Source organism: Streptomyces sp. R302 (assembly GCF_012927245.1).
Taxonomy (GTDB): Bacteria; Actinomycetota; Actinomycetes; order Streptomycetales; family Streptomycetaceae; genus Streptomyces.
The window spans coordinates 553,584-739,025 of record NZ_JABBGE010000003.1 but is presented as its reverse complement, the minus strand read 5'-3'; the positions used below and the strand labels follow the sequence as shown (position 1 = coordinate 739,025).

180 protein-coding genes, 1 tRNA gene, 1 pseudogene and 1 riboswitch (1 of these 183 cut by a window edge) are annotated in these 185,442 nt (G+C 73.0%); of the genes and pseudogenes, 97 read left to right on the top strand and 85 right to left on the bottom strand.

From position 1 onward, the window contains the following. Positions 1-1,199: biotin/lipoyl-containing protein (locus tag HHL19_RS13215; protein ID WP_169088912.1), on the top strand; the 1,199-nt coding region annotated here is incomplete at its 5' end. Positions 1,200-1,596: 397 nt separating this feature from the next. Here the strand turns inward: HHL19_RS13215 and HHL19_RS13210 are convergent. Beyond that, positions 1,597-2,574, bottom strand: coding sequence for a DeoR/GlpR family DNA-binding transcription regulator (locus HHL19_RS13210; RefSeq protein ID WP_169088910.1), 978 nt, complete (start codon positions 2,572-2,574; stop codon positions 1,597-1,599). A gap of 189 nt (positions 2,575-2,763) precedes the next feature. Next, complete coding sequence (locus tag HHL19_RS13205; protein ID WP_169088908.1) at positions 2,764-4,203, bottom strand: NAD(P)H-quinone dehydrogenase; 1,440 nt, start codon at positions 4,201-4,203, stop codon at positions 2,764-2,766. Between the two features lie 230 nt (positions 4,204-4,433). On the opposite strand from HHL19_RS13205, the gene HHL19_RS13200 reads away from it, so the two are divergent. The 3 genes from HHL19_RS13200 to HHL19_RS13190 all read left to right on the top strand — a co-directional run bounded on the left by HHL19_RS13200 (position 4,434) and on the right by HHL19_RS13190 (position 9,051). Beyond that, positions 4,434-4,871, top strand: coding sequence for a gamma-glutamylcyclotransferase (locus HHL19_RS13200; protein ID WP_169088906.1), 438 nt, complete (start codon positions 4,434-4,436; stop codon positions 4,869-4,871). Between the two features lie 338 nt (positions 4,872-5,209). Further along, complete coding sequence (locus HHL19_RS13195; protein WP_169088904.1) at positions 5,210-6,013, top strand: purine-nucleoside phosphorylase; 804 nt, start codon at positions 5,210-5,212, stop codon at positions 6,011-6,013. A 1,385-nt stretch (positions 6,014-7,398) separates the two neighbouring features. Beyond that, on the top strand, positions 7,399-9,051 hold the full coding sequence (locus tag HHL19_RS13190; protein ID WP_169088902.1) for a phospho-sugar mutase: 1,653 nt from the start codon (positions 7,399-7,401) through the stop codon (positions 9,049-9,051). A gap of 380 nt (positions 9,052-9,431) precedes the next feature. On the opposite strand, the gene HHL19_RS13185 is transcribed toward HHL19_RS13190, so the two are convergent. The 3 genes from HHL19_RS13185 to HHL19_RS36770 all read right to left on the bottom strand — a co-directional run bounded on the left by HHL19_RS13185 (position 9,432) and on the right by HHL19_RS36770 (position 12,585). Continuing rightward, positions 9,432-10,088, bottom strand: coding sequence for a PH domain-containing protein (locus HHL19_RS13185; protein ID WP_169088900.1), 657 nt, complete (start codon positions 10,086-10,088; stop codon positions 9,432-9,434). Between the two features lie 111 nt (positions 10,089-10,199). Beyond that, the gene (locus HHL19_RS13180; protein ID WP_169088898.1) at positions 10,200-10,835 is read right to left on the bottom strand and encodes a class F sortase; all 636 of its coding nucleotides are present in this window, start codon (positions 10,833-10,835) and stop codon (positions 10,200-10,202) included. A gap of 169 nt (positions 10,836-11,004) precedes the next feature. Next, positions 11,005-12,585: a hypothetical protein gene (locus tag HHL19_RS36770; protein WP_206324761.1), complete on the bottom strand. Its 1,581-nt coding sequence runs from the start codon at positions 12,583-12,585 to the stop codon at positions 11,005-11,007. A gap of 268 nt (positions 12,586-12,853) precedes the next feature. On the opposite strand from HHL19_RS36770, the gene deoC reads away from it, so the two are divergent. From deoC to HHL19_RS13160, 3 genes are read left to right on the top strand one after another with little or no spacing between them, the layout of a single operon-like run. Further along, positions 12,854-13,813: a deoxyribose-phosphate aldolase gene (gene deoC, locus HHL19_RS13170; RefSeq protein ID WP_169088896.1), complete on the top strand. Its 960-nt coding sequence runs from the start codon at positions 12,854-12,856 to the stop codon at positions 13,811-13,813. 5 nt (positions 13,814-13,818) lie between these two features. Then, entirely contained in the window at positions 13,819-15,255 is a 1,437-nt protein-coding gene (locus HHL19_RS13165) for an aldehyde dehydrogenase family protein (RefSeq protein ID WP_169088894.1), read from the top strand. Continuing rightward, positions 15,248-16,147: an aldehyde dehydrogenase family protein gene (locus HHL19_RS13160; RefSeq protein WP_169088892.1), complete on the top strand. Its 900-nt coding sequence runs from the start codon at positions 15,248-15,250 to the stop codon at positions 16,145-16,147. The genes HHL19_RS13165 and HHL19_RS13160 overlap by 8 nt, the downstream gene beginning before the upstream one ends. 85 nt (positions 16,148-16,232) lie before the next feature. Here the strand turns inward: HHL19_RS13160 and HHL19_RS13155 are convergent, their stop codons facing one another. Beyond that, entirely contained in the window at positions 16,233-16,637 is a 405-nt protein-coding gene (locus HHL19_RS13155; protein WP_169088890.1) for a hypothetical protein, read from the bottom strand. 52 nt (positions 16,638-16,689) lie between these two features. Between HHL19_RS13155 and HHL19_RS13150 the strand changes: the two genes are divergently transcribed. Beyond that, a complete protein-coding gene (locus tag HHL19_RS13150) occupies positions 16,690-17,391 on the top strand; it encodes an ATP-binding protein (RefSeq protein ID WP_169088888.1) in 702 nt (233 codons plus the stop codon). Positions 17,392-17,509: 118 nt separating this feature from the next. Here HHL19_RS13150 and HHL19_RS13145 read toward each other — a convergent pair whose 3' ends face one another. Then, on the bottom strand, positions 17,510-18,229 hold the full coding sequence (locus HHL19_RS13145; protein ID WP_169088886.1) for a SigE family RNA polymerase sigma factor: 720 nt from the start codon (positions 18,227-18,229) through the stop codon (positions 17,510-17,512). Positions 18,230-18,401: 172 nt separating this feature from the next. Between HHL19_RS13145 and afsQ1 the strand changes: the two genes are divergently transcribed. From afsQ1 to HHL19_RS13120, 5 genes are all read left to right on the top strand, one after another. Then, positions 18,402-19,079, top strand: a complete 678-nt coding sequence (afsQ1, locus tag HHL19_RS13140; RefSeq protein ID WP_346768298.1) for a two-component system response regulator AfsQ1 — start codon at positions 18,402-18,404, stop codon at positions 19,077-19,079. Beyond that, a complete protein-coding gene (locus HHL19_RS13135; protein ID WP_169088882.1) occupies positions 19,076-20,614 on the top strand; it encodes a HAMP domain-containing sensor histidine kinase in 1,539 nt (512 codons plus the stop codon). Before afsQ1 ends, HHL19_RS13135 begins: the two co-directional genes overlap by 4 nt. After that, positions 20,611-21,213, top strand: a complete 603-nt coding sequence (locus HHL19_RS13130; RefSeq protein WP_169088880.1) for a hypothetical protein — start codon at positions 20,611-20,613, stop codon at positions 21,211-21,213. The genes HHL19_RS13135 and HHL19_RS13130 overlap by 4 nt, the downstream gene beginning before the upstream one ends. Positions 21,214-21,252: 39 nt before the next feature. Next, positions 21,253-21,813, top strand: coding sequence for a VanZ family protein (locus HHL19_RS13125; RefSeq protein ID WP_169088878.1), 561 nt, complete (start codon positions 21,253-21,255; stop codon positions 21,811-21,813). Between the two features lie 90 nt (positions 21,814-21,903). After that, complete coding sequence (locus HHL19_RS13120) at positions 21,904-22,107, top strand: PspC domain-containing protein (RefSeq protein ID WP_169088876.1); 204 nt, start codon at positions 21,904-21,906, stop codon at positions 22,105-22,107. An 87-nt stretch (positions 22,108-22,194) separates the two neighbouring features. On the opposite strand, the gene HHL19_RS13115 is transcribed toward HHL19_RS13120, so the two are convergent. Both HHL19_RS13115 and HHL19_RS13110 read right to left on the bottom strand, forming a co-directional pair. Further along, entirely contained in the window at positions 22,195-22,560 is a 366-nt protein-coding gene (locus HHL19_RS13115) for a hypothetical protein (RefSeq protein ID WP_169088874.1), read from the bottom strand. A 187-nt stretch (positions 22,561-22,747) separates the two neighbouring features. Beyond that, complete coding sequence (locus HHL19_RS13110) at positions 22,748-23,902, bottom strand: adenosine deaminase (protein ID WP_169088872.1); 1,155 nt, start codon at positions 23,900-23,902, stop codon at positions 22,748-22,750. Between the two features lie 105 nt (positions 23,903-24,007). On the opposite strand from HHL19_RS13110, the gene HHL19_RS13105 reads away from it, so the two are divergent. Both HHL19_RS13105 and HHL19_RS13100 read left to right on the top strand, forming a co-directional pair. Beyond that, positions 24,008-24,814, top strand: coding sequence for a GNAT family N-acetyltransferase (locus HHL19_RS13105; protein WP_206324759.1), 807 nt, complete (start codon positions 24,008-24,010; stop codon positions 24,812-24,814). Between the two features lie 88 nt (positions 24,815-24,902). Further along, positions 24,903-25,682 carry an alpha/beta hydrolase gene (locus HHL19_RS13100; RefSeq protein ID WP_169088870.1) on the top strand — a complete coding sequence of 260 codons (780 nt, stop codon included), beginning with the start codon at positions 24,903-24,905 and terminating at the stop codon, positions 25,680-25,682. On the opposite strand, the gene HHL19_RS13095 is transcribed toward HHL19_RS13100, so the two are convergent. Continuing rightward, on the bottom strand, positions 25,668-26,657 hold the full coding sequence (locus HHL19_RS13095; protein WP_169088869.1) for a LysR family transcriptional regulator: 990 nt from the start codon (positions 26,655-26,657) through the stop codon (positions 25,668-25,670). The genes HHL19_RS13100 and HHL19_RS13095 overlap by 15 nt on opposite strands. Positions 26,658-26,719: 62 nt before the next feature. On the opposite strand from HHL19_RS13095, the gene HHL19_RS13090 reads away from it, so the two are divergent. The 3 genes from HHL19_RS13090 to HHL19_RS13080 all read left to right on the top strand — a co-directional run bounded on the left by HHL19_RS13090 (position 26,720) and on the right by HHL19_RS13080 (position 29,867). After that, positions 26,720-28,006, top strand: coding sequence for an MFS transporter (locus HHL19_RS13090; RefSeq protein WP_169088867.1), 1,287 nt, complete (start codon positions 26,720-26,722; stop codon positions 28,004-28,006). A gap of 101 nt (positions 28,007-28,107) precedes the next feature. After that, on the top strand, positions 28,108-28,815 hold the full coding sequence (locus HHL19_RS13085) for a L,D-transpeptidase (RefSeq protein ID WP_169088865.1): 708 nt from the start codon (positions 28,108-28,110) through the stop codon (positions 28,813-28,815). Positions 28,816-28,895: 80 nt separating this feature from the next. Next, complete coding sequence (locus HHL19_RS13080) at positions 28,896-29,867, top strand: sigma-70 family RNA polymerase sigma factor (RefSeq protein ID WP_169088863.1); 972 nt, start codon at positions 28,896-28,898, stop codon at positions 29,865-29,867. Positions 29,868-29,871: 4 nt separating this feature from the next. Here HHL19_RS13080 and HHL19_RS13075 read toward each other — a convergent pair whose 3' ends face one another. Then, entirely contained in the window at positions 29,872-30,171 is a 300-nt protein-coding gene (locus HHL19_RS13075) for an STAS domain-containing protein (protein WP_240981539.1), read from the bottom strand. 18 nt (positions 30,172-30,189) lie between these two features. On the opposite strand from HHL19_RS13075, the gene HHL19_RS13070 reads away from it, so the two are divergent. Further along, the gene (locus HHL19_RS13070) at positions 30,190-30,843 is read left to right on the top strand and encodes an HAD family hydrolase (protein WP_169088861.1); all 654 of its coding nucleotides are present in this window, start codon (positions 30,190-30,192) and stop codon (positions 30,841-30,843) included. On the opposite strand, the gene HHL19_RS13065 is transcribed toward HHL19_RS13070, so the two are convergent. The 12 genes from HHL19_RS13065 to HHL19_RS13010 all read right to left on the bottom strand — a co-directional run bounded on the left by HHL19_RS13065 (position 30,840) and on the right by HHL19_RS13010 (position 44,906). Next, entirely contained in the window at positions 30,840-31,427 is a 588-nt protein-coding gene (locus HHL19_RS13065; protein WP_169088859.1) for a Uma2 family endonuclease, read from the bottom strand. The genes HHL19_RS13070 and HHL19_RS13065 overlap by 4 nt on opposite strands. Before the next feature lie 111 nt (positions 31,428-31,538). Further along, on the bottom strand, positions 31,539-32,816 hold the full coding sequence (locus HHL19_RS13060; protein WP_169088857.1) for a thymidine phosphorylase: 1,278 nt from the start codon (positions 32,814-32,816) through the stop codon (positions 31,539-31,541). Between the two features lie 84 nt (positions 32,817-32,900). Next, positions 32,901-33,305 (bottom strand): cytidine deaminase, encoded by a 405-nt coding sequence (locus HHL19_RS13055; RefSeq protein ID WP_169088855.1) that lies wholly within the window; start codon positions 33,303-33,305, stop codon positions 32,901-32,903. Next, the gene (locus HHL19_RS13050; RefSeq protein ID WP_169088852.1) at positions 33,302-34,564 is read right to left on the bottom strand and encodes an ABC transporter permease; all 1,263 of its coding nucleotides are present in this window, start codon (positions 34,562-34,564) and stop codon (positions 33,302-33,304) included. The genes HHL19_RS13055 and HHL19_RS13050 overlap by 4 nt, the downstream gene beginning before the upstream one ends. Further along, positions 34,561-35,679, bottom strand: coding sequence for an ABC transporter permease (locus HHL19_RS13045; RefSeq protein ID WP_169088850.1), 1,119 nt, complete (start codon positions 35,677-35,679; stop codon positions 34,561-34,563). The genes HHL19_RS13050 and HHL19_RS13045 overlap by 4 nt, the downstream gene beginning before the upstream one ends. After that, on the bottom strand, positions 35,676-37,331 hold the full coding sequence (locus HHL19_RS13040) for an ABC transporter ATP-binding protein (RefSeq protein ID WP_346768303.1): 1,656 nt from the start codon (positions 37,329-37,331) through the stop codon (positions 35,676-35,678). Before HHL19_RS13040 ends, HHL19_RS13045 begins: the two co-directional genes overlap by 4 nt. 190 nt (positions 37,332-37,521) lie before the next feature. Next, the gene (locus HHL19_RS13035) at positions 37,522-38,580 is read right to left on the bottom strand and encodes a BMP family ABC transporter substrate-binding protein (protein WP_169088846.1); all 1,059 of its coding nucleotides are present in this window, start codon (positions 38,578-38,580) and stop codon (positions 37,522-37,524) included. A 241-nt stretch (positions 38,581-38,821) separates the two neighbouring features. After that, positions 38,822-40,042 carry an amidohydrolase gene (locus HHL19_RS13030; RefSeq protein ID WP_169088844.1) on the bottom strand — a complete coding sequence of 407 codons (1,221 nt, stop codon included), beginning with the start codon at positions 40,040-40,042 and terminating at the stop codon, positions 38,822-38,824. A 116-nt stretch (positions 40,043-40,158) separates the two neighbouring features. Next, positions 40,159-41,484: a hypothetical protein gene (locus HHL19_RS13025; protein WP_169088842.1), complete on the bottom strand. Its 1,326-nt coding sequence runs from the start codon at positions 41,482-41,484 to the stop codon at positions 40,159-40,161. After that, a complete protein-coding gene (locus HHL19_RS13020; RefSeq protein WP_169088840.1) occupies positions 41,481-42,374 on the bottom strand; it encodes an N-acetylneuraminate synthase family protein in 894 nt (297 codons plus the stop codon). The genes HHL19_RS13025 and HHL19_RS13020 overlap by 4 nt, the downstream gene beginning before the upstream one ends. 13 nt (positions 42,375-42,387) lie before the next feature. Continuing rightward, positions 42,388-43,593, bottom strand: coding sequence for an acylneuraminate cytidylyltransferase (locus tag HHL19_RS13015; protein WP_169088838.1), 1,206 nt, complete (start codon positions 43,591-43,593; stop codon positions 42,388-42,390). Continuing rightward, entirely contained in the window at positions 43,593-44,906 is a 1,314-nt protein-coding gene (locus HHL19_RS13010) for a DUF6716 putative glycosyltransferase (protein ID WP_169088836.1), read from the bottom strand. The genes HHL19_RS13015 and HHL19_RS13010 overlap by 1 nt, the downstream gene beginning before the upstream one ends. Before the next feature lie 219 nt (positions 44,907-45,125). On the opposite strand from HHL19_RS13010, the gene HHL19_RS13005 reads away from it, so the two are divergent. Beyond that, entirely contained in the window at positions 45,126-46,157 is a 1,032-nt protein-coding gene (locus HHL19_RS13005; protein ID WP_169088834.1) for a glycosyltransferase family 2 protein, read from the top strand. Next, entirely contained in the window at positions 46,154-47,479 is a 1,326-nt protein-coding gene (locus tag HHL19_RS13000) for a polysialyltransferase family glycosyltransferase (RefSeq protein ID WP_169088832.1), read from the top strand. Before HHL19_RS13005 ends, HHL19_RS13000 begins: the two co-directional genes overlap by 4 nt. 50 nt (positions 47,480-47,529) lie before the next feature. Here the strand turns inward: HHL19_RS13000 and HHL19_RS12995 are convergent, their stop codons facing one another. From HHL19_RS12995 to HHL19_RS12970, 6 genes are all read right to left on the bottom strand, one after another. Further along, complete coding sequence (locus HHL19_RS12995; RefSeq protein WP_169088831.1) at positions 47,530-48,351, bottom strand: MerR family transcriptional regulator; 822 nt, start codon at positions 48,349-48,351, stop codon at positions 47,530-47,532. Positions 48,352-48,388: 37 nt separating this feature from the next. Further along, the gene (locus tag HHL19_RS12990) at positions 48,389-49,684 is read right to left on the bottom strand and encodes a transposase (protein ID WP_240981589.1); all 1,296 of its coding nucleotides are present in this window, start codon (positions 49,682-49,684) and stop codon (positions 48,389-48,391) included. A gap of 82 nt (positions 49,685-49,766) precedes the next feature. Beyond that, complete coding sequence (leuE, locus tag HHL19_RS12985; RefSeq protein WP_169088829.1) at positions 49,767-50,423, bottom strand: leucine efflux protein LeuE; 657 nt, start codon at positions 50,421-50,423, stop codon at positions 49,767-49,769. Between the two features lie 48 nt (positions 50,424-50,471). Then, positions 50,472-52,094 carry a recombinase family protein gene (locus HHL19_RS12980; protein ID WP_169088827.1) on the bottom strand — a complete coding sequence of 541 codons (1,623 nt, stop codon included), beginning with the start codon at positions 52,092-52,094 and terminating at the stop codon, positions 50,472-50,474. Beyond that, complete coding sequence (locus tag HHL19_RS12975; RefSeq protein WP_169088825.1) at positions 52,091-52,462, bottom strand: hypothetical protein; 372 nt, start codon at positions 52,460-52,462, stop codon at positions 52,091-52,093. Before HHL19_RS12975 ends, HHL19_RS12980 begins: the two co-directional genes overlap by 4 nt. Positions 52,463-52,482: 20 nt before the next feature. After that, on the bottom strand, positions 52,483-52,923 hold the full coding sequence (locus HHL19_RS12970; protein WP_169088823.1) for an XRE family transcriptional regulator: 441 nt from the start codon (positions 52,921-52,923) through the stop codon (positions 52,483-52,485). Between the two features lie 312 nt (positions 52,924-53,235). On the opposite strand from HHL19_RS12970, the gene HHL19_RS12965 reads away from it, so the two are divergent. From HHL19_RS12965 to HHL19_RS12855, 23 genes and pseudogenes are all read left to right on the top strand, one after another. Further along, the gene (locus tag HHL19_RS12965; protein WP_169088821.1) at positions 53,236-53,448 is read left to right on the top strand and encodes an XRE family transcriptional regulator; all 213 of its coding nucleotides are present in this window, start codon (positions 53,236-53,238) and stop codon (positions 53,446-53,448) included. Further along, positions 53,445-53,630, top strand: a complete 186-nt coding sequence (locus tag HHL19_RS12960) for a hypothetical protein (protein ID WP_169088819.1) — start codon at positions 53,445-53,447, stop codon at positions 53,628-53,630. Before HHL19_RS12965 ends, HHL19_RS12960 begins: the two co-directional genes overlap by 4 nt. A gap of 64 nt (positions 53,631-53,694) precedes the next feature. Continuing rightward, positions 53,695-54,081, top strand: coding sequence for a hypothetical protein (locus tag HHL19_RS12955; protein ID WP_240981538.1), 387 nt, complete (start codon positions 53,695-53,697; stop codon positions 54,079-54,081). Then, positions 54,078-54,455, top strand: a complete 378-nt coding sequence (locus HHL19_RS12950) for a hypothetical protein (RefSeq protein WP_169088817.1) — start codon at positions 54,078-54,080, stop codon at positions 54,453-54,455. The genes HHL19_RS12955 and HHL19_RS12950 overlap by 4 nt, the downstream gene beginning before the upstream one ends. After that, complete coding sequence (locus HHL19_RS12945; RefSeq protein ID WP_346768297.1) at positions 54,452-55,483, top strand: ERF family protein; 1,032 nt, start codon at positions 54,452-54,454, stop codon at positions 55,481-55,483. Before HHL19_RS12950 ends, HHL19_RS12945 begins: the two co-directional genes overlap by 4 nt. Then, positions 55,480-56,109: a hypothetical protein gene (locus HHL19_RS12940; RefSeq protein WP_169088815.1), complete on the top strand. Its 630-nt coding sequence runs from the start codon at positions 55,480-55,482 to the stop codon at positions 56,107-56,109. Before HHL19_RS12945 ends, HHL19_RS12940 begins: the two co-directional genes overlap by 4 nt. A 66-nt stretch (positions 56,110-56,175) precedes the next feature. After that, a complete protein-coding gene (locus HHL19_RS12935) occupies positions 56,176-56,475 on the top strand; it encodes a WhiB family transcriptional regulator (protein ID WP_169088813.1) in 300 nt (99 codons plus the stop codon). Beyond that, positions 56,472-57,749, top strand: coding sequence for a DNA cytosine methyltransferase (locus HHL19_RS12930; protein ID WP_346768296.1), 1,278 nt, complete (start codon positions 56,472-56,474; stop codon positions 57,747-57,749). Before HHL19_RS12935 ends, HHL19_RS12930 begins: the two co-directional genes overlap by 4 nt. A gap of 80 nt (positions 57,750-57,829) precedes the next feature. After that, the gene (locus HHL19_RS12925) at positions 57,830-58,708 is read left to right on the top strand and encodes a hypothetical protein (protein ID WP_169088811.1); all 879 of its coding nucleotides are present in this window, start codon (positions 57,830-57,832) and stop codon (positions 58,706-58,708) included. Next, positions 58,705-59,385, top strand: coding sequence for a hypothetical protein (locus HHL19_RS12920; RefSeq protein ID WP_169088809.1), 681 nt, complete (start codon positions 58,705-58,707; stop codon positions 59,383-59,385). The genes HHL19_RS12925 and HHL19_RS12920 overlap by 4 nt, the downstream gene beginning before the upstream one ends. Next, the gene (locus HHL19_RS12915) at positions 59,382-59,570 is read left to right on the top strand and encodes a hypothetical protein (RefSeq protein ID WP_169088807.1); all 189 of its coding nucleotides are present in this window, start codon (positions 59,382-59,384) and stop codon (positions 59,568-59,570) included. Before HHL19_RS12920 ends, HHL19_RS12915 begins: the two co-directional genes overlap by 4 nt. 126 nt (positions 59,571-59,696) lie before the next feature. After that, entirely contained in the window at positions 59,697-60,158 is a 462-nt protein-coding gene (locus HHL19_RS12910; protein WP_169088805.1) for an HNH endonuclease signature motif containing protein, read from the top strand. Then, positions 60,158-60,568: pseudogene (ssb, locus tag HHL19_RS12905) on the top strand (single-stranded DNA-binding protein); the annotation flags it as partial. The gene HHL19_RS12910 and the pseudogene ssb, both read left to right, overlap by 1 nt. A 143-nt stretch (positions 60,569-60,711) precedes the next feature. Beyond that, positions 60,712-61,320 carry a hypothetical protein gene (locus HHL19_RS12900; protein WP_169088801.1) on the top strand — a complete coding sequence of 203 codons (609 nt, stop codon included), beginning with the start codon at positions 60,712-60,714 and terminating at the stop codon, positions 61,318-61,320. Between the two features lie 97 nt (positions 61,321-61,417). Beyond that, the gene (locus HHL19_RS12895) at positions 61,418-62,518 is read left to right on the top strand and encodes a hypothetical protein (RefSeq protein ID WP_169088799.1); all 1,101 of its coding nucleotides are present in this window, start codon (positions 61,418-61,420) and stop codon (positions 62,516-62,518) included. Beyond that, positions 62,515-63,315: a hypothetical protein gene (locus HHL19_RS12890; protein WP_169088797.1), complete on the top strand. Its 801-nt coding sequence runs from the start codon at positions 62,515-62,517 to the stop codon at positions 63,313-63,315. The genes HHL19_RS12895 and HHL19_RS12890 overlap by 4 nt, the downstream gene beginning before the upstream one ends. 158 nt (positions 63,316-63,473) lie before the next feature. Continuing rightward, positions 63,474-64,541 carry a hypothetical protein gene (locus HHL19_RS12885; RefSeq protein WP_169088795.1) on the top strand — a complete coding sequence of 356 codons (1,068 nt, stop codon included), beginning with the start codon at positions 63,474-63,476 and terminating at the stop codon, positions 64,539-64,541. A 60-nt stretch (positions 64,542-64,601) separates the two neighbouring features. Then, positions 64,602-65,624 carry a hypothetical protein gene (locus HHL19_RS12880; protein WP_169088793.1) on the top strand — a complete coding sequence of 341 codons (1,023 nt, stop codon included), beginning with the start codon at positions 64,602-64,604 and terminating at the stop codon, positions 65,622-65,624. A gap of 76 nt (positions 65,625-65,700) precedes the next feature. Then, positions 65,701-66,051, top strand: a complete 351-nt coding sequence (locus HHL19_RS12875; protein WP_169088791.1) for a hypothetical protein — start codon at positions 65,701-65,703, stop codon at positions 66,049-66,051. Between the two features lie 164 nt (positions 66,052-66,215). Then, positions 66,216-66,632 carry a hypothetical protein gene (locus HHL19_RS12870; protein WP_169088789.1) on the top strand — a complete coding sequence of 139 codons (417 nt, stop codon included), beginning with the start codon at positions 66,216-66,218 and terminating at the stop codon, positions 66,630-66,632. Positions 66,633-66,707: 75 nt separating this feature from the next. Next, a complete protein-coding gene (locus tag HHL19_RS12865) occupies positions 66,708-66,917 on the top strand; it encodes a hypothetical protein (RefSeq protein ID WP_169088787.1) in 210 nt (69 codons plus the stop codon). Positions 66,918-66,953: 36 nt separating this feature from the next. Continuing rightward, positions 66,954-67,466: a helix-turn-helix domain-containing protein gene (locus tag HHL19_RS12860; RefSeq protein ID WP_169088785.1), complete on the top strand. Its 513-nt coding sequence runs from the start codon at positions 66,954-66,956 to the stop codon at positions 67,464-67,466. 19 nt (positions 67,467-67,485) lie between these two features. Next, positions 67,486-68,757: a PBSX family phage terminase large subunit gene (locus HHL19_RS12855; RefSeq protein ID WP_169088783.1), complete on the top strand. Its 1,272-nt coding sequence runs from the start codon at positions 67,486-67,488 to the stop codon at positions 68,755-68,757. Between the two features lie 42 nt (positions 68,758-68,799). Here the strand turns inward: HHL19_RS12855 and HHL19_RS12850 are convergent, their stop codons facing one another. Next, entirely contained in the window at positions 68,800-69,003 is a 204-nt protein-coding gene (locus tag HHL19_RS12850) for a hypothetical protein (RefSeq protein ID WP_169088781.1), read from the bottom strand. A gap of 141 nt (positions 69,004-69,144) precedes the next feature. Here HHL19_RS12850 and HHL19_RS12845 point away from each other — a divergent pair, with 141 nt between their 5' ends. After that, a complete protein-coding gene (locus HHL19_RS12845; RefSeq protein WP_169088779.1) occupies positions 69,145-70,644 on the top strand; it encodes a phage capsid protein in 1,500 nt (499 codons plus the stop codon). On the opposite strand, the gene HHL19_RS12840 is transcribed toward HHL19_RS12845, so the two are convergent. After that, entirely contained in the window at positions 70,641-71,351 is a 711-nt protein-coding gene (locus HHL19_RS12840) for a hypothetical protein (RefSeq protein WP_169088777.1), read from the bottom strand. The two genes, HHL19_RS12845 and HHL19_RS12840, sit on opposite strands and share 4 nt — an antisense overlap. Positions 71,352-71,523: 172 nt before the next feature. Between HHL19_RS12840 and HHL19_RS12835 the strand changes: the two genes are divergently transcribed. The 8 genes from HHL19_RS12835 to HHL19_RS12800 all read left to right on the top strand — a co-directional run bounded on the left by HHL19_RS12835 (position 71,524) and on the right by HHL19_RS12800 (position 76,722). Next, a complete protein-coding gene (locus tag HHL19_RS12835) occupies positions 71,524-73,485 on the top strand; it encodes a phage minor capsid protein (RefSeq protein ID WP_206324874.1) in 1,962 nt (653 codons plus the stop codon). Positions 73,486-73,492: 7 nt separating this feature from the next. After that, positions 73,493-73,657, top strand: a complete 165-nt coding sequence (locus HHL19_RS12830; RefSeq protein ID WP_169088772.1) for an Rmf/CrpP fold protein — start codon at positions 73,493-73,495, stop codon at positions 73,655-73,657. 110 nt (positions 73,658-73,767) lie between these two features. Beyond that, positions 73,768-74,511 (top strand): hypothetical protein, encoded by a 744-nt coding sequence (locus tag HHL19_RS12825; RefSeq protein WP_169088769.1) that lies wholly within the window; start codon positions 73,768-73,770, stop codon positions 74,509-74,511. 39 nt (positions 74,512-74,550) lie between these two features. Beyond that, positions 74,551-75,408 (top strand): phage head protein, encoded by an 858-nt coding sequence (locus HHL19_RS12820; protein WP_169088768.1) that lies wholly within the window; start codon positions 74,551-74,553, stop codon positions 75,406-75,408. A 19-nt stretch (positions 75,409-75,427) separates the two neighbouring features. Then, positions 75,428-75,658 (top strand): hypothetical protein, encoded by a 231-nt coding sequence (locus HHL19_RS12815; protein WP_169088766.1) that lies wholly within the window; start codon positions 75,428-75,430, stop codon positions 75,656-75,658. A gap of 4 nt (positions 75,659-75,662) precedes the next feature. Next, complete coding sequence (locus tag HHL19_RS12810) at positions 75,663-76,061, top strand: hypothetical protein (RefSeq protein ID WP_169088764.1); 399 nt, start codon at positions 75,663-75,665, stop codon at positions 76,059-76,061. After that, positions 76,058-76,378: a hypothetical protein gene (locus HHL19_RS12805; protein WP_169088762.1), complete on the top strand. Its 321-nt coding sequence runs from the start codon at positions 76,058-76,060 to the stop codon at positions 76,376-76,378. Before HHL19_RS12810 ends, HHL19_RS12805 begins: the two co-directional genes overlap by 4 nt. Continuing rightward, positions 76,375-76,722, top strand: coding sequence for a hypothetical protein (locus tag HHL19_RS12800; RefSeq protein WP_169088760.1), 348 nt, complete (start codon positions 76,375-76,377; stop codon positions 76,720-76,722). The genes HHL19_RS12805 and HHL19_RS12800 overlap by 4 nt, the downstream gene beginning before the upstream one ends. Here HHL19_RS12800 and HHL19_RS12795 read toward each other — a convergent pair. Continuing rightward, the gene (locus HHL19_RS12795) at positions 76,719-77,039 is read right to left on the bottom strand and encodes a hypothetical protein (protein ID WP_169088758.1); all 321 of its coding nucleotides are present in this window, start codon (positions 77,037-77,039) and stop codon (positions 76,719-76,721) included. The genes HHL19_RS12800 and HHL19_RS12795 overlap by 4 nt on opposite strands. Positions 77,040-77,042: 3 nt before the next feature. On the opposite strand from HHL19_RS12795, the gene HHL19_RS12790 reads away from it, so the two are divergent. From HHL19_RS12790 to HHL19_RS12735, 12 genes are all read left to right on the top strand, one after another. Further along, positions 77,043-77,501 (top strand): minor capsid protein, encoded by a 459-nt coding sequence (locus HHL19_RS12790; protein ID WP_206324872.1) that lies wholly within the window; start codon positions 77,043-77,045, stop codon positions 77,499-77,501. A gap of 12 nt (positions 77,502-77,513) precedes the next feature. Next, positions 77,514-77,984, top strand: coding sequence for a hypothetical protein (locus tag HHL19_RS12785; RefSeq protein ID WP_169088756.1), 471 nt, complete (start codon positions 77,514-77,516; stop codon positions 77,982-77,984). Then, positions 77,981-78,436: a hypothetical protein gene (locus HHL19_RS12780; RefSeq protein ID WP_169088755.1), complete on the top strand. Its 456-nt coding sequence runs from the start codon at positions 77,981-77,983 to the stop codon at positions 78,434-78,436. Before HHL19_RS12785 ends, HHL19_RS12780 begins: the two co-directional genes overlap by 4 nt. A gap of 59 nt (positions 78,437-78,495) precedes the next feature. After that, the gene (locus HHL19_RS12775; RefSeq protein WP_158822098.1) at positions 78,496-78,642 is read left to right on the top strand and encodes a hypothetical protein; all 147 of its coding nucleotides are present in this window, start codon (positions 78,496-78,498) and stop codon (positions 78,640-78,642) included. Between the two features lie 51 nt (positions 78,643-78,693). Continuing rightward, entirely contained in the window at positions 78,694-81,111 is a 2,418-nt protein-coding gene (locus tag HHL19_RS12770; protein WP_169088753.1) for a phage tail tape measure protein, read from the top strand. A gap of 2 nt (positions 81,112-81,113) precedes the next feature. Continuing rightward, positions 81,114-82,010, top strand: coding sequence for a phage tail domain-containing protein (locus HHL19_RS12765; RefSeq protein ID WP_169088751.1), 897 nt, complete (start codon positions 81,114-81,116; stop codon positions 82,008-82,010). A 15-nt stretch (positions 82,011-82,025) separates the two neighbouring features. Further along, positions 82,026-83,111, top strand: coding sequence for a hypothetical protein (locus HHL19_RS12760; protein WP_169088749.1), 1,086 nt, complete (start codon positions 82,026-82,028; stop codon positions 83,109-83,111). Continuing rightward, the gene (locus HHL19_RS12755; RefSeq protein WP_169088747.1) at positions 83,108-84,238 is read left to right on the top strand and encodes a hypothetical protein; all 1,131 of its coding nucleotides are present in this window, start codon (positions 83,108-83,110) and stop codon (positions 84,236-84,238) included. Before HHL19_RS12760 ends, HHL19_RS12755 begins: the two co-directional genes overlap by 4 nt. 13 nt (positions 84,239-84,251) lie before the next feature. Beyond that, positions 84,252-84,974 carry a hypothetical protein gene (locus HHL19_RS12750; RefSeq protein WP_169088745.1) on the top strand — a complete coding sequence of 241 codons (723 nt, stop codon included), beginning with the start codon at positions 84,252-84,254 and terminating at the stop codon, positions 84,972-84,974. A 68-nt stretch (positions 84,975-85,042) separates the two neighbouring features. Further along, the gene (locus HHL19_RS12745) at positions 85,043-85,984 is read left to right on the top strand and encodes an N-acetylmuramoyl-L-alanine amidase (RefSeq protein WP_169088743.1); all 942 of its coding nucleotides are present in this window, start codon (positions 85,043-85,045) and stop codon (positions 85,982-85,984) included. Positions 85,985-86,021: 37 nt separating this feature from the next. Continuing rightward, entirely contained in the window at positions 86,022-86,255 is a 234-nt protein-coding gene (locus HHL19_RS12740; RefSeq protein WP_169088741.1) for a hypothetical protein, read from the top strand. Then, complete coding sequence (locus tag HHL19_RS12735) at positions 86,252-86,515, top strand: hypothetical protein (protein ID WP_169088739.1); 264 nt, start codon at positions 86,252-86,254, stop codon at positions 86,513-86,515. Before HHL19_RS12740 ends, HHL19_RS12735 begins: the two co-directional genes overlap by 4 nt. 87 nt (positions 86,516-86,602) lie before the next feature. Here HHL19_RS12735 and HHL19_RS12730 read toward each other — a convergent pair whose 3' ends face one another. From HHL19_RS12730 to HHL19_RS12715, 4 genes are all read right to left on the bottom strand, one after another. Further along, the gene (locus HHL19_RS12730) at positions 86,603-87,577 is read right to left on the bottom strand and encodes a methyltransferase domain-containing protein (RefSeq protein ID WP_346768295.1); all 975 of its coding nucleotides are present in this window, start codon (positions 87,575-87,577) and stop codon (positions 86,603-86,605) included. A gap of 218 nt (positions 87,578-87,795) precedes the next feature. Then, positions 87,796-87,939 carry a hypothetical protein gene (locus HHL19_RS12725; RefSeq protein ID WP_169088735.1) on the bottom strand — a complete coding sequence of 48 codons (144 nt, stop codon included), beginning with the start codon at positions 87,937-87,939 and terminating at the stop codon, positions 87,796-87,798. Positions 87,940-87,997: 58 nt separating this feature from the next. Next, positions 87,998-88,097 (bottom strand) — tRNA-OTHER (locus tag HHL19_RS12720). 419 nt (positions 88,098-88,516) lie between these two features. Next, on the bottom strand, positions 88,517-88,777 hold the full coding sequence (locus HHL19_RS12715; protein WP_169088733.1) for a hypothetical protein: 261 nt from the start codon (positions 88,775-88,777) through the stop codon (positions 88,517-88,519). Between the two features lie 110 nt (positions 88,778-88,887). Between HHL19_RS12715 and HHL19_RS12710 the strand changes: the two genes are divergently transcribed. Continuing rightward, positions 88,888-89,697 (top strand): Scr1 family TA system antitoxin-like transcriptional regulator, encoded by an 810-nt coding sequence (locus HHL19_RS12710; RefSeq protein WP_169088731.1) that lies wholly within the window; start codon positions 88,888-88,890, stop codon positions 89,695-89,697. Continuing rightward, positions 89,690-89,872, top strand: a complete 183-nt coding sequence (locus tag HHL19_RS12705) for a DUF397 domain-containing protein (protein ID WP_169088729.1) — start codon at positions 89,690-89,692, stop codon at positions 89,870-89,872. The genes HHL19_RS12710 and HHL19_RS12705 overlap by 8 nt, the downstream gene beginning before the upstream one ends. 168 nt (positions 89,873-90,040) lie before the next feature. On the opposite strand, the gene HHL19_RS12700 is transcribed toward HHL19_RS12705, so the two are convergent. Beyond that, complete coding sequence (locus tag HHL19_RS12700; RefSeq protein WP_169088727.1) at positions 90,041-91,621, bottom strand: methylmalonyl-CoA mutase family protein; 1,581 nt, start codon at positions 91,619-91,621, stop codon at positions 90,041-90,043. Positions 91,622-91,823: 202 nt separating this feature from the next. On the opposite strand from HHL19_RS12700, the gene HHL19_RS12695 reads away from it, so the two are divergent. Further along, positions 91,824-92,744: a L,D-transpeptidase family protein gene (locus HHL19_RS12695; RefSeq protein ID WP_169088725.1), complete on the top strand. Its 921-nt coding sequence runs from the start codon at positions 91,824-91,826 to the stop codon at positions 92,742-92,744. Positions 92,745-92,916: 172 nt separating this feature from the next. Here HHL19_RS12695 and HHL19_RS12690 read toward each other — a convergent pair whose 3' ends face one another. Together HHL19_RS12690 and HHL19_RS12685 are read right to left on the bottom strand one after the other, a co-directional pair. Then, entirely contained in the window at positions 92,917-93,993 is a 1,077-nt protein-coding gene (locus HHL19_RS12690) for a hypothetical protein (RefSeq protein WP_169088723.1), read from the bottom strand. Next, positions 93,993-94,691, bottom strand: coding sequence for an RNA polymerase sigma factor (locus HHL19_RS12685; protein WP_169088721.1), 699 nt, complete (start codon positions 94,689-94,691; stop codon positions 93,993-93,995). Before HHL19_RS12685 ends, HHL19_RS12690 begins: the two co-directional genes overlap by 1 nt. Positions 94,692-95,059: 368 nt before the next feature. On the opposite strand from HHL19_RS12685, the gene HHL19_RS12680 reads away from it, so the two are divergent. Then, the gene (locus tag HHL19_RS12680) at positions 95,060-95,800 is read left to right on the top strand and encodes an ATP-dependent Clp protease ATP-binding subunit (protein WP_169088719.1); all 741 of its coding nucleotides are present in this window, start codon (positions 95,060-95,062) and stop codon (positions 95,798-95,800) included. Between the two features lie 16 nt (positions 95,801-95,816). Here the strand turns inward: HHL19_RS12680 and HHL19_RS12675 are convergent, their stop codons facing one another. From HHL19_RS12675 to HHL19_RS12665, 3 genes are all read right to left on the bottom strand, one after another. Next, the gene (locus HHL19_RS12675; RefSeq protein WP_169088717.1) at positions 95,817-96,347 is read right to left on the bottom strand and encodes a hypothetical protein; all 531 of its coding nucleotides are present in this window, start codon (positions 96,345-96,347) and stop codon (positions 95,817-95,819) included. Between the two features lie 66 nt (positions 96,348-96,413). Continuing rightward, positions 96,414-97,046 (bottom strand): DUF4328 domain-containing protein, encoded by a 633-nt coding sequence (locus HHL19_RS12670; protein WP_169088715.1) that lies wholly within the window; start codon positions 97,044-97,046, stop codon positions 96,414-96,416. A gap of 105 nt (positions 97,047-97,151) precedes the next feature. Beyond that, positions 97,152-98,792 carry a glycoside hydrolase family 20 protein gene (locus HHL19_RS12665; protein WP_169088713.1) on the bottom strand — a complete coding sequence of 547 codons (1,641 nt, stop codon included), beginning with the start codon at positions 98,790-98,792 and terminating at the stop codon, positions 97,152-97,154. Positions 98,793-99,091: 299 nt separating this feature from the next. On the opposite strand from HHL19_RS12665, the gene HHL19_RS12660 reads away from it, so the two are divergent. From HHL19_RS12660 to HHL19_RS12640, 5 genes are all read left to right on the top strand, one after another. Further along, positions 99,092-99,568: a 2-oxo-4-hydroxy-4-carboxy-5-ureidoimidazoline decarboxylase gene (locus tag HHL19_RS12660; protein WP_240981585.1), complete on the top strand. Its 477-nt coding sequence runs from the start codon at positions 99,092-99,094 to the stop codon at positions 99,566-99,568. Positions 99,569-99,761: 193 nt separating this feature from the next. Next, positions 99,762-100,142 carry a succinate dehydrogenase, cytochrome b556 subunit gene (sdhC, locus tag HHL19_RS12655; RefSeq protein WP_148005862.1) on the top strand — a complete coding sequence of 127 codons (381 nt, stop codon included), beginning with the start codon at positions 99,762-99,764 and terminating at the stop codon, positions 100,140-100,142. Positions 100,143-100,150: 8 nt separating this feature from the next. After that, positions 100,151-100,624: a succinate dehydrogenase hydrophobic membrane anchor subunit gene (locus HHL19_RS12650; RefSeq protein ID WP_169088711.1), complete on the top strand. Its 474-nt coding sequence runs from the start codon at positions 100,151-100,153 to the stop codon at positions 100,622-100,624. Between the two features lie 24 nt (positions 100,625-100,648). Then, positions 100,649-102,403, top strand: a complete 1,755-nt coding sequence (gene sdhA, locus HHL19_RS12645) for a succinate dehydrogenase flavoprotein subunit (protein WP_169088709.1) — start codon at positions 100,649-100,651, stop codon at positions 102,401-102,403. Beyond that, positions 102,403-103,161, top strand: coding sequence for a succinate dehydrogenase iron-sulfur subunit (locus tag HHL19_RS12640; RefSeq protein ID WP_169088707.1), 759 nt, complete (start codon positions 102,403-102,405; stop codon positions 103,159-103,161). Before sdhA ends, HHL19_RS12640 begins: the two co-directional genes overlap by 1 nt. 73 nt (positions 103,162-103,234) lie before the next feature. Here the strand turns inward: HHL19_RS12640 and HHL19_RS12635 are convergent, their stop codons facing one another. Together HHL19_RS12635 and HHL19_RS12630 are read right to left on the bottom strand one after the other, a co-directional pair. Beyond that, positions 103,235-103,558 (bottom strand): hypothetical protein, encoded by a 324-nt coding sequence (locus HHL19_RS12635; RefSeq protein ID WP_169088705.1) that lies wholly within the window; start codon positions 103,556-103,558, stop codon positions 103,235-103,237. Positions 103,559-103,592: 34 nt separating this feature from the next. Then, positions 103,593-104,129: a MarR family transcriptional regulator gene (locus HHL19_RS12630; RefSeq protein WP_169088703.1), complete on the bottom strand. Its 537-nt coding sequence runs from the start codon at positions 104,127-104,129 to the stop codon at positions 103,593-103,595. 139 nt (positions 104,130-104,268) lie between these two features. On the opposite strand from HHL19_RS12630, the gene HHL19_RS12625 reads away from it, so the two are divergent. Both HHL19_RS12625 and HHL19_RS12620 read left to right on the top strand, forming a co-directional pair. Further along, a complete protein-coding gene (locus HHL19_RS12625) occupies positions 104,269-105,483 on the top strand; it encodes an MFS transporter (RefSeq protein WP_169088701.1) in 1,215 nt (404 codons plus the stop codon). Positions 105,484-105,518: 35 nt separating this feature from the next. After that, positions 105,519-108,044, top strand: coding sequence for a DUF4132 domain-containing protein (locus tag HHL19_RS12620; protein ID WP_169088699.1), 2,526 nt, complete (start codon positions 105,519-105,521; stop codon positions 108,042-108,044). Here HHL19_RS12620 and HHL19_RS12615 read toward each other — a convergent pair. Next, on the bottom strand, positions 108,016-108,804 hold the full coding sequence (locus tag HHL19_RS12615; RefSeq protein WP_169088697.1) for an alpha/beta hydrolase: 789 nt from the start codon (positions 108,802-108,804) through the stop codon (positions 108,016-108,018). The genes HHL19_RS12620 and HHL19_RS12615 overlap by 29 nt on opposite strands. 181 nt (positions 108,805-108,985) lie before the next feature. Here HHL19_RS12615 and HHL19_RS12610 point away from each other — a divergent pair, with 181 nt between their 5' ends. Genes HHL19_RS12610 through HHL19_RS12600 form a run of 3 tightly spaced genes read left to right on the top strand, consistent with a single transcriptional unit; the run spans position 108,986 to position 110,671 of the window. Further along, entirely contained in the window at positions 108,986-109,420 is a 435-nt protein-coding gene (locus HHL19_RS12610) for a hypothetical protein (protein WP_169088695.1), read from the top strand. A 14-nt stretch (positions 109,421-109,434) separates the two neighbouring features. Continuing rightward, on the top strand, positions 109,435-109,884 hold the full coding sequence (locus HHL19_RS12605) for a DCC1-like thiol-disulfide oxidoreductase family protein (RefSeq protein WP_169088693.1): 450 nt from the start codon (positions 109,435-109,437) through the stop codon (positions 109,882-109,884). A gap of 10 nt (positions 109,885-109,894) precedes the next feature. Next, entirely contained in the window at positions 109,895-110,671 is a 777-nt protein-coding gene (locus HHL19_RS12600) for a TetR family transcriptional regulator (protein ID WP_169088691.1), read from the top strand. Positions 110,672-110,729: 58 nt separating this feature from the next. On the opposite strand, the gene HHL19_RS12595 is transcribed toward HHL19_RS12600, so the two are convergent. Then, positions 110,730-112,283 (bottom strand): ABC transporter substrate-binding protein, encoded by a 1,554-nt coding sequence (locus tag HHL19_RS12595; protein ID WP_169088689.1) that lies wholly within the window; start codon positions 112,281-112,283, stop codon positions 110,730-110,732. A 195-nt stretch (positions 112,284-112,478) separates the two neighbouring features. Further along, on the bottom strand, positions 112,479-113,753 hold the full coding sequence (locus HHL19_RS12590) for a metallophosphoesterase (RefSeq protein ID WP_346768294.1): 1,275 nt from the start codon (positions 113,751-113,753) through the stop codon (positions 112,479-112,481). A 128-nt stretch (positions 113,754-113,881) separates the two neighbouring features. Between HHL19_RS12590 and HHL19_RS12585 the strand changes: the two genes are divergently transcribed. Together HHL19_RS12585 and HHL19_RS12580 are read left to right on the top strand one after the other, a co-directional pair. Further along, complete coding sequence (locus tag HHL19_RS12585; protein WP_169088685.1) at positions 113,882-114,121, top strand: hypothetical protein; 240 nt, start codon at positions 113,882-113,884, stop codon at positions 114,119-114,121. 675 nt (positions 114,122-114,796) lie between these two features. Continuing rightward, positions 114,797-116,131, top strand: coding sequence for a D-alanyl-D-alanine carboxypeptidase (locus HHL19_RS12580; RefSeq protein WP_169088683.1), 1,335 nt, complete (start codon positions 114,797-114,799; stop codon positions 116,129-116,131). On the opposite strand, the gene HHL19_RS12575 is transcribed toward HHL19_RS12580, so the two are convergent. Then, positions 116,040-116,975, bottom strand: a complete 936-nt coding sequence (locus tag HHL19_RS12575) for a YihY/virulence factor BrkB family protein (protein WP_169088681.1) — start codon at positions 116,973-116,975, stop codon at positions 116,040-116,042. The two genes, HHL19_RS12580 and HHL19_RS12575, sit on opposite strands and share 92 nt — an antisense overlap. A gap of 125 nt (positions 116,976-117,100) precedes the next feature. On the opposite strand from HHL19_RS12575, the gene HHL19_RS12570 reads away from it, so the two are divergent. Continuing rightward, positions 117,101-118,351 carry an FAD-binding protein gene (locus tag HHL19_RS12570; RefSeq protein WP_169089017.1) on the top strand — a complete coding sequence of 417 codons (1,251 nt, stop codon included), beginning with the start codon at positions 117,101-117,103 and terminating at the stop codon, positions 118,349-118,351. A 62-nt stretch (positions 118,352-118,413) separates the two neighbouring features. Then, positions 118,414-119,193, top strand: a complete 780-nt coding sequence (locus HHL19_RS12565) for an SDR family NAD(P)-dependent oxidoreductase (RefSeq protein ID WP_169088679.1) — start codon at positions 118,414-118,416, stop codon at positions 119,191-119,193. An 18-nt stretch (positions 119,194-119,211) separates the two neighbouring features. On the opposite strand, the gene HHL19_RS12560 is transcribed toward HHL19_RS12565, so the two are convergent. The 3 genes from HHL19_RS12560 to glyA all read right to left on the bottom strand — a co-directional run bounded on the left by HHL19_RS12560 (position 119,212) and on the right by glyA (position 122,455). After that, the gene (locus tag HHL19_RS12560; protein ID WP_169088677.1) at positions 119,212-119,790 is read right to left on the bottom strand and encodes a 2'-5' RNA ligase family protein; all 579 of its coding nucleotides are present in this window, start codon (positions 119,788-119,790) and stop codon (positions 119,212-119,214) included. Between the two features lie 110 nt (positions 119,791-119,900). Then, positions 119,901-120,917, bottom strand: coding sequence for a tryptophan--tRNA ligase (trpS, locus tag HHL19_RS12555; RefSeq protein ID WP_169088675.1), 1,017 nt, complete (start codon positions 120,915-120,917; stop codon positions 119,901-119,903). Positions 120,918-121,186: 269 nt separating this feature from the next. Next, positions 121,187-122,455: a serine hydroxymethyltransferase gene (gene glyA / locus HHL19_RS12550; protein WP_169088673.1), complete on the bottom strand. Its 1,269-nt coding sequence runs from the start codon at positions 122,453-122,455 to the stop codon at positions 121,187-121,189. 63 nt (positions 122,456-122,518) lie between these two features. After that, a riboswitch (ZMP/ZTP riboswitch) is annotated at positions 122,519-122,609 on the bottom strand. 171 nt (positions 122,610-122,780) lie between these two features. Between glyA and rocD the strand changes: the two genes are divergently transcribed. Continuing rightward, positions 122,781-123,986 (top strand): ornithine--oxo-acid transaminase, encoded by a 1,206-nt coding sequence (gene rocD, locus HHL19_RS12545; RefSeq protein WP_169088671.1) that lies wholly within the window; start codon positions 122,781-122,783, stop codon positions 123,984-123,986. Positions 123,987-124,744: 758 nt separating this feature from the next. Next, complete coding sequence (locus tag HHL19_RS12540; RefSeq protein WP_169088670.1) at positions 124,745-125,422, top strand: polysaccharide deacetylase family protein; 678 nt, start codon at positions 124,745-124,747, stop codon at positions 125,420-125,422. A gap of 3 nt (positions 125,423-125,425) precedes the next feature. On the opposite strand, the gene HHL19_RS12535 is transcribed toward HHL19_RS12540, so the two are convergent. Next, the gene (locus HHL19_RS12535) at positions 125,426-126,607 is read right to left on the bottom strand and encodes a glutathionylspermidine synthase family protein (protein ID WP_169088668.1); all 1,182 of its coding nucleotides are present in this window, start codon (positions 126,605-126,607) and stop codon (positions 125,426-125,428) included. Between the two features lie 33 nt (positions 126,608-126,640). Next, positions 126,641-126,946: a hypothetical protein gene (locus HHL19_RS12530; protein WP_169088666.1), complete on the bottom strand. Its 306-nt coding sequence runs from the start codon at positions 126,944-126,946 to the stop codon at positions 126,641-126,643. A gap of 151 nt (positions 126,947-127,097) precedes the next feature. Here HHL19_RS12530 and HHL19_RS12525 point away from each other — a divergent pair, with 151 nt between their 5' ends. Then, positions 127,098-127,973, top strand: coding sequence for a hypothetical protein (locus HHL19_RS12525; RefSeq protein ID WP_206324859.1), 876 nt, complete (start codon positions 127,098-127,100; stop codon positions 127,971-127,973). Between the two features lie 47 nt (positions 127,974-128,020). Here the strand turns inward: HHL19_RS12525 and HHL19_RS12520 are convergent, their stop codons facing one another. The 3 genes from HHL19_RS12520 to HHL19_RS12510 form a co-directional block, all read right to left on the bottom strand. After that, a complete protein-coding gene (locus HHL19_RS12520) occupies positions 128,021-128,782 on the bottom strand; it encodes an NAD(P)H-binding protein (protein ID WP_169088662.1) in 762 nt (253 codons plus the stop codon). Positions 128,783-128,870: 88 nt separating this feature from the next. Then, positions 128,871-129,848, bottom strand: a complete 978-nt coding sequence (locus HHL19_RS12515; RefSeq protein ID WP_169088660.1) for an RNA polymerase sigma-70 factor — start codon at positions 129,846-129,848, stop codon at positions 128,871-128,873. 482 nt (positions 129,849-130,330) lie between these two features. Then, positions 130,331-132,049 carry a PLP-dependent aminotransferase family protein gene (locus HHL19_RS12510; protein ID WP_169088658.1) on the bottom strand — a complete coding sequence of 573 codons (1,719 nt, stop codon included), beginning with the start codon at positions 132,047-132,049 and terminating at the stop codon, positions 130,331-130,333. Positions 132,050-132,095: 46 nt separating this feature from the next. Between HHL19_RS12510 and HHL19_RS12505 the strand changes: the two genes are divergently transcribed. After that, positions 132,096-132,617 (top strand): carboxymuconolactone decarboxylase family protein, encoded by a 522-nt coding sequence (locus HHL19_RS12505; protein ID WP_169088656.1) that lies wholly within the window; start codon positions 132,096-132,098, stop codon positions 132,615-132,617. Positions 132,618-132,671: 54 nt separating this feature from the next. Here HHL19_RS12505 and HHL19_RS12500 read toward each other — a convergent pair whose 3' ends face one another. The 4 genes from HHL19_RS12500 to HHL19_RS12485 all read right to left on the bottom strand — a co-directional run bounded on the left by HHL19_RS12500 (position 132,672) and on the right by HHL19_RS12485 (position 136,546). Then, complete coding sequence (locus HHL19_RS12500; protein ID WP_169088654.1) at positions 132,672-133,661, bottom strand: malate dehydrogenase; 990 nt, start codon at positions 133,659-133,661, stop codon at positions 132,672-132,674. Between the two features lie 171 nt (positions 133,662-133,832). Continuing rightward, positions 133,833-134,990, bottom strand: coding sequence for a DUF2690 domain-containing protein (locus HHL19_RS12495; RefSeq protein WP_169088652.1), 1,158 nt, complete (start codon positions 134,988-134,990; stop codon positions 133,833-133,835). A 208-nt stretch (positions 134,991-135,198) separates the two neighbouring features. Continuing rightward, on the bottom strand, positions 135,199-135,684 hold the full coding sequence (locus tag HHL19_RS12490) for a DUF3017 domain-containing protein (RefSeq protein ID WP_169088650.1): 486 nt from the start codon (positions 135,682-135,684) through the stop codon (positions 135,199-135,201). A gap of 1 nt (position 135,685) precedes the next feature. Beyond that, a complete protein-coding gene (locus tag HHL19_RS12485) occupies positions 135,686-136,546 on the bottom strand; it encodes a bifunctional methylenetetrahydrofolate dehydrogenase/methenyltetrahydrofolate cyclohydrolase (protein ID WP_169088648.1) in 861 nt (286 codons plus the stop codon). A 283-nt stretch (positions 136,547-136,829) separates the two neighbouring features. Between HHL19_RS12485 and HHL19_RS12480 the strand changes: the two genes are divergently transcribed. Then, positions 136,830-137,468, top strand: a complete 639-nt coding sequence (locus HHL19_RS12480; protein WP_169088646.1) for a hypothetical protein — start codon at positions 136,830-136,832, stop codon at positions 137,466-137,468. 61 nt (positions 137,469-137,529) lie between these two features. On the opposite strand, the gene HHL19_RS12475 is transcribed toward HHL19_RS12480, so the two are convergent. The 3 genes from HHL19_RS12475 to purN form a co-directional block, all read right to left on the bottom strand. Beyond that, positions 137,530-138,966, bottom strand: coding sequence for a DUF2079 domain-containing protein (locus HHL19_RS12475; RefSeq protein ID WP_169088644.1), 1,437 nt, complete (start codon positions 138,964-138,966; stop codon positions 137,530-137,532). A 101-nt stretch (positions 138,967-139,067) separates the two neighbouring features. Next, positions 139,068-140,627, bottom strand: a complete 1,560-nt coding sequence (purH, locus tag HHL19_RS12470; protein WP_169088642.1) for a bifunctional phosphoribosylaminoimidazolecarboxamide formyltransferase/IMP cyclohydrolase — start codon at positions 140,625-140,627, stop codon at positions 139,068-139,070. Continuing rightward, positions 140,608-141,237: a phosphoribosylglycinamide formyltransferase gene (gene purN / locus HHL19_RS12465; RefSeq protein ID WP_169088640.1), complete on the bottom strand. Its 630-nt coding sequence runs from the start codon at positions 141,235-141,237 to the stop codon at positions 140,608-140,610. Before purN ends, purH begins: the two co-directional genes overlap by 20 nt. 219 nt (positions 141,238-141,456) lie before the next feature. Here purN and HHL19_RS12460 point away from each other — a divergent pair, with 219 nt between their 5' ends. After that, positions 141,457-142,236 (top strand): hypothetical protein, encoded by a 780-nt coding sequence (locus tag HHL19_RS12460; protein ID WP_169088638.1) that lies wholly within the window; start codon positions 141,457-141,459, stop codon positions 142,234-142,236. Here the strand turns inward: HHL19_RS12460 and HHL19_RS12455 are convergent. Beyond that, the gene (locus tag HHL19_RS12455) at positions 142,233-143,714 is read right to left on the bottom strand and encodes a DUF6350 family protein (protein WP_206324752.1); all 1,482 of its coding nucleotides are present in this window, start codon (positions 143,712-143,714) and stop codon (positions 142,233-142,235) included. The two genes, HHL19_RS12460 and HHL19_RS12455, sit on opposite strands and share 4 nt — an antisense overlap. Before the next feature lie 120 nt (positions 143,715-143,834). On the opposite strand from HHL19_RS12455, the gene HHL19_RS12450 reads away from it, so the two are divergent. Next, positions 143,835-145,088 (top strand): helix-turn-helix domain-containing protein, encoded by a 1,254-nt coding sequence (locus HHL19_RS12450; protein WP_169088636.1) that lies wholly within the window; start codon positions 143,835-143,837, stop codon positions 145,086-145,088. 84 nt (positions 145,089-145,172) lie between these two features. On the opposite strand, the gene sucD is transcribed toward HHL19_RS12450, so the two are convergent. From sucD to HHL19_RS12420, 6 genes are all read right to left on the bottom strand, one after another. After that, positions 145,173-146,057 carry a succinate--CoA ligase subunit alpha gene (gene sucD / locus HHL19_RS12445; protein ID WP_169088634.1) on the bottom strand — a complete coding sequence of 295 codons (885 nt, stop codon included), beginning with the start codon at positions 146,055-146,057 and terminating at the stop codon, positions 145,173-145,175. A gap of 21 nt (positions 146,058-146,078) precedes the next feature. After that, entirely contained in the window at positions 146,079-147,257 is a 1,179-nt protein-coding gene (sucC, locus tag HHL19_RS12440) for an ADP-forming succinate--CoA ligase subunit beta (RefSeq protein WP_169088632.1), read from the bottom strand. Positions 147,258-147,656: 399 nt separating this feature from the next. Further along, positions 147,657-148,811 (bottom strand): VWA domain-containing protein, encoded by a 1,155-nt coding sequence (locus HHL19_RS12435; RefSeq protein WP_169088630.1) that lies wholly within the window; start codon positions 148,809-148,811, stop codon positions 147,657-147,659. Further along, complete coding sequence (locus HHL19_RS12430; RefSeq protein WP_169088628.1) at positions 148,808-151,117, bottom strand: DUF5682 family protein; 2,310 nt, start codon at positions 151,115-151,117, stop codon at positions 148,808-148,810. Before HHL19_RS12430 ends, HHL19_RS12435 begins: the two co-directional genes overlap by 4 nt. Continuing rightward, positions 151,114-152,271 (bottom strand): AAA family ATPase, encoded by a 1,158-nt coding sequence (locus HHL19_RS12425; RefSeq protein WP_169088626.1) that lies wholly within the window; start codon positions 152,269-152,271, stop codon positions 151,114-151,116. Before HHL19_RS12425 ends, HHL19_RS12430 begins: the two co-directional genes overlap by 4 nt. Before the next feature lie 107 nt (positions 152,272-152,378). Beyond that, positions 152,379-152,792, bottom strand: coding sequence for an MmpS family transport accessory protein (locus tag HHL19_RS12420; RefSeq protein ID WP_169088624.1), 414 nt, complete (start codon positions 152,790-152,792; stop codon positions 152,379-152,381). Between the two features lie 169 nt (positions 152,793-152,961). Here HHL19_RS12420 and HHL19_RS12415 point away from each other — a divergent pair, with 169 nt between their 5' ends. Both HHL19_RS12415 and HHL19_RS12410 read left to right on the top strand, forming a co-directional pair. After that, entirely contained in the window at positions 152,962-154,266 is a 1,305-nt protein-coding gene (locus HHL19_RS12415) for an SWIM zinc finger family protein (RefSeq protein ID WP_169088622.1), read from the top strand. A 108-nt stretch (positions 154,267-154,374) separates the two neighbouring features. Beyond that, positions 154,375-156,000, top strand: a complete 1,626-nt coding sequence (locus tag HHL19_RS12410; protein WP_169088620.1) for a DUF5691 domain-containing protein — start codon at positions 154,375-154,377, stop codon at positions 155,998-156,000. An 87-nt stretch (positions 156,001-156,087) separates the two neighbouring features. Here HHL19_RS12410 and HHL19_RS12405 read toward each other — a convergent pair whose 3' ends face one another. Further along, positions 156,088-156,495 (bottom strand): cobalamin B12-binding domain-containing protein, encoded by a 408-nt coding sequence (locus HHL19_RS12405; protein WP_169088618.1) that lies wholly within the window; start codon positions 156,493-156,495, stop codon positions 156,088-156,090. Positions 156,496-156,794: 299 nt separating this feature from the next. Between HHL19_RS12405 and HHL19_RS12400 the strand changes: the two genes are divergently transcribed. Next, positions 156,795-157,604, top strand: a complete 810-nt coding sequence (locus HHL19_RS12400) for an alpha/beta fold hydrolase (protein ID WP_169088616.1) — start codon at positions 156,795-156,797, stop codon at positions 157,602-157,604. Positions 157,605-157,845: 241 nt separating this feature from the next. Next, on the top strand, positions 157,846-159,381 hold the full coding sequence (locus HHL19_RS12395; RefSeq protein WP_169088614.1) for a peptidoglycan DD-metalloendopeptidase family protein: 1,536 nt from the start codon (positions 157,846-157,848) through the stop codon (positions 159,379-159,381). A 79-nt stretch (positions 159,382-159,460) separates the two neighbouring features. On the opposite strand, the gene pcrA is transcribed toward HHL19_RS12395, so the two are convergent. Both pcrA and HHL19_RS12385 read right to left on the bottom strand, forming a co-directional pair. Beyond that, a complete protein-coding gene (pcrA, locus tag HHL19_RS12390) occupies positions 159,461-161,926 on the bottom strand; it encodes a DNA helicase PcrA (RefSeq protein ID WP_169088613.1) in 2,466 nt (821 codons plus the stop codon). Positions 161,927-162,016: 90 nt separating this feature from the next. Continuing rightward, positions 162,017-162,370, bottom strand: a complete 354-nt coding sequence (locus tag HHL19_RS12385) for a hypothetical protein (protein WP_169088611.1) — start codon at positions 162,368-162,370, stop codon at positions 162,017-162,019. 345 nt (positions 162,371-162,715) lie between these two features. Between HHL19_RS12385 and HHL19_RS12380 the strand changes: the two genes are divergently transcribed. Beyond that, the gene (locus HHL19_RS12380) at positions 162,716-163,840 is read left to right on the top strand and encodes a C40 family peptidase (RefSeq protein ID WP_169088609.1); all 1,125 of its coding nucleotides are present in this window, start codon (positions 162,716-162,718) and stop codon (positions 163,838-163,840) included. Positions 163,841-163,865: 25 nt separating this feature from the next. Here the strand turns inward: HHL19_RS12380 and HHL19_RS12375 are convergent, their stop codons facing one another. Continuing rightward, complete coding sequence (locus HHL19_RS12375; RefSeq protein ID WP_169088607.1) at positions 163,866-164,606, bottom strand: response regulator transcription factor; 741 nt, start codon at positions 164,604-164,606, stop codon at positions 163,866-163,868. Beyond that, positions 164,603-165,883 carry an ATP-binding protein gene (locus tag HHL19_RS12370; protein ID WP_206324750.1) on the bottom strand — a complete coding sequence of 427 codons (1,281 nt, stop codon included), beginning with the start codon at positions 165,881-165,883 and terminating at the stop codon, positions 164,603-164,605. The genes HHL19_RS12375 and HHL19_RS12370 overlap by 4 nt, the downstream gene beginning before the upstream one ends. Before the next feature lie 157 nt (positions 165,884-166,040). Between HHL19_RS12370 and HHL19_RS12365 the strand changes: the two genes are divergently transcribed. Beyond that, on the top strand, positions 166,041-167,405 hold the full coding sequence (locus tag HHL19_RS12365; RefSeq protein ID WP_169088602.1) for a PspC domain-containing protein: 1,365 nt from the start codon (positions 166,041-166,043) through the stop codon (positions 167,403-167,405). 156 nt (positions 167,406-167,561) lie between these two features. Here HHL19_RS12365 and HHL19_RS12360 read toward each other — a convergent pair whose 3' ends face one another. The 4 genes from HHL19_RS12360 to guaA all read right to left on the bottom strand — a co-directional run bounded on the left by HHL19_RS12360 (position 167,562) and on the right by guaA (position 172,105). Further along, complete coding sequence (locus tag HHL19_RS12360; RefSeq protein WP_169088600.1) at positions 167,562-168,083, bottom strand: DoxX family protein; 522 nt, start codon at positions 168,081-168,083, stop codon at positions 167,562-167,564. Between the two features lie 91 nt (positions 168,084-168,174). Continuing rightward, positions 168,175-169,431 carry a hypothetical protein gene (locus tag HHL19_RS12355; RefSeq protein WP_169088598.1) on the bottom strand — a complete coding sequence of 419 codons (1,257 nt, stop codon included), beginning with the start codon at positions 169,429-169,431 and terminating at the stop codon, positions 168,175-168,177. A gap of 158 nt (positions 169,432-169,589) precedes the next feature. Continuing rightward, entirely contained in the window at positions 169,590-170,378 is a 789-nt protein-coding gene (locus tag HHL19_RS12350) for a class II aldolase/adducin family protein (RefSeq protein ID WP_169088596.1), read from the bottom strand. 134 nt (positions 170,379-170,512) lie between these two features. Continuing rightward, on the bottom strand, positions 170,513-172,105 hold the full coding sequence (gene guaA, locus HHL19_RS12345; protein WP_169088594.1) for a glutamine-hydrolyzing GMP synthase: 1,593 nt from the start codon (positions 172,103-172,105) through the stop codon (positions 170,513-170,515). A gap of 371 nt (positions 172,106-172,476) precedes the next feature. On the opposite strand from guaA, the gene HHL19_RS12340 reads away from it, so the two are divergent. Further along, complete coding sequence (locus tag HHL19_RS12340) at positions 172,477-172,782, top strand: chorismate mutase (protein ID WP_169088592.1); 306 nt, start codon at positions 172,477-172,479, stop codon at positions 172,780-172,782. Positions 172,783-173,550: 768 nt separating this feature from the next. On the opposite strand, the gene HHL19_RS12335 is transcribed toward HHL19_RS12340, so the two are convergent. The 6 genes from HHL19_RS12335 to HHL19_RS12310 all read right to left on the bottom strand — a co-directional run. Continuing rightward, positions 173,551-175,371, bottom strand: a complete 1,821-nt coding sequence (locus HHL19_RS12335; protein ID WP_169088590.1) for a GMC family oxidoreductase — start codon at positions 175,369-175,371, stop codon at positions 173,551-173,553. An 82-nt stretch (positions 175,372-175,453) separates the two neighbouring features. Further along, the gene (locus tag HHL19_RS12330; protein WP_169088588.1) at positions 175,454-177,118 is read right to left on the bottom strand and encodes a succinic semialdehyde dehydrogenase; all 1,665 of its coding nucleotides are present in this window, start codon (positions 177,116-177,118) and stop codon (positions 175,454-175,456) included. A gap of 151 nt (positions 177,119-177,269) precedes the next feature. Beyond that, the gene (locus HHL19_RS12325) at positions 177,270-179,078 is read right to left on the bottom strand and encodes a serine/threonine-protein kinase (RefSeq protein ID WP_169088586.1); all 1,809 of its coding nucleotides are present in this window, start codon (positions 179,076-179,078) and stop codon (positions 177,270-177,272) included. Positions 179,079-179,214: 136 nt separating this feature from the next. Next, complete coding sequence (locus HHL19_RS12320) at positions 179,215-182,208, bottom strand: protein kinase (protein WP_169088584.1); 2,994 nt, start codon at positions 182,206-182,208, stop codon at positions 179,215-179,217. Positions 182,209-182,263: 55 nt separating this feature from the next. Then, positions 182,264-184,639: a serine/threonine-protein kinase gene (locus tag HHL19_RS12315; RefSeq protein WP_169088581.1), complete on the bottom strand. Its 2,376-nt coding sequence runs from the start codon at positions 184,637-184,639 to the stop codon at positions 182,264-182,266. 197 nt (positions 184,640-184,836) lie between these two features. Next, positions 184,837-185,442: the end of a glycerol-3-phosphate dehydrogenase/oxidase gene (locus HHL19_RS12310; RefSeq protein WP_169088579.1), read on the bottom strand. The gene runs 1,101 nt beyond the window's last position; 606 of the gene's 1,707 nt are visible here — the last part of the coding sequence; its start codon lies off the right edge, out of view; it ends in the stop codon at positions 184,837-184,839.

Here is a 185,442-nt window from a genome sequence, read left to right as displayed (position 1 = left end):
AGGCCGTGGCCGCGTTCGGGCGTGGCGAGTGCTTCGTGGAGCGGTACCTGGACAAGCCGCGGCATGTGGAGACGCAGTGCCTGGCGGACTCGCACGGCAACGTGGTGGTCGTCTCGACGCGTGACTGCTCGCTGCAGCGTCGTCACCAGAAGCTGGTGGAGGAGGCGCCGGCGCCGTTCCTGTCGGAGGCTCAGAACGCGGAGCTGTACGCGGCGTCGAAGGCGATCCTGAAGGAGGCCGGCTACGTCGGTGCCGGCACGGTCGAGTTCCTCGTGGGCCTGGACGGGACGATCTCGTTCCTGGAGGTCAACACGCGTCTGCAGGTGGAGCACCCGGTGACCGAGGAGGTCACGGGGATCGATCTGGTGCGGGAGATGTTCCGGATCGCGGACGGTGAGGAGCTCGGTTACGGCGACCCGGAGATCCGCGGTCACTCCTTCGAGTTCCGTATCAACGGCGAGGACCCGGGCCGGGGCTTCCTGCCCGCTCCGGGCACGGTCACCGTCTTCACCCCGCCGACCGGCCCCGGCGTCCGTCTGGACGCGGGTGTGGAGTCCGGCAGTGTGATCGGCCCGGCGTGGGACTCGCTGCTGGCGAAGCTGATCGTGACGGGTGCGACCCGTGAGCAGGCCCTGCAGCGCGCGGCGCGTGCGCTGGGCGAGTTCAGGGTCGAGGGGATGGCGACGGCGATCCCGTTCCACCAGGCCGTCGTGGTCGACCCGGCGTTCACCGCCGACCCGTTCCGGGTCCACACGCGGTGGATCGAGACGGAGTTCGTCAACGAGATCAAGCCCTTCGCTCCGGCCGGTGCGGACGCGGACGAGGACGAGGCGGGCCGCGAGACGATCGTGGTCGAGGTCGGCGGCAAGCGCCTGGAGGTCTCCCTCCCGTCCAGCCTGGGCATGACGCTGGCCCGGACCGGTCTGGCGGCGGGTGCGAAGCCGAAGCGGCGTGCGGCGAAGAAGTCCGGTCCGACGGCGTCGGGTGACACCCTCGCCTCGCCGATGCAGGGCACGATCGTGAAGGTCGCGGTCGAGGAGGGGCAGGAGGTCAAGGAAGGCGATCTGATCGTCGTCCTGGAGGCCATGAAGATGGAACAGCCCCTCAACGCCCACAAGTCCGGCACCGTGACCGGACTCAACGCCGAGGTCGGCGCGTCCGTCACCTCCGGCGCCGGCATCTGCGACATCAAGGCCTGACGGCCGGTCAGTCGAGTCGACAGGGAAGGGCCCGCAGGCAGCCGCCTGGGGGCCCTTCGCCGTTTCCGGCGGCAGCCGCTGTCGGCGGAACGGGCTGGGCGGCTCACTGCGTACGGGCTCGCGCCCGGGGACGTACGGGATCCGCACCCGGGGGCGTACGGGACGGTGCTCGGGGTCGTACGGGATGGTGCTCGGGGTCGTACGGCACCCGCGCCCGGGGACGTACGAGATCCGCACCCAGGGGCGTACGGAACCGTGCCCGGCGTCGTACGGAACCGCGCCCGGGGACGTACGGGATCCGCACCGGGGGTCGTACGGAACCGTGCCCGGCGTCGTACGGAACCGTGCCCGGCGTCGTACGGAACCGTGCTCGGCGTCGTACTGCCGAGCGCGGGTGTCAGCGGCGGCGGAGGTCCGCGACGCGGGCCGTGCGCTCCAGGGGTTCGGCGCCGAGGGCGCCGGGACCGGGGCCGGTGCCGGGGCCGCGGAACTGCCCCGCGGGCATCCGGCCGCCGCGCTGCACCGGCAGCGGCATCTCGCGGCGGCCCCGGACGCCCGGCGGCAGCTGCTCGGGGGCGGGGGCGGCGCTCTGGCCGGTGCCGGCCACGGCGATCTGCACGCCCTGGTCGGCGAGGGCCTGGAGTTCGGAGGCGGCGCGCTCGTCGTGCGGCGGCGGCTCGTCGGTGACCAGGCGGGTGATCACGTCCGTCGGCACCGTCTGGAACATGGTGTCGGTGCCGAGCTTGGTGTGGTCGGCGAGGACGACGACCTCGGCCGCCGCCTGCACCAGGGCCCGGTCCACGCTCGCGGAGAGCATGTTGGAGGTGGAGAGGCCGCGCTCCGCGGTGAGGCCGCTGCCGGAAAGGAAGGCGCGGGAGACCCGCAGCCCCTGGAGGGACTGCTCGGCGCCGCTGCCCACCAGGGCGTAGTTGGAGCCGCGCAGGGTGCCGCCGGTCATGACGACCTCGACGCGGTTGGCGTGCGCGAGGGCCTGGGCGACGAGCAGCGAGTTGGTGACCACGGTCAGGCCGGGGACCCGGGCGAGCCGGCGGGCCAGCTCCTGGGTGGTGGTCCCGGCGCCGACGACGATGGCCTCGCCCTCTTCGACCAGGCTCGCCGCGACGTCGGCGATGGCCGTCTTCTCCGCGGTCGCGAGATGGGATTTCTGCGGGAAGCCGGATTCTCGCGTGAATCCGCCCGGCAACACCGCACCGCCGTGCCGGCGGTCGAGGAGTCCTTCTGCCTCCAGGGCCCGTACGTCGCGGCGCACGGTCACTTCTGAGGTCTGGACGACGCGGGCGAGCTCGCGGAGCGACACGGCCCCATTGGCTCGCACCATTTCGAGGATCAACTGGCGACGTTCTGCAGCGAACACGAAACTGACAGTAACGTGCACGGCCGTTGGTTTTCAGCAGTATGCGCCGGATTGCGGAATATACACACAGGCGGGGCCCCCAAGTGGTATGGAGAGCCCCGCCTTTGATCGTTCTATGCCCCGTCTTGCCGGGGGTTGTCCGAGTCGGCGAACCGTTCCCGCAGGCGGGGAGCGTGATCGCCGGCGGCCCTACGCCTCGGCCGAGGTCTTTCGGGTGTGCAACTGCCGTGCCACTTCCGCGATCGAGCCCGACAGGGAGGGGTACACGGTGAAAGCATTTGCGATCTGTTCGACCGTCAGATTGTTGTCGACCGCGATCGAGATCGGGTGGATCAGCTCGCTCGCCCGGGGGGCGACGACACAGCCGCCGACGACGATGCCGGTGCCGGGGCGGCAGAAGATCTTGACGAAGCCGTCCCGGATGCCCTGCATCTTGGCGCGCGGGTTGCGCAGCAGCGGCAGCTTGACGACCTTGGCGTCGATCTTGCCCGCGTCGACGTCGGCCTGGGTGTAGCCGACGGTGGCGATCTCGGGGTCGGTGAAGACGTTCGAGGAGACCGTCTTCAGGTTGAGCGGGGCCACCGCGTCGCCGAGGAAGTGGTACATCGCGATCCGGCCCTGCATGGCGGCGACCGAGGCGAGCGCGAAGACACCGGTGACGTCGCCCGCCGCGTACACGCCGGGGGCGGAGGTGCGGGAGACCTTGTCGGTCCAGATGTGCCCGGAGTCCTTGAGCTTGACCCCGGCCTCCTCCAGGCCCATCCCGGCGGAGTTCGGGATCGCGCCGACGGCCATCAGGCAGTGGGTGCCGGAGATGACCCGGCCGTCCGAGAGGGTGACCTCGACCCGGTCGCCGACCCGCTTGGCGGACTCGGCGCGGGAGCGGGCCATGACGTTCATGCCGCGGCGCCGGAAGACGTCCTCCAGGACGGCGGCGGCGTCCGGGTCCTCGCCGGGCAGGACGCGGTCGCGGGAGGATACGAGCGTGACGCGGGAGCCGAGGGCCTGGTAGGCGCCGGCGAACTCGGCGCCGGTCACACCGGAACCGACCACGATGAGCTCCTCCGGGAGCTCCTTGAGGTCGTAGACCTGCGTCCAGTTCAGGATCCGCTCGCCGTCCGGCTTGGCGTCGGGCACCTCGCGCGGGTGGCCGCCGGTGGCGATCAGCACGGCGTCGGCGGTGAGCGTCTCCTCGGTGCCGTCGGCCGCGGTGACGATCACCTGGCGGGAGCCGTCCATGGCCTGCCGGCCGGAGAGCCGGCCGCGGCCGCGCAGCACGCGGGCGCCCGCCCGGGTGACGGAGGCGGTGATGTCGTGCGACTGGGCGAGCGCGAGGCGCTTCACCCGCCGGTTGACCTTGCCGAGGTCCACGCCGACGACGCGGGCGGACTGCTCGATGTGCGGGGTGTCGTCCGCGACGATGATGCCCAGCTCCTCGTAGGAGGAGTCGAAGGTGGTCATCACCTCGGCGGTGGCGATCAGGGTCTTGGAGGGGACGCAGTCGGTAAGGACGGACGCGCCGCCGAGGCCGTCGCAGTCGACGACGGTCACCTCCGCGCCGAGTTGGGCGCCCACCAGGGCCGCCTCGTATCCGCCGGGTCCGCCGCCGATGATCACGATCCGGGTCACTGGGATCTACGCCTCGCGCTCTCGTTCTGCCGGGGGTGTGCGGCCCCCATGGGGTGCAGTGCGTACGCCATTGTCCCGCACGCTTCAAGTGCGTACTCCATTGTCCCGTACGCCGCCCGGTCCCTCGCGTCGGGGCCGGAAAAAGCCCGTTCGGGGCGCCGCGGAGCACTCGTACGGCCCCCACCTCGGGGTTCGTCGACCACCCCCGTCCCTCCCGTACCCTCGGACCCATGTCGCTCTACGCCGCGTACGCCGGCAACCTCGATCCGCGGCTGATGAGCCGCCGCGCCCCGCACTCACCGCTGCGCGGCACCGGCTGGCTGAACGGCTGGCGGCTCACCTTCGGCGGGGAGCAGATGGGCTGGGAGGGGGCGCTCGCCACCCTCGTGGAGGCCCCCCGCCAGCAGGTCTTCGTGGCGCTCTACGACATCGCCCCCATGGACGAGGACTCGATGGACCGCTGGGAGGGCGTCGGCCTCGACATCTACCGGAGGATGCGGGTCCGGGTACACACCCTCGACGGCGAGGAGCCGGCCTGGGTGTACGTGCTCAACGCCTACGAGGGCGGGCTGCCCTCCGCGCGCTACCTCGGCGAGGTCGCGGACGCGGCGGAGTCGGCGGGGGCGCCGCACGACTATGTGATGGAGCTGCGCAAGCGGCCCTGCTGAGGGGCGGGCGGGTGTAGGTGGGACGCGTCGCCGGGCGCGTCGCTGGACGCCTTGCCGGGCGCGTCACCGGAAGCGTCGTCCGACGCCTCGCCGGGCGCGTCGCCGGATGCCTCGTCGGACGCGTCGCCGGATGCGTCATCGGGCGCCTCGCCGGGCGCCTCGTCGGATGCGTCATCGGGGACTTCATCCACGTTTTCGTCGGAAACGACAAGACAACGATCGCATGTCCGTCCGCGCCGTCATCTACGCGCGTAGGAATTCTCGGGCTAGGCTTCCTGGCGAATGAATTCCGTCCGGGGTGACCGCCCTCGGACCCCCTCCCCGAGGCGAGAGAGCCAGTGAACGCTACTGCCACCCCGTACGAGGCCGCCGAGGCCGCAGCCGCGCGCCTGCGCGAGCTGACCGGAGTCGAGAACCACGACGTCGCCCTGGTCATGGGCTCCGGCTGGGCGCCGGCCGTGGACGCCCTCGGCGCCCCCGAGGCCGAGTTCCCCGTGACCGAGCTCCCGGGCTTCCCGCCGCCGGCCGTCGAGGGCCACGGCGGCAAGATCCGCTCGTACAAGATCGGCGAGAAGCGCGCCCTGGTCTTCCTCGGCCGCACCCACTACTACGAGGGCCGCGGCGTCGCCTCCGTCGCCCACGGCGTCCGCACGGCCGTCGCCGCCGGTGTGAAGACCGTCGTGCTGACGAACGGCTGCGGCGGTCTGCGCGAGGGCATGCGCCCCGGCCAGCCGGTCCTCATCTCCGACCACATCAACCTGACGGCCGCGTCGCCGATCGTCGGCGCGAACTTCGTCGACCTGACGGACCTGTACTCGCCGCGGCTGCGGGCGCTGTGCAAGGAGGTCGACGAGACGCTGGAGGAGGGCGTGTACGTCCAGTTCCCCGGCCCGCACTACGAGACCCCCGCCGAGATCAACATGGTGCGGGTGCTCGGCGGCGACCTCGTCGGCATGTCCACCGTCCTGGAGGCCATCGCGGCGCGCGAGGCCGGGGCGGAGGTCCTCGGCATCTCGCTCGTGACCAACCTCGCGGCGGGGCTCTCCGGCGAGCCCCTGAACCACGAGGAGGTCCTCCAGGCGGGGCGGGACTCGGCGGCGCGGATGGGTGAACTGCTGACGCGGGTCCTGGACCGGATCTGACGCCTTCGCGGCGTGCGGCGCGGTGCGCGGGTGCGCGGTGCGCGGTGCTGTGGGGCGTAGGGCACGGGGTGCGTCGGGTGCGAGGTCAGGTGCCGGGTGCGGGGCTCGTCAGGGGCGGGCCGCTGCGCGGGGCCTCACCCCACCCCGCCCCTTCCCGAAACCAGGGGCTCCGCCCCCGGACCCCCGCGCCTCAAACGCCGGCGGGGCTGGGATGCGGGGCGCCACCACGGAACCTGCGGCTCGGACCCCGGCGGGGCTGAGATTCGGGGCTCCGCCCGGAACCCGTGACTCGGGCTCCGGGGTGGGCTGAGGTGCAGGGTTCTGCCCAGAGCCTGCGGTTCGGGCTCCGGCGGAGCTGGGTTTCGGGGCTCCGCCCGGAACCCAGGGCTCAAGCTCCAGCGGGGCCGAGGTTCGGGACTCCGCCCGGAACCCGCGACTCGGACTCCGGGCGGGGCTGAGGTTCGGGGCTTCGCCCGGAACCCGCAACTCGGACTCCGGGCGGGGCTGGGGTACAGGGCTCCACCCGGAACCTTCGGTTCGGACTCCGGCGGAGCTGGGTTTCGGGGCGCCACCCCGGAACCCGGGACTCAAGCCTTGGCGGGGCCGAGATTCGGGACTCCACCCGGAACCTGCGGTTCGGACTCCGGCGGGGCTAGGTTTCGGGACGCCACCCCGGAACCCGGGACTCAAGCTCCAGCGGGGCCGAGGTTCGGGGCTTCGCCCGGAACCTGCGACTCGGACTCCGGCGGGGCTGGGGTACGGGGCTCCCCCGGAACCTGCGACTCGGACCCCGGCGGTGCTGGGCTACAGGGCTCCACCCGGAGCCTGCGGCTCGGACCCCGGCGAGGCTGAGGTTCGGGGTTCCGCCCCGGAGCCCTCGCTTCGAACGTTGGCGGGGGCCGAGATTCGGGGCTTCGCCCCGGACCCCGGTGCCTCGAACGCCGGCGGGGCTGAAGTTCGGGGCTCCGCGCCTCGAACGTCGGCGGGGTCGGGATCGGGGCTCTGGCCCGGGCGCGGCGCCTCGGCCCGGTTCTCGTGCGGCGGAGTCGGGTGATTTCAGCCCGCCCGGCGTTTGAGGGCGCGGCCGGAGGCCGTCGGGGGGCCGGGGGCTTGCCCCCGGTTACGGGAAGGGGCGGGGTGGGGAAGGCTCCGCGCAGCGGCCCGCACCCCGCACCCCCGCAGGACGTCCACCCGCACCTCGCCGACACCCGCACCCTCACCCTCACCCGCACGTTGCTCCGCACCCGGCCCCGGACCGATACCCGCACCCGTACACCGCTCCCGCCGAACCGCACCCCGACCCCGCCCCCGTACCCGCAGCCTCAGCCCTCAGCCCTCAGCCCTCAAGCCGACCCATACCACCCGCTCTCCGAAAGGCGCATACCGTGACGCAGGACGAACTCCTTGGTCGGGCCCAGGCGTGGCTCGCCGAGGATCCCGATTCCGAGACTCGTGAGGAGCTCGGCGCGCTCCTCGACCGTGGGGACATCGACGAGCTGGCGGTCCGGTTCTCCGGGACGCTGCAGTTCGGGACCGCGGGGCTCCGCGGTGAGCTGGGCGCCGGGCCCATGCGGATGAACCGGGCCGTGGTGATCCGCGCCGCCGCCGGGCTCGCCGCGTACCTGCGGAAGAAGGGGCAGGCCGGCGGGCTGGTCGTCATCGGGTACGACGCCCGGTACAAGTCCGAGGACTTCGCCCGGGACACCGCCGCCGTGATGACCGGCGCCGGTCTGCGCGCCGCCCTGCTGCCGCGCCCGCTGCCGACGCCCGTCCTCGCGTACGCCATAAGGCACCTGGGGGCCGTCGCCGGCGTCGAGGTGACCGCCAGTCACAATCCGCCGCGCGACAACGGCTACAAGGTGTACCTCGGCGACGGCTCGCAGATCGTGCCCCCGGCCGACGCCGAGATCGCGGCCGAGATCGACGCCGTACGGGCGCTGGCCGACGTGCCGCGTCCCGAGAACGGGTGGGAGGTGCTGGGCGAGGAAGTCCTGGAGGCCTACCTGGCGCGGACCGACGCCGTGCTGACGCCGGGGTCGCCCCGTACCGCGCGGACCGTGTACACGGCGATGCACGGCGTCGGCAAGGACGTGCTGACCGCCGCCTTCGCCCGGCACGGCTTCCCGCCGCCCGCGCTCGTCGCCGCGCAGGCCGAGCCGGACCCGGCGTTCCCGACCGTGTCCTTCCCGAACCCGGAGGAGCCGGGGGCCATGGACCTGGCCTTCGAGGCGGCCCGGGCCGTGGACCCCGACATCGTCATCGCCAACGACCCGGACGCCGACCGCTGCGCCGTCGCCGTGCCGGACGCCTCCGTCGAGGGCGGCTGGCGGATGCTCCGCGGCGACGAGGTCGGCGCGCTGCTCGCCGCGCACCTCGTGCACAAGGGCGCCCGGGGCGTCTTCGCGGAGTCGATCGTGTCGTCCTCGCTGCTGGGGCGGATCGCCGAGGCCGCCGGGGTCGGGTACGAGGAGACCCTGACGGGCTTCAAGTGGATCGCCCGCGTCGACGGGCTGCGGTACGGGTACGAGGAGGCCCTCGGCTACTGCGTCGACCCGGACGGCGTCCGCGACAAGGACGGCATCACCGCCGCGCTGCTCGTCACCGAGCTGGCCTCGGAGCTGAAGGAGCGGGACCGGACGCTGACGGACCTCCTGGACGACCTGGCGGTCGCGCACGGGCTGCACGCCACGGACCAGCTGTCGGTGCGCGTGGAGGACCTGGGCATCATCGCGAACGCCATGGCGGCCCTGCGCGAGACACCGCCGGTGCGGCTCGCGGGGCTGACCGTCGTGTCGGCCGAGGACCTCACCAAGGGCACCGAGTCGCTGCCGCCCACGGACGGTCTGCGCTACCACCTGGAGGGCGACTACAAGGCCCGGGTGATCGTCCGCCCCTCCGGCACGGAGCCCAAGCTGAAGTGCTACCTGGAGGTCGTCGTCCCGGTCGCCGACGCGAGCGGGCTCGCGACCGCCCGCGCCACCGGCGCCGAGGTGCTCGGCGCGCTGAAGAAGGACCTGGCCGCGGCCGCGGGGCTCTAGGCGGTACGGCGGAGGGCCGGTACGGGGTTCCCGTACCGGCCCTCCGCCGTGTCGCCGACCTGCGCGCCACGAGACGTGCACGAGAAGCTCCCGCGAGGCGGCCTCCAGCAGTGCGCGGAAGCGGACGTAGACCGCGCGGCAGGTGGAGTGGCGCTCGTACGCCCTTCCGGAGTACCCCTCCCCCCATGGCCGCGTGCCCCGCGCGGAGCGCCGACCACGCCACCACCCTCCCGTTCTGCGCGACCGGCCGCCAGCCGCCAGCCGCACCGTCCGTCGGCTCTGAGGCCGGGATCGTCGGGCGCCGGGCCAACGGCCGGGGGCGTGCTTCACCCCGCCGTTGCCCTAGGACACCGGCGGGGTGAGAGGGACGCGGGAGGGGCTCAGCCGGTCGCGCCGAGCACCACGAGGAGGACCAGGCCGACGACGGCCGGCGCGATGACCTCGTACGCCCACCGGACCGCCGGCGCGCCCTGCGCCCCGGCCCGGCCCTGGTACCGCTCGGCCATCTCCCGCAGGTCGGCGACGTTCTGGTCGCCGGCCGCGACGCGCGCGGCGGAGTCCCGGACGTCGGCGGTCACGGAGGTACGCCCGTGGGGGTCGTCCTGGGAGGCGCGGGCGGCCTGGCGTGCCACCTTCTTCCGCTGACGCAGCGAGACGGGCATGGCCCACAGCTGGTACTTGGCGCCCCCGTGCGTGAACACCTCGCTGGAGTACCCGGCCCGGACGTCGGCGACGGAGGCCCAGGGCAGCACGATCGACCGGAACGGGTTGCGGACCCGGAGCCGGTCCTCGTTGGCGTAGACGGCGGGGCGGAGCGTGAAGGCGGTGATCAGCGGGGCGGCGAGCAGCAGCCCGGCCAGCGCCAGCCAGGGCGCCCGCCCCTCGCCGCGCAGCAGCGCGTCGCCCACGAAGACGAGCACCAGGGCGAGCAGGAAGACACCACCGGCGATCCCGAAGGAGGAACGGTAGACGCGGTCGGCGGAGGTCGGCTCGGGGTTCGACCCGGAGTTCGGCTCGGAGGGCGTGGGGCTCGTCATGCCGCCGATTCTGCCTCAGACGGCAGGGCGCGGCTCCTCCCGGGGGCTCGGCCCCGCCTCGGCCCCGCCTCAGCCCCGCCTCAGCCCCGCCTCAGCCCCGCTCAGTCACGCTCAGCCCCGCCGGACGTCGGCCAGGTCCGCGTACAGGATGATGTTGTCCGGCCGGTGCCCGTCGACGAGCTCGCCGCCGCAGGTGATCAGGCGCAGCTCGGGCCGGCGGGTGTCGCCGTACACCTTCTCCGTCGGGAAGGCGTCCTTGTCGACCTGCTCCAGTTCGCGGACCCGGAAGACCGCGACGGTGCCGTCGGCCCGGGTCACGGTGATCGTGTCGCCGACCCGGACCTTGGCGACGTCCTTCAGCACGGCGGGCCCGCGCGCGGTGTCGAAGTGCCCGATGAGCACGGCGGGCCCGGTCTCCCCGGGCGTGACGCCCTTCCCGTACCACCCGATCCGCTCGGCCTGCGCCACCGACGGCACCTCGACGGTCCCGTCCCCGTTCAGCCCGAGCTCCAGGATCCCCCGCGCGTCCACCCCGGCCGAGGGCAGCTCGACCCGCACGGGCAGCGAACGGGCGAGCGGCTTCACCGTCGCGGCGGGGGCGGGCGCCGGCGCGGACGACTCCACGATTCGGGCGGGCGGGGTGACGGCCTCCGGCGCACCCCCGGCCGAACAGCCGGCGAGACCGGCCACGAGCAGGACGGCGGCGGTGACGGTCACGCTGACGCTGACGCTACGACGGCGACGCATACGAGGCTCCGGGAGGACGGGGTCCGGCCGACCGCCGCGTGAAACGCGACGACCGGCCGGGGGGTGGGGTGGGGTGAGGTGGGGTGAAACGCTCCGAGCTCGGGTCAAGGGGCGGGGAGCGGGGTGGGGCGGGGCGATACGGGCCCGGGGGTGGCGGGCCCGTACCGGGTCAGACGCGGGCGGTGGCCGTGCGGCGGCGCATCGCCAGGAAGCCGAGTCCGGCGGCGGTCAGCGCGGCGGCACCCGCGCCGGCGGCGACCAGCGTGCCGGACCCCTCCTCGGCGGCGAGCTCGGCGCCGGCCGCGACGCCGCCCTGCGGGACGACGGACGTCTGCCCGCCCTGCGCCTGCGCGTGGGTGCCGGTTCCCGTGCCCGAGCCCGTGCCCGAGCCCGCACCCGTGCCCGTGCCCTTCGTCTGGCCGCCGGCCGGGACCTCCTCCAGGGCGCAGCCCTCGGGAAGCGCCGGGAAGGGGTGGCTGCCGCCCTTGGCGGAGCCGCCCTCGACCTTGACGTACAGCGACGGCGTGGCGCTGAAGGCGTCGTCGATCCGGGCGACGATGCCGGCGCTCGCGGGCAGCGAGAGGTGCCGGCGGTCGAGGACGCCGACGACCTTCTCGTCCCCGGCGGTGACGAGCTTCGCCTCCGGACCCTTCGTGGTCATGGTCAGCTGGGCCTTGGTCCCCGCGCCGACGGGGACGTCGATGCTCTGGGGCGGGCAGTGGTCGACCTTGCCCGCCGCCAGGTCGTACGGCTGCGGGGCGGCCTGCTTCGCGGCGCCCGGGATGTACGCGGCGAAGCTGCCGGGCGACTCCAGGACGACGACGGCCTTGCCGAAGAAGTAGACCTTGCGGTCCCCGCCCTGGAGGTAGATGAAGCCGTTCCCCTTGCCGGTGGCCGGGTCGATCGACTGGAGGCCGTAGAAGCCGTCCTTCTCGCCGACCTCGACGATCGTGCCGTCCGCGAGGCGGTAGTGGCCGACCTTGGCGTCGGCGGAGTTGCCGATCCAGTTGTGGATCGAGCCGTCGGGGTTGAGGACGAGGTACTCGCCGTTGTCCTGGCCCGCGACGGAGCGGGTCACCGCGTGGAGCTCGCCGACCTCGTGGCCGTCGCGGAAGAGGACCGCGAAGTAGTTCTGCTCCTTGAGCTTGTAGATCTTGGCGACGGTGCCGGTGAGCAGCGTCTCGGTGCGGACCAGCGTGGCGTGCTCGGGGCCCGCCTCGACGGCGGTGACCTTGCCCTCGGCGTCCAGGGTCACGGCGTATCCGGCGAAGACCCCGGTGTCCGTGGCGTCGTAGCCGCCGCCGGCCTTCAGCTCGCCCAGGACGGTGGTGCCGCGCAGGACGGTCGCGGTGTAGTACCGGTGCTGGGTTCCCTTGTCGTAGACCTTGGCGGTCAGGCCCCCGTCGAGCTCCACGGTGCGGACCAGCACGTCGGCGTCGGGCGCGGCCTCGGCGGCCGGGTCGGCGGCCGCCGGGGCGGTGGCGGCGGCAGCCGGCGTGGCGGCCTTCGCAGGAGCGGGCACGGTCGCGGTCCCGGGCGCGGCGGACTTCGCGGGAGCGGGAGCGGTCGCCGCCGCCTTCGCGGGAGCGGGCGCGGGCGCGGCCACCTTCGCGGGAGCGGGCGCGGGCGCGGCGGCCGCCGGCCCCGGAGCCGTACCGGCGGCGAACGCGCTGCCCGCCGTGAGGAGCGGCGTGGCGGCGACGCCGGCGACGAGCGCGGTGGCGAGGGCGGTGCGGAGGGCGGTGCGCATGACGACTCCCGAGAGGTTTCGGTGGTGGATGAAGAAGAGCCGCACGCCTGGCTGATGTCTCGATCGGGAAGGGCCGGTGAGTTCTCGCTGGCTGCTGAGGAAAAATCTAATGATCTTGTATGAGGGATCGATCCGCTCCATGTCACAGGCGCGTGACAGCCCTCACACCCCCGACGGCCATGACGCCGCACGAGACGCACGACACCCCTCCCCCGACGCCCTCCCCTGTACAGGTCGCTACGCGCGTAGATATGCTCGACTGGTGACCATGCCCACCACTGCATCCGCAGCAGCAGCTTTCGCCGACGTGACCGCGTCCGAGAGCACGCTGCGCCGCTTCCTCCACGGGCTGCCCGGCGTCGACGCCGTGGGCCTGGAGGCGCGCGCCGCGTCCCTCGGCACCCGTTCGATCAAGACCACGTCCAAGGCGTACGCCATCGACCTGGCCATCTCCATGATCGACCTGACGACGCTCGAAGGCGCGGACACCCCGGGCAAGGTCCGGGCCCTCGCCGCCAAGGCCGTCCACCCCGATCCGACCGACCGCACGACCCCGACGACCGCCGCCGTCTGCGTCTACCCCGACATGGTGGCCACCGCCAAGGCCGCCCTCGCGGGCTCGGACGTCAAGGTCGCCTCGGTCGCCACCGCCTTCCCGGCCGGCCGCGCCGCCCTCCCCGTGAAGCTGGCCGACACCGCCGACGCGATCGCCGCCGGCGCGGACGAGATCGACATGGTCATCGACCGCGGCGCCTTCCTCGCCGGCCGGTACCTGGAGGTCTTCGAGCAGATCGCCGCGATCAAGGCCCAGTGCGGCGACCGCGCCCGGCTCAAGGTGATCTTCGAGACCGGCGAGCTGTCCACGTACGACAACATCCGCCGCGCCTCCTGGCTCGGGATGATGGCCGGCGCCGACTTCATCAAGACCTCGACCGGCAAGGTCGCGGTCAACGCCACCCCGGCGAACACCCTGCTCATGCTGGAGGCGGTGCGCGACTTCCGCGCGCAGACCGGCGTGCAGATCGGCGTGAAGCCGGCCGGCGGCATCCGCAACACCAAGGAAGCCATCAAGTTCCTGGTGCTGGTCAACGAGACGGCCGGCCCGGACTGGCTGGACAACCACTGGTTCCGGTTCGGCGCCTCCAGCCTGCTCAACGACCTGCTGATGCAGCGCCAGAAGATGGCCACCGGCCACTACTCCGGCCCCGATTACGTGACGGTGGACTGATCGACATGACCTCCCCCTTCGAGTACGCCCCCGCGCCCGAGTCGCGCGCGGTCGTCGACATCGCCCCGAGCTACGGCCTGTTCATCGACGGCGAGTTCACCGACGCGGCCGACGGCAAGGTCTTCAAGACCGTCTCCCCCTCCACCGAGGAGGTCCTCTCCGAGATCGCCCAGGCGGGCGAGGCGGACGTGGACCGCGCGGTGAGGGCAGCCCGCAAGGCCTTCGAGAAGTGGTCGGCGCTGCCCGGCTCCGAGCGCGCCAAGTACCTCTTCCGGATCGCCCGGATCATCCAGGAGCGCAGCCGCGAGCTGGCCGTCCTGGAGACCCTGGACAACGGCAAGCCGATCAAGGAGACCCGCGACGCGGACCTCCCGCTGGTCGCCGCGCACTTCTTCTACTACGCGGGCTGGGCCGACAAGCTCGACCACGCGGGCCACGGCCCGAACCCGCGCCCGCTGGGCGTGGCCGGCCAGGTCATCCCCTGGAACTTCCCCCTCCTCATGCTGGCGTGGAAGATCGCCCCGGCGCTGGCGACCGGCAACACGGTCGTCCTGAAGCCCGCCGAGACGACCCCGCTCTCCGCCCTGTTCTTCGCGGACATCTGCCGCCAGGCGGGCCTGCCGAAGGGCGTCGTCAACATCCTCCCGGGGTACGGCGACACCGGCGCCGCCCTGGTCGCGCACCCGGACGTGAACAAGGTCGCCTTCACCGGCTCGACGGCCGTCGGCAAGGCCATCGCGCGCTCGGTCGCCGGCACCGACAAGAAGGTCACCCTGGAGCTGGGCGGCAAGGGCGCCAACATCGTCTTCGACGACGCCCCCATCGACCAGGCCGTCGAGGGCATCGTCAACGGCATCTTCTTCAACCAGGGCCAGGTCTGCTGCGCGGGCTCCCGCCTCCTGGTCCAGGAGTCGATCCAGGACGAGCTCCTGGACAGCCTCAAGCGCCGTCTGTCGACGCTCCGCCTCGGCGACCCGCTCGACAAGAACACCGACATCGGCGCCATCAACTCCGAGGAGCAGCTCTCCCGCATCACCTCGCTGGTGGAGCAGGGCGAGGCGGAGGGCGCCGAGCGCTGGACCGCCGCCTGCGACCTCCCGGAGGCGGGCTACTGGTTCGCCCCGACGCTCTTCACGAACGTCACCCAGGCGCACACCATCGCCCGCGACGAGGTCTTCGGCCCGGTCCTCTCGGTCCTCACCTTCCGCACCCCGGACGAGGCCGTCGCCAAGGCCAACAACAGCCAGTACGGCCTCTCCGCCGGCATCTGGACGGAGAAGGGCTCCCGCATCCTCGCGGTCGCGAACAAGCTCCGCGCCGGTGTCGTCTGGGCCAACACGTTCAACAAGTTCGACCCGACCTCGCCGTTCGGCGGCTACAAGGAGTCGGGCTTCGGCCGCGAGGGCGGCCGCCACGGTCTGGAGGCCTACCTCGATGTCTGAGAAGTCCGAGCAGAACCGTCTGGGCGTCTTCAAGACCTACAAGCTGTACGTCGGGGGCAAGTTCCCCCGCTCCGAGAGCGGCCGGGTGTACGAGGTGACCGACTCCAAGGGCAACTGGCTGGCGAACGCCCCGCTGTCCTCCCGCAAGGACGCCCGTGACGCGGTCGTCGCCGCCCGCAAGGCGCAGGGCGGCTGGGCGGGCGCGACCGCCTACCTCCGCGGCCAGATCCTCTACCGCGTCGCCGAGATGCTGGAGGGCCGCCGGGACCAGTTCGTCCGCGAGGTCGCCGAGGCCGAGGGCCTGTCGAAGTCGAAGGCGGCGGCCCAGGTGGACGCGGCGATCGACCGCTGGGTCTGGTACGCGGGCTGGACCGACAAGATCGCCCAGGTGGTCGGCGGCGCCAACCCGGTCGCGGGCCCCTTCTTCAACCTCTCCACCCCGGAGCCGACCGGCGTCGTCACCGTGCTCGCCCCCCAGGAGTCGTCCTTCCTGGGCCTGGTCTCGGTGATCGCCCCGGTCATCGCGACGGGCAACACCGCGGTCGTCATCGCCTCGGAGAAGGCCCCGCTCCCCGCCCTCTCCCTCGGCGAGGTCCTGGCCACCTCCGACCTCCCCGGCGGCGTGGTCAACATCCTCTCCGGCAAGGCCTCCGAGATGGGCCCGCACCTCGCGGCCCACCTGGACGTCAACGCGATCGACCTGACGGGCGCGGACGCCGACCTGGCCCGCGACCTGGAGATCGCGGCGGCGGCGAACCTGAAGCGCGTCCTGCGCCCCCGTACCGAGGACTTCGCCGAGTCCCCGGGCACGGACCGCATGACCGCCTTCCTGGAGACGAAGACCGTCTGGCACCCCACGGGCTCGCTGGGCGCGAGCGGCTCCTCGTACTAGGCGGGGTCGGGGTACGGAACGGCCCCCGGGCAGCAGCACTGCCCGGGGGCCGTCCGGCATGCCCGGGGCCGTCCGGCATGCCGCGTTACGGCAGCAGTTTCTGCGTCAGCGGACCGGCGACCGGCAGGTCGGCCACCGCCCCGCCGTCCGTGACGTGGCCGGTCACCAGGTCGGTGCCGACCGGCTTGAAGTCGGCGACCTGGGTGCCGATGCCGTTGGCGAGCGGGTCGACGCCGGTCTTGGCCAGCGGGTCCAGCTGGAGCCGGGTCAGCGGGCCGACCCCGTGGGTGACGCCGGTCAGCGCGCCCGCGCCGGCCGCGCCGGCGTCCGTGCGGGTCAGCGAGTCCACCGGCAGCGGCACGGCGGCGCCCGGCACGGCCTGGGCGGCCGCGGCCGCCCCGAGGACGGCGGCGCCGGCCGCGGTGACGCCGAGGCCTGCCTTGAACAGGAGACCGCGACGGGGGTCCTTCGGCTCTGCGTGACGCGCCATGGGGTTCCTTCCAAGGGGTGAGCGGGCGGCCACCGACAGTAGTGGAGGTGTGATGCTCGATACCAACGGCCCTCCTCGGTGGTCCCCTGGACGGGGTAATGCCTCACACTGGTGTTCCGTGAGTTCCCAACCGATCCCGACCCGGGTCGTCCTGCTGACGGGCCCCTCCGGCTCCGGCAAGTCGTCCCTCGCCGCCGTCACCGGCCTCCCGGTCCTGCGCCTCGACGATTTCTACAAGGAGGCCGACGACCCGTCGCTCCCGCTCGTCGAAGGCAGCGGTGACATCGACTGGGACTCCCCACGCTCGTGGGACGCGGACACCGCCGTCGCCGCGATCGTCGAACTGTGCCGCTCGGGCCGCACCGACGTCCCGGTGTACGACATCGCCAGCAGCTCCCGCACCGGCAGCGACCGCCTCGACATCGGGCGGACCCCGCTCTTCGTCGCCGAGGGCATCTTCGCCGCCGAGATCGTCACCCGCTGCCGCGAGCTCGACGTGCTCGCCGACGCGCTCTGCCTGCGCGGCCGCCCGTCCACCACCTTCCGCCGCCGTCTCCTGCGCGACCTGCGGGAGGGCCGGAAGTCGGTCCCGATGCTGCTGCGCCGCGGCTGGCGCCTGATGCGCGCCGAGCGGGCCATCGTCGCCCGGCAGACCGCGCTCGGCGCCCACCCGTGCGCCAAACCCGAGGCCCTCGGCCGACTCGCCGCCGCGGCGGCCGGCCGGCACCGGACCCCGGCGACCAGCACCCCGTGACACGACGGAGCGGGCCGTACGAGACCCCCCGGACTCGTACGACCCGCTTCGCTTCTTCCTCAGGCCCCGTCTTCCCCCGTGGGGCCTCCCCCGTGCTTCCCCCGTGTCCCCCCGATCCTCAGGCGACCAGCTCGCCGAAGGACTCCTCCTGGTCACGGCCGAAGCTCAGCACCTCGTCCTCGCGCAGCCGCCGCAGCGACCGCCAGATGCTCGACTTCACCGTGCCGACACTGATGTCCAGGATCTCCGCGATCTCCGGATCGGTCCGGCCCTCGTAGTAGCGCAGCACCAGCATGGTCCGCTGGAGCTCGGGCAGCCGGGCCAGCGCCTGCCACAGCACCGCGCGCAGCTCGGTGCCGCGCATCGCGTCCGTCTCGCCGACCGTCTCCGGCAGCTCCTCGGTCGGGTACTCGTTGACCTTGCGCCGGCGCCAGGCGCTGATGTGCAGGTTGGTCATGGTGCGACGCAGGTATCCGCCGACGGCGGCCTTGTCGCTGATCCGGTCCCAGGCGCGGTACGTGGAGAACAGCGCGCTCTGGAGCAGGTCCTCGGCCTCGAAACGGTCACCGGTCAGGTGGTAGGCGGTGGCGTACAGGGAGGCCCGGCGCTCCTGGACGTAGGCCGTGAACTCGGCCTCCGACCCGGAACGCTCCCCCGTGGCCTCCCCGTACACCGCTCCCCCGTCAGCGACGGCGACCATGTACGGCGCCTTGCGCTGACGCCCGACGGTACGAACGCACCCCCGTCCGTTCACACCCCCGGACTTCTCGGTGCTCCGCACGACGTCGTGGAGCCGCGTGACGACTGCGCTGGAGGTGGTGCTGTGCAGTGCGTTCATCTCGCGCCCCCCTGTCGGTTGGAGTCTGTGTTTCGGTCCGTGTGCCAAGAAGCTTGCCCGGCGGACTTCATGGCGTTGTCCGCCGACTGTCACAGACGTGTCACAGGGGCGGTCGAGGAAGCGCGCCTCCGGGCGGTCGAACTCGGACGGCTCATGAGCCAGAATGACGTCCGTGCCTTTTCTGTTGCTGATCGAGGACGACGACGCCATCCGCACGGCCCTCGAACTCTCCCTGTCCCGGCAGGGCCACCGGGTGGCCACCGCCGCGTCGGGCGAGGACGGCCTGCAGTTGCTCAAGGAGCAGCGGCCCGACCTGGTCGTGCTCGACGTCATGCTGCCCGGCATCGACGGCTTCGAGGTGTGCCGGCGGATCCGCCGCACCGACCAGCTGCCGATCATCCTGCTCACCGCGCGCAGCGATGACATCGACGTCGTCGTGGGCCTGGAGTCGGGCGCCGACGACTACGTGGTGAAGCCGGTGCAGGGGCGGGTCCTCGACGCCCGGATCCGGGCGGTGCTGCGGCGCGGCGAGCGGGAGTCGACGGATTCGGCGAGCTTCGGTTCGCTGGTGATCGACCGGGCCGCGATGACGGTGACGAAGAACGGCCAGGACCTGCAGCTGACCCCGACCGAGCTGCGGCTGCTGCTCGAACTGAGCCGGCGGCCCGGACAGGCGCTGTCCCGGCAGCAGTTGCTGCGGCTCGTGTGGGAGCACGACTACCTGGGCGACTCGCGTCTGGTGGACGCGTGCGTGCAGCGGCTGCGGGCGAAGGTGGAGGACGTGCCGTCCTCGCCGACCCTGATCCGTACCGTGCGCGGTGTCGGCTACCGGCTGGACGTCCCTGCGTGACCCGGGGGAACAGGGGGGTCTTCGCGCGGCTGCGGCTGTCCAGTCTGCGCCTGCGCCTCGTCGTGGTGTTCGCGCTCGTGGCGCTGACGGCGGCCGTGTCGGCCTCGGGGATCGCGTACTGGCTGAACCGGGAGGCGGTCCTCGGGCGTACCCAGGACAGCGCGCTGAACGGCTTCCGGCAGGAGATGCAGAACCGGGTGGCGACGCTGCCGCTGCGGCCGAACCAGGAGGATCTGCGGCGCACCGCCGAGGAGATGACGGCGGGCAGCGCCGGCTACCAGGTGCTGCTGCTCGGCGAGCGGGCCGCGGGCAAGCCGATCGTGGTCGCCTCGGACCCGGACGTGTTCACGCTGGCCGACGTGCCGGTGTCGCTGCGGGAGGCGGTGGACACGCGGCGCCCGGTGACGGACGCGAACCCGTATCCGTACCACCTGTTCTGGCAGCGGATCGAGCGGGGCGGGACGCCGTACCTGGTGGGCGGGACGCGGATCGACGGCGGCGGGCCCGCCGGATACCTGTTCAAGTCGCTGGCGGCGGAGAAGGCGGACCTCGACTCGCTGGCGTGGTCGCTGGGGATCGCGACCGGGCTCGCGGTGATCGGTTCGGTGCTGCTCGCGCAGGTGGCGGCGACGACCGTGCTGCGGCCGGTGCGCAGGCTCGGCGAGGCGGCCCGGCAGCTCGGCGAGGGCAAGCTGGACACCCGGCTCCGGGTCTCCGGCGCGGACGAACTGTCCGATCTGTCGCGGACGTTCAACAGCGCGGCGGAGAACCTGCAGAAGAAGGTGGCGGACATGAGCGCCCGGGAGGAGTCCTCCCGGCGGTTCGTCGCGGACATGTCGCACGAGCTGCGGACGCCGCTGACCGCGCTGACGGCGGTGACGGAGGTCCTGGAGGACGAGCAGGACGACCTGGACCCGATGATCGCCCCGGCGGTGGCGCTGGTGGTGTCCGAGACCCGGCGGCTCAACAACCTGGTGGAGAACCTGATGGAGGTGACCCGCTTCGACGCGGGCACCGCCCGGCTGGTCCTGGACGACGTGGACATCGCCGACCAGATCACCGCGTGCATCGACGCGCGGGCCTGGCTGGACGCGGTGGACCTGGACGCGGAGCGCGGCATCGTGGTGCCGCTCGACCCCCGGCGCCTGGACGTGATCCTGGCGAACCTGATCGGGAACGCGCTGAAGCACGGCGGCTCGCCGGTGCGGGTGTCGGTGCGCACGGACGACCACGAGCTGGTCATCACGGTGCGCGACCACGGGCCCGGCATCCCCGAGGAGGTGCTGCCGCACGTCTTCGACCGCTTCTACAAGGCGAGCGCCCAGCGACCCCGGTCGGACGGCTCCGGCCTCGGCCTGTCGATCGCCATGGAGAACGCGCTCATCCACGGTGGGACGATCTCCGCCGCCAACTCGGTGGGCGCGGACGGCGCCGTGGACGGCGCGGTGTTCACGCTGCGGCTGCCCCGGGACGCGTCGGCGGCCGACCGCACGGGAGACACCGGGCCCCGGCCGGGCGAAGGAGTGGACGAGTGAGGGCGCGTACGACGCTGCCGGCGGTGGCGCTCGCGCTGCTGACGCTGCCGGTCACGGGGTGCGGGATCCGGACGACGTCGGTGCCGGTGGACGCGGGCGCCGCCCCGTCCCGGGTGCCGTGCAACGTGGCGGAGGCGGCGGCGCCCGCGACGGGGGTGCCGGTGCGGGCCTTCCTGGTGTGCGGTTCGCAGCTGGAGCCGGTGGACCGCAGGTCGCCGCAGCCGGAGGACAAGGCGAGCGGCGATCCGGTGCGGATGGCGTCGGCGCTGCTCGCGCAGCTCCTCGCGGAGCCCACGGACGCGGAGCGGCAGGCCGGTTTCAGCACGGCGGTACGGGCTCCGCTGTCGGTGGCGGGCGGCCGTGCGGGCGATCCGGAGGGGACGCTGCGGCTGAGCCGGCAGCCGGAGGACCTGGCGCCGGCGGCGCTGTCGCAGCTGGTGTGCACCTTCGCGGAGAGTTCGGCGGGCGTGGGCGGGCACACGGTGCTCCTCGCGGGCCCGGGGGCGTACCCGCCGAAGCGCTACCGCTGTACGGCGGAGCTGCGGGAGCGGCCGGAGTCGGCCCCGCCGACGGCGCCCGCGCCGACGCCGGCGGGCTGAAGCGGAACCGTTCGCGGCGCGGGCGGCGTCTTGGGGGGCGTGCAGCGTCAAGGTTCGGGCGGGAACGCCGCCGTGGTCGTCCGCGTGATCGGGTCCGTGCTCCTGGTCGCGCATCTGCTGCTCGTCGCCTGGGTCGGCCTGCTCCCACGGGACGTGGCCTGGGTGAACGCCCCGAACACGGTGCCGCTGGCCGGGCTCCGGGCCGATCTGGCGCTGGGGCCCGCCGAGGCGGCCCGGCTGATCGCGGAGGGACTGCTGCTGCTCGCCCCGCTGGGGGTACTGCTCCCGATGTGCGAGGGGCGGCTCGACGTCTCGGGGTGGGGTTCGCTGATCCGGACGACGGCGGCGGGGGCGCTGGTGTCGTTGGCCCTGGAGCTGCTGCAGACGGCGGTGCCGGGGCAGGTCGTGGACGTGGACTCGGTGCTCCTGAACACCCTCGGGGTGGCGCTCGCGCATCTCCTGGTGGTGCCGACGGCACGGAGCCGGATGCGGCGCCGGCGGGCCTCCCGGGAGGGGCGCCCTCAGGGGCGTGCCGTGACCGGGAACGAGCGGGCTCAGGGTCGTACCCCGAGGATTCCCAGGGTTCCGATCGCCCGCTAGTCCGACGTCGAAGGGCGGGCCCGGGCGGCACCATGGAGTCATCGGGAGGCCCGACGGAGCGGCCGCCCGGATCCGACGAAGGAGCCCACCATGGCCGCACTTGTCCGCCCCCGTGAAGGCCGGATGATCGGCGGGGTGTGCGCGGCGCTCGCCCGGCGCTTCGGCACCTCCGCCCCGACGATGCGGGTGATCTTCCTGGCCTCGTGCCTGCTGCCCGGCCCGCAGTTCCTCCTCTACCTGGCGCTCTGGCTACTGCTGCCGAGCGAGTCGCGGACGAAGGCGGCGGCCTGGTAGCCGTACGACGCGCGATTCCGCCGCACGCCGAAGGGGCGCGGACCCGGATGGACCGGGTGCGCGCCCCTTCGGCGTGAGGTGGTGCGGTCAGCCGATCGGCAGGCCGCCGGCGCCGAGCGGGAGGCCGCCGAGGAGGCCGCCGAGCGGGGTGGCGCCGAGGGCGCCGGTGGCGGCGTCGGTCGGCAGGTTCTGGGTGGCCTGGCCGGCCGCCTCGGGGAGGGTCTTGACGCCCTGGTCGAGGCCCTGGCCGAGGGCGCCCTGGCCGGCGGCGAGGGACTCGCCGGCGCCGTCGGGGAGCTGGGTGAGGCCGTCGCCCAGCGGGGCGACCTGGCCCACGGTGGACAGGGCGTCCAGGCCGTCCAGCGGGGCCGCGGAGGCCGTGCCGGCGGCGGCAGCGGCGAAAGCGGCACCGAGGGCGGCGACACCGAGCGTCTTGGCGGCAGACTGCTTCATCTGAAAATCATCCTTGGCTTGGGAGGGCTGAGCTTCGGGCCATCAGGAGAACAAATCCGGAACAGAGGAATCCGGACATGCAGAGCAGCTCCGCAAACTAACCGCCCCGCCTCCGCTCCGCAAACACCGGAAAGCCGCCGGGTGTCGTGCGCCCCGGCGGCTTTCCGGCCCCTCCATCCCGCCCTTCTCAGCCCTCCTGGGCGGAAGAAGCGCTGGTCGTGGCGGTCTGCCGGAAAAGCCACTCGGATTTCAGTTCGGCATATCCGGGCTTGATCACGTCGTTGATCATGGCCAGTCGTTCATCGAAAGGAATGAACGCTGATTTCATCGCATTGACGGTGAACCACTGGAGATCGTCGAGCGTGTACTCGAAAGCGTCGACCAGGAGCTCGAATTCACGGCTCATGCTGGTGCCGCTCATCAGCCGGTTGTCGGTGTTCACCGTCGCCCGGAAGTGGAGCTTGCGGAGCAGCCCGATGGGGTGCTCCGCGTACGAGGCGGCGGCGCCGGTCTGGAGGTTGGAGGTGGGGCACATCTCCAGCGGGATCCGCTTGTCGCGGACGTACGCGGCGAGGCGGCCGAGCCGCACCGAGCCGTCCTCGCCCACCTCGATGTCGTCGATGATCCGGACGCCGTGGCCGAGCCGGTCGGCGCCGCACCACTGGAGCGCCTGCCAGATCGAGGGCAGGCCGAAGGCCTCGCCGGCGTGGATGGTGAAGTGGTTGTTCTCCCGCTTGAGGTACTCGAAGGCGTCGAGGTGGCGGGTGGGCGGGAAGCCGGCCTCGGCGCCCGCGATGTCGAAGCCGACGACGCCGTCGTCCCGGTAGCGGTTGGCGAGCTCGGCGATCTCCAGCGCGCGGGCCGCGTGCCGCATCGCGGTGAGCAGGGCGCCGACCCGGATCCGGTGGCCGGCCTCGCGGGCCCGCCGCTCGCCCTCCCGGAAGCCCTCGTTGACCGCCTCGACGACCTCCTCCAGGGTCAGCCCGGCCTCCAGGTGCTGCTCGGGGGCGTACCGCACCTCGGCGTAGACGACGCCGTCCTCGGCCAGGTCCACGGCGCACTCGGCGGCGACGCGGAAGAGCGCCTCGCGGGTCTGCATGACGGCGCAGGTGTGCGCGAAGGTCTCCAGATACCGCTCCAGGGAGCCGGAGTCGGCGGCCTCGCGGAACCAGATGCCGAGCTTGTCGGGTTCGGTCTCGGGCAGCTTCGCGTAGCCCTGCTCCCGGGCGAGTTCGATGATCGTGCCGGGGCGCAGTCCGCCGTCGAGGTGGTCGTGGAGCAGCACCTTCGGGGCACGGCGGATCTGGTCCGCGGTGGGGACGTGGGATGTCTGGCTCGTCATTGCCGCACTCTAGCCCCTACGCGCGTAGAACGCGCCCTGTCGGCGCCGGAGATGACCCGGCTTTCTCGCGTGCGCGGCCGGCCCCCGGCTGCCTACGCTGACCGCATGAGCAGCAGCACCACGTCCGGCCCGGCCGCCGCGACCGCCGCCGTCGATCCGGCCGAACTCCGGCGCGTCCACGGCTTCGTGTCCGCCTTCACCCGGCGGCAGGCCGCCCGGACCGTCGACTTCCCCGGCGGATTCGCCGCGCTCGACGACGCCTACGCCCTGTCGCACGGCAACAACCACCTCCTCGTGGACGGGCCGACCGACCCCGAGGCCCTGCCAGGGCGCGCCGAGGAGCTCCTCGCGCACCTGTCGCACCGGACCGTGTACGTGCTCGACGGACCGGACGCGGAGGCGTGCGCGGAAGCGCTGGTCAGGGCCGGGTACGACCGCGCGACCGTCCTGCTCATGCGGTACGGCGGGCCGGTGCCGGAACTCGGCGGGGCGCGGGAGGTGGACCTGCCCGCCCTGAAGGGGCCGGCCGCCGAGAGCTGGCGACGGTTCCTGCCGGAAGCCGGGGACGAGGTGGTCCGGGACCTGGTCGAGCGGCGGGCGGCCCGCCTCCGGGGCGCGCCCGACGTCCGCTTCCTCGCCTCGCACGACGAGTGGGGCGAGGTGGCGTCCTGGGCGGACCTGTACCTGGACCCGGCCTCGGGCGTCGCCCAGATCGAGGACCTGGTCACGGCCGCCGCCCACCTGGGGCAGGGCCACGCCGGGGTGGTCCTCGACTCGGCGCTGCGCCTCGCCGCCGACGCGGGCTGCGCCACCGTCTTCCTCACCGCGCTCGCGGACGACTGGCCGAGCCGCTGGTACGAACGGCGCGGCTTCGTCCCCGTCTCCGCCGTGCACTGCTTCGAACGCGCATAGACCGGAGGGAAGTTCGCCCCGACGGCGATACGTAACAGAGACCGCGCGTACGACTGCCGTACACCTCCGCTTCTGAGACTGTTCTGTCATGGCGCAGTACGCACTCGTGGGGACTGCCGACGGCCGGGGACCCCGGCTCGGTCGGCCTGTCGGGGTTTCGCGGTCCGCGGCGGCGGTGGGGGGCGTGGCGCTGCTCCTCCCGGACGGCGAGCCGGTCTCCGGCCGCCGCGCGTCGGCCCGTTCGCACGCGGCCGTGCTGCCGCTCGGGCGTGAACTCGCCCGCGCGGGACGGCCGGAGGGCCTGGTCCCGCAGGTGGTGCGGTACCGGGGGCGGGGCTGGAACGGCACCGACGCGGAGCTCGCGGCGGACGCCTCCTGGGCGGTCGCCGAGGCGGTACGCCGCTACGGCGACGTCCCGGTCTGCCTGATCGGCCACGGCATGGGCGCCCGCGCGGCGCTGCGGGCGGCCGGGCACCCGGCGGTCGGCGCGGTCCTGGCGCTCGCGCCCTGGCTGCCGGAGGACGACGTGGCCGCCGAACCCGAGCCCGTACGGCAGCTGGTGGGGCGGCGGGTGCTCATCGTGCACGGCACGAACGACACCCGCACCGATCCCGAGCTGTCCTTCCGCTTCGCGGTCCGCGCCAAGAAGGCGAACCGCGAGACCTGCCGCTTCGAGGTGCACACGGACGGGCACGGGCTGCGCCAGTACGCCGACGAGGTCCGGGCGCTCGCCGCCGACTTCGTCCTCGGCGCGCTCTTCGCCCGCCCGGTCACCCGGCCCCTGACGGACGCGATGGCGGCCCCGCCGCCGATCGGCCTCCGGATGCCCCTGGCGGCCGGCTTCGGGTCCGGTTCACGCCGGTCCTGAGTCCTCCGGCGGCGGCTGGGATCCCTTCGGGAGGAGGTGGCCGCGGCGGCCGAGGAGGAACTTCTTGAAGGCGGCCACCGGGGGTGTGTCCGGGTGGCCGTCCAGCCAGGCCACGCCGATCTCGCGGACCGCGCGCGGTGCGGTCACGGTGAGTTCGACGACGCCGGGGCGGGCCACGGCCGGGGGCGGCAGGAGCGCCACGCCGAGGCCGGCCGCCACCAGGCCGCGCAGGGTCTCGGCCTCCTCGCCCTCGAAGGCGACCCGGGGCGTGAACCCGGCCTCCGCGCACAGGTCGTCGGTGATGCGGCGGAGCCCGTAACCGGGTTCGAGGGTCACGAAGGTCTCCTCGGCGGCCTCGGCGAGCCGGATGCGGCGGCGGCCGGCGAGGCGGTGGTCGTCGGGGACGACGAGCCGCAGCCGCTGCTCGTCGAGCCGGCGGCCGACCAGGTCGGGGGCGTCCGGCACCGGGGAGGTGAGGCAGAGGTCCAGTTCGCCGGCTCGGAGGCGTTCGATCATCGCCTCGCCGTAGTTCTGGACGAGGGTGAAGCGGACCCGGGGATGATCCACCCGGAAGGCCCGGATCAGCGCCGGGACGGTCTCCGAGCCCATGGTGTGCAGGAAGCCGAAGGCGACCCGGCCCGCGGTGGGGTCGGCGTCGGCCCGTACGGTGTCGGCGGCCCGCTCGACCTCGGCGAGGGCCCGCTCGGCGGCGGTGAGGAAGCGGCGGCCGGCCGGGGTGAGCGCCACGGTCCGGCCGCGCCGGGCGAACAGCGCGACGCCCAGGTCCGCTTCGAGCCTGACCATCGCCCGCGACAGCGTCGACTGGGGCACGCTCAGCTCGGCCGCCGCCCGGGTCACGTGCTCGTGCCGGGCGACCGCGGCGAAGTACGCGAGCCGCGGAGCCAGTACCGGCCCCATGTCTTCTTCGTAACTGTTCGGTGACAGCCACGGCTGTGACCTGTGCTCATGCGCCACGGGAACGATTACAGCAGATCCATGCATTGGACGCATGAAACGGAGCGTCCTAAGTTCGAGGCATGCCTTCCGCCAGTACCAAGGCGGACGCCGCCACCCCCGCGTCCGCCGACACCGCAGCCGACACCGCAGCCGACACCCGCCTCGCCCCCGGCACCTCCGACCACCGCCGGATGAGCCTCGCGCTCTTCGCCGCCGGACTCGCCGCCTTCGCGCTCCTCTACTCCACCCAGGCCCTCCTCCCGGCGATCTCCGCCGAGTTCGGCGCGAGCGCCTCGGCCGCCTCCTGGACCGTCTCCGCCGCGACCGGCGCGCTCGCCCTGTGCGTGCTGCCGCTCAGCGCGCTGTCGGAGCGCTTCGGCCGGCGCACGATGATGACCGCCTCCCTGACGGTCGCGGTCGGCGTGGCGCTCCTGGTGCCGTTCGCGCCGAGCCTGGAGGTGCTGATCGCGCTGCGGGCGCTGCAGGGCGCGGCGCTGGCCGGACTGCCGGCCTCGGCGATGGCGTACCTGGCCGAGGAGGTACGGCCCCGGGCACTGATCGGCGCCATCGGCCTCTTCGTCGCGGGCAACTCGATCGGCGGCATGAGCGGCCGGATCGTCACCGGCTGGGTGGCGCAGCTGTGGGGCTGGCGGGCCGGTCTGGCGGCCGTCGGTCTGACCTCGCTGCTGTGCGCGCTCGCCTTCCGTGCGCTGCTGCCGAAGGCCCGCCACTTCACCCCGGGCACGCTGAACCCGAAGGCGCTCGCCGCCACGGTGAAGGGGCACCTGGCGGACCCGCTGCTGATGCGTCTGTACGGGATCGGCGCGCTGTTCATGACGGTCTTCGGGGCCGTGTACACGGTGATCGGCTACCGGCTCACGGAGGCGCCGTTCTCGCTGCCGCAGGGCGTGGTCGGCTCGATCTTCCTGGTCTACCTGGTGGGTACGGTCTCCTCGGCGGCGGCCGGGAAGCTGGTCGGCCGGCTCGGCCGGCGCGGGGCGCTATACCTGGCGGTCTCCACGACCACGGCGGGGCTGCTGCTCTCGCTCTCCGGCTCCCTCGCGGCGGTCCTCGCGGGCCTGGTCCTCATCACGGCCGGCTTCTTCGCGGGCCACGCGGTGGCGTCCTCCGCGGTGAGCCGGACCGCGAAGACGGGCCGCGCCCAGGCCTCGGCGCTGTACCAGTCCGCGTACTACCTGGGCTCCAGCGCGGGCGGCACGCTCGGCGCGGTCGCCTTCCACGCGGGCGGCTGGGCCGGGACCGTCGGCATCGGCCTGGTGGCGGTGCTCGGCGTCGTCTCGATCACCCTGTACGGCTCGCACAGCGCGCGCGTCGAGGCCCGCCGGATCCGTCCGGTGACGGCCTGAGCGCGCCCGTGTGACCGTACGGTCACAGGCCCGGTCCGGGTGCAACCGGCCCGCTCCCCCGACCGTCCCATATTTCAGGACTCTAGGGGGAGTTGACGATCATGAACCGATTCGCGTACCGGGCGGGGAAGAGAGCCGGCATAGCCGCCGGCCTCACCTCGCTGCTCGTGCCGGCCGCCCTCGTGCTGGGCGCCTCGCCGGCCCAGGCCGCGTCGTGCAACGTGACGACGGGGCCGTACCAGAAGCAGGTCGAGAAGTTCCTCGGCCGCACCGTCGACGGACGCCAGTCGTCCGCCGACTGCAAGGCGATCCAGGCCTTCCAGCGCAAGCACGGCATCACCCCGACCGTGGGCTACGCGGGCCCGATCACCTGGCGCACGATGAACACGATGATCCAGCAGAAGGCGGCCGGGAAGAACCCGAACAAGGCCGGCAAGTGCCCGACCAACAAGGGCCGGATCGCCTGCGTGGACCTCACCCGCCAGCTCAGCTGGATCCAGGACGGCTCCCGCCTCAAGTACGGCCCGGTGCCGGTGCGCACCGGCAAGGACGGCACCGAGACCCGTACCGGGTCGAAGAAGATCTACTGGCGGAACATCAACCACTGGTCGACGATCTACCACGTCTCCATGCCGTACTCGCAGTTCTTCGACGGCGGCCAGGCCTTCCACTCGACGACCAAGTCCATGTGGAACCCGCCCGGTTCCGGCGGCTGCGTCAACATGCGGCCGGCCGACGCCAAGGCGTACTGGAACCTCCTGCGCAACGGCGACGACGTCTACGTGTACGGCCGCAAGCCGGGAACGTGACCCGGCTGTCGGCGCGCTGCGGTAGCTTCGCTCTCACCGGTGCCGAACGCCGGCGCCGGTGAGGGGTGAGTGGGGACGCGATGGGTGAGACCGCCGTGGTGACGACCGAGGAACTCGACAAGTACCGGCGCGAGCTGACCGGTTACTGCTACCGGATGCTGGGGTCCTCCTTCGAGGCGGAGGACGCGGTGCAGGACACGATGGTGCGGGCCTGGAAGGCGCTCGACTCCTTCGAGGGGCGGTCGTCGCTGCGGTCCTGGCTCTACCGGATCGCCACCAACGTCTGCCTCGACGCGCTCAACGCGGGGAACAAGCGGGCGCGGCCCATGGACCTGTCCGGGCCGACGCCGGTGGCGCAGGCGCAGCTCGTGAAGCAGCCGGAGATCACCTGGCTGGAGCCGGTCCCGGACGGGCGGGTGCTGCCCACCGCCGGCGACCCGGCGGAGGCGGCGCTGCACCGGGAGACCGTGCGGCTCGCGTTCGTCGCCGCGCTCCAGCACCTGGCGCCGAAGCAGCGGGCCGTGCTGATCCTGCGCGAGGTTCTCGCGTGGAAGGCGGCCGAGGTCGCCGAACTGCTCGACACCTCGGTCGCCTCGGTGAACAGCGCGCTCCAGCGGGCCCGGGCGACCATCGCCGAGCAGGCCCCCGCCGAGTCCGACGCGGCGAACCCGCTCGACGAGGAGCAGCAGGCGCTCCTGGAGCGGTACGTGGCGGCGTTCGAGGGCTACGACATGAAGGCCCTGACCGCGCTCCTCCACGAGGACGCGACCATGACCATGCCGCCGTTCGACCTCTGGCTCCGGGGTCACGACGACATCGTGGGCTGGATGCTGGGCGTCGGCGACGTGTGCCGCGGCTCGAAGCTGGTGCCGACGGTCGCCAACGGCTCGCCGGCCTTCGCGCACTACCACCCGGACCCGGAGGGCGGTTACAGCCCGTGGGCGCTGATCGTCCTGGAGCTGCGGGACGGCAAGGTGGCCGGGATGGACTTCTTCCTGGACACCCCGCGCTGGTTCCCGCTCTTCGACCTGCCGGAGCGGCTGGAGGCGTAGTCCTTCACAGGACCTCGTCGAGGCCGGTGAGGCGGAGCAGGGCCGTGAGCTCGGGCCCTGCTCCCTGGAAGGTCAGCCGGTGGCCGTGGCGGCGGGCGGTGAGCGCGAGCCGGGCCAGGGCGTCGACGGCCGCGAGGCCGTGCGCCCCGGCGTCGACCAGGCACCGCGCCTCCCCCGGCGGCGCGGCGGCCAGCTCGGCGCAGAGCCGGGCGACCTCCTCGCGGGTGGGGCGGGCGGGGAGGCTCATGACGAGGGGCTGACTGGTGTCCACGTGGGGGTGACCGTCGGGACGGGCGGAACTCATCGCGCTAGGCTCGCGATCATGACTTCTCACCCCGTCGAACTGGTGATCTTCGACTGTGACGGCGTTCTGGTCGACAGCGAGCGGCTCTACTGCCGGGTGGACCGGGAGGTCTTCGCGGAGCTGGGCGCCGAGTTCACCGAGGCGGAGGTGGTGGAGCACTTCGTGGGATCCCCGCACGAGATCTGGACGGCCCTCGTGGAGGAGCGCCGGGGCCGCCCGCTGGAGCCGGGCTGGCAGGAGCCGTACCGGGTCCGCTACGAGACGGTGCTGGACGCCGAGCTGACGGCGGTGGAGGGGGTCACGGAGGTCCTGGACGCGCTGGCGGTGCCGTACTGCCTCGCCTCCAACGGCAGCCACGCCGAGATCCGCCGCAACCTGACGCGCACCGGGCTGCTCGACCGCTTCGAAGGCCGCGTCTTCAGCGCCCGCGACGTCGCCCGGGGCAAGCCGGCCCCGGACCTCTTCCTGCACGCCGCGGCCTCGATGGGCGTCCCGCCGGAGCGGTGCGCGGTGGTGGAGGACAGCCCGTACGGCGTCCGCGCGGCGCGGGCGGCGGGGATGCGGGCGTACGGCTACACGGGGGGTCTGACTCCGGCCCACCGTCTGGAGGGGGCGGGAACGGTGGTCTTCGAGGACATGCGGGAGCTGGCGGGGTTGCTGGGGGTCAACTAGCCGATGGGGAAGACGCTGGTGTCGAGCATGAGGTCGAAGGGGGCGGGGAGGTGGATCTCCTCGCCGAACCTCACCTTCTGGAGCTCCTTGTAGACGTCACTCGGCTCCCCGTAGAGCGTGACCGTGGGGCCCGCAGGCCCAAAACGGTCGATGAGGAGGTAGAGCGGCACCTTCGCTTCCGCGTAGGCAGCCGCCTTGTTGAGCCGGTCATAGCTGGCGTTGGACAGCGACGTGACCTCGACGACCAGCTCAGCAGCAGTGAGCGGTGCGGATTCACCGCCTTCCAGCTCGTCCATGATCCGTTCCGGGATGACGAGGAGGTCCGGGACGTACAGGCGCCCCCGCGAGGGGTGGGCGACCCCTTGCGTCTCGTAGACCCCCCAGTCGTCGGGAACCACGGTGTACAGCCTGCGATGAACCTTCTCGACGATGCGGTTATGGGCTGCGGCAGGCGGTGGTGTCACAACAATGATCCCATCGATGATCTCCACCTTGCTGCCCTCAGGCCAGTCCGACTCCTCCCAGAAGCGGACAAGTTCGTCCCAGTGTGGGCCCGGAGCGGGATCGGCGGGGAGTGCACTCATGGCGGTCTCCTTCATCGGTCGTGCCACCGGTCCCAGCATGCCGAACGGGACCGGCGCAGGTCCACCGGTCCCGTTCGCCCGAAAGGGCCACTGGCACATGCCGCGCAGGCTTTAGGCGATGCGGTCCAGGACGATCGGGGTCGGCTGGAAGTCCGTGCCCTCGGGGGCGATGTCCCAGGCGGCGTCCAGGGACTTCAGGGCGTAGTCGAACTTCTCCGGCGTGTCCGTGTGGAGGGTGAGGAGCGGCTGGCCGGCGGTGACCGTGTCGCCGGGCTTGGCGTGGAGTTCGACGCCCGCGCCCGCCTGCACCGGGTCCTCCTTGCGGGCGCGGCCGGCGCCGAGGCGCCAGGCGGCGATGCCGATGTCGTACGCGTCGAGGCGGGTCAGGACGCCGGAGGCGGGGGCCGTGACGACGTGCTGCTCGCGGGCGACCGGGAGGGCCGCGTCCGGGTCGCCGCCCTGCGCCGCGATCATCCGGCGCCAGTGGTCCATCGCGGAGCCGTCCTTGAGGGCCTTCGCCGGGTCGGCGTCCTTGATGCCGGCCGCGGCGAGCATCTCGGCGGCGAGGGCGACCGTCAGGTCGACGACGTCCTTCGGGCCGCCGCCGGCGAGGACCTCGACGGACTCGCGGACCTCCAGGGCGTTGCCGGCCGTCAGGCCGAGCGGGGTCGACATGTCGGTGAGGAGCGCGACCGTCTTCACGCCGCTGTCGGTGCCGAGCGCGACCATGGTGGAGGCCAGCTCGCGGGCGTCCTCGATGGTCTTCATGAAGGCGCCGGTGCCGACCTTGACGTCGAGGACGAGGGAGCCGGTGCCCTCGGCGATCTTCTTCGACATGATGGAGCTGGCGATGAGCGGGATCGCCTCGACCGTGCCGGTCACGTCGCGGAGCGCGTACAGCTTCTTGTCCGCGGGGGCCAGGCCGTCGCCCGCCGCGCAGATGACCGCGCCGGTGGTGTCGAGGACGTGCAGCATCTCCTCGTTGGAGAGCAGGGCGCGCCAGCCGGGGATGGACTCCAGCTTGTCGAGGGTGCCGCCGGTGTGGCCGAGGCCGCGGCCGGAGAGCTGCGGGACGGCCGCGCCGCAGGCGGCGACGAGCGGGGCGAGCGGGAGGGTGATCTTGTCGCCGACGCCGCCGGTGGAGTGCTTGTCGGCGGTCGGGCGGGAGAGCGCGTCGAAGTTCATGCGCTCGCCGGAGGCGATCATGGCCGCCGTCCAGCGGGCGATCTCGTCGCGGTTCATGCCGTTGAGCAGGATGGCCATCGCCAGGGCGGACATCTGCTCGTCGGCGACCGCGCCCCGGGTGTAGGCGTCGATGACCCAGTCGATCTGCTCGGGGCTCAGCTCGCCCTTGTCCCGCTTGGTGCGGATGACGGAGATGACGTCCATGTCGTGGTGCCTCTTTCTACGCGCATAGAGGGGGGTACGGAAGGAGCGGCCCTTCCATCGTGCCGGAAGGGCCGCTCCGGTGTGCTACTTGGCGAGGTGGCCGGGGCCGAACGCCTGCGGCAGCATCTCCGCCAGGGTGAGGAACCCGGCGGGCGTCTCCAGGACGAGCTCGGGACCGCCGAACTCGTACAGGAGCTGCCGGCACCGGCCGCAGGGGACGAGCGACTCGCCCCGGCCGTCCACGCAGACGAAGTGGGTGAGCCGGCCGCCGCCGGTGGCCTGGAGCTGCGAGACCAGGCCGCACTCGGCGCAGAGGCCGAGCCCGAAGGAGGCGTTCTCGACGTTGCAGCCGGAGACCGTCCGGCCGTCGTCGACGCGGGCGGCCGCGCCGACCGGGAAGCCCGAGTACGGGGCGTAGGCGCGGGCCATCGCGGCCCGGGCCTCCACCCGCAGGGCCTCCCAGTCGGGCTCGCCGGCGGGCGTCGTCACTTGCCCTGGCCCTTCCGGTACGGCAGGCCGTCCGCCTTCGGCATCCTCAGCCGCTGTGCCGACAGGGCGAGCACGAGCAGGGTGGTGACGTACGGGGCGGCGTCGACGAACTGGCTCGGGACCTCGTCGGTGAACGCGTACCAGAGGAAGAAGCCGACCGCGAAGACGGCGGAGACCACGGCGGGCACGTACCGCTTCTTGTACAGCTGCCAGGCGGCGGCGAGCACGAGGAGGATCGCGACGAGCAGCAGCAGCGCGTGGACGTTCTCGGCGCCACCGCGGATCTTGAGGCTGTCGGTGAAGCCGAAGAGGCCCGCGCCGAGCGCCATGCCGCCGGGCATCCAGTTGCCGAAGATCATCGCGGCGAGACCGATGTAACCGCGGCCGCCGGTCTGGCCCTCCTGGTAGATGCCGGTGGAGACGATCGCCAGGAACGCGCCGCCGAGACCGGCGAGGGCGCCGGAGATGACGACCGCGATGTACTTGTACTTGTAGACGTTGACGCCGAGGGACTCGGCGGCGACCGGGTTCTCGCCGCAGGAGCGGAGCCGCAGGCCGAAGGCCGTGCGCCACAGCACCCACCAGGTGGCCGGGATCAGCAGGATCGCGACGATGGTCAGCAGCGACAGCTCGGTGACCAGGCCGCCGAGGATGCCGGCCAGGTCGGAGATCAGGAACCAGTGCTTCTGCTGGAGGTCGGCCAGCCAGTCGGACAGCCCCGGGATGGTGATGTCCGTGATCGGGTCGATGCGCGGGGACTGCTTGGAGGAGCCGCCCTCGGCCTCGCCGAACGTGAAGTTCGACAGGTACATCGTGAAGCCGGCCGCGAGGATGTTGATCGCCACACCGGAGACGATGTGGTTCACGTTGAACGTGACCGTGATGATCGCGTGCAGCAGACCGCCGAGCGCGCCGCCGAGCAGACCGAGCAGGACGCCCGCCCAGGGGCCCCACTGGTAGCCGGCCCAGGCACCGAACCAGGTGCCGAGGATCATCATGCCTTCGAGGCCGATGTTGACCACGCCCGCGCGCTCGGCCCACAGGCCGCCGAGGCCTGCCATGCCGATCGGGACGGCGAGCCGGAGCGCACCGGAGACCTGGCCGACGGAGGTCAGGTCGTTCGCGCCGGAGACGACGCGGACGAGGGAGAAGAGGACAAGGCCGGCCGCGACGATCAGCAGGATCCACGGCCAGGTGAGCTTGCGGCGCCCGGTCTTCTTCGGTGCGGCGCTCGGCTTGGCGGCGGTGGCGGTGCTCATGCCGAGACCTCCTTGTCGGTCTTGAGGGCACCACCGGCGGCGAGCTCCTCGCCGACCTTCTGCTGCTGGCGGCGGGTGCCGTAACGGCGGACGAGTTCGTAGGAGACGACCACGGCGATCACGATGATGCCCTGCATGATCTGCGTGATCTCCTTCGGGTAGCCGTAGACGTCGAGGTTCGAGGACGCCTTGTCGAGGAACGCGAAGAGCAGGGCCGCGAAGAGGATGCCGACCGGGTTGTTGCGGCCGAGGAGCGCGATCGTGATCGCGGTGAAGCCGACGCCGACCGGGAAGGAGAGGCTGTACGTGTGGGTGTCGCCGAGCAGCGTCGGCATGCCGGAGAGGCCGGCGAGACCACCGGAGATGAGCATCGAGGTGAGGATCATCCGCTTGGCGTCGACGCCGCTGGCCTGGGCCGCCGACTCGCTCTCGCCGGTGGCGCGCAGGTCGAAGCCGAAGCGGGTGCGGTTGAGGACGAACCAGTACACGACGCCGAGGGCGAGGGCGACGAAGGTGAAGCCGTAGATCTCGCCGTTGCCCTGGCCCATGTCGATGCCGGGGAACCAGCCGGACTCGGCGATCTCACCGGTGGTGAGGTCGTTGGAGCCCTCCGGCTGGACGCCGAAGTTGGCCGGCAGGATCAGCCAGGCGATCAGGGAGGTCGCGATGGCGTTCAGCATGATCGTCGAGACGACCTCGGAGACGCCGCGGGTGGTCTTCAGGATGCCGGCGATGCCGGCCCAGAAGGCACCGGTGAGGATCGCGACGACCACGATCAGCAGGATGTGCAGCGGGCCGGGCAGCTCGACCGCGGCGCCGACCACGGCCGAGACCATCGCGGCGAGGCGGTACTGGCCGTCGACGCCGATGTTGAAGAGGTTCATCCGGAAGCCGATGGCGACGGCCAGGGCTGCCAGGTAGTAGATCCCCGTCTGGTTGACGATCAGGACCTGGATGTCCGAGTAGCCGGTGTTGTCGATCATCAGCCGGATCGGCTCGATCGGGTCGAGACCCGTCGCGAGCAGCACCAGCATGGTGAGCACGAACGAGGTGACGAGCGCGAGCACCGGGCCGGCGGCCCCGATGATCAGCTTGTCCTTGTCGATCTTCATCATCGGGCGTCACCGTCTTCGGACTGCTCGGACTGCTCGGGCTGCTCTTCGCCGCCTTCGAGGTGGCCGCTGGCCGCGCCGGTCATGGCGGAGCCCAGCTGCTCGGGGGTGATGGTGGCGGGGTCCGCGTCCGCGACGAGCTTGCCGCGGTACATGACCCGGAGGGTGTCGGAGAGGCCGATCAGCTCGTCGAGGTCGGCGGAGATCAGCAGGACGGCCAGGCCCTCGCGGCGGGCTTCCCGGATCGCGTCCCAGATCTGCGCCTGCGCGCCGACGTCCACACCGCGGGTGGGGTGGGCGGCGATCAGGAACTTGGGGTTGTGGCTCATCTCGCGGCCGACGATCAGCTTCTGCTGGTTGCCGCCGGAGAGGGAGGCCGCGGTCACGTCGATGCCCGGGGTGCGGACGTCGTACTCGCGGACGATCCGCTCGGTGTCCTGGCGGGCGGCCTTCGGGTCGAGGATGCCGCGCTTGGAGTTGGGCGCCTCGGTGACGTGGCCGAGGATCCGGTTCTCCCAGAGCGGGGCCTCCAGGAGCAGGCCGTGGCGGTGGCGGTCCTCGGGGATGTAGCCGATGCCGCCCTCGCGGCGCTTGCGCACCGGGAGCGCCGAGATGTCCGCGCCGTCCAGGCTGATGGCGCCGGCGTCGGGCGAGCGCAGGCCCATCAGGGCCTCGATCAGCTCCGTCTGGCCGTTGCCCTCCACGCCCGCGATGCCGAGGATCTCGCCCTTGTGGATGGTGAGCGAGATGTCGTCGAGGAGCTTGCGGCCGACCGCGACCTCCTCGTGCACCGTCACGGCGGCGGCCGGGTCGGCGGGGGCGGCGGTGGTCAGCGGGGCGCCGGTGCCGCCGGACTCCAGCAGGGTCAGGTTCTTCACCTGGAGCATGGCGACGTCGGTGACGGTCGACTCGCGGGTCTCCGGGGAGGGCAGCTCGCTGCCGACCATCAGCTCGGCGAGCTGCTTGGTGGTGGCGGTCCTGGGGTCGGCGGTGCCGACGGTGGTGCCGCGCCGGATGACGGTGATGTCGTCGGCGACCTTCAGGACCTCGCCCAGCTTGTGCGAGATGAAGATGACGGTGAGGCCCTCGGCCTTGAGCTCGCGCAGGTTGTCGAAGAGCGCGTCGACCTCCTGCGGGACGAGCACGGCGGTCGGCTCGTCGAGGATGAGGATCTTGGCACCGCGGTAGAGCACCTTGAGGATCTCGACGCGCTGCCGGTCGGCGACACCGAGGTCCTCGACGAGGGCGTCGGGGCGGACACCGAGGCCGTACGCGTCGGAGATCTCCTGGATCTTCCTGCGGGCCTTGGCGCCGATCCCGTACAGCTTCTCGCCGCCGAGGACGACGTTCTCCAGGACGGTGAGGTTGTCGGCGAGCATGAAGTGCTGGTGCACCATGCCGATGCCGCGCGCGATGGCGTCACCGGGGCTGGAGAAGCTGACCTGCTCCCCGTCGATGGCGATGGTGCCCTCGTCCGGCTTCTGCATGCCGTAGAGGATCTTCATGAGGGTCGACTTGCCGGCGCCGTTCTCGCCGATCAGAGCATGGACCGTGCCCTTGCGGACGGTGATCGCGATGTCCTTGTTGGCGACGACGCCGGGGAAGCGCTTGGTGATGCCGTGGAGTTCCACGGCAGGGGGGCTGGACGCGTTGATGACGCACTCTCCTTGGCCGAAAGGAGTGGGAGCGGAGGGCAGGGCGGGGCGAAGTTATCGTGCCGGTGCGACATCTACACGCGTAGCGCTGCCGGAAAGTGAAAACCCGTACGGGAATGGGCCCGGGGCCCGGTCCTGGTGGGAGTCCCACCGGGGCCGGGCCCGCGGGCAACTGGTCGTGCCGCGCGCCTTACGGGGCGGTCTTGACCGTGATCTTGCCGTCGATGATGTCCTGCTTCGCCTTGTTGACCGCGGCGATGAGGTCCGTCATCTCCTTGTACTTCGGGTTCGAGTCGGCCAGGCCGACACCGTCGGTGGCGAGGCCGTAGCGGACCTCACCGGTCTGCGGCTTGCCGTCCTCGACCGACTTGATCAGGTTGTAGACGGAGTCGGAGACGTCCTTGGTGACCGAGGTCAGGATCGAGTCCTTGTACGCGGCGAGACCGGCCTGGTTGTACTGGTCGGAGTCGACGCCGATGGACCACTTGCCGGCCTTGGAGGCGGCCTCGATCGCACCGGAGCCGGCGAGACCGGCGGCGGCGTAGATGACGTCGGCGCCCTTGTCGAGCTGGCCCTGGGCGGCGGCCTTGCCGAGGTCGGGCTTGGCGAAGCCGTCGAAGTTCGGCGGCTGGGTCAGGTACTGGGTGAGCACCTTCGCCTTGGGGTTGGTGTCCTTGACGCCCTGGACGTAGCCCGCCTCGAACTTCTTGATCAGCGGGACCTCGACACCGCCGATGAAGCCGACCGTGCCGGACTTGGACGCCTTGGCGGCGGCGACGCCGGCCAGGTAGGAGCCCTGCTCCTCGTTGAAGACGAGGTTGGCGATGTTCTCGCCGGTCACCGAGGTGTCGTCGATGATGCCGAAGGTCGTCTTCGGGAACTGCGCCGCGACCTTCTTGATGGCCGGGGCGTAGGCGAAGCCGACGCCGATGACCGGGTTGTTGCCGGCGCGGGCCAGCGAGGTGAGGCGCTGCACCTTGTCGGCGTCGCTCTCACCGGAGGACGGCTCGGCCTCGGCGCCCTTGACGCCGAGGTCGTCCTCGGCCTTCTTCAGACCCGCGTAGGCGGCGTCGTTGAAGGACTGGTCGCCGCGGCCGCCGATGTCGTACGCGATGGCGGCCTTGGCCGTCGAGTCGGAGGTCGAGTTACCGGAGCCGCCCTCGGAAGAGGACTTGCCACAGGCGGTGACGGAAAGCGCGAGCGCCGCGGAGGCGATGCCCACGGTGGTGATCCTGGTGATCCGGCGCAAGAGGAGGGTCCCTTCAAGACTGACCGAAAGCGCCTCTTCCGGCGCTGGCTTTGCGGCGATCGTAACGCGCGTAGATGTCAGTTAAAGACCCGTTCATGAGTCGTTACCGTATCGACGCGAACCCACGGGCCACAGTACCCGTACACGCTTCGCGATCAAGGCGCAACCCCGTGTCATCAGCCGAGATGAAGACGCCGCCCCCTCGCCTGGCGGGAGGGGGCGGCGCGGGGGCGTACCGGTGTCAGCGGGTGCCGTCGCCGTCGATGAGGGCGGCGGCGGTGAAGAGCTCCACGGCGGTCTGGACGCACCGCTCGTCGACGTCGAAGTCGCCCGCGTGCAGGTCGCGGACGTGGGGGTCGCCGGGGGTGCGGACGCCGAGCCGGGCCATCGCGCCGGGCACGTGCTCCAGGTACCAGGAGAAGTCCTCGCCGCCGAGGCTCTGCTCGGTGTCCTCGACCGAGTCGAGGCCGCGACGGGCGGTCATGGCGTCCCGGAGCAGCTCCACGACGACCGGGTCGTTGACGACCGGGGGGACGCCGCGGACGTAGTTCACGGTGGACTTGGCCCGGTGCAGGGCGGCGATCTCGTCGACGGCGGCGTGCACCAGGTCGGGCGCGTCGTGCCAGGCGGGCAGGTCGAGGCAGCGGACGGTGCCGGAGAGCTCGGCGTGCTGCGGGATGACGTTGGGCGCGTGACCGGCCTCGATCCGGCCCCAGGTGACGGAGAGTCCGGAGCGGGCGTCGACCCGGCGGGCGAGGACGGCGGGCACGTCGGTGGCGATCCGGGCGGCGGCGGTCACCAGGTCGGTGGTGAGGTGCGGGCGGGCGGTGTGGCCGCCGGGGCCGTCGAGGGTGATCTCCAGGCGGTCGCAGGCGGAGGTGATGGGGCCGGTGCGGATGCCGATCTTCCCGACGTCGACCTTCGGGTCGCAGTGGACGGCGATGATCCGGCCGACGCCGTCGAGGACGCCGGCCGCGACCGCGTCGGCCGCGCCGCCGGGCAGCACCTCCTCGGCGGGCTGGAAGATCAGCCGCACCGGGCGCGGCAGCCGGCCCTCGCGCGCCAGCTCGGCGAGGACGAGCCCGGCGCCGAGGACGGTGGTGGTGTGCACGTCGTGGCCGCAGGCGTGGGCGCGGTTGGGGACGGTGGAGCGGTACGCGACGGTCTTGGCGTCCGGGATCGGCAGGGCGTCGAGGTCGGCGCGGACGGCGAGCATGGGGCGCCCGCCGTCCCAGCTGCCGATGTCACAGGTGAGCCCCGTGCCGCCCGGGAGGACGCGCGGCGCCAGGCCGGCCGCCTCCAGGCGGGCCTTGAGCGCGGCGGTGGTACGGAACTCCTGGTTGCCGAGCTCGGGGTGCATGTGCAAGTCCCTGCGGAAGGCGACGAGTTCGCCGCGCAGGGAGGAAGACAGCGTTCCGGGCAGGGTGACGGATCCGGGCTCACGGGACTTCAACTGGTTCACCCTTTGAAGCGTAGGCCCATCCGGTGATCAACTGCCTGTCGATCTCGAAAAGTTCAGCCCGTTAGGGTAAAGAATCTCGGTTTACCGTGCATGGGACACACTCCGTATGGGTATGGTCACCCGAATTCGAGCCGGTCGACCGCGGAGGCGTTCCGCGGAGTGAGCCGGTCCGCCCCCGACGCCGTGCCGGCGACGCCCGCGAGGAAGCCCCGTGCCCGCGGCGAGGCGGTGGCTTTCAGCCACTCGGGGGCGATCTCGCAGACCGCGACCTTCACCCCGGTGCCCGCCAGGGCGAGCGGCAGGGTGTGCACGACGGTGGACGGGAAGCTGACGATGGTGGCGCCGATCGGGCCGCGCCGGGCGATCAGCTCCAGCGGCAGGTCCGGGCGGACCACCTGGAGCCCGGTCTCGACCGCGATCCGGTGCAGCTTCTCCGGGGTCTCGCGGCGGTGCGCGAAGTAGCGGGTGGCGCCGTGGGCGCGGGCGAGCTGCCCGACGACCCGCAGATAGTGGTCCGCGTCGATCACGCCGGTCTCGACGAGCGAGGTGCCCACGAGGTCGGCGCCGCCGGTGAGCGGCGGCGGGCCGAAGCGCTCCCGCGTCCACGCGTAGGCGTTCTCGGTGACCTCGGTGCCGGGCGGCGCCTGCACGGGCAGCGAGGTGAAGATCTCGACGGTCCTGCCGGGGCCGGGGGCGAGCCGGCGCCGGGCCAGCGAGGTGACCGGGGCGAGCAGCAGCTCGCGCGGCCCCATGTCGCCCTTGCGGTGCCAGCGGACGAGCCGCTCCCCGCCCGCGAGCTGGGCGGCGAACTCCATGGTCGCGGTGCCGTCGTCGACGACCGTGACGTGCCGGGGCCCGAAGAGCGTCAGCAGCAGCTGGACGTAACGGGAGAAGGGGTCGCCGACGATCACGCGCTCGGCGGCGCGCAGCGGCCCGCCCAGCTCCCGCAGGGTGCGGACCAGCGCGCCGCGGCCGGCCCGCGCCTCCTGCCAGTGCACCTCGAAGCCCTCGTCCCGGGCGAGCTGGGCCATCCGGCGCAGCTGGCCGCGCGACATGGGGTCGGTCGGCGAGAGGACGACGATCCTGAGGCCGTCGGGGGTGCTGAGGCCGTCAGAGGTGCTGGGGGTGTCCGGAGTACCCGGAGTGCTGGGGGTGCCGGGGGTGCCGGGGGCGCCCGGGGTGCCGGGGGCGCCCGGGGTGCCGGGGGCGCCCGGGGTGCCCGGAGTGCCGGGAGTACCCGGGGTGTCCGGAGTGCCGGGAGTACCCGGAGTACCCGGAGTGCCCGGAGTGCCGGGGTCCGGCGCCGGTGCCTGAGCGGCATCCGGCGCCGGGACGGGAGGGGGCGCGGCGGCGGGGACGGTTCCCCGGCCGCGCGCGTGCGCCCACTCCAGGACGTTCAGGAGCTGGACGGGGCTCTCGACGAACGCCAGGCGGCCGGTCATGCGGAGACGGGCTCCAGGACGCGGCGGAGCTTCTTCATCGGGCCGAGCTCCGACTCGTACACCTTCTTCACGCCGTCGCCGAGGGCGGTCTCGATGGTGCGGATGTCGCGGACGAGGCGCTCCAGGCCCTGCGGCTCGACGGAGGCGGCCTGGTCCGAGCCCCACATGGCGCGGTCGAGGGTGATGTGGCGCTCGACGAAGGCGGCGCCGAGGGCGACGGCGGCGAGGGTGGTCTGCAGGCCGGTCTCGTGGCCGGAGTAGCCGATCGGGACGTTCGGGTACTCCTCCTGGAGCGTCTGGATGACGCGCAGGTTCAACTCCTCGGCCTTGGCCGGGTAGGTGGAAGTGGCGTGGCAGAGCAGGATGTTGTCGCTGCCCAGGACCTCGACCGCGTGGCGGATCTGCTTCGGCGTCGACATGCCGGTGGAGAGGATGACGGTGCGGCCGGTGGCGCGCAGCTCGCGCAGCAGCTCGTCGTCGGTGAGGGAGGCGGAGGCGACCTTGTGGGCGGGGACGTCGAACTTCTCCAGGAAGGCGACGGCCTCGGTGTCCCACGGGGAGGCGAACCAGTCGATGCCGCGCTTCCTGCAGTGCTCGTCGATCTGGCGGTACTCGTCCTCGCCGAACTCGACGCGGTGGCGGTAGTCGATATACGTCATCCGGCCCCAGGGGGTGTCGCGCTCGATGTCCCACTGGTCGCGCGGGGTGCAGATCTCCGGGGTGCGCTTCTGGAACTTGACGGCGTCGCAGCCGGCCTCGGCGGCCACGTCGATCAGCTTGAAGGCGTTCTCCAGATCGCCGTTGTGGTTGATGCCGATCTCGCCGCAGATGTAGACGGGCCGACCGGGGCCGGCGGTCTTCGGGCCGAGGGTGCGCAGGCGGGAGTTCATGGTGGTGCTTCCTTCAGTTCGGGAAAGGGGTGGGGGTGTTCAGCTCGGGTCCGAGGAGCCAGGCGGCGATCTCGCGGATCGCTCCGAAGCCGCCCGGGGTGGCGGTGACCGCGCGGGCCGCGGCCCGGACGGAGTCGTGGGCGCTGCCCACCGCGACGGGCCAGCCGACGAGGTGGAAGCAGGGCAGGTCGTTGACGTCGTTGCCGGCGTAGAGGACGCGCGCCGGGTCGATCCCCTCGGCCTCGCACCACTCCTTGAGGGCGAGGTCCTTGCGGTCGATCCCGTGCAGGACGGGGATCTTCAGCTTCCGGGCGCGGGCGGCGACGACGGGGTTCTGTTCGGTGGAGAGGATGAGGACGGGCAGTCCGGCGCGGCGCAGGGCCGCGATGCCGAGGCCGTCGCCGCGGTGGGCGGAGACGAACTCCCGGCCCTCCGCGTCGAGGTGGACCCGGTCGTCGGTCTGGGTGCCGTCGAAGTCGAGGACGACCGCGTCGACGTCGGCGAAGGCCGGGGTGGCCGGCTCGTCGAGGAGCGGCGCGAGGGCCTTGGCACGGGCCAGGTCGTGCGGGTCGTCGATCTCCAGGACGCGGGCCGGGTCGGTGACGACGAGCGCGGTGCGGCCGAAGAAGCGGTGGCCGTGGGTACGGAACCCGGACGCGTCCATCGCGTAGACGGCGCCGGTCTCCAGGTACTCGGCCTCGCGGTCCTGGCGGCGCGGGCGGTGCGCCTTGTCGTGGTTGACGCCGGTGGCGCCGTCCTCCGTCTCCTTCCACAGGAAGCCGTGCGAGGGGGCCGCCGTGAAGGCGGTGTCGGCCTCCCCGTCGACGATCCGGGCGACGGCCGCGGCGACCTCGTCGGAGGTCAGGAAGGGGCTGGTGCACTGGACGAGGAGGACCACGTCGGCGGTGCGGCCCGCGCCGGCCTCGAAGGCGTCCAGGGCGTGCAGGACGGCGGACTCGCTGGTGGCGGTGTCGCCCGCGATCGCGGCCGGGCGCTGGACGGCCTCGGCGCCGAAGGAGCGGGCGGCGGAGGCGATGGCGTGGTCGTCGGTGGAGACGACGACGTCGGTGACGCCGACCGCGCCGAGGCAGGCCCGGACGGCCCGGCCGACCAGCGGGATCCCGGCGACCGGGGCGAGGTTCTTGGCGGGGACGCCCTTGGAGCCGCCCCGCGCGGGGATGACGGCGAGCACGGTGGGGCTCGGCTTCTTCGTGGGCATCACAGTTCTCCCAGGCGTCGGACGACGGGGGCCACGCGCTGCACGCCGTGGCGGTAGGCGCCGCGCGCCGCCTCGCGGACGATCCGGCGCAGCCCGCTGTCGCGGGCCGGGGGCGCGGTGACGTCCAGGCGGTGGCGGGCGAGGATCCCCGGCAGGTAGCCGGGGGCCGTCTCGGCGGTGTAGTAGGGGCTGATCGGGGGGAGTCCGGGCAGCGCGAGCAGCTCCGCGACCCGCGCGCGGGCGGCGTCGAAGGCGGAGTCGTACGAACCGTCCGACGCCACTCCCTGGCGGGCCAGCCACTCCTCGTCCGGCTCGGGGGCGTGCCCCGCGTCGAGCCGGTCGAAGGAGGTGAGGAGCCCGGAGCCGATGAAGTGGTGGTTGCCGTTCACCTCGCGGACCCCGCAGTCGGTCAGGATCGCGGTGGGGATGCGGCGGTGCAGGGCCTCCAGGGCGGCCGTGGAGGAGACGGTGACCAGCAGGTCGGTGCGGTCCAGGACCTCGCCCATGTGCCCGTACACCAGACGGAAGTTGGCGGGCGGGTCGAGGTCGCGGACCAGCCGCTGGTACGGGTGCTCCTCCAGGTGCGTGGTGTGCTCGCCGGGCTTGGAGCGGAGCTTGAGGAGGACCTCGCGCTCCGGGTGCAGCCGGGCGTGCCGGACCAGGCGCTCCAGGACGTACGCCCGTTCGTTCCGGGTGACCGGGACGGACGGCTGGGCGGCGAACACCAGGGTGTCGCGACCCTCCTCGCGGCGGTGCGGGGCGCCGCCGAGGAACGGCAGGGCGGCCTCGACGACCGACTCGGCACCCGCGCCGACCCCTTCGTACACGGCGCGGAAACGTTCCGCGTCGTGACGGGAGTTGGCGAGGACCACGTCGGCGCCGTGGCGCAGGAGCAGGCCGTCGGCCAGCTTCTCGTAGACGACCCCGACATAGCCGGTGACGATCACCGGCCGGCGGTCGAGACCGAGGTCGGCGAGGCCCTGGAGGACGGCCCGGACGGTGCCGCCGACCAGTGCGAGGACCACGACGTCGTACCGCTCGCCGCGCGCCTCCGCGTCCCGCACCTCGCGCAGGAACTCGGCGCCGGTCACCTCGCGCGGGGCGGCCGTGGAGGCGCCCGTCTCGGCGAGCTGGCGGGCGGTGGGGGTGGCCCGGCCGCGGAGGACGAAACCGGTCGGCTCCGGTGCGGAGCCTGCGGAACCTGAGGCGTCCGCCGGGGTGATGCGGCGCGCGGTGAGCGCACCCCATTTCCACCGGGTGTCGGAATCCGCGAGTACGGCGACCCGTACCGCTTCACTGGAACTTTCTGGCACGTCGAGGACGCTAGAAGTCCATTCCGGTCGGCGGCCCAACTGGGCCACAACAAACGGTGAACAGCACCTCTCCGTGAACTGAAGCGGCCCGGGATTCAGCCGTTGGACGGCCCGAAATCCCCTCGGGTAAAGGCGGTTAATCAGCCCGCCGCTTCGTGTTCACCGAAAATCCCCCGGACGGTCGGCGAAGCGGCCGGGGCGGCGCCTAGCGTCGGCCGCGTGGTCAAGCTCTCCGTCGTCGTGCCGTTCTTCAACGTGCAGACATACGCCCCCGACACCCTCGCCGGTCTGCGCGCCAACGCCCGCGAGGACGTCGAGTTCCTCCTCGTCGACGACTGCTCGTCCGACGACACCCCCGACATCCTCGAACGGGCCGCCCGGACCCTGCCCGGCGCCGTCCTGATCCGGCACGAGCGGAACGAGGGCCTGGCGACCGCCCGCAACACCGGTCTGGACGCGGCCCGCGGCGAGTACATCGCCTTCCTCGACGGGGACGACTGGCTCTCCCCCGGCTACTACGGGCGGCTCCTCGCCGCCGCCGAAGGCCTCGGCTGCGACTTCCTGCGCACCGACCACACCTCCGTCAGCGGCCGCGCCCGCTCGGTCCGCCGGGTGCCCGTGCCCCGCCGGGGCGAGGTCCTCGACCCGCGCGAGGCGATCCTCCCCGCCCACCGCACCACCTCCGTCGACTACCCCTTCGCCTGGGCCGGGATCTACCACCGCCGGCTGCTCGACCAGGGCCTGCTGCACTTCCCGCACGGGCTGCGCACCGCCGAGGACCGGCCCTGGATCTGGCGGCTGCACCGCGAGGCGAAATCGTTCGCCGCCATAGGTGAACTCGGCGTCTTCTACCGGCGCGGAGTGGCGACTTCCCTCACCCAGATCGGCGACGTCCGGCAATTGGATTTCATCCGCGCCTTCGACCAGGTCGTCGAGGAGACCGCGAAGGACAAGGACGCCGAACGCTTTCTCCCGAAAGCCGTCCGCACCTATTGCGCGGTGATCGCCCACCACGTCGGCTCCATCGAGAAGTTCGAGCCCGACGTGGCCCGGCAGCTGAAGGCGATGAGCGCGGGCGCGCTGCGCCGCATGCCGCAGGACGTCCTCGACGCGGCGCTGACCGCGATGGGCGGCGACCGGGCCGCCGTCCTGCGCAAGCTGCGCCGCCGGCGGCCCGCACCGCCGCCGCCGGCCCCGCCGGGCGGCCGGCCTCCCGCGACCGGCCCGAACCCCTCGGAGGTGGCCGCGTGAGCACGGCCCGTACGACCCAGATCCTCGCCGCGTCCACCCTGTACGGCGCGGTCACCCTGGCCGCCGCCATAGACAGCGGCTGCTTCGGCGCCGCCGCGCGGCGGATCCTCCTCGTCACGAACAACGCGCCCATCCCGGAGACCACCCCCGCCTTCACCGAGGCCGAGGGCTTCGACCGGATCCGCGGCCGCTTCGACGAGGTGATCTCCTGGAACGAGACCATCTCCCCGCTCCACCCCGGCGGTTGGACCCCGCGCGGCCAGGACGTGCCGATGCTCCAGCGCCACCTCCACAAGGCGTGGAGGCTCGGCGACGACCGGATCGAACTCGTCCTGGAGTCCATCCAGGTCACCCCGGCGCTCGCCGTCGCCACCCTCCTCCCGGAGGCGGCGATCACCGTCTACGCGGACGGCCTGATGAGCTACGGCCCCACCCGCAACAAGATCGACCCGCTGATCGGCGGCCGCGCCGCCCGCCTCCTCCACCTCGACCTGGTGCCGGGGCTGCGGCCGCTGCTGCTCGGCGAGTTCGGCGCGGTGCCGGAGACCGTACCGGTGGAGGCCTTCACCCAGGCCGTCGAGGAACTCGCCGGCACCGACGCGCCCGCCGGCGACGGCGAGGGCCCCGCCCTCCTCCTCGGCCAGTACCTCGCCGCGATCAACCTGATGACGGCCGCCGAGGAGGAGGAGCTGCACCTGAGCATGGTGCGCGGCGCGGTCGCCCGCGGCCACCGGCGGCTCGTCTTCAAGCCGCACCCCAACGCCCCCGACTCCTGGACGGCCTCGCTCACGGAGGAGGCGGCCCGGCTCGGCGCCGCGCTGACCGTCGAGACCCGCCCGGTCCTCGCCGAGGTGCTCTACCGCGAGCTGCGGCCCGCGCTGGTCGCCGGCTGCTTCTCCACGGCGCTGATGACCGCACGCACCTTCTACGGCCTGCCGGTCGCCCGGGTCGGCACCCGGGAGCTCCTCCAGCGGCTCACCCCGTTCCAGAACAGCAACCGGATCCCGCTGACCGTCGTCGACGCGGTCCTGCCGCCGCTGGTGCCGGGCCCGGACGACGAGGAGCCGGTGACGGACGCCGCCCGCCTCGACGACCTGGTCGCCGCCGTCGGCTTCGCGATGCAGCCGAACATAAGGGCCGACCTGCGGGAGGCGGCGGTACGCCACCTGTCCGGGCCGTACGCCGAGCGCACCCGGCACCACTTCACCCGCCGCCGGCTCACCGTCCTCGACCTCCCGGGCGGCCTCCCGGTCCCCCGCCACCCGAGGGTCCGCCGCCTGGCCCGCCGGGCCCTGCGCCTGCGCAAGGCCCTGAAGAAGTAGCCCGTCGAGACCGGGCCCGGGACCGGTGCGGCGGTCCCGGGCCTCCGCCGTCACGGGCGGCTGATCGGCTCCTGGATCTCGGTCACCCACCCGGCCGGGTCCTCCGGGCACTCCAGGTACAGCTCACGGGAGAAGCCGGCCGACGCGTACCCGTTGGTGTCGATCCAGGCGGCGAGGGTCTGCGAGGTGGCGAGGACGTCGTCCATCGACCCCCGGTGGACCACGGTCGCGGCCTCCTCGATCCCCGGCAGCACGTGCACACGCACCCCCTCGGCCTCGGCGCCCTCGGGCACGGTCATGCCGGCGTGCACGACGACCGAGCCGTCGCCCTTCCCGGCGTCCTCGTAGTACGCGACCCCCGGCCCGAACCCGGTGACCCCGGCGGCCTCCAGGCGGCCGCACAGCTCCTCGTACAGCGGCCCGATGACGGGCGTGATGGCCTCCGGCTCGAACCCGGCGGCGACCGCGCTCAGCTCGGCGATCCGGACGGCCGGGATCTTCTTGACGACGACGTCCTGCGTGGACATGCGTCCCTCGCTCTCGATGGCTCGGAGCCGCGCACCGACCTGGGCGAGCCGCGCCCGCGCCGCCTCCAGGGCGGCCTCCAGTTCGGCCTGCCGCAGCCGCAGCATCCCCCGCAGCTCCTCCGCGCCGATCTCGTCGCCGAGGATGGCCCCCACCTGTTCCAGCGTGAAGCCGAGGTCCTTGAGCGCGATGACGCGATTGAGCCGCGCGAGCTGCTCCGCGGTGTAGAAGCGGTAGCCGCTGTGCGGGTCGACGTGGGCCGGGCGCAGCAGTCCGATGGCGTCGTAATGGCGCAGCATCCGGACCGACACCCGCCCGTGCCGGGCGAAGTCTCCGATGGTGAACATGACGCCCCCTACTCAAGACTCTGACACGGAGGGAGAGTCAAACGCAGAGCTCGATGTCGCGAGCATCCGGTCTCGACCTCACACCATTTGAATGCTCCCATCCCTGCTCAGGGAGAGGATTCCTGGCTCGGGTCGCCTCCTGGAGCCACGCTCCAGGAGGTCTCACACCCTCGGCACCAGCCGGGTCCAGACCTGCCCGGACGAGCATCACACGGGCGGAGTTCTTGTCCCTCGGGGACGTCGCTCCGCACGCATCGCACGTGTAGGTACGTTCCGACAGCGGCAGGGCGTGCTTGGCTCTCGCTCCGCACCGCGCGCAGTCCATGGTGGTGTGGGCCGGGTGTACAAGACGGATGTCCCGCCCGTGTTTGCGGCCCATCTCGATCAGAGCGCTCTTGGTCGCGCCGATCGCCGCGTCAGCGGCCTTCCGTGCCATCATCGTCCTGGCGAGGAACCGGGGACGGAAGTCCTCCACCGCGACGACGTCATGGTCGCGCATCACCTTCTTGGCCCACTTGCGGCCCGTGTCCACACGCTGCCTGGCGACCTTCTGGTACGCCTTCGCCCGCAGCCGCTTCGCCGCCCGGTACCCCTTCGAAGCCGCCTTCCCCCGTTCGGGCCTACGGCGAGCCATCATCCGGTCGTACCGGGACAGCCGCTCCTTGGCCTTCCGGCCGAACTCCGGGTGCGGAAGGTTGTGGGCATCACTTGTGGTGGTGGCGATCTCCTTCACGCCCCAGTCGATCCCGAGCACCGCCCCGGTCTCGGGCAGGGGCTGGGGCGTGGCAGGAACCACGAAGGAGGCGTACCAGTGCCCGACGGCGTCGCGGTGAACACGTACGGACGTCGGGTCGGCAGGCAACGCCCGTGACCACACCACCGACAGCACGATCCCGCCCGCGAGGTGCAGTCGTCCGTCCTTCAGACGGAATCCGTTCCGCGTGTAGTTGAGCGTCGGATCGGCCACACGCCTCTTCTTGTACGCAGGGAGTCCTGCCCGCCGCCGAACGGGCAGGCGATCCTTGATGTCCTTCAACGCCTTCGTGCGGGCCCTGCCGAAGTCACGGATGAGTTGTTGCTGTGGCACCGACGATCCCTGGGCAAGCCAGGGAGTGATGGCCCGCGCCTCGGTGAGCATCCGGTCCAGCCTGGCCGGTCCGCACTTCTCACCGGCGGCATGCGCCTTCTTCGACCGCACGACGCACTCGTTCCAGATCCACCGGCATCGATCCCACTCCCCGAGCAGCGCGGCCAGCGCCGTGGACGACACACGAAGCCGGTACGAGTACCGGGCATGCGCCGTACCACCGGCTGCTGTGGAAAAGGTTGCCATGATGCGACCGTAATACCGCCTTCGGCTGTTTCTTCGAGAATTCAGCGGCTTCACACGAACGGACGAACGGGTGACGTCAAAGTCAGGCGGCGCTGCTCAGGGAGAGCTTCACGGCGAAGCCGAGGAAGAGGGTGCCGGCGGCGGTGGTGGCGCCGGCGGAGAGGCGCTTGCGGCGGCGGAAGGCGGCGGCGAGCCGGGTGCCGCTGAAGATCAGCGTCGTCAGGTAGAGGAAGCTGCCGAACTGGAGCAGGGCTCCGAGGACCAGGAAGGAGAGCGCCGGATAGGCGTAGGAGGGGTCCACGAACTGCACGAAGAAGGAGATCAGGAAGAGGATCGCCTTCGGGTTGAAGAGGCTGATGACGAGCGCCCGGCGGTACGGGTGCTCGGAGGGCCCGCTCTCCGCCGCCTCGGCCGCGACCTCGGCGGTCTCGTGCCGGGAGCGCCACATGGCGAGGGCGGCGCGGAGCATCCCGTACGCCATCCAGGCCAGGTATCCGGCGCCCGCGTACTTGACGATCGTGAAGAGCACCGGCGTGGTCTGGAGCAGGGAGGCCGCACCGAGGGCGGCCAGCGTCATCAGGATCGTGTCGCCGGTGAAGACCCCGGCGGCGGCCTTGTACCCGGTCCGCGTCCCCTTGCGGGCGGCGACGGACAGCACGTAGAGCGAGTTCGGCCCCGGCAGGAGGATGATGAGGACGAGCCCGGCGAGATAGGTCGGCAGATCGATGACACCCAGCATGAAGCGGAGTGTCGCACACCAGTTCTGGTAAAACACTTATGGGGGTGGTCACCCCGTAATGACCCCGCGACTCACGGGCTCAAGGTCGGCCCACGGGTCAGGCTCCCACACCGGGTGCACGGTCACCTCGGCCAGACCGGGCCCGGTCCTGGTCAGCACAACTCGGCGTACGAGCTGGCGAAGCAGGGCGTTGCGCTGTCGCGCGTCCAAGGCATCCCACGCTTCGGCCGCGCCGGCAATCAAAGCCTCAGCCTCTGCGCGGTCCGGGAGAGGCTCGTCGTCGGGGAAGCTATCGAGCTGCGCTTGTGCGTCGGCTCGCTTCTTTCGGGCGAGGGCGAGGGCGTCCTCGTACTCGTCCTGCTCCCAGTCGTCCGGGTTGGCTGCGTGGTCCGCTCGCAGTCGGGCGATGGCGGCGCGGTGCCGGTCGACTTCGGCTTGCGCCTGCACTCGCGCGCGGGCGCGGGTGGCCTGCTCGGCAGCGAGGTCACGGCGGGGGCTGACGTCTGTGGACGGTGCATTGTCGATGCCGTCGGCGGCCCGTTCCTTGAGCCACTTGGTCACCTCCTTTTCAACGATGCTGCGCGGGACGAGTACGCCCTCGCACGAGAGACGCCCATACTTCGCTCGTCGGGTGCACCTGTACGAGTAGCCGGGTTCAGTGGTGGTGCTGCCGTGTCGGCGTCGGGTGTTCAGACTGGTGCCTGATCGGCACCCGCCGCAGGTCGGCAATCCGGCAAGTTCGTACGTCCCGGATCGGGCGCGGGGCTTGGTGGTGCGGACGGTCTGACGGCGTGCAAGGTACGCCGTCCACAGGGCGAACTCGATCAGCTCCTCGTGCGTACCTTGGATGTAGATCTTCGAACGACAGTTGCCGTCCTTCTTGCGGCATCGGTGCTCGGGGTCGTGCACGCGGAGCAGGCCAGCGGGGAAGCCGCTGTCCATGTACCAACGCAGGGTGTCGGTGCTCCACAGGCCGCCCGAGTTGTTCCGGTGTCCCTGACCGTTCAGGGACTGCACCAACTGCGGGAATCCCTTGCCTGCAACGTAGGCGCGGTAGAGGTCCGCGACGACGGGGGCGATCGCCTGGTCGGGTTCGTACCGCTCCTTCTGGAGCGTTTCCGTTTCAGGGTTCCAGCGTCGGTGCCAGACGTAGCCGAAGCGCTTTCCGCCGCTGGCTGGCAAGCCCAGCTTGTATTGCCGGTGCTCGTGTGTTTCCTTCCACTGTTCGCCGGCGCGGTCACTTTCGAAGGCGGCGAACTCCAGGATCATGCCGCGCTGAAAGCGGCCGATGGCGGTGCTTGCGTCGACCGGCTCCGTGGCGGATTCGAGCTGACCGCCAGCAGCTTCGAGCTTGGCGAGCCAGAGCGCGTTTCCGGTGCGGTCGCGGCCAAACCGGCTGTACTTCCACACGGCAACGCCGTACGCGTCGCCTCCCTCGACGCTCTCGACGCACTTGGTGATCTTGCGTTTGAAGTGACGTCCGCTGACGTCGAGGTCGGTCACCCACTTCACGATGCGACGGCCTGTTCGGGCGGCCCACTGGGTAATTGCCTCGCGCTGGATCTCTGGTGAGATCTTCTCCTCTTTGTAGGTCGAGACCCGGATGTACCCGAGCCACGGTTCGCCCCCCTCGTCGTGCAGGGGGCTGCGGAACGTGTCCGACGGTTTCACTGTGCCGTCCGTTTCTCCTCGGTGGTGTAGGTCGGGCGGTGGCGGAGGTGCACCACGTTGCCCGGGGTCTGCTCGTCGTCCTGGTGATGGCCGGGGGTCGGCGGGGCCGGGTCCGGGACGAGCAGACCGCGCGCAACGTGGTGGAGAGCCAGGACGTAGCCGGCTTGGTGCGCTTCGGCGAGCTGATCGTCGGTGATCTGGTGGGTTCGGGTGATCATCACCCAATAGAGGAGGGGGACCGTCGCGACGGCGCCAAGGATGCCCGCATCGGTGAGGGCCTGGGTGCTGGTGGCCCATCCGGTCGCCCCGACGGAGAGGGCGGCGGTGAAGAGACCTGCGGTGATGAGGGGCGCGGGACGACGGAACAACGGGTGACCTCCGGGCAGTGCTATTCGGCTCGGGCCTCGCCCTCGCCGTAGTTGGTCTGGTCTTGCAACGTGCGCGTCATGTTGAGGAACAGCTCACGCTTGTGGGGGTCGGTGATGCCGAGGTCGTCTGCGGCTTCCTCGGGGCTGATCTTGCGGGCGGTGTCCGTCGTGGGGTGCTGGACCTGGTAGAGCTGCTCGTCGCTGATGACGCCGGTTCGCACGAGGATCTCGGCGAGGGGCTTGTTGATCGCGGCGGCGAGGGTGCCGAGGACGCGGGTGTCCGTGACCGCTTCGCCCCGGAGGAGCCGTCCGACGGTCGAGGCGCTGAGGCCGCTATCTGCGGCGAAGCGGGAGCGTCCGCCGCTGCGTAGGCCGGTGACGTCGTATCCGCGTCTCACGAGTTCCTGGGAGAGCCACGCGGCGAACGCCCTGCGCGTCGCCTCGTTCTTGTTTTCTGCCATGGCAGAAATCTAGCGCGCTCGTTTCACTGATGAAACAGCGAGTTCTAGACATGGCTCCCCCTCCCCTCGGCTCGGCACTACTCGTTCGACCTGTCACGTTTAAGTCGAACGTGAGTTCGATAGTGCCCACCTTTCAACCACTCTGTCAACGCGAAGCACATGACTCCGTCACATGCCGTTACATCTCCCGACCAGCAAGTCTCGGGCACGGGTCTGACATCGCCCCACCGTTTTTATCTTTCACGAGTGAAAGATAGGTGCTATCTTTCTGTCTCGGCAGACACGTATCTGCCAGGAAAGAAGGACACGCCCATGTACGACCGCGCTCTCTTGCAGCAGGCCGCCACCGCGCACGGGGTCGGCGACTACAAGGCTCTTGCCGCAGACCTCGGCATCCCGCCCGTTACGGCATGGCGCCTGTGGGGTGGCGTGACCGCCCCCTCGGCCCGCCTCGCGGCGAAGGTCCACGCCCGGTACGGGCTCACAACCGCGCAGCTCATCACCCCGGCAAAGGCCGCCGCATGACCGGCCTCGTCATCCCCCGAGAGCAGGCATTCGCCAACGCTCGCCGCGTTCTCGACATCGCCCTCGCCGACATCGCCGCCGACTACGCGACCGGTCGCCTCTCCCCCGAACGAGAGCTGATCGTCCGCCGCCTGCTCCGCCAGCAGCGCGAGCAGGCCACCCCCCAGCCACTCGCCGCCTGACACGCGAAAGGGCCGCCCGGTGGCACCCGGACGGCCCGACCGATCCCCCGAAGGAGACCGACTCATGAACCCCCAGCGTACCCAGCTCCACGCCGCCGCCGCGCTCCGTGGCGGACAGGCCGGCCGCAAGCACGTCGAGTTCCGCAACCACCTCGCCGCCGAGCTGCACCGGATCGCCCCCGGCACCGTTCGCGTCTGCTTGACCCCCGTCCACACCGACCCGTCCGGCGTCCCCACCCGCCGCACGCTCGTGTCCCTCGCGACCCTCACCGGCCAGCCGATCAAGGCCGACGCCGAGGCGCACCGCGCTGCCCGCCGCCTGCTCGTCGACGCGTTCCCGGGGGCCGACTGGACGCGCCCGCACATCTACCGCGCCGACACCGGCCGTCTGATCGACCAGACGCCGACCGCGCCGGCCGCCCTCGGCCTCGACCCGGAGGTGAACCGGTGATCCGTCCGACCCTCACCGCCGACGGAACCGCCGTCCGCCTCCCGGTCACCCTCGCCGCCTCCCCCCTGCTCGACGAACTCGCCCTCGCCTACGCCGAGGACCCCGACCTGTTCGGCCGCCTGCTCACCGCGCACGCCGCCAACGTCGTCTCCCTCGACCACGTGGTCGTGAGCGACGACGCCGCCGACTGGGAGCGCGCCGTCCGGGCCGCCGAGGCGGACGGGTCCCGCGACTCCCTGCTCGACCGGTTGGAGGCCGCCGAGCGCCTCGACGACCTGCTCGACGCCGACGACGCCATCGCCCTCGCCACCTCGCTCACGAAGCAGGCCGCCGCCATCCGCCACCGCACCCCCGCACAGGAGAACCGCCCGTGACCGTCACCACCCTGCCCACCGCTCAGACCGCACCGACCGCCCCGACCCCGGCCCCGGCCCCGTTCCCCATGGCCACCTCGGCGTACGAGCCCGCGCCCGCCGGGACCCCGGCAGACGCCCCCCGCGTGTTCGCCGTCATCGCCGCCGTCATGGCCGACGCCATGCCGGTGGGCAAGAACCAGCGGAACGCGTCGCAGAACTACCAGTTCCGGGGCATCGACGACGTCATGTCCGCGATGGCCGGACCGATGCGGAAGCACGGTCTGTTCATCCTGCCCCAGCTCGCTCAGCAGCAGATGCGCAGCGACGGCAAGTTCACCCGGACCCTGATCACGATGCGGTACCGCGTCTACGGCCCGGCCGGCGACTGCCTGATCGCCGAGACCCCGGGCGAGGCGTTCGACACCGCCGACAAGTCCATGAACAAGGCGCAGTCGGCCGCGTTGAAGTACCTCCTGTTCACCCTGTTCATGCTGCCGGTGGACGGACGCAGCATCGACGACGGCGACCGCGACCACCCAGTCGCCGGCAACTCCCCGCAGCAGCAGCGGGGGCAGCAGCGGCCCCAGCGCGGGCAGCGTCAGCAGCAGCGGCGGGCGCCGCAGGGCGAGGAGCAGCCGCAGCAGCAGCGCCGCCGGGACTACGCCGGGGAGGCCCGGAAGGCCGCGAGCGAGGAGCAGTTCGCCGCAATCCGGAAGGCCGCCGAGGACGCCGGCGCGCCGCCGGAGTACATCGCCGAGCTCGATGCCATCGCCGCCCAGAAGCGCGCCGCGAGCACCGCGCCGCAGCAGCCTGCCGCCGGGCCGCAGCAGCAGGCCCCGCCCGCCGCACCGGCCCCGGCCGCCACCCCCACGCCGCCCAGTGCGCCCCCGGCCGCCGCCGAGGAGGCGCTCAGGATCGCCGCGTCTCGCGCGCACCTGACCACCCTCGACGCCGATTTCGAGCGCGTCTACGGCGTCCCGATCGCCCAGGCCAGCGCCGTGCAGCTCCACGCGTTCCGGAAGAAGATCGAGGGGACCGCCGCATGAGCGCCGTCGAGAAGAAGGTCGAGGCGCCCGACGCCGAGTTCCTCGCGGCCGTCCTGCGGCATCGGCAGGCGATGCGGGCCCAACTCGACCGCGCCGAGGCGATGTTCGAGGACGTCAACAGGCAGGCCGCCACGCTGCTCACGCAGCAGTACCAGGCAAGCCGCAGCACGAAGGCCGACGTCACCCTCGACGACGGCACGAAGTTCGGCACCGTGACCCGTGTTGGCGGCGAGGCCGAGGCCCGCGTCGTCGACCGGCCCGCGTTCGAGGCATGGGTGCGCGACACCTACCCGGAGCACTTCGACTTTCGGATCATCCCGGCCCGCACCGAGGTCGTCATCGACGAGCAGTTCACCGCGCGGGTCCTCGGAGCCGTGAACGCGGCGAACACCCCCCGGTACGTCGACCCGGAGACCGGAGAACTGCACGACGTGCCCGGGGTGGCGATCCAGCCGACCAAGGCGCCGCACTTCCGATGGCTTTTCACCAAGACCAGCAAGCGGCAACCCCTCGACGGCCGCGCTCTGGTCGCCGAGGCCGTCGCGGCCAAGCGGCTCGACCTCGACACGCCCCCGGCACCCCCCGCGCTCCCCCCGGCCGACGAGCCGGCGCCCGAGCAGTCCTGAACACCCGCGTCACGGCCCGCCCCGCCCCCCGAACGGGGCGGGCCCCCTCGACCAGGAGCACCACCCATGAACTCCCTTACTCTCGCTCCCCGTTGGCACCAGGGCGCCGCGTGCGCCGGTATCAACGTCGATGCGTTCTTCCCGGCCGCGACCGACGCCGCCGGCCGCCGCGAGGCCCTCGCGATCTGCCGCCCGTGCCCGGTCCGCGAGGAGTGCCTCGCCGAGGCCATGGCCGAGGAGGGCGGACGCGGGAAGACCGGCCGTTTCGGCATCCGGGGCGGCAAGACCCCCAGTGCCCGTTTCCACTTCCACAAGGCCGCCGTAAAGGCGCAGCGCGCCGCCCTCGACGCCGAGGCCGCCGCGTGACCGGCCGTGAGCGGCTCGACCGCGCCCGCCGCCTGCTCGACACCGCGCCGCCGGCGCCGGTCCCCGGGCAACTCCCCCTCGCCCCGGCCAACGGCCTCACGACCGTGCACCTGTTCTCCGGCGGGTGCGGCGACGTCCGAGGGTTCGACTCTGCCGGGTACACCCCCGTCTACGCCGCGAACCACATGGCCGCCGCCGTCGACACGGTCCGCGCCAACTGGCCGCAGGTGTGGGCCCAGCAGTGCGACATCAACAACCTCGACATGAGGGGTGTCCCCTCGGCCGACGGCATCGTCGGATCGCCGATCTGTTGGGAGGCGACCCCCGCCGGCGGACGGGCGACGCCCCGCGCTCAGACCGAACTCACCCTCGGCGAGCAGCAGCCGGCCGCCACCGACTGGTCCCGCACCCGCATGACCGCGTGGGACCCCATCCGGTACGCCGAGGTCCACCGGCCCCGGTTCTACGTCGGGGAGAACGTCCCCGGATTCGCCACCCGGTTCGCGCTCTTCACCGCGTGGCTCAACGTGTGGGATGCCCTCGGCTACAACATCACCATCGCGTCCGTGAACGCGGCGCACGTCCAGGGCGAGGGGTACGAGCGACTCCCCCAGCTCCGGGACCGGTTGGTGTGGTGCATGGTGCGCAAGGACGTCGGACGGGTGCCGGACCTGCGGCCCCGGCCGGAGGCGACGTGCGCGACGTGCGGACCCGTGCGCGGCATTCAGCAGTGGAGCACCCGGTACCGGGCCCGGACCGTCGGCGAGTTCGGCGCCCAGTACCGCTACATCTGCCCCCAGCGCCGTTGTGGGCACCGGCGGGTCGAGCCCGTGACCCGGGGCATCGGATCCGTCATCGACTGGTCGGTACGCGGGCACCGGTTCGGCGACGGCCGACGCGGCCGGAAGACACACACCCCGTACGTCGAGGCGACCCGCCGCCGCGTCGAGGCCGGCCTCGACCGGTTCGAGGGACGCCCGTTCGTCATCACCCTCAGGAACCACGGCACCGCCACGTCCCTCGACGAGCCGATCGGCACCCTGTCCGCGCAGGGAGGGAACCATCACTCGCTCGTCGTGCCGGCCGCGTCCGGGAAGGTCGACGACTGCGAGTACCGGGCCCTCGCCACCGCAGAGAAGGCCCGCGCGCAGGGGTTCCCCGCGCATCACGTCCTCGCCGGCCGGGACACCGCGCAGCGCGTCCAGATCGGCAACGCCGTGCCGGTCAACCTCGCGCAGTGGGCGGCCGAACGCGTCGCCGCCGCCCTCACGTAACCCGCCCCCGTACCGCCCCGGGGCGAGGCCGGCACCCGTTCCCCTCGCCCCGGGCGCACCACCTCGACAGGACCCTCGCCATGGCCCGTATCCGCACGATCAAGCCCGACTTTTTCACCTCCCTTACGATCGCCGACCTCACTATCGAGCAGCGGCTCACGTTCATTGGTCTGTGGACGCACTGCGACGACCAGGGCCGCGCCGTCGACGACGCCCGGCTCATCAAGGCCGCACTCTGGCCGCTCGACGACCGGACCGCCGGCGACGTCGAGACCGACCTCGCCGCACTCAGTGAGTCCTCACTGATCGTTCGCTACGTCGTCACCGGCAAGCGCTACTTGGCCGTGTCCGGGTGGAAGGAGCACCAGCGGATCAACCGCCCGTCCGCCTCGCGCCTCCCCGCGCCCGACCAGGGGGAATCCACCCCGGAACCGCCCCTGACCAGCGGTGATGAGGGATCCGAGCAGGCTCACGCACACCTCAGTGAGGACTCACCCCAGGAAAGGAACAGGGAACAGGGAAGGGAACAGGGAACAGGGAACAGGAAGTCGTCGGCCCTCGCTCCGCGAGACCCCGACCCGGCGCCGGTCCGCGAGGACGTCGAGCGGCTGTGTGAGCACCTTGCCGATCGCGTCGTGCAGAACGGCAGCAAGCGGCCCACCATCACGAAGGGGTGGCGGGACGCGGCCCGGCTCATGCTCGACAAGGACGGCCGCACCGAAGAGCAGGTGCACAACGCCATTGACTGGTGCCAGGACTCCGACTTCTGGCGCTCGAACGTCATGTCGATGCCGAAGCTCCGCGAGAAGTACGACACCCTGCGCCTCCAGGCCAGCCGCCCGGCCGCCGGCGGGAACGTCGTCCCCATCGGCTCCGCCCGCCCCTCGACGACCGATCAGCGGGTCGCCGAGGGTCTCGACCTCGCCGCCCGACTCCGCGCCCAGGAGGCCGCCCAGTGACCCCCGCCGACGCCGCCGAGCTGCTCACCCTCGCCGCCGCGTTCGACCGCCGCACCGTCGGCGAGGCCGACGCCCGCGCATGGGCCGCCGCCCTGCACTCGATGCCCCTGGACGACGACGCCCGCGCCGCCGTCGCCCGCCACTACGGCGAGACCGACCGATGGCTGACCCCCGCCCACGTCCGCCAGCAGCGCGCCCGGATCCGCGCCGAGCGGGTCAACGCCGCGACGATCGTCTACGACGGGGTCCCGGGCGAGACCGGCGCCGAATCCATTGCCCGCCGCCGGGCCCTGCTCGCCGCCGTCGCCGACGGCCGGGTTGCGGGCCCGTCCATGCGGGGCGCCCTCGGTTTCTCCGAGGACCGGCCGATGCTCGCCCTCCCGGCCGCCGCCACCCGCGAGGAGCGCGACCAGTTCGCCGCCGAACGCCTCGCCGCCCTCGGCGCCTACGTGCCCCCGGACATCGAGGAGGCCCTCGCCGACCACCGGCCGCGACGCCGCGCCCTCGTCGAGGAGGACCGGCCCGACCCCCTCGGCGTCCCGTGCCCGTACGAGCACTGCCGCGCCAACGTGCGCACGCCGTGCAAGCGAGGCGACCGCCGGCGCACCGAGCGCGCCCCGCACCCCTCCCGCGTCGAGGCCGCCCTCGCCGCCCGCCACCAGGAGGCCGCCGCATGACCCAGCCCACGCCGATTCCGGCCGCCGCCGTCGCCATCATCCGCACCGTCATCGAGGACGCGACCGTGAGGGAGTTGCTGTACCGGCCCGGCTCGACCGCTGTACGGACCGCCAAGGCCCTCGAACAGGCCGGGTGGGACCTGCGGGTGATCCCGCCCGCGTTCACCCCGGAGGACGCCACCTAGCCCCCCCTCGACAGGGGGAGCCGGATCAGCCCCACATCCGCTATCTTTCTGTCTCGACAGATACATGCCTGTCGAGACAGAACCGCGAGCGCGCGCGCTCAGCACGTAGAGCAGGAGGACCGCCCCGTGAACACCACCGAACGCTTCGCCGCCAAGGTCGACCCGGCCGGCCCCCTCAGCCTCTACCGCGACGCCCCCGGCCCCTGCCACCTGTGGACCGGCGGAGCCCGCAGCAAGCGCCCCCACGACGCCGGCGAACACGGCGAGTTCTACGGAGCGTTCAAGGCCGACGGCCGCACCGTCCGCGCCCACCAGTACGCCTACGAGCAGGCCCGAGGCCCCATCCCCGTCGGCGCCGAAGTCGACCACCGATGCCGTCGCCGCAACTGCGTCAACCCCGCACACCTCGAAGTGACCGACCACCGCACCAACACCCTCCGCAGCAGCGGCCCGACCGCGATCAACGCGCGGAAGGTGCGATGCCTCCGAGGTCACCCCTTCGACGCCGCCAACACCTACGTACGCCCCAACGGCGCCCGCGCCTGCCGCGCCTGCCGCCGCCCCGCCACCGAAAGGACCGCCGCCTGATGGCCGGAGAGACCACCATCACCATCACGGGGAACCTCGTCGACGACCCCGAACTCAGGCACACCCCCAGCGGACACGCCGTCGCCAAGTTCCGCATCGCCTCGACCCCCCGCACCTACGACAAGCAGTCCGGCCAGTGGCAGGACGGCGAGTCCCTGTTCATGACCGTGTCCGCGTGGCGATCCCTCGGCGAGAACGTCGCCGGCAGCATTCAGCGTGGCACCCGCGTCGTCGTCGTCGGCACCCTCCGCCAGCGCACCTACGAGGACAACCAGGGCGTCAAGCGCACCGTCGTCGAGGTCGAGGCCGAGGAAGTCGCCCCCTCGCTCCGCAACGCCACCGCGCAGGTCACCAAGACCACCGGGCGACAGAACGGCCAGCAGTCGCAGGGCGGATACAGCCAGCAGCAGCCCCAGTACGACCAGTGGAACACCAACGGCCCCGCCTACTGACCCCGCCGCCGACCGGTCGCCGCGCCGCCCACGCGCGCGTGCACTTCCGCGCCCCGGTCAACACCGACAACCGACTGATGAGCCGAGACGGAGCCCCGCCCATGGACACGCAGACCCCCGACCCGATCGAGCCCGGACAGACCTACCGGCCGATGCCGTACAACAAGGCCCGCGAGCCCGAGGACCGCATCACCGTGCGGGACGTCTACACCGGCGAGGGCCGGGACGAGCCGACCGTCGCCTACGACATCGCGTCCACCGATCACCGGGGCCGGCCGGTCACCACGAGCAGCGCCATGCGCGAGTCGGTGTTCCGGAAGTGCTACGCCCTCGACACCCCCGAGGGCCCGATCACGTACGACGCCCCCCTCGACCGCCTCGCTGCGTCCGTGACCGTCCCGGGCACCCTGGTCGTCATCCAGCCCGAGGGCAGCGACCCGGATGCGCTCCGCGTCGACATCCAGACGAAGGGGCTCGACCCCGCCCGCGTTGCGTGCGCGCTCCGGCACCTTGCCGACCGCCTCGACGCCGAGGCCGTCCAGCAGCACCCCGCCGGTCCGTTCGGCAGCCTGCTCGACTACCTCGCCGAGGCCATGGCCGACGACATCCTCGCGGCCGGCCGCCGCAGCTGCGCCGAGCATGCCCGCTACCGCGACCGCCTCGCCCGCGACCTCGGCCTCGACGACGAGCACCAGGCCGTCGAGGGGTGACCGGATTCCTGTGCACGGCCGCGTACGTGCTCCTCGCGAGCCTGTGCGCGGCCGTGTTCCTCGGACACACCGCCCGCCACCGTCGAAGGACCAGCCGATGATCCGCCGCGCCACCAACCGCCAGACCGCCGCCGACCACGCCCGAGACGCACGCCGCGAGTCCCTCGCCGTCCTCCTCTCCCGCCTCGAACGCGGGGTCATCACCCCCACCGAGGCCGCCCTCCTCCGCGCCCACGTCCACGTGGAGATAGCCGAGCGAGACGACATGGACCGTGCCCGCCGGGGCCTCGACCGCCAGCGCGACGAGATGCGCCGTCGCCTCGACGCCGCCGACGCCGCGATCGTCGAGGCCGAGGAGGACCGCGCGCGCGTCGAGGAGCAGCTCGCCGAAGCCCGGCACCGCATCGACCTGTTGCAGGCCGTCGACGCCGGCCGGGCCGACGGGGCGCAGCGCATCACGGACGAGCGCGACCGCGCCGAGGCATTCCTCGACCGACTGCACCGAGCCGAGACGCACCGCGACGTCCTCGCGATCCTCGGCGAGCACCGAGGACTTACCCCCGTCGCCGCCCGCGCCGCCGCCACGTTCGCCGCCGCCGCCGAGACCCAAGACGCCGTCCTCGCCGAGCAGGCGCGCGAGCATGCCATCGTCCTCGCCGCTGAGAAGCAGCGCGCCGACCGCGCCGAGGCCCTCCTCGACCGCGTCCGCGCCGCCCGCACGTGGGGCGACCTGTGGGCCCACCTCGGAATGCGCTACGGATACGCCGCCGAGCAGGCCGGCCGGGAGGCCCGCGCCCGCCGCACCCTCGCCGAGCGCCTCGCCAACGAGCGCGCCGACAAGGCCACGCACGAGGCCGAGACGATGAAGCACCGCGTCACCCGACTCCGCACCCGCGTCGAGCGGGCCGAGAAGCGCGCCACCCGCGCCGAGGCCGAGCGTAACCGTGAGCGGAAGTACGCGATCAAGGCCAGCCAGCGCGTGTGGGACTACCGCCGGCGCCTCGCCGCCGAGTGCGTCACCTGCGGATGCCCCCGCGAGCAGCACGCCTCACGCCTCTACGCCAACGCCCGCGCCCGCCTCGACGAGCTGCTCGACGCCGCCGGCCGCGCCGCCAACCAGCTCGGAACCGCGCACCCCGCCGACATCGCCGACCGCCTGTACGCCGCGATCGAGCAGGCCCGGAAGGACCAGTCATGACCACCACCCCGACCGCGCTCCCCGAGCATGCCCTTACCACCGCCGCCGACCTGCGTGCCGTCCGCGAGCAGTGGGGCGACCTGCTCGTCGCCGTTGAGCAGCGCCCCGCCGACACGTGGCCGCCCCGCGAGACCCGGGGATTCCTTGACCAGCTCGGCGACGCCGACCAGGACGACGAGCAGCACCTCGGCCGCACCCCGCTCACGCTCCGCCAGCACCCCGCGCCGGCCAACCTTGACGCGCTCGACGCCGCCCTCGCCGTCGAGGCCGCGTTTTTCACCGCGTGCGACGCCATCGCCGTCCGCTACCAGCGGCCCGTACGCGCCCACCTGCGCGTCGTCGTCGACGAGGACGACCGCGCCGACCCCCGCCGCTGGACCCCCGCCACCATCGGCCCGTCCGGTCGGACGCTCGCCGCCGGATCCCGGGCGCACGGGCTGCACTGGGCCGCCGTGTGGCTGGAGGGGCGCGCCCTCGGCGAGGACCAGGGCGACGGCATGTTCTACCCCCTCGGCGACGACGTTCTCGCCGACCTCGCCACGGTCGCCCGCCGCGCGCGCCGCCGCGTCGAATCCGCCCTCGGCCGGGACGGCCGGACGACCGTTCTCCCCGACCCGTGCCCGTGGTGCCGGGGCGAGCTGCTCGCCCGCACGGTGCCCGGCGGGGAGCCGTCCGCGACGTGCCAGACCGGAGAGCAGTGCCCGGCCCCCGCCACCCTCGACCGGGGTCGACGCATGTGGCGGGGAGCGGACCTCGCCGCACTGTGGGCCGCCCTCGACGGCCGCCGGGCCGCGTAGCCCAACTCTGCGCCGTTGGAACACAGTTCCTTGTGTAGCCGTTACTGTAGCCACTTGTGTAGTCGCTACAGTAACGGCTACATTCGCTTTCGTCGGATGCAACCCGACACCCCGGCCGGATGCAACCCGGCCCCCACCAACGACCAGGGAGCAACCCCATGGACGTCACCATCCCCGGCGCCCTCGCCGACCACCTCAGCCGCGCCGATCTCACCACCGGGCCCGTCGCCAAGCACCCCGCCGCCGCCGACCTGCGCATCGCCCTCGACAACGCCCGTCGCGGCCGGGGCCGCACCCTCGCGATCCCCGCACACGGCACCGCCGTACTCCACCTGATCAGCGCGTTCGCCGAGGCCATCCTCGAAAACCGCAAGCTGCACACCCTCTCCGAGGTCCGTGCCGCCCGCCTGTGGATCCAGCGCGCCGGCCACACCCCCACGCCCGCACCTCAGGCCGCCGAGCGTCCCCACCGTGGGAACCTCGCCGACACCGTGAGCTGCCCGGCGTGCCGCGTCGGCGTAGGCGCCCCCTGCATCACCCGCGCCGGGAAGCCCGCGCGGGAGATCCACAGCCGCCGCATCGAAGCCCTGGAGACCGCCGCCGGCATCACGCAGTACCGCGCCGAACAGCAGCGCGCGAACGGGGGCCTCTCCTACGGCATCAACCACGCGGTCGAGTCGGAGTTGTTCGCGGCCTACGCGGCCCGCATCAACGCCCGCGTTCAGGCGCCCGCCGTCATCCGCGACGAGCCGTCGAACTGGTGGACCATCACCGACCCCGCCAGCGGCGAGGAAGTCGCCCGCGTCTACGGCGAGACCTACCAGGACATGACCCCGCGCGCCGAGGCCCTGCCCGAGGTCCGCGCCGTCATCCGCAAGCACCGAGGGTTCTCCCGCCGCCGCCTGCTCATGTCCGAGCTGACCCCCGCGCAGCTTGACGAGCAGCACGCCCAGGAGCAGCCCCCGACACCCGCACCCACCCCCGCCGGCGAGACTGAGAACGCCTCCCGCGCCCGCGCCGCTCAGCGACTCCGCGACGCCCTCTCCGGCACCCCCGCCGCTTTCGAGCCCGAGACCGTCGAGGACGTCGAGGCCCGCCACGCCGCCGAGTTGGTCACCGAGGCCGAGGCGACCGCCGGCACGTGGCGAGGCCAGTGGATCGGTGAGCACCCCGACGCCCTGTTCCCCGCCCGACCCGACCGCGAACAGGGCTCCCTGTTCGCCTGACCCGACGACCGACCGGCCCGCCCCACCCCGGGGCGGGCCCCTCGACCAGGAGCAGCAGTTATGAGGTTCAACGTCACCATCGAGACCGGGCCGACGCCGGAGTACGACACCATGGACGAGCCGACCGTCGTACGGCTCATCCGGCAGGCGTACGCCCAGGGGTTCACCATCAGCGCCGAGGCGAACAGCTACACGATCACCCTTGCCAACGGGCAGCGCACCATCCGGATCCTGCCCGGCCGCCGGCCGCAGCTCCCCACGGACCGGCAGCGCGACGAGCTGCACCGGATGATCGTCCTCGGCCGCGAACTCACGTGGGAGCGCAGCCGCCGCAACGTGGGCGTGCTGACCGACGGGGCGCTCAAGATGAGCCACCAACTCTCCGACGGCCTGCTCGAACGCGGCTACGTCACCGGCACCGGCCACCCCGGCACCGAGGCCCGTCGAACCCTGGTCGCCTGCCTGGCGTACGCCCGCAGCGCCAAGACCAAGCCCCGGGAGGCCCGCGACGAGATTCTCCGCCGAGCCCTCCTTGACCTCGCCCAGACCGACACCGTGGCGTGGCGCGAGACCGCCGACCCGGCCGACGGCGCGCCCGAGCCTGAGCCCAAGCAGCAGGCCGCCGAGAAGACCACCGTGCAGAAGAGCGCACCCACCAGTACCACGCCGCACATCGTCGAAGAGCTGAACCGCCAAGGCGTGGCCACCAACACGGCGGCCGGCGCGCTGTTCACGGACATGATGACCCTGTTCAACAAGTACGAGCGTGAGACGGCCGCCACCCGTGCCGCCCAGGGCGACACCAACCCGTACGACCTCGACGAGTGGGAGCCGCTCGAGGCCCTCGCCGACGAGTGGACGAGCACCGAGGGCAACAAGCAGGCCCGCGAGCAGTTCCTCGACCGCCTCGCCGATCAGCTCACCCTCGACAACCTGCGAGTGCTGCGCGTGCTCGCCGAGGCCGGCGCCGCCGTTACCCCCCGCGTCGTCCGCGCCGAGCGCGCCCGGTACAAGGTGCCGGAGATCGCCCGCCGATCGGGCCTCACTGAGAGCCGGGTGTACCAGATCCTCCGGAACAACTAGCCCGGAACCACAGCGGGCCCGAACCTGCGATGCAACCGCAGGCCGGGCCCTGACCACGACAGGAGCAACCCCCGTCATGGCTAAGCGCAAGCGTAGTCCCAACCTCACTGTGCGACTCGACCCCACCCTCGACGCAGACCTCGACACCATCACGAGCACCGGCCTCGACCGGTCGGCCGCCGTCCGCCTCGCCGTTGCGTTCCTCGCGTTTGGGTACCGCGACCTATGGGCGAACGGCATCTACCCCAAGCACACCGCGCCGCCCCGGATGCGATGGACGACACCCCGGCACTACACCCGGCAGGCCCCTGACCTGCGGGTAGTGCGCGACAAGACCCCCAGCATTACGCAGCGCACTACGCCGTCACGACCGGACGAGGAGGCGCACCGCGCGCGCGTTGCGCACCGTTACCGTTCCGTGATCTAATCGGGGGCGTCCCCGGCGTGCCCGGAATCGGACGCCCCTCACACCACCATCCCGAACGCCCCGCCACTCACCCCCCAGTGGCGGGGCGTTCCGCGTGCAACCACCGGCGCCCCTCACGAGTCACACCCTGTGACCTATCCGTACGTCCAGGGGGAACACGTCCCGTGAACCGCACTGCCGCCGTCCTCACCCTCGCGTCCGCCGGCCTGCTCGCGCTCACCGCATGCAGCAGCGACACCGACGCCGCAGGCGACACCAAGCCGTCCGTGACCGCGCCAGCCACGACCACCGTGCCGCCCGCCAAGGACAGGAAGTCGTCCGGCATCCCGCCCGAGCCGACCGGCCAGGCCCGCGCCGACCTCCTCGCCGCCATCAAGGCCGTCGCTCCCGATGCCGTCCGGTACGAGGACAAGGCGATCGACGCCGCGCGCAACCAGTGCCACGCCATCAACGGCGGCGGCAACAAACTGGACTGGACCGCGTCCCAGCGTTTCACCTACAAGGACGTCGTGACCACGGAGGAGCAGGGCAAGGCCCTGAACAAGGCTCTGATCGACTCCGGATTCTGCAAGACCGCCTGACCCCGCCCTCGACGGCCCGGCCCCCGAAGTGGGAGCCGGGCCGTTCGCGTACCCCCGACCAAGAAGGCCCCCGCCGTGAACTCTGCCGAACTCGCGCACCGCTTCAACTACCACCCCCCGCGCACGCCCGCCGCCGTCCGCGCCCATGAGTCCGTCCGTGAGCAGTGCACCCAGCTCGCCGGATTCCTCGACTCCACCCTCCAGGACGGCCGCGAGAAGGCCCTCGCGATCACCAACCTGGAGCAGGTCATGTTCTGGGCCAACGCCGCCATCGCCCGCGCGTAGCCCCGACCAAGCCCCCCCTCGGCGAGGAGGTGAGCCATGGCCGCCCGACCCATCACCGACACAGACCGGGAGCAGGTCAAGGCCCTCCACGCCGAGGGCATGTCCCGCAACGACATCGCCCGCAAGATCAAGCGCAGCCCGTCGACCGTGTCCAAGCTCGCCGCCGAGCAGGGGCTCACGTTCGAGCGCGGCCCCGAGGTCGTCGCCGCCACCGAGGCCCGCCGCATCGACCTCGCCGCCCGCCGCCAGGCCCTCGCCGAGCAACTCCACCAGGACGCCGAACGGCTCCGGGCGCAGCTCTGGGAACCGTGCGAGATCGGCGAGTTCGCCGGCCGCGAGGGCGAGTGGCAGACCGCCTACTTGCAGCGCCCCCGGTTCGCCGATCAACGGCAGATCATGAGCGCCACCGCGACCGCGATTCAGCAGTCGATGCGCCTACAGCCCGCCGACGGCGGCGCCGACGCCGGACAGGTCCGCTCGATGCTCGGCAACCTCGGCGAGGCCCTCACGGGGGCGTTCGCGGACGACCCGGGCGAGGACGGCGGATAGCCCGTCGAGGGGGTGAGCAGTGCTCCCCGACGTCCCCCTCCCCCTGTCCCGCAAGCAGCTCCGCAGCGTCGGCCGTGCCACCGCGCGCATCAACCTGTGGCACGGCTCCGTCCGGTCCGGGAAGACGATCGCGAGCCTGTTGGCGTTCGTCATCGCCGTGGCCGGCGCCGGGCCGTCCGGTCTCATCCTGATCGCCGGAAAGACCATCCAGACCATCGAACGCAACGTGCTGGAGCCCCTCCAGGACCCCACCTTGTTCGGTCCCCTCGCCCGGCACGTCGTGCACACCCGGGGCTCGACCACGGCCACGATCCTCGGTCGCACCGTCCACCTGATCGGCGCCAACGACGCCAAGTCCGAGGGCAGGCTCCGAGGACTCACCGCACAGCTTGCCTACGTCGACGAGGCGACCCTCGTACCCGAGGGCTTTTGGACGCAGCTACTCGCCCGCCTCAGCGCCCCCGGTGCGCGCCTGTTCGCCACCACGAACCCGGACTCGCCGAGGCACTGGCTCAAGGTCGGATACCTCGACCGCGCCGAGGAACTCAACCTGCGGGCATGGCACTTCAAGCTCGCCGACAACCCGTCGCTCCCGGCCGCGTACGTTGCTTCCCTCGCCGCCGAGTACGTAGGTCTGTGGAAGCGCCGCATGATCGACGGCGAATGGGTCGTCGCCGAGGGTGCCGTCTACGGCATGTGGGACGAGGCCCGGCACGTCGTCGACACCCTGCCGGACATGCGCCGGTACTGGGTCGGCATCGACTACGGCACGACCAACGCGTTCAGCGCCATTCTGCTTGGACTCGGCGTCGACGGCCGCCTGTACGCCTGCTCCGAGTACCGGCACGACTCCCGTGCGACCCGCCGGCAGCTCACCGACGCCCAGTACAGCGACGCCGTCCGCACGTGGCTCGCCACCTACCGGCCCCCGGGCGCGCCCGACACCGCGCCGAGGGGCGTCACCCCGGAGTGGGCGTTCATCGACCCGTCCGCCGCGAGCTTCCACACCCAGATGTGGGCCGACAGGCACAACAACCCCGCCAAGGCCGCCAACTCCGTTGCCGACGGCATCCGGTCCGTGTCCAGCCTGCTCGCCGCCGACCGCCTGCTCGTCCACTCGTCGTGCGCCGGCCTGCTCTCCGAACTCCCCGGCTACTCCTGGGACCCGAAGGCCACCGAGCGCGGCGAGGACGCCCCCATGAAGGTCGACGACCACAGCGTCGACGCGCTCAGGTACGCCGTGCACTCCACCGCGCACGAGTGGCGCCACCTGCTCACCCTCGCCGCTTAAGGAGGCGGAGGGGCGGCCCCGTAAGGCCGCCCCTCCGCTTCGCTAGCTCCCCTGCCCGCGCAGGAAGGTGGCGACGGCCAGGCCGATGCCGAAGCAGCCGCCGAACGCCGCACCTCCCGCCGCCAGAGAAGCCAGCGGTTCACCACCGAGCAGGACCCATCCCAGTACGGCGAGCACGCCAACAACGAGGCTGGCGAGCGCCACAACCAGAACAGCCCATACCTGATGGTTCGTGGAGTTAGACATATTTTTCCTTAGAAAATAATGCCTTTCTCCTTTCCGAGCATCGACGGTAGCGCACTGACCACTCTTCCGATGCGGAGTTCGCGTAAATGCCCAGGTTGACCGTGATCAACAAAGCATGGACGGCCGAGGAGGTGAGCCCCGATGGCACTTCCTGAGAACGGCGCCCCCTGGCCGCCCCCGGAGTGGGCCCCTGTCTATGCGCAGATGCGGGTGGACGACGCTTGGTACTCCGGCGACAAACGCCGGCTCGCCGCCGTCTACGAGCACGCCCCGCAGCCGAACGCCCGCCGGAACGTGTGGGGGCGCCGGTCCGTCGACCACGCCGCCCCTGAGCGGGACCGCCGCCTACACGTGCCGCTGCCCGGCGACATCGCCGCCACCTCGGCCGACCTCCTGTTCGCCGACATGCCGGCCATCACCGTCGACAGCACCGAGACTCAGACCCGCCTCGACGAGCTGCTCGACCTCGGCCGCGTGCAACAGGTCCTCCTGTCCGCCGGCGAGCAGGCCGCCGCCATGTCCGGGGTCTATCTCCGCTCGACATGGGACCGGGCTGTAGCCCCGGACCGACCCCTGCTCACCGTCGTGCAGCCCGACCGCGCAGTGCCCGAGTTCTTCCTCGGCATCCTGCGGGCCGTGACGTTCTGGCAGGAGTTGAGCGGCTCGACCCTGTCCACCGTGTGGCGCCACATGGAGCGCCACGCCCCGGGCGAGGTCGAGCACGCGCTCTACGAAGGCACCCCGGACAACGTCGGCCGCCGCGTCCCGCTCACCGAGCACCCGGTCACCCGCGCCCTTGTCGACTCCCTCGACCTCGACGGCTCCGGAGCGACCGGCGCCACCGTGAGCACCGGTATCCAGCAGCTCACCGCGAGCTACGTCCCCAACATGCTCCCGAACCGCCTCTACCGAGGCAGCCCCCTCGGCCGATCGGACTACGGAGCGCCGCTCTACGACCAGTTCGCCAGCCTCGATGAGGTCTGGACGTCATGGATGCGCGACATCCTGCTCGCCCGCGCCCGCCTGATCGTCCCGCGCGGCTACCTGCGCGACGACGGCCCCGGCCGGGGCGCGACGTTCGACCTCGACCGCGAGGTCTACGACGAGCTGAACATGCCCCCGAACGAGGGGAGCGGCATCACCCTGTCGCAGTTCGCCATCCGGGTCGAGGAGCACCAGCGGTCCGCCGAGGCAATCATGCGGCAGGCCGCCCAGTCCGCCGGCTACTCCGCCCAGTCGTTCGGACTGGAGGGCGGCGGGCAGCCGATCACCGCGACCGAGTCCGAGTCCCGCGACCAACGCAGCATGGTCACCCGCCGGAAGAAGGCCGGTTACTTCCGCTACGGCATCGCCGAGCAGGCCCTCGCCCTGCTCGCCCTCGACAACGCGCACTTCGGCCGCCGCAACGATCTTGCCGCACCGGTGACGGTCGACTTCGGGGACGGAGTAGCCGAGTCCGAGCAGCAGACCGCTATCACGCTCGACCTGCTCAAGCGGGCCGAGTCCGCGTCCGCCGCGACCCGGGTAAAGATCCTGCACCCGGACTGGGACGACACCGCCGTCAAGGCTGAGGTCGCCGCGATCCTCGCTGAGACCGGCGCCGCCGCCCCGGACCCCGTCGGCACCTTCCCTATGGGTTAGGGCTTGAAGACATCAGCCCCAGCACTGACGAGCGTCCCGATTGCAGCGATCCCCGCAATGATCAGCGTCATTGCAAGAATTCTGGTCTGCCAATCCATGCGCTGCCATATGGAACCAACCGGGACATCCTCAGTGAAATTCACCTTCCCTTTCTTCGACGCCTTATCCGTCAAGCGAAGAATTAGGGACCAAGTCAACGTTGCGAGCGCAGGGATGGCCGAATAGAGGGCAGCGTCGGCCCAAAATTCGGCATTCTCACCATTCGGCTTACTGCTCAGATACACCTGCGATACGCCGAAGACGTAGAACCAGATAAATAGCGCAAGCGTCACAGCGGACTGCGCCGCCTTCTGACGGTCCCGCTGGAACGGCAGCTCCCGCTCCCGCCCATACCTATTCGCCAGAAAGAGCTGAATCCGAGCCGCCTGCCCATGGACCCAGATGTGGTCCGCACCGGAAATATGCATCCTGACCTCATCGGCGGTAACCGAGAGCGAGAGATGACGCAGAAATCCCTGAGAGGGACTCTCCCAAACCTTCCCTGCAACCTCGTATTTCTCCCAGGGGACTCGATCGTCGTACCCTCGGGAGCCTTGAACATCGCTAACCAGGGCGTCAATGTCGGGTGCTTCGAAAGAGACGTTGTTATGCCTGGTGGAAACCTTAACTCCCGACGCTTCAATTCCGTCGGTTGCTATCTCTGTCAACCGTCGTAGGTCATTACGCCCCAGGCGACACGAGACGAAACTCTTATGGAGACGCGTCTCCTGTGCCGTTGTAGTCATGCGAGCAGTATGACGCCCGTGCTGCCTTGCAGTCGAGCTTCTTCAAGTACCTCAACTACCGTTTGGGGGTGAGCCCGTGCCGATCCACCCGGGCATGGTCGAGCCCCTTGCCGAACGCACCCGCGACCTGTACGCCGCCGCCGAGCTGCGCCTACTGGCCATCATCGCCAGGCAGCTCGGCGCCGGCCTCGACGCCCCCGGGTGGGCCGAGCGGAAGCTCTCCGCCCTCTCCGCCGTACGGCGCGCCTCGCAGGCCGTCGTGACTGAACTGGGGCAGGCCGTCACCCTCGACGTGCACGACGCGATCGCCGAGGCGTACAACGTGGGCAGCCGCGCCGCCGTCGCCGAACTCGGCGCCCTCTCCGACGACGCCGTACGCATGGTCGATGACGTCCTACCGCAGGCGCAGGCCGTCGACCGCCTCGCCGCCGAAACGGTCGACCTGCTCACCTCGACTCACCGCAGCATCCTGCGGGCCGTCGACGACCAGTACCGCGCCGTCGTTTCCGACGTCACCGCCACGCCGCTCGTCGGCACCGGCACCCGTCACCAGGCCACACAGGACGCCATGCGCGCGTTTGCCGACCGGGGCATCACGGGATTCCGTGACTGCGCCGGCCGCCCCTGGTCGCTCACCGCATACGCGGAGATGGCCGTACGGACGTCCGTCGGCAGGGCCGCGACCGAGGCCCACATGCAGACCCTCGCCACCGCGGGGGTCGACCTAGTGATCGTCTCCAACAGCCCGCGCGAGTGCCCGCTCTGCCGCCCGTGGGAGCGCCAGGTGCTCACCGTCGGCGGCCCCCCGGGCCCGCGCGACGTCGAGGTCGAGCACGCCACCCGCGACGGCGAGACCGTCACGGTGCACGTTGCCGGATCCCTCGACGAGGCACGCCGAGCAGGGTTGCAGCACCCGAACTGTCGGCACTCCGTGAGCGCGTACATGCCGGGTCTCACCCGTGTGGACGACGCCGACCCGGACCCCGCCGGGTACGAGGCCGGCCAGCGTCAGCGGGAGATCGAGCGGCACATCAGGAAGTACAAGCGCCGCGCCGCCGCCGCCGTCGACGAACAGGGCCGCAAGGCCGCCGAGGCCAAGGCCCGACAGTGGCAGGCCGCCATGAGGCAGCACCTCGCCGACCACCCCGACTTGCGCCGCAACCGCACCCGCGAGCAGCTCGGCGCCGGGAACCTGCCCGAGCAACGCCCCAAGGTCACGCCCGACCAGCTCGACAACGCACGGGTGTGGTCCGGCGACGAGGGCACCATGCGCGAGATGACCGACGAGCAGCTCGCCGCCGCCGTCCGGTCGGGTCCCGTCGACGCGCGCGCCCTCGCCCGCGTCGAGGCCGAGGCCGACCGCCGGGACCTCGACGACCTCGCCGCCCGCGCCGACCGCCTATTCCCCGGCGGACACCTCGCCGGGGACCTCGCCGACGTCGGCGACGATGACCTCGCGTGGGCAATGCAGCACGCCACCGCCGAGGAGCTGCTCAGGATCGCCGCCGAGATGGACCGCCGCGACGGCATCGAGCTACCGCCGCCAGCCGCCACAGGCAACGCCGTCGACGACCTACTCGCCGACCGCGACGCCCTCGGCGAGGCGATGGACCCCGCCCCCGACCCGACCGGGTGGGGCGCCCTTGCCGACGAGCAGCCCGACGGCGACGCCGCATTCTGGGATGCCGTCAAGCAGGCCGCCGCCGCCCGCGCACGTGGGGACAACGGCGACCAGGACGAGCGGCACCTCATCACCCGCCGCGAGGCCCGCGCCCTGTACGACGAGTACGTATGGCGCCAGTACGCCGACGCCGAGGACGCCTGTAACGGCTACCTGCTCAACAAGAAGGCGAAGGCGGGCGGCATCAACCCCGCCGCCTTGTTTTCTGGCCCGGCCCGCATCGCATACGCGAGGGCGAGCGACGAACTGAAAGAGTGGTGGGCCGAACACGGCCGCCTCACGCAGGCGGAGTTCATCGAGCAGGTCACCGGCAAGTCCCAGAGATGGGCCGCCGGCGCCCGCAAGAACGAGTCCGACCAGCAGAACAAGAGGTGACACGCCGATGGGCGCCCGCGAGGACATCACCCGCGCCGTTCTGGAGGGCCGTACGGCCGCCCAGGAGGGCCGCCCGCCGTCCGCGTGCCCGTACCCGCGCACGTCCGTCCTGCGGACCGCGTGGATACGCGGCTACGCCGCCGCCCGCCCGGTCACCGAACCGGACGAGTAGCAGCACCACCAGCACCACCCCAAAGGGGCCCCCGCCAGGCGCAGGGGCCCCTTTCGCATGTCCAGAGCCCGCCAGGAGCGGGCCCCGAGTCACCCCAGGAGGGCGACACCATGAGCACCCCGACCCCCACCTCGACCGCCCCGGCCGCGCCCGCGCCCACCGCGCCGCCGACCGGACCGGCCGCCGACCCGACCCAGGGCAACCCCGCCCCGCAGCCGACCGGGCAGGCTTCGGCGCCGCAGGGAACCCCGCCCGCCCCCGCCGCGCCGCCCGCGACGGACCCGGCCGCGCCGAAGCCCGGCGAGGACCCCGTCGCCACGATCGCCCGATTGCAGAACGAGCTTGCCCGCGCCCGCCAGGAGGCAGGCTCGCAGCGCGTCACCGCCAAGGAGCGCGCCGCCGACGAGGCCCGCACCGAGCTGATCAAGCAGGTCATGGCGGTGATCGATCCGAACGCCGCCACCACGCCCGCCACGCCCGAGCAGCTCACGCAGCAGCTCACCGCGCAGCAGGCCCGCACCCGCGCCGCCGAGCTGCGCCTCGCCGTCTACGGCCTCGCCCCGGCTGCCGGCGCCGACGCGGCGGCGCTCGCCGACTCCCGAGCGTTCGCCGACGCCACCGCCGACATCGACCCGGCCGACACCGCCGCCGTCACGGCCGCGATCACCGCCGCAATCACGGCCAACCCGCGCCTCGCCGCCCAGCAGCCCCAGGGCCCGCAGCGCGGCGGCGCCGACTTCACCAGCGGCCCCCAGGCCGTGACCGCCGAGCAGTTCGCCGCCATGGACTACGCCGCGCGCGCCGAGCTGTACGGCTCCGACCCCGACACCTACCGGCGCCTCGCCGGCGGGTGACCAACCCCCGGCCCTGGCCGGAGAGAGTGAGCACCCCCCATGGCTCAGACCACGTCCACGCAGATGATCGTCCCCGAGGTCTGGGGCGACATGGCACAGGCCCAGTTCCTCGGCAGGGTCCGCGTCGCCGGATCCGACGCCGTCCAGGACGACAACACCCTTGAGGGTGCCCCGGGCGACGAGATCAACTTCCCGAAGTGGGGCGCCCTGTCCGACCTCGACGAGCTGACCGAGACGGCCCCGCTCGTCCCGGTCGCCATGTCGACCAGCTCGGCCAAGGCGACCATCAAGGAGGTCGGCAAGGCCGTCGAGATCACCGACAAGTCCCGGCTCGTGGGTCTCGGTGACCCGGAGGCCGAGGCCCGTCGGCAGTTCGGCGTCCTCGCCGCCCGCAAGATCGACGCCGACCTGATCGCCCAGGCCCAGGCCGACGAGACCGCCCAGGGCGGCGGGAACCCGTTCCGCTTCTCCACCGCCGCCGGGAAGACGAAGTTCACGTGGCTGGACGCCATGGTTCCCGGCATCGCCCAGTTCGGCGACGAGTGGGAGCCGGACGACTTCTCGGGCCTGTACCTGAACAGCGCCCAGTACGCCGACGCGCTCGCCGACCCGCAGTTCGTCGACGCGGCCAAGCTCGGCAACGGGCCCTCGGCCGCCGTCAGCGGATCGATCGGCCGCATCGGTGGCGTTCCGGTGTTCGTCACCAACCGGGTCGCCGCCGGGAAGTTCCTGATCATGAAGCGCGGCGTGCTCGGCCTGCTCTACAAGCGCCGGCCGCTCGTCGAGCAGGACCGCGACATCCTCGCCCGCTCGAACGTCATCACCACCACGATCCACTACGCGGTGAAGCGCCTCGACGACCGGGGCGTCGCAGTCGGCACCCTCGCCACCACCTGATCAGGAAGGGAGCCGCCGCATGATGCTGCGCCGCTACCACGACCGTCCGGCCGCCGACGAGCAGCCGGACGGGCCCCCGCCGCCGAGCGGGGACGACAACGGCAACGGGCCGGACAACATCGAGCGTCCGGCCCGTTCCGCGTCCAAGGTCGATTGGGTCGCGTACGCGGTCGCCCTTGGCGCCGAGCAGGCCGACGCCGAGCAGCTCACCCGCGACCAGCTCGCCGAGCAGTACGGCAGCGAGGGGTAAGCCGATGGCGCGCCGCGTCTACGCCACCCCCGCCCAGCTCACGCAGTGGACCGGCAAGCCCCCGCCGCCGGACGCCGAACGGCTGCTCACCCGCGCGTCCGAGGACGTCGACGACGCCCTGTTGACCGCCATCTACGACGTCGACGCCGACGGGATGCCGACCGACCCGGCCGTCGCCCAGGCCCTCGCCGACGCCGCCTGTGCGCAGGTGGCCTACCGGGAGGAGACCGGCGACACCGGGACGGGCGCCGCCGGCCGCTGGTCGTCCGTGTCCATCGGCCCCGTGTCCATGTCCGGCCCGCAGCAGCAGGCCGGCGGGACCGGCGCCGGAAACGTCGACCTCGGCCCGCAGGCGTACCGCTACCTCGCGCGCGCCGGCCTGCTCCCGGGGGTGATCCGGTGACCCGCGTCCCCCCGTGGCTGCTCCCCCACCGCGTCGTGATCGAGCCGTACCTCGGCGACTCCGCGTACGGCCCCCGATACGGCCCGCCCGTGCCCGGGGTGCGCGCCATGGTCGCCGAGCAGGTGCGGACCGTCCGCGATCGCGAGGGCCGCGAGGTCGTCTCCACCGCGCAGGTCATCACCGCGCCGGACACCGACTGTCCGGCCGAGTCCCGCATCACCCTGCCGTCCGGCCGCCGCACGCGCGCCCTGTCGGCCGCCCACCACACCGCGCCGGGCCTACCGGTCCCGGAGTCACTGGAGGTGATGTGCGAATGAGCCGCGCCCGCATCCGATGGAACGGCGACGCCGTCCTCGCCGCCGAGCGCGCCGGGGCCCTGCTCGGTCTCCGGCTCGGCGCCGAGCACCTGCTCGGCGAGTCCCGCCGCGTCGTCCCGATCGAGGAGGCGACCCTCGAACGCTCCGGGGTCGCGTCCGTCGACGAAGCGTCCATGACGGCCGGCGTCAGCTACGACACCCCGTACGCCGTCCGCCAGCACGAGGACATGTCCCTGCGGCACGACGACAACCGCACCGCCAAGTTTCTTGAGAGGCCGCTCGTCGAGCAGGCCGGGCCGATCAACGAGATCATCGCCGCCGCCGTGCGGAGGGCCTTGCGCTAGTAACTCTTCACCCGGCAGACCGACAGGTCCTTGTACGAGGCGAACGCCGCGAGGCCATCCCCGGTCTGCACGCGCAGCGTTCCCCAGTCTGTTGTGCCGGAGGGACACAGCCCATCCACGATGAGCTGCGCATTCCCCAGATCCGCAGCCTTCCCGGGCTCCCCGGCGTCGCCTTTCGCCCCCTGCGCCCCCACCGGCCCGGCCGGGCCCACAGGGCCGCTCGGCCCGTTGATCATCCCCGTCGTACTGACGGCTCCGAGCGTGAGCCCTGCGCCAATCACGGCCCCCAGCACACCCACCGCGAAGAAGCGGGCCATTCCCTGTCTCGCTATATCAGTCACCCGCGAAGAGTAAGGGGGAGCCGCATTCCTGACCTCCTTGACGGCATCGCCCGGTACCTCGCAGCCGAGGGCCTGCTCACCTACGACCCCAATAGCACGTCCGGCGACACATTCGTCGAGACGATGCCCCCGGCCCCGGACGCGGCCGTGTCCCTCGCCCTGTACGACGCCGGGCCGCAACAGGCCCGCGACGACGACATCGACCAGCGGCTACAAGTCCGCGTCCGGGGCGGCCCGGACCCCCGCGTCTCCCGCGCCCGGGCGCAGGCCATCTACGCCGCGCTGAACGGGCTCACCAACACGCAGCTCCCCGACGGCACATGGGCCGTCCTGATCGCCGCACGCGGCATCCCCGCGCCCATGGGCGCCGACTCATCCGGCCGTCACGAGCACGTCACCAACTACGACGTCGCCACGGCCGCCCCCACCATCCCGTAAGGAGGTCCGCCCATGGCGGGCAACAGCAGGTCCATCGACGCGCGCGGCTGGCTCTTCGAGGTCGAGGACGCCGGCGCCGCTACCGAGACGTGGCTCCCGATCGCCGGTCTCAACTCCTGGTCGTACTCCCCCGGCGAGAACGAGGAGGTAGCCGACACGACCAGCTTCGACAGCGACGGCGCGTACGAGGAGGACGTGATGCAGCGTGGCGCGAGCATCACCCTCGAAGGTCAGTACCGCATCGACAAGACGACCAAGGCCAGGGACCCGGGTCAGGCGTACGTCGATGAGGACTGGACGCCGCGTCTCGGCATCGACTCGCACAACCGGCTCCGCTACCGGCACGAGACGCAGACCATGTGGGCGATCTGGGACGCCACGATGACCCCTGGCGAGCAGTCCGGCGGCACCAACGAGAAAACCAGTTGGAGCGCGACGTTCCGCCGGTCCGGCGTGGCGACCTCGGCGGCGGTGACCCCGTGACCGACCTCGACATCGAGCACCAGGACCACGCCGCGCCCAAGACGGCTGACTTCGATGCGTTCTTCGCCGAGCAGGCCGAGGAGCAGCCCCGGCAGCCCCTCCGACTGTTCGGCCGCACGTACACCCTCCCGGAGTCCCTCCCCATCCTGTTCACGCTCCAGGCCGAGCGGCTCCAGGGGTCCGACGACCCCAACGACGTCCGCCGGATGCTGACCGCACTCTACGGCGGCGACGTCCTCGACGAGTGGGCCGAGCAGGGTCTCACCGACAAGCAGCTCGGCATCCTCCTGATCTGGTCGGCCGCCGCGATCCGCTCCCCGGGCAAGGTCTCGATGGAGCGCGCCGCCGAGCTGTACGCGGAGCAGGCGGCGGGAAAAGCACCGGGCCCGAACCGGGCGGCCCGACGGAGCAAGAAGAGCAAGAAGGCCGGGAGTTCTGGGAAGCGATCCTGACCAACTGGGGCACCGTCGAGGCTGACCTCGCCCGCGAGTACGGCCTCGACGCCCCGGCCGTGGCCGCCCTGTCCACGCGCCGCTTCCTGGTCCTGATCGGCGGCCTCTCCCCCGAGTCACGGTTCGCCCGCGCGTGGCAGAAGACACCGCGCCGCGTCACCGACCCCGCCGAAATCGCGGCCCTCACCGGCAACCCCGCCGGCTGAACCACACCCCCGGCACCGTGCCGGATGACCCCCGATGGGAGGTGATCCGGCGTGGCCCTGACTGTGGGCGAGCTGCTCGCCACCATCAGCGTCGACGACTCCGAGGCGCGCGCCGGAATGCAGCGCACCGAGGCCGCCATGGCCCGGACCGGCGACAGCATCGTGTCCGAGGCCGAGCAGGCCGGAGCCGAAGCGGGAGACGCCCTCGCCAAGGGCATCGAGGGCGGCGCCGAGCAGGGAGCCGAGCAGGGCTCCGGAGCCCTCGCCGCATTCGGGTGGGCCGCCGTCGGCGCCGCCGTCGGCGCCGCGCTTATGGTCGGCATCTCCGAGGCCATGCAGCAAGGGCAGATCGAGGCCAACCTCGGCGCCCAGCTCGGCGCGACCCCGGCCGTGGCGAAGCAGTACGGCGATGTCGCCGGCGAGTTGTACGCCGACGCGATCATCGAGTCGGTCGAGCAGGGCGCCGAGATCATCAAGGGCATTGCCCGGGGCGGCCTGCTCCCGCCCGAGGCAACCGAAGAGCAGATGTCCACGCTCGGCCGCCGCGTCGCCGACACAGCGAGCGTCATGGGCGAGGACGTGTCCCGCGTCACCCGGGCCGTCGGCACGATGATGAAGAACGGGTTGGCCGACTCCGCCGAGGAGGCCCTCGACGTCCTCACCCGGGGCGCACAGACCGGCGTCGACGTCGCCGAAGACCTCTTGGACACGTTTTCGGAGTATCCGACCGAATTCCGTCAGCTTGGTCTCGACGCCGAGACCGCTATGGGCCTGCTCTCTCAGGGGCTCCAGGGCGGCGCCCGCGACGCCGATACCGTGGCCGATGCGTTGAAGGAATTCACGCTCATGGCCCAGGGCATGAGCGAGTCAACTGCGGAATCGTTCAAGGCGCTTGGCCTGAACGGCGAGCAGATGCAGAAGGTGTTTCAGGAGGGCGGCCCGAAGGCCGGCGCCGCGCTCGATCAGGTCATGGATCGGCTCCGGGCCATCAAGGACCCGGCGAAGCAATCCGAAATCGCCCTCGGCCTGTTCGGCACCAAATCCGAAGACATGCAAAAGGCCATCCTCGGCCTCGACCCCTCCAACGCGGTCAGCGCGCTCGGCAAGATCGAAGGCGCCACCGACGCCGCCGGCAACATGATGCGCGACACCGCCGCGCACCGTTTCGAGGCGTTCAAGCGCGGACTGATGCAGGGCGTTGTCGACGTGATTGGCGCGTACGTTGTGCCCGCGCTCATGACCGGAGCCGACGCCGCCGTCGCCATCGGCAAGGGGTTCGCCACGGCCGGGCAGTACGTCGCCGACAACTCCGGCATCTTCCTGAGCATCGCCACGGCCATCACGGTCGTGATCCTGCCTGCTCTGATTCAGTGGGCGATTCAGCAGGGCATCACGGCCACCGCAGTGGTCACCGGGTGGGTCACCACCGCGACCGCGTCCGTGACCTCGGCCGCTACTCAGGTGGCATCGTCGTGGGCGACGATCGGCGGTTGGGTGGCGATGGCCGGACGGGCCCTATGGGCCGGGGCCGTCGTCGTCGGTCAGTGGGTCCTCATGGCCACGCAGTCCCTCGTTCAGGCCGCCCGGATGGCCGCCGCGTGGCTGATCGCCATGGGCCCCATCGGTCTCGTCATCGCCGCCGTCGTCGGCCTTGTCGTCCTGATCGTCAAGTACTGGGATGAGATCGTCGCCGCCACCGAGGCCGCTTGGGACTGGATCGTCGAGACCGTCACCGGAGCCGGCAAGGCCACAGTGGAGTGGTTCACGTCCTGGAAGATCTGGGAGACCATCGCCCAGAAGTGGCAGGCCACGAAGGACGGCACCAAGCGCCTGTGGAACGACCTGACGGAGTGGATCCGAGGGATCCCCGGCCGGATCGTCGGCTACTTCTCCGGCTGGAACATCGCCGGGACGATCTCCGGGCACTGGGAGCGCGCCAAGGCCGGAGCCATCGAGAAGGGCCGCGCCCTGGTCGACTGGGCCCGGGGCCTGCCCGCGTCCATCTCCAACGGCATCGGTGACCTCGGCGGCCTGCTCGTCGAGAAGGGCCGCAACCTCATCCAGGGCTTGTGGAACGGCATCAAGGGCATGGGCGGGTGGCTCAAGGGCCAGTTGGTCTCCTTCGCCAAGACGATGATTCCCGGCCCGATTGCCTCCGCCCTCGGAATCGCGAGCCCCTCGCGCGTCATGGCCAAGATCGGCCGATGGATCCCGCCGGGCCTCGTCCGGGGCATCGACCGCACCAAGGGCATGGTCGCCCGAGCCATGGAGACCCTCGTACCGACCCCGACCCTGCCCTCGTTCGGCGGCATGGGCGCCCCGGCCCTCGCCGGCGCCTCGCCGTACGGGCCCGCAGGCGGCACCGCGCCGGGTGCACGACTCCACATCGAGCACTGGCACGCCGCTGAGAACGGCAGCCCGGACGACAACGCCAAGGCCCTCGAATGGGCGTCTAAGGGCCGGGGGTGATCATGGGAGCCACCGACCTCGGAAGCCTGATCACCGGCCCCGGACAGATCCAGTACGGCGACCTCCTGCTCGGCACCGGCACCCCCTACCGGTGGCGCGCGCTGAGCGGGTGGGAAGAGATGCCCGCACTCGATTCCTCCTCGGCACTCCGCCCGGACGCACACGGCGCCTACCCCGGCGCCCTGCTCGCCCAGACCCGCACCATCGGCCTCGACCTGATGGTGCGGGCCCCCCGCGATCAGATCGGCGGAGCCGTCGCCGCCCTGAACGCGGGCACCGTGCCCCGCCTCGACGAGGTACCGCTCGTCGTATGGCTGGACGAGCGCGGGCCCCTGCTCGTCAACGCGCGCGCCGTCCGCCGCAACGTCCCCGTCGCCAACGGGTACACGGTCGGGACGATCCTCGGCGCCGCGATCCAGTGGGAGGCATCCGACCCCCGCCGATACGGCGTCGACGAGCAGCACGTCGCAACCGGCCTACCGGCACCCGAGCCGGGCCTCGAATGGGCCGGGACGACCGGCCTCGAATGGGCCGATGACCTCGACTGGGGAGTCGGAGGCGCGACCGGCAACATGGGCGTCATCAACGGCGGCGACGCCGAGACCTCGCCGATCATCACGTTCACCGGCCCCGTGACCGCACCGCGCCTCTCCCAAGAGGACGGCCGGACGCTGGAGTACGACATCACCCTCGCCGCCAACGAACAGCTTGTCGTCGACACCCGCGCCGGGACCGTCACCCTCAACAACTCCGCCTCGCGCCTCTACACCGCGACGTCCCGCAGCGTGCCCGAAGGCGCTTTCACCCTCGCCCCCGGAACGACGTCGCTCGCCTTCCGCGCCGAAACACACACCCCCAACGCCCGATGCGCCATCACATGGCGCTCCGCCTACTGGTAGGAAGGACCCTCCCCGATGCCCGTGCGTTCCGCATGGCTGACCAACCGGGGCGACGCGGCCGGCGGGCAGACCCGCACCGACACGCGCCTCGCCCCGCTCGGCACCTTCACCCCGACAGGCCGCCTGACGTCCCTCTCCGGAGTCATCCCCGGATCACCCAACGGCGCCACCCCCATTGCCGGCCTCGCCGTCACCGGCACCGGCCCCGGCACCATGACCGCGTCCGTGGCCCCCGGCCGCGCGCTCATCCAGTCGACCGAGGCCGCCGGCGCCTACCCGGTCAGTCTCGACACCGCCCTGACGATCACCTTCGCCGACGGCAACGCGTCCAACCCCCGGTTCGATCTCGTCGTGCTCCGGATCTACGACGGGGCCGTCGACGGCGGCGCCGAAACCAAGGGCGCCATCGAGATCATCCAGGGCGCCGCCGCAGCAACCCCGGTCGTCCCGACCGTCCCGGCCGCCGCCATCGCCCTCGCCCAGGTCCGCGTACCGGCTGGCGCGAGCGCCGGAACCGGCGGCATCGACTGGGGGACCGCGATCACCGACCGCCGCACGGGCACCGTCGCCGTCGGGGGCATCCTCGTCGGCGCACCCACCGCGCCCGGCGCCTACCCGGGCCAGTTCCGCGACGGCGGACGCGGCATCGAACGATGGAACGGGACGTCATGGATGCCGACCGAGGAACGGCACTACGTCTCCGTGACGAAGTCGGGCACCTACGGCCTGTCCGCCAACCAGTACACCAGCGTCGTCTGGAACTCCGCGCCCGCCCGTACCGACGCGATCATGTGGTCGTCCGCGCAGTCCACCCGGCTCGTCGCCCCTGTCGCCGGCCTGTACGTCGTCTACACCTCTCAGACGTGGCCGAGCGGCGCCGCCAACTGCCGTACCAGGGTGCGGATCAACGGCGATGACAGCAACGTCATTCAGATGTCCGTAGTCGCGTCGTCGACCGGCAGCATGGGCGATTCGAACGCCCTTCCCCTGGTCATGGCCGCAGGCGATTACGTCGAGATGCAGGTCTACAACTCGAACGCGCTCACCGGTATCCCGTCGTCGTACACCCGGGCGGGGCTCATCTGGCAGGGGCCCGCATGAGCGGCCTCTACCGGGTGATCCTGTGCGACCTGCGCACCGACCAGGTTCTCGATGTGCTCCCCGCACAGGGCATCAAATGCGACGACTACATCGGCAAGACCGGCGGCGCCCAGTTCTCCATCCCCGTGGCCGGCCGGGACATGGCGCGCCGCGCACGCGAAGCCGTCATCCCGGCCCGTACGGCCGTGTGGATCGAGCGCGGCGGCGACGTGTGGTGGGGCGGCATCGTATGGACCCGGGAAATCATCCCGCCGTCCCGGGGCCGTCCGGGCGCCCTCGCTGTCCAGGCCGCAACGTTCGACTCGTTCCTCGCACACCGCCTGCTCACGGACGGGTGGACGGGAACCGGGGTCGATCAGTTCGACATTGCCCGGCAGCTTGTCGACTGGGTGCAGTCGACCAAGGGCGGCGACATCGGCATCGAACTTGACTGGACGCAGACGTCCGGCGTACTCCGCGACCGGACGTACTCCCGCTACGACCTGTTCGTCGTACGCGACCTTCTCGACCAACTCGCGAACGTCGAGGGGGGTTTCGAATGGCGGGTGCGAACGTACCGCGACACGTCCGGCCGCCGGGTGAAGTCGCTACAGCTCGGGTACCCGATCATCCGGAGCAGCCGCACCGAGCTGGTTCTCTCCTCGCCGGGCCCGGTCATCGACTACCGGATGCCGGAGGACGGCACCGCGCGCGCTACGCACTGGTACTCCCGGGGCGCCTCGATCAACCGCAACCAGACCGAAGCGTCGTACCCGCTCATGTCCACCCCCGTCTTCATCGACGGGGCCGTCGAACCGGGCGGCTGGCCACGCCTCGACGGCACGAGCGACTACACCAGCGTCGAGAGGCAAGCGACCCTCGACGGCCACGCGCGCGCCGACCTCTCCCGCGCGTGGACCACCACACAGGTCCCCACCGTGTCCGTCCGCCTCGACGGCTCCGGCATCTCCCCCGGCCTGCTCGGCTCCACCATCCGGCTCCGGATCCGTGACGAGTGGTTCCCCGAAGGGCTCGACGCCCGGTATCGCCTGATCGGCCTCGCCACCACCCCGGCCGAGCGCGGCCGGCCCGAAACCGCCGATCTACTCCTCGAACCGAACGCCGCCCCGGCGGCCCTCTCCGCCTAGGAGGCACCCCCACGTGGCCGCAATCCCCCTAGACCTCCTCGACCGCATCCGCCGCCTGGAGGCCGAGGTACGCGAGCTGAGGGGCCGTTCACAGATCCGCCCAGCCATGGACCAGGTCCTCAACGGCGACGTCGTGGTCGGCGAGGGCGGCGCCCTGTCCGTCCTCGACCCCGACAACGGGCACACCACCTTCCGCGTCGGCGAGATCTTCCCTGCTATCGGGGAGTTCGGAACCATGATCCGCCGCGACGACGGCACCGTCGCAATCAGCGTCTCGCGCGGACCCCTCGCCGACCCCGCCCAGTCGCAGGCCGTACGCATCATGGACGCTGCCGGGAACGAGCTGCTCTCCGGCGAGACCGTCGACCCGGCCGGCGGCCTCGCCCGCCCCTACCTTCCGCTGCCCATCCCCCAGGACGAAGCCACCGCGTCGTGGCCAGGTAGCGCGTCCACCGCGTGGACCACGATTGGCCGGTCGCGCGGGCTCGTCCAGCACCCGAGAGTCTGGATCTACGCCGTCATGGCCCGCCCCTCCGGCGTCTCGGCCCAACTCCGGCTTCTCGTCGACGGCACGGTCGTCATCACCGGAACTGTCGACCAGACCCTTGCCGGCGGCGGGCCCGTCCCCGGCTATTCCTTCGGCAAGGGCGTCGAGTTCGAGTTGCAGGTGCGCGTCACCGCCGGTACCGGCACCGTCCGCGCGATGACCCGCTACCTGTACGGCATCCAGTCCTAACCCCCTTCCCCCGAGGGCCGTCCCGCGCACCGCGCCGGGCGGCCCTTCCGCATTCTCGGAGGTACCCCATGGCCGCGCCCGCGACCGCCGCCCGCTTCCTCGCCGCGCTCCGCGCCGAGGGTCTGAACGTCATCACCTACCCCGGTTGGGAGACCCACAACAGGAACCACAAGGGCCCGTGGGGCCCCGTGCACGGCGTCGTCGTGCACCACACCGTCACCAAGGGCACCGCCGCCACGGTGCGCATCTGCCGCGAGGGACACAGCACCCTGCCGGGCCCGCTGTGTCACGGCGTCATCGCCAAGGACGGCACCGTGCACCTGATCGGCTACGGCCGCACCAACCACGCCGGCAGCGGCGACCCGGACGTACTCCGGGCCGTCATCGCCGAGGAACCACTCCCGACCGACAACGAGGCGACCACCGACGGCAACCGGCACTTCTACGGGTTCGAGTGCGAGAACCTCGGCGACGGTGCCGACCCGTGGCCCGAGGTCCAGCTCGACGCCATCGCCCGCGCGTCGGCCGCCGTCTGCCGCATGCACGGCTGGGGCGCGCGCTCCGTGATCGGCCACCGCGAGTGGCAGCCGGGCAAGCCGGACCCCGTCGGGTTCACCATGGCCTCGATGCGGGACCGGATCGACGCCCGCCTCGACGACAAGCCCAAGCCCCCGGCGCCGAAGCCGACTCCGCCGGCCAAGCCGAAGCCGACCCCGCCCAAGAAGCCCGTCGTCAGCCTCTCCCGCCTGATCGCCGCCGCCCGCCGCGACCCCGCCCAGAAGGGCACCCCCGTCTCGTACGCCGGGGCCCGGACCGTCGAGGCCGCCCTCGCCGCCGAGGGGCTGCTCGCCCGCTCCCTGGTCGATGGGCACTTCGGCACCGCCACCCGCACGGCGTACGCCCGTTGGCAGGCCCGCCAGGGCTACCGGGGCGCCGCCGCCGACGGAATCCCCGGCCGCGCGTCCCTCGCCGCCCTCGCGGCCCGACACGGCTTCACCATCACCCCCTGACCCGCTCCACCCAACCCCCACACAGGAGGAACCCCGCATGTCCGCCGCCACGAAGCGCATCGTCCGCACCCTGCTCCAGGCCGCCGCCGCCCTCGCGGTCGCCGCCCCCGGCATCGTCGCCGCGTCCGGCATCCCCGCGACCCTGCCGTACGTCGCCGGCTTCCTCGCCGTCGCCGGCGGCCTCGCCCGCGTCATGGCGCTGCCCTCGGTCGAGGTGTTCCTCGACCGCTTCGGCCTCGGCCTGGTCGACGACAACGGGGGCGGCCGGTGACCATCCCCACCCCGTCCGATCCGGCCGCCGTTGCCGTCGAGCTGGAGCGGCTCCGGGGCGCCCTCGAAGCAGGGTTCGCCCGCGTCGACGGCTCGCTCGCCCTGCTCGTCCAGCGTGGCGACCAGACCGACAAGCAGCTCGCCGACCACGAGGCCCGCCTCGACGCCCTCGAACGCGCCCGCTGGCCCCTCGCGTCCATCGCCGCCCTGACCGCCCTCGCCGGCGTCGTGGTGGCCCTGTGGCAGCTCGCCACGCGGTAACCCATTCTTGTTCCCCGCACACGCGGGGATGCGAAAGCGGCCCCACCCCCTCCCGGGGGTGGGGCCGCTTTCGTCATGTCCGGGCCCTCACCGAAGCCACTCGGCGCCTGGCACCGGGCAGGATTCGTCATCGAGCCACGCCATCGTGCCCCGGGGCCCGACCGTCAACCCGAACCGCTCGAACCCCGGCCGGCTCCTGCCGTTCCACCAGCGGTAAGCAGCCTCGACCTCGTCCCACAGGCGCCGGGGACCTTCCTGCACGACCTCGAACCGGCTGTGCCCCGGCTCGTAGTCCGCTGACGCCCAGGACTTCCCGTCGAGGTCGTACGTCCACAGGGTGTACGCCCCGTCGTCGTACCGCTCTGTCCGCCAGAACGCCCCGGGCACCTGCAACCCGATGATGAACTGCTCGACCCATCCGTCAAGGGCCGTGGGCGACAGGGTGGTCATGCTGCGCTGCCCGTCGGCTGGCCACTTCCGGCCCCGGAAGTACGCATTCGGCTCGGGAAGCTCCGGCGACTGCTGCCGGATCCGCATGAACGCCGACGAGCGGGTGAAGTGCCCCCGGGCGTGCCCGTCGTCACCGACGGTGAGGCGCACAATGGCCTCGCCGCCGTACAGCGGCCCCCAAGGAGCGACGATCACGCCCCCAGTGACCATCTGCTCGATCCACGCGGCCGGCACCTCCCCGACCGACGCCGTGGCGATCACCCGGTCGTACGGTGCCCGGTCGGCAAACCCTTCCCGGCCGTCGCCGGTCACGACGAGCGGCGACGGCCGCCCAAACTCGGCGAGGTTCTCCCGGGCCTGCTCGACGACGGCCGGGTCGTATTCGATGCTGACGACGTTCTCAGCGCCGAGCCGGTGCGCAAGGAGGGCCGCGTTCCATCCGGTCCCCGTGCCGATCTCCAACACCCTGTGCCCGTCCTCGACGTCGAGGTCGGCAAGCATCGCGAACACCATGGACGGAAGCGAGCTGCTGCTCGTCGGCGTGGTGCCCTTCTCGTCGCCCTGGTGCTCGCCCTGGTCCCACTGCGTGGTGAGCGGCACGTTCGAGTACACGGCCCCGAGCCACGCCCGGGGGTCCGCCTCGCGGTTGACGAGCGACCCTTGCTCGGTGCCCTCGGGGATACCGGGCCAGACCCGGGCCGGGACGAACAGGGCCCGTGGGACGGCGCGGTACGTGGGCAACCAGTCGGATTGCAGTGCGCCCGATGCGACGAGCGCGGCGGCGAGCCCCTCCGGGCCCGCCGCCTCTACGCGTGTGCTCACGTGCTCCCCTACTTCGCGGGGCCGGAACCGTCGGAGGAGTTCCCGCCGCTCGTCTCCGAGCCGCCGCCTCCGTGCTGCCGGCCGCTGTTGCTGTCGTCCTGCTGGCTGCCGCCGGATCCGCTGCCCGAACCGCCGCCGTGCTTGCCCGACATGATCACTCCTTCGGTTGGGTGGTGCTCGGAACGGCCGTCCCCGAAACCGGGGGGCCGAGTCCCCATGCCCGGACTCGAACCGGGGTCGTCGACGACGGGGCGATGGGAGACAGTTGGGTACTTCGCCGTCGGGCTCTACCTGACTGAGCTACTGGGGGTGGAGCCGCCGCCCCGGCAGCGGGGGACACGTCGGGGCGGCGGTGCTGCGGTCGGCCCCGGGCTGGGAACGGGTCGCCCGGGGCCGGGTCGGGTACCTCGCCCCGGAAGCTCCAATCCGGGGCGAGGCGGCTAGGTGAAGCGGATCGCAAGTGCGGCGGCACCGGCGCCGATGGCCACGAAGGTCAGGAACAGTGCGAGGGTGGCTGTACGGGAGTGAGGCACTCCCCGATCAGCCTGATTGCCCCCTTCGGATTCAGGGCCTCGCGCTCCTCCGGGCTCGCCGCCCAACAGTCGGCCGCGTTCACCGTCCATTCCATGCCTCCGGGTCGTGCCAGGGTGAGGAGGTCACCGTTCACGGCGCGCACCTGGCCCGCGAGGGCCCGCGTCCCGTCCGTCAGGACGTCGTCTACGCGGTACCTCACGGCTGCCGCCGAGTGGCCCGCAGGATCGCCGCCAGACGCTTCGCCCCGGCGACGGTGACCTCGCCCAATCCGAAGATGTGCATGGGCCCGTACTGGGTCCCCCGCTGCTCGCGGTAGAGCCCCTGCGTCGGGAAGCCGGCGGCCTCCATTGCGGTCCGGAGCTCGCGAAAGACCTCGCCGGCCTCGGCGGTGCTCACGGGGCGAATCAGCGGTGTGGCGGGCGGCGCGGTGCTCGGCGCGATCGTAGGCGTGCTCATCGGCTGCGGTCCTCCTTGCGGGGCGTGCTCCGGAATGGCTTCACCCTGCCGCCAACCGGCCTACCCTGGAAAGGATTTCGGTTCCTGACGGCGATCTAGGAATGGCGACTATGCCAGCGGCAAAAGAGATCGACCCGAGCGAATCCATCGAGGCGTTCATCGCCAACCTGATTCGCGAGGCCAGAAAGACCAAGGGGTGGCGGCAAGTCGACCTTGCCAAAAAGGTGTTCACCAGCGATACGAAGATCAGCGAAATCGAGGGCGGGACCCCGCCCGACCTCAAGCTCGGCCGAAACATCGACGACGTTCTCGACCTCGCCGGTGCTCTAATCGCGCTCCTCACGATCCGCGAGCAGAGCGCGTATCGCGACTACGCAGTTGGCTTCCTGCGTGACCAGACCCGGGCCCGCTCCATCCATGAGTACTCTCTCGTCGTTCCGGGACTTCTTCAGACGCCGGAGTACGCGCGAGCGATCATGCTGCTAGCCGACCCCGACGAGCGAACCGATGTCGACGCGGACGTCGCGCGACGCATCGAGCGGCAAGAGGTACTCAAGGGGGATGACCCGCCGTGGCTGTGGGTCATCCTGGATGAGGCGGCGCTCTACCGAGTTATAGGGTCGCGCAAGGTGATGCGCGAGCAGCTTGGCGCACTCCTGGACGCTTCGGAGCGGCCCCGCCTGCACGTTCAGGTACTCCGAACGGGCCGAGCCTCGATCCCGGGCTCCATAAGCCTGCTGACGGCTCACGACGGAACGCGTACGGCCTACACCGAGGGGTTCGTCACGGGTCGGTATATGCAGGATCCGAGCGAGGTCGACACGTGGCAGAGGATCTATGATCGGCTCCACGCCGAGGCCGAGGGCATCGAGGCGTCACGAGAGATCATCCGCACTGCACTGGGGACGCACGATGACTGAACCCGCCTGGCGTACGAGCACGTACAGCGGCTCCAACGACAACTGCGTCGAGGTGGCGGACAACACGCCCCGCGTCCTCGTACGGGACACGAAGGATCATGATGCGGGCACGCTCAACGTGGCGCCGGCAGCATGGTCATCGTTCACCGCGTACGCGTCCGGCCTCGCTGACTGAGCAGGCGCAGAACGGCCCCGCGTCCCTGACTGGGAGGCGGGGCCGTCGCGTTTCCGCAGGTCAAACGCTGAGTGTTTTACCGGTACGGCTGCACACCGGTACGACACTCCGCTTTAAGTTTCAACGGGCGGATGATCAGCGGAAAATCAGCGCACGATCGTCCGACGGTCAGAAGACGTCGCTGGGCGTGTACGTGCCCCAGACCTCGCGGAGGGCGTCGCAGACCTCGCCGACGGTGGCGCGGGCCTTGAGGGCGTCCTTCATGGGGTAGAGGACGTTGTCGGTGCCCTCGGCGGCCTTCTTGAGGGCGGTGAGGGCGGCGTCGACGGCCGCCTGGTCGCGCTCGGCGCGCAGCTTGGCGAGGCGGTCGGCCTGCTGGGCCTCGATGGCCGGGTCGACGCGGAGCGGCTCGTACGGCTCCTCGACGTCGATCGTGTAGCGGTTGACGCCGACGACGACCCGCTCGCCGGAGTCGGTCTCCTGGGCGATGCGGTAGGCCGAGCGCTCGATCTCGTTCTTCTGGAAGCCGCGCTCGATGGCGTTGACCGCGCCGCCCAGCTCCTCGACCTTCGCCATCAGTTCGAGGGTGGCCGCCTCGACGTCGTCGGTCATCTTCTCGACCACGTACGAGCCGGCGAAGGGGTCGACCGTGGCCGTGACGTCCGTCTCGTACGCCAGGACCTGCTGGGTGCGCAGCGCCAGGCGGGCGGACTTGTCCGTCGGCAGGGCGATGGCCTCGTCGAAGGAGTTGGTGTGCAGCGACTGCGTGCCGCCGAGGACGGCCGCCAGGCCCTGGACGGCGACGCGCACGAGGTTGACCTCGGGCTGCTGGGCCGTCAGCTGTACGCCGGCGGTCTGGGTGTGGAAGCGGAGCATCAGCGACTTGGGGTTCTTCGCGCCGAACTCCTCCTTCATGACCCGCGCCCAGATCCGGCGGGCGGCGCGGAACTTCGCCACCTCCTCCAGGATCGTCGTGCGGGCCACGAAGAAGAAGGAGAGGCGCGGGGCGAAGTCGTCGACGTCCATGCCGGCCGCCACCGCCGTGCGGACGTACTCGATGCCGTCCGCCAGCGTGAACGCGATCTCCTGCGCGGGCGAGGCGCCGGCCTCGGCCATGTGGTAGCCGGAGATCGAGATCGTGTTCCACTTCGGGATCTCGGCCTTGCAGTACTTGAAGATGTCCGCGATCAGGCGGAGCGACGGCTTCGGCGGGAAGATGTACGTTCCCCGCGCGATGTACTCCTTCAGCACGTCGTTCTGGATCGTGCCGGTGAGCTTCTCGGCCGGCACGCCCTGCTCCTCGCCGACCAGCTGGTACATCAGCAGCAGGAGGGAGGCCGGGGCGTTGATCGTCATCGACGTCGACACCTTGTCGAGCGGGATGCCGTCGAACAGCACGCGCATGTCGTCGACGGAGTCGATCGCCACGCCGACCTTGCCGACCTCGCCGCTGGCGATCGCCGCGTCGGAGTCGTGGCCCATCTGGGTGGGCAGGTCGAAGGCGACCGACAGTCCCATCGTGCCGTTGTCGATCAGCTGCTTGTACCGGGCGTTGGACTCCACGGCGGTGCCGAAGCCGGCGTACTGCCGCATCGTCCACGGCCGTCCGGTGTACATCGACGGGTACACGCCTCGCGTGAAGGGGTACGCACCCGGTTCGCCCAGCTTCTCCGCCGGGTCCCAGCCCTCCAGGGCCTCCGCGCCGTAGACCGGCTCGATGGGCAGTCCCGACTCCGACTCGCGTGCCATGTGCTGTGCCTCCCGTGTGATGTACTGCCGCGCTCCGTGTACCGACCCTCGCGACGGACTGTAGCGGCGGGCGCGCTGTCCGGTGGAGGCCAGCAGGCTGGGACCTTCCTCACAACATCGACGCTTCGCCCGCGTGGGTGCGCAACCGCGGGCGCGCGGGAAGCATCCCTATGGGCACAGTCGAGTTCCCCGGGGGGCCACCATGAAGCGTTCGTCCGTCATACGCAGAGCCGTGCTCGCGACCGCCGCCGTCGCGCTCGTCGCCACGGGCTGTACGGCCCAGGCGGCCGGGTCCGGGAGCGGGGCCGGGTCCGGGGGGCCGACGTCCCAGGCGCCTGTCCCGGCCACCAGCACGCCCGCGCCGGCGAGCAGCGCCGCGTCGCCCACCTCCACCCCCACGCCCACGCACACCCCCACGCCCACGCCCAGTGCTTCGGCGTCGTCCGGCGGGTCGGACTCCAAGCCGTCGTCTCCCGCCCCCACGCCCGCCGTGAAGATCCTCATGAAGGACGGCGACGAGAACGAGCGGGTGCGGGAGCTCCAGGCGCGGCTGCGGCAGCTCGACTACTTCGACCGGGCGCCCACCGGCTTCTACGGCTCGATCACGGGGAAGGCCGTCGCGGCCTTCCAGAAGAAGCGGGGGCTGCCCGCGACGGGCTCGGTGGACGAGACGACCTGGCAGCGGCTGCTCGGCATGTCGAAGAAGCCGACGGCGGACGAGCTGAAGCCGTCCACCACCAACAAGCTGGACACCCCGGACGCGCGCTGCATGAAGGGCCGGGTGCTCTGCATCAGCAAGGAGAGCCGGACGCTGGCCTGGATGATCGACGGGCAGGTGGTGTCGTCGATGGACGTGCGCTTCGGCTCGGAGAACACGCCGACGCGTGAGGGCACCTTCGCGGTGGGCTGGAAGGCGGAGAAGTGGACGTCGACGATCTACCACACGCCCATGCCGTACGCGATGTTCTTCAGCGGCGGCCAGGCGGTGCACTACTCGGCGGACTTCGCGGCCCGCGGCTACAACGGGGCCTCGCACGGCTGCGTGAACGTCCGTGACCGGGCGAAGATCGCGGCCCTCTTCGACCAGGTGAAGGTCGGCGACAAGGTCGTCGTCCACTGGTAGCGGATGGGTCGGGCAGCGGGACGGGAGAGGAGAAGGGGCGCGGGTGGGGCCGGGGGAACGTGCCCCACCCGCGCCGGGTGCGCGGAGCCGTAGGTACGGGGGGAACCCCGGCTCTCTGCGCGGCCGATGACCAGTCGGCTCACTCAGTACTGCGCCGACGGGCCCGAAAGTGTCACACCCGCGTCGCCGCGGCTGCCGCGGGCCGCTGCGAAACCGCTGTGACCTGCGTCTTCGCCCTCGGCTTGGCTTTGGGCCGGTCCTTCGGGTCGGGCTTGTCCGTGCTGCCGCCGCGGCCGCGCTTGCGGCTGGGGTCGGAGGGGGAGGGGACGGTGCCGCGGCCGAGGTCCGTGCCGGTCTCCCGGCCTTCCTCGTCCCTGTCCCCGCCCTTGCCCTGGTCGCCGTTCTCCGCGTCGTCTTCCGCCTTCCCTCCGTCGGCCTTCCCTCCGTCGGCCTTCTCCGTGGCGGGGCCGAGGAGGGCGTCGCAGTAGGCGCGGAGGGACTCGTCGGCGCGCAGGGCGGCGGAGAGCCGTTCGCGGCCGGCGTCGTCGAGGCGGCCGGCGCGGTACTCGCGGCAGGCGCTGGTCCTGGCCTCGCGGGTGCCGGCGTCGCGGCTGTCGGCGGCGTCGCCCTCGTCGCGGCCGGAGCGCTCGCCGGAGCGCTCGCCGGAGGGGGTGGCGCCGGGGCGGGGGGTCGCGGAGGTGCCGTCCTCGGGCCCGGCCGTGGGGCTGGTGCCGGGGGCGGGCGTGGTGGTGGGCCGGTCCGGGTCCGCGTTCCGGGACGGGTCCGGGCGGCGTTCGATTCCGGCGGTGGGTTCGCCCGGGTCGCCGGTCGGGATCGCGGGGTCGGCGGCGGTGGCCGTACGGGACGGTTCGCGGTCGACCAGCGGGAGGACCCCGGTGCCGGCGGCGACGGCGACCCCGCCGACGGTGACGGCGGCGAGCGCGGCGGCGAGCCCGTACCGCAGGGAGCGTCCCCAGCGGCGGGCCGCGCCGGGGGCCGCCGTGCGGGCGGCGGCTGCCGCGCGGGCGGTGGTGGCGGTGCGGAAGGCGGCGAGGGCGGCCTCTTCGCCGGCGAGCGGTACGCCGGGGGCGGGGGCGGCGGGGACGCGGACGGTGTCGAGGGCGTCGGCGAGGGCCGCGGCCCCGGTGCGGGCGACGGGGTCCGCGGGGTCTGCGGGGTCGACGGGCTCACCCCGGAGCAGCCGCTCCGCGGCATCGGGATCGAGCCACTGGTACCGCTCGTCGGCCATCACATGTCCTTCTGCGTACGCGGACGCCAATGCGTCACACCGCCGGGGGCTGTGAACCCGGGATTCCGGCCGCGTTGGGGGGGTACTCCGTCGAGGCCCGGCGGCCCGTCGCCGGCTCTCTCGCCCGGGTCCGCTCCGGCCGCGGCGGGGTCGACGCCGAGGAGTTCGGCGAGCTTCCGCAGGCCGCGGTGGGCCGCGGTGCGGACCGCGCCGGGGCGCTTGCCGAGGGCCTCGGCGGCGGACTTGGCGTCGAGGCCGACGACGACGCGCAGGACGACGGCCTCGGCCTGGTCCTGCGGGAGGCGGGCGATGAGCCGCATGGTGTCGCCGGTGGAGAGCGCCTCCAGGGCCTCGCCGGCGGTGTCGGACTCGGCGGGCTTGTCGGTCAGCTCGGTCTCGTCGCCGCCGGAGGCGGGGCGGCGGCCGCGCATCCGGAGGTGGTCGAGGGCGCGGTTGCGGGCGATCCTGGCCGCCCAGCCGCGGAAGCGGTCCGCGTCGCCGCCGAAGCGGTCGAGGTCGCGGGCGATCTGGAGCCAGGCCTCCGAGGTGACGTCCTCGGCGTCGGCCTCTCCGACCAGCGTGCGCGTGTAGCCCAGCAGACGGGGGTGCACGGCGCGGTACACAGTACGGAAGGCGTCTTCGTCCCCGTTCTGCGCAGCGAGCACCGCGGCCGTCAGCTCCGCGTCGTCCCCCAGCACTCCCCAAACCCTGTTCGTCGGTCGCGCCCTGCGCGCGCGTCAGCACGTCGCCGGCGGAGTCGGGGCTGGTCGTCGCCGCCGGGTCCGCTTCGTGCTCCAGCACGCTACGTCGATTCCCGGTGCCGCGTCCACGCGGTACGGGCACCTTGTGCAACTTGCAACCTTCGCTCCGGCGCGGGCGGTGTGACAGAAACCGCATGCCCGGCGCTGTATGGAGTACGGAGCCGTGCTGCGGCTCCGTGGTCGACGACCGGGGCCTCTCCTGTGGGGGGTGGCGGCCCCGGTCGTCTCCCTTTTCCGGCGCGTACCCCAGGAAGGACTGTCAACCGATCGTTGACACCCAAGAGGTGTCAACCTAAGGTTGCCTCATGACGCAGCCTGCAGTTCCTCAGATCAGCATCCGTCTCGACGAACTCATCGAAGCGATCAAGAAGGTCCACCCCGACACGCTGGACCAGCTCTCCGGCGCGGTCATCGCGGCGGACTACCTCGGCGAGATCGCCGACCACCTCATCGGCCACTTCGTCGACCAGGCCCGCCGCTCCGGCGCCTCCTGGACCGACATCGGCCGCAGCATGGGCGTCACCCGCCAGGCCGCCCAGAAGCGCTTCGTCCCCAAGGAGCCCGACGCCGAGAAGATGGACCCGAACGCCGGGTTCGCCCGCTTCACCCCGCGCGCCCGCGCGGTCGTCGTCGCCGCGCAGAACGAGGCGATCGCCGCGCGGAACGCGGAGACCGTCCCCGGCCACCTCGCCCTCGGCCTGCTCGCCGAGCCCGAGGGGCTCGCCGTCCTGTGGATCACCTCCCAGGGCGTCACCGCCGAACAGCTGCGCGAGGCCGTCACGCCGACGCTGCCGCCGGCCGCCGAGGAGGTGCCGCCGCTCGTCCCGTACGACGCGGCGGCGAAGAAGGTGCTCGAACTGACCTTCCGCGAGGCGCTGCGGCTCGGGCACAACTACGTCGGCACCGAGCACATCCTCCTCGCGCTCCTGGAGCACGAGGACGGCCGGGGCGTGCTGAGCGGCCTCGGCCTGGAGAAGGCGGTGGCGGAGCGGCAGCTCGCCGAGCTCGTCGCCTCCGCGACGGTCGAGGCGCCCACCGAGGCCTGAGCCCCGGGCCCGGACCTCAGGCGGTGCGCGCCCGGCGGGAGACCACCGCGCGCAGCACCCGGCCGCCCTCGACGGAGAGCTCACGCGCCCGGCGCAGTCCCGTCGGGCCGTGGGCGACCGCGTCGAGGACGGCCAGCTGCCGGCGGAGTTCGCCGGAGTGCAGGGGGCCCTCCTCGCCCACGTCGTACAGGCGGTGCACGGTGAGCGCCACGGTCGAGCACCGCTCGGCCCAGGCGCGCAGGGGCCCCTCGGCCCACTCGGCGGGCATCCCGTCGGCCATCGCGCGGACCATCGTGACGACCCCGCCGTCGCCGGCGGCCTCGCCGCCCGCGCCGTCCAGCTCGACCCGCGCCTTGCCGACGGCCTCGGCCCAGGCGGCGGCGTCCGCGCGCGCGATCGCCGCCCACACCGGCCGCAGCACCTCGGCGCGGTCGGGCGCGAGCAGCGGCAGGCACCGGTCCAGACAGGCGAGCCCGGCGGCGGCGAGGCCGCGTCCGTCGGTCCCGTCGATCAGTTCCACCAGACTCCGACCCGTACTCGACGTCATGGACGCCTCCTCGCCACCCGATGCGGACTCTCTACGTCCACTTCTGCGCCGAAGGGCGCTTTCTCGTCACTTGGCGGCCGAAAGCATGCCAGTGGCCCTGGTGTGCTGCATAGAGGTCAGACGGCGTACGAACAGGATGGCGAGGACACCGGCGGCGATGGTGAAGAGGTATCCCGCCAGGGACCAGGCCGCGGCGGTGGTCCAGGCGTCCAGCGTCTCGGCCCGCTTGTAGAGGGTGTTCGAGATCCGGTCCACGACCGCCCCCACCGCGAAACACGTCCACCAGGAGTTGAGCAGCGTGAGCTCCCGGGCGCCGTCGGCGGCGTACGGGTCGGGACGGCTGGCCCGCCAGACGTCCACGGCGATCTGGCGCGGGATCCACAGGTTGGCGAACGGGATGAACCAGGCGCCGATGGCCCAGCCGGGCGTGCGTCTGTGGATGTCGGGGGCCCAGACGTCGGCGTTCTTCCGGACCCGGTGGAACCAGACGAGGAAGACGACGACGGTCGCCAGATAGGCGACGCCGGAGGCGAGCGCCGCCATCACCGGGTCGAGCCCGGCGATGGTGGTCGTCTCGTAGGCGGCCTCCGGGTCGGCGAGCGTCCAGACCTCGTCACCCGCGAGCAGCAGGTCGAAGAAGACGTCGACGCCCAGCAGGACCATGACGGCGTACGCCAGGCCGTTGGGATTGCGCAGCATGAAGGTTCCCCCCAGGAACATGTGATCGGAAGCGCCCCCTCCCCCAAGGGGGTCGCGCCGGAACCTATGTCAGACGGAAGCGTTCCGTCCAGGGAAAACCGCAGCTCAGCCGCGTACCTGCGTCGCCAGCGCGCGGAATTCGGACCAGGTCTGCGCGGGTTTGCGGGGGTCCCAGACCTTCTGGGAGAGGGCCGCGAGGGGGAGGCGGATGCCGGCGGCGACCTGGTCCTGGGTCTGGGCGTTGGAGAAGTCGCACCAGACGGCGAACCGGGCGCCCTGGATCTGCGCGTCGTAGCGGGCCGGGACGGGGGTGGTGCCGCGGACGACCAGCGGGGTCCACTGCTCGTAGATGCGGCGGCCGGTCGGGTAGGTGAAGGCGTTGGGCTCGCCGAGCACGTAGTAGAGGTACTCGTCGTTGAGGTTGACCAGGCGGCGCCCTGCCTGGAGGTACGGGAGCGGGGGCCGGGCGCCGTACTCCTTGCCCGTCCAGTACTCGACCTCGATGTCCTTCGCCGCGCTCACCACCCCGCCGGCGAAGAAGCCGTCGTTCCACGCCTTGAGGGTCTTGCCGGTCGGCCGGACGGTCGCGGCGCGGTCGTTGAGCCAGTCGGTCGCCAGGTCCTGGACGCGCCCGGAGGGGCCGTACGCCTCGCGGGCCGCGCGGGCGAGCTGCGGGTAGGTCGCCTCGGGGTCCTTCGCCATCAGGGCGACGTACTCGTCGGCGCCGAGGTGCCAGTAGGCGCCGGGGAAGAGGGCGGTGTACTCGCGCAGCAGGTCGTCGACGATCCGGGCGGCGGCCGGGTCGGAGATGTCGACGGCGCCGCGCGGGGTGCGGCCGCTCGCGCTGACGAGCTGGAGGTCCGGGTGGGCGGCGATGACCGCGCCGAGGTGTCCGGGCGAGTCGATCTCGGGGACGACGGTCACGTGCCGGCTCGCGGCGAGCGCGAGGATCCGGCGGACCTCCGCCTTGGTGAGGTGCCGCTCCGACACGACCTCGGGGTGCGAGTCGGACTCGATGCGGAAGCCCTGGTCGTCGGAGAGGTGCAGCCCCAGCTGGTTGAGCTTGAGGTCGCCCATCTCCCGGATCCGGTCCTCCAGCCAGGCGGCGGTGAAGTGCTTGCGGGCGATGTCGACGTTGAGTCCGCGCTGCGGCTTGGCCGGGCGGTCGGTGACGGTGCCCTCGGGCATCGCGCCACTCCCCTTCACCGACTGCTTGAGGGTGCGGGTGCCGTAGAAGACGCCGGCCTCGTCGGGTCCGGTGATCCGGACGCGGTCGTCCCTCACGGTGAGCGTGTACGACTCGGCGGCGCCCTTCCCGCCGAGCGCCAGCTCGACGTCGCCCGGTCCGGCGGCGGCCTCGCCGCGGTAGCGCAGGCCCAGCTCCTCGGCGAGCAGCCGGCCCTCGTCGGCGAGGCCCGCGCTGTCCGCGCCGAGGACGACCCCGGCGCTCGCGGCGGGCTTCCAGCCGGGGCCGCGGGCCGGCTCGTGGGAGCGGACGGCGGGGACGGTGCGGGGGGCCCGGGAGAGCGGGTAGGTCCGGGTGGGCGTGGGGCTCGGCGTCGGGCTCGGCGTCGGCGTCGTGGTGGGCTTCGCGGCCGAGGTCGTCGCGGCCGGGGCCGTACCGGAGGGTGACGGGGAGTCCGCGCCGGAGGGGGAGCCGTTCGAGCAGGCCGCCACGGTGGTCAGGGCCACCGCGGCCGCCAGGAGAGCCGGGCCGCGCAGGGGGCCCCGTGGGGAGTACCGCATCCCACGCATCCTCCCCCACCCGGGCTGACCCGGCCAATCGCCGGGCGGGCCTCCCCCACCCGCCGGAACGGAACCTTCACGTCCATCACACGTTCCTAAACCCTCTCTTCCGGGTGAAATTCGCGCACTCGTCGGACACTTCCCCCGTCCCGTCGATAACGTTGCGTCACGTCCACCCCATTCGTCCCGCCGTCCCGGAGCCCACGCTGACCAGCGACACCCACGCCCCCTGCCGCAAGCCGGGTCCGGCGGACGCGCCTGCCATACCCGCCCAGAAGTCCACCGGCGCCCCGCACGGCCTGCTGCCGCTCAACGCCGCCGCCCCGGCCGAGGCCGTGGAGCTGCTGCTCTCGTGCTGCCACAGCCGCCGCTGGGCCGAGCGGATCGCCGCCCACCGGCCCTACCCCACGGTGGACGCCCTGCTCGCCGCCGCCGAGGAGGCCGGGTACGACCTCACCGGCGCCGACCTCGACGAGGCGCTGGCCGCCGAGTCCTCCGCGCTGCCGCACCCGGACGCGCCGCCGGCCGCCCGGACCGCGCTGCGCGCCGCCCACGCCGCGTACGAGAGCCGCTTCGGCCACGCGTTCGTCATCAGCCTCGACGGGGTGCGTCCGAGCGAGCGACTTGACGTGGTCCTGGCCGGAATCCGGTCACGTCTCGGCAACGAACCGGAGGAGGAGCGCGCCGTCGCGGCCGACGAACTGCGCCGGCTCGCCCGGTCCCGGCTCGCCTTCACGCTCACCCAGGGGCTCACCCACAGCCGCTGGAACCTGTGATTCTCCCCGGAATCGCCCGAATCTGCCTCGGACGATAGCCCGTCCGTGCCTGTTTGATCACACTGAAGGACCCCGCGCGAGCGAACCGACAAGTCGTCGCTACGATGACCGGGGCCGGTGGACCGTACCCGGCCGGGCCAGACCGACAGAGAAGCCGGCCGGGCCCCGATCCCCGCTCCCGGAGGGTTTTTCCGTGCCGGCTGGAACGCTGTACCGCGGCCGGGAAGGAATGTGGTCCTGGGTGGCTCATCGAGTCACCGGCGTCCTCATCTTCTTCTTCCTGTTCGTACACGTGCTGGACACCGCTCTCGTCCGCGTCTCCCCCGAGGCGTACGACGAGGTCGTCGCGACCTACAAGACGCCGATCGTCGCTCTTCTGGAGTACGGCCTGGTCGCCGCCATCCTCTTCCACGCGCTCAACGGCCTCCGGGTCATCGCCGTGGACTTCTGGTCCAAGGGCCCCCGCTACCAGAAGCAGATGCTCTGGACCGTCGTGGGCGTCTGGGTCGTCCTGATGGCGGGTTCGCTGTACCCCGTCCTCGGCCACGCCGCACGTGAACTGTTCGGGAGCTGACGCGCCTCATGTCCGCTGACACCACCTCCGCGATCGGTCCCGTCGAGGGCGCTTCCTTCGACGTGGACAACCCCGCCCCGTACATCGAGGCCCCCCGCAAGCGCACGGGCAAGACCCCGCGCGCGACCCGCGGCAACTTCGAGATGGCCGCATGGCTCTTCATGCGCCTCTCGGGCGTGGTCCTCGTGGTCCTCGTCCTCGGCCACCTGCTGATCCAGCTCTTCCTGGACGGCGGCGTCTCCAAGATCGGCTTCGCCTTCGTGGCCGGCCGCTGGGCGTCCCCGTTCTGGCAGGTCTGGGACCTGCTGATGCTGTGGCTGGCCATGCTCCACGGCGCCAACGGCCTCCGCACGGTCATCAACGACTACGCGGAGCGTGCCAACACGCGCCTGTGGCTCAAGGGCCTGCTGTACACCGCCACGGTGTTCACCATCCTTCTGGGCACGCTGGTGATCTTCACCTTCGACCCGAACATCCGCTAGGCACGGGGCTGAGGTAACCACGCCATGAAGATCCACAAGTACGACACCGTCATCGTCGGCGCCGGCGGCGCCGGCATGCGCGCCGCCATCGAGGCGACGAAGCGCAGCCGCACCGCCGTGCTGACGAAGCTCTACCCCACCCGCTCCCACACGGGCGCCGCGCAGGGCGGCATGGCCGCCGCGCTCGCCAACGTGGAGGAGGACAACTGGGAGTGGCACACCTTCGACACGGTCAAGGGCGGTGACTACCTGGTCGACCAGGACGCCGCCGAGATCCTGGCGAAGGAGGCCATCGACGCCGTCCTCGACCTGGAGAAGATGGGCCTGCCGTTCGGCCGTACGCCCAACGGCGACATCGACCAGCGCCGGTTCGGCGGTCACTCCCGCAACCACGGCGAGGCCCCGGTCCGCCGCGCCTGCTACTCGGGCGACCGCACCGGCCACATGATCCTCCAGACGCTGTACCAGAACTGCATCAAGGAGGGCGTGGAGTTCTTCAACGAGTTCTACGTCCTGGACCAGCTCATCGTCGAGGTCGACGGCGTCAAGAAGTCCGCCGGCGTCGTCGCGTACGAGCTGGCCACCGGCGAGATCCACATCTTCCAGGCGAAGGCCGTGGTCTACGCCTCCGGCGGCACCGGCAAGTTCTTCAAGGTGACGTCGAACGCCCACACCCTGACCGGTGACGGCCAGGCCGCCTGCTACCGCCGCGGCCTGCCCCTGGAGGACATGGAGTTCTTCCAGTTCCACCCGACGGGCATCTGGCGCATGGGCATCCTCCTGACGGAGGGCGCCCGCGGTGAGGGCGGCATCCTCCGCAACAAGGACGGCGAGCGCTTCATGGAGAAGTACGCGCCGGTCATGAAGGACCTCGCGTCCCGTGACGTCGTCTCCCGCTCCATCTACACGGAGATCCGCGAGGGCCGCGGCTGCGGTCCCGAGGGCGACCACGTCTACCTGGACCTGACGCACCTTCCGCCGGAGCAGCTCGACGCCAAGCTCCCGGACATCACCGAGTTCGCCCGTACGTACCTCGGCATCGAGCCGTACACGGACCCGATCCCGATCCAGCCCACCGCGCACTACGCCATGGGCGGCATCCCGACCAACGTCGAGGGTGAGGTCCTGTCGGACAACACCACCGTCGTCCCGGGCCTGTACGCGGCCGGCGAGGTCGCCTGCGTGTCGGTGCACGGCGCCAACCGCCTCGGCACCAACTCGCTGCTCGACATCAACGTCTTCGGGCGTCGCGCGGGCATCGCCGCCGCCGAGTACTCCCACAAGCACGACTACGTCGAGCTGCCGGAGGCCCCGGAGGCCATGGTCGTCGCGCAGATCGAGAACCTGCGCAACTCCACGGGCACCGAGCGGGTCGCCGACCTGCGCCGCGAGCTCCAGGAGACGATGGACGCCAACGTGATGGTGTTCCGCACGGAGCAGACCATCAAGACGGCCGTCGAGAAGATCGCCGAGCTGCGCGAGCGCTACAAGAACGTGTCCATCCAGGACAAGGGCAAGCGGTTCAACACCGACCTCCTGGAGGCCATCGAGCTGGGCAACCTGCTCGAACTGGCCGAGGTCATGGCCGTCTCGGCCCTGGCGCGCAAGGAGTCCCGCGGCGGTCACTACCGCGAGGACTACCCCAACCGCGACGACGTCAACTTCATGCGCCACACGATGGCGTACCGCGAGGTCGGCAAGGACGGCTCCGAGACCGTGCGTCTCGACTACAAGCCGGTCGTCCAGACCCGCTACCAGCCGATGGAGCGTAAGTACTGATGGCTACCCCCGTTCTGGACAAGGTGGAGAAGGAGTCCGCCGCGTCCCCGTACATCACGGTCACCTTCCGGATCCGCCGCTTCAACCCCGAGCTCTCGGACGCGGTGGTCTGGGAGGACTTCCAGGTCGAGATCGACCCGAAGGAGCGCGTGCTCGACGGTCTCCACAAGATCAAGTGGGACCTGGACGGCACGCTCACCTTCCGTCGCTCCTGCGCCCACGGCATCTGCGGTTCCGACGCCATGCGGATCAACGGCAAGAACAGGCTCGCCTGCAAGACGCTGATCAAGGACCTGAACCCCGAGAAGCCGATCACCGTCGAGCCCATCAAGGGCCTCACGGTGCTGAAGGACCTCGTGGTCGACATGGAGCCCTTCTTCCAGGCGTACCGCGACGTCATGCCCTTCCTCATCACCCAGGGGAACGAGCCGACCCGCGAGCGCAAGCAGTCCCCCGAGGACCGCGAGCGCTTCGACGACACCACCAAGTGCATCCTGTGCGCCGCGTGCACGTCGTCCTGCCCGGTCTTCTGGAACGACGGCCAGTACTTCGGTCCGGCCGCGATCGTCAACGCGCACCGCTTCATCTTCGACTCGCGCGACGAGGGCGGCGAGCAGCGCCTGGAGATCCTGAACGACAAGGACGGCGTGTGGCGCTGCCGCACCACGTTCAACTGCACGGACGCCTGCCCGCGTGGCATCGAGATCACCAAGGCGATCCAGGAGGTGAAGCGCGCGCTCATCACGCGTCGCTTCTGATCCCGTCGCAGTGCCGCGGAAGGCCCCGTCTCCCCCTGGGAGGCGGGGCCTTCCCGCGTGTACGGGGCGGAGGTCAGCCGCCGACCAGCGGGACGAGTCTGAGGAAGACGACCTCGGTGTCCGGGCCGAGCGCCACCGTCTCGTCCAGGTCCTCGATCTGCCGGTCACCGACCAGGACGAGGAAGCCGTTGCGGGAGAAGGCGTCCAGGGCACGGCCGAGCGCGGCCTCGTGGCCGTCCGGGTCGTCCGGGGCGTCCTGGCCGTGCTGGCCGGTCTCCAGGGCGACCCGGCGGGCTATCAGCTCGCGCAGCGGCAGCCGCTCCTCGGCGACGGCGAGGGGCGCGGAGGCGGTGCGGCCGCCGAGGGTCGTCTCGTCGACGAAGGTGACTGTTCCCATGACGCCGAGGGTAGGCACCGCCACTGACAGCGGGTCAGTGCCAGTGCGGGACGGAGGGGTCCTCCTCGGCGGCGAGCATGATGCGGCGGAGGAGGTCGTTGAGGGTGGCGCGCTCGGCGGGGTCGAGGACGCCGAGGAGGCGCTCCTCCTCGTGGCCGAGGACGTCCATGGCGCCGACCCAGACGGTGTGGCCGGTCTCGGTGAGCTCGACGACGACCCGGCGGCGGTCGGTGGTGGAGGGGGTGCGGCGGACGAGGCCGCGCTTCTCCAGGGCGTCGAGGCGGCCGGTGACCGAGGCGGGGGCCAGGTCGAGGTCCTGGGCCAGTTCGGAGGGGGCGGCGGAGCCGCCGCGGCCGGCGAGCTTGTGCAGGGTGTCGAACTCGTGGCGTTCGAGGTCGAAGTCGAGGAGGGACTGCTCGCGGACCCGGCGGAGGTGGACGGAGAGCTTCTTCATCCGGGTGACCGCGCCCTCGACGACGGGGTCGAGATCGGGCAGGACGGGCTGCCAGCGCGCGACGTGCGCGTCGGTCCAGTCCTGTTCCTGGGGCTCTGCGGGTTCCGGCTGGTTCATGGGGCGATCGTACGTGCGGGGGTACGAGGGGGCCTGCGGGGCGGGGCGGGCCGGGGGGGGCGGGACGGGCGGGGCCGGGCCAGGCCAGGCCCTGTATATTTCGTTGCCGAATTATTCGGTTCCGAAATATTCTGCGGGAATGGCCGCTACCGTCATCGCACCGCCTCCCGTCCGTCACCCCCTGCGCACCCGTCCCTTCCGGCTGCTCTTCGCCGGGCGGGTCCTCTCCCTCACCGGCGACGCCGTGATCCCCGCCGCGCTCGCCCTCGCCGTCCTGGAGGCCACCGGGTCCACCGGCGCGCTCGCCCTGGTCCTCGGCTGCGCGATGGTCCCCAAGCTGCTTCTGCTGCCGGTCGGCGGGGTGCTCGCCGACCGCTTCGACGCCCGCGCCATCGCGCTCGGCATGGACCTCGTCCGGTGCGCCTCCCAGCTCCTCGTCGGCCTCCAGCTGCTCGGCGGCAGCCCCACCCTGTGGCTGATCGCCACCGCCTCGGCCGTCGGCGGGGCGGCCGGGGCCTTCGCCATGCCGACCGCCTCCCCGCTGGTGCGCGGGACGGTGGCCGAGGCCGTCCTGCACCGGGCCAACGCCGCCATGGGCATCGCGCACAGCGCCACCCGCGTCGGCGGGCCCGCGCTCGCCGGCGCGCTCGTCCTCACCGTCGGCCCCGCCTTGGCCTTCGTCCTGGACGCGGCCTCCTTCGCCGTCAGCGCCGCGCTCCTCGCCGTCCTGCGGATCGACAAGATGCCGGTCCCCCACCGGCCCTTCCTCACCGACCTGCGCCAGGGCTGGCGGGAGGTCAGGTCCCGCGACTGGTACTGGACCAGCCTCGTCGCGCACAGCGCCTGGAACGGCGCCGCCGCCGTCCTGATGACCCTCGGCCCCGCCATCGCCCTCGACCGGCTCGGCGGCGCGGGCGCCTGGGTGCTGCTGCTCCAGGTCGGCGCGGTCGGCCTGCTCGCCGGCTCGCTCCTCGCCGACCGGCTCAGCCCCTCGCGGCCCGTCCTCACCGCCAACCTCGCCCTCGCGAGCTACGCGCTGCCGCTGCTGCTGCTCGCGGCCGGGGCGCCCGCCTGGGCCGTCATCGGCGCGTACGGACTCGCCCAGGCCGGCCTGGGCTTCCTCACCCCCGTCTGGGACACCGCAGTCCAGCGCGCGGTGCCCGAGCAGGTCCTGGCCCGGGTGGTCTCGTACGACTCGCTCCTCTCCTTCGCCGCGATGCCGGTCGGCTACGCACTCGCGCCGCTCGCCGCCGAGGCCTGGGGCCCGGGCGTCCCGCTGGTGGTGGCGGCCGTCCTGGTCGGCGGCAGCTGCCTGGCGACGGCGCTGGTCCCGGGGGTGCGGAGCCTGCGCTGAGGGCGTTGTCGGTGGCGGGGCCTACCGTGGTCGGCATGGTGGGGAACACGGGCCCGGTGGGCGATCCGATCGAAGCGGTGGCGCGCGCCGCGGCCGAAGGGCCGGACGCGCTGCGGGGGTTGCTCGACGCCCTGGAGGGGGCGGAGCTGCGGCAGGCCGCGCTCGCCGTGCACCGGTACGCCTGCCGCAGGAACGGCAAGGGCGCGGTGACGGACGCGCTCGACCGGCTCGCCCGCCGGGAGCTGGGCTGGTCGGCCGAGGAGGCCGATCTGCTGCTGTGCCGCCTCCTGGGCGGCGAGGCGGGCATCGCCCCGCACGAACTCCAGCTGCGCTTCACCGAACTCGTGCCGCTCGCGGTCGCGGCCTGCGAGCAGGCCGAGGACTTCTCGCGCACGCACGTCCGGTCCCTGCACCGGCTCGCCGAGTACGCGCGCGGGTACGGCGGGTTCGACCAGGACGGCATCGCCCCGCTCCGCTACCGGCTGAGCGCCCTGCTGCGGCGCGAGGTGCCGGTCGTGCCGGGGCTGCTGCCCCGTCATGTCCTGGACGGCTTCGACCGGTACGGCCCGGCGATGCGGGCCGCGCACGCGGAGCTGCTCGCGGGGGCGGGGGTGGCCGCGCTCCTGGCGCACTGCGCGCCGATGGACCGGGCGCGGGCGACGCCGGCCTGGCGGAAGCGGGCGGCGGCGCTGCTCGCCGGGGCGGAGTCCGGCCCGGAGGTCGTACGACGGCTCCTGGAGGGGATCGCCGCTCAGGAGGAGCACCGGGTGAACGACCCGGACCTCGTCGGGATGGGGCTCTCCACCCTGGCGAGCGCCGCCAACACCTCCCTCGTCCGGGGGCTGTTGTGGGCGGCGCTCGGCCTCCGGGAGGAGTGGGTGGTGCCGCTGGTGGGGGCCGTGGCGCTGCACGCGGGGACGGGGATCGGCGGGCACGGGGGGATGTGCCGCAGCCAGCCGATCGCGACGGCGGCCGTCGCGGTGCTCGGGGAGTGCCCGGCGGAGCAGGCGGAGGCGGCCGTCGCCGAGCTGGGGCGGCTGCCGAAGCGGGTGGTCAACCGGACGGTGGCGAAGGGCATCGCGCGCGCCACGGAGGCGGTCTCGGCGCGGGCCGGGATGACCGCGTCGATGCTGCGGGAGCGGGCCGTCCCTGACCTCGGGCTCGACGGGCGAGGGGTGCGGGAGACGGCCCTGGGGGCGTACACGGCGGAGCTGGCGGTACGGGAGCCGGGCACGGCGCTGCTCTCCTTCAGGGGCCCGGAGGGGAGGCTCCTGAAGACCGCGCCGAAGGAGGTGCGGGAGGCGCGCGCCGAGGAGTTGAAGGAGGTGCGGGCCGGGCTGCGGAAGGCGTCGGCGCTGCTGGCCGAGGAGCGGGCCCGGCTGGAGGAGCACCTGGCGGCGGGCACGGTCTGGCCGGCGGAGGGCTGGCGGCGGTACTACGCGGACCCTCCGGTGACGGGCGCGGTGGCGCGGGCGCTGGTCTGGGAGGCCGGGGACGGGGCCGGGGAGTGGACGGCGGGGCTGCCCGAGCGGGCGGCCGGCGGCTGGGTGCTCGCGGCGGCGGACGGCACCGCGCGGCCGGTCGGGGCGGGCGACCGGCTGCGGCTGTGGCATCCGCTGCGGGCCGGGGACGAGGAGGTCGCCGGGTGGCGGGCGGCGCTGCTCGACCGGGAGGAGCGGCAGCCGTTCAAGCAGGTGTTCCGGGAGGTGTACCCGCTGACGCCGGCGGAGCGGGAGACCGCCGCGTACTCGAACCGCTTCGCGGGGCACGTGCTGCGGTACGGGCAGGCGCGGGCGCTGATGACGGGCCGGGGCTGGGCGGGGCGGCACCTGGGGTACTTCTCCGACGGCGACTCCTCGGAGATGGTGAAGGAGCTGCCCGCGCCGGGCGAGCTGCCGGCGGCGGAGGGCGTCCGGTGGCGGGCCCGCTTCTTCGTGGACCTGGTCGACGGCGGGGCGGTCTCGGACGGGGTCGCCGTGCTCTGCTCGACCGACCAGGTGCGGTTCGAGCGGCGGGCCGCGGCGGCCGGGCCGCGCGGCGCGTGGGAGCGGGCGGAGCTGGCGGAGGTGCCGGCGCTGGTGCTGTCGGAGGCGCTGCGGGACGTGGACCTGTTCACGGGCGTGGCGTCGGTCGGGGCGGACCCGGACTGGCGGGACCGGGGCGAGGACCGGGGCTACGGCGACTACTGGACGCGCTGGGGCTTCGGGGAGCTGGGCGAGGGGGCGCGGGTGCGGCGGGAGACGCTGGCCCGGCTGCTGCCGCGGACCCGGATCGCGGACCGGGTGGAGCTGACGGACCGGTTCCTGCGGGTGCGGGGGGAGCTGGGGGCGTACCGGATCCATCTGGGCTCGGGGAACGTGCTGATGGAGCCCTCGGACGCGTATCTGTGCGTGGTGGTGGACCGGTCGCGGGAGGCGGGGCGGGCGGCGGGGAAGGTGTTCCTGCCGTTCGAGGAGGACGGCGGGATGCTGTCGGTGATCCTGTCGAAGGCGTTCCTGCTGGCCGCCGACGACCGGATCACCGACCCGACGATCACGGCGCAGCTGCGGCGGGGGCGCTGAGTCCCGACAGGTAGTCCGTCAGGAGGGCCAGGGTCTCCTCGGGGCGTTCCAGGGCGGGGAGGTGGCCGGCCCAGTCGAGTTCGACGCGGCGGGCGGCCGGGAGGAGGGCGGCGAGCCGGTCGCCGATGACGCCGAAGTCGGGGACGTCGTGGGCGCCGGTGGCGACGAGGGCGGGCACGGTGACGCCCCGGAGGTCGCCCTCGGTGACGCCGGAGGGCCGGGCGTCGAGCTCCTCGGGGACGGGGAGCTGGAGTTCGAAGGCGCGGCGCTGCATGGCGTGGACGAGGGCGCGGGCCTCCGGTCCGGCCTCGGGGCCGCACCACAGGTCGACGTTGAGCGCGGTCGCGGCGTCCACGTCGCCGGCTTCGAGGAGGGCTTCCTCGCGCGTGAAGAAGGCGCGGAGTTCGGGGCCCGCCTCGTGCTCGACCGGCGCGCCGGCGCAGAGCAGCGCCAGCGCCTCCGTGCGGCCGGGGTGGCGGACGGCGATGTCGAGGGCGACCTCGCCGCCGAAGGAGGAGCCGACGAGGACGGCCCGGTCGACACCGAGGGCGTCGAGGAGGTCGCGTACGTCGTCCGCGTGGAGGTGGGGCGCGTCGACGGGGGTGTCGCCGAAGCCCCGGAGGTCGCAGCGGACGACCCGGTGCCCGGCGTCGGCGAGGGCCTGGAACTGGCCGTCCCACATCCGGCGGTCGCAGACCCCGGAGTGCAGCAGGACGACGGTCCGCGGGCCGGATCCGGCCACGTCATGAGAGAGCGTCATCCGCGCGACTCTAGACGCTCCTGACACACCCGGCCACGCCTTTCCCACGCCTTTCCCACGCCTTTCCCACGCCCTTCCCATGCCTTTCCCGCATCCTCCCCCTCACCGACTTGAACACGTTCAAGAGGAGGTCTACAGTCATGCCTGCCAGCATTTGAACGCGTTCAAGGGAGCGTGGGGCATGGACCTCACTGTCGTCGCGTACGTCGCCTACCTGCTCATCAGCGTGGCCCTCACCATCTGGGTCGCCCGCACCCTCAGCCGCAACGGAAGGATCTTCCTCGCCGACGTGCTGCACGGGAACGAGAAGCTCGCCGAAGCCGTCAACCACCTCCTGGTGGTCGGCTTCTACCTCGTCAACTTCGGCTTCGTCGCCCTCTACCTGCGCCAGGACCAGACCGTCGCCGACGCCCGGGAGCTCCTCGAGGCCCTCTCCGTCAAGCTCGGCGTCGTCCTCCTCGTCCTCGGCGTGATGCACCTCGGCAACGTCTACGTCCTCAACAAGATCCGCCGCCGGGGCGCCCTGGAGCGCGAACAGGTCCCGCCGGTCGCCCCGCAGGGCTGGACCAACGGCCCCAAGAACGGCCCCTGGGCCCCGCCCGCCCCGCAGGCCTGAGCCGGGCCCCGGCCATGACGCACACCGCCATCCACGCGGAAGCCCGCCGCGGCACCCCCGTCCGGCGCCTCACCGTGCTGTACGACGCCGAGTGCCCGCTCTGCGTACACCTCAGGCACTGGCTGCTGCGCCAGCGGCAGCTCGTGCCGCTGGACCTCGTCCCGGCAGGCTCGGAGCGGGCCAGGGAGCTCTTCCCCGACCTCGACCACGCCTCCACCCTGCGGGAGATCACCGTGGTCGGGGACCGGGGCCAGGTCTACACCGCCTCGGCCGCCTGGATCGTCTGCCTGTGGGCACTGACCGAACACCGGCCCAGGGCCCACTGGCTCGCCACCCCCGCCGGACAGCCCCTCGCCCGCGCCGCGGTCCTCGCCGCCGCGAAGTGGCGGGAGGCGCTCAAGGGCCCCGGCGGGGACGGGCACTGCGAGGACGGGCACTGCGAGGCGCCCGGTCCGCCCGGTTAGGCTCGACCGCGTGACGGAAGAGAAGAAGGCCCCGGACACCCCGGACACCCCGAAGGCCCCGGACACCCCGAAGGCCCCGAAGAGCGAGCAGACCCGGACGCTCATCCTGGAGACCGCGCTGCGGCTCTTCCGGGAGCGGGGGTACGACAAGACCACCATGCGGGCGATCGCCCAGGAGGCCGGGGTCTCGGTCGGGAACGCCTACTACTACTTCGCGTCCAAGGAGCACCTGGTCCAGGGCTTCTACGACCGGATCGCCGAGGAGCACCAGGCGGCCGTCCAGCCGGTCCTGGAGGGCGGCGAGAAGGAACTCGTCGCCCGCATCAGGGGCGTCCTGCTCGCCTGGCTCGACATCGCGGAGCCGTACCACGAGTTCGCGGCGCAGTTCTTCAAGAACGCCGCCGACCCGGACAGCCCGCTCTCGCCGTTCTCCCCCGAGTCGGAGGGGCCGCGCGAGGCGGCGATCGAGGTGCACCGGAGGGTGATCTCCGGCGCCTCGGTCAAGGTCGACCCCGAACTGTCCGAGGCCCTGCCCCAGCTGCTGTGGCTCCAGCAGATGGGGCTCGTCCTCTTCTGGGTGTACGACCGCTCCGAGGGCGCCGCCAACAGCCGGCGCCTGGTGGAGCGCCTGGCGCCGGTCACCGCGCGGGCGATCTCGCTCTCCCGCTTCCGGATCCTGCGCCCGCTGGTGAAGGAGACCCACGAGCTGCTCGCCGACTTCATGCCGACGGCGGCCGGGATGGCGGCCTCGGGGCGGCCCCGCAGGACCACCCCGAAGAAGGACTGACCGAAGGACCGGCCGACGGGCCGGCCGACGGGCCGGCCGACGGGCCGGCCGGTCGGGGTCAGATCCAGAAGAGTTCCCACAGCCGCCAGATGCCGGTGCCGTCGGAGAGGTTCTGCGAGCCGCCGACGGCCTCGGTGGCGAGGACGTAGTCGTTCTTCTGCCAGAGCGGGACCAGCGGCACGTCCTGGGCGACCAGGTCCTGGATCGCCTTGAAGTCACGGGTGGCCCGGGACCGCTCGCTGTACTGCTGGGTGTCGGCGATCAGCTTGTCGACGGTCTTGCTGGAGTAGCCGCTGGAGAGGGCGTTCCCGGTGCCGACGAGCGGGGCGGTGAAGCTGTCCGAGTCGGGGAAGTCGGGGAGCCAGCCGACGGTGTAGGCGTCGTAGGCGCCGCTCGTGTAGCCCTTCTGGAAGGCCTGCCAGTCGGCCTCCACCACCTTCACCTCGAAGAGGCCGGTCTTCTCCAGCTGCTCCTCGATCTCGGCGGTCTCCGCCTTGTACGTGGCGTCCTGGCGGTAGCCGAAGGTGAACCGGACCGGCGTGTCCACGCCGGCGTCCTCCAGGAGCTTCGCCGCCTTCGCCTGGTCCGGCGACGGGTAGCGGTCGTAGAAGGCCGTGCTGTGGCCGACGAAGCCCTGCGGGATCACCGAGTACAGCGGCTCGACCGTGCCCTTGTAGACGCCGGTGGTGATGGCCGGGCGGTCGAGGACGGCAGCGACCGCCTGGCGCACCGCCTTCTCCGCCATCACCGAGCCGGGCCGGGTGTTGAAGTTGATGTTGCGGATCTCGGCGCTCTCCGCCTGGGTGAGCCGGGTGCCGCCGTTGGTGTCGAGGCCCTCCACGAAGGACGGCGGGAGCTGGCGGTGCGTCACCTGCACGGCGCCGGACTTCCAGGCGTTCGCCAGGTCCTCGGACTGCTTGAAGTACTTCACGAGGACCGGGCGGCCCGTCCCCGCCAGCGCGCCCCGGTACTTCGGGTTGGGCTCCAGGAGGGCGCTCTCGCCGGGCTTGTACTCCTTGAGGAGGTACGGGCCCGTGCCGTCGACGGCGTTGTCCTGGCGGAGGGTGTCGGCCTGGTAGCGGTCGCGGTCGACGATCGACCCGGCGCCGGTGGCCAGCTTCAGCGGGAAGGTGGCGTCCCGGGCACCGAGGTTGAAGGTGACCGTGCGGCCGTCGGCGACGACGCTCTTCAGGGTGGGGAAGAGCGGGGCGGGACCGACCTCCGCCTTGATCTTCAGCATCCGGTCGAAGGAGTACTTGACGTCCTCGGCCGTCACCTTGCGCCCGCTGGCGAAGCTGAGGTCGTCCCGGAGGGTGCACTGGTACGTGGTGAGCCTGTCGCTCACGAACTTGCAGCTCTCGGCGGCGTCCGGGGTCGGCGTGGTGAAGCCCGACTTGAAGGTCAGCAGCGACTGGTAGACGTTGCCGTAGAGCGCCCAGGAGCCGGCGTCGTACGCGCCGGCCGGGTCGAGCGAGGTGACCTCGTCGGTCGTGCCCACGGGGATGGGGTCGGTGCGTCCCTCGCCGGAGGGCAGGAGTTGCCAGCCCCCCACCCCCGCGGCCACCAGTACTCCACAAGTGATGAGGATCCGGAGACGGACCGTCGACCGCATTGCCGTGCTTCCTTTTTTCGCGCAAACGCCCCAAAGAGCGACGGCCCCCGAATCGTCGCGTTTGCGCCACCCAATCACACGGCTTTCACATGGGGAAGAGGAAACCTTCACATGGCATGCATATGTCCGGGAAATGCGAATTTAAGTCGATGAGCAGCACGTATCGACCTCGGCGCAGGGAGTGACAGCCGCCGATTAGGCCTGTTTCGAGGCGAGTTGGACGACGGTGATGTCGGACGGCGCGCCGACCCGGACCGGGGGTCCCCAGGCGCCCGCGCCCCGGGAGACGTACAGCTGGGTGTCGCCGTACCGCTCCAGACCGGCCACGGTCGGGTTGGCGAGCTCGGCGAGGAGGTTGCCGGGCCAGAGCTGGCCGCCGTGGGTGTGGCCGGAGAGCTGGAGGTCGACGCCGTGGGCGACGGCGTCGTCGATGACGACCGGCTGGTGGGCGAGGAGGACGGCCGCGCGCGACCGGTCCCGGTCCCCGAGCGCCCGAACGAAATCGGGCCCCTGCCCTTCCCTCTCCCCCGCCACGTCGTCCACTCCGGCGAGGTCGAAGCCCGCGGCGATCTCCAGGCGCTCGTTGCGCAGCGGCCGCATGCCGAGCTCGCGGACGTGGTCGACCCAGGCGTCGGCACCGGAGAAGTACTCGTGGTTGCCGGTGACGAAGAAGGAACCGTGCCGGGCGCGCAGCCCCGCGAGCGGCTCGGCGGCCGGCCCGAGGTCCGCCACGGTGCCGTCGACGAGGTCGCCGACGACGGCGATCAGATCGGGCTGGGTGGCGTTGATCGCGTCGACGATCCGCTGCGAGTGGGCCCGCCCGAGGATCGGCCCGAGGTGGATGTCGGAGACGACGGCGATCCGGTACCCGTGCGCCGCCCGCGGCAGCTTCGCCAGCGGCACGGTCACCCGCTTCACCCGGGGCCCGCGCAGCACCCCGTACGCCCCGTTCCCCACCGTCCCCGCGGCGACGGCCACCGCGGCCCCACCGACGACCCGCGACACGAACAGCCGCCGCGACACGTCGGCGGCGGGGGCCGTGACCACCGCCGGCTCGGACTCCGCCCCGGGCTCGCCCTCCGGCAGCCCCTCCGGTACGGGAGCGGGCGCGGGCGCGGGTACGGTCACGGGCGCGGTCACGACGGCCCGAGCCGCCGCCCGCCGCGCGAGCCACCGCGTCAGCAGCGGCCGCACCGCCTCCCCCACGACCAGCGCGAGCACCAGGTAGAGCAGCGTCGCGAGCCACAGGAACCCGGGCCAGGCCACCACCTGCTGCACCGCGAACGGCGCCCCCGCCCGCCCCGACACGAGCGCCCCGACCGACAGCGCGGGCAGCGCGACCACCACCCCCGTCCCGACCCGCCGCGCGAGCCCGCCGGGCACGGTCACGTCCCGGACCACCCGCCGCCACACGTACCAGTGCACGAGAACGAGCAACGCGAGAACCACGACCAGGAAGAAGGCGATCACGCCCGGAACCTCACTTGTGTCAGTCGGCAGGAGCGGCGGCAGGCACATGGGGAACCCCCGCCACCGGACCGAGGGGACCGCGTCGGATACTGGCAGAGCCGACCCGCTCGCCTCTCGGAAGGGCACCCGTGAAACTCAACCGGCCCACGTCCTGGTTCCTGCTCGCGTTCGGCGCCTGGTCCTGGGTGATCTGGATCACCTTCGCCCGCAACCTCGTCAAGGACGCGAGCGGACTCGCCTTCGACGACGCGGGCGACCCGACCGCCTACTTCTGGGTCCACCTCGCTCTGGCGATCACCTCCTTCGCCCTGGGAACCGCTGTCGGCGTGATCGGCCTGCGAGGCGTACGAGCGAACGCGAGCAAGTAGAAACCCACCAGGGACGGCGCCCACCTCACTCCGCGCGACTCACTCGGGCATGGGCACCCAGTCCTGCGCCGCCTCCCGCCCCTCCCGGGGTCCGGATTCCTCGTCGCAGCCAGGAGCCGTACAGAACAGTTCGTACGTCACTCCGCCCGACGGCTCATGGCGAATGGAGTGCTCTACGAACCGGTAGACAGCGCGGGTCACCGATCCCGCCTGTACGGCTCGGCGCACGCGGGGTGCCGGGACACGACGACGGGCGCGCCCCTGCCCTGGTCTCGTCCTTGGCCCGGACGGAGACGAAGCGGACTCCGTACTTCTTGAACTCGTTGTCGGTCTCCAGGGCGTCGTGTGCGCCCTTGCGGGTCAGCCGGGACAGTTCGTCGACCACCCCATCGACCTCACCCGCGCGCACGGCGACACAAGGTCTTCGAAGGCCGGTCGGATCGCGTGTGGATCCCAACCGGACCTACCGACGTCTTTGAACGTATGGACGACCTCCCAACCCCTGCTCGCCGCCGGCGCCTCGCCGGCCGCCACCTGCGCCTCCGGACACGACCTCCGGGCGGGCTGCGCTCGACGGCGCCGGACGCTGCCGCGACCCCGCGTCCGGGTGGACGGGTGGGGGCGAGAGGGGGCGCGGGGTTCGGTTCGGTGGGGCGGGGAGGTACGTTCTCGGTCGTGTCTGTTTCGAACAGGACCGCTGGTGCGGTCGTCGCCGCTCTGTTGCTTCCGTTCGCGATCGGTGGGGGGCCCGCGCATGCGGATGAGCCGGTGAAGCCGGGGGGTACGGCGTCCGCGACGCCGACCGCTTCGCCGCAGCCCACGCCGCCGGCGAACATGTCGTCGGTGGGCGGGGCGCTGCTGGGGCTGCCGGGGACCCAGGTGAAGCTGGGGACCGGGGCGCCGGTGCTGCCGAAGGAGCTGTCGGCGCGGTCGTGGATCGTCGCGGACGCGGAGAGCGGCGCGGTGCTCGCCTCGCACAACGCGCACTGGCGGCTCGCGCCCGCCTCCACGCTGAAGATGCTCTTCGCGGACACCCTGCTGCCGAAGTTCACGGACCAGAAGCAGACGCACCTGGTGACCGCGCAGGACCTGGCGGGGATCGGCGAGGGGTCGAGTCTCGTCGGGATAAAGGAGAAGCAGAGCTACACGGTCCGGGACCTGTGGCTGGGCGTCTTCCTGCGGTCCGGCAACGACGCCGTGCACGTGCTGACGCAGATGAACCAGGGGCTCGGCAAGACCGTCGCCGAGATGAACGCGCACGCGGCGGAGCTCCAGGCGCTCGACACCCTGGTGAAGTCGCCGGACGGCTACGACGCGCCGGGGCAGGTCTCGTCGGCGTACGACCTGACGCTGATCGCCCGCAGCGGCATGCAGAAGAAGGAGTTCCGGGAGTACGCGGCGACCGCGCGGGCCGCTTTCCCCGGTGAGGCGAAGCCGGGCAAGAAGCGCGAGACCTTCGAGATCCAGAACACCAACCGGCTGCTGACCGGTGACTTCGGCATCGCCCCGTACCAGGGCATCGCCGGGGTCAAGAACGGCAACACCACCCACGCGGGCGCCACCTTCACGGGGGTCGCCGAGCGGAACGGGCGGGTGCTGCTCGTGACGGTGATGAACCCCTCGTCGAAGGAGCAGTTCGCGGTCTACAAGGAGGCCGCGCGGCTGCTCGACTGGGGCTTCGCGGCGTCCGGGAAGGTGACGCCGGTGGGCGAGCTGGTGGCGCCGCGCAACGTGGTGCCGGTGGCGCGGCCTTCGGCGGGTACGGAGTCGGGGGCGGCGGCCGGGCCGGGCAAGGAGCACCCGCGGTCGGCCGGTCCGGCCGTCGCGGCCGGTGCCCAGGGCGGCTCGGGCGGCGTCGGGATCGCGCTGGCGATCGCGGGCGGGGTGCTGGTGCTGCTCGCGGGCGCGGTGTTCCTGGTCAACCGGCGCTGGCCGGCGGCGGGGCGGGATCGTGCCCGTTCCCAGGCGACTGATCCTTCTCCGGCTTCTGATCCCGAGGTGGCTCCTTAGCGTCCGCGGCCGTCCAGGCCGAGCAGAACAGCAGGAGTTTCGCGGTGAAGTTGATCCACAGGAGCAGGGCCACCGGCACGCCGAAGGCCCCGTACATCGACTTCGCCGCGACCTCGCGCATGTAGCCGCCGAGCAGCAGTTTGAGGAGTTCGAAGCCGGCCGCGCCGATCAGGGCGGCGACCACGAGCCGGCGGCGCGGCGGTTCGACGCCGGGCAGCAGCTTGAGGACGTAGAGCAGGATCAGGAAGTCGGCGGCCATGGCGACGAGGACGGCGGCGAGCTGGAGGACCACGCCGCCCGCGCCGCCGCCGGAGATGCCGAGCCGGTCGGCGCTCCAGCCGACGGCCGTGGAGCCGAGCCAGGAGGCGGCGAGCGAGCAGAGGGCGACGCCGCCGAGGCCGAAGAGGACGATCGCGTCCTTGCCCTTGCGGACCACCGGGTTGCCCTCGTCGGCGTCGTCGAGCAGCCAGACGGCGCGCAGGCAGTCCCGCATCGCGCCGATCCAGCTGATGCCGGTGAAGAGCAGCACGGCGCCGGCGACGAGGCCGACGGTGCCGGCGTTGGCGACGAGGCCGCCGATGTCGAGCTGGTCGGAGATGCCGGGGACCTGGTCGGAGAGTTTCTCCTCGATGCGGTCGAGCTGGTCCTGGGTGAGCAGCGCGGCGCCGATCGCGGCGGCGACGGTGATCAGCGGGAAGAGGGCGAGGAAGGAGAGGAAGGTGATGGCGGCGGCGAGCCGGGTCCAGTGCACTTCGTCGAGCCGCTCGTAGGAGCGCCAGGCGTGCGTCCTCATCAGCCGGGCGACCCAGGGGCCGATGACGGGGAGCTTGGTCAGCCAGTCCATGCCCCGAGCATCCCCCGGTCGCGGGCGGGGTGCGGGGACCGACACCGGACCGCAGCGGCGGCAATACCGGCATAGGAGACAGATACGGCGATACCGTCGCCCTCATGGCTGTCGAACCCCTCGTCCTGGACGACGACTTCGTGCCCCTCACGGGTGCCGGGCGCACCGCACCCTCGCTCGCGCTGCTCGCCCGGCCCCGCACGGCCGCCGAGGCCGCCGGGGCGGTCCTGGCCCGGGGGCCGCGCGGCGCCGTCGCCCGGGGCCGCGGCCGGTCCTGCGGCGACGCGGCGCAGAACGCGGGCGGCACCGTCCTGGACGTGACCGCGCTGGACCGGATCCGCGGCCTGGACGAGGCGGCGGGCCTGGTGGTCTGCGAGGCCGGGACGGAACTGGGCGCGCTCGCCCGCGCCTTGCTTCCGTACGGGCTCCACCCGCGGACCGGCGGGGGCCCGTGGACGGCGGGCGGGACGGTCGCCTCGGGGTACGGGAACGGGGTCGAGGCGCTCGAACTCCTCGGCGCCGACGGGAAGTCCAGGACCGTCCGGCGCGGCGAGCCGCTCTTCGACGCGACCGTCGGCGGGCTCGGCCTCACCGGCGTCGTCCTCGCGGTGACGCTGGCGCTGCGTTCCGTCGAGACGGCGTACCTGCGGGAGCGGGTCACCCGTTTCCGGGACGTCGACGCGCTGCTCGCGCACTGGACCGCGCCCGGCGCCGTCCCGGAGCCGTACGCGCGGGCGCGGGTCGAGCCGGCCGGGCGGGGCCGCGCCGTCCTCACGACCGCCGCGCCGGTCCCGTACGCCGGTCTGCCCCGGGGCCACCGGGCCCGCCGCACTCCGCTGGCCCCGCCGCCCTTCCCCGGGGCGTGGCCGGGCGGGCTGGGGTCCGGCGGGCTGGGGTCCGGCGGGCTGCGGCCGCTGCCGGGGCTCGCGCACGCGCGCGTGCTCCCGGCGTACGGCCGCGGCCCCCGGGCGGGCTTCGTGCGGTACCGGTGCGCCGTCCCCGAGGGCCGGGAGGAGGCGCTGCGCGGGCTCCTGGCGCTGCTCGGCGACCGGCGCTCCCCCGCCCGGGGCGCCCGGCACGCGCGCGTGGAGCGGGTGTACGCGGACGGGGCGGGGCCGCTGGCGTTCCCGGTGCGCGGCTGGTGCCTGACCGTCGACGTGCCCGCCGGGGCGCGCGGGCTCGGGCGGTTCCTGGACGTGCTCGACGAGCGGGTGGCGGCGGCCGGCGGGCGGGTCTGCCTCGCCGAGGACGCCCGGCTGCGGCCCGCGCTGCTCCCCGTGATGTATCCGCGGCTCGACGCCTTCCGGGGGCTGCGGGCCGCGCTCGATCCCCGGTCCGTGTTCCGCTCGGACCTCTCCCGCCGTCTCGGCCTCTGACCGTCTCGGCCTCTGGCCGTCCCGGCCTCTGAAACCGTTCGACCCGTCAGGAGTGATGCGTCGTGAAGGACGCCTTCGGTGCCCCCCAGTCCCTGCTGCTGCTCGGCGGCACGTCCGCCATCGGGCTGGCCACCGCGCGCCGGCTGATCGCCCGCCGGACCCGTACGGTCTGGCTGGCCGGCCGCCCCTCCCCCGAGCTGACCGCCGCGGCCGGCTCGCTGCGCGCCCTGGGGGCCGAGGTGCGCGTGGTGTCCTTCGACGCGCTGGACACGGACGTCCACGCGGAGCGGCTCGGGCGGATCTTCGCGGAGGGCGACGTCGATCTGGTGCTGCTGGCCTTCGGGGTCCCCGGCGACCAGGCGCGCGACGAGTCGGATCCCGCGGCGGCGGTGCGGGTCGCGCAGACGAACTACACGGGTGCCGTCTCGGCGGCCCTGGTGTGCGCGGGCGCGCTCCAGGCGCAGGGGCACGGTTCGCTGGTGGTGCTGTCGTCGGTGGCGGGCGAGCGGGGGCGGCGCTCGGACTTCATCTACGGCTCGTCGAAGGCGGGGCTCGACGTCTTCGCGCAGGGCCTGGGGGACGCGCTGTACGGGACGGGGGTGCACGTCATGGTGGTGCGGCCCGGCGCGGTGCGCTCGGCGGGGGCGTCGGGTGCGGCGGGGCGGGCGGCGGGGCGGCCGGAGCCGGCGCCGCTGTCGACCACCCCGGAGGCGGTCGCGGGCGCGATCGAGCTGGGGCTGCGGCGCCGCTCGGAGACGGTGTGGGTACCCGCTCCGCTCCGCCTGGTGGCCTCCGCGCTGCGGCACGTACCGCGCCCGCTGCACCGGCGGCTGCCGGTGTGAGTCCGTACGGGACGGACCCTAGGCGGTGCGGAGGGGGGCGCCGCCCTGGCTGGGGACGGCGGCGACGGTGCGGCCGCTGCCGAACTCGTAGTCGTACAGCTTCCGCCAGACGCCGTCCGCGCCCTGCTCGTACAGGGCGAAGGAGGAGCAGGTCCAGGCGGCCTCGAAGCCGGCCAGTTCCTCGTACGCCCGGTCCATGGCCTCCTCGGCGATGCCGTGGGCGACGGTGACGTGCGGGTGGTAGGGGAACTGGAGCTCGCGGACGAGCGGCCCGGCCTCCTCCCGGAGGCGGGCCTGGAGCCGGTCGCAGCCGGCCGTGCCCTCGGCGAGGGTGACGAAGACCACCGGGGAGAGCGGGCGGAAGGTGCCGGTGCCGCTCAGCCGGATCGCGAAGGGCCGCCAGCCGGCGGCGACGCCGGCGAGGTGGGCCTCGATCTCCGGCAGCCGGTCCTGGTCGACCTCGGTGGGCGGGACGAGGGTGACGTGGGTGGGGATGGCGTGCGCGGCGGGATCCCCGAAGCCCGCGCGCCGCTCCTGGAGCAGGCTGCCGTGAGGCTCCGGGACCGCGATCGAAACGCCGAGCGTTACGGTCCCCACGTCGTTCTCCTCCGTCGTCCGTCGAAACGTGTACGTGTGTGGTGGTGCAGCCGCCAGTGTGCGGCCTGCACCACCCTTTCGGCCAGGGCCCCGGGACCCCGCCGACCGGCTCAGTGCTTCGCGGGCAGGAAGCCGATCTTCTCGTACGTCTGCGCCAGGGTCTCGGCGGCGACCGCGCGGGCCTTCTCCGCGCCCTTGGCCAGGACCGAGTCCAGCGTCTCCGGGTCGTCCAGGTATTCCTGGGTACGGGCCCGGAAGGGAGTGACGAAGTCCACCATGACCTCGGCGAGGTCGGTCTTGAGGGCGCCGTACATCTTGCCCTCGTAGCTCTTCTCCAGGTCCGCGATGCCGGTCTCCGTGAGGGTGGCCATGATCGTGAGGAGGTTGGAGACGCCCGGCTTGTTCTCGGGGTCGTAGCGGATCACCGTGTCGGTGTCGGTGACGGCGCTCTTGACCTTCTTGGCGGTGACCTTCGGGTCGTCCAGGAGGTTGATGAGGCCCTTCGGCGTGGACGCCGACTTGCTCATCTTGATCGTCGGGTCCTGGAGGTCGTAGATCTTCCCGGTCTCCTTGACGATGTACGGCGCCGGGACGGTGAAGGTGTCGCCGAAGCGGCCGTTGAAGCGCTCCGCGAGGTCGCGGGTGAGCTCGATGTGCTGGCGCTGGTCCTCGCCGACCGGCACGTGCGTGGCCTGGTAGAGGAGGATGTCCGCGACCTGGAGGATCGGGTAGGTGAAGAGGCCGACCGTGGCGCGGTCGGCTCCCTGCTTGGCGGACTTGTCCTTGAACTGGGTCATGCGGGAGGCCTCGCCGAAGCCGGTGAGGCAGTTCATGACCCAGCCGAGCTGCGCGTGCTCGGGGACGTGGCTCTGGACGAAGAGGGTGCAGCGCTCCGGGTCGAGGCCGGCGGCGAGGAGCTGCGCGGCGGCGAAGCGGGTGTTGGCGCGAAGCTCGGCGGGGTCCTGCGGGACCGTGATGGCGTGCAGGTCGACGACCATGTAGAAGGCGTCGTGGGACTCCTGCAGCGCGACGTACTGCCGGATCGCACCGAGGTAGTTGCCGAGGTGGAACGAGCCCGCGGTGGGCTGGATTCCGGAGAGCGCGCGGGGACGTGCATCAGAGGCCATGCACATCATTCTCTCAGGTGCGGGACGCGATCCCGGACTGCCGGTGCGCCAGGAGTGCGCGGTCGGCGGCGCGCTGAGACGAGGAACACACCGCGCGGCGGCGGGACGGGCCGGACGGGGATCCTCCACTTGCGGAGGGTCCCCGTCCGGCGGCCGCTCGGCCCGTCGAACGGTCGGCCAGTCGAACGGTCGGCCGGTCGAACGGTCGGTCCGGGTTCGGCCGGGCGAGCGGGCGGGCGGACCTGGGGTCAGGCGGGTGGGCCCGGGGGTCAGACGGGCAGGCCCGGGGCCGGGTACGCGGCCATCAGCTCGGCGACCTCGGCGCGGATCTCGGCGAGGGCGGGCTCGTCCTCGGCCGCTGCGGCGGTCACGGCGCGGTCGATCCAGTCGGCGACCTGGTCCATGTGGGCGGGGGTGAGGCCGCGGGAGGTGAGGGAGGGGGTGCCGATGCGGAGGCCGGAGGGGTCGAAGGGCTTCCTGGGGTCGTAGGGGACGGTGTTGTAGTTGGTGACGATGCCGGCCCGGTCGAGGGCCTTCGCGGCGGTCTTGCCGGGGACCTGCTGGGGGGTGAGGTCCATCAGGATCAGGTGGTTGTCGGTGCCGCCGGAGACCAGGTCGAAGCCGCGGGCGAGGAGGGCGTCGGCGAGGGTCCTGGCGTTGGCGACGACGGCGTGGGCGTAGTCGCGGAAGGAGGGCTGGGACGCCTCGCGCAGCGCGACGGCGATGGCGGCGGTGGTCTGGTTGTGCGGGCCGCCCTGGAGGCCGGGGAAGACGGCCTTGTCGAGGGCCTTGGCGTGCTCCTCGGTGGACATGAGCATGGCGCCGCGCGGGCCGCGGAGGGTCTTGTGGGTGGTGGTGGAGACGACGTCGACGTGCCCGACCGGGGAGGGGTGGGCGCCGCCCGCGATGAGGCCGGCGATGTGGGCGACGTCGGCGACGAGGACGGCACCGGCCTCCCGGGCGATCTCGCCGAAGGCGGCGAAGTCGATGGTCCGGGGCAGGGCGGTGCCGCCGCAGAAGATCACCTTGGGGCGCTCGGCGAGGGCGAGGTCGCGGACCTGGTCGTAGTCGATGAGGCCGTTGTCGCGGCGGACGCCGTACTGGACGCCGCGGAACCAGGAGCCGGTGGCGGAGACGCCCCAGCCGTGGGTGAGGTGGCCGCCCATGGGCAGCGCCATGCCCATGACCGTGTCGCCGGGCCGCGCGAAGGCGAGGTGGACGGCGAGGTTGGCCGGGGAGCCGGAGTACGGCTGGACGTTGGCGTGGTCGACGCCGAAGAGGGCCTTGGCGCGCTCGACGGCGAGGGTCTCGACCCGGTCGACGACCTGCTGGCCCTCGTAGTAGCGGCGGCCGGGGTAGCCCTCGCTGTACTTGTTCTGCAGGACGGTGCCGGAGGCTTCGAGGACGGCGGCGGAGACGTAGTTCTCGCTGGGGATGAGGCGGAGCGTGTCGGCCTGCAGCCGCTCCTCGGCGCCGACGAGGGCGGCGAGCTCGGGATCGGCGGCGGAGAGGGCCGGGTGGCGGGGCGGGGTGGTCACGTGTTCCTCCGGGAGTACGTCGGAACGTCCCGGGGCGGGTGCCGCACGGGACGCGGGGCGGTCCCGTGATGCCCAGGCGAGCGGCACCTCGTGTGATGGAGCGCGCGCGGCTCCCCCGGGGTCGGTTCCCCGTACGCCAGTCGCCGCGCGTGCTCACAGCCTAGGGCCTGTCCGACGATTCGCGCCGGGCGGGCCGGGCCCGGCGGGATTCGTCGGACAGGCCCTGGGCGGGCGCGCCGTCGTCCGAGGTTTCTTCGCGGGGCGGGCGAGCGACGATAAGAAAGGGGGCACACCCAGCCCCGGCCGCAGGACGATCGGAGATCCCGTGTCGAGAACGCAAGACGAGATCGCTGCCTCGGACGCGCACAGCGCCCACAACTACCACCCGCTGCCCGTCGTCGTCGCCTCCGCCGAGGGGGCCTGGATGACCGACGTCGAGGGACGCCGCTTCCTCGACATGCTCGCCGGTTACTCGGCGCTGAACTTCGGGCACGGCAACCGCCGGCTGATCGACGCGGCGAAGGCCCAGCTGGAGCGGGTGACGCTCACCTCGCGGGCCTTCCACCACGACCGGTTCGCCGAGTTCTGCGCACGGCTCGCGGAGCTGTGCGGCAAGGAGATGGTGCTGCCGATGAACACCGGGGCGGAGGCGGTCGAGACGGCCGTGAAGACGGCTCGGAAGTGGGGGTACGAGGTGAAGGGCGTGCCGGACGGGCACGCGAAGATCGTGGTGGCGGGGAACAACTTCCACGGCCGGACGACGACGATCGTGTCGTTCTCGACCGACCACGAGGCCCGGGACCACTTCGGGCCGTACACGCCCGGCTTCGAGATCGTGCCGTACGGCGATCTGACGGCCCTGGAGGCGGCGGTCACCGAGAACACGGTGGCGGTGCTGCTCGAACCGATCCAGGGCGAGGCGGGCGTCCTCGTCCCGCCGGCCGGCTACCTGCGCGGGGTGCGGGAACTGACGGCCCGGCGGAACGTGCTGTTCATGGCCGACGAGATCCAGTCCGGCCTGGGCCGGACCGGACGGACCTTCGCCTGCGAGCACGAGGACGTCGTCCCCGACGTGTACATCCTCGGCAAGGCGCTCGGTGGTGGTGTGGTGCCGGTGTCGGCGGTCGTCGCGGACGCGGACGTCCTCGGGGTGTTCCGGCCGGGCGAGCACGGCTCGACGTTCGGCGGCAACCCGCTGGCGTGCGCGGTGGCCCTGGAGGTCATCGCGATGCTGCGGACCGGGGAGTACCAGGCGCGGGCGACGGAGCTCGGCGAACACCTCCACGCGGAGCTGGGGCTGCTTGTGGGGGGCGGTGCGGTGGAGGCGGTGCGGGGGCGGGGGCTGTGGGCGGGGGTCGACATCGCGCCCGCGCGGGGCACTGGGCGGGAGATCTCCGAACGCCTCATGGCCCGGGGCGTCCTCGTGAAGGACACCCACGGCTCCACGATCCGGATCGCCCCGCCCCTGGTCATCTCCAAGGAGGACCTCGACTGGGGCCTCACCCAACTCCGAGAAACCCTCACGACCTGACACCCCGCCACCACCGCGGTTCCGTTGTGGGCATACGTTCCGCCAGAGCGGTGCCCACCCGTCGCTCCAGTTGCGGCGCCGGGCCGCCGTTCCGTTGTGGGCATACGTTCCGCTAGGGCGGAACGGGTGGGCACAACGGAACGGCACCCTTTGCGGGTGCCTCCGCACATGCGCCTGAACCCGCACCGGAACCGCGCCGTATACGGGGTGCGGGTCCAGGCCCGGAAAGCCGAGGCGCGGCAGGGGGCGCCGTCCCTGTGCCCACCCGTCCCGCCCTTGCGGGACGTATGCCCACAGGGACGCCGGGCGCGTGCCCGCACCGGGACCAGGCCCCGCGCGCCGGGGCCTGCGGGTGGGCACCGCCCCAGCGGAACGCATGCCCACAACTACGACGGGCGCGCCCCGCACCAGCGCCAGGCCCCTGCGGGTGGGCACCGCCCCAGCGGGACGCACGCCCACAACGACGACGGGTGCGGGGCCTGAGGGTGGGCACTGCCCTGGCGGGGACGTATGCCCACAGGGACGCGGGGCGCGCAGCCCGCACCAGCCCCAGGCCCCAAGCCTGGACTGCGGGTGGGCACCGTCCTGGCGGGACGCGTGCCCACACGGGACGGCGGGGCGCAGCCCGCAGGGGACGCTGGGCGCGGGGCGCCCCGCGCGGGGGTGCAGCGGGGCGCCGTGCGTACCGGGCGACGCCCGCAATTGCCGGGGCAAGTGCGGGCGTTGACAGGGTGGTTGGTCTAGGCCAATGTGGCGGCATGTCGAGACCTCGCCTGCGCCGCCTCGTGCGCGCCGCACTCGTCCCGCTCGCCCTCCTCGGGGCCGTCACCACCCCCGCGCACGCCACGGAGTGGCCCCCGCCCGCGCCCGTCGTGTCGCGCGTCGAGACGACGGACCCGGTCGTGTTCATCACGATCGACGACGGCTGGTTCCACGACCCCGCCGCCGCCGAGCTGCTGCTCGACCGCCGCGTGCCGGCCTCGCTGTTCCTGCTGCCGGGGGCGTACTCGTACGACTCGGCGTACTTCCACCGGCTGCTCGACCACGGCCGGGTGCGGGTCGAGAACCACACGGTCGGCCACCCGGACCTGACCTCGCTGGACGGGGCCGGGCAGAGGGCCGAGGCGTGCGGGGCGCGGGACGCGCACCTCGCGGAGTTCGGCGACGGGCCGCGGCTGCTGCGCCCGCCGTACGGGGCGTACGACGCGACCACCCGGACCACCGCCCGCGCCTGCGGCGCGAAGGCCGTGGTGACGTGGACGTACGACCTGACCACCTGGGGGCAGTGGACCCCGCCGGCGCCCGGCCTGAAGGCCGGCGACATCATCCTGCTGCACTTCAACGAGACGCTGGAGCAGGACCTGGAGCGGGCCCTGGCCCTCGCCGACGCGGCGGGGCTGGAGCCCGCGCCGCTGCGGGAGTACGTACCGGAGTGAGCGTCAGAGGATGACGTGCGGGAGGAAGCGGGCGTACTCGTCGGTGACGGGGCCCGCCGACTCCCGGATGCCGAGCCCCGCGGCCTCGTCCTCGACGACCCACGCGCCGAGCAGCGTGCGGTTGCCGTCGAAGTCGGGGAGCGGGGCGAGCCCCTGGTAGCAGCAGGGTTCGTCGCGGACGGCGGGCTCGCTGCCGGGCTCGTGCAGGGTGACGCCGGCGCCCTCCCGGCCGAGCAGCGGCTTGGCCGCCCAGCCGGTGGTCGTGGCCAGGTCGCGCGGCCCGTCGAGGTAGGCGGGCAGCAGGTTGGGGTGGCCGGGGTAGAGCTCCCAGAGGATCGCGAGGAGCGCCTTGTTGGAGAGCAGCATCTTCCAGGCGGGCTCGATCCAGCAGGTGGTGCCGGTGGAGCCGCCGTTGTCCAGGGTGGACAGGACGTGCTTCCCGAAGGGGTCGGTGACCAGCCACTCCCACGGGTAGAGCTTGAAGCAGCTGCGGATGAAGCGCAGTTTCTCGTCGACGAAGCGGCGGGAGATCCGGTCCCAGCCGATCCGCTCCACGGAGAGCGCCTCGGTGGCGATCCCGGCCTGCTCGGCGGTCTCCCGGAGGTAGGCGACCGTCATCAGGTCCTCGCCGAGCTCGTCGGTCTCGGAGTGGGCGAAGTGGACGGGGCCGGCCGGCAGCAGCGGCGCCTGGCGCTTCCAGGCGTCGACGAGCCGCTCGTGGAGGGAGTTCCACTGGTCGGCGCCCGGGAAGCGCTCCTCCATCCAGAACCACTGCGGGCTCGCCGCCTCCACCAGGGAGGTCGGGGTGTCCGCGTTGTACTCCAGCATCTTCGCCGGGCCCGTACCGTCGTAGACGAGGTCGAAGCGGGCGTAGAGGGAGGGGAGTTCGGAGCGGCGGCGCCAGGACTCGGCGACCCGCTCGGCGACCTTCGGGTCGGTGATCCCGAGGTCGGAGAAACGGTTCCGCTCGACGATGTGCGCGGCCGCCGCGAGGCACATGGCGTGCAGCTCCTCGACGACCTCCTCCAGCGCCTCGACCTCGGGCAGCGTGAAGGAGTAGTACGCGCTCTCGTCCCAGTACGGGCGCAGCGAACCGTCCGGGTAGCGGGTCAGCGGATAGACGAGCCCCTGCTCCTCGACGATCTCCTGCCAGCCGGGGCGGGGTTCGATGGTGTGCCGTTCCATGGTGCCGGTCCGTCCGTCCGTCGGTCCTGCGTCTCAGCCGCCGCTCGACCCGGAGGACGAGCAGCCGAAGCCGCCGGTCTCGACGGCCTTCCGGTCGAAGCTGCCGCCGGTCACGCGCGCGTCGCGGACGTAGCCGCCGTAGTAGTAGGCGCCGCGGGCGGTGGTGCCGTCGTCATCGTCGTCGCCGAAGGAGCCGGTGTCGCACCGGTAGCCCGGCAGCTCCTCCAGCGTGACCGGGTCCGCGCACCTGCGGTCGGGTTCGGCGCCGCAGGCGGTGATCGTCGCCGCGAGCACGCCCATACCGCCGAGCACCACCGTGCTCGACCTGAGCCTCCGCATGTCCCTCGCCCTCCCCTTCGCATGACCGCGCACTCGTGTGCGCGCCGCGCGCGTCCGCGCGGCCGTTCGTATGACCGCGCGCCTCGCGACCGCACAGTGTAGGCCGCTGTATTCCACCCCCGACACCTAGAGTCGCTATGTGCTCTTGGGGATGTTTTGCGCGCTCGGATCGGCGCTCTGTTTCGGTGCGGCGACCGTGTTCCAGGCCGCCGCCGCCCGCGCCGCCGCGCCCGGGACGGGCAGCGGGGTGGACGTCGGGCTGCTCTGGCGGGCGGTGCGGCAGTGGCGGTACGCGGTCGGGCTCGCGCTCGACGGACTCGGCTTCGTCCTGGAGGTCGTGGCGCTGCGGACGCTCCCCCTGTACGCGGTCGGCGCCGCGCTCGCCGCGAGCCTCGCCGTCACCGCCGCGCTGGCCTCCCGGATGCTGGCGGTGCGGCTCGGCCGGGCCGAGTGGGGCGCGGTGGCCGCGGTCTGCGCCGGACTCGCCCTGCTGGCGCTCGCCGCCGGCCGGGAGGGCCACCGGGAGGGGCCCGCCGCGCTCCCCTGGGTCCTCCTGGGCATCGCCGCCGGGGTGCTGCTGCTCGGCGCGGCCGCCGGACGCCTCCCCGACCGGCCCCGGGCACTGGTCCTCGGACTCGGCTCCGGGCTCGGCTTCGGGGTGGTGGAGGTGGCGGTACGGCTCCTGGACGGGATCGACCTCGCGGACCCGGCGCTGTGGGCGCTGCTGCTCGGCGGCGGCGCGGCGTTCCTGCTCCTCACCTCGGCGTTCCAGCGGGGCGCGGTGACGACGGCGACGGCCGGCATGGTCCTGGGCGAGACGCTGGGCCCGGCGGCGGCCGGCCTCCTCTGGCTGGGCGACGAGACCCGCGAGGGCCTCGGCGGACTCGCCCTCGCCGGCTTCGCCCTGGCCGTCGCCGCCTCCCTGGCCCTCGCCCGCTTCGGCGAGCCGCCGGTGCCCGAGCCCGCGACCGCGACCCCGACCGCGACCGCGACCGAGCCGCCGGGACGGGAACGGGCGGCGGACTGACCGTCAGACGTCCGCGGACCGACCGTCAGGTCCCCGCGGACCGACCGTCAGGCGCCCGCGCCCCCGGCCTCCTTCAGGTACTGCTCGAAGGTGACCCGGCCGGTGGCGTGCCCCGGCGCCAGGTGGCCGCCCGCGCGGAAGGCCCGGTACGTACGGCCGGCCAGGGGGACGGACAGGAGGCGGCGGCTGCGGCCGGTGGCGGCGAGGTGGGCGCGGGCCAGGTCGGCGAGGGTACGCACCTCGGGACCGCCCATGTCGGGGACCCGGCCCGCGGGGTCGCCGGACGCGAGCTCCGCCAGCCGCTCCGCCACCTCGGTCACCTCCACCGGCTGGTCCGAGACGCCGGCCGGCAGCGGCAGCACCAGGGGGACCTTCCCGGCGGCCGCCAGGACCTGCGCCACCAGGTCGTGGAACTGGGTGGCCCGCAGCACGGTCCAGCCGATCCCGGACTGCTCCACCAGCCGCTCCACCGCGTGCTTGGCCCGGTAGTAGCCGAGCGGCACCCGGTCGACGCCGACGATCGAGATGTACACGAGGTGCCGGACCCCGGCGCGGCGGGCCGCCGCGATCAGCGTCCGGGCCGCGTCCTCGTCGCCGCCGCGCGGCGAGGAGGCGCAGTGGACGACGGTGTCGACGCCCGCGAGGGCCTCGTCGAGACCGGCGCCGCTCCGCAGGTCCACGGGGTAGCGCGGCGAGCGGCGGCTCAGCTCGCGCACCTCGTGCCCGGCGGCGGCCAGCCGCGCGCACAGCGGCCTGCCGAGGGTGCCGGTGGCTCCCGTCACCAGGATCGTCTTCGTCGCCGTCGCCATCTCCGGGGCTCCCTTCCCGACGCGGACGCCCCGTTCGCGGAGCGCTCTCACCCACAAGGACCGGCGGGACCCCGCGTCTGTGACAGCCTCAGCCGGCGGCCTCCGGGCGCGCGGCGAACTGCCGGCCCGCGAAGACGAGCTTGTCCGGGTTCATCACCATCCGCACGTCGGTGATGCGGCCGTCGGCGCGGGTCTCCACGGCGGCGACGCCGATGAGCCGGGCGCCGACGTGCAGCACGAGCCCGGGTGCGCCGTTGACCTCGGCGACGGTGAGCACGGAGCCCTCCTCCCGCTTGGCGGCGACACCGGCGAGGAAGCGGAGGACGCGGTCGCGGCCGCGGACGGGACGGAGGGCGGACCTGACCTTGCCGCCGCCGTCGCCCCACCAGACGACGTCCGCCGCGAGGACCTTCTCCAGGCCCGCGAGGTCGCCCTCGCGGGAGGCGGCGACGAAGGACTCGACGAACTCCCGGTGCCGCTCGGGCGCGGGCGCCTCGTGGCGGACGGCGGCCCCGTCCTCCCCGGCCGCGGCGACCCGCCGGGCGGCCCGGAGGTACAACTGGCGGCAGTTGGCCTCACCGAGGTCGAGCAGCCCGGCGATCTCCCGGTGCGGATACCCGAAGGCCTCGCGGAGCACGTACACGGCCCGCTCGGCCGGGGTGAGCCGCTCCAGGAGCAGCAGCAGCGCCATGGACACGTCGTCGCTCCGCTCGACGGCCTCCAGCGGCCCCGCACCGGGCGCGCCGAGCGGCCCCCGGGCGTCGGTGAGCACCGGCTCCGGCAGCCAGGTCCCGGTGTACCGCTCGCGGGTGGCGCGGGCGGAGGTGAGCCGGGTGAGGCAGAGGTTGGTGACGACCCTGGTGAGCCAGGCGCCCGGCTGGACGATGGCGGCCCGGTCGGCCCCGTCCCACCGCAGATAGGCGTCCTGGACGGTGTCCTCGGCCTCCTCCGCGGACCCGAGCATGCGATAGGCGAGCCCGAAGAGTCGCGGCCGGTACGCGGTGAACTCCCGCGCGGCACCTTCCGCACCGCCCCGCGCCGACCCGTCCGAAGTGGAGTACGACATCACACCCCCACCCTGCCAGACACCCACCCCACCAGACCCGGCACCTCGATCACGCGACCCACTTCCCGCCCCGCACCGCCGGCGACCTCGGCAAGCCCCGACGAGGCCCGGCAAGGCCCGACGAGGCCCGGCCGGGGCCTCACCGCTCCAGGGCGGGCGGGACCTCACCGGCCCCGGCAGGGACCCGGCCCCTCACGGACCGCCGCCTGTGCCGCGAACCCAGCAGGGACCGGCCGAACCTCGGCGGTCCCGACCCCCACGCCTCCGCTCGCGGGGGGCTTCAGGGCGGGCGGGATCATCGGGCCCGGCAGGGGCCTGCCGCTCGCGGCACGCGTGAACCGCCTCCTCCACCGCGCCCCCGGCGAGGCCCGGCCGAACCCCGACGCCCCGGCCCGCACCGCCGCGCTCGCCGGCGGCGGCGCATCGCAGCGCGGGCGGGGCATCACCGGACCCGGCAGGGGCCCGGTCGCGCCCGCCGTGCCTCACTCCTCCTCGGGGTCCCGGTCCGTGTCGAGGCCCTCCAGGACTCGGCACAGGGAGTGGAGGGCGCCGTGCCAGGCGCTGTCGGGTGGGGTGCCGTAGCCGACGACCAGGCCTTCCAGGGTGCGTCGGGACTCCGGGTGGCGGAAGTGGCCCAGGCCCTGGACCGCGAGGCCGTGCCAGGCGGCGGAGCGGAGGGCGGCGGCCTCGGTGCCGGGCGGGAGGGAGAGGACCGCGTGGAGGCCCGCCGCGATGCCGCCGACGCGGATGCCGGGGGCGCGGTCGGCGAGCGCGGCGACGAGCTGGTCGCGGCGGTGCCGGTAGCGCAGCCGCATCGCGCGGACGTGCCGGTCGTGCGCGCCCGTGGCCAGGAAGTCGGCGAAGGCGAGCTGGTCGGGGGTGCCGCACATCCAGTCCACCACCGCCCCCTTGGCGGCGACGACCTCGTCCACCAGGCTCTCCGGGAGCACCATCCAGGCGAGTCGCAGTCCGGGCGCGAGGGACTTGCTCGCGGTGCCGAGGTAGACGACCCGCTCGGGGTCGAGGCCCTGAAGGGCTCCGACGGGCTGGCGGTCGTACCGGAACTCGCCGTCGTAGTCGTCCTCCAGGACGTAGCCGCCGGTCGCCCGCGCCCAGTCGACGACGGCCGTCCGCCGGTCCGGCGGCAGCGCCCCGCCGAGCGGGAACTGGTGGGCGGCGGTCAGCAGCACCGCGTCCGGGGCGAGGGACGGCAACTCCTCGACGCGGGTGCCGCGTTCGTCGAAGGGCAGCGCCGGGGTGGCGAGCCCGGCGTCCCGCAGCAGCGCGGCGTGCGGGCCGAGGCCGTACGACTCCACGCCGACGGCCCGTGCCCCGCGCCCACGCAGGGCCCGGCCGATCAGCATCAGGCCGTGCGCGAACCCGGAGCAGACCACGATCCGTTCGGGCCGCGCGTGGACGCCCCTGGCGCGGGCCAGGTACTCGGCGAGGACCGTCCGCAGTTCCTCCCGGCCATGCGGATCCCCGTACCCGAAGGCCTCGTTGGGCGCGGTGGTGAGCGCCCGCCGGTACGCCTTCAGCCACGCGGCGCGCGGGAAGGAGGCGAGGTCCGGGGTGCCGCTCCGGAGGTCGTACGCGGGTGGCCCCGCCCGCCGCCGCGAGACCCTCCACGCGGCGCCGCCGGGAGTCGGACCGGCGGGAGTCGGGCCGCCGGGCTTCGAACCAGCGGGCATCGGACCGGCGGGCATCGGGCCCGTCGGCGGCGCACCGGCTGAAAACGCACCGGCGGGTGGCGCACCGGCTGGGGGCGCACCGGCGGGTGGCGCACCGGCTGGGGGCGCACCGGCTGGGGGCGCACCGGCTGGGGGCGCACCGGCTGGGGGCTGGCCGATCGGGGGCGTCGGCTGGGGCGCGGCACGTCCGGCCCCATCGGCATCGGCATCGGCATCGGCATCGGGCTCCGCCGCCGGGCGGAGGCCCGCGCGGCCCGCCACCCGGGTGCCGGAACCCTGGCGTGCGGTGAGCCACCCCTCGGCCACCAGTTCGGCATACGCGTCGGCGACGGTGTTCCGGGCCACCCCGAGGTCCGCCGCGAGCTGGCGCGAGGAGGGCAGCCGGGTGCCTGGTGCGAGGCGTCCGCTCCGCACCGCCTCGCGCAGAGCGTCCATGAGGCCCGCCCTGAGCCGGGTGCCGCGCAGGTCCAGATGGAGGTCGGCGCCGAAAGTGGCCCAGTCATCCCGCATGAGAATGGACCATACTCGCATGCCATCCGCTGCGTACGGTGGCTCCATGACCACCACCGTCACGCACTCCCCCGCTCAGGCCCCCGCCCAGGCCCTCGCCCACGAGCACACCCCGCGCATGCCCTTCGCCGAGCGCGTCCCCGACTTCTACCGGGCGATGCTCCGCCTGGAGCAGGAGGCCGCCAAGGGCGTGGACCCGGCGCTCTACCACCTGATCAAGATCCGCGCCTCGCAGCTCAACCACTGCGCCTTCTGCCTCGACATGCACACCAAGGACGCTCTCGCCGACGGCGAGTCCGTGGAGCGGGTCGTACAGCTCTCCGCCTGGCAGGAGTCGAAGCACTTCTACACCGAGCGCGAGCTGGCCGCGATCGCCCTCACCGAGGCGGTCACCGTCCTCACCGACGGCTTCGTCCCCGACGAGGTGTACGCCGCGGCCGCCGCGCACTTCGACGAGGAGGAGCTCGCCAAGGTGATCGCCGCGATCGTCGTCATCAACTCCTGGAACCGGATCGCCGTCACGACCCGCATGGTCCCGGGCCACTACACCCCGCGCGGCGCGCACTGACAAAGGCGAGGAGCCCCCCGGTCGGACGACCGGGGGGCTCCTCCGCGTTCACGCTCAGATGAGGCCGAGCTCGCGGACCGCGTCGCGCTCCTCCGACAGCTCCTTGACGGAGGCGTCGATGCGGGCGCGGGAGAAGTCGTTGATCTCCAGGCCCTGGACGATCTCGTACTTGCCGTCCTTGCAGGTGACGGGGAAGGAGGAGATGAGGCCCTCGGGGACGCCGTAGGAGCCGTCGGACGGGACGCCCATGGAGGTCCAGTCGCCCTCGGCGGTGCCGTTGACCCACGTGTACACGTGGTCGATGGCGGCGTTGGCGGCCGAGGCGGCGGAGGAGGCGCCACGGGCGTCGATGATCGCGGCGCCGCGCTTGGCGACGGTCGGGATGAAGGTGTCGGCCAGCCACGCCTCGTCGTTCACGACCTCGGCGGCGTTCTTGCCGGCGATCTGCGCCTGGAAGATGTCCGGGTACTGGGTCGCGGAGTGGTTGCCCCAGATGGTGAGGCGCTTGATGTCCGTGACGGAGGAGCCGGTCTTCTGGGCCAGCTGCGTCAGCGCGCGGTTGTGGTCCAGGCGGGTCATCGCGGTGAAGCGCTCGGCCGGGACGCCCTTGGCGGCCGACTGGGCGATGAGGGCGTTGGTGTTGGCCGGGTTGCCGACGACGAGGACCTTGATGTCGTCCGCGGCGTGGGCGGCGATGGCCTCGCCCTGCGGCTTGAAGATGCCGCCGTTGGCGGCGAGCAGGTCGCCGCGCTCCATGCCCGGACCGCGCGGGCGGGCGCCGACGAGCAGGCCGATGTTCGCGCCCTCGAAGCCCTTGTTCGGGTCGTCGAAGATGTCGATGCCCTTGAGCAGCGGGAACGCGCAGTCGTCGAGCTCCATGGCGGTGCCCTCGGCGGCCTTCACGCCCTGCGGGATCTCGAGGAGGCGCAGCTTGACCGGCACGTCCGCGCCGAGCAGGTGGCCGGAGGCGATGCGGAAGAGCAGCGCGTAGCCGATCTGGCCGGCCGCGCCGGTCACGGTGACATTCACGGGAGTGCGGGTCATGGCGATCTCCGTAAGACAGCTGGCGGTGGGGTTCCCTGCCCCTGTGGCTGGATATCGCTCACTTGATCGATCGATGTCTCGACGTGAAGAGATATCCGGCGGTCAGGCTATCGGACCTTGGCCCCGCTGCACCCCCACCCCCTTGTGGTGCGGCTCACCTCCCGCACCGTTTCACCCTCCCGTGCAGCCGTCCTCGCCGCCGGAGAGGCTCGCGCAGGCGCGCGCGGCGCCCCCGGAGTCGACCGGGATCATCGCGGTGTACGCGCCTCCGCCCCCGTCCGGGCGGACGTTGGCGACCCGGACGGCGGTGCCGGCCTGGACGCTGACCTCGTCCCCGGTGGCGCCTCCGCTGATCCGCGCCCAGGCCGCGGCGCAGACCTCGCTGTGCCGGACCTCGACGAGGGCGGCGCCGATGCGGGTACGGGCGACGGTGGTGGCGAGCGGTCCGCCGCACCCCATGTCCTCCGGGTCGAGCCCGCCGCAGTCCGCGCCGGTGCAGCGGACGCCGTCGGGGAGGCTGGGGCCGGGCGTCGGGGCGGTGATGGTGGCGGGCGGGGGCGGCGCGGCCGCCGGTTGCCTCCCGGTCCCGCCGAGGTCGACGAGGAGCACGGCGGCGGTGACGACGAGCGCGGCGCCGACGATCCCGGCGACGTAGAGCAGCGGCGAGCCCCGCCGGGACGCCCGGGCGGGCGAAGGCCCGGGTTCCGGTGCCGGTGCCGGCACCGGTGCCGGCACCGGAACGGGAACGGGCACCGGCGCCTGCACGGGCCGGATGCGCATGGTCCGATCGGCCGGATCGATCAGGTCGGCCACGGCGGCCGGGCCAGTCGGGTCGGCCGGGCCGGGCAGGTCGGCCGGACCAGCCGGACCAGCCGGGCCAGTCGAGTCGGCCGGACCGGTCGGGTCGGTCGGACTAGTCGGGTCGGCCGGGCCGGGCAGGTCGGTCGGGCCGGGCAGGTCGGTCGGGCCGGGCAGGTCGGTCGGTGCGCCCTCCGGGGCCGGGCCCTGCTCCCGTACGTCCGCCGCCGCCCCCTCCTCCGGCACCGCGCGCTCGCGCAGGAGTCGTTTCCAGGCGCGGTCGGCGTGCTCCCAGTGGGCGGTGAGCGGGCCGAGGTCGGCGCCGGTCACGTCGGAGAGCGCGACGACGGCGCTCCTCGGCACGGGCCTGGCGGCGTTCGCGTACGCGTCCCAGTCGGCCCGGTCGTGGCCGGTGCGCTCGGCGACCGCGCCGACGCCGAGTCCGCTGCGGTCGATGACCAGCCGGACCCGTTCCACGAACGTCCGCACGTCCGGATCGAGTTCGCCGGACAGCGCCTTCCACGCCGACATGCGCACCCCCTCGTCGATGTTCCTCGAAGGATGGCAGTTCCGGGCTGCGAGCGGGACCCGGTCGGTGGGCGCGGATGTACCGGAATGGTCACCTCCGTGCCACAGCGGACGGCGTGAACTTGCCCTTCGTTGGCGCGTACATGACCCTTGATCACGGGACGGCGCCCGCCCTCCCACGGGGGAGAGGGCGGGCGCCGTCATCACACCCTCAGGTCACCGTCAGATGGAGGACGTCCTCCAGGAACGGGATCCGGAGCCAGGGCTTCGGCTGCACCATGAGCGCGAGCAGCACGATCAGCCCGCCCATCACCCCGTACGTGATCATGTCGGTGAAGCGCGAGCGGACCGCGAGCATGCCCACCGAGGGCAGCAGCCTGCGGAGCACCGCGCCGAGCAGCAGCGCGGCCCCCACCAGCATCGTCCCGATCCGGAAGGACTGCCAGAAGGGGTCCGTCCCCACCACGAGCAGTCCGAGGGCCGCCGTCCCGAGCACGAGGAGCAGCGGCCACTGACGGGCCGGCGCCGGGGCGTCGCCGCCCGCCGCCCGGCCGCCGCCCTCGGGGCGGGCCGTGTCGGTGGTGACCGTCGGCGGCCGGCGCGAGCCCCGCACCCGGCGGACCTTCGACACCCGGCCGCGCGGCAGCTCCCGCGGGCCGTCAGGGCTCCCGGGGGCGGCCGGGCTCCCCGAGGTCATCTCAGAGCGCCGCGGCCGCGCGCTCCGCGGCCTCGACGACGTTCACGAGCAGCTGCGCGCGGGTCATCGGGCCCACGCCGCCGGGGTTCGGGGAGATCCAGCCGGCCACCTCGGTGACGTCCGGGTGGACGTCGCCCAGGATCTTGCCCTCGGCGTTGCGCGAGACGCCGACGTCGAGGACGGCCGCGCCGGGCTTCACGTCCTCCGGCTTGATCAGGTGCGGCACGCCGGCGGCGGCCACGATGATGTCGGCGTTCCGCAGGTGCGCCGAGAGGTCGCGGGTGCCGGTGTGGCACTGGGTCACGGTGGCGTTCTCGGAGCGGCGGGTCAGGATGAGCGGCATCGGGCGGCCGATGGTGACACCGCGGCCGACGACCACGACCTCGGCGCCGCTGATCTCCACGCCGTGGGCGCGGAGCAGGGTGACGATGCCGTTCGGCGTGCAGGGCAGCGGGGCGGGCTCGTTGAGCACCAGCCGGCCGAGGTTGGTCGGGTGCAGGCCGTCGGCGTCCTTCGCCGGGTCCATCAGCTCCAGGATCCGGTTCTCGTCGATGCCCTTCGGCAGCGGCAGCTGGACGATGTAGCCGGTGCAGGCCGGGTCCTCGTTGAGCTCCCGGACGACCGCCTCGATCTCCTCCTGCGTGGCGGACGCGGGGAGTTCGCGCTGGATGGAGGCGATGCCGACCTGCGCGCAGTCGCGGTGCTTGCCGGCCACGTACTTCTGGCTGGCCGGGTCGTCGCCGACCAGGACGGTACCGAGACCGGGCGTCACGCCCTTCTCCTTGAGGGCCGCCACGCGGACGGCGAGTTCGGACTTGATCGCGGCCGCGGTGGCCTTGCCATCGAGAATCTGGGCGCTCATGGGGACATCCTCGCGGATGACCCCCGCCCAGTTCCAATTCGGTCCCGGGAGGCTCCCGCCCGGCTCCCGCCAGGGATTCCCGGAAAGCCGGGCAGGTCGGAACGGAGAGTTGCACTTGCACAACTCCGGTGCGTATCGACTGGACAACACGTCGGAGCTACGGCGACGATGACCAGCGCAGTGCCGCGGGAAGTGCCGGGGGGAGTCCGCTCACGTGCCGTGAAAGTTCCTCCGCGCGGGCCGCGTCGTCCCCGCACGAGAACATTCACGGAGGAAAGCCCCGATGAGCTTCGGCGAACCGAACAACCCCTACGGCCAGCAGCCGCAGGGCCAGCAGCCGGGCTACGGCTACCCGCAGGCCCCCCAGGGGGTCCCGCCGCAGGGCCAGTACGGCTACCCGGCCGCCCCGCCGGTCTCGCCGTACGGCGCGTACCCGGGCGGCCCGGGCATGGTGCCGCAGTCGATGCCGGGCCTGCTGACGACGGCGCGCGTCTTCCTGTACCTGATCTCGGCGGTGCAGATCCTCGCCGGCATCGCCTACGTGTACGCGGCGAGCATCGCCAGCGACGCCTCGGACCTCGCGTCCGAGTACGGCAGCGGCAGTGACAACCCGTTCGAGGACATCGGCGACTTCGCGGCCGGCGCCGCCATCGTCCTCGCCCTCATCTTCCTGGGTCTCGCCGCCCTCTCGATCACGCTCGCGGTCAAGTTCGGCAGCGGCGGCCAGGGCGTGCGGATCACCACGGTGATCTACGGCGCGCTCGGCACCATCGTGGGCGCCATCGGCCTCTTCATCGGGCTCGACTCGGGCCTGGCCACGGCCGTGATCTTCCCGCTGATCTGGGTCACCTTCGGCGTGATCATCACGCTCGCCCCGGTGGTCCCCAGCGGCACCGCCTGGTTCTCCCGCCCGCGCTACTGATCCGCGCGGTACGCCGAAGGGCCCGGCTCCTCGATGGGAGCCGGGCCCTTCGGCGTACCCGCTACTTCTTCCTCAGCACCGCGAAGCCCTCCGAGCGGTGGACGATCTCGTACGCCGCCTCCGGGTGCAACTGCGAAGCCGTCACGGCAGGGTCCGAGGTCTGGCCGGACCAGCCGCGCAGGTCGAGCGCGAGGTAGTCGGGGGTGGCGCCCTTCGCGGTGCCCACCCAGTAGACCTTGTGGTCGGCGGTGAGGTGCGCGAGGAGGGGCACGTCGGCTTCGACGGAGGCGCCCTCGGGGACCGCCGCGACGGCCGCGCGGGCCTGCTCGGCGCGGACGTCGGCGGCGTACGTCTCCGGTTTCAGCAGCTCCCGCAGCGGCAGGTTCGCGGCGAGGGCGAGCGCGACGGCCGTCGCGGCGGCGACGGCGACCTTGCCGTACGCGGCGAGCCAGGGGCGCGGCGAGGTGCGCACCGCGCGGACCGCGTCGACCAGGGCCAGGAAGACGATCGGCATCAGGACGGCGCTGTAGTGCCAGTGCATGCCCCAGTGGTTGGCGTCCTGGGAGACGAAGCGCCAGCCGAGGGTGGGCAGGGCGAGCAGCACCAGCGGGGAGCGCAGCGCGAGGAAGCCGGTGATCGCGAGGAGGTAGAGGACCATCTCCCAGCGCTCGCCGGAGGTCAGCGCGTCCGCGGCGATCTGGACGAGGGAGGTCTCGGCGCCGCCGCCGGTCGTCTCGATCTTGGCCCAGTAGTCGTACTGGCCGAGCTTGCTGGCGGTCGGGATGAGGACGAGGACCGTCAGCGCGAAGAAGGCGGCGCCGAAGCCCGCGAGGGCCGCGCCGAGCTTCCTCTGCCCCTTGAGCGCGAGGACGACGCCGACCATGGCGACGGTCAGCCCCATGTCCTCCTTGACGAGGACGAGCGGCGCCGACCAGCCGACGGCGGCGGTCCAGCGGCCGAGGAGCAGCGCCCGGCAGGTGAGGGCGAGCAGCGGGACGGCGAAGGCGATCTCGTGGAAGTCGGACTTCACCGCCTCCTGGAGGCCCCAGGAGAGGCCGTACGCGACGGTGAGGGCGATGCCGGTGGCGCGGCTGCCGAGGATCTGCTGGGCGGTGCGGCCGACGATCACGGCGGAGCCGGCGAAGAGCGCGGCCTGCGCGAAGAGCAGCGAGACCGGCGAGGGCCAGAGCCAGTAGAGCGGCGCGAGGAGCGCCGTCACCGGGCTGAAGTGGTCGCCGAGTATCGGGAAGCCGGGGCCCTTGATCTCGGAGACGGGGACCCTGAACTCGGCGTAGGAGCGGACGGCCTGCCCGAAGATGCCGAGGTCCCAGGAGGGGGTGCGGAAGTGGTCGTACTGCACCCAGGAGTAGAGGAAGTACGCGGCGGTGAGCAGGACGGCGACGAGCACGTACGGGAGGTACGGGACGGGTGCCGGGTCCTGGCCCCCGGCGGGCCGCTCGTCGGCGGGGTCCGCAGCGGGCTTTCTCAGTACGTCCAACACCACGTCTCCACTACTGCCGGCCGGCCCGGGGCCTGACCATTAGACCAGAGACGGGTACAGGGCCTTCCTGAAGAGGAAGACCCTGTACCCGTGTGGCGTCAGTGGAAGAAGTGGCGGGTGCCGGTGAAGTACATCGTCACGCCGGCCTTCTTCGCGGCCTCGACGACGAGCTCGTCGCGCATCGAGCCGCCGGGCTGGACGACCGCCTTCACGCCGGCCGCGGTGAGGATCTCCAGGCCGTCGGGGAAGGGGAAGAAGGCGTCGGAGGCCGCGTACGAGCCGCGGGCGCGCTCCTCGCCGGCCCGCTCGACGGCGAGCTTGGCGGAGTCGACGCGGTTGACCTGGCCCATGCCGACGCCGACGGAGGCGCCGTCCTTGGCGAGGAGGATCGCGTTGGACTTGACCGCGCGGCAGGCCTTCCAGGCGAAGGCGAGCTCGGCGAGCTCCTCGGCGGAGAGGGCGTCGCCGGTGGCGAGGGTCCAGTTCGCCGGGTCGTCGCCCTCGGCCTGGAGGCGGTCGGTGACCTGGAGGAGGGCGCCGCCGTCGACGGGCTTGACCTCGACGGGGTTGCTGGGGGCGCCCTCGGCGCGCAGCACGCGGATGTTCTTCTTCTTGGCGAGGACCTCGACGGCCCCGTCCTCGTACGCCGGGGCGACGATGACCTCGGTGAAGATCTCGGCGACCTGCTCGGCCATCTCGACGGAGACCGGGCGGTTGACGGCGATGACGCCGCCGAAGGCGGACAGCGGGTCGCAGGCGTGGGCCTTGCGGTGGGCCTCGGCGACGTCGGCGCCGATCGCGATGCCGCACGGGTTGGCGTGCTTGATGATCGCGACGCAGGGCTCGGTGTGGTCGTACGCGGCCCGGCGCGCGGCGTCGGTGTCCGTGTAGTTGTTGTACGACATCTCCTTGCCGTGCAGCTGCTCGGCCTCGGCGAGGCCGCCAGTGCCGTCGACGTAGAGCGCGGCGCCCTGGTGCGGGTTCTCGCCGTAGCGCAGGACGTTCTTGCGCGCGTAGGTGGCGCCGAGGAAGTCGGGGAAGCCGCTGTCGTCGGCCGCCGCATAGTCGTCGGCGAACCAGGAGGCGACGGCCACGTCGTACGCGGCGGTGTGCTGGAAGGCCTCGCCGGCGAGCCGCTTGCGGGCGGTCAGGTCGAAGCCGCCGGCCTGGACGGCGGCGAGCACGTCCGCGTACCGCTCGGGGCTGGTGACGATGGCGACCGACGGGTGGTTCTTGGCGGCGGCGCGGACCATCGACGGGCCGCCGATGTCGATCTGCTCGACGCACTCGTCCGGGGTGGCGCCGGAGGCGACGGTCTCGCGGAACGGGTAGAGGTTCACGACGACCAGGTCGAAGGGCTCCACGCCGAGCTCGGCGAGCTGCTCGCGGTGCGACTCCAGGCGCAGGTCGGCGAGGATGCCGGCGTGCACGCGCGGGTGCAGGGTCTTGACGCGGCCGTCCAGGCACTCGGGGAAGCCGGTGAGCTCCTCGACCTTGGTGACCGGGACGCCGGCGGCGGCGATCCTGCCCGCGGTGGAGCCGGTGGAGACGAGCTCGACACCGGCCTCGTGCAGACCGCGGGCCAGCTCCTCCAGACCGGTCTTGTCGTAGACGCTGACCAGCGCGCGGCGGATGGGCTTAACGGTGTCCGTGTTCACCGATCTGAACCTTTCGTCCCTCAATGCGGTAGCCGTGCCGGGCGAGACGCCCCACGACGTCGACGAGCAGCGAGCGCTCGACTTCCTTGATGCGCTCGTGCAGAGCGGATTCATCGTCCGACTCCCGGACCTCGACCACGCCCTGGGCGATGATCGGGCCGGTGTCGACGCCGTCGTCGACGAAGTGGACGGTGCACCCGGTGACCTTCACGCCGTGGGCGAGCGCGTCACGCACCCCGTGGGCACCGGGAAAACTGGGGAGGAGCGCCGGGTGGGTGTTGACGACCCGGCCGCCGAAGCGGGCGAGGAACTCCTTGCCGAGGATCTTCATGAACCCGGCCGAGACGACGAGGTCCGGCTCGTGGGCGGCGGTGGCCTCGGCCAGGGCGCGGTCCCACTCCTCGCGGCTCGCGTGGTCCTGCACCCGGCACACGAAGGTGGGGATCCCGGCCCGCTCGGCCCGCTCCAGACCGGCGATGGCGTCACGGTCGGCGCCGACGGCGACGATCTCCGCGCCGTAGCCCTCGGGGTCGGCGGCGATGCCGTCGAGCAGGGCCTGGAGGTTGGTACCGGACCCGGAGACCAGGACGACAAGGCGGGCGGCAGCCACAGGGTCACTCTTTCCGTGGTTATTTGTGCGGTCCTACGAACGAATCGTGCCCGCCGATACGGGGAACCCTACGAATGGCTCGACCGTCAGCAACGATACCGGCACACGGGACGGCCCCCACGGGACGGGGGCGGAGCAGGGGGGTAGCGTCAGGGTCCGACGCCGGTCACGCCGCCCGGTGCGAAGCGGTCACGACGACAGAGGGAAGACGTCCAGCAGATGCCGGATCGCCAGTCCACGAACGACAACAACCCGTTCGCCCCGCCGCCCGAGGGCACTCCCGACCAGCCGTGGCAGCCGCGCCGGCCGGACGGTTCCGCGGGCTCCGGCGGCTCGGACGGATCGGGCGCTTCGGGCGGCTCCGGCGGCTCGGACGGCGACGACGACGGCTCCTCGTCGCCCGTGACGGGCGGCGCCGACGGGCGGTGGAGCCCGCGCCAGCCGGGCCGTTCCTCGGCCGGCTTCGGACGCGGCCCGGAGCGCGGCGCCGACCGCCAGGGCGGTCAGGGCGGCTCGGGACCCGAGCGGCCCGGACTGCGCTGGGACCCCACGGACCCGGCGCAGCGGCGCGCGCGGTACGCGGTCCTCGGCGGCATGTGGGCCTTCTTCTTCGCGATCTTCGACATCCCGGAGCTGGCCCTGCTGCTCGGCGCGCTGTCGCTGTACTGGGCGGTCAGCTCGCTGCGCGCCAAGCCGAAGGCGGCGGCGGAGACCGCGGCGCGGGTGTCGCCGGAATCACAGGGCGCGTCCCAGCCCTCGGGACAGCCGTCCGCGGCGCCCGGCGCCCCGAACCCGGCCCGCTCGATGCGGACGGCGGCGATCAGCGGCCTGGTCGCCTCGTCCGTGGCCCTGCTGATCGTGGGCTTCGGCTTCACGATGCAGCTGGTCTACAAGGACTTCTACGAGTGCCGGGACGACGCCCTCACCCACGCGGGCGCGGTCGCCTGCAACGACCTGCTGCCCAAGCCGCTGCGGGACGGGTTCGGGGTGCGCGACTAGAGCTCTTTCTCCGCTGTCGGCTCCGACCCGGTCGCCCCGGTCGTTCCTGACGGCCGGGGCGGTTCCCTGTGCGGGAGCGGGGTCTCCCAGGACGCGGGGAAGTAGTCGTACGGCACGTAGCCGTCGTCCTCGTCCTCCTCGCCGCCGTCCGGGGAGGCGGGGGCGGGCACGGAGGCGGGCACGGTGGTGACCGCGAGGGCCGGTTCCGGTGCCGTGACCGCCCGGGCCTTCTTCGACGCCTTCGACGCCTTCGGCGGCTTCGGCGGCTTCGGTTCCTTCGGCTGCTTCGGGCGGGGTACCCGGCGGCCCCAGGCCCGTACCGCCAGCGCCGTCGGCAGGCCGACGACGACGCCCCACAGCACCGCCGCCGCGCCCGCCTGCCACCACACCGGGCCGAAGGCGAGCAGCCGGCCCGAGCCCAGCGGGCCGCCCGCCGCGCCCGCGAGGACGGCGACCGCCGCCCCGGACACCCAGGCCGCGCCCAGCGCCGCGAGCGCCGTCTCGCGGGCCCGGCCGGTGCCGGTGGAGCGGCCCACCGAGCGGCCGAGGGCCAGCGCCGCGAGCAGCGGCACGGCCGCCGCCGCCCATTGCGGCCAGCCGCCGCGCCCCTCCGGCGGCAGCGCCGCCAGGAGCGGGAAGGGCGGTACGGCGGGGTCGCCGACGAGGCCCAGCGGGGTCGCGAGCGCGCCCGTGCCGAGGGCGAAGCCGGGGCCGAGCCCGTACGCGGCGGCCCACACGGCGGCGTTCGGCAGCAGCGCGAGGACGAGCAGCGCCAGCGCCACCCGACCGGACCACTCCCCCGCGATTCCCTCGTACGAGGCCCGCGCCGCGCCCGCGCGCCAGACGAGGGCGGTCCCGGCGAGGACGGCGCCGCCCGCGAGGAGCGTCACCAGTGCGGTGCCCGCCCCGCGCAGTGCGGCGGCGGCCTCCTCGCGGCCCGGCAGCGGCCGCCCCAGCGCCGCCCAGACGCCGGCGCCGGTCGCACCGAGGACCACGCCGGGCAGCCACAGCCCGGCGGTGACGAGTTCCGCGGGGAGCGGGCCGCTCTCGGTGTAGACCACGATCACGGCCGCGACCAGCAGATAGCCGCCGGACACGGCGCCGAGCGCGCCGGCCGGCGAGGGCCGGGGGCGGTTCTCGTCGGCGGGATCGAGGGTGGACCGGGCGGTCCGGTACAGCAGCCAGACCGGCAGCACGGAGGGCAGCAGCGGCACGATCCCCAGCGGCGCGGGGAGCCCGCCGAGGGTGTCGGTGCGGATCAGGTCCACGCCGTGGGCGAGCAGCCAGAGCCCGGCGGCGAGGTGGAGGGCGCCGCCGGCGCCGCTGTCGGGGAACGGCGAGCTGATCCAGGCCACGATCACCAGGACCGCGAGCGCGCCGACGCCGAGTCCGGCGGCGACCCCGCCGCGGACGCAGGCGGTGGCGAACGCGGCGGAACGCCCGCCCTGGACCAGGGAGTGCTCGGTCAGGTGGGTCACGGGGGCCATGCTGCCAACGACACGCGCTTTCGCGGCGTAACAGGCAAACATCCGTTGTGTCGCTCAAGATACGTTTATGTACTTTTCCGCCCAGAGGTGCGCTGCGGGAGGTCGACACCGATGAGCCAGACGAGCCGGGGCGGCGACACCGCGCCCCCCTCCACCGCCACCGCGCTGCCGACCCCGAAGGAGCGGCGCCGGCTGCGCGAGGCGCTCTCCCTGAGCGAGGAGCAGGTCGCCGAGGCGATGGGCGTCACGAAGGCCACCGTGAAGGCCTGGGAGACCGGCCGCTCCGCCCCGCGCGGCCGCAAGCGCGAGGCGTACGCGAAGCTGCTCGGCGGCGCGCCGGACACCGCCCCGGACAGCGCCGCGGACGCCACCCCGGACGCCGTCTCCGAGGAGACCCCGGGCACCCGCACCGGAAAACCGGCGCCCGCGCCCGCGCCCGCCAACGTACGGCCCAAGGCCGCCGTGAAGCGCGCCGCGAAGCCCCCGAAGGCGCCCTCCCGGCCCGAGCAGCGCAGGAAACCGGAGCCGGAATCCGTCGGCGAACCCGCGCCCGCGCCCGTGCCCGGGCTCACGCCCGAGGAGGCGTTCGACGCGCTGTACGGGTACGCGGCTCCCGGCCTCGTCCACCAGGCGTATCTGCTGACCGGGCGCCGGCACCTCTCCCGGGAGGCCGTCGAGCACGCCTTCCGGCACGCCTGGGAGCACTGGCCCGAGGTGGCCACGGACGCCGACCCGGTCGGCTGGGTGCGGGCGGCGGCGTACGAGTACGCCCTCTCGCCCTGGCACCGGCTGCGCCGCGCCCACCGGCATCCCGACGCCCCGCCGACCGAGGCCGGGCGGCGGGCGCTGCTCGGCGCGCTGCTCGACCTGCCCGCGCCGTACCGCCGTACCGTCCTGCTCTACGACGGGCTCGGGCTCGATCTGCCCGAGACGGCCGCCGAGACGGAGGCGAGCACCCCGGCCGCCGCCAACCGGCTGCTGTACGCGCACGCGGAGCTCGGCCGGCGGGTGCCGGAGCTGGCCGAGCCCGAGGCGCTCCAGCGGCGGCTCGCCACGCTGGTCGCGGAGGCTCCGACGGCGACGCTGCCGGGGGCCCGCGCGGTCCGGGGCGGCAGCGAGCGGCGGACCCGGCGGATGACCCGGGCGGTGGTCGGGGCGACGGCGGTCCTCGCCTGCGTCACGGCGCTGACGGCGGCGACGGCGCCGACCCGCTACATCCCGGAGATCGCGCCCGGCCAGACCGTCAACGGCGTGCCGGTGCGCGGCGGGCCGCAGAAGCTCGGCGAGGAGGACATCGAGCTGCGCGACCGGCTGCGCTCCGAGCCGAACCCCGGCCCCGAGCGGCTGGTGCCGCGCGCCGAGTAGCGGGTACGCGCGTGGGCCCCGCCCTTCCGGTCTCCCGGAGGGGCGGGGCCCACGCGCTTACGGCCTGTCAGGCGGTGCCGTGCGTCAGCCCGCGAGGATGGCGCGCGCCAGCTTGGCGGTCTCGGTGGGGGTCTTGCCGACCTTCACACCGGCGGCCTCCAGGGCCTCCTTCTTCGCCGCGGCGGTGCCGGAGGAGCCGGAGACGATGGCGCCGGCGTGGCCCATGGTCTTGCCCTCGGGGGCGGTGAAGCCCGCGACGTAGCCGACGACCGGCTTGGTGACGTTGGCCTTGATGAAGTCGGCCGCACGCTCCTCGGCGTCGCCGCCGATCTCGCCGATCATGACGATCAGGTCGGTGTCGGGGTCCGCCTCGAAGGCCGCGAGGGCGTCGATGTGCGTGGTGCCGATGACCGGGTCGCCACCGATGCCGACGGCGGAGGAGAAGCCGAGGTCACGGAGCTCGTACATCATCTGGTACGTCAGCGTGCCGGACTTCGAGACCAGGCCGATGCGGCCCGGCTTCGTGATGTCGCCCGGGATGATGCCGGCGTTGGACTGGCCCGGGGTGATGAGACCGGGGCAGTTCGGGCCGATGAGGCGGGTCTTGTTGCCCTTCTCCACGGCGTACGCGTAGAACGCGGCGGAGTCGTGGACGGCGATGCCCTCGGTGATGACGACGGCGAGGGGGATCTCGGCGTCGATCGCCTCGACGACGGCGGCCTTGGCGAAGGCCGGCGGCACGAAGAGGACCGAGACGTTGGCGCCGGTCTCCTTCATGGCCTCGGCGACGGAGCCGAAGACGGGGACCTCGGTGCCGTCGAAGTCGACCTTGGTGCCGGCCTTGCGCGGGTTCACGCCGCCGACGATGTTGGTGCCGTCACCCAGCATGAGCTTGGTGTGCTTCATGCCCGTGGCACCGGTCATGCCCTGGACGATGACCTTGCTGTCCTTGTTGAGGAAGATAGCCATGGCTGTTCTGTCCCTCTTCCCTTACTTCGCGGCCGCGAGCTCGGCGGCCTTGTCGGCCGCGCCGTCCATGGTGTCCACGCGCTGCACGAGCGGGTGGTTGGCGTCCGACAGGATCTTGCGACCCAGCTCCGCGTTGTTGCCGTCGAGACGGACGACGAGCGGCTTGGTGACCTCTTCGCCCTTCGAGGCGAGGAGCTCCAGGGCCTGCACGATGCCGTTGGCGACCTCGTCACAGGCGGTGATGCCGCCGAAGACGTTGACGAAGACGGACTTGACGTCCGTGTCGCCGAGGATGATCTCCAGGCCGTTCGCCATGACCTCGGCGGAGGCGCCGCCGCCGATGTCGAGGAAGTTGGCCGGCTTCACGCCGCCGTGGTTCTCACCGGCGTACGCGACGACGTCCAGGGTCGACATGACCAGGCCGGCGCCGTTGCCGATGATGCCGACCTCGCCCTCCAGCTTGACGTAGTTGAGGCCCTTGGCCTTGGCGGCGGCCTCCAGCGGGTTGGCCGCGGCCTTGTCCTCCAGGGCCTCGTGCTCCGGCTGGCGGAAGTCGGCGTTCTCGTCGAGCGAGACCTTGCCGTCGAGGGCCAGGATGTCGCCGGAGGCGACCTTGGCCAGCGGGTTGACCTCGACGAGGAGGGCGTCCTCGGCGACGAAGGTCTTCCACAGGGTCACCAGGACGTCGGCGACCTTCTCGGCGACCTCGGCCGGGAACTGGGCCGCGGCGACGATCTCGCGGGCCTTCTCGATGTCGACGCCCTTGTTGGCGTCCACCGCGACCTTGGCGACCTTCTCGGGGGTCTCCTCGGCGACCTGCTCGATGTCCATGCCGCCGGCGACGGAGGCGATGGCGAGGAAGGTGCGGTTGGTGCGGTCGAGGAGGTACGAGACGTAGTACTCCTCGACGATCTCCGGAGCGGTCTCCGCGATCATCACCTTGTGGACCGTGTGGCCCTTGATGTCCATGCCCAGGATGTCCGTCGCGCGGGCGACGGCCTCGTCCGGGGTGGCGGCGAGCTTGACGCCGCCGGCCTTGCCGCGGCCGCCGACCTTCACCTGGGCCTTGACGACCGACTTGCCGCCAAGACGCTCGGTGGCCTCGCGCGCCGCCTCAGGCGTGTCGATGACTTCACCGGCCAGCACCGGTACGCCGTGCTTGGCGAAGAGGTCCCTCGCCTGGTACTCGAACAGGTCCACGCGCGTCCCTTTTCTAGATGATCGCGGTTCGTTGTCTGCGTGGGCGTGCCGCGGAGGGCAACGTGACTGCGCTGTCACTAGGGAGGCGTACACGGTGACCGTGGACGCGGCATGTCCGTCCCGCAGGTTATCCCCGTGGGCCGTTGGTCCCTAAATCGCAGATCACAACCCAGCGGTGATACGGGTCACAGAACGTAGGGGCGAAAGGGCTGTCCGTGGGCGCCCTCGGACCGCCTCCCGCCCACCACCGGGCAGGCGGGAGGCGGGGTTTGCCCCCCTCACGCCACGCCGGCCCACCGGGTGAGGGCCACCTGGCCGCGGATGTGATATGGGCCTCAGTGGGCCCGGGCGCGCCCGTCCGGGTGGCCCGTCGGCGACGGAATCCGCACGGGACCGGGCTCAGTCGGTGTCGGGTATCGGCAGCGGCCGCTTCTCCAGGGCGGCGGCCATCACCTCGGGGAAGAGGTCGGGGGTGCAGGCGAAGGCGGGGGCGCCGAGGGCGGCGAGGGCGGCGGCGTGCTCCCGGTCGTAGGCGGGGGCGCCCTCGTCGGAGAGGGCGAGCAGGGCGACGAACTGCACCCCGGACGCCTTCATCGCCGCGACCCGCTTCAGCATCTCGTCGCGGATGCCGCCCTCGTACAGGTCGCTGACGAGGACGACGACGGTGTCGGCGGGGCGGGTGATCCGCGACTGGCAGTAGGCGAGGGCGCGGTTGATGTCGGTGCCGCCGCCGAGCCGAGTGCCGAAGAGGACGTCGACGGGGTCGTCGAGCGCGTCGGTGAGGTCCACGACGGAGGTGTCGAAGACGACAAGCCGGGTGGCGACGGCCCGGAGCGAGGCGAGGGCGGCGCCGAAGACGGAGGCGTACACGACGGAGGCGGCCATCGAGCCGGACTGGTCGACGCAGAGCACGATCTCCTTGCGGACCGCCCGGGAGGCGCGGCCGTGGCCGATCAGCCGCTCGGGGACGACCGTGCGGTGCTCGGGGAGGTAGTGCTTGAGGTTGGCCCGCAGGGTGCGGTCCCAGTCGATGTCCCGGTGGCGGGGGCGGCCGGTCCGGGCCGTGCGGTCGAGGGCGCCGGTGACCGTCGCCCGGGTGCGCGCCGAGAGCCGGGCCTCCAGGTCGTCGACGACCTTGCGGACGACGGCGCGGGCGGTCTCCCGGGTGGTCTCCGGCAGCGCCTTGTTCAGGGAGAGCAGGGTGCCGACGAGGTGCACGTCGGGCTCGACGGCCGCCAGCGTCTCCGGCTCCAGGAGGAGCGTGGCGAGCCCGAGCCGGTCGATGGCGTCGCGCTGCATGATCTGCACGACGGAGGTGGGGAAGTAGCCGCGGATGTCGCCGAGCCAGCGGGCGACGGAGGGCGCGGAGCCGCCGAGCCCGCCCCTGCGCTCCCGGCCGTCCTTGCCGTCCGCGCCGTCTCCGGTGTCGTAGAGGGCGGCGAGGGCGGCGTCCATGCCGGCGTCGGTGCCGGTCAGGGCGCGGCCCGTGGTCTCGGCGGCGGCGCCGCCCAGGACGAGGCGCCAGCGGCGCAGCCGCTCGTCGGTGCCGCTCATGCGGGGGCCTCCGTACCGAGGACGAGGGCGAGGAGGGGGAGGACGGCGTCCGCCCGCTCCTCGTCGAGGGTGGTGGCGAAGCCGGGGACGAGGGCGGCGGAGCCGGGCCCGGCGGCCTCGGGCCCCCGGGCGGCGAGCTCGCCGAGGGCCCGCCGCACCCCCGGCTCGTACGCCCCGAAGGTGCGCCGCAGCAGCGGCAGCACGGCGGTGAACGCCTCGGCCGGTACGCCGGTGAGCCAGCCGTCCAGGAGGGCGAGGAGGCGCTCGTCGTGGACGAGCAGCAGTCCGCCGCCGGGGCCGCCGACGAAGCCGTCGGTCCAGGCGGCGGCGTCGGCGGGCGGGGTGCCGGGCGAGAGGGCGAGGCCCATGAGCCGCGCCGTCTCGTCGTCGGGCAGCCGCCCCTCGTCGAGGAGGATCCGCACGGCCCGGCCCCGGACGGCGCCGGGCACCCGCTCCCCGGCGGCGAGCCGGCGCAGGGTGCCGGCCCAGCGGGAGGCGAGGGCGGCGGGGTCGTCGGCCGGCGCGGGGTCGGGGAGGAGGGCGATCGCGGTGTGGACGGCGTCCAGGCGCTCGCGCATCCGGTCGGCGGCGTCCGCGTCGAGCCCGGCGCAGGCGGGCGGGAGGCCGACGCGGATCCGCTCGGCCAGGCCGGTGGCGACGTCGGCGAGGGCGGCGGTGTCGGTGCCGCGGACGTCGCCGTAGCGCAGGGCGCGGGCGAGGGCCGGGAGGGCGTCGGCGAGGTGGGCCACGTCGGTGTCGAGGGCGGCCCGCTCGGCGAGGGCGCCGAGGACGGCGGGGAGGGCGTCGGTGAGGCCGGCGAGGAGGCAGCGCTCGGCGAGGCCGGTGATCTCGCCGAGGCCGGCCGCGGTGAGGGCCAGGGACTCGGCCCTGGCGGTGGCGGCGGCCTCGACGGTGGTGCCCCAGACGCCGGCCTCGGCAACCCTGACGTGCAGTTCGGGCTGCCAGCGCAGCAGCCACGACTCGCGGAAGGTGCCGGTGCCGGTGCGGCCGGCGGCGGGCAGGCCCCAGTCGACGCCGAGGAGCCGGAGCCGGTGGAGGAGGCGGCTGCGGGCGGCGTCGGTGTCGCGGCGCAGGTCGAGGTCGAGGTCGCGCTCCTCGGCCGCGGGGGTGAGGCGGAGGCTCCGGCGGAGCCGGTCGAGGTCGCGCTGGAGCGGGACGGCGGGCGCGGCGGCCGGGACCTCGCCGAGGACGTCGCCGACGACGAGCCGGTCCCTGACGAGGGCGAGCGGCACGTCGGAGCCCTCGCAGAGGACGGCCCGGACGGCGTCGGTGGTCTCGGCGAGGCCGGGGCGCGGCCGGCCGCGCAGGGCGGCGAGGGTCTCGGCGAGGCGGACGGCCTCGATGACGTGGGCGGAGGAGACGGGGTGGTCGGCCTCCCGGAGGAGAGCGGCGCACCGTGTCATCCACCGCTCGACGGGCCGGTCGGGGGCGGCGAAGAGGTGGCCGTACCAGCCGGGGGACTCGATCCCGGCGCCGTATCCGGAGCGGCGGGCGAGTCGGCGGTGGGTCCAGGGGACCCAGGTCAGCTCGGCCTTCACCTTGGGCAGGCCTTTGAGGAGGGCGCGGTCGGCGGTGGCGGTGGTGCGGGCGGCGAGGGCGGGGACGTGCCAGGCGCCGCAGACGACGGCGACGGCGTCGCCGAACTCCTTGCGGGCGGCGCGCAGTTTCAGCCGCATGTGGGCCTCGCGGACCGGGTCGCGCGGCCGGCCGCCGTGTCCGTACCGCTCGCGCAGGGCGGTCATGGCCTCGGCGAGGGCCGCGAAGGGGGCGAGGGGGTCGCTGTCGCCGCGGAGTTCGACGACGTCCTCCCACCACTGCTCGGGGTCCTCCCGCCCGGCGGCGCGGGCGAGTGCGGCGAGCGGGTCGACGGGGGCGGAGCCGTCGGCCTCGTCCTCGCCGTCGCCCCAGGTGGGGTCGGTGGCGGCGAGGGTGTGGGCGGCGGGCAGGTCGACGAAGCGGACGGGGACTCCCCGGGCGAGGGCCCAGCGCAGCGCGGTCCACTCGGGCGAGAAGGCGGCGAAGGGCCAGAAGGCGGCCCGGCCGGGGTCGTCGACGGCGTGGGCGAGGAGGGCGACGGGCGGCCGCATCTCCGGGTCGGCGGCGAGCGCGGCCAGCGCGTCGGCCTCGGCGGGGCCCTCGATCAGGACCGCGTCGGGCCGGGCCGCGTCCAGGGCGGCGGCCACCCCGCGCGCGGAGCCGGGCCCGTGGTGCCGGACCCCGAGCAGCAGCGGCCAGGCCGTCTCGCGCGCCCGGGGCTGCGCGGGTACCGTGGCGAGGGCGGTCATGCGCTCACCTCGCGGCAGGCGCGGTAGAAGTCCTTCCAGCCGTCGCGCTCTCTCACCACCGTCTCCAGGTACTCCTGCCAGACGACCCGGTCGGCCGCCGGGTCGCGGACGACGGCGCCGAGGATGCCGGCGGCGACGTCCGAGGGGCGCAGCACGCCGTCCCCGAAGTGGGCGGCGAGCGCGAGGCCGCCGGTGACGACGGAGATGGCCTCGGCGGTGGAGAGCGTCCCCGAGGGGGACTTGAGCGTGGTCCGGCCGTCGGCGGTGACGCCGTCGCGCAGTTCGCGGAAGACGGTGACGACCCGCCGGATCTCCTCGACGCCCTCGGGCGGGGCGGGCAGTTCGAGGGAGCGGCCCAGCTGCTCGACCCGGCGGGCGACGATGTCCACCTCGTCCTCGGGGGTGGCGGGCAGGGGCAGCACGACGGTGTTGAAGCGGCGCCGGAGCGCGCTGGACAGCTCGTTGACGCCCCGGTCGCGGTCGTTGGCGGTGGCGATGAGGTTGAAGCCGGGGACGGCCTGGACCTCCTCGCCGAGTTCGGGGACGGGCAGGGTCTTCTCGGACAGGATCGTGATGAGCGAGTCCTGCACGTCGGCGGGGACCCGGGTCAGCTCCTCGACGCGGGCGGTCGCCCCGCGCTCCATGGCGCGCATGACGGGGCTGGGGACGAGCGCGGCGCGGCTGGGGCCCTCGGCGAGCAGCCGGGCGTAGTTCCACCCGTACCGGATGGCCTCCTCGGGGGTGCCGGCGGTGCCCTGCACGAGGAGGGTGGAGTCGCCGCTGACGGCGGCGGCGAGGTGCTCGGAGACCCAGGTCTTGGCGGTGCCGGGGACGCCGAGGAGGAGCAGTGCCCGGTCGGTGGCGAGCGTGGTGACGGCGACCTCGACGATGCGCCGGGGGCCGACGTACTTGGGTGTGATCACGGTGCCGTCGGGGAGCGCGCCGCCGAGGAGGTAGGTGGCGACGGCCCAGGGCGAGAGGCGCCAACGGGCGGGCCGGGGGCGGTCGTCGGCGGCGGCGAGCGCGGCGAGCTCGTGGGCGAAGGCGTGTTCGGCGTGGGGCCGCAGGGCCTCGGCGGGCCCCGGGCGGCCCGGGCCGGTGTCCGTCACGGCACCGGCGTCGGGCTGCTGGGTGGTGGTTGCGGGCACCATCATGGATCCCCCTCCAGATCGTTCGACCTGCTGTGCGATCCACGGTGCACCACGCCACTGACAATCGGCTCGCGCCGCAGGTCAGCGGTGCAATCGAGGGGTGGGGACGGTCAGTTGAAGACCGGGGAGACGGCGACGCAGCCGCCGGACATGGCCTGCTCGCCCTTGGCCTCCTTGATGACCTTGCCCTGGTAGACGACCTTGCAGGTGAGGTCGGCGGGCTCGGCGGAGACGGGCATGACGGCGGGCGGCATGATGCCGTGCAGCTTCACGGTCCTGGTCCACGGCACGGTCGGCTTCTTGTCGCTCGCGACCTGCGGCTGCATCGCGGTGCCGTCGCCGGCGTGGTACTCGATCGTCTCCACGGCCGTGCCGGTGACCTCGTAGGTCACCTCGTAGCTTTCGGTGACGGCCTTGTCGACCTGGTCGGCGGCCTTGTCGGCCGCCTCGGAACAGGCCCCGAGCCCGAACGCGAGGCCGACGACGGCGAGGGCCGAGACGGCGGTGCGGACGGTGCGGTTCATGGTGGTACTCCCCCTGCACGGTGGTGCGGTCGAAGGGCTCACGCTGGTTCGCGCGAGCTCGCACAGCACCGTAAAGGACCGGTAAAGCGAAGGTGTCGCCGGGGTCCTCCTCCGGAAGAGAATCCCCAGGTCAACTGCGTTGTCAGTGGCGGAGAATACCGTCAGGTACATGAATGCGACGGGGACGCGCTGGACGGCTGAGCAGGTGCGGGCACTGGCTCCTGACGAGGTGTCGCGCAGAGCGGGCGGCGCGCTCGGCACGGCCGGGCCGTGGAGCGGCGCGGGCGGCCGCGACGGGGTCGTCTGGGGGCAGTGCGCGGGCAGCGGCCGCACGCCGTACCGCACGGTCGTGGACACCTCGGGGCCCGTGTACGCGTGCACCTGCCCGAGCCGCAAGTCCCCCTGCAAGCACGCGCTCGGCCTGCTGCTGCTCTGGGCGGCGGGCGACCCGGCCGTGCCGGACGGGGCCGAACCGCCCGGCTGGGCCGCCCGCCGGCTCGCGCCGCGCCCGGCGCCGGCGGCGGCACCGGCCGATCCCGAGGCGGCCCGCCGCCGGGCCGAGCGCCGGGCGGCCCGGGTGACGGCGGGCGCGGAGGAGCTGGAGCGGCGGCTCACCGACCTGGTCCGCGGCGGGCTCGCGGCGGCCGGCCGCCAGGGGTACGGCCTGTGGGAGGAGACCGCGGCCCGCATGGTCGACGCGCAGGCGCCCGGGCTCGCGGCCCGGGCCCGCGAGCTCGGCGCGATACCGGGCTCGGGCCCGGGCTGGCCGGTGCGGCTCCTGGAGGAGTGCGCGCTCGCCCATCTCCTGGACCGCGCCTGGCTGGCCGCCGACCGGCTGCCCGCCGGTCTGGCGGCGACGGTGCGGACCCGGGTCGGCCTCCCGTCCGTCCCGGCCGGCCCGGCGGTACGGGACCGCTGGCTGGTCCTCTCCCGGTACGACACCGGGGACGGCCGGCTGACGACCCGTCGCATCTGGCTGTACGGCACGACCGGCGGCCGTACGGCCCTGCTGCTCTCGTACGGCGCGGCGGGCCGCGCCCCCGCCCTCACCCTGCCGGTCGGCGCCCTCCTCGACGGCGAACTCACCCCGCACGCGGGCTCAGGACAGCTCCGCGCGGACCCCGGCGAGCTGGTCCCGGCCCCCGGCCCGGCCGCCCCGCCGCCGGGCGGCCCGGTCGGCGCGGCCCTCGACGCGTACGGCCGCGCCCTGCGCGAGGACCCCTGGCTGGAGTCCTGGCCGGTGACGCTCACCCAGGTCGTCCCCGCCCCCACGGAGTACGGCTGGCAGCTCGCCGACGCCGACGGCCGCGAGGCCCTCCCCCTGACACCCCCGCCCCGCCCCACCCTCTGGCGCCTCCTGGCCCTGTCGGGCGGCACCCCCCTCACGGTCTTCGGCGAATGCGGCCCCAGAGGCTTCACCCCCTTGACGGCCTGGTCCCGGGAGTCCCCGGAGGACCCGGTCCCCTTGACGTGACCTGCCCCGCCCCCGCCGTGTGGGCGGATGGGCACACGGAACGGCGCCCTGTTGCCGCGCCCAGGTTCCCGCGCCTGAACCCGCACCCCGTGCGACGGCTCGGTACGGATGCGGGCGGCCCCGAGACCACGACCCGGAGGAACCGTGACGACGACAGACACCGACTGGGACGCCCTGGTCTCCACCGCCCTACTCGGCACCGACCGCCGCCCGCCCTCCGGCGCGCAAGCCGCCCGGACCCTGCTCGACACCGCCGCCCGCCACACCCTCCGCCGCCGCGCAGGCCTCCGCCCCGGCCCCGCGGCCGTACCCCCCGAACCGGCCCCGCACGACCCCCGCCCCGCGCTGCCGGAGGCGGCCCGCCACCGCCTCGACGGCCTGCTGGCGGGCCGGGGGGCCGCCCCCGCCGCCGGCCGCCGCGGCCCCGCGCCGGACCTCGCCGAACTGCTCCCGCAGTGGCTGGCGCTGGCCGGCGAGCGCGGCTACAAGGCGCCGCCGGCCTCCTTGCCGGCCCTCCTCGACGCGGCCAGGGCCCGTACCGATCTCCGCCCGCAGGCCCTGGCGTTCGCCGGACCGCGCGGACTGTGGCTGGCCCGGCTCAACCCGGAGTGGCGGTTCGCGCTGCGCGGCACCGGGGCCGGCGGCGCCCTGCCGGACCCGGGGGACGCGGAAGCGGTGCGGAAGCTGTGGGAGGAGGGCCTGTTCGCCGAGCGGGTCGCCCTCCTCGGAGGCGTACGGGCGAAGGATCCGGCCGCGGGACGGGCCCTGCTCGCCACGACCTGGGACGGCGAACGGGCCGAGGACCGGCTGATGTTCCTGGACTCGCTGCGCGCCGGACTGTCGGCGGCGGACGAGGAGTTCCTGGAGGCCGCCCTCGGCGACCGCAGCCGCAACGTCCGCGCGACCGCCGCCGAGCTGCTCTCCGCGCTGCCGGGCTCCGCGCTCGCGGGCCGCATGGCGGGCCGGGCGCTGACCTGCGTGGGCCTGGACCGGACGGAGCCCGTGCCGACGGTCGTGGTGGAGGCGCCGCACGAGTGCGACGAGGAGATGCGGCGGGACGGCGTGGCCGCGGTGCCCCCGGCGGGCCGCGGCGAGCGGTCCTGGTGGCTGGGCCAGCTGGTGGAGGCCGCGCCGCTGACCTGCTGGCCGGCCCGGTTCGGCGGGCGGTCCCCTGAGGAGATCGTGGCGCTGCCGGTCGCCGACGACTGGCAGCCGGAGCTGCACGCGGCCTGGTGCCGGGCGGCGGTGCGCCAGCGGGACGCGGCCTGGTCACGGGCGCTGCTCGGCGACCCTTCGACACCGCCGGCGACGGGCCCCGGCACGTCCTCGCTGGCCGAGCGGGCCCAGCTGCTGTCGACGCTCGGCCCGGCGGAGCGGGCCGGCTGGGTGGCGGCGTTCGTGGCGGCGCACGGCCTGTCCGAGGCCTTCCAGCTGCTCGGGGTGTGCGCGGTGCCGTGGGCGGAGCCGCTGGGCGAGGCGGTGATCGACGCCCTGGACTCCGCCCGGGACGCGGGCAGCTATCCGTGGAGCTTCAGCGGGGTGATGGGGCTCGCGGAGCGCTGCCTCTCCCCCGCCGCCGCCGGCCGTCTGGCGTCGCTCGCGGCGGCGGTCCCGGAGGCGGAGGACGCCTCTCCGGGCGCGGGCGCCTACTGGTCGGAGGCGTTCCAGCGCCTGGTGGCCACGCTGGAGCTGCGCGCCCGCATGCGTGCGGAGCTGGACGGCCCGCAGGCGTGACGTGGGAGGCCACAGACGCACGGACGGCCGGGAGCCCGTCGGAGGGGGCTCCCGGCCGTCCGGTGCGCACGGTGCGTGCGGCGGCCGTCAGGCGGCCACGCGCACGTTCGCGTTGACCCAGTCGACGATCGACGCGGTCGTCGCGCCCGGCGTGAAGATCTCCGCGACGCCCTTCTCCTTCAGCGGCGGGATGTCCGCGTCGGGGATGATGCCGCCGCCGAAGACCTTGATGTCCTCCGCGTCGCGCTCCTTGAGGAGCTCGATGACCTTGACGAAGAGCGTGTTGTGCGCACCCGAGAGGATCGAGAGGCCGATCGCGTCGGCGTCCTCCTGGATCGCGGTGTCGACGATCTGCTCGGGCGTCTGGTGCAGCCCGGTGTAGATCACCTCCATGCCGGCGTCGCGCAGGGCCCGCGCGATGACCTTGGCCCCACGATCGTGGCCGTCGAGACCCGGCTTGGCGACGACCACGCGGATCGGACCGGTCACACCCATCACTGCCTCCACATGCGACCCCCGCGCGTCTGTGCCGGGGAGGTGAACGAACGTTATCGACAGCATCCCGCAACGGGCCGTTTCGCGGTGCCCGGCGAGGGGGAAATCACACGTGGGACACGTTCGTTCCGCGACCTGCACCGCTCCGGGCCCCCCTCCTGGGCCCTCCAGCCGCCCGCGGGGCCGGTCGTGAAAGGAGCCGCGACGCCGGTCGCCGGGGTCCCGCGCCGTCGTCCGTGCGGCACGGAACCCCGGCGTCCCGGCGTACCGCGCCCCGGACGCCGCGCGGGAGGTCGGCGATGGAGCTCTCCAAGGTCACCGCCCTGCTGAAGGCCACCACCCTCGAAGCCGCGGTCCTCACCGGCCGCCTCGTCCTCTATCCGTCCGGGATCGTCCCGGAGCGCCTCGCCGTCGCGGGCCCGGACGACGCCCCCGTGCCCCTCGCGGACGGCGGCGGCCGTCCGGTGGTGCTGCTGCACGGCTTCGCCGACAACCGCTCCGTCTTCCTGCTGCTGCGCCGCGCGCTCGCCCGGCACGGCCGTCACAGCGTCGTGTCCCTGGACCACTCGCCGCTCACCTGCGACCTGCGAACCGCCGCCGAGGCCCTGGGGCGGCGGATCGAGGCGGTCCTGGCGCGCACCGGCCGGACCGAGGTGGACCTGGTGGGGCACAGCCTGGGCGGGCTCATCGCCCGTTATTACGTACAGCGCCTCGGCGGTGACGCGCGGGTGCGGACGCTGGTCACCCTCGGCACGCCGCACGCGGGCACGTCCGTGGCGGCGCCGCTCGCCGACGCGCACCCGCTGGTGCGGCAGATGCGTCCGGGGTCGGAGGTGCTGCGGGAGCTGGCCGCGCCGGCGCCGGGCTGCCGGACGCGGTTCGTGAGCTTCTGGAGCGACCTGGACCGGATCATGGTGCCGGTGGAGACGGCCCGCCTCGACCATCCCGACCTGCTGGCGCACAACGTGCGGGTGAGCGGCATCGGCCATCTGGCGCTGCCGGTGCACCCGACGGTCGCGGCCGGGATCCTCACGGCCCTCGACGCGGCCGAGGGGGCCGCCGGAGGGACATCCGAAGGAACGGCCGAAGGGGCTTCCTCGGTGGCTTGAACTCGCCAGTCGGCCGCGACACCCCCGGGCTGTTCTTCGAACGTTCCTCGAACACAAGGCCAAGGGTCTGTGCACGAGCTGGCGAAACACTGCCGATTGCCCGTTTCCTGCGCCGCCGAACCCCTCCGAAGATTGTCGGTCCCGTGTACCGCCGGGTACAGTCGCGCCACTGCTTCCCCCCGGGACACCCCTGTCGGGCCCGCCCCGGACTGGTCCTGCTGCCGAGGCGAGAGAGACGTTGGTGAACGACCAGCACCCCCACGCCGGGTACGCCGGAGACGGCGCCCACCTCACCGGCGGCTTCGCGGCCGACCCGCTCTTCGGGGCCTGGTCCGACGCCGGTCGGACGGGCCACAGCGGCCAGTGGGACCTCGGTCAGTACGCCGCCACCGGCGCGTACGACACGACGGGCCAGTGGAACACCACCGGCCAGTGGAGCACCGCCACGGACGCCTACGCGGCGCAGGCCGCGTACGGGCAGCACCAGCAGTACGACACGACCGGCCAGTGGGACGCCTCCGCCTGGACCGAGGCCCAGCACACCGGCCAGTACGAGACCCTGCACTCCGGCGGCTACACGGCGCAGGGCGCGTACGGCCAGGAGACGTACGACGTCACCGGCCAGTGGGCCGCCCCCGCCTTCGCGACCGACACCGGCGCGTACGACGCCACCGCCTGGAACCAGGCCGCGGAGCCGGTCGTCCCCCAGCAGTACGTCCCCACGACCGAACAGATCGACCACACCTCCGAGTTCGAGTTCGCCTACGAACCGTCTCCGGAGCCGGAGACGCCGTACGAGCCGGAGACGCCGTACGAGCCCGAGGCGGCGTACGAGCCCGAGGCGGCGTACGAGCCCGAGGCGGCGTACGAGCCCGAGGCGATGTACGAGCCCGAGACCGACGGCGCGTACGAGGCCGAACCGGGCTACGCCGACGAGACGCCCGGGGCCCACGAGCCCGCCGCCGAGGTCCGTACCGACGCCGCCGCCGGCGCCCGCCCCGTGCGCCGCTCCTCCGGCGGCAGCCGCGCCCGGCGGCGTACCCCCGCCAAGCGCTCCGCGCTGCTGACCGTCGCCGTCCCCTCCGCCTGCGTCATGGGCGTCGCCGGCATCGCGGCCGCCTCCGTCGGCGGGCTCACCGGCGGCGCCGAGAGCCCGAAGCAGAAGGACACCACCGCGCTCGCCGCCGCCGACCCGGCCGCCGTGAAGCAGATGGCGGCCAACACCGCGCTCGACACCCAGCTCAGCGCCCTCGACGCCGACGTCCGCGACTTCGGCGACCGCGCCAGCCGCACCCAGGAGCGCATCGACCTCAAGGCCCGCCAGGCCGCCGAGAAGAAGAAGCGCGAGGAGGAGGCGGCCCGCAAGGAGGCCATGCGCCCCAAGTTCATGCTTCCGGTGAAGCTGCACCAGCTCAGCGCCCGCTACGGCCAGTCCGGCGTCAACTGGATGTCCCTGCACACCGGCATCGACTTCCCCGTGCAGTACGGCACCCCCGTCATGGCCGCCACCGACGGCACCGTCCGCACCCAGTGGAACCCCGCCTACGGCAACATGGCGATCGTGACCGCCGCCGACGGCACCGAGACCTGGTACTGCCACCTCAGCAGCACCAAGATCCGCTGGGGTCAGGTCAAGGCCGGCGACGTCATCGCCTACTCCGGCAACTCCGGCAACTCCACCGGCCCGCACCTCCACTTCGAGGTCCGGCCCGGCGGCGGCTCCGCGATCGACCCGCTGACCTGGCTCCGCAACAAGGGCCTCGACCCCACGAGCTGAGACGCGCACCCCGTACGCATCGGGGCCCGGTCCACTGGACCGGGCCCCGACTCGTACCGCCGTACCGCCGTACCGCCCGCTACAGCTTCTCGACCGGCGCGTACCGCAGCACCAGCCGCTTCGGCTTCTCGTCGCCGAAGTCGATCGTCGCCTGGGCCTTGTCGCCCTCGCCCGTCACCGCCAGGACCGTGCCCAGACCGAACTGGTCGTGGGTGACCCGGTCGCCGACCGTCAGCGAGACCACCGGCCGGTCCGAGCCGGCGCGGCGCGTCGCGAAGCCGGACGGGCCGGAGCGGGCGCGGGAGGAGGAGAGCGAGGCCGTCAGCGAGGAGGCGATCCCCGAGGTCGGACCGGCCGGCTTCGCCACCGGACCCGTCCGCTTCCACTCCAGGTACGCGGGCGGGATCTCCTCCAGGAAGCGGGAGGCCGGGTTGTACGAGGGCTGGCCCCAGGCGCTGCGCATCGACGAGCGGGTGAGGTAGAGCCGCTCGCGGGCGCGGGTGATGCCCACGTACGCCAGGCGCCGCTCCTCCTCCAGCTCCTTCGTCTGGCCGAGGGCGCGCATGTGCGGGAAGACGCCGTCCTCCATGCCGGTGAGGAAGACCACCGGGAACTCCAGGCCCTTCGCGGTGTGCAGGGTCATCAGCGTGATGACGCCGGCGCCCTCCTCGTCCTCGTCGGGGATCTGGTCGGAGTCGGCGACGAGCGCGACCTTCTCCAGGAACTCGGCGAGCGTGCCCGCGCCCTCCTCCTCCCCGCGCTCCTGCTCGAACTCCAGGGCCACCGCGGCGAGCTCCTGGAGGTTCTCGATCCGGGTCTCGTCCTGCGGGTCGGTGGAGGCCTGGAGCTCGGCGAGGTAGCCGGTCCGCTCCAGGACGGCCTCCAGGACGACGGCGGGGCCCGCGCCGGACTCGGCGATGGTGCGCAGCTCGTCCATGAGGACGTTGAACCGCTTCACGGCGTTGGCCGAGCGGGCGGCCATGCCGTAGGCCTCGTCGACCCGCTTGAGCGCCTGCGGGAAGGTGATCTTCTCGCGGAGCGAGAGGGCGTCGATCATCGCCTCGGCGCGCTCGCCGATGCCCCGCTTGGGGACGTTGAGGATGCGGCGCAGCGGGACGTTGTCCTCGGGGTTGGCGAGGACGCGCAGGTAGGCGAGGACGTCCCGGACCTCCTTGCGCTCGTAGAAGCGCACGCCGCCGACGACCTTGTAGGGCAGGCCGACGCGGATGAAGATCTCTTCGAAGACGCGGGACTGGGCGTTGGTCCGGTAGAAGACCGCGACGTCGCCGGCCTTCGCCTCGCCCTTGTCGGTGAGCCGGTCGATCTCGTCGGCGACGAACTGGGCCTCGTCGTGCTCGGTGTCCGCGACGTAGCCGGTGATCTGGGCGCCCGCGCCCGCGTTGGTCCACAGGTTCTTGGGGCGGCGGGACTCGTTGCGCTCGATGACCGCGTTGGCGGCCGAGAGGATCGTCTGGGTGGAGCGGTAGTTCTGCTCCAGGAGGATCGTCGTCGCGTCCGGGTAGTCCTCCTCGAACTGGAGGATGTTGCGGATCGTCGCGCCGCGGAAGGCGTAGATCGACTGGTCGGCGTCGCCGACGACGCACAGCTCGGCCGGGCCGAGGTCCTCGTAGCCGGTGCCGACCAGCTCGCGCACGAGGGTGTACTGGGCGTGGTTGGTGTCCTGGTACTCGTCGACGAGGACGTGGCGGAAGCGGCGGCGGTAGTGCTCGGCGACGTCCGGGAACGCCTGGAGCAGGTGGACCGTCGTCATGATGATGTCGTCGAAGTCCAGCGCGTTCGCCTCGCGCAGGCGTGCCTGGTACATCCGGTACGCCTCGGCCAGCGTCTTCTCGAAGCCGTCGGCGGCCTGGTCGGCGAAGGTCTCCTCGTCGATCAGCTCGTTCTTCAGGTTGGAGATCTTGGCGCTGAAGGACTTCGGCGGGAACTTCTTCGGGTCGAGGTCCAGGTCGCGGCAGACCAGCGCCATCAGGCGCTTGGAGTCGGCGGCGTCGTAGATCGAGAAGGAGGAGGTGAAGCCGAGCCGCTTGCTCTCGCGGCGCAGGATGCGGACGCAGGCGCTGTGGAAGGTCATCACCCACATCGCGTTGGCCCGCGGGCCGACGAGCTGCTCGACGCGCTCCTTCATCTCGCCGGCGGCCTTGTTGGTGAAGGTGATCGCCAGTATCTGGCCGGGGTGCACGTGCCGCGTGCCCAGGAGGTGGGCGATGCGGTGGGTGAGGACCCGGGTCTTGCCGGAGCCGGCGCCGGCCACGATGAGCAGCGGGGTGTCGGTGTGGACGACGGCGGCCCGCTGCTGCTCGTTCAGCCCGTCGAGGAGGGCGGCCGGGTCCACGGCCGGGCGGGGGGCGCCGTCCCGGTAGTACGGGTCGCGGGGCGGGGGCGCGTCGAAGTGCTCCCCGAACAGGTCGTGCGGAACCTCCTCCGCCGGGGCGCCGTGCTCGTCGTCCTCGGGCGGGGGCGGGGCGTCCTCCGGGGAGTGGGACTGGAGGCCGGCCAGGAAGCTGTCGTCAAAGAGGCTGCTCATCGCCTCACGAGTCTAGGACGCCGCGCCGACATCCGGTCCCGCCTTCGTCAGGTCGCGGGCGTGACGGCCCCCACCCCCGGGACGCGCGGCTCAGACCCAGAGGGTCGCGATGAAGATGTTCGCCGTGGTCAGGCCGCCGACGGCGGCGAAGAGGCCCTTGTCGGCGGTCTCGTCGTCGCGCTTGACGTAGACGATGCCGAGGATCACCACCAGGATCGCCAGCTTGATGCCGATCTTGAGGTTGTTCACCGTCTGGTCGTCGGCCTGGTTGAGGCCGACGAGCGCGACGCCGGTGACCAGCATGGTCAGCGCGCCGTGCAGCATGGCGGGCGTGAAGCGGGCCGTGCCGGCCCCGATCGCCTTCATCTGGGTGAGGAAACCGCCCAGGAGGGAGGCGATGCCGATGATGTGCAGCGCGACGAAGACATTGATGAGGACGTCCATGGGCCGGAGCCTAACCGTGCCCCTAGCACCGCTCTCCGGCCGGGTCCACCCACTCCCCCGCTTCGGTCGCCCGCCCCACGGAAACCTTCGCCGACCGCCCGCGCCGGCGAAAGCGAACGGTCTCCGAGGGTCATCGGGCGCCAATAGCGGTCAAACCCCGGCCGGGGCGTGACGCCCGGGTCTAGCGTCCTGCCCCAGGTGGTCGGCGCCCCACCCCGCCGGTCCACCCGGCGGTGCCGGCCACCCCGCCGGAGAACCCCGGCGGCGGCCCGTCTCCCCTGTGCGGTCCGCCGCTGGCTCCGGCCGGCACCGTCCCCCCACAGGGAGAGGATGTGACCCGCCCTCGTGGCAGCGCACCGAAAACCCAGGCCGTCCCCGCTCGGCCGCCCCGCGGCCCGCACGGCCGCCACGCTCGCCCTCGCCTCCGCGGCCACCGCGACCCTCTTCGAGGGCTCCGGGCACGCCGACCCGGCCGGCCCCGGCCGCACCCCCGCCCAGGTCAGGACCGAGGTCGACCGCCTCTACCAGGAGGCCGAGGTCGCCACCGAGCGGTACAACGGCGCGAAGGAACAGGCCGACGCCGCCCGCGTCTCCTACGACCGGCTCCGCGACGAGGCCGCCCGCCGCACCGAGCGGCTGAACACCGCCCGCCGGGGCCTCGGAGCCGTCGCCGCGGCCCAGTACCGGTCGGGCGGCCTCGACCCGGCCGTCCAGCTCGCCCTCACCTCGGACCCGGAGGACTACCTGGAGCGGGCCGCGCTCGCCCGGAAGGCCGGCGACCGGCAGGCCGCCACGGTCACCGCCGTACGCCGGGAGATCGCCGGACTCGCCCAGCTGCGCGCCGAATCCGCCGACCGGCTCACCGCCCTGCGCGGCCACGAGGCCGAACTGCGCCGGCAGAAGGCCACCGTCCTCGACAAGCTCGCCGCCGCCCGCCGGCTCCTCGCCCGGCTCACCGCCGAGGAGCGGGCCCGGTACGAGGCCGCTGTCGCCGCCCGCACCACCCCCACGGCCACCGGGGGCGGCGCCACGGCCCGGGCGGACCGCTCCTCCGGTGACCGAAGCACGGTCACCGGGCCCGGAGCGGGCTCCGCGTCCGCCCCCGCCTCCGCTCCCGCCACCGGCCGCGCCTCGGCCGCCCTCTCCTTCGCCCGCGCCCAGCTCGGCAAGCCGTACGTCTGGGGCGCCACCGGCCCCTCCGCCTACGACTGCTCGGGGCTCACCCAGGCCGCCTGGCGCGCCGCCGGAGTCTCCCTGCCCCGCACCACGTACACCCAGATCAACGCCGGGCGCCGGGTCTCCCGCTCCGAGCTGGCCCCGGGCGACCTGGTCTTCTTCTACTCGGGGATCAGCCACGTGGGCCTCTACATCGGCGGCGGCCAGATGATCCACGCGCCCCGGCCGGGCGCCCCCGTCCGGATCGCGCCGATCGACGAGATGCCCTTCGCGGGCGCCACCCGCGTCGGCTGAGGCGTCTCGGGCCGCCCGAGCCGTCTCAGACCAGACGGCGGGCGGTGGCCCAGCGGGTCAGCTCGTGCCGGTTGGACAGCTGGAGCTTGCGGAGCACCGCGGAGACGTGCGACTCGACGGTCTTCACCGAGATGTACAGCTGCTTGGCGACCTCCTTGTACGCGTAGCCGCGGGCGATCAGCCGGAGCACCTCCCGCTCCCGCTGGGTCAGCCGGTCCAGGTCCTCGTCCACCGGGGGCGCGTCGGTGGACGCGAAGGCGTCGAGCACGAAGCCGGCGAGGCGCGGGGAGAAGACGGCGTCGCCCTCCTGCACCCGGAAGATCGAGTCCACCAGGTCGGTGCCCGTGATCGTCTTGGTCACATAGCCGCGGGCACCGCCCCGGATCACGCCGATCACGTCCTCCGCCGCGTCCGAGACGGAGAGCGCGAGGAAGCGGACCGGGTCCTCGGCGGCGGACATCAGCCCGGCGCAGCGGCGCAGCACCTCGACCCCGCCGCCGCCGGGCAGGTGGACGTCGAGGAGGACGACCTCCGGCCTGGTCGCGGTGATCACGGTGACGGCCTGGTCGACGTCGGCGGCCTCGCCCACGACCTCGACGCCGGTGACGTCGGTCCGCCCGATCTCGGCCTGCACGCCGGTGCGGAACATCCGGTGGTCGTCGACGAGGACGACCCGCACCCGACGCCCGGCACCGCCGGCGCCTCCCGCCGTGCCCGTACCCGTCTCCCCGCCGGCTCCGGCCGTCGTCCCGGTCTCGTCGCTCATCCGTCCGCCCTCTCCATCTCCAGCTCGACCTCGGTGCCCCCGCCCGGTACGGCCCGCAGGCGAGCCGTACCGCCGTTGCGCTGCATCCGGCCGATGATCGATTCCCGTACGCCCATTCTGTCCTCCGGGACCTGGTCCAGGTCGAAACCGGGGCCGCGGTCGCGCACCGACACGAAGACCGTGCGCCCCTCCACCTCGGCGTACACCTGCACCGCCCCGCCCTCGCCACCGTACTTCGCGGCGTTGACCATCGCCTCGCGCGCGGCCTGCATCTGCGCGGCCAGCTTCTCGTCGAGCGGGCAGTCGCCGACGACCACCACTTCGAGCGGCACGCCGTGCTTGTCCTCGACCTCGGCGGCGGCCCGCTTCACGGCCTCGGCGAGGGTCTCGGGCTCCTCGTCCTTGCCGGTGCCCTCGGGCTTGTAGAGCCAGTTCCGCAGCTCCCGCTCCTGGGCGCGGGCGAGCCGGCGGACCTCGCCGGCGTCGTCGGCGTTGCGCTGGATCAGGGTGAGGGTGTGCAGGACGGAGTCATGGACGTGGGCGGCGACCTCGGCCCGCTCCTGGGCGCGGATGCGCAGGGTCCGCTCCGCGGTGAGGTCCTGCGACATCCGTATCAGCCAGGGGCCGGCGAGCAGCGCTATGCCGGTGAGGACGGCGACGGAGGCGGTCAGCGCGGTGCCGATCTGGGCGATCGAGCCGCGCACGACCACGAAGACGGCGAGGCCGGTGCCGACCAGGGCCACGCCGACGAGCCCCCGCACGAGGTGGAAGCCGCGCCGTCGCCGTGTGGCCCCCCGGCCGGTCCAGACCTCGGCGCGGGCGTTGTCCGCCTGGCGCCAGACCAGGACGACGCCGACGCCGATGAGGAGCGTCGGCCACACGTACCGTCCGGTCTCGCCGTCGATCCGCAGGTTCGCGATGAGGACGGACGCGCCGATCGCCAGGGCGACGAGGGCGACGATCTGGCCGCGGTCGGGCTTGCGGAGCCGGCGTCGGCCGTCCTCGGAGAGCTCGAAGAGGGGACGGGACTCGGCCTTGCCGCCGACGCCGAGCGGGACGACGATCCAGAACACCGCGTACAGCAGCAGCCCGAGGCCCTCGGTGAGGACGAGCACCGCGAAGACGGCGCGCACCCACGCGACGGGCAGACCGAGGTGTCCGGCCAGACCGCGCGCGACACCGCCGAGCCACCGCCCGTCGGCGCTCCGGTAGAGCCTGCGCACGGGCGGTTCGTCGGTGTCGGTGACACGGTCGGTGACACGAGCGGTTGCGGACATGCACCGATCGTCACACGCCCGGCGCGTCCGGGGCATCAGGGTCCGCCCTGAGATCGACCCCGGGTTCGCCTCGGGGTGGCGCGGCCGTCGAATATCAGGGTCGTGCCAGGGTCGTTCCCGGTGCCGTCCCGGGGTCACGGGCGGTCACCATGGACGCATGACGAGTTCGACGCCTTCGCAGCACACGCAGGACGAGGCCCCGCCGGCGGCGGGTGCCGCGCCGACCGCTCCCCTGCGCCGCTCGCAGAAGAGCCGCGTGGTCGGCGGGGTCTGCGGCGGCCTCGGCCGGCACTTCGACATGGATCCGGTGATCTTCCGGGTCGTGCTGGCGGTGCTGGCGGTGACCGGCGGGATAGGGCTGGTCTTCTACGGCTTCGCGTGGCTGGTGATCCCGCTCGCGGGCGAGGAGGAGAGCGAGGGCCGGCGGCTGCTGACCGGCCGGGTGTCGGGTGCCTCGCTCGCGGCGGTACTCATGGCGCTTGTGGGCTGCGGCATCTTCCTGTCGACGCTGCGGACGGGCTCGCTGATGGGCTTCGCGGTGACGCTGACGCTGGTGACGGCCGGTGCCGCGTACTGGTCGCAGCGGCGCGGGGTCGACGGGGAGGCCGAGGGCGCCGCGGCGGCGAAGCCCGCGGCCCCGCACGGCCGGGTCCCGGTGCCGCCGGAGACGAAGGCCCCGCCGCTGACGTTCGTCGAGCGGGAGATGAGCTCGTGGTGGCGGGACCCGATCGTGAAGGACGGGTCGACGGGCAAGGTGGCCATCGGCTACCTGTGGGGCCCGCACGGCATCGTCGACGAGCAGGGCCGGGTGGGCGGCGAGGTGCCGAAGCCGGGCAGCCAGTGGGGCCCGCCGGTCGACCCCGGGCGGCCGGCGCCGTCGGTGCGGCGCAGCCCGTACTCGATCGCCGGTCTCGTCGATCTGCTCTCGATCGCCGCCGCGATCACGGGCACGGCCCTGACGTGGGAGTCGCAGCCGCTGGGCACCAGTCTGGCGACGGGTCTCGCGGCCGCGCTCGCGGTGCTCGGTCTGGGTCTGGTCGTCAGCAGTTTCCTGGGGCGCACCGGCTTCGGGACGATCTTCCAGACGGTGGTGACGGCGGCGCTCCTCGCCGGGGCGCTCGCCCTGCCGGACAAGATCACCACGGACTGGACGCGGGAGACGTGGACGCCGGCCTCGGTGGCCGCCGTGCGGCCGCAGTACGACCTGGGCACGGGGGTGGGGACACTGGATCTGTCCCGGCTCGCGGTGCCCGAGGGGAAGACGGTGTCGACGGCGGTGGACGTGGGCGCGGGGAAGCTGGAGGTGATCGTGCCGCAGGACGTGGTGGTGAAGCTCCACGCCCAGGTGGGTCTCGGTGATCTGCAGCTGCCGGGGCAGGCGCCGGACGACATCGACGTCGCCCCGGACCGCGACGAGACGCGGACGCTGAACCCGCCCGCCGGGACGGACCCGGCGGGGACGCTGGACCTCTCGCTGGAGGTCGGACTTGGACAGGTGGAGGTCACCCGTGCTGCTTCATGAGTTCCGTCCCGGCCGGCTGGTCGTCGGCGTGGCCGCGCTCGGCCTGGCGGGGGCGTACGGCGGGGAGCTGGCCGGCTTCTGGTCGGCACCGTGGTGGCTGGCGCTCCCGGTGATGTGGGTCGCGCTGTGGGTGGCCGGCCTGGCGACGTGGGTGGCCTACGGCATCCGGCGGCGTTCGGCGAGGAGCCGGTCGGCGGAGAGCACCGGTGCGCCGGCGAGCAGCAGCGGCAGCCAGGCCATGAGATAGGCGAGGTCGTTGCCGAGGTAGTACGGCTCGACCTGCCAGCTCACGGTGAGCCAGAGGCTCAGGGAGATCAGCGCGCCGCCGAGGGCGGCGACCCTGGCGAAGAGGCCCAGGAGGGTGCCGAGGCCGACGGCGAGCTCGCCGAGGGCGATGGCGTAGCCGAAGGCGGTGGGGTTGTTCAGGGCCAGGTCGACGAGGCCGGGGACGGCGGAGGAGTCGCGGACGCCGCGCATGGTCTCGCCGATGGAGCCGGTGCCGGTGTCGGCGAGGAAGGCCGGGTCGGTGAGCTTGTCGAGGGCGGCGTAGACGAAGGTGACGCCGAGGAAGATCCGGAGCGGGAGGAGGGCGTAGCGGGAGGCGGTGGCCCGCCAGGCGTCCGTGCGGTCCTTCAGGCGGGACCGGGTCCCTCGGGGGCGGTCCGGGTACTTGCTCATGATCGGTCACCTCTCCACGCCCCGTACGACTGTTCGCGGACCGATTGTCCCCGGTTGTCCTGTGAGGGGACACGGGGAGAGGACCGGATGCTCAGTCGGCGACGTCGATCGTCACCCGGTCGGTCTCGAAGCCGGCGGCGGTGACGACGGAGATCTCGACCCGGCCGGGCTCGACGTCGGCGGGGAGCGGGACGGTGAGGACGGTGTCGGTGGGGTTGGCGAAGCCGCCGGGGACCGGGACCAGGGGCACGTGGGCGTGGACGGGGCCGATGCGGACGACGAGCCGGGTGAGCGGGTCGGGGGCGGCGGCGCCGGGCGGGACGAAGCCGTGGCCGCGGATCTCGATGTCGTCGCCGGTGCGGATGGGGGCGTCGAGGTCGCCGGCCTCGCGGGCGCGGACCACGGCGTGGACGGCGGGCGGGCCGCCCTCGGTGTACTTGGCGGCCAGGTGCCAGACGGCGGAGACGGCGAGGAGGAGGGCGAGGGACCAGGGCAGTTCGGGCAGGCGGGCCGGGTCGGCGGCGAGCCGGACGGCGGCGAGGGCGAGGACGCCGCCGGAGACGAGGACGTACTGGACGTCGGCGAGGTCGGCGCGGCCGTTGTCGTCGCAGAGGAGGTCGGCGGCGCGGGGCCGGTCGGCGCGGACCTTCTGGAGCCGGCGGCCGGCGATGCGGGTGGCGACCACGAGGCGGGCGGTGACGGCGACGGCGGAGACCAGGGCGAGGACGGTGACGAGACCGGCGGCGCGGGCGAGGCCGAAGGCGGCGGGGGTGGCGGTGAGCGCGCGGGAGGTGAGGAAGAGGAGGACGTAGCAGAGGAAGAGGAGCCAGGCGGCGGCGACGGCGCGGGTGGTGGAGAGCCGGTTGTCCTCGCCGGTGAGGGGGGCGAGGAGGCCGCCGCGGGCGCGGTGGGCGTGGGCGGCGGCGGTGAGCGGGACGGCGAGGAGGAGGGCGGTGCAGAGGCCGGCGGTGCGGGTGGTGGTCCAGCCGGTGCCGAGGGCGGTGAGGGCCTGGCCGAGGAGGAGGGCGAGGACGGCGGCCCAGATCGCGGCGAGGCTGCCGGTGCGGACGCGGGCGAGCCAGGCGAGTGAGGCCTCCCGGCCGTGGGCGGTGACGGCGCGGGCGGACTGGGCGAGTTCGTCGGAGACCCACTGGCGGGCGGCGACCGGGGAGTGGGCGACGGCGACGGGGACGCCGTGGCCGGCGGCGAGTTCCTCCCGGCGGGCGAGGAAGGCGGCGACGGCCCGCCGGTGACCGGTCTCGCCGCAGTGGGCGCAGCCGGCGCAGGCCGTCGGGTGGGCGTCGGCGCCGTGGCGCCCGCCGTAGTGTCTCGCCTCTTGGACCGCCACGGTGTTGTCACTTCCCGAGTTCGAGGTTTCGACCTCAACCTGCCGCTGGTTCCTCGGAATTGTGCCGCACCGAGGGTGCTCGCGAGGGCCGCGCGCGCCCCGCCGAAGAGTGATTGCCGAGCCATCCCATTGACGTACAGAAGGGTGAAGCGATGGTGTTACGACAGGAGTTCGGGCTCCGCTCGGCTGATCCTGCGCCAGAGGGGCTGGTAGTTGATCCAGGCGACGAGGTCGCTGCCGAGCTGTTCGCGGGTGGCGACGGCGTCCTTGTGGTCGATGAGGACGGGTTTGCCGGCGGCGCGGGCGGCGAGCTGGATGCGGGCGCAGCGGTCCATGGCGATGAACCACCAGGCGGCGGCGTCGACGGAGGCGCCGACGGTGAGGAGGCCGTGGTTGCGCAGGACGATGCCCTTGAAGGGGCCGAGGGCGAGGGCGATCCGGCGGGCTTCCTCGGCGTCGACGGTGACGCCGGTGTAGGCGTCGTAGAGGGCGTGGTCCTGGTAGAAGGCGCAGGCCTCCTGGGTGAGGGGGTCGAGGAGTTCGCCGAGGGCGGCCAGCGCCCGGCCGTGGGTGGAGTGGGTGTGGGCGACGGCGACGGCGTCGGGGCGGGCGCGGTGGACCTGGGCGTGGACGGTGAAGGCGGCCTGGTTGACGTGCTGGTCGCCGAGGACGACCTGGCCGTCGCCGTTGGCGAGGACGAGGTCGCTCGCGGTGAGGTCGCCGAAGGGCGCGCCGAAGGGGTTCACCCAGTAGCAGTCGTCGTACTCGGGGTCGCGGACGGTGAGGTGACCGGAGACGCCCTCCTCGTACCCGAGCCGTCCGAAGAGGCGGAGCGCGCCGGCGAGCCGCTGCTTGCGGTGGAGGCGTTCCTCCTCGGCCGTCGCGTGGACGGGCGGCATGGCGAAGTGGAGCCGGTCGACGGGGACGGGGGCCGGTGTCTCGGTCATGCGCCGGAAGGTAACGCCCTGCCGGTCAAGTCACCAGAGGCCGGACGGGACGGGTCTGGGCGGGCGGGCCGGGAAGCGGCGAGGCCGCCGCCCGCGGGTGCGGGGACGGCGGCCTCGTGCGTGTGCGGGAGGGGTCACTCCCACTCGATGGTGCCCGGGGGCTTGCTGGTGACGTCGAGGACGACGCGGTTGACGTCGGCGACCTCGTTGGTGATCCGGGTGGAGATCTTGGCGAGGACCTCGTACGGCAGGCGCGACCAGTCGGCCGTCATGGCGTCCTCGGAGGAGACCGGGCGCAGGACGATCGGGTGGCCGTAGGTGCGGCCGTCGCCCTGGACGCCGACGGAGCGGACGTCGGCGAGCAGCACGACCGGGCACTGCCAGATCTCGCGGTCGAGACCGGCGGCGGTCAGCTCCTCGCGGGCGATGGCGTCGGCCTCGCGGAGCAGGTCCAGGCGCTCCTTGGTGACCTCGCCGACGATGCGGATGCCGAGGCCGGGGCCCGGGAAGGGCTGGCGCTGGACGATCTCGTCGGGCAGGCCGAGCTCCTGGCCGACCATCCGGACCTCGTCCTTGAAGAGCTGCCGCAGCGGCTCGACGAGCTCGAACTCGATGTCGTCGGGAAGGCCGCCCACGTTGTGGTGCGACTTGATGTTGGCGGTGCCGGTGCCGCCGCCGGACTCGACGATGTCCGGGTAGAGGGTGCCCTGCACCAGGAAGGCGACCTCGGGGCCCTCCTCCTGGAGGATCTCCAGCTGGGCCTGCTCGAAGACGCGGATGAACTCGCGGCCGATGATCTTCCGCTTGGTCTCCGGGTCGGAGACGCCGGCGAGGGCGTCGAGGAAGCGCTTCTCGGCGTCGACGACGACCAGGCGGGCGCCGGTCGCGGCGACGAAGTCCTTCTCGACCTGCTGGGTCTCGCCCTTGCGCATCAGGCCGTGGTCGACGTAGACGCAGGTGAGCTGGTCACCGATGGCCTTCTGCACGAGGGCCGCGGCCACGGCGGAGTCGACGCCGCCGGAGAGGCCGCAGATGGCGCGCTTGTCGCCGACCTGGGCGCGGATGGCCGCGACCTGCTCCTCGATGACGTTGCCGGTCGTCCAGGAGGGCTCGATGCCGGCGCCGCGGTAGAGGAAGTGCTCCAGGATCTGCTGGCCGTGCGTGGAGTGCAGCACCTCGGGGTGGTACTGGACGCCGTAGAGCTTCTTCTCGTCGTTCTCGAAGGCGGCGACCGGGACCACGTCGGTGGAGGCGGTGACGGTGAAGCCCTCGGGGGCGGCGGAGCAGGCGTCGCCGTGCGACATCCACACGGACTGCTCGACCGGGGTGCCCTCGAAGAGGGTGGAGCCGGCCTTGGAGACGTGCAGCGGGGTGCGGCCGTACTCGCGGGCGCCGGTGTTGTCGACGGTGCCACCGAGGGTCGTCGCCATCAGCTGGAAGCCGTAGCACATGCCGAAGACGGGGACGCCGGCCTCGAAGAGGGCACGGTCGAGGCGCGGGGCGCCCTCGGCGTACACGGAGGACGGACCGCCGGAGAGGATGATCGCCTTCGGGTTCTTGGCCAGCATCTCGGCCACCGGCATGGTGGACGGGACGATCTCGCTGTAGACCCGCGCCTCACGGACGCGACGGGCGATGAGCTGGGCGTACTGGGCGCCGAAGTCGACAACGAGGACTACGTCCGGGTTGGTGACGTCGGGCGCGGCAGCGGGGGACGCTGATGACACTACGGCGGCCTTCCGGCGGTAGGAGGGCTCCCCCGGCGGTGGGAGGTTTCCCGAGGGAGGGGGCTATTTGTCGATTCTACCGGCGCGCGCGTGAGGCTTTTCGTCTCACCATCCGAACCAAGGTGGCCTTCGTCTCACCATCCGGGCCCGGCTTGCCCCGGTACGGCGGGCGGGGTCCATACTGTTCGCCATGCGCAAGCACCCGACCTTCGTCTTTACCTATGGCAACCGGCCCACCGGCTGCCATGGTCGTGCTGCTTGAGCAACTGACAAGCGACTTCCCAGGCGCCCCGGGCCGACAAGGCCCGGGGCGTCTGGCGTTTCCCGGGCCGTGCCGATCCGGGGCCCCTCCCCACCACCAGGAGCCCCAGATGACCACGAAGACCGCCGCCACGAAGACCCCCACCGAGCAGACCGGCGCCCGCACCGACGAGGCGGCCTCGCTGATCGGTGACGCCCGCGAGCGGATCGACGCGCTGGACGACCGGATCATCGGTCTCATCCAGGAGCGGATGGCGATCTCCGCGGTGATCCAGGAGGCCCGGATCTCCTCCGGCGGCCGGCGGGTGAACCTGGCCCGCGAGATGGACGTGCTCGCCCACTACCGGGACGCGCTGGGCAAGCCGGGCACGGCGCTGGCGATGACGATGCTGGAGCTGTGCCGGGGCCGCGTCTGAGGCCGGCCGCGCCTGAAGCGCCCGCGCCCGAGACCGCCGGGGGCCCGAGGCCGTCGGGGCCCGAGGCCGTCGGGGCCCGAGGCCGTCGGGGCCCGAGGCCGTCGGGGCCCGAGGCCGTCGGGGCCCGAGGCCGTCGGGGCCCGAGGCCCCCACCCGCCGCGTCCCGCCCGCACCCGGCGGGTGGGGGCCCGCACCCCCGTTCGGTGCCGGACTCACCCGTACGGCGCGTGACCGGCCGCCTCCGGGCCTCGTTGAGCGGGGTGTCCGTGCCAGCCAGGGGCGGGCCCGCAGGAAACCACGCGTGGCTTCGCTGGGGCGTGTGACGTGCTTCTCGCACGTCGTGGGACCTCGCCCCAGCGCACGTGACCGGACGGCAGGGGACAGCAGCCCGGTCACCCAGAAAGGGCGGTCGGTCCCGGGGACGCCCGGGGCCGACCGCAACCGGCTCACCCTCCCCCACCCCGTCACGAACCGTCCCCTCCGACTTCCCTCCCCGACGCGGCGCACCCCCCGGCGCCGCTCCCCTCGGCACCGCCGCTGCCCTGACACCGGTGCCGACCCAGGGCCCGTGCCGCGACCGGAATCGCGGCACGGGCCCTCTTCACGCTCCGCCACCATCACGTGACGCGGGTCACACAAAGATCTCGTACAACGCCTACAACCAAAGGCGGGGCCCGGCGGTCATCTATGCAGCAACACCGAAAAACCGGAGGGGCGCTGCACTCGGAGGGGGGTGCAGCGCCCTTTCCGTGTCTCCACCCCGGCCGGCTACGGGGTCTTCTTCGGCGGGACCGCCGGCATCCCGAGGAAGGGCAGCCGCAGCGCGCCGAACGCCTCGGACGGGACCGCCGGGGACTTCGGCTCGACCGCCGCCACGCGCACGTACGCCTCGCCCTGCCGCGGCCGCGGGTCCTCCTCGCCCTTGTTCGGCCAGAAGGACATGGCCCGCTCCGCCTGCGCCGTGATCGTCAGCGACGGGTTCACGCCGAGGTTCGCCGAGACCGCCGCGCCGTCCACGACCGAGATGCCCGGGTGGCCGTAGAGCCGGTGGTACGGGTCGATGACGCCGGACTCCGCGTCGGCGCCGATGGGGCAGCCGCCGAGGAAGTGCGCGGTCAGCGGCGTGCCCATCAGCTCGCCGATGTTGGAGCCCGCGAAGCCGTTGATCTCCTCGGAGATCAGGGTCGCCGCCCGGGTCGCCGCCTCGATCTGCGTCGGGTTCGGCGCCCCGTGCCCCTGCCGGGCGGTGAGCAGGCCCTTCCCGAGGCCGCCGGGCTTGCGGTAGGTCGTCAGCGAGTTGTCGAGGGACTGCATGACGAGGCCGATGATGGTCCGCTCGGACCAGCGCCGGTTGGAGAGCGAGCGCAGCGCGAGCAGCGGGTGCCGGGCCATGTTGAGGGCCCAGTTGCGCACCCGGTGGGCGCCGTAGGGCACCTGCAGGACGGTGAGGCCGCCCATCGAGTTGGAGCCCTTGCCGTAGCGGACCGGCTCGATGTGGGTGTTCTCGTCCGGGTGGACGGAGGAGGTGATGGCGACGCCCCGGGTGAAGTCGGCCTTCCGCCCGCCGTGCCTGCGCCGGTAGCGGCGGTCGGTGGTCTGGGCGCCGACCAGGCCCTCCGAGTTGGTGCGGGTCAGCTCGCCGAGCCGGCCGGAGATCCGGGGCAGCAGACCGCTGTCCTTCATCCGGTGGAGCAGGGTCTGGGTGCCGTACGTGCCGGCGGCGACGACCACCTTCCGGGCGGTGAAGGTGCGGCCCCTGCCCTTCTTCCGGTCGTCGGTGGGGAGGGTCTTGACCGCGAAGCCGCCGCGCGAGTCCTCGGTGACGGCGACGACCGAGGTCATCGGGTGGACGACCGCGCCCGCCTTCTCGGCGAGGTAGAGGTAGTTCTCGTTGAGGGTGTTCTTGGCCCCGTGGCGGCAGCCGGTCATGCACTCGCCGCACTCGGTGCACGCCTTGCGGGAGGGGCCCGCACCGCCGAAGAACGGGTCGGCGACCTCCCCGCCGGGCTTCGCCTTCGCCGTACCGTCGCCGTCGTCTCCGTCCCCGAAGAAGACGCCGACCGGCGCCATGTGGAAGGTGTCGCCGATCCCCATGGCCTGGGCGGCGGCCTTCAGGTGCACGTCGGAGGGGGTCATCGTCGGGTTGAGCCGGACGCCCAGCATCCGCTTCGCCTGGTCGTAGTACGGGGCGAGCTCGGCGCGCCAGTCGGTGATGTCCTTCCACTGCGGGTCGTCGAAGAACGGCGCCAGCGGCTCGTACAGCGTGTTCGCGTAGTTGAGGGAGCCGCCGCCGACGCCCGCGCCCGCGAGGACCATCACGTTGCCGAGCAGGTGGATGCGCTGGATGCCGTACAGGCCCAGCGTCGGCGCCCACAGGAAGTTCTTCAGGTCCCAGGAGTTCTTCGGCAGGGTCTCCCGGGTGAAGCGGCGGCCGGCCTCCAGGACGCCGACCCGGTAGCCCTTCTCGGTGAGCCGGAGGGCGGTGACCGAACCGCCGAAGCCGGAGCCGACCACGAGGACGTCGTAGTCGTACGCGTCCTCGGCCGAGCCTTCCTCGTCCTGGTTTCGGGCAGGGGTGACCGCGGTCATGGCTCTCCTCGCAGAACCTCGTACGGAAAAGGGGCGGAACGAACAGCGTGTGCCGGGGGCGTCGGCTCCGACGCCGGGTGCGTCAGCTCAGACGCAGGGCCTTCAGCGCCTTCAGGGAGAGGCTCATCACCGCCGCGTACTTCTCGTCGTCCATCCCGAAGGACGGCGCCAGCGGCATCAGCCGCTGCTGGGCGACGGTCTGGGCCTCGGTGTACTTGAGGATGCCCTCGGAGCCGTGGCGGCGGCCGAGGCCGGAGTCCTTCATGCCGCCCATCGGCGCGCGGACGCTGCCGTACGCGGGCGCGTACCCCTCGTTGATGTTGACGGTGCCGGTGCGCAGCCGGGCGGCGACGGCGTGGCCGCGGCGCGAGTCGGTGGTCCAGACGGAGGAGTTGAGGCCGTACGGGGTGGCGTTGGCGCGCTCGATCACCTCGTCCTCGTCGGTGAAGCGGTAGATCGAGACGACCGGGCCGAAGGTCTCCTCGGCGCAGACGGCCATCGGGGCCTCGACGCCGTCGAGGATGGTCGGCTCGTAGAAGAGCGGGCCGAGGTCGGGGCGGGCGACGCCGCCGGCGACGAGCGTGGCGCCCTTGGCGACGGCCTCGTCGACGTGCCGGGTGACGGCCTCCAGCTGGCGCTCGCCGACGAGGGAGCCCATGTCGGCGCCGTACGCGAGGGAGTTGCCGAGGCGCATGGCCTTGGTGCGGGCGGCGAAGCGCTCGACGAAGGCGTCGGCGATCGACTCGTGGACGTACAGGCGCTCGATGGAGATGCAGAGCTGGCCGGCGGAGGAGAAGCAGGCGCGGACGGCGCCCTCGGCGGCCTTCTCGATGTCGGCGTCCTTCAGGACCAGCATGGCGTTCTTGCCGCCGAGTTCGAGGGAGACGCCGACGAGCCGGGCGGCGGCGCCCTTGGCGACCTCGATGCCGGTGCGGGTGGAGCCGGTGAAGGAGACGTAGTCGGCGTGGCGGACGACCTCGGGGCCGACGACCGGGCCCTCGCCGAGCACGACCTGGAAGACCTCGGCGGGCAGCCCGGCCTCGATCAGCAGCTCGCGGGCCCACAGGGCGGTGAGGGCGGTCTCGGTGTCGGGCTTCATGACAAGTGCGTTGCCCGCCACGAAGGCGGGCAGGGCGTCGCCGACGGAGAGCTCGAAGGGGTAGTTCCAGGGCGCGATCTGGCCGACGACCCCGCGCGGCTGGCGCAGCTCGGTGACCTTGGTGAGGGTCGGGACGACGCCGGTGTGCCGCTTGGGGCGGAGGTACGAGGACGCCTTGCGGCCGTAGTGACGGGCGGCGACGGCGACCGCGAGGACCTCCTCGTGGGCGTGCAGGCGGGCCTTGCCGGTCTCCAGCTGGATGAGGTCGAGGACCTCGGACTGGCGGGCTATGACCAGGTCGTGGAAGCGCAGCAGGACGGCGGCGCGGGCCCGGACGGGGGTGGCGGCCCAGGCGGCCTGGGCGGCGCGGGCGCGGGCGAAGGCCTCGGTGACGTCCTCGGGCGTGGCCTCCGGCAGGTCCGCCAGCTTGGCGCCGGTGAAGGGCGTGTGGTTGGCGGTGCGGCCGGAGCCGACGACCCCCCGGGTGAGCCGGGCGACGAGCTCCGGCGTCACGACGTCGGCGGCGGTCCGGGCTCCGGCCGGCGCGGGGGCGACCGGGTTGGTCGCGCCCGCCGGGGCGGCGGGGCGGGCCACCGGGGCGGGGTCGGCGGCGATCGTGAGGGCGGCGGGGGCCTGCGAGTCCGTCATGACGCCGAGGGTAGGCGTCGTTCCGGCCTTTGGGTACCCGCCGGTAACGCGTTTTCACCTCACGCACACATCGCGCCAGTGATCACTGGCATATAAGCCCTGATCAGCGGCTTACGGCCCCGCACAGGCCCCTCACGAAGATTTTTCCCGGTCAGGTGCCGGGTGCTCGCCAGTGCTGGAGGACGAGGTCGAACTGCTCGCGCGTCGTGTCCCAGCTCGACTCCGGCGAGGTCATGTAGATCGCGTACTCGGTGCCGTCGTCGGCGTAGTACAGCCGGTCGATCGCGTGCCGGCGGCCCGGGAAGTTCTGCTTCTCGGTCCAGGTGAACTCCCAGAGCGCGGACTTGACGTGGTCGCGGTAGGTGCTCTGGTTCAGCCACACCCGCTGGTAGTCCATCCGCTTCTTGAGCGTCTTCTCCAGGTCCAGGAGGTGGGCGTACGGCGTCTCGAAGTCGGGGCTCGGGTCGATGCTGATCCGGAGGCGGTGGTTGCCGCGGTCCGGGGTGTAGTCGATGTTGTGGTCCTCCACCTGGCGCTTCCAGCCCTCCGGAACGATCAGCGAGAAGCCCGCGGGGTCGTCGACCCGCTTCCAGCCGTCCGGGACCTCGTCCGCCGCGATCCCGTTGCGGTCGGTGGCGGTCGGGCCGGGGGTGGTCCCGCCGCTCGCCACGGGGCCCGGCTCGCGCCCGCCGCCCCCGCCGCCGTACTGCATCACGGCGAAGACGGCGCCGCCCGCGACGGCGGCGGCGAGCACCGCGGTGAGGACGGCGGTGCGCCAGCGGCCCTTCCCCCCGGGGGCGGACGGGCGCGGCCCCTGAGCGGACGGCACGGACGGCGCGGACGGCGCGGACGGCAGCGTGAAGGCCTGGCCCGAGCTCCCCGCAGGATGGGGCCACTCGACGGTGCGCGGGGTCAGCGGCGACGCCTGGGCCGGTACGACCTCCGATACGCCCTCCGGGACGGCGGCCGCACCGGAAGCCGGGCGGGAAGCCGGGCCGGAAGACGGGCCGGAAGGCGCACCCGAGGGCATGCCGGAGGCCGTACCCGAGGACATGCCCGGCGGCATGGCGGTCGGCTCCAGGTCCATCCGCTGCGTCGGCACGTACGCCTGCGCGGTCTGCGGGCTGCGGCCCTCCATCGCGTCGAGCAGCATCCGCTCGGTCTCGTCCGCGCGCGGCCGCTGCCCCGGGTCCTTGCGCAGCAGCGCCACGATGACGGCGGCGAGCGGCCCCGCGTTCACCGGGTGCGGCGGCTCCTCGCCGACGACGGCCTGCATGGTGCTGATCGGGGAGGTGCGGCGGAACGGCGAGGTGCCCTCGACGGCCGTGTACAGGGTCGCGCCGAGCGACCAGAGGTCGGAGGCCGGGCCGGGGTCGCCGCCCCGTACCCGCTCGGGCGCCAGGTAGTCGATGGAGCCGACGAGTTCGCCGGTCCGGGTGATGGTGGAGTCGCCCTCGATCGCCGCGATGCCGAAGTCGGTGATGAGGACCCGGCCGTCCCGGGCGAGCAGGACGTTCCCGGGCTTCACGTCCCGGTGCAGCACGCCGGCCGCGTGCGCGGCCCGCAGCGCGCCCACGACGTGCAGGCCGACCCGGGCCGCCTCGCGGGGCTCGACCGTCCCGGCCTCCTTGACGGCGTCGGCGAGCGACGGGCCGTCGACGAACTGCATGACGATCCAGGGCCGGTCGTCGTGTTCGAGGACGTCGTGGACGGTCACCACACCGGGGTGGGTGATCCGGGCGGCGGCCCGCGCCTCCTTCTGGGTGCGGGCGTGCAGCACCAGCCGGTCGGCCTCGGCGACGAACCGGCCCGCCGTCAGTTCCTTCACCGCCACCACACGGTGCAGCACCTCGTCGTGCGCGCGCCAGACCCTGCCCATGCCGCCGCGTCCGATGGACTCGACGAGCCGGTACCGTCCGGCGAGCAGCAGCCCCGCGCCTGTGCCCTGAGAATGTTCCACTTGCCCCCGCCCCGTAGCTTCCGATGCCAGGTTACGGAGGAGGGGACGGCGGACGGAACCGCGGGGCCCGCAAAGGAACCGCACTGTGACCGCCGGGCCGTTCCCGCCCCGGCCCCGGTCGGCGGCCCGGGACGGCTCAACGGCCCGGTCGGAAGCCCTTCACGGCCTCGCCGTAGATCTCCGAGACCCGGTCCCGGTCGCTGTCCGGACCGATCACCTGGACGACGTGGTACCGGCCGCCGTCGATGAGCGCGAGGTTCTGGACGAAGACCTTGCGGCCCGCGCCGTCGTACCAGGTGTACTGGCCCTCGGCGGTGGGCGTACGGCCGATGTCCACCCGCCGCGACCTCACCGACTCGGACCAGCTGGACTGCCGGTAGGGCTCCAGCTCCCGCTCCTTGTCGTTCTGGTACTCCAGCGGATCGGAGCCGTTGTCCCGGACGCTGTCCCGGCCCGGGACGACGATCAGCGTGAAGTCGCCGCCGGTGTAGCGGACTTGCCCCGCCGCGTTGACGGGGCTGCGCCGCCAGTCGCGCGGCACCCCGATCCGGAAGCCCTCCGGGTCCTCGCGCAGCACGTAACCGGAGGCCAGAGCGGGGTTGGAGGCGGCGGGGGGCGCGGAGGTGGGGGTCGGGGAGGTGGGGGGTGGAGTGGTGGCCGTGGTCGGAGTGGTCGGAGTGGTCGGAGTGGTCGCCGTGGGCTTCGCGGACTGCGGTGCCGTCGCCGTCGCCGTCGGGCGGGCGTCGGTGGGCTTCTCGCCGCCTCGGGGCAGGGCGACAGCGAGGTACGTGAGGGCGGCACCGAGCAGCAGAAGGCCGATCAGCAGCACCCGCCGGCCACGCGAGCGCGCGGCGGTCCGGGGGCGCGGCGGCTCGGGCTCGACGTCCTCGTCGGCGTACGCGTACTCCTGGCGGGGCTCGTACTCCCGGCGGGGCTCGTACTCCTGGCGGGGCTCGTACTCCTGGTGGGGCTCGTACTCCTCGTACGCCTCGCGCCCCTCGTGCTCCTGGGGCTCGAACAGCTCCTGGGGCGCGGTCGGTTCCTCGGGTACGGGGGTGGGCGCGGGCGCGGGGGTCCGGTCGCCCCGGGAGTCCTTGCCGCGCCGGTGGCGGTGGCGGTTGCGGCCCGAACCGGCGGCGCGGCGGCGGCGCACCAGCTCGCCCCTGCGGCGCAGGATCGGCAGCCGCTTCACGTCGAACGGCGACGGGGGCGCGGCCGCGAACTCCGCCTCCGGCTCCGGCGCGGAGCGGACCAGCGACCGCAACCAGCCGCGCAGCTCCTCGAAGTCCGGGCGTTCGGTGGGGTCCTGGCGCAGCAGCGACTCCACCACCGGGCGCAGCGGGCCGCACTCCTCGGCGAAGGCGGGCGGTTCCGCGCAGACCAGCTGGACGAGCTCGGCGGCGTTGTCCTCGGGGTAGGGGGCGTGGCCCTGGACGGCCCGGTAGAGCAGCGCGCCGAGCGCCCACAGGTCGGTGGCGGGGCCGATCGGCGGGGCGAGCCGCCAGTTCTCGTGGACGGGACCGGCCTGTTCGGGCGCCCAGCGCTCGGTGACGGCGCCGACGACCGCGATCCGGGTCTGCCGGGCCCGCTCGGCGGCGAGCCGGGTGGCCGGGCCCCGGTACCGCTCCCCCGCCGGGCCCTGCTGCGCGGGTACGCCGACCGTCGGGGCCGCGTGGGCGGGCTCCGGGGCGGCGGCCGTGTACCCGGCGGGCAGCGCGGGCCGGCCGGAGCCGGGCAGCACCGGGCTCCCGCCGGCCGGGACGGGCGGCGAGCCGTCCCGGGAGGCGTGCGGGCCGTCGGTCCAGCTGCCCTTGAGCATCAGACGGGGCGGGCGCGGGCCGCCCCCGTACGGCTGCCCGCCGTCCGCGTCGCCGTCCGCGTCGCCGCCTTCGTCCTCGCCTTCGTCCTCGTCCTCGTCGGCCTCGTCGTCTTCGTCGTCCGTCGCCCGGGCCCACCACTGCGGCGCGGGCCCGGGCCGGGTGGCCTCCGGGAGGACCGCTTCGGTCCGGGACTCCGGGCCCGGCGCGGGATCCGGCGCGGGATCCGGCTCAGGCTCGCGCTGCGGCCCGGGATACGGCTCGGGGGTGCGCTGGACCGGGAGCGGGCCGGTGTCGCCGATGCGCGCGGCGGCGGCGCGGGTGGCCGCGCGGTAGGCGGCGATGGCCCCCGCCCGGGCCGCCCGCAGATCGGCGCTGGGCGGCACCGCCGGGGCCTCCGGCGGGCTCGCGGGGCGCGGCGCGGACGTCGCGATCCCGTAGGGATCGACCCCGTACGGGACGGGCTCGGCGGCGGGCGGCGGTTCGGGGACGTCGCCGCCCTCCGACGCCGCGAACTCCCCGGTCTCGTACGCCTGCACGCCGTACGCCTGCACGTCGTCCGTCTCGGGCTCGTACGTCTCCCCGGCGGGCTCGTCATCAGCCTCCGCCTCGTACTCCTCGTACTCCCCCTGCTCCTCGTACTCTCCCAGCTCTCCGTACTCCCCCGGCTCTCCGTACTCCTCCTCCGGGGCCCGGAAGGCCGGGTCGTCGGGGTCCGGGACGGGGGCGTAGCCGCAGAGGGCCTCCTCGGCGGCGCCGGCGGCGAGGCCGGTGAGGAGGACGCGGCCGTCGTCGCAGACGAGGACCGTGCGGGCGGTGATGTTGCGGTGGACCCAGCCGTGGGCGTGGAGGGCGCGCAGGGCGGTGAGGACGTCCGCGGCGATCTCGGCGGCGCGGAAGGGGTTGAGCGGGCCCTCGTCGAGGAGGGCGGAGAGCGGGCGCGCGGCCACGTACTCGCTGACTATCCACAGCGAGCCGGCCTCCGCGAAGACGTCGAAGACCTGGTCGAGCAAGGGGTGGTCGGGGATCTGGGCGGCGGCCTGGGCGGCCTCGATCGCCCGGCGGACGACCGGCTCGGCGGGTCTGCGGGTGGCACCGCCCGCGGTGCCGTACGCCCCCGTGGGCGCGGGCCCCTCGCCGAGGACCTCCGCGTCGACGACCTCGGGCAGCGGGACCTGACGGACCCGCACCTCCTGCCCGCTGTACGTGTCGAAGGCGCGGGTCTCGACGAGCTCGACGAGACCCGCGGAGCCGGCGGGCGGCCGTGGAAGGCGGTAGCGCTCCGCGAGCACTCGTCCCGCGTACTCGTCCACGGCGCCTCCCCCTGCGCATTGGTCGTGCCCCGTCGCTCACGATACGGGGCCGCGGTCAGTCCTTGGGGCTGAACGTGGCGAACGCCGTCTCGCGCAGCGTCTTGCACTCCGCGCCGTTCCACTCCTCGGCCTTGCAGCTGACCATGATCGAGTAGCCGTGCTTGGCGTCCACCTTGAAGCCGCGGTTGAGGACGCGGACGCGCATGCCCTTCTGGGTCCGCTCGAACTCCCAGTCCGCGACGGTCGGGTAGCCCTTGTACGAGACGGAGTCGACGCGGATGTGCCTGTAGCCGGTGCTGCTGGCCCGGACGGCGCCCACGGCGGCGAGCCAGGCCGCCCTCGCGTCGTCCTTGGGGCTGGCGTTGAAGTCGACCTGGACGCGCGGGAAGCCGCCGCTCTCGCTCCATATGGCGCCCCCGCTGTAGCCGTCTATGGGGCGCATGGAGAAGGAGGCGGGCATGGCCATGGAGAACTTGAAGCGGTCGTTGGTGACCAGGGTGTAGCCGGCCGGGAGCGCGGCGCCGGTGCCGGTGCCGCCGCTCGGCTTGGCGCTGGGTGTGGCGGTGCCGGTCCGGCCGGTGGTCGCGCCCGTGGCGCCGTTCGCGCCGTTCGCGCCGCCGTTGTCCGAGGCGCCGGTGTCACCGGGCTGGGAGCCGCCCTGCTCGGTGGGGTCGCCCGACGTGCCGCCCTTGCCGCCGTCGGTGCCCGAGCCGCTGCCGCCGTCGCCGCCCGCGGTGGTGCCGGCCGAGGCGGCGGTCTCGCCGCCCTTGCCCTCGGAGCCCTTGTCGCCGCCGGTCAGGGAGACGGCGAGGATGGTGCCGAGTATGGCGAGGACGGCGACCGCGGCGATGATCACCAGGGTGCGCCGGGGGACGACGTCGGTGAGCGGGGCGCGGGTCGGCGCCGGCCGGGAGCCGCCCTGCGCGGGCACGGTCCTGGCCGCCGCCTCCTTGCCGTTGCCCGTGCCGTTGCCGTTGCCCTTGCCGACGTCCTTCGCCTTCGTCTCGGCCTTGGCCGCCGCGGCCGCGTTCCGTACGGAGGCCAGGGCGCCGCGCATCCGCTCGGCGGCGGGCTCGGGGGCCTTCTCCTGGGCGACGGCCGTGGCCTCCGGGCCCCGCTCGGGGCGGGCCGGCAGCGGAACGATCCTGGTCACCTCGGGCGAGGGCTCCGGCGCCGCCTCGGGGGCGTCGAGCACGGCGCGCAGCAGCACCCGGGCGCGGGCGTCGTCGAGCCGCTGCGCCGGGTCCTTGGCGAGCAGCCCGTAGATGACCTGCTCCAGTTCGGGTCCCGCGTTCTTCGGCGGGTCGACCGGCTCGGTCATGACGGCGGTGAGGGTCGCGATCGCGGAGCCCTTGTCGTACGGCGGGGAGCCCTCGACCGCCGCGTAGAGCAGACCGCCGAGCGACCACAGGTCGGCGGCGGGGCCGGGCTTGTGGCCGCGGGCGCGCTCGGGCGAGATGTACGAGGGGGCGCCGACGAGCATGCCGGTGGAGGTGATGGACGGGTCGCCCTCCACCTGGGCGATGCCGAAGTCGGTGAGGACGACGCGGCCGTCGTCGGAGATGAGGACGTTGGACGGCTTCACGTCGCGGTGGAGGATGCCCTCGCGGTGCGCGGAGCGCAGCACGTCGAGGATGGCGAGGCCGACCTCGGCGGCGCGGCGCGGGGTGAGGACGCCGTCCTCGCGCACGGCGTCGGCGAGCGACTTGCCCTCGATGAGCTCCATGACGATCCAGGGGCGGTCGTCCTCGTCGACGACGTCGTAGACGGTCACGGCGCCGTTGTTGCGGATCTTGGCGATGGCCTTGGCCTCGCGCAGGGTCCGGGTGATCAGGCGGCGCTTCTCGTCCTCGTCGATGCTGTTGGGGAAGCGGAGCTCCTTGACGGCGACGGTGCGGCCGAGGGTCTCGTCGACGGCGCGCCAGACGGTGCCCATGCCGCCGCGGCCGAGGAGGGCGCCGAGCCGGTAGCGGCCGGCGAGCAGCCGGCCCTCGGTCTCGGTGGCCGAGGAGGAGCCGGCGCCCTTGCGGAGCCGGTCGGCCGCGGGCCGCTGCCCGTCGCCGTCCCCGGCGCCGAACCCGGCCCGCCCGGTGGACGGCTCGGTCCCCGGCACCCGGTCCCGGGGCGCGGCCGAGGCCCGCTCCGCCCGCGGATCCGCGGACGCGCCGCCCTGCGCCGTACCGCCCTGGGCGTCCTGAGGCCTCACGTCCGGGGACTTCGTGTCCTGGGGCTTCACGTCCTGCGGCTTCACGTCCTGCGGCTTCGTGTCCTGGGGCTTCGCATCCTGAGGTGCCGCGTCGCCCGGCCCGGTGTCCCCCGACCCGGTGTCCTGGAGCTTCGCCCCCTGGGGCTTCGCGTCCTGGGGCCTGGTGTCCTGAGGCTTCCCGTCCTCGGGCTGCGCCGTGTCCCGCGACTGCTCCGACTCCGACATGCGTCCCCTCTGCGTTCCCTGATCTCCGCCGCGCCCGCCGCACTCCACACGCTGCGGCAACCCGCCCTGGAAGAGAGGCCATTGTCCCTCACCTCAGGACAGGTGACGCCCCCGGGTCCGTACTCCGGTATGACGACGCGCCACACACACCCCCGGGTTCCCCCTCGTCACGGACGCACCGTCAGGCGGACCGCCCGTCAGATCGGGACGATGTCGGGCGCACCGAGCCGTGCGGCGTCCGCCGTGAGGTCGTCGGGCTGCCGCTGCGACTCGCGCTCGGCCTCGACCCGCTTCTCGTAGTGCTCGACCTCTCTCGCGATCTGGCCCTCGTCCCAGCCGAGGACCGGGGCCATCAGTTCGGCGGCCTCGCGCGCGCTGCGCGTGCCTCTGTCGAAGGTCTCGATGGAGACGCGGGTGCGGCGGGTGAGGACGTCGTCGAGGTGGCGGGCGCCCTCGTGGGAGGCGGCGTAGACGACCTCGGCGCGCAGGTGGTCGTCGGCCGCGGCGAGCGGCTCGCCGAGGGAGGGGTCCTCGGCGATCAGCGCGAGGATCTCCTCGGTGAGGGAGCCGTAGCGGTTGAGGAGGTGTTCGACGCGGACGACGTGGAGGCCGGAGCGGTCGGCGATCCTCGCCCGCGCGTTCCACAGCGCCCGGTAGCCCTCGGCGCCGAGCAGCGGGGTGTCCTCGGTGACGCAGGAGGCGACTCTCCGGTCGAGGCCGTGCACCGCCTCGTCGACGGCGTCCTTCGCCATCACCCGGTAGGTCGTGTACTTGCCGCCCGCGACGACGACGAGGCCGGGGAC

Coding starts and splice junctions, on each gene's coding strand:
- HHL19_RS13200 (WP_169088906.1), top strand. CDS start 4,434: ATGTCGCTCTACGCCGCGTACGCCGGCAACCTCGATCCGCGGCTGATG.
- HHL19_RS13185 (WP_169088900.1), bottom strand. CDS start 10,088: ATGACGAGCCCCACGCCCTCCGAGCCGAACTCCGGGTCGAACCCCGAG.
- HHL19_RS13180 (WP_169088898.1), bottom strand. CDS start 10,835: ATGCGTCGCCGTCGTAGCGTCAGCGTCAGCGTGACCGTCACCGCCGCC.
- HHL19_RS36770 (WP_206324761.1), bottom strand. CDS start 12,585: ATGCGCACCGCCCTCCGCACCGCCCTCGCCACCGCGCTCGTCGCCGGC.
- deoC (WP_169088896.1), top strand. CDS start 12,854: ATGCCCACCACTGCATCCGCAGCAGCAGCTTTCGCCGACGTGACCGCG.
- HHL19_RS13165 (WP_169088894.1), top strand. CDS start 13,819: ATGACCTCCCCCTTCGAGTACGCCCCCGCGCCCGAGTCGCGCGCGGTC.
- HHL19_RS13160 (WP_169088892.1), top strand. CDS start 15,248: ATGTCTGAGAAGTCCGAGCAGAACCGTCTGGGCGTCTTCAAGACCTAC.
- HHL19_RS13155 (WP_169088890.1), bottom strand. CDS start 16,637: ATGGCGCGTCACGCAGAGCCGAAGGACCCCCGTCGCGGTCTCCTGTTC.
- HHL19_RS13150 (WP_169088888.1), top strand. CDS start 16,690: ATGCTCGATACCAACGGCCCTCCTCGGTGGTCCCCTGGACGGGGTAAT.
- HHL19_RS13145 (WP_169088886.1), bottom strand. CDS start 18,229: ATGAACGCACTGCACAGCACCACCTCCAGCGCAGTCGTCACGCGGCTC.
- HHL19_RS13120 (WP_169088876.1), top strand. CDS start 21,904: ATGGCCGCACTTGTCCGCCCCCGTGAAGGCCGGATGATCGGCGGGGTG.
- HHL19_RS13115 (WP_169088874.1), bottom strand. CDS start 22,560: ATGAAGCAGTCTGCCGCCAAGACGCTCGGTGTCGCCGCCCTCGGTGCC.
- HHL19_RS13110 (WP_169088872.1), bottom strand. CDS start 23,902: ATGACGAGCCAGACATCCCACGTCCCCACCGCGGACCAGATCCGCCGT.
- HHL19_RS13105 (WP_206324759.1), top strand. CDS start 24,008: ATGAGCAGCAGCACCACGTCCGGCCCGGCCGCCGCGACCGCCGCCGTC.
- HHL19_RS13100 (WP_169088870.1), top strand. CDS start 24,903: ATGGCGCAGTACGCACTCGTGGGGACTGCCGACGGCCGGGGACCCCGG.
- HHL19_RS13090 (WP_169088867.1), top strand. CDS start 26,720: ATGCCTTCCGCCAGTACCAAGGCGGACGCCGCCACCCCCGCGTCCGCC.
- HHL19_RS13085 (WP_169088865.1), top strand. CDS start 28,108: ATGAACCGATTCGCGTACCGGGCGGGGAAGAGAGCCGGCATAGCCGCC.
- HHL19_RS13080 (WP_169088863.1), top strand. CDS start 28,896: ATGGGTGAGACCGCCGTGGTGACGACCGAGGAACTCGACAAGTACCGG.
- HHL19_RS13075 (WP_240981539.1), bottom strand. CDS start 30,171: ATGAGTTCCGCCCGTCCCGACGGTCACCCCCACGTGGACACCAGTCAG.
- HHL19_RS13070 (WP_169088861.1), top strand. CDS start 30,190: ATGACTTCTCACCCCGTCGAACTGGTGATCTTCGACTGTGACGGCGTT.
- HHL19_RS13065 (WP_169088859.1), bottom strand. CDS start 31,427: ATGAGTGCACTCCCCGCCGATCCCGCTCCGGGCCCACACTGGGACGAA.
- HHL19_RS13060 (WP_169088857.1), bottom strand. CDS start 32,816: ATGGACGTCATCTCCGTCATCCGCACCAAGCGGGACAAGGGCGAGCTG.
- HHL19_RS13050 (WP_169088852.1), bottom strand. CDS start 34,564: ATGAGCACCGCCACCGCCGCCAAGCCGAGCGCCGCACCGAAGAAGACC.
- HHL19_RS13045 (WP_169088850.1), bottom strand. CDS start 35,679: ATGATGAAGATCGACAAGGACAAGCTGATCATCGGGGCCGCCGGCCCG.
- HHL19_RS13025 (WP_169088842.1), bottom strand. CDS start 41,484: ATGACCGGCCGCCTGGCGTTCGTCGAGAGCCCCGTCCAGCTCCTGAAC.
- HHL19_RS13020 (WP_169088840.1), bottom strand. CDS start 42,374: ATGAACTCCCGCCTGCGCACCCTCGGCCCGAAGACCGCCGGCCCCGGT.
- HHL19_RS13015 (WP_169088838.1), bottom strand. CDS start 43,593: ATGCCCACGAAGAAGCCGAGCCCCACCGTGCTCGCCGTCATCCCCGCG.
- HHL19_RS12995 (WP_169088831.1), bottom strand. CDS start 48,351: ATGTTCACCATCGGAGACTTCGCCCGGCACGGGCGGGTGTCGGTCCGG.
- HHL19_RS12990 (WP_240981589.1), bottom strand. CDS start 49,684: ATGGCAACCTTTTCCACAGCAGCCGGTGGTACGGCGCATGCCCGGTAC.
- leuE (WP_169088829.1), bottom strand. CDS start 50,423: ATGCTGGGTGTCATCGATCTGCCGACCTATCTCGCCGGGCTCGTCCTC.
- HHL19_RS12970 (WP_169088823.1), bottom strand. CDS start 52,923: ATGGCAGAAAACAAGAACGAGGCGACGCGCAGGGCGTTCGCCGCGTGG.
- HHL19_RS12965 (WP_169088821.1), top strand. CDS start 53,236: ATGTACGACCGCGCTCTCTTGCAGCAGGCCGCCACCGCGCACGGGGTC.
- HHL19_RS12960 (WP_169088819.1), top strand. CDS start 53,445: ATGACCGGCCTCGTCATCCCCCGAGAGCAGGCATTCGCCAACGCTCGC.
- HHL19_RS12955 (WP_240981538.1), top strand. CDS start 53,695: ATGAACCCCCAGCGTACCCAGCTCCACGCCGCCGCCGCGCTCCGTGGC.
- HHL19_RS12940 (WP_169088815.1), top strand. CDS start 55,480: ATGAGCGCCGTCGAGAAGAAGGTCGAGGCGCCCGACGCCGAGTTCCTC.
- HHL19_RS12935 (WP_169088813.1), top strand. CDS start 56,176: ATGAACTCCCTTACTCTCGCTCCCCGTTGGCACCAGGGCGCCGCGTGC.
- HHL19_RS12925 (WP_169088811.1), top strand. CDS start 57,830: ATGGCCCGTATCCGCACGATCAAGCCCGACTTTTTCACCTCCCTTACG.
- HHL19_RS12915 (WP_169088807.1), top strand. CDS start 59,382: ATGACCCAGCCCACGCCGATTCCGGCCGCCGCCGTCGCCATCATCCGC.
- HHL19_RS12900 (WP_169088801.1), top strand. CDS start 60,712: ATGGACACGCAGACCCCCGACCCGATCGAGCCCGGACAGACCTACCGG.
- HHL19_RS12895 (WP_169088799.1), top strand. CDS start 61,418: ATGATCCGCCGCGCCACCAACCGCCAGACCGCCGCCGACCACGCCCGA.
- HHL19_RS12890 (WP_169088797.1), top strand. CDS start 62,515: ATGACCACCACCCCGACCGCGCTCCCCGAGCATGCCCTTACCACCGCC.
- HHL19_RS12885 (WP_169088795.1), top strand. CDS start 63,474: ATGGACGTCACCATCCCCGGCGCCCTCGCCGACCACCTCAGCCGCGCC.
- HHL19_RS12880 (WP_169088793.1), top strand. CDS start 64,602: ATGAGGTTCAACGTCACCATCGAGACCGGGCCGACGCCGGAGTACGAC.
- HHL19_RS12875 (WP_169088791.1), top strand. CDS start 65,701: ATGGCTAAGCGCAAGCGTAGTCCCAACCTCACTGTGCGACTCGACCCC.
- HHL19_RS12860 (WP_169088785.1), top strand. CDS start 66,954: ATGGCCGCCCGACCCATCACCGACACAGACCGGGAGCAGGTCAAGGCC.
- HHL19_RS12850 (WP_169088781.1), bottom strand. CDS start 69,003: ATGTCTAACTCCACGAACCATCAGGTATGGGCTGTTCTGGTTGTGGCG.
- HHL19_RS12845 (WP_169088779.1), top strand. CDS start 69,145: ATGGCACTTCCTGAGAACGGCGCCCCCTGGCCGCCCCCGGAGTGGGCC.
- HHL19_RS12835 (WP_206324874.1), top strand. CDS start 71,524: ATGGTCGAGCCCCTTGCCGAACGCACCCGCGACCTGTACGCCGCCGCC.
- HHL19_RS12830 (WP_169088772.1), top strand. CDS start 73,493: ATGGGCGCCCGCGAGGACATCACCCGCGCCGTTCTGGAGGGCCGTACG.
- HHL19_RS12825 (WP_169088769.1), top strand. CDS start 73,768: ATGAGCACCCCGACCCCCACCTCGACCGCCCCGGCCGCGCCCGCGCCC.
- HHL19_RS12820 (WP_169088768.1), top strand. CDS start 74,551: ATGGCTCAGACCACGTCCACGCAGATGATCGTCCCCGAGGTCTGGGGC.
- HHL19_RS12815 (WP_169088766.1), top strand. CDS start 75,428: ATGATGCTGCGCCGCTACCACGACCGTCCGGCCGCCGACGAGCAGCCG.
- HHL19_RS12810 (WP_169088764.1), top strand. CDS start 75,663: ATGGCGCGCCGCGTCTACGCCACCCCCGCCCAGCTCACGCAGTGGACC.
- HHL19_RS12800 (WP_169088760.1), top strand. CDS start 76,375: ATGAGCCGCGCCCGCATCCGATGGAACGGCGACGCCGTCCTCGCCGCC.
- HHL19_RS12795 (WP_169088758.1), bottom strand. CDS start 77,039: ATGGCCCGCTTCTTCGCGGTGGGTGTGCTGGGGGCCGTGATTGGCGCA.
- HHL19_RS12785 (WP_169088756.1), top strand. CDS start 77,514: ATGGCGGGCAACAGCAGGTCCATCGACGCGCGCGGCTGGCTCTTCGAG.
- HHL19_RS12765 (WP_169088751.1), top strand. CDS start 81,114: ATGGGAGCCACCGACCTCGGAAGCCTGATCACCGGCCCCGGACAGATC.
- HHL19_RS12760 (WP_169088749.1), top strand. CDS start 82,026: ATGCCCGTGCGTTCCGCATGGCTGACCAACCGGGGCGACGCGGCCGGC.
- HHL19_RS12755 (WP_169088747.1), top strand. CDS start 83,108: ATGAGCGGCCTCTACCGGGTGATCCTGTGCGACCTGCGCACCGACCAG.
- HHL19_RS12745 (WP_169088743.1), top strand. CDS start 85,043: ATGGCCGCGCCCGCGACCGCCGCCCGCTTCCTCGCCGCGCTCCGCGCC.
- HHL19_RS12740 (WP_169088741.1), top strand. CDS start 86,022: ATGTCCGCCGCCACGAAGCGCATCGTCCGCACCCTGCTCCAGGCCGCC.
- HHL19_RS12725 (WP_169088735.1), bottom strand. CDS start 87,939: ATGTCGGGCAAGCACGGCGGCGGTTCGGGCAGCGGATCCGGCGGCAGC.
- HHL19_RS12715 (WP_169088733.1), bottom strand. CDS start 88,777: ATGAGCACGCCTACGATCGCGCCGAGCACCGCGCCGCCCGCCACACCG.
- HHL19_RS12710 (WP_169088731.1), top strand. CDS start 88,888: ATGCCAGCGGCAAAAGAGATCGACCCGAGCGAATCCATCGAGGCGTTC.
- HHL19_RS12705 (WP_169088729.1), top strand. CDS start 89,690: ATGACTGAACCCGCCTGGCGTACGAGCACGTACAGCGGCTCCAACGAC.
- HHL19_RS12700 (WP_169088727.1), bottom strand. CDS start 91,621: ATGGCACGCGAGTCGGAGTCGGGACTGCCCATCGAGCCGGTCTACGGC.
- HHL19_RS12695 (WP_169088725.1), top strand. CDS start 91,824: ATGAAGCGTTCGTCCGTCATACGCAGAGCCGTGCTCGCGACCGCCGCC.
- HHL19_RS12690 (WP_169088723.1), bottom strand. CDS start 93,993: ATGGCCGACGAGCGGTACCAGTGGCTCGATCCCGATGCCGCGGAGCGG.
- HHL19_RS12680 (WP_169088719.1), top strand. CDS start 95,060: ATGACGCAGCCTGCAGTTCCTCAGATCAGCATCCGTCTCGACGAACTC.
- HHL19_RS12675 (WP_169088717.1), bottom strand. CDS start 96,347: ATGACGTCGAGTACGGGTCGGAGTCTGGTGGAACTGATCGACGGGACC.
- HHL19_RS12670 (WP_169088715.1), bottom strand. CDS start 97,046: ATGCTGCGCAATCCCAACGGCCTGGCGTACGCCGTCATGGTCCTGCTG.
- HHL19_RS12665 (WP_169088713.1), bottom strand. CDS start 98,792: ATGCGGTACTCCCCACGGGGCCCCCTGCGCGGCCCGGCTCTCCTGGCG.
- HHL19_RS12650 (WP_169088711.1), top strand. CDS start 100,151: ATGTCCGCTGACACCACCTCCGCGATCGGTCCCGTCGAGGGCGCTTCC.
- sdhA (WP_169088709.1), top strand. CDS start 100,649: ATGAAGATCCACAAGTACGACACCGTCATCGTCGGCGCCGGCGGCGCC.
- HHL19_RS12640 (WP_169088707.1), top strand. CDS start 102,403: ATGGCTACCCCCGTTCTGGACAAGGTGGAGAAGGAGTCCGCCGCGTCC.
- HHL19_RS12635 (WP_169088705.1), bottom strand. CDS start 103,558: ATGGGAACAGTCACCTTCGTCGACGAGACGACCCTCGGCGGCCGCACC.
- HHL19_RS12630 (WP_169088703.1), bottom strand. CDS start 104,129: ATGAACCAGCCGGAACCCGCAGAGCCCCAGGAACAGGACTGGACCGAC.
- HHL19_RS12625 (WP_169088701.1), top strand. CDS start 104,269: ATGGCCGCTACCGTCATCGCACCGCCTCCCGTCCGTCACCCCCTGCGC.
- HHL19_RS12620 (WP_169088699.1), top strand. CDS start 105,519: ATGGTGGGGAACACGGGCCCGGTGGGCGATCCGATCGAAGCGGTGGCG.
- HHL19_RS12615 (WP_169088697.1), bottom strand. CDS start 108,804: ATGACGCTCTCTCATGACGTGGCCGGATCCGGCCCGCGGACCGTCGTC.
- HHL19_RS12610 (WP_169088695.1), top strand. CDS start 108,986: ATGGACCTCACTGTCGTCGCGTACGTCGCCTACCTGCTCATCAGCGTG.
- HHL19_RS12605 (WP_169088693.1), top strand. CDS start 109,435: ATGACGCACACCGCCATCCACGCGGAAGCCCGCCGCGGCACCCCCGTC.
- HHL19_RS12595 (WP_169088689.1), bottom strand. CDS start 112,283: ATGCGGTCGACGGTCCGTCTCCGGATCCTCATCACTTGTGGAGTACTG.
- HHL19_RS12575 (WP_169088681.1), bottom strand. CDS start 116,975: ATGGACTGGCTGACCAAGCTCCCCGTCATCGGCCCCTGGGTCGCCCGG.
- trpS (WP_169088675.1), bottom strand. CDS start 120,917: ATGGCCTCTGATGCACGTCCCCGCGCGCTCTCCGGAATCCAGCCCACC.
- HHL19_RS12540 (WP_169088670.1), top strand. CDS start 124,745: ATGTCGAGACCTCGCCTGCGCCGCCTCGTGCGCGCCGCACTCGTCCCG.
- HHL19_RS12535 (WP_169088668.1), bottom strand. CDS start 126,607: ATGGAACGGCACACCATCGAACCCCGCCCCGGCTGGCAGGAGATCGTC.
- HHL19_RS12530 (WP_169088666.1), bottom strand. CDS start 126,946: ATGCGGAGGCTCAGGTCGAGCACGGTGGTGCTCGGCGGTATGGGCGTG.
- HHL19_RS12525 (WP_206324859.1), top strand. CDS start 127,098: ATGTTTTGCGCGCTCGGATCGGCGCTCTGTTTCGGTGCGGCGACCGTG.
- HHL19_RS12520 (WP_169088662.1), bottom strand. CDS start 128,782: ATGGCGACGGCGACGAAGACGATCCTGGTGACGGGAGCCACCGGCACC.
- HHL19_RS12515 (WP_169088660.1), bottom strand. CDS start 129,848: ATGTCGTACTCCACTTCGGACGGGTCGGCGCGGGGCGGTGCGGAAGGT.
- HHL19_RS12510 (WP_169088658.1), bottom strand. CDS start 132,049: ATGCGGGATGACTGGGCCACTTTCGGCGCCGACCTCCATCTGGACCTG.
- HHL19_RS12505 (WP_169088656.1), top strand. CDS start 132,096: ATGACCACCACCGTCACGCACTCCCCCGCTCAGGCCCCCGCCCAGGCC.
- HHL19_RS12500 (WP_169088654.1), bottom strand. CDS start 133,661: ATGACCCGCACTCCCGTGAATGTCACCGTGACCGGCGCGGCCGGCCAG.
- HHL19_RS12495 (WP_169088652.1), bottom strand. CDS start 134,990: ATGTCGGCGTGGAAGGCGCTGTCCGGCGAACTCGATCCGGACGTGCGG.
- HHL19_RS12490 (WP_169088650.1), bottom strand. CDS start 135,684: ATGACCTCGGGGAGCCCGGCCGCCCCCGGGAGCCCTGACGGCCCGCGG.
- HHL19_RS12485 (WP_169088648.1), bottom strand. CDS start 136,546: ATGAGCGCCCAGATTCTCGATGGCAAGGCCACCGCGGCCGCGATCAAG.
- HHL19_RS12480 (WP_169088646.1), top strand. CDS start 136,830: ATGAGCTTCGGCGAACCGAACAACCCCTACGGCCAGCAGCCGCAGGGC.
- HHL19_RS12460 (WP_169088638.1), top strand. CDS start 141,457: ATGCCGGATCGCCAGTCCACGAACGACAACAACCCGTTCGCCCCGCCG.
- HHL19_RS12450 (WP_169088636.1), top strand. CDS start 143,835: ATGAGCCAGACGAGCCGGGGCGGCGACACCGCGCCCCCCTCCACCGCC.
- sucD (WP_169088634.1), bottom strand. CDS start 146,057: ATGGCTATCTTCCTCAACAAGGACAGCAAGGTCATCGTCCAGGGCATG.
- HHL19_RS12435 (WP_169088630.1), bottom strand. CDS start 148,811: ATGAGCGGCACCGACGAGCGGCTGCGCCGCTGGCGCCTCGTCCTGGGC.
- HHL19_RS12430 (WP_169088628.1), bottom strand. CDS start 151,117: ATGACCGCCCTCGCCACGGTACCCGCGCAGCCCCGGGCGCGCGAGACG.
- HHL19_RS12425 (WP_169088626.1), bottom strand. CDS start 152,271: ATGATGGTGCCCGCAACCACCACCCAGCAGCCCGACGCCGGTGCCGTG.
- HHL19_RS12420 (WP_169088624.1), bottom strand. CDS start 152,792: ATGAACCGCACCGTCCGCACCGCCGTCTCGGCCCTCGCCGTCGTCGGC.
- HHL19_RS12415 (WP_169088622.1), top strand. CDS start 152,962: ATGAATGCGACGGGGACGCGCTGGACGGCTGAGCAGGTGCGGGCACTG.
- HHL19_RS12410 (WP_169088620.1), top strand. CDS start 154,375: ATGCGGGCGGCCCCGAGACCACGACCCGGAGGAACCGTGACGACGACA.
- HHL19_RS12405 (WP_169088618.1), bottom strand. CDS start 156,495: ATGGGTGTGACCGGTCCGATCCGCGTGGTCGTCGCCAAGCCGGGTCTC.
- HHL19_RS12400 (WP_169088616.1), top strand. CDS start 156,795: ATGGAGCTCTCCAAGGTCACCGCCCTGCTGAAGGCCACCACCCTCGAA.
- pcrA (WP_169088613.1), bottom strand. CDS start 161,926: ATGAGCAGCCTCTTTGACGACAGCTTCCTGGCCGGCCTCCAGTCCCAC.
- HHL19_RS12385 (WP_169088611.1), bottom strand. CDS start 162,370: ATGGACGTCCTCATCAATGTCTTCGTCGCGCTGCACATCATCGGCATC.
- HHL19_RS12375 (WP_169088607.1), bottom strand. CDS start 164,606: ATGAGCGACGAGACCGGGACGACGGCCGGAGCCGGCGGGGAGACGGGT.
- HHL19_RS12370 (WP_206324750.1), bottom strand. CDS start 165,883: ATGTCCGCAACCGCTCGTGTCACCGACCGTGTCACCGACACCGACGAA.
- HHL19_RS12365 (WP_169088602.1), top strand. CDS start 166,041: ATGACGAGTTCGACGCCTTCGCAGCACACGCAGGACGAGGCCCCGCCG.
- HHL19_RS12360 (WP_169088600.1), bottom strand. CDS start 168,083: ATGAGCAAGTACCCGGACCGCCCCCGAGGGACCCGGTCCCGCCTGAAG.
- HHL19_RS12350 (WP_169088596.1), bottom strand. CDS start 170,378: ATGACCGAGACACCGGCCCCCGTCCCCGTCGACCGGCTCCACTTCGCC.
- HHL19_RS12340 (WP_169088592.1), top strand. CDS start 172,477: ATGACCACGAAGACCGCCGCCACGAAGACCCCCACCGAGCAGACCGGC.
- HHL19_RS12335 (WP_169088590.1), bottom strand. CDS start 175,371: ATGACCGCGGTCACCCCTGCCCGAAACCAGGACGAGGAAGGCTCGGCC.
- HHL19_RS12330 (WP_169088588.1), bottom strand. CDS start 177,118: ATGACGGACTCGCAGGCCCCCGCCGCCCTCACGATCGCCGCCGACCCC.
- HHL19_RS12315 (WP_169088581.1), bottom strand. CDS start 184,639: ATGTCGGAGTCGGAGCAGTCGCGGGACACGGCGCAGCCCGAGGACGGG.